The organism is Marivita sp. (assembly GCF_048006345.1).
GTDB lineage: Bacteria > Pseudomonadota > Alphaproteobacteria > Rhodobacterales > Rhodobacteraceae > Marivita.
The window spans coordinates 2,202,361-2,428,449 of record NZ_CP180351.1 but is presented as its reverse complement, the minus strand read 5'-3'; the positions used below and the strand labels follow the sequence as shown (position 1 = coordinate 2,428,449).

Below are 226,089 nucleotides of genomic sequence, written 5' to 3'. Positions count from 1 at the left end.
ACCACCCGCGAGAGGTGGACATCGCCAATGGGAGGACACTTGAAAAAGGAGTTTTCCCATGTGTCTGACTGCCGAAGCTTTCGCCCTCTTCCTCAATATGATTGTGGTGCCTGAGATCACGTCTGAATCCGGTCGTATCATCGTCCACGCCGAAACCCGCGATGCTCACTGGGTCACGGTCGAGGATGAGTGGTGCACAATGGCCCCCCAGATCGACCGGATGGAGCGGTTCGCAGCACTACAGTCGGAGTAAGAGGTAGGCCGGGCTTCTGCCCGGCTCTCACATAAAAGGAAGCCGGGCAATTGCCCGGCCTACGCAAGTTCCAAACGCTCAAGCGGTGGCCGGGCATGTGCCCGGCACTGACATCACGCCGCCGACTTCTCGGGCGCAAAGCGCCCGTAGAAGCTCTGACCTTTGGTCGCCATGTCGCGCAGCAGGGCAGGGCAGGCAAAGCGGTCGCCATACGCCTCGACCAGTTGGTCACAGCGTTCTGCCGCATATTCCGCACCCAGCATGTCGAACCAGGACAGCGGACCACCCGACCACGGCGCAAAGCCCCAGCCAAGGATTGCGCCCACATCACCTTCGCGGATGTCCATGAGCACTCCATCTTCCAGCGCACGCACTGCTTCGAGCGATTGCACGAACAGCAGACGGTGCTGCACGTCAATCAGATCAGGTTGGTCGTCAGCCTGCGGGTACTGCGCCTTGACCACCTCGGACAGGCCTTGGCGCTTGCCAGCGGCGTCGTAATCGTAGAACCCGGCCTTCGATTTACGACCCAGACGGCCTTGCGCTTCCATCCAGAAGATCACCTCGTCCACAGCACCATCGGGATAGGCATCGCCCATCGCCGCGCGGGTTGCGCGGGCGATCTTGGCCCCCAGGTCAATCGAGGTTTCGTCGACCAGCTGCAGCGGGCCGAGCGGCATACCGACCATCTTGGCGGCGTTCTCGATCAAAACCGGGGACACGCCTTCCTTCACCATCCGGATACCTTCATTGATATACGGAATGATGCAGCGGTTGGCGTAGAAGAACCGCGCGTCGTTGACCACGATCGGGGTCTTCTTGATCTGACGCACAAAGTCGAGAGCCTTGGCCACGGCACGGTCGCCGGTTTCCTTGCCCTTGATGATCTCGACCAGCATCATCTTCTCGACCGGCGAGAAGAAGTGGATGCCGATGAACTGCTCGGGCCGCTTGCTGGCCTTCGCCAGATCGCTGATCGGCAGGGTCGAGGTGTTGGTCGCAAAGATGCAGTCCTCACCAATCACCGCTTCGACCTGTGCGGTCACTTCGGCCTTGATCTTGGGGTCTTCGAACACCGCCTCAACGATGAGGTCACAGCCCGCCAGATCGTTGTAATCCGTAGTGGCCGTGATCCGCGCCAGCATCGCATCGGCCTTGTCCTGGGTGATCTTCCTGCGCGACACGCCCTTGGCCGCATAGTCGGCGGAATAGGCTTTGCCCTTGTCCGCCGCCGCCTGATCGCGGTCCAGCAGCACAACCTCGATGCCCGCCTGAGCCGACACCAGCGCGATGCCCGCACCCATCATGCCAGCACCAAGCACGCCGACCTTCTTGACTCGCTGGTCAGCAACGTCGGCGGGACGGACGGCGCCTTTTTCCAGCGCGCCTTTGTTGATGAAGAGCGACCGGATCATCGCCGATGAGGACGGGTTCATGATGATCGATGTGAACCACCGCGCCTCGATCCTGAGAGCGGTGTCGAAATCCACCATCGCCCCTTCATAAACCGCCGAGAGCAGCGCCTTGGCTGCCGGGTAGACGCCCTTGGTCTTGCCGTTGACCATGGCGGACGCACCCACGAAGGTCATGAAGCCCGCCGGATGATACGGCGCGCCGCCCGGCATCTTGTAGCCCTTCGCATCCCACGGCTTGAGCAGATCCGCATCGCCTGCGCTCAGCACCCAAGCGCGGGCATCGGCCATCGGGTCTGCGGACACTTCGTCAATCAAACCAGCCGCCTTGGCTTTGACGGGATCAGACAGCTTGCCCTCCAGCAGGAAGGGCGAGGCCGCCATCGCGCCCATCTTGCGCGCCACACGCGTTGTGCCACCGGCGCCAGGGAAAAGCCCGACCATGATTTCCGGCAGGCCGATCTTGGCCTTGGCATTGTCGGCTGCAAACACGCGGTGACAGGCGAGGGGGATTTCCAGCCCGATCCCCAAAGCCGTGCCGGGCAGAACCGCCGCCACCGGCTTGCCGCCTTTGTTGGTCTTCGCGTCCATGCCGGCACGTTCGATCTTGCGCAGCACGCCGTGCATTTTCATGATCCCGTCGAACACCGCCTCGGCCCCGGCCTCGCGCAGCGTCGCCAGTACGTTCAGGTCCATGCCCGCCGCGAAATCGGGTTTGCCAGAGGTGATGATGATGCCTTTGACGGCTTCATCCGACAGCGCGTCATCCACCAGCTCGTTGAGCGTCTGCAACCCGTCGAAGCTCAGCACGTTCATCGACTTTTCCGGAACGTCCCAGGTGATCGTGGCGATGCCCTCGGCATCCTTTGTCATTGTGAAATCGGTCATCTTGTCTTCCCTTTCGTGGGTCTTTTTCTGCGCCGCATCAGCGGCGAATTGTATCAAGAAGGCGGCGGGCTTCAGCCTGTGCCGCCGCAATATCGGGGCTGAGGATTTCCAGCTCGGTGTTGGCGAGGATGGCCTGGATCCAGATGCCCATCCACGAGCCATCAATCCGCATCAATACCATGTGGTTGAGGTACGGACTGACCGCGACGCCGTTGGTGCCCTTGGTTTCCGTGCGGTGACGCCCCGCGATCATGTCGTCTCGCCCGGCGACGAAATCAGCCTCAAGGCAGGTTCGGGTGTAAGTCTCGACCCCGCGCCCCGTCAGCTGTGTGCGGAAATCCGACATCACCATGTCCAGCTCCTCGGGCGAGGACATGACGATCTCGGTATCATGCGTCGACATCATGTTGGGGATTGCGATGTGGCGCATCATTTCGCGCAGATCGCCCTCCATCAACGCCTTCGAGACGGCATCAAGGTTGTCCTGGTAGATGCGGACTGCGGGGGACAGGGACATCACATGAACTCCCTAGGCCAAGTTTCGCAGGAAACGCACCGCGGCAGCGGATCAAGAGCGATGACTGGCATCGTCGCCTCCCTGCGATGGCAAACGGGTCTCGGACGGAAATGCTGGTGGCATCAACGCCGCTGGCAATCCACGTGTCGAAAGCGGGACACAGTAATTGGCCGTGGCGATGCGCCATTCGTTGCCGCATCTCATTAGGGTCGATTGCACCGCATAGGGTTCAGCCACCCGTTTCCCCCGCGAGTAGATATGCGACTCCGCCGTTGCCAGAATATTGAACGGTGTCACGAATTCGGCAGACACGAGTGGACGCACGATGTCGTCCACCTCGAGCCGTTGGAACTCGGCCTTCATCCGTTCAAACAGCATCCGCAGATCCTCTTCGGTTTCCAGAACCGCCCAACCCTGCAGCGTCACATGTTCGTGCGGCAGCAGGAACGCACTTGCGAAGAGCGTGAAATCGTCCTCGAAATAGGCACGCTTCGTCTTGTTCAGAAGCGCGTAGCCGATCTCGTAGGCCGTTTCATGCGCTCCATGCGACATGGCTCAGACCCGCTCGATGATCGTGGCGGCCCCCATGCCGGACGCGATGCAGAGCGTGGCAAGGCCCGTGCCTTTGCCGGTGCGCTCCAACTCGTCCAGCAGCGTGCCAATGATGATCGCGCCGGTCGCGCCCAGCGGGTGGCCCATCGCGATGGAGCCGCCGTTCACGTTGACCACACTGTCGTCCACATCGAAGGCCTGCATGAACCGCAGCACCACCGAGGCAAACGCCTCGTTCACCTCAAAGAGGTCGATATCGCTGATGGACATGCCACTGTCGGCGAGGATCTTTTCCGTCACCGGAACCGGGCCTGTGAGCATGATGGTCGGATCGGTGCCGATCTTGGCAGTCGCCTTGATCCGGGCGCGGGCTTTGAGACCCCATTTCTCGCCGAATTCCTTGTTGCCGATCAGCACGCCTGCCGCGCCATCGACGATGCCGGACGAGTTACCTGCGTGGTGGATGTGGTTGATCCGCTCCAGATGCGGGTACTTCATCAGCGCAATCGCATCGAAACCCGGCATCACTTCGCCCATTTGCTGGAAGGCAGGATTCAAACCCCCAAGGCTCTGCATGTCAGTGCCAGGACGCATGTACTCGTCGTGATCCAGAATGCTCAAACCGTTCTGATCGCGCACGGTAATGATCGACTTGGCGAAGCGGTTTTCATCCCAGGCGGCTTTCGCCCGGCGCTGGCTTTCCATGGCCAGCATATCGGCATCATCGCGGCTGAACCCGTATTCGGTTGCGATGATGTCGGCCGAAATGCCCTGCGGCACGAAATAGGTCTCCATTGCTACCGACGGGTCCACGGCAATCGCCGCACCATCGCTGCCCATGGCAACACGGCCCATCATCTCGACACCGCCTGCGATATAGGCGTCGCCTGCACCGCCCTTGACCTGGTTGGCGGCAAGGTTCACCGCTTCCATGCCCGACGCACAGAACCGGTTGATGGCGAGACCGGGGATCGACTGATCCAGACCCGACGCCAGCACGGCTGTGCGCGCAAGGCAGCCACCCTGTTCGCCGACCTGGGTGACATTGCCCCAGATCACGTCTTCGACCGCATGACCCTCAAGCCCGTTGCGATCCTTCACCGCATCCAACACCTGCGCGCTCAGGCGCACCGAGGTCACCTCGTGCAGGCTGCCGTCTTTCCGGCCCTTGCCGCGCGGTGTGCGCACGGCGTCATAGATATATGCTTCAGTCATTCTGCTCTCCGTCTCAGGCCCGATCCGCAGGGGATCCGGGCATCAAATCGTAAGGATGTTTCCAGCCTGGCAGTCCCTGGATATTGGACAGCCAGCGGTCGATATTCGGCCAATCCGCCCGGTCAAAACCGAACGGTTCGGGGTAAAACAGGTAGCCACAACAGGTGAGGTCCGCATTGGTGACAGCGTCGCCCACAATCCAGTCGCGGCCCTCCAGATGCGCATCAAGCACCGCGTAGGCGGCTTTCATCCGCCCTTGCATGAAGGTGATCACCTCGGCGGGGCGTTTGTCTTCGGGCAGGAAATTCATCAGGAACCGCAAAGGCCCGGAGGTGCCGCTGAATTTCTGGTTGTCCCAGATGATCCAACGCAGGATTTCCAGCTTCTCCATCGCGTCGGTGCCGCCGAAGGTGCCATATTTGTCCGACAGGTAGGTCTGGATGACACCTGACTGCGTCAGTTTCACATCGCCGTCCACCAGCACAGGCGCTTCGCCCATCTCGTTTACGTTGGCGCGGTACTCTGGCGTGCGGGTCTCGCCATTGAAGAAATCAACTTTCACCGGCTGCCAGTCCAGTCCCGCCAGTTCAAGCGCCAGCGCCGCCTTGTAGGAATGCCCGCTTTCGCCAAAGCAATAGAGTTGAATGGTCATCTGGTCTGATCCTCGATTGTCAGGGGTGTGCGGAGAGGCCGGGAGCCTCCGGCGGGAGTTTATTTGGCAAGATGAAGCAGGGGACGCGCTCTTCTTTACGGCCCGTTAAGGTTAACCGCCCCATACTGGGCAGGCATGGCAGACTGGAGAGTTGAGCCATGTGCAAGGTAAAGCCCCGCCGACTGTGCCTGACACCGCGTGGTAAAGAGGCCGACCGGCGGGGTGGAGCTTGCCGCGCTCCTTCATCTTGCCAGATAAACTCCCGCCGGAGGCATCCCGAACTCTCCGTTTGCGCAAAGGCTGGCCGCATCAAAGCGCCCTCGCAATCAGCTCTTTCATGATCTCGTTGGTGCCGCCGTAGATGCGCTGCACGCGGGCGTCGGCCCACATCTCTGCCACGGCATATTCCTGCATGTAGCCATAGCCGCCATGCAGCTGCACACATTCGTCGAGCACTTCGCCTTGGGTGTCCGACAGCCAGTATTTCGCCATCGCGGCCTTCTCGACGGTTAACGCGCCGCGCAGATGCTCTTCCATGCAATTATCCAGAAACGCCCGCGCGACGGTGGTCTTGGTCTGGCATTCCGCCAGCTTGAAACGGGTGTTCTGGAACTGCGTGAGCGGCGCGCCAAAGGCTTCGCGTTCCTTGCAATAGGCGATGGTGCGCGCAATCGCGCCTTCCATCGCACCAACGGCCCCGCAACCGATGATGAGCCGTTCCTGCGGCAGTTGTTTCATCATCTGGTAGAAGCCCTGGCCTTCCTCGCCACCCAGCAGGTTTTCCGGTGCGATCTCGACATTGTCGAAGAAAAGCTCTGACGTGTCCGCCGCGTGGCAGCCGATCTTTTCCAGATTGCGCCCGCGCTGAAAACCCTCGGCGCTATCGGTTTCCACGACGACCAAAGACGTTCCTTTTGATCCTTGGGTCGGGTCGGTCTTGGCCGCCACGATGATCAGGTTCGCGTGCTGACCGTTGGTGATGAACGTCTTTTGCCCCGACAAACGGTATGCGTTGCCGTCCTTGACCGCGCGGGTCTTGATGCCCTGTACGTCCGATCCGCCCGAAGGTTCGGTCATCGCCAAAGCACCGACCAGCTCGCCGGTGACCATCTTGGGCAGCCAGCGTTTCTTTTGCTCTTCAGTGCCATAGGCGAGGATGTAATGCGCGACGATGCCGGAATGGATGCCGTGGCCCCAGCTTGCCAGATTGGCACGACCGGCTTCCATCAGGATCACCGCCTCATGGCCGAAATCGCCACCAGCACCGCCGTATTCTTCGGGCACGGAAGGGCAGAGCAGACCCAGTTCGCCGGCCTGCATCCAAGTCTCGCGATCCATCTGGCCCTGCTTGCGCCATTTGTCATAGAGCGGCTGCCATTCGGTCTCGATGAACTTGGCCGTCATCTCGGCAAGCATCTCGTGCTCGTCGGTCATCCAGGTCGATCGCATCCGGCTCCCCTCCCTTTTGCGTGCAAGCTGTTCTTTCGCGGTAGGGTGCGTGCGAGCACGCACCGCCACCTCAGAAATTCGCCGCCTCCAGCGCCATCACCGGCTCGGCCCCGGTCTCGATGCGCGCGAGGTGCATCTTGGTCGCGGGCAGCTGGCGTGCCATGTAGTAGCGCCCGGTGGCCAGCTTTGTCTCGTAGAACGCCACGTCGGACGCACCGTCTTTCAAAGCCTTGGAGGCTGCAAGCCCCATCCGCGCCCACATATAGCCAAGGCAGACATGTCCGAACATGTGCATGAAGTCATAGGACCCGGCCAAAGCGTTGTTCGGGTTCTTCATGCCGTTCTGCATGAAATACATCGCCGCCGCCTGCAAATCCTTGGACGCCGATTTCAGCGGGTCGAGAAAGTCGCGGTCGAAGGCTTCGTCCTGACCTTTGTTTTCCGCTGCAAACGTCTTGATCATCTCGAAGAACGCCATCACGTGCTTGCCGCCGTCCTGCGCGAGCTTGCGGCCCACAAGGTCAAGCGCCTGAATGCCATTGGCGCCTTCGTAGATCATGGCGATCCGGGCGTCGCGGGCAAACTGGGACATGCCCCATTCTTCGATATACCCGTGACCGCCATAGACCTGCTGTGCGTTCACCGCCATCTCGAAGCCCTTGTCGGTCTGGAACCCCTTGATGATCGGCGTCAGCAGGGAAATCAGGCCGTCGGCGTCCTTGTCGGAATTCTTGTGTGCCCGGTCGATCAGATAGGCACCCCAATAGGTGAAGGCGCGGGCGCCTTCGGTGAAGGACTTCTGATCCATCAGGTTGCGGCGAATGTCGGGGTGCACGATGATCGGGTCGGCCGATTTCTCGGGCGCTTTGGCCCCAGTCACGTCCCGGCCCTGAAGCCGGTCATTGGCGTAAGCCACCGCGTTCTGATAGGCGACTTCGGCCTGCGCATAGCCCTGAAGGCCCACACCCAGACGCGCTTCGTTCATCATGGTGAACATGGCGCGCATGCCCTTGTGCATCTCACCGATCAGGTAACCGGTCGCCTCGTCATAGTTCATGACGCAGGTGGCGTTGCCGTGGATGCCCATCTTCTCTTCGATCTTGCCCACGGACACGCCATTGCGCTCGCCCAGGCTGCCGTCTTCGTTCACGATGAACTTGGGCACAATGAAGAGCGATACGCCCTTGATGCCCTCGGGGCCGCCGGGGATTTTCGCCAGAACAAGGTGAATGATGTTCTCGGCCATGTCGTGATCGCCGGCCGAGATGAAGATCTTCTGACCGGTGATCTTGTAGCTGCCATCGTCCTGCGGAACCGCCTTGGTGCGCATCAGGCCCAGATCGGTGCCGCAATGCGGTTCGGTCAGGTTCATGGTGCCTGTCCATTCGCAGGTCGTCATCTTGGGCAGATAGGTCTGCTTCTGTTCGTCCGAACCGTGGAAGTAGATCGCCGAATACGCTCCGTGCGTCAGACCCTGATACATGTTGAAGGCCATGTTCGACGACACGAAAGGTTCCTGTGCCGCCGTGTGCATCAGGTAGGGAAGACCCTGACCGCCATATTCCGGATCGCAGTCCAGCGCGGTCCAGCCGCCATCGCGCATCATGTCAAAGGCTTCCTTGAAGCCCTTCGGTGTGCGCACGACGCCATTTTCCAGCACACAGCCTTCGGTGTCGCCGACCGCATTCAGCGGCATGAGCACGTCAGATGCCAGTTTGCCCGCTTCCTCGATCACCGCGCCGGTGAAATCGCGGTCGAGTTCCGCGTAACCGGGAATGTCCTGTTCCGAGGCGTTCAGAACGTCGTGCAGGATGAACTGCATGTCTTTCAGAGGTGCGGTATAGCTTGGCATTGCGGGTCTCCCTAAAAAGCGGTGCGGCTTACTCGGCCGCGCGTTTGCTTTGATCCATCGAGGCAAGCATCTTCTCGCCCCAACGCATCTGTTCCTTGAGTTCGTCGATGGCCTGATTAAGCTCGTCACGTTGCGCTTCCATGTCAGACAGGCGCTGTTGTGCGATTTCGTAAGTGCGGGCCAATTGTGTCTGCTGCTGGTCGCCCATGTGATAGAGGTCCAGGAGCTGACGGATTTCTTCGAGGCTGAAACCAAAGCGCTTGCCGCGCAGGATCAGCTTGAGCCGTGCGCGGTCGCGCTTGGTGAACAGTCGTTTCTGCCCTTCGCGGATCGGGAACAGCAGTTCCTTGGCTTCGTAGAAACGCAGAGTGCGCGGCGTGACGTCGTAGGCGTCACACATTTCTCTGATCGTCATGATACGGTCGTCGGTCATGTCTCATCATCCTTTTCGGTGCCGGTCATGGCAGCGAAATGCGAGGGCTGGCGCCTTCTTACAATGGGAATTTACGTTGACGTAACTCAGACGCCACGTCACTTTTTCGTTGACGTAAGATCAGGCAACGTCACCCTCATGTGACGGAAATATTATTTCAAAGCGCTTTGGATGGCATGTGCGGGCAGGTCAGGAATTCCTGACCCAAAGTCAGCCGTTCCGGGCCAGGGCCCGTGTGCAAAAGGCCCAAGCGCAACTGAGTCGTTTGGGTGGCTGTCGGTCAGCTGTTCAGGCTGGCGGCTGTGTCGTCGCGCAATTTCTGCAACTCGTCGATGGCCTGATCAAGCTGTTTGCGCTGTTCGGCGAGTTCGCCAAGTTGCCGGTCGGCCAAGGCGATCCATGCGCGCATCTGCGCTTCGGTGCCGTCCTTTTCATAGATCAGCAGCCATTGCCGGATGTCTTCAAGCTGAAACCCGAATTTGCGCCCACGCAGGATGAGCGTCATCCGGGCAACCTCTTTCGGACCATACCACCGCGACCGCCCCTCGCGTTCAGGCTGCAGCAGTTCGATATATTCGTAATACCTGAGCGTGCGTGGCGTCACATCAAACCTGGCGCACATCTCTTTGAAACTCAGACGCTGATCGTTCATGCCGAAACCCTCTCCCTGAGCGACCATAAAAGCGTGCAGCCGCCAGAGCAACAGCGTCATCACACGGCTGGCCTCTGGTGGCGAAGCGGCGTAAACCGGGCGCACAAGTGAAGGACAGACCATGACCGTCGACAAAGCGAAAATCGCAAGGCAGTTCATCCAGACCATTCCTCATTCGAAAGCGCTTGGCATGGAAGTCACCGCGCTGGGCGATGGCATGGCCGAGATCACGATGCCCTATGACGAACGCTTCATTGGTGATCCCAAGACCGGGGTCATTCATGGCGGCGCGGTGTCGGCCCTGATGGACACCTGCGGCGGTGCGGCCGTGATGAGCCACCCGGACGCGCCTGCGGGCACTGCCACCATCGACCTGCGCATCGACTACATGCGCGCCGCTACCCCCGGACAGGCGATTACCGCACGGGCCGAGGTCTATCACATCACCCGCTCTGTCGCCTTTGTCCGCGCGACGGCGTGCGACGAAGACACCGACCGCCCCGTGGCCACCGCCACTGGCGCCTTCACCGTGGAGGGCCGCTGACATGGCACGCAAAACACCCGAGCCGGTTCAAGTCGTCAAACAACGCCGCGATGCCGCGCTGAAGGCGCTCGTGGGCGGGGTGCCTTACATCACGTTCATGGGCATCAGCTTTGACAGGCGCGGCGACGAACTGACCGGCGTCTTGTCTTTTGACGAAAAGCTGATCGGCAACCCGATGCTGCCTGCCATTCATGGTGGCGTCACTGCGGCGTTTCTTGAGGTCACGGCGATGATCTCCCTCAGCTGGGCGTACATCTGGGAAGACTTTGAAAGCGGCGCTCTCGACGCCGAGGCCTTGGCCGCAGGCAATCTGCCGCGCCTGCCCAAGACCATCGACTTCACCGTGGACTACCTGCGCTCTGGTCTGCCGCGTGACGCCTATGCCCGCGCCACGATCACTCGCGCGGGACGTCGCTATGCCTCGGTGCAGGCCGAAGCGTGGCAAGACAACAAGGACCGGCCTTTCGCACAGGCGACCGCACATTTTCTGATGCCGAGGCCTGACCAATCCAATGACTGACACGGCGGTTGCGCCGCAGGATATCACCAACCGGCGCGTTCTCAAGATTGCGCTGCCGATCGTGCTGTCCAATGTCACCATCCCCATACTGGGGGCCGTAGACACTGGCGTGGTGGGACAGATGGGCGAGGCGGCACCCATTGGTGCCGTCGGCATCGGCGCGATTGTGCTGTCGGCGATTTACTGGATCTTCGGCTTCCTTCGGATGGGGACAACCGGGCTTGCAGCACAAGCGCTGGGGCAGGGCAACCGCGCCGAGGTGGCAGCGCTTCTGACGCGCGTGCTTATCATCGCCTTTGCCGGCGGCGCACTGATCATCCTGCTGCAAATTCCGATTCTCTGGGCCGCGTTTCGTCTGTCCCCGGCCAGTGCCGAGGTCGAGGCGCTGGCCCGCGGGTACATGCAAATCCGCATCTGGTCCGCCCCCGCCGCTATTGCCGTCTTCGGCATCACAGGGTGGCTCATCGCGCAGGAACGCACCCGTGGGGTTCTGGTGCTGCAACTCTGGATGAACGGCATCAACGTGGTGCTGAACGTCTGGTTCGTGCTGGGTCTGGGTTGGGGCGTGAACGGTGTGGCCTTCGCCACCTTCCTCGCGGAATGGAGCGGTCTGGCGATGGGGCTCTACCTGTGCCGCGCCGCGTTCCGCGTCCCCGCGTGGCGCGACTGGGCGCGGGTGTTCGACAGGGTGAAGCTGGTGCGGATGGCGCAGGTCAATTCGGACATCCTGATCCGGTCGCTGCTATTGCAGCTGATCTTTCTGTCCTTCCTGTTCCTCGCGGCGGATTTCGGGGACGTGACGCTCGCGGCCAATCAGGTTCTGCTGCAATTCCTGAGCATCACCTCCTACGCGCTGGACGGCTTTGCCTTTTCCGCCGAGGCTTTGGTGGGGCAGGCGGTCGGCGCGCGGGCCGTGCCGGTCCTGCGCCGCGCTGTATGGGTGGCAAGCCTTTGGGGGCTGGGCGCTGCGGTAGCGCTCACGCTGGGGTTCGGAATCTTCGGCAACGACATCGTGGCTGTGATGGCCAGGAACGCCGAAGTGCAGGCGGCGGCAGCGGTCTATCTGCCGTGGATGGTCTGCGCGCCGGTTTTGGCGCTCGCGTCCTTCATGCTGGACGGCGTGTTCATCGGTGCCACCCGCACCGCCGACATGCGCAACATGATGGCGCTTTCGGCACTGGTCTATGCCGGAGCCGCGTATTCGCTTGTGCCATATTTTGCCAATCACGGGCTGTGGATCGCGCTGCTGATTTCCTTCGTGGCGCGGGGCGCGACACTTGCGGCGCGCTATCCGGCGTTGGAGCGGTCGGTGGCGGATTAACCTTCGGTTTACCTTGATCGGGCAAAAACAGGCGCATGACACATCTTCCCGATCACCTCACACCTGAAATCTGGCTGACCCAGATGTTGTCTTCGGCAGAGGCGCAGAAAGGAGGTGTGGTGAAACGCCAAATCCGCGATGTTGAACGTCTTGTCGGATATGACGCCTTCATCGCCGAAGTGCACAGACGCGGGTTTCAGGCGGTCCGCAACGGTCGGCACTATGTCGTGTTCTGCAACGATCTTCCAATCCGGCGGGTCCGGTGAAAGCGATTTCGAAATCGCTTGACCCAAGCCAATTCGAATTGGCTTAAAAACCGCGTTTCGAAACGCGGTCCCAAGCGCCTTCGAAGGCGCTTGCCCTTGCTCATCCCGCTGCACCCCGCTACCTGTGTCCCGTTCGACAAAAGAGGCGCGCGATGAACGATCTATTCAACAGCTTCATGACCGGTCCCGACGAAAAGGGCCGGTTCGGTATCTTCGGTGGTCGGTTCGTGTCCGAGACGCTGATGCCGCTCATCCTCGAATTGGAAGAGCAGTACGAGCGCGCCAAGACCGACGACAGCTTCTGGGCCGAAATGGACTTCCTCTGGAAGCATTATGTCGGCCGTCCGTCGCCGCTTTATCACGCCGAACGCCTGACCGAGCATCTGGGCGGTGCCAAGGTCTACATGAAGCGTGACGAGCTGAACCACACCGGCGCGCACAAGATCAACAACGTGCTGGGCCAGATCATCCTCGCCCGACGCATGGGCAAAACCCGCATCATCGCCGAAACCGGCGCGGGTCAGCACGGCGTCGCCACCGCCACTGTCTGCGCCAAGTTCGGTCTGAAATGCGTCGTCTACATGGGCGCCCATGATGTGGAGCGTCAGGCCCCCAACGTTTTCCGCATGAGACTGCTGGGCGCCGAGGTGGTGCCGGTGACCTCGGGTCGCGGCACGCTCAAGGATGCTATGAACGACGCGTTGCGCGACTGGGTGACCAATGTGCGCGACACGTTCTACTGCATCGGGACAGTGGCCGGGCCACACCCGTATCCGGCAATGGTTCGCGACTTTCAGGCGATCATCGGCAAGGAAGCCAAGGAGCAGATGATGGAGGCCGAGGGCCGTCTGCCCGACACCCTGATCGCCGCCATTGGCGGTGGGTCAAACGCGATGGGCCTCTTCTACCCGTTCCTTGACGATACCGATGTCACCATCATCGGCGTCGAAGCGGGCGGCAAGGGCGTGAACGAAAAGATGGAGCATTGTGCCTCCCTCACGGGGGGGCGTCCCGGCGTGCTGCATGGCAACCGCACCTATCTGTTGCAGGACGAAGACGGGCAGATCCTCGAAGGGTTCAGCATCTCCGCTGGTCTCGACTATCCCGGCATCGGACCGGAACACGCCTGGCTGCACGACATTGGCCGCGCGCAATACGTGTCGATCACCGACAAGGAAGCGCTGGCTGCGTTCCAGCTGTGCTGCGAACTTGAAGGGATCATTCCGGCGCTGGAGCCGAGCCACGCGCTGGCCCATGTCATGAAAATCGCGCCCGATCTGCCGAAGGATCACATCATCTGCATGAACATGTGCGGACGCGGTGACAAAGACATCTTTACGGTGGCCAAACACCTCGGATTCGAGATGGGCTGAGCCCTGCCGCATAAACCTTCGGTCTAGTCCGACCTCCAGACCCCTCGCGCCCCAAGCGCGGGGGGTTTTTCTTTGCCACAATACCCCCAAGGGTCCTCATAAACCTGGGTTTAGGCGCGTTGGGCGTGGGTTTATGGACCCGGGTTTAAACCATCTGCAAATATCTCACTGCGACGGAAGCGGTCAGGTTCGGCTCATCTGCATTTCCGCAGGCCACCGGACATGAAAGGACTTAACCAGTGAAAAAGACATTGATTTCCGCAGTCGTCGCGACCTTCGCCAGCACTATGGCCATGGCGCAATCCGCAACCGATCAGATCATCAACGACCTGACCAACCAGGGTTTCCAGCGTATTGAGATCGACAATGGCATCGGCCAGATCAAGGTCGAGGCGATCCGCGGCACACAAAAGCTCGAAGTGGTCTATGACCGCGCCACCGGCAACATCCTCAAGCAGGAGGTCGAACGTGTACGTGCTGGCGAAGACACGCGCCCGGGTGTCGAAATCCGCAATCGTGATCGCAATTTTGTCGATGTCGGACGTGTCTCGGATGACAGTCGCACAACGACTGCGACGTCGACCATCACGTCAACCTCTTCCGTCGGGACAGGCAGTACGTCGACGGATCAGCTTGTGAGCGATCTTCAGGCGCAGGGGTTCACCCGGATCGAAGTCAAGAACGGGGTGACCCAGACCAAGGTCGAAGCGATCCGGGGCACCGAAAAGGTCGAAACCGTTTTTGACCGCGCCACAGGCGAGGTCATCAAGCAAGAGGTTGAAACCGTCCGATCCGGGGAAGACACCCGTCCCGGCGTGGAAATCGACAACCGGAACCGCGACTTTGTCGACAGCGCAAGGTCCGATGACAGTCGCGACGACGATCGCCGCAGCGGCAGGGGTGATGACGACGATGACGACGATGACCGCCGCAGCGGCCGCGACGATGACGATCGCGATGATGACCGCGACGACGATCGGGGTGGCCGCGACGATGACGACGGCGATGATGATCGTGGGCGTGATGACGATTCCCGCGACGACGATGACGATGATCGCGACGACGGCCGGGATGATGATCGCGGCGATGACGACGACGACAATGATGACGATGATTGATCGATCTGATAGCTGAAGACCAGAGGTTCTCGCCCCAACCGGCGGGAACCTCTTGGAGGTTGGGAATGAAACGAAGACAGCTCATGGCAAGCCTGCTCGCAGGCGTCACCTTCCCCGGCGCGCTTTTTGCGCAGACGGCCGAGGAACAGGTGGTCAATCAGCTGAAGCGTCAGGGCTACCAGAGAATACGGGTTGCGCGGACGCTGCTTGGACGGACACGGATCGTTGCTACCGGGCCGCGTGGAAGCCGCGAGATCGTCCTAAACCCCGCCACGGGTGCGATCTTGCGTGATTACGAAGACCGGTCCGACGATGACGACAGACGCGGCAGCGACGACAATGACGTCGATGACGATCGCGACAATGACAGCGACAACAGCGGTAGTGGCAGCAGCAACAGCGGTCGTGACGATGACCGTGACGATCGTGATGACGATGACGATCGCGACGATGACCGGGACGATGATCCCGATGACGACCGGGACGACAACAGTGGTCGCGGTGGTGGAGGCAATGACGACGATGACGATTGATCCGTCCTATCTCGGAGCCTCGATGGACCAGTGAAAGTTTGGGTTGCCCTGTTTCCTTTGTTGACGCTGCAGTTGGCCAGCGGTGTTTTTCTATTGTGGGATATCCTCGGGAGCATTCTTGGGATCAAGTCGTCGCCCATTGCATGGGTCTACTACGAATTGGCGCAGATCGGCGCGGTGGTCGGTCTGATCCTGGGAATGGTGGTCAGCGCGACACTTCTGCTTCGGTCGATCCGCAAACAGCGCGCGGCCGAAGAAAGCCTTCGTCTGGCCTCCGGGGCATTCATGGAGGTTTTGCACGAACGCTTCGACGAATGGGAACTGACCCCGGCTGAACGGGACGTGGCGCTGTTTTCCATCAAGGGGCTCAGCACCGCCGATATCGCCGGGCTGCGCAGCACGTCCGAAGGCACAGTGAAGGCGCAGACCAATGCGATCTATCGCAAAGCCGGGGTGTCGGGCCGCCCGCAACTGCTGAGCCTCTTCATCGAAGAACTGATGGGGGATCCCCTTGCCATCGCCGCACGGAACGACACGCCGCACCCGATTGAAAAGGCGTCCTGATCCGGCTCAGGCGTCGATGTCGTATTGTTCGAGAACCCGCATCGGCACGATGTCCAGCGCGCGTTTGTGGGTCGCGGCGAGGTTGACCATCGGCGCACACCCCTCGTCATGGGCCTGCAGGAACCGCGAGGCGCAAAGGCACCAGTGATCGCCCGGCTTGAGCCCCGGAAAGCGGTACTGCGGCACGGGTGTGCTCAGATCATTGCCCACATATTTCGAGTAGGCGAGGAACTCCGCCGTCATGACCGCGCAGACGGTGTGGCTGCCCTGATCGGCGGCGCAGGTGTTGCAATGGCCATCCCGGAAGAATCCGGTCAGCGGATCAGTCGAGCACCCTTCGAGCGGGCCACCCAGCACGTTGATTGCGTCTTCCGGTTCCATCGAGGCCTCCTGCGATGCGCTGCCTGTAGCAGATCCTAATGAGGATCGCCCGTCCATTCCACCCAGCGCCCGTGAAAATCTGCACGCCCCAAGACGATGTGACGATCACCCGGCCAAAGACGGGCGGTCACGGCAGCCCCTCGGGCCTGACCATCCGCTTCCATCCGCAGCCAGGCCAGCGGAGTCTCGGGTGTTGCCCGCGCGCCTGCTGCTTCGATGAGGGCCGTCCCGGTGGCTTGCCGTTCGGCAGGGAAATATTGCCACGCGACGGTGTGGTAGATCAGGTGCATCCGCCCCTGTGGCGCGTCCGCCAACCGTCCCTCAAGCCAGTCGACGGCATCGCTGCGATCCACCTCCGCGCGGTTCACCCGGATCGCGGCATCGGTCAAGGCAACGCGATGTGCCTGATCCGCCCAGAGATAGGCGCGCAACCGCAGTGCGTGGTCGGGGTTGTGCGGATCAAGCGGGTTAAGGTCGACCCCTCGTCGGTCGGTCACGGTAAAAGGCGCATTGACCGGGGCAGGACCAGACCAGTCGGGTGCCAGCGTCAGCGCGGCGTCGTCCGGGCCAAGGCGCGTTCCATCAGCCTCCAGCGCGTAGTGATCAAACATCAGGTTCAACCCGGCGCTCGCGCCCAATTCGGACAGGTGAACCTGTGTGACACCGGTCCGTTTTGCCAAGGCATGTGTCCCAGCGATCAGCACCGCAGAGCGGCGCACTTCGTTGGTTTGTGGCGGCGAGGTGATCCACTGGATCAGGAACATTTCGTGTCGGGACAGCGCGGATGTCAGAACGGTTTTCAGCATCTCGTCGGACACGTCGTTCGGCGGATAGGCCGCGATCAGGTCCGCATCCTGCCCAGTCAGCACCAGCGCATGAAGAGCCGAGGCCAGTCGCAAGGGCAGGGAATGCCCGCTGGGGCCGATATCACCCTCAAAGGCCTGTACCGCCCTATCGAGTGCCGATCCCTCAGGCCAGACCTCGGTCAGCAGCGGCAACATCCGCCCCATGAACGGCGAACCCAACGAAGCGCAGGCTTCGGCCTGACGCGCCAAGGCGTCGGACAGGCTCATCGGAACCGGTCCACAAGCTTTTGCACCGGGTTGCGCGTATCGGGTTCCGGCGCGGCTTCGGGTTTCGGCGCAGGCTTGGGCCCATCCGCCTTTTCGGTCTTGGCCGGCGAAGTCGACGACCGGGGTGGCGCCACGCGCAAGGCAACGGCATTCATGAACTTGCTCGTATCCCCATCGGCCAGATGCGCCGCGCCATCCGAAATCCCGCGCATCAGATCATCCAGCCAGTCGTCGTCGGCCTTGGGGAAATCGTGCAGCACATAACCTGCCACGGCGTCCTTGTGCCCCGGATGCCCGATGCCCAGACGCACCCGCCCATAGGCTTCGCCGATATGCCCATGGATCGACCGCAGGCCATTATGTCCGGCATGCCCGCCCCCCTGTTTGACGCGGCACTTGCCGGGGGCAAGGTCCAGCTCGTCATGGAAGACCACCACGTCCGCAGGCTCCAGCTTATAGAACTGCATCGCTGCTTGCACCGACTGACCGGATCGGTTCATGAAGGTGCCGGGTTTCAGAAGCAGTACCTTGTCGCTGCCCAGTCGCCCCTCGGTCACTTCGCCCTGAAACTTCGATTTCCATGGCCCGAAACCATGATCCTCTGCGATCCGGTCCATCGCCATGAAGCCGATATTGTGCCGGTTCCTGGCATAGCCCGACCCCGGATTACCCAGTCCCACAAAGAGTTTCATCGCTGCCCGTGCCTCCATGCGCAATGTGCTTGCCCCTCTCTAGGCGAAACCGGGGCCAAGGGCAAAAGCCCAAGCGTCAGATCTGCGCCAGCACCAGTGCAGCCGCGGCGGAAATGCCCAAGACCCAGCCAATCGCCAGATGCACGCGCAACAGCAACACTGCCGACAGCGCAATCAGTGCGATGGCCTGCCAGTTGAGCGTTGTGCCATCCGGCACCCAAAGCCGCAACACACCGCCCTCGGTCTTTGTCACGGTTCCGAACAGCACATGCAGCGCGAACCAGAGCGACAGGTTCAGGATGACCCCAACCACTGCCGCTGTGATGGCACGCAAGGCACCGTTCAGGCGCGGCTGCGCGGAAATCCAGTCGATGTAAGGCGCACCGACGAAGATCCACAGAAAACAGGGCACGAAGGTCACCCAAAGCGTCATGGCCCCGCCTGCTACAGCCAGCGCATAGCCGCCCTCACGGAACGCGGCCAAGGTGCCGACGAATTGCGTGACAAGGATCAACGGGCCGGGGGTGGTTTCCGCCAGCCCCAGACCGTCCATCATTTCGGTCGGGGTCAGCCAGCCGTACTGCACCACCACGTCCTGCGCCATATAGGCCAGAACCGCGTAGGCCCCGCCAAATGTGACAACCGCAAGCTTGGAGAAGAAAAGAGCGATGTCTGTCAGGATGGTTCCGTTGAATAACAGGTCCACCGCCAGCACGGGGAGTCCCCAGACCGCAAGTCCGATCACGATCGTGCTCAGGCTTCTGCCAGCAGACACGGTGACGGGAAGGGCCGGGGTCGCATCCGCGTTTGAAACCATCAACGCGCCGTACAGCCCGGCCGTGAGAACGATCACCGGAAACGGCACCGCGAAAAAGAAGATCGCAACAAACGCAAGGCCTGCCAGCACCCAATGCGCGACCCCGTGCAGCGCCCGCTTCGACACTTTCAGCAGCGCCTCGACCACGATCACCACCGCCACCGCCTGCACGCCAAGGAACAAAGTGCCCACCAGCGGCAGGTCGCCATAGGTCACGTAAAGCAGCGCCAGCGCAAAGATCACCGCCGCCCCCGGCAACACGAACAGCAACCCCGCGATCAGCCCACCCAAGACGCCGTGCAACCGCCAGCCCGCATAGGTGGCCAACTGCATCGCCTCCGGCCCGGGCAAGAGCATGCAAAAGCTCAGCGCGTTGAGGAACTGCTTTTCCGTCAGCCAGTCCCGCTCATCCACCAGCATCCGGTGCATCAGCGCAATCTGCGCCGCCGGCCCGCCAAAGGACAGCAGGCCGATTTTCAGGAACACGGCAAAGATCTGGGCAAGCGATGGTGACATTAGGGGCGGTGTCTCTGATCTGCATGTCAGTTCAATGACATTTGACCCTTGAATGCCAGATCAGTCGCAGGATGTCGCGTTGCGCCGGGCGGTTTCGAAAATCCAGTCGGGTTTGTAGCCGAAATGCGCCGTCAGGTTGCTGTGATGGGTCCAGCCGTCAAACTCGCCGTCATCATCCACATCGACCTCGATCAGCGTATCTGTGGCGTCACCCACACGCGCGGCGTTGGCGAAGTCGATCTTGGGGGGAAGCGTGTTGGCCTTGCCTGCCTTGCATTCGGTCACGCGGGCCACATCCGACGACGAAGATCCCTTGTCTCGCCGTACCACCGCATCGCCATCGCAGGCAAAGCGCCGGGTGGCGAAGATGTCAAACGTGCGGCCTTCATCGACAATGTAGCTTTCGCCCTGCCGCCAAAGCCCCACATCCGCATCCTGAAACATGTTCTGCACATTGGTATCCAGCGGCAATCCCCGCGTGCAGCCTGATCCGGTGCTCCCGAACCATTCCCGGTCCACCTGGTTTTGGAAGAGGTGCCACTCGCCCGAGCGATGAAACTCGCTGGTGCGGGAAAAGGCGCGCGAGGCCGAGATCCACGACAATTCGATCAGCCCGGCGTTTTTGAGAATCTGATGCGCATGCCCGCTGCCATAGGCGCCCGTCCTGTAACCCGCCGCTTCCATCCGCGCCTTGATCACGCGGAAATAGCGCGTCATCAGGTCAATGGTCCCGCGGTCCTGATCGGTGAAGTTGAAATCCACGCCAAAGTAAATCGCCGTACCGCGCGGCTGTCCCAAGGCCTGCGCCTGAGAGATCGCCGCCTGAACATCCAGTTCCGCCTCTTCCTCCACGCTGCGGTTAACGCCGGTCCAGTTGCAATTGGCATCGGGCAGAGCTTTGCCGTCGCGGTTCTGGCCACGAAACTTGTTCGGGGTGTTGCTGTAATACTGGTAGACAGACAACACCGCGAAGCCCTTGGCGAACATCTGTGCGATCTCGCTGTTGGGGTCGCTGGGCCGCCCTTGGTTGATCAGCCGCTTTTCGGTCAGCCCGTATTCCGGCTGATCACAGCGCGCATAATACCGCCCGATCACGGTCACCCCGCGCTCTTTCAGCCGATCGAGATAGGGGCGTGTGTCATAGGCCGTGTCGATGATCGCCACGCGGGTTTCGGCTCGGGCATCGGATGTCGGAACGCCAAGCGCAGCGGCCGCCAGCAGACAAGCCGCGACGACTGACCTGAACAGCGCGCCGCGCCGCGCCTGTGACATGAGTTGTCCGGCATCCTGTCCCATCGCCGCCCCCGAATTATGTCACATCGATTTCCAGATTGATGCGGATCTTCGTCCGGCCCTGAATGATATAGCTGGTTTTGTCCTGACCTGTCTTGCGCCCGGCCACATAGTAGACAAGCAGAACGCTGAACCGCTTGCCCTTGCAGGGTCCGTTCTGTGGCGTGAATTTCTGCTGTCGTGTCCGGAACTTGCCAAGCGAAGGCGCGCGCTCGACGATGAGCTTGGGATAACCGTTGTCCTTGCAGGTGCGCTCATCGTAATTGAGCCACTGGAATTCGATCTGCTTGCCCGCTTCTACCGTACGGTTGAGATACCGCAGACTTTGCGCCTGAGCGGCGTGGGTTTCGGTCAGAAAGAACGCGGTTGCGACCAGCAGCGTGAGGATGGCTCTGAATGGATGGAGCTTTCGTTTCACAATCTGTCCCCTTTTGAAATTGGTCTTTGAATAAAATGCGCAGAGTGATGGCAGTCGACTCCGCTGTGCTATTTTTGTTAGGCTCCGTACATGTTGGCGACCTGTCAACGCATTTTTAGGCTGGGGCCATGATCGGTTCTGTTGTTTTGAGGGCTGCGATTTTTGCGGTCGCCTTTGTATGTGCTTTTGCAGTTTTCACCGCCCCTGCCGTTGCCGGGCGTGTGGCGCTTGTCCTCGGCAATGCCAATTACGAACACACCGTCCCGCTTGCCAATCCGCGCAATGACGCCGAAGCCATTTCCGACGCTTTGACGGGTCTGGGTTTCGAGGTCTTCGACGGTTTCGACTTGGGACGCGCCGCCACAGAAGACCTGATCCGGGATTTCGCCCGCGCGGCCGGTGATGCCACAACAGCTGTGCTGTTTTATGCGGGACACGGGCTCGAAGTGGGTGGGGTCAATTATCTGGTGCCAGTCGATGCGCAGATCCGCGATGAGGCCGACCTCAAATTCGAAACGATCAACCTTACCGACATCCTTCAACTGATGGAGCGCGAGAACCGCACCAATCTGATCTTTCTCGATGCGTGCCGCGACAACCCTATGGCGGGGAATCTGGCGCGCAGCATGGGAACGCGGTCGGCTTTCGTCGGGCGCGGTTTGGCGCGGGTGGACACCGGTGTGGGCACCATGATCGCCTATGCCACCCAACCGGGGAACGTGGCGCTTGATGGGGTGGGGCGGCACAGTCCCTTCACCGCTGCGCTGCTCAGCCATATCGCAACTCCTGCGCTGGATGTCGAAATCATGATGCGACGTGTGCGGCGCGATGTGATGGACCAGACGGCTGGCCAACAGGTGCCGTGGAGCAGCTCGTCCCTGACCGGCAGCTTTGCGTTCAAACTGCAAGAAGACCCGCCGGTGGTGTCTGACACACCCCAGATCGCTGCCTTGGTTAACCCCGACCTGTCAGACGCACCGCGCCAAGAGACTGCTGCAACATCACTTGACGTCCGGCCTCCCGAACCCGCGCCAGCGCCGCTTGCAGAACCAGCCCCTGTTACGGATGATCTGCCGGACGTCGCGGTACAGGTCTCTGCCAAAGAGATCGCACAACGCACGCAGGCCGAGTTGAACCGCTTGGGCTGCGATGCCGGGGTCGAGGATGGGATTTGGGGCCGCAAGAGCCGAAGCGCCCTTGAACGCCTGTCGGAGCGCGCGCCTGACATCGTCTTGGCTACATTGGACCCGAGCGAAGATTTGTTGCGGCAGATGCAGCAGTTGGAGGGACGCATCTGTCCGCTGGTCTGCGCCGCGACCGAAGAGCTCGTGGGGGACAGCTGTGTTCAGAAAACCTGTCCCGCGGGCCAGAGACTGTCGTCTAAAGGGGCCTGTTATACACCGCAAACCACCACCAGTCGCAGCAATTCGCGTCCCACGCGCAGCCAGTCGAGCTGTTTTCAGTTCAATGGCCAGACCTTCTGCAATTGAAAGGTGGCGCTGAAAGCAATCGGGCCGAGCTGGCCTTGATGCGGTCAAGAGCAGCCAAAACGAAAACGGCCCCGCCCGGTTGGGGCGAGGCCGTTCGAAGCCAAAAGCTGTGCCGGATTTATTCTTCGGCGTCGTCTTCTGCATCGTCGCCGCCTTCATTGTCTGCAGAGCGCAGACCCGACGGAGCCGAGATGTTTGCGATCACGAAATCGCGGTCGATGGTCGGCTTGGTGCCTTCAGGCAGTGTGACGTCAGAAATGGTCACGGTGTCGCCGATGTTCAGGCCGGCGAGATCGACGGTCACCTTCTCGGGGATGTCACCCGCTGTTACAACAAGTTCAACCTCGGGACGCACAACGGTCAGAACGCCGCCGCGCTTGAGGCCCGGTGCGGACCCTTCGTTGATGAATTCAACCGGGATGAACAGGTTGATCTTGGTGGTGCGGCGCAGGCGCATCAGGTCAACGTGAGTCGGCAGGTCCTTGACGACATCGCGCTGCACATCGCGGCAGATCACGCGCACGTCTTCGTGGCCTTCCACCTTGAGGTTGAACAGCGTCGACTTGAAGCGGCCTTTTTTCAGGCGCTGCAACAGCTTGTTGAACGGAAGGTTGATCGGAAGCGGGTCTTTCTCGCCACCAAAAACAATCCCCGGAACCATGCCGTCGCGGCGTGCCTGACGAGCGGCGCCCTTGCCTGTCCCCGTCCGTTCCAGAGCTACGAGATCAGGAATCTCTCCAGCCATGATAATTCTCCAAATTGTAAGGGCAGGGTGCCTCCAAGGCTGTCACCCCGCATGAAGCCCGCGCGATAGACCGGATTCCCGTGCAGAGCAAGAGCCAAGGTTGCAGATTCCGCCTGAAATGTGCCGTTTGTGGGCTGGACCGCCGCTCAGCGCCGTGGCACGGAGCGCGACATGAGCCTTTTGCGTGATCTCTATATCAGTCGCGGCCCCGCCGCCGGATTCGCTGCCGTGGGCGTGTTCTGGGGCAGTTTTGCCGCGCTTGTGCCGGTGCTCAAGCCGCAGGTCGGGCTGTCGGACGGGCAGTTCGGGCTGGCGCTTTTGATCACGTCGATCGGGGCCGTCATGGCGATGTGGCTGGCCCCTCTGGCCGAGCGCGGACTGGGGGCGCGGGCGCTGGGCGTCCTGACCGCGCTGCTGGCAGTGGCCACGTTGCTTCCGGGGCACACGACCTCTGGGGTGACCTTCACATTGGCGATGCTGGGGGTGACGATGACCTCGGGCACGCTTGATGTGGCAATGAACGCCCGGGTCAGCGCGCTAGAGGCACAGTTGGGGCGCAGCCTGATGAACCTGAACCACGCTGTGTTTTCCGTGGCCTACGCGATCTGTGCCCTTGCCACCGGGTTTGCGCGGGAAGCGGGCTTGGGACCGGCGGCGATCCTCACCGGGGGTGGTCTGGTGATCGGTGTGCTGATGCTGCAAGCGTTTGCTGCTCCGGTAGGCGATGCCGACCACGAAGCGGACGGGGTTGAGGTCGCCCCGCTGCCCTGGACACTGCTTTTGCCCGGCGGGATGATCATCCTGATCGCCTTCATGTCGGAACAGGCGACCGAAGGCTGGTCTGCGCTGCATCTCGAACGCAATCTGGGGGCCGGTGCGGCGCAGGGCGCGCTTGGACCGGCGCTGCTGGGGATCACCATGGCCGTCGGTCGGTTGGCGGGTCAGGTTGTGGCAAACCGGGTGTCGGAGCGGATGGTGATCCGCTGGGCGGCGGTCACGGCGGGAATCGGTGCCTGCATCGCGGCCACTGCGCCGTCCTTGGGTGTGGCCTATGTCGGGTTCTCGATCCTAGGTCTTGGCGTGTCTGTTATGGCACCCATGGCCTATGCATGGATCGGTCGGATGGTGCCAAACCGATACCGCAGCCACGCGATTTCGCGAATCTCGGTTGTTGGCTATGCCGGGTTCTTCATTGGCCCGCCGATGATGGGCTTCCTGTCGGAAGGTTTTGGCTTGTCGACCTCGTTCCTGACCATCGGCGGCATTCTGTTCGCTGTGCCATTGCTGCTGGTTCCCGTGCTGTCGCGCCGGTCTGCAGCCTAGCGCCGCGCAAAAAACAGCGCGATCTGACGGGCTTGCCGTTGAAACAGACGCGGTCCTTTGGGTGTCTCGCCTTGCGCCTCGACCGCATCGATTGTGCGGCGCACAAGGATGACGGAAAGCACCCCGAACAGGACCCCTCCCGCGGCCTGTCCGATCAATACGCCGGGTGCGCCGAACAGGATCGACCCCAACCAGACCAGCGGGATGGTCCCCAAAGTATGACGTCCCCAGTTGAGCCATGTCGAATAGAACGGGCGCCCCAAATTGTTGAAACAGGCGTTCGACACGAAGAGCATTCCGTTGAAGAAAAACGCCAGCGCCAGTGGTCCGCAGAACAGGAAAATCAGCGAAAGTGACACGCCTTCGGCATTGAACAACGCCGCGATATGACCGCGCAGGAAGAACAGGATCACCGTTGCAACAACCACCACGATCCCGGTGAACAGCAGCGCATCGTAAAGCGCCCGTCGAACACGGGTGAAATCCCGTGCGCCGTAATTCTGTCCAATGATCGGGCCGACGGCCCCAGACAGCGCAAAGATGGTGCCGAAGGCAATCGGTGTGAGGCGGCCAATGATCGCCATCCCCGCGACGGCCTCTTCGCCGTACTCCGCCATGGATCGCGTCACCCAGGCCTGTCCAACCGGAGTGGCCAGCTGGGTCAGGATCGCGGGCAGCGAAATGGCAAGAATTGGGGTCAAATCTTTGAAAAACCCATCCAGACGCGGCCTACTGAGCCCGCCGTGATGCTGAAAGATCGGCACGAGGGCCAATCCGGCAATCGTGATCCGGGCCAGCACGGACCCAAGTGCAGCGCCGGTCAGTTCCAACTCGAAAGTGAAAATCAGGATTGGCGCGACGGCTGCATTCACCAAACCACCGGCCACTGTGGCGGTCATCGCCCGGCGTGCGTCTCCATGGGCCCGCAGAATGGCGCCACCGGCCATGCCGATCAGAAGAATGGGCAGGGACGGGACAATGATTTGCAGGTAGTGAACCGCAAGGTCCGCCGTCTCTCCCGTAGCCCCCAGCAGTCCAACCAGCACACCAAGGTTCTGCCAGACCAGCACGGCAAAGAGCGCGGCAAAGACCACGCCGGCCACAAGCGCGTTTGACGCCCGTTGTCGCGCCAGCTCTTCGTCACCTGCGCCCAAGGCCTGCGCCACCAACGCACCGGCTGCGATGGCGATGCCAATGTTGAAGGATGTGGTGAAGAACAGGATTGCGCCTGCGTAGCCGACTGCGGCGGCCAATTCCTCTTTGCCCAGCATGGAGATGAAGATCATGTCGACGAAATCGACCGCGAACACCGCCATCAGGCCGACAGAGGCGGTCAGCGACATTACCGAGATATGGCGAAAGAGATTGCCTTTGAGGAATACGGCCTGATCGGACATGATCCAACCCTGTCATGGAACGCTGGCCACGGGAAGTCAGAACACCGTGTGGCTGGTCTTTCGCAAAACCGTTCACCGTACGGGTGGTTTTCGATCCCTTAACCAGCCTTCGGCCATACCCCCGCCCACGATGCGCATCGAGCGGGTAGGGTCACTCCCAGGCCGCGACATTTGAACTGATCTTCTCTCAGATGCCCATATGGGCCGACCCTGAGAAACCGGTTTCAGAAGGCCCCAAAGGGGTACAGGTCACGGGGGAAGCCCCGGTGGAATGAGAGTACGGTCAGGCCAAAGGGCGGCGCCGCTTCTTCTCCGAGACACACGTCATCCTCGGCTTGACCCGAGGACCTCCACTCACAGAGATCCTCGGGACACACCCGAGGATGACGATACCGCGTGTCTTACGCGTCCCAATCGCCAGAAAAACCCTTGGGAACCATCAGGATGTCGCGGTCCAGCGTTTTGACATCCGTCCGCCCGCACAGCCCCATCGACATCTCAAGCTCTTTGTGGATGACGTTCAGGGCGTCGGTCACACCCTGTTGCCCCTTGGCCCCCAGACCATAGACATAGGCGCGGCCGATATAGGTGCCCTTGGCCCCCATCGCGAGCGCCTTGAGCACGTCCTGGCCAGAGCGGATGCCACTGTCGAGATGCACTTCGATCTTGTCGCCCACCGCATCTAGGATCGGCTCCAGTGCCCGGATCGACGAGAGCGCGCCATCAAGCTGTCGGCCGCCGTGGTTTGACACGACGATGGCATCGGCCCCGACATTCAGCGCCTCCAACGCATCGCGCGGGTCCATGATGCCCTTGATGATGAGCGGGCCGTCCCACATCTTGCGGAATTCGCGAATACGGTCCCAGTTCAGCGACTGGTCGAACGCCTGCGCCGTCCATGAGGTCAGCGAGGACGGGTCTTTGACGCCCTTCGCATGGCCCACGATATTGCCGAAGAACCGCCGTTTGGTCTGAAGCATGCCCAGACCCCACTGCACCTTGGTCATCATGTTGGCGACCGAGGCAGGGGTCAGTTTGGGTGGGGCGCTGAGGCCGTTTTTCAAATCCTTGTGCCGCTGCCCCAGCAGTTGCAGATCAACCGTGATGATGGCCGCCGAACATTTGGCGGCCTTTGCCCGGTCGAACAGGCGCTGCATGAAATCGTCGTCTTTGAGCGTGTAAACCTGCATCCAGAACGGCTTTGATGTGTTCTCGGCCACGTCCTCGATCGAACAGATGGACATCGTGCTGAGCGAGTAGGGCACGCCGAACTTTTCCGCTGCCTTGGCCGCTTTGATCTCACCGTCGAAATGCTGCATGCCGGTCAGCCCCACCGGGGCAAGCGCCACGGGCATCGCCACATCCTGACCGATCATTTTCGACGCGGTCTTGCGCCCCTCCATGTCGATGGCCACGCGCTGACGCAGATAGATCTTGTCGAAATCAGACGAGTTCTCGCGGAAGGTCTGTTCGGTCCAGCTGCCCGATTCCGTGTAATCAAAGAACATCTTGGGCACCCTGCGTTTGTAGATGCGGCGGAGGTCTTCGATTTCGGTAATCACGGGCATGGCGCGGCCTTTCGGATATATTGGTTAGTTTTCTTTACCAATGCCGCTCAATTCACGCAACGCGGCATTTTTGTTCTGACGAAGTTTCCACTTTTCGGTTGATTTGTTCGACATCGTACTAAATAGTACGATATCGAACTAAAGGAGATTCCAATGACCTATTCCCGTCGAAAAACGCTTGCTCTGATCGGAGGTGGCACTGTCGTTGCCGCCGCCGCTGGGGTTGGCCTCTTTGCATCCACGCGTACACCGACGGCAGCCCTGGCCCCTTGGGACAGAGCCGGCCAGTATGCCGATCCTCGACTGCGTGCGATGTCCTACGCGCTCTTGGCCCCAAATCCACATAACCGTCAGCCGTGGGAGGCCGAGCTGGTGGGTGACGATACAGTCCGCATCTGGCGCGACTCCGCCCGCGATTTGCCCGTGACCGACCCGTTAGCGCGGCAATTGACCATTGGCATGGGGTGTTTTCTGGACCTGATGCGCATGGCTGCGGCTGAAGAAGGCTACGGCATCGACCAGACCCTTTTCCCGGATGGCGAAATCGGCCCAGTGGCTGTGTGCCGCTTTGTGGCAGGCGCTGTGCAACCTGATCCGCTCTTCGCACATGTGCTTGAGCGGCGTTCGCATAAAGAGGTGTTCGCGGACCGTCCGCTCGACGCTGCGTCAGTCGATATAATCACACCCCGAGTCGATCTGTTGGCGCAGGGGGATGAGGCTCAGGCTCTACGTGACCTAGCGACCGAAGCATGGCTGATCGAGGCCGCAACCCATGATGCGTGGAAGGAAAGCATCGACCTCTTGCGGATCGGCAAGGCAGAGATTGATGCGCAACCCGACGGGATCGACTTGGGTGGGCCGATGTTCGAAGCCCTGAGCCGAATGGGTCTGTTGACCCGTGAGGCGTCGCTTGATCCAACGACGATGGCGGCGCAGGGCGCTATTCAGGGCACGGTTGACGCCATCGCGTCGGCGGCGGGGCTGGTACTGCTGACCAGTTCGGGTAACACCCGCGCCGACCAGATCGCCACAGGGGCGCGCTGGTTGCAACTCAACCTTGCCGCCACCGGGGCTGGTCTGGGCGTGCGGCCCGTCAGTCAGGCGTTGCAGGAATACCCTGAAATGGCAGCGCCCTATACTGCGATCCATCAAGCTTATGCGCCTGACCGCGGCACGGTTCAAATGCTCGGACTTCTGGGCTACGCTTCCGCGACGCCGCGCACGCCGCGCTGGCCACTGGAAACCCGGATGAGGCCAATACCAAGTAATGCCTGACACCAACACCGTACCGAACCTGACTGGTCTCTATTTCGAGTTGTTCAACGAAATCGGCATCATAAATCAATTGAGCCGTGCGTCCTTCGAGGCGCGGTTGCCTGATGGGATGGTGTTGCCACATTTCACCGTGATCAACCACTTGATCCGGGTGCAGGACGGTCAGACGCCATTACAACTTGCCCGCGCGTTTCAGGTGCCAAAGACCAGCATGACCCATACGCTGGCTGGGCTTGAAAAGCGCGGGTTGGTAGACATGCGTGCAAATCCCGATGACGCGCGCAGCAAACAGGTCTGGCTGACTGCAGCCGGGCGCAAGTTCCGGCAAGAGGCCATCGCCAGCCTGTCGCCGGACGTAGCAGAGATTTCCGACACGCTGAGCGTGGAAGAAGTCACCGCGGCGATTTCCTTATTGGCGCGGCTGCGCAAGAGGATGGATTCGGCGCGGGACTGAAGTCAGGCGAACCGGATCGACAATCCTGGCAGCAGCGGCGTGTCGAACATGGTACTCCAGCTTTGGCCCGCCGCGACCGGACGTGCGTCCGTGAGTGTTCCGGTTGTGACAACCTCGCCGGGCTGGATCGGGCCAGCGTCGGGCATGCGCGCGATTTCGCCAACCAAATGGTGCAGCGCCATGAGCGGTCCGCCCAACACGTCTACGCCATGACCGATCAGCGTTTCATCCGGGCCGGTCAGGGTCACACCGCAGGTGGTCAGCGCCTCGAACCGTTCCGGTGATGGCTCCAGACGCGGCCCAACCCAAAGCGCACCATGCATGGCCATCGCCGCCACCGCGTCGGGTGCGGTAAAGCGCCAGCCGGGGTAGAGCGAGGTCACGATCTCGAACCCATGCGCCACCCAGTCGATACACGCGGCCAGTGCCGTCAGGTCCATGTCGGGGTGAGGGGAGGCTTTGAACCCGAACACGATCTCCGGTTCGATCCGTGGTTCCGGCAGGGCGGGCAGGGGGATCGCGCCATCTGCAGGGATGTCCTGCACGCCGCTGGCATACATCCACCCCCAGACAGGCGCGTCGACATTGTAGATTGGCCAGATGGTCTTATTGGTGAACCCGATCTTGCGACCCGCAACTGTTGCGCCATTCGCCAGCCGCCGGGCATGGATTTCGGAGGCGATCCGGTAGCCCTGATCCAGTGTCAGGTCAGGCAGGGAGTCGGTCAGCGGCGGCACCTGCATGTTGCCGTGAAACGCCGCATGAAGCGCATCTGCTGCCCAGAACTCCGGCATGGGTCAGGCGCGGTGTGCGCCGTCGGCCAACGTTTTGACGAAGGCCAGAACGTCGCTCACCGGTTTGCCGCTGGCCAGTTCCGCCACGATGGCCGAGCCGACAACACAACCATCGGCAACGCTCGCAATCGCTTGCGAGGCGTCGGGTGTCTTGATCCCGAAACCCACAATGACGGGCAGATCGGTCTGCGATTTGATCCGCGCCACTTCGGGGCCGACATCGGTGGCCTGGGCCTCGGCTGCGCCTGTGATGCCGGTGATCGACACGTAATAGACAAAACCCGAGGTGTTCTCGAGCACCTTGGGCAGGCGTTTGTCATCGGTGGTGGGGGTGGCCAGACGGATGAAGTTCAACCCAGCCGCCTGCGCCGGGATACACAGCTCGTCGTCTTCCTCGGGCGGGAGGTCGACGATGATCAGACCGTCGATGCCCGCCTCTTTCGCTTGGGTCAGGAACAGGTCGACGCCGCGCGAATAGATCGGGTTGTAGTAGCCCATCATCACGATAGGTGTGGTGTTGTCGCCTTCGCGGAAGGTGCGCGCCAGTTCCAGCGTCCGGTCCAGCGTCATGCCACCTTCGAGCGCGCGCTGGCCAGCCAGCTGGATGGTGCTGCCATCCGCCATCGGATCGGTAAAGGGCAGACCCAGTTCAATGATGTCCACACCCGCGCCCGGCAAGCCCTTGACCAGCTCGAGCGAGGTGTCGAAATCGGGATCGCCTGCCATCACGTAGGACACAAAAGCCTTATTGCCGGCTGTGCGCAGCTCTGCGAATTTGGCGTCGATACGGGTCATGGCGGTCTCCTGAACTGGTCGGACCCGATTGCCGGAGTTGCGCGGGAAAATCAATGGGGCAAGGCGGTCTGATTTTGATGCGTGTCAAAGAGATCTTTTTACAATCCTGTTACGATGCGTCTCAAGACCACATTCAGGACCAGGAGATTTGCATGCCGTCACCCACCGCCATCGCCGCCGAAACACCGACCCCCGCACAACTGACCGGCGCTCTCCAGGAGGTTCCGGTCTCACCGCAAAAGGCGGTCACGGCCGATGATGTGCGACGTGCCTTCGAGTCGGGCAAATACCCCTATCGCTCACGCCTGTCACGCCGCACCTATGAAGCCGAGAAAGCCGCGCTGCAGGCCGAACTGCTGAAGGTGCAGCTTTGGGCACAGGATACGGGCCAGAAATTCGTGATGATCTTCGAAGGTCGCGATGCGGCGGGCAAGGGCGGCACGATCAAGCGGTTCACCGAACATCTCAACCCGCGTACCGCGCGCGTGGTCGCCCTGAACAAACCCACCGACGTGGAGCGCGGGCAATGGTACTACCAGCGCTATATCGAACATCTGCCAACGGCGGGGGAAATCGTGCTTTATGACCGGTCGTGGTACAACCGCGCCGGGGTCGAGCGGGTGATGGGGTTCTGCGAGCCCAGCGAGTATCTCGAGTTCATGCGCCAGACCCCGGATTTTGAACGCATGCTGACACGGTCTGGCATTCGGCTTTACAAATACTGGTTCTCGGTCACGCAGGCGGAACAGAAACGCCGCTTTGCCAGCCGCGAGACCGATCCGCTTAAACAGTGGAAGCTGTCGCCCATCGACAAGGCGAGCCTTGATAAGTGGGACGACTATACCGAGGCGAAAGAGGCGATGTTCTTTTACACCGACACCGCCGACGCGCCGTGGACCATTGTCAAATCCGACGACAAGAAACGCGCCCGGCTTGACTGTATGCGGCATTTTCTGTCGACGCTGGATTACCCCGGCAAGGATCTCGCTGTTGCGACAGCGCCCGATCCGTTGATCGTTGGCGGCGCAAGACATGTCATCCACCGCTCGGACCACATTCTGGGTACGTCGCTGCACCCGGATACTCGCCGGGTCCAAGTCTGAGACCTGCGCAATTCTCTGCCGCCGCGCAGTGGATGACCTTGCTTTAGTAGGCCGGGGGGCTTACCTCCCGGTTCTATGAAAAAAGCACTCTGCGCCCTTGCACTTGGTCTGGTCGCCGCGCCGCTTGGCGCGCATCCGCATATCTTTGTCGAAACCGCCCTGCGGTTCGAAATCAACGATCAGCGTGAGGTAACGGGGGTCACGGTGACGTGGACCTATGACGATTTCTTCACGCTGCTGATCCTTGAAGACATGGGCCTTGATACCGACGGCGACGGGGAACTGACCGCGGCAGAACTGGACACGCTGTTCGGGTTCGACCTGATCGAGTGGCCCGAAGGGTTCGAGGGCGATCTTTACGTGTATTCCAACGGCGAAAAGATCGAGATGCCGCGCCCGCGTCCCATTGGTATCGCGGTCGAGAAAGGGTTCATCACCGCGACCCATTTCCGCGAGATCCCACCCGTTCCGATCGAAGCCATCGAAGTGTTGCAATACGATCCGACCTACTACGTGTCTTATGATGTATCGCAGGGTGTCACTCTGACCGACCCCGGTTGCACTGCAACCGTGTCAGACCCCGATCAGGCCGCAGCACAGGCTGCCGTGGAAAAGGAACTGAACGGCGGGTCGATGGAGGACATCTTCAACGAGATGCGCGTCGGCATTCATTTCGCTGATACGGTCACGATGTCATGCGCACCGCCCTCCAACTAGCCGCTGTTGCTGTTATTGCGCTTGCCGTCTGGCTTTGGGGCTTTAACGGGGCGCAGATACTGGAACGCTGGGCCGCCGAGGGCCAGCGCGCGGCACAAAGCGGGATGGCGCAGGGACTTCGGGCACTACGGGCCAACGAACCGGGCGCGCTCCTGACATTGATGGCGGTCTGTTTCGGATACGGGTTCTTTCACGCGGTCGGCCCCGGCCATGGCAAGATCCTGATTGCAGGCTACGGCGTGGCGGAACGGGTTGCGCTGACGCGGCTGTCGGTTCTGGCGGTCCTTTCGAGCCTCGCGCAGGCAGGCACAGCAATTGTCGTGGTTTACGCCGGGGTCTGGCTGTTGGGACTTGGTCGCGAAGAGATGGTGGGCGCGGCTGAGGATTGGTTCGCCCCCTTCAGCTATGCTGCGATCTGCGGCATCGGAGCTTGGCTGGCGGTCCGGGGCGCATCGCGGCTCTGGTCCAACTGGCGTGCTCAAAAGCCGGACCACCACGACCACCACGACCACCACGACCACCATCATCACCATCACAGCCATGATGACGGCGTGTGCAGCACGTGCGGTCATGCCCATGCGCCGACGCCGGAACAGGTGCAAAACGTTCACTCTCTGCGCGATACGCTGGTGCTGATCGGGGCGATTGCGATCCGCCCCTGTACAGGCGCCCTTTTCCTGCTGATCCTGTCGGTCAGCATGGGAATCCAACTCGCGGGCATCCTCGGCACCTTCGCCATGGGGCTGGGCACCGCCAGCGTGACACTTGCCGCTGCCATCGGCGCGGTGACCTTCCGCGAAGGCGCGCTGGCGCGGTTCGCCAATGGCCCGAACACCGCGCGGATTGCCGGAATGATCGAAACCGGGGCCGGTCTGATCATTGCCATTTTGGCCGCACAATTCCTGATCCGCGCGCTTTGACCTGACAAAACCCTTGCCCCGTGCTGAGCGCGGGTCTAACCGACCGGCATGCGCACAGAACAGATGTCATATCCGGCCCACATCAGGGCCATCCTCGTTTTGGGGTTGCCTTTGGTGGGCGGGCATATGGCACAGATGGCCATCGGCCTGACCGACACCATCATGGTGGGCTGGTACGGGGCCGAGGCGCTGGCCACGGTCACTCTGGCCAACACGCTGTTCTTCACGCTGTTCCTGTTCGGCTGCGGCTTTGCGTGGGCGGTGATGCCAATGGTCGCCTCCTATGCGGCCGAAGGTGACGATCAGAAAGTGCGCCGCGCGACCCGTATGGGGCTGTGGCTGTCAGCGCTGTTCTGCGTGGTGATGTTCCCGCTTCTGTGGTGGTCGGACGCGCTTTTGCGGGCTTTGGGCCAAACGCCGGAGATCGCGTCAGAGGCGCAAGTCTACCTGCGCGTGCTGGCGTTCGGTCTGCTGCCTGCGCTGGTGACGATGGTGCTGAAAAGCTACCTGGCCGCACTTGAGAAAACCAAGGTCGTGTTCTGGGTCACGGCAGTCGCGGTGCCGTATAACGCACTGGCGAACTACGCTTTGATCTTCGGCAATTTCGGATTTCCCGAACTGGGGCTTGAGGGGGCTGCCATCGCCTCGCTCAGCACGCATGTGTTCTCGATGATCGTGATCGTTGTCTATATCATTGTCTTCGTGCCCGAACACAGCCTGTTCCAGCGACTCTGGAAGCCCGACAATGAAATGTTCGCCCAGGTTTTCATGCTGGGTGTGCCCATCGGCCTAACGTCTCTGTCCGAGACGGGCCTGTTTGCAGCATCGGCCATCATGATGGGCTGGTTGGGAACCATCCCGCTGGCCGCACATGGCATCGCGCTGCAACTGGCGTCCATGACCTTCATGCTGCATCTGGGCCTGTCCAACGCCGCAACGGTGCGCGCGGGCAATGCCTTCGGGCGCAAGGACTGGCCGCACATGGCGCGGGGCGGTATCGTCGCGCTGGCGCTGTCGGCCTTCATCGCGGCTTTGACCATCGTTCTGTTTGTGGCCCTTCCCGAACCGCTGATCGCAGCCTTCCTCGACCCCGACGATCCGGCACGTGACGAGATCATCGCCATGGGCACCACCCTGCTGATCCTTGCCGCGATCTTCCAACTTGTGGACGGCGCACAGGTGGTGGCGCTGGGCCTCTTGCGCGGGGTGCAGGATGCCGGCTTGCCGATGCTCCTTGCTGCCGTGTCCTATTTCGGGGTTGGCCTGCCCGCCGCCGTGGTTCTGGGCTTTGTCGTGGACTGGGGGGCGACGGGCATCTGGCTTGGTCTGGTGCTGGGGTTGGCCGTTGCTGCGGTGCTTTTGAACAACCGCTTCTGGTTCCAGATGATCCCCAATCTCAGCCGCCTTGCAGCGCCGACGGTCAACGCATAGAAGCGGCGCAACTTCGCAGGATCAGGAGAGACCGAGATGGGCTTCAAGGTGGGAATCGTGGGTTTGCCGAACGTGGGCAAGTCGACCCTTTTCAACGCGCTCACCAAGACCGCAGCGGCGCAGGCGGCGAACTTTCCGTTCTGTACGATCGAGCCCAATGTCGGTGACGTCGCCGTGCCCGATGCGCGGCTCGACACGCTGGCGGGGATCGCCAAGTCCAAGCAGATCATCCCGACGCGGATCACCTTCGTCGACATCGCGGGCCTCGTGAAGGGGGCCTCCAAGGGCGAAGGTCTGGGCAACCAGTTCCTTGCCAACATCCGCGAGGTGGACGCCATCGCCCATGTGCTGCGCTGTTTCGAAGATGGCGATGTGGTGCATGTGGACGGCCGGGTCGACCCTGTCGCTGATGCCGAGACAATTGAGACCGAGCTGATGCTCGCCGACATCGAGAGCCTCGAAAAGCGGCTTCAGAACATCGTCCGCAAGGTGCGCGGCGGTGACAAGGACGCGGTGCAGCAGGAACGCCTGATGCGCGCCGCCCTGGCCGCGCTGGAAGAGGGCAAACCCGCCCGCACCGTGTCGGTCGACGATGAGGACCGCAAGGCGTGGGACATGCTGCAACTGCTGACGACAAAGCCCGTGCTCTACGTCTGCAACGTGTCCGAAGCGGATGCCGCAAACGGCAACGCGATGTCCAAGGCCGTGGGCGAGATGGCCGCTGCACAAGGCAATAGCCACGTGGTGATCTCGGCCCAGATCGAGGAAGAGATCAGCCAGTTGGACGCCGAAGAGGCGCAGGAATTCCTGTCAGCGATGGGCCTCGAAGAACCCGGCCTCGACCGGGTGATCCGCGCGGGCTACCAGCTTTTGCAGCTTGAGACCTATTTCACCGTCGGCCCGAAAGAGGCCCGCGCCTGGACCATCACCAAGGGCACCGCCGCCCCGCAGGCCGCCGGTGTGATCCACGGCGACTTCGAAAAAGGCTTCATCCGCGCCGAAACCATTGCCTATGACGATTACGTCACGCTGGGTGGTGAAAACCCCGCCAAAGAAGCGGGCAAGATGCGGGCAGAAGGCAAGAGCTACATCGTCAAGGATGGCGACGTTCTGCACTTCCTCTTCAACACGTAAGCCAAATCCGCGCTGCGCTAGAACCCCAACACCATTATGGCAATCGGCACCGGGGAGACCGCGATGGCGATGGCGATGAAGGTCTGAACCGGGGCGAAGATGCCGCTCATCCCGGCCATCATCATGATGCCGCCGCCACCTCCGATCACGGCATTGCCGGGGGTGTTCACCAGCAAGGCGAGCGCAATATAGCGATGCCGCAGGGCAAGGCTGACGGTCCTGGGCGGTGATCCGTCCAGCAAGAGGGTCAAGCGGTCTGTCGGGGGCAGGGCGGCGGCGCGCCCGATCAGGTCAGCCGCCTTGCGCATTCGAAAAAGCGACAGGATCCACACCAGTGTCGTGCCCGGCAAAACGCGCCCCAGAAGGTAGGCCAGAATCATCGCCAGCACCGTCGCCGCATAGACCAGCGGCGCAATCGCCGCCCCGAAGATGGTCAGCATCGCGAGCCCGATTTCGGCTCCCGGCACAAAGGGCATCGCGAGCAGGCCGATATAGGCAAGAGAGCCCAGCATCAGCAGACGGTGCATCTGTTCTTCATTATTGGGCATGATGGTGAGGTTCAGCGCATCTTTCAGAAGATGCGAGCCCCATGTGGCGAGAATGACAATGATCAACAGTCCTGCCAAACGCAGGATGGTCCCACTGGTGGTCAGCCCAACCGGCGTCGGTTCAGGAGGCGTCACCCGGAGACAGAGCCTTCGGTGGCTGGCAGGCGCGATCCTTGAGCCGTGCCGGTGATCTGATGCGTCCAGTACCAGCGGCGGGTCGTCCAGCTCATCTGGACTGTGATCTCACCATCCGTGATCTGCCCATGCCACACCACCCGGTGCGGTGCTGTTGGGCAGGTGGCAATGGTGGTGAAATGGATCACATCTCCGTCGACCCATGTCTGGTAATCGGAAAAGCCGAAGTTGCAGTATGTTTCGCAATCCATCGACATGAACGCGCCGTCCTTGAAGGCGAGCGTATCGGTCTCCCCCTCGGCGCCGTTGTCGAGCACCAACTGAATATAAAAGGACGCGCCATCCAGCTCGTGCCCCGGTGTCCAAGCCAGCTCCGGCACGGTCATGTCCGGGATATCTTCGTTCATGACGGACACCGCTGCGGCCCCGGTACCGAGGGTAATGCAGGCAATGGCGGCGGCCTGGGTGAGGGGTGTCACACCGAACTCTCCAATAATGGCAGGATTAGACTTGACCCGAACGTAACCCGGTTCTGGTGCCATGCAAAGAAAAGACGCGCCTCACATGTCGAATGTGTCAGGGCAGGCCTGCATTTTGCGCAGAATTTGTCATGCCCCACGTGTGATTTGGCCTTGTCCCCGCCTGCACGCTTGCTTAAACGGGTCGGCGGAGACGTGGCCGAGTGGTCGAAGGCGCTCCCCTGCTAAGGGAGTAGGCGGGAAACCGTCTCGAGGGTTCGAATCCCTTCGTCTCCGCCATTTTCCTCAGAATCGATTTCTCACAACATACTGATAGTAGAATGGAATTCGGCATTTTCGTGCCGACGGCGGTGTTTGGCCCGCTTGATTTGCTGCACATTTTGCTACACAATTTGCTGCACAAATGGGGGACTTCTCCGCCATGAGCATTGCCAAACGAGGCCGTCTCTACCACCTTCGCCGCCGCGTCCCGCACCGGTATCGGGGGATCGAGCCGCGCGAAACCGTCTGGATCAGCCTGCACACCGACCCGGAAATGATCGCCCGCAGCAAAGCGGATCGTGCCTGGAGCCAGATGATCGAGGCCTGGGAGGCGCGGCTGGCCGGGAACAGTGCCGATGCCGAGGCGCGCTACGAAGCCGCGCGCGACCTGGCCCGAGCGCGCGGCTTTCGGTACCTAGACGCAGGTTCTGTCGGCAAGCTGCCGGTCGAGGATGTGGTCGAACGCGGCGAGGCGATACCTGCGCCTGCAAACCAGCCCGACCCCGTCGAGGCCGCCGCCCTTCTCGGTACGGTCCCCGAAACCCGCATCACGGTCACCAAGGCGCTGCAACACTATTGGACGCTCGCGAGAGAGAAGACCTTCGGCAAGAGTGAGGACCAGCTGCGCCGCTGGGAAGCGCCCCGCAAAAAGGCAATCCGTAATTTCGTCGCGGTCGTCGGTGACAAGGAGATCGCGAACATCACCCGCGACGACATGCTGGATTTTCGCCAGCAATGGCTCGACCGGATCGAGGCGGGTGAAGTGACGGCAAACTCCGCGAACAAGGACCTGATCCATCTCGGCGACTTGCTCAAGACGGTGAACACGATGAAGCGGTTGGGGCTTTCGCTGCCTTTGGGTGAATTGTCCTTCAAGGAAGGCGAAGCGCGGACCCGTCCGCCCTTCAGCGAAGACTGGATCAAGACGCGGCTGCTCGCGCCGGGCGCGCTGGAAGGGTTGAACGACGAAGCGCGCTGCCTGCTGTTGGGCATGGTGAACACCGGATATCGCCCGTCCGAGGGGACAGCGCTTACTGCAGACACAATCCGGCTCAATCATAACGTGCCGCACATCTCAATCGAACCGATAGGCCGTCAGTTGAAGAGCCAATACGCCCGCCGGGTGATTCCGCTGACAGGCGTCTCGTTGGAAGCCTTCAAGGAATTCCCCGAGGGGTTTCCGCGCTATCGGGACAGCGCCACGTTCAGCGCGATTGTGAACAAGTTCCTCAGAGGCAAAGGGATGTTGGAGACGCCGCGCCACTCCTTCTACTCGTTGCGACATTCCTTTGAAGACCGCATGCTGGCCGCCGGGATCGATGATCGCATTCGCCGCGACCTTTTCGGTCACCGATTGGACCGGGAACGATATGGCAAGGGCGCGTCACTGGAACATGTCGCCGAGCTCGTCGCCCGCATCGCCTTCTGACCCAGCAAGGCCTGTGCCCGGTGCTGCGCTTCTGACAGCCGCTTCTCTTTCTTGACGGCCGCTGCCAGCTCCGCCTCCAACCGCTCGAAGACTGGCGCGAAGGCTGGGTCTTCCGCGACCAGCGTCGCCGCCTTCATGAGTGCAGCCTCGATCCGCGCGGCATCGACCGGTTGCGTCCGGCCGTAACAATTTTTCGGAGGGCGTGCTGATAGCGTCATGCCAATCAGCATGGGGCCGTGCGTTCGGCTTTGGCAGATCACACATCCCGTCCGCGCAAAACGGCTTGCCACAGCGTACAAATCGGAAAGTTGGATTGTCCAACACATCGGCGCTTCAGTATGAATTCGAGTGGCGACACCCGCGCCTCAGAGCGATATTGCAGAGCTTCGAATCATACCGGTCCAGTTGGCTGCGCGGGCACGGTGGTGGCATGATGAGCATGACGCATTGGGCTGTTTGGGCGGGCCGACGGGAGCAACGGAAGGGGATGGCAAGATAAAGCGAGTTCCTCGCTGGCCGGGCCGTTGGCTCTAAGTTGTTGTCTGCACATTGGTTTTTGGGTCTTGGCGTGACCGGTACGCGGATGTCGTGCGGCAGGCTTCGACCCTTCCTTCAATGAATTCAAAGCTCTTTCCTGCAACGCGGCGCCGCAACCGGGACGCACCCTACGCCAGGGCCTGTCTTTGCGCGCCACGCCGCGACGGCCCTCGGACGGCCCTTGATCCGCCCCCACGCACCTCCAATCGTCAGCCCATGACCCGCGACGAGACCGAGTTCCGCATCCGCCCCGGCAAGCTCCGGGTCCACCAACCGAGGTCCCCGCGCGTGCGCCGCAAGCCGCAGGGCTTCCTTGCCCAAGTGCACCAGGCCGTGCGCCGCGCGGGTGGCGATCCGAACAAGTTGGCCGGGAAGGGAAAGGCAAGCGGACGGTACACCGCGCGCGGCCGGGGTGCGAAGGTGGCCGCCGAACTGAAAGGCCGGAACCCGTGGTCGCGCGGTCCCAACGGCAGCCGGACGCGCGCTCGGCGGGTGACGGTGAAGGCACGGATCGTGAAGCTGAACCCGCAGCGGGGCGCGGCGCGCGGGCGATCCTTCGTCAGCGCCAGGGCTGTGGACGCGCATCTGCGCTACCTTGAGCGCGATGGCGTCACGTGCGACGGCGAACGGGGCCAGGTCTATTCCGCGAGTGAAGATGCCGCCGACGGTCGGGACTTCCTCGACCGCAGCCGCGATGACTGGCACCACTTCCGCTTCATCGTCTCCGCCGAGGACAGCGTCGATCTCTCTGACCTGCGCCAAACCACGCGCGATCTGATGGCGCAGATGGAGGCCGATCTGCAGACCAGCCTCGATTGGATCGCAGTCGATCACTACAACACAGGCCATCCGCACAGCCATATCCTCGTCCGTGGCGTGACCGACCAGGGGAAGATCCTGAACATCGCGGGCGACTATGTCGCGCACGGCGTCCGTGAACGGGCAAGCGAGATCGTGACGCTGGAACTGGGCCGCCAAACCGAGCTGGAGGTGACCGATCAACTGCTTCGGGAAGTCGAAGCCGATCGCTTCACGCGGCTCGACCGGATGCTGATTGCCGAACAGGAGGCCGCTAACGAGTTTGCCGACCTGCGCTCGGATCACGACACGCTGCAAGCCATGAAGCGCAACCGCGCGCTGCTGATCGCCCGTGCAAGAAGGCTCGAGAAGATGGGCCTGGTGACGGAAGTGCGGCCCGGCGAATGGCACATCTCCGACCGTGCCGAAGGTGCTTTGCGCGCATTGGGCGAGCGCGAGGACATCATCAAGTCGATGCACCGGGCGCTGAAGGGCAACGACCTCAACGAGGCGCGCGGCATATCCCAACTGGCGGTTCATCGGGACAAGCTGCGCGATCGGATCACCGGCCGGGTGCTGGCGCGCGACCTCGCGGGCGACGGCAATGGCGACCGGGTGCAGCTGGTCATCGACGGCACGGACGGGCGGGTGCACCAGATCGAGCTGCGCGCCGACCGCTGCGACGGCATCGGCCGTGGCGTGATCGTGACTGCCGTGCCGCCACCGACCGAACCGCTCGCCGCCGACCGGAACATCCTCGCCGCAACTGACAGTGGCGGTACCTATCACCCGTCCAGGCACATCGAGATCGCCCGGGCCGAGAAGATCACGCCCGACCCTGAGCGCTTCGTCGCTGCCCATGTGCGCCGCCTCGAGGCCCTGCGTCGCGCCGGGATATTGGAGTGCTGGAGCGAGGATCACTGGAAGGTGCCGCAGGACCTGCCCGAGCGCGGGCTGGCCTATGATCGAAAAGCACACGGCTCTGGCGCCCGTCTGGAGCTGCTTTCCCCCATCGGACTGGACAGGCAGGTCACCCACGACGGTGGAACCTGGCTCGACAAGGAGTTGATGCGAAAGGGCGGCTCCGATCTGCGAGAGGCAGGCTTCGGCCTAGAGATGAAACGCGCCATGGAACGCCGCAAGTCGATCCTCGTCCAACGCGGCGACGCGCAAGACCTCGGCCAGGGCCGCATCCGCGCCCCGCGCGACCTGGTCCATCGGCTGGAGGCCCGCGAAATCGATCGCGTTGGCCGCACCATGGCCGCCGAACGCGGCCGCGACTGGACCCCATCAAACCCGGGAGCCGCTTCGGCGGGGAACTGGTCGGCAACACCCAGCTCCCCAGCGGCCGCTTCGCCATGATCGACAATGGCATGGGCTTCAGCCTCGTCCCTTGGAACGCCGCCTTGGAGCGAAGGATAGGGCAGCAGATCGGCGGCGTCGGGCTGCCGGGCGGAGGCGTGGATTGGGCCTTCGGGCGGAAGCGGGGGTTGGGGCTGTGACCATAGTTCGGATCACCGGTACTCGAAGTGTGAGAATGCTTGCCACTATGGTGCTAAGACTTAAACTTCTTTAGCCATGCCGGCTTGCAGGATTAAATTGATTGATCTTGGCGGTGGCCGTGACGCATGAAATTAGATAACTCCCTTTATTCGTTTGCTAGTCGAAATGCAAAGAGAGCTAGAGATAAGAAGCAGCCGTCATGGATCGCCATACTTCTTTCGAATTGACGACTTCGTCAACGGCGCCATTTCCGATATCTCCGACCACCGGTCCATCAAATTTGGCAACTCGTTCAGGTTATCGCCTTCGCTAATCGCTCCAGATACCCTGAATTCCAGCTCTCGAAGCAACGTACCGTACGCCACTGCCGCGCCTTGATGTTCGGACGCTCGTCCCGAGAAATTGGAGAATGTTTGTATCCCTGCCAATATGCCAACTGCAACGGAAGTTCCGCCGAGAAAGTAGCTCTCAAACTCGCCGAGCATCTCTCCACCGCCAAAAGCAAACCCCAGCGAGATCGTGGAAAGCGCGACAACGACGACACCCAGCCAAGTATGGGTTCTTTGGAGCGACTCGCACGCAGCATAATGGCTATCCCGGTTCACCTTGAGCGGTTCGATTTTGCTAGCTAAGAAAGCTGTTGCCCATTGATTTCCGGCGATCTCTGTATCGCGAATATCGCTCGAAAGCTGAGATTTAGTCTGCTGACCTTTGTTCATCCAAGAGCACCTTCTAACTCAGCGCGCAATCCAATCAGTCTTTTGTCAGACACTTTGAGGGTCCGAGTCTCCGCAATCATGTCCCGAAGACACTCGCTCTGCTCGCCCGAGAGCTGCCCGCCTATTTCAAGGAACTTAAGCACACCTCCAAACGCAATTATGAACAGTGTTGCCCCGCGGTTTGTCCATTGAGATTCGCGAGTATTGGCCTCAACAACATTCTGCCACGCCTCGGTAAAATATTGGTCACGGTTTCTTGAGGATTTCTCCATTGCTTGGAACAAAACCTTGGCCAGTGTAGCCAAAGAGAAAGGATGCACTTCAGCCGAAATAGCTGAGCGAGCATGTTGTATGCTCTCCTCGAGTAGGAGGTTATCGTCCGGTGAACTATAAAAGCGATCTAACTTCAGGAGAGCCAGCTGTTCCCAATATCGAGAGTTCCAATCACACAGAGATTTCAAACCGGCATAATACTCCTCCGCGTAGTCATCAATGTAGTCCTTTACGTTATTATCATAGTCCATCAACCTTCCGAGAAGCTGTGCCTCTGGGGTCTTGTGCTTGATTGTCGTAATATTTACTCTCGGTGCCACGCTCTTTGCCAACTCCAAGAAAGCTTCAAATAGTTTCCGATTTCTATCGCGTCTTGCTAGACCTAGAAAACGATCCCCAACTATAGCCTGCTTGGGAACAACAAAGGAACTACCAATATCCGAGTAAGAAACAGGCAAAGAAGATTGATCTGAAAGCAAGTGCTCCAATGCATCTGGAACGGATACTGTCGAGAGTACACTGCGTCTGACGCCATTTGAATAGCAGAACCTCGCAAGAGCCACGAGCAAGTAGGCAAACTTCTCATCCTCATCACACTCATTGCTTAGGTCTTGCACAATGCGATCAAGCGTCTTGAAGTTGTTCTGAATTCTGCAATTTGCTTCCGCCATTGTGCGACCAACAACTTGCCCAAGGTAAAGGTTCTCCGATATTTCACCAATTGTAGATAGACCATACTCTTCGTTGGCGGCCTTCAGTGCCTTAGCTTCATCTCTAGTAAGCTTAAGTCTATCTTCAATCGTTGGATAATCAAATCCGGTGAAAGCATTCTGGATGTATCTTAATCGGTAGTTTCGCTCAGAGCACACGAAGAGAATATCTGGCTTCTCTATTCTCCCAAGGATTAGTGAAATTGAATTTAGGCAATCCGCGAAATTATCAACGAAAACAAAAACGCGACCAGTAATTTTATTAAATATTTCCGAGGCCTCTCTCGGTTCAAGTTCGAGACCCAAGCCATCCTACCAAAAGACCTCATCTGAACCTCTAGAAAGGTCAAAAGCGAGGCGTTTCAGGAATGCCGTCTTTCCACTTCCAGGTTCATCGACAAGCAATATGAGCTTGAACTGTGGGCTGTCGGCCGCAGTCACTACATCCCGTCTAACGTCAGAAAATGCCTCTCGAGCAATATCCGAGTTGGCGGCGAGCATCGACCAATCCAACTCTGCGCCGAGAAGGAACCGCCCAGGGTTCGGGATTTTTTGAGGATCGTCAGGCGGTCGATGGAAATTAGAAGAGAATCTCAGTCGTTCGGATTCCGGTAAGTCAAGCCCCGACAACCCATCGCTTTCGTTATTGCGCCACGGCATACGAAGGCGGTCATCTATGGCCTCTAGTCTAGAGAAGAAGTCCAGAACTGTTCCCTCAAAAAGGCAGAACTGGTGATTTTCACATAGCATTTCAGTAAGCTTGTTTGGATAAGGCTCAATCAAGACAGATGGCGGGACGTCACCGCGAACAGTCTTTTGACTTCTCTGTTCGAGGTAATACTCAACGTCAATCTCATCAAAAGAAGTACCGGCAACGATGAATGTTTCCGTTCGGATTAATTGGCTAAGCGTCAGCATCCAAGAATTTGGACGAGTCATCGCCTTGGCATACTCGTTTTGACTAAAAACATAACCACTTTGTGTCTGCTCGACCCATCCATGAAGGTGAATTATTGAGGCGCGTTTGTCTGCAAGCAACTCAACAAAGCTATCGTCGAAGTTAAGTGTTTCAATCGATGTAGGAGAAAACTCGTTTGCTTCGATGACAGAGCCAAACGCACTCTCGAAACAGTTGTCAACGTTCAGTGAGTATACTCGCCGCCATGGTTGATTTGCCAAGCGCGTTATTGTTGGACCATTCTCCGTACATGTGTAGTGGTGCGTTATATGTTTCTCAACTTGCTCATCACTCAAAGCGGAGTATGCTTTTTGAAGCGTGGCATTTGAAGGAAGGCTGTTTAACGCGACAAGCTCTTCGCGTAATTTACCTGCGGAGAACATTTCTCCATCAGGGCCTATGGAATCAAGGCTAACTCCGGAACCGACGAACAAGTATACGCGTTGCGCAAGCATGAAGTCGCACAGACGACGTTTTTCAGCTTCATCAATTTCTTCAAATCTAACGACCAACTCTCTGCCTTTCGGAACTAGAATTTGCCACATCAAACCACTCTTGCATGTCAATGCGCAACAGCTTTCAGTCGATGTACGTCCATGGGTGGGCCATAGATGAGCTCGGTCGATCTTGGGTTGGGTCCCTTATCTGCCACCATGTGTTCGACGAAGGAACGATGCAGGTGGTATAGGCCTCGATCTGCTGCACACTTTGCTGCACAATCTGCCACACCCAGCAGTCTTGTATCCAACAAAAACAGCCACTTAAAGTTCTGATATAAAACAACTTTCGGACTTCGTCTTCGCCACTTGACCTGTAACCCACTGGTCAATCTACAGTTTTCCAAGAGCGAAACTGGCAAATCCGGCTCCTGCAACAGAACACTGCTACAGTGGGAGCGCCAAGGATGGGCATTACTCCGTATCTCGTGCTTCGCGGCACGACATATTATTTTCGCATGGCTTTGCTGCGCCACCTCGTCAAAAAGGTTGGTCGGGCAGAGGTCTCGACCTCTCTGAGAACTGTTCATCGCAAGGAGGCGACGCTAAGATGTCGCTATCTAAGCAATTTGTGTTTCGGCGTGCAATTTTGACCCCCCTGATATTCTGTCAAACCGTTCGTTGCGAGGCCGCGAGCGGAGGGAGGTATGATGCGGGTGGATACGATTGCACGGGTCCGGCGGGCCTACTACGTCCAGAAATGGTCTGTGAAGAAGATCGTGCGTGAACTGCACGTGTCGCGGAATACTGTGGGCAAAATTCTGCGAACGGACGAGACCGACTTCAGCTACGAGCGCGAGCGGCAACCGATGCTGCGGTTCGGGCTCTGGCAGGGGCAGCTCGAGCGATTTCTGTCGGCCAATGCAAACAAGCCGTTGCGTGAACGGCTGACCCTGATCCGGATCTTCGAGGAGTTGCGCGGGTTCGGATATGAGGGTGGGTATGATGCCGTTCGCCGGTTTGCGAAGAGCTGGTCGCAGAACCGGGGAGCGGTGACGGCGGAAGCCTATGTGCCGCTCTACTATGCGCCCGGCGAGGCTTAGCAGTTCGACTGGAGCCACGAGATCGTCGTGATCTTGGGTGTTACGGTGACGGTGAAGGTGGCGCATGTCCGGCTTTGCCACAGCCGGATGATGTTTGCCCGGGCCTATATGCGCCAGAGCCAGGAGATGGTGTTCGATGCGCATGACCGGACCTTCGCCTTCTTCAAGGGCACCTGCACGCGGGGTATTTACGATAACATGAAGACGGCGGTGGAGGCTGTCTTCACCGGCAAAGAGCGGCATTACGATCGCAGTTTCTTGCAGATGTGCAGCCATTATCTTGTTCAACCTGTCGCCTGCACACCCGCATCGGGCTGGGAGAAGAGTCAAGTTGAGAACCAGGTCGGGCTGGTGCGGGAACGCTTCTTCACGCCGCGACTGAGGGTCAAAAGTCTGGACGAACTGAACGCCTGGCTATTGGACAAATGCGTGACCTACGCCGAGGCGCACCGCCATCCCGAAGATGCCGGCAAGATGATTTGGGAGATGTTCGAGGTCGAGCGGCCGCAACTCGTGCCCTACGTGGGCCCCTTCGATGGCTTCCACAGCGTGCCTGCTTCGGTATCCAAAACCTGCACGGTGCGCATCGACAACAACAAGTATTCCGTCTTGGCTACGGCAGTCGGACGTCCAGTCGATTTGCATGCCTAAGCTGAGCGCATCGTCACCCGGCAGAATGGCGTGGTGGTCGGAGAGCACGCTCGCGCCTTCGGATGGGGCCAGACGGTCTACGATCCATGGCACTATGTGCCTGTTCTGGCGCGCAAACCGGTGGCTCTACGCAATGGCGCCCCGTTCAAAGATTGGGTGCTTCCGCCTGCAATGGCCACGATCCGGCGCAAGCTGAAGGGCAGCGATGATGGTGATCGGCAGATGGTCCAAATCCTCAGCCGCGTGCCAGATGACGGGCTGCAAGCCGTTGAAGCCGCCTGCCGCGAAGCCGTGGATCAGGGCGTCCATTCCGCGCCGGTCGTCATCCACATCCTTGCGCGACGACGTGACCCGACCCCGCCACCACTTCTACTGACCTCTACCGCGCTGCGCCTGACCCACGAACCCGTGGCCGACTGCGCACGCTACGAGAGCCTCAGGAGGACAAGCCAACATGGAACGCACCCAAATCTTAGACCTGATGGGCAACCTCAAGCTCTACGGGATACGAAGCGCCTATGACGAGGTCATGGCCGCAGGCATCAAACGCCAGCATGAACCGCCCCAGATCGTTGGGGACCTCTTACAGTCCGAGATTGCCGAGAAGCAGGCGCGGTCTATCCGTAACCGGATGATTGTCGCCAAGCTGCCACTGGCCAAGGACATCGAAGAGTTCGACTTTACCGGCACGCCAATCAACGAGGGGCTGGTTCGGGAACTGGCCGTTGGCAGCTTTGTTGCTGACCAGCGCAACGTGGTCCTGATTGACGGCACCGGCACCGGCAAGACCCACCTTGCCATTGCAATTGCCCGTGCGCTCATCCGAAATGGCACCCGAGGTCGGTTCTAAAACGTCGTCGATCTGGTGAACCGGCTGGAGATCTTGACCCATGGCGGCAAGCAAGGACGGCTGGCGGATTACATGACCCGCCTTGACTTCGTCATCCTCGACGAACTCGGCTATCTGCCCTTCGCGCTATCCGGCGGCCAATTGCTGTTCCACCTGATCAGCCGTCTCTACGAACGCACCTCGATCATCGTCACCACCAACCTCGCCTTCGGCGAATGGCCAACCGTGTTCGGTGACGCAAAGATGACCACGGCCCTCCTCGACCGCCTGACCCATCACTGTGAGATCATCGAAACCGGCAACGAGTCCTGGCGCTTCAAAAACCGCGCCTGAACCGCCTCCACTCTGTGATCAGTTCCGTCGGCTCAGACCCTGATCTGGACGGTGCAAACGGGGGTCAATTTTGGACGCCGATAGGGGGTTAGTTTCGCAAGCCGATTGACACTTCTGCAATGCTGTGCGGCATAGTGGCTTTCTGAAATAAACCTGGTCCATGTTAGACGGTCACTGGAGACGTCATGCCGTCTGCACTCTTTGCTGAGGGACCGCCCATGCAAGCCATACTCATGCGCAGATTTCTCGAAGTCTTCCGCCCACTCTACAGGTCCGATCTCCCCCATTCTCGGCCATTTGTCCGGCAGCATTGCACCCGCCGCCTGGCATTCCATGCATGCTACCGGTGCGCCCCAGATGATGATCATGGGAAACGAACCAGTGACCGAAACACAATGGAGCAATGCAGGTGTGCAGTCCCGACATTTTCAACGCAATTCGATCACCAACAAGGACCTGACCGGGTTCCTCATCCTGTTCGAGGGCTTCAACGGAGACCGTGCCTAGGGCGTCATCTGCCCCGAAACTGAAGACGCGATAAACCTAGGGTTCCCGCATTCGCTACAGACCGGCCGCGCCGCCCTGCAGCGAGGGGGCTGATCTCCTGAGGTGCTGAGACTTGGAATGGCACTGGCGCTCGCTGCAAGAACCGACGTTGACAAACCCAAGAGCCGTCTCAGCCGGGTAGACCGACAGCGCCGAAAGAGCTGCGCCGCGACCGCCCCTCGCATCGTTTGGCCGCGCCGGGCAAGGGTCCTTGGTTGCGGATCGTTCGCACGCGTCAAGGGGGGCGATTTCGGTGACAGAGGACGTTTCGGTGCCGCCTGTACGGAGTGCGTTATTTCCCTTCTGCGATCATTCCTCATAAATAGTTAGACTCAGAAAGATCTTTGGTCCAAACTTCAGAGAACAGTGCAAATCCCGCAGCTTATGTGCTGCGAATGCGTATCTGAGGGTCTCGATACGCATTTTTTTGTCCGATGACCTCCCTTTTGCTGCCTGAGGAGTGGGTCATGCCGGACGTACAAATCACCGCCCTAAGTTACCTGTTTTGAACAATGCTCCCGGCATGACATTGGGCGCAATGGCAGCGAGTGCAGGCACTGTTTCGATGATTTCAGCGGGCCTTTGGCCTTATGGGCGTAGCGCCGCAAACTAGCAGCTTTGAATAAATTGGCCGCCACAGACTTATTTGTGTCCGCGGCTTTCTTGAAGGAAATTATAGATGCCAGTGCCATTTTATGTTTGGGGTACCGATTCCGGCGATACAGGTTCGTTCACAAGCAATGCGAACATTGATGGTGGACGCAGGGACGGCATTGCCACAAGCGGTGATGGTGATATTGACGATAACCCGGCTGGGTTGAGTGCCGAGTTGGGGTACACCGGTGTCCCATCCGCAACCGGCATTAACGGGCTGCGTACCCTGACCTTCAGCGATGGGGGCACGGCGGTCTGGGGCGCTGGCAGCGGTGGTGGCTTCGTCATCCCGACAAATGAAATAGCCTACGATGCACTGAACAACTCGACTGCATTTACGGTTACTGGCCAAACCCCAATCAGCTCCGCCGCATACTCCACCTTTTTCGTCCCGACAGCGCCACCGCCACCTCTGCCGCCCGCGAATACCGCTCCCGAGGCGGCGGACGACGTCTTCACGACGACGGAAGACGCGCGGGTGGCCGGCAACCTCCTCGCCCCCAACAGCGATACGGCGGATACGGATGCGGACGGAAACCCGCTCACCGTCGTCTCCATCACCTCCTCCACCGGCGTCGAGCGGGCGGTGAACGAGGCTACCGGCACCGGCCTCTTCATCCTCGCCTCCGGCGCGCATCTGCGTGTCAACGCGGACGGGAGCTTCACCTACGATCCGTTCGGCTTCGGTTTCGGCGGCGCGTCGTCGCTCACGGATTTCGACCGTCTCGATACCGGGGAGATCGGCTTCGAGGCCTTCACCTATGTCGTGTCCGACGGCAATGGCGGCTTCGACGAGGCGACAGTCACGATTACGGTAAACGGCGTCAATGACGCGCCCATTGCCGTCATCGACAGCATCAAAGTGACGGAGGACGACGCGCAAGGCTCGATCAACCTTCTCAACGGCAATATCGGCCCGGATGTGGACCCGGAGGGCGGCCCGCTCGCAATCACGCAGATCAGAGTCGACGGCCAGAGCGTCACGGTCGACCCGCTGACCGGCGGCACGCTCACGCTCGGCTCCGGCGCCTCGATCACAGTGCTGGCGGACGGGACGGCGACCTTCTTCACCAACGGCGCCTTCGAGGATCTCGGCAATCAGCCGGGCCAGCTCGTGCAGCGCAACATCAACTTCACCTACACGGTGGCGGACGAGAACGGCCTTACCGACACAGCGCTCCTCCAGGTCTTTGTCGCCGGCGTCAACGACGCGCCGACCATCACGGCTGGCACCACAACCCTTACAACGACCAACGAGGATACAGCCTCCTCGGCGACGCTTGTCTCTACCTTGCTGACCGACCGCAGTTTTGATGATGTGGATACCGGTAACGCACAAGGCATTGCTGTCATTGGAGTGACTGGCAGCGGCACTTGGCAATCCTCTCCTGATGCGGGTGCGTCAGGATGGACTTCTTTTGGTCCTGGAATTGTTTTCGATATCTTTTCAGCGTATCTGTTTGGACCGACGACATCAATTCAGTACATTCCAAATGGGGTTGACGGAGAGACGGCAACCTTCACTTGGCGCGGTTGGGATCAAACGGAATCCAGCTCTACCATTGATTCCAGAAACACCGGCGGAACTTTTTCGTTGTCGAGCAATACCGCCACGGCGTCCCTCACCGTATCCTCCATTGACGACGAACCGACCCTGACAGCCACAGGCGCAGACCCTGACCATCAGCCGGGTACCGGCTCGGCCCTGTTCAGCGCAGCCATGGCGGACACCATCGAGACTGGGCAAACCTTTGCCTCCCTCACGCTCACAGTGTCCGGTCTGGCCGATGGCGCAGACGAAACTCTTCGCATCGACGGCAGCACAGTGGCTCTGACCGATGGCAGCTTCATCGTCTCACAAACGAACAATCTGGCTGTTTTCGTGTCCGTCAACTTGACAACGGCCACCGTCTTTGCCGCCGGCGGCACGCTGGACATAGCCCAGCTTCAGACGCTGGTGGACGAGATGACCTACAATAACACCTCGGCCACACCGACGCCGGGCAACCGGGTTGTCACGATCACCGAACTTGTCGACAGCGGCTCCAACACCGCGCCGAATGACAACACGGCGACATTGAGCCTTGTCTCCACCGTTTCGGTGGTCGAAGCACCCAGCCTTGTCGTGACCACAACGGCAGATGTGGCCGATCCGTTTGACGGTGAAACATCCCTGCGCGAGGCGGTGGCCTTTGCCAATTCCGACTCCGATGCCAGCGTCATCACCTTCGCCTCCGACGTGGGTGATGCTTTCGAGACAGGGAGAACGATTACACTGTTAAGCCAATTGGAGGCCTTAACGACCGAGCTGACGATTGACGGCGATGTCAACGGCGACGGCATTGCCGATGTCACAATCGACGCAGACGGTACGGGACGCATCTTCGAGATTAATGCAGCCACATCCGATGTCACGCTAGATAGCCTGAACCTGACCGGTGGCGTCGCCAACGAGGGTGGGGCCATCCGTGTCATCACCTCGGGCGCGCAGCTTTTGCTGCGAGACAGCAGTGTCTATGGAAACTCCGCCAGCAACGTGGGAGGGGCCATCAATCTGCAGTCGGGGACAAGCCTGACCGTTGAGCGCAGCACCTTTTCTGACAACGTTGCGGGCACCAGCATCACGAGCGGCGGCGGTGGCGCGATCAATGCCGGAAACGCGACCCTGACCGTCTCCGATAGCACGTTCAACGGAAACTCGGTTGTGGCGGCAGGCTTTTCAGGGGGAGCGCTTCAGATCTCCGGCGGTTCGGGCACATTTTCGATCAGCAACAGCACGTTCTTTGCAAATGAGGCGGATAATGTCGGTGGCGCGATAATTGCGGCAGGCTCTGGAAGCCTGACCAACGTCACAATCACGAACAACACCGCGCCTGGAGGCGGGAGTGTATCAGTTCAGGGAGCAACAATAGACATCGCCAACTCGATCATTGTTGGCAACAATACGGCTGGAACCAGCGACGCCGATTTTCTGACTTTCGTCGCAACGGTCAATGAAACCGGTCCCAACCTGATCGGATCGGATGCGACATACGCCGAGGTTTTTGGAAGCAACACACTCGCCGACAATGGCGGGCCGGTGCAGACAATGGCGCTTCTGGCGGATGCGCGGAACCCGGCGCTCGATGCGGGCGACGATGCGCTGGACGCCGCGGCCGATGCGCGGGGCGAGGCGCGGTTCGATCAGGAAATTGTCTCCAACAACGGTGCAGACGTCTCTGACCTTGGCGCGTACGAGTTACAGGGCGGCATTGTCAACGATCCGCCGAGCCTCGATCTGACACCGGTTCTGTCCGAACTGGCCGAGAACACCGGCGTGCCCGCCCGCCTGAAGGTGGCGGATTTGGCGATCATCGAGGATGACGTACCGGGCACGAACGTTCTGAGCCTGACTGGCGCGGACGCGGATTTGTTTGAATTAGATGGGACGGAGCTTTTCTTGAAGGCCGGTGCCGTGCTGGACTTCGAGACCAACTCTGTTCTGGACGTGGTCGTTTCCGTCAGTGACAGCACTTTGGGCTCGAGCTCCGGCGCGGCTTTGAGCGTCGCAGTGACGGATGTCAATGAGGCACCTGAGTTGTTGTTGGATCAGCTGGTCGACACTGTTCCTTCAGGCGTGTCGGGTCCCGAACGCAACGAAGTTGCCACTGTTGGCGTTCAGGACGATGGTACGGGCTCCAATCTGCTAAGTCTTGCCGGTGCGGACGCAGCGGCCTTCGAACTCGAAGATGGGGTGCTCTATCTCAAGCCCGGGTTTGTGCTGTCCTCGACGCGGTCTGCTATCGATGTTCAGGTCAATGTGGATGATCCGGATCTCGGGTCAGGTCCGGAAGACAGCGTGATGCTGTCCTTTGACGTGATCGACACCACAAGAATAGGGAGTGACACCGATGATCTCCTGATTGGCACCCCGATCTCGGACACGCTCTCCGGTCTTGGCGGCAACGACACCATGGTTGGCCTTCAGAGTGACGACATCCTCGATGGGGGCAGGGGATCGGACGTCGCGGTGTTCACCGGCCCGGCCGGAAACTACACCATCGCCTTGACCCCAGACGGTGTGATCGTCACAGACAGGCGTGAGGGCGGCGACGGGTCGGACCTTTTGATCGACGTGGAAGCGATCCGGTTCGGACCTGATCCGGCAGGGGTGTCCGATGACGGGGCCGAATTCGACCTCGACAGCTATTCTGGTGTCGTAGGTCTGACTGCAGATCAGTTGGAGACGATCACGCAGTTCTATGTGGGCTTGTTCGATCGCAACCCAGATGCGTTCGGCCTGTTCTTCTGGTCCACGCAACTGGCCAATGGTGTCGCCGAGGCAGCGATCGCACTGGCCTTTATCGACAGCCCGGAGGCGATCGCTCTCTACGGTTCGGCGCCGGGCAACTCCGAGATCGTGGAGACGGCCTATCAGAACTTCTTCGAACGGGAAATCGATTTAGCCGGTCAGGTCTTTTGGACGAACCTGCTAAACCTCGGAGTCATTACAGTTCCGGAGTTCTTTACCCTACTGGACGACGGTGCTTCGGCCCTGACTGGCTCTGTAACAGATGCTCAGACCTTGCAGGACCAGGTGGACGTCGGTCTCTACTTTGCGGCGATCAACGGCCTGTCCGACGTGTCCGATGCCACAACCACACTCGCGCTCTACGACACTGCGAACCGGGAAGCGAGCTTGCAAGAGGCACAAGACGAGATCGACGTTTTGGCCTCTGCCGCTGGCGCGTCGGGAAGCGGAGAGTTCCTCATCCAGCTTACGGGGGTTATCGACGATCCGTTTGTCTGATATGCTGTTGGATACCACTTTCAGCGCATTGACACCAGTTGCTAAGGGTCAGGATCCATTGATTTTCAAGGAGCTGCGTGATTCACGGCTCGAAAACGGAGCGGTGACATGAGCGATGTTGACGATATCCTGAGCAAGATCATCTTTCCACGTGCCCAAGGCCACCGATCTTCCATGCTGCAGGACTTGAATGCGGGCAGAAAGACAGAGATCGATTTCCTTAATGGAGCCATCACTCGACTCGCCGAGGAGGCTGGGCTTCCTTCGGCAAGACACGAGAGTATCCGCCAACTCATCAAGGCCTGCGAAGCCTCCGGGGCGTTTCGCCAATGAAGGCAAGGGTCAACCACACGGAGCGCGGCGGCGGCTTTGGTCCGCTCAGGTTGCCTTGGCGCGCATGTTCTGAACCAGCATGCCGCGACGGGAAGGTCGCAGCGGTGTTCCCAGTTCGAACACCCGCTCAATAAGGGCCTTATGCGTTGGCGGAACCGCGTCCAGGACATGACCATCCGCAGCGGCAATCTTGATCTGGTGAACCTGGAACGCGTCGGTGACGATCGTTCCCGACCGGAGGTAGGCCGGATCATCCAAAGCCTCGGACAGCGGCACAAACGTGACGCCTTCGGCGAACAGCTGGCGGAAGAACCCATCGGCAACCTCGGTGAAAAAGGCAACCGGGTGGATAAGGCCAATGCCGATCACCTCATTCCCGAAAACTGTTCTGCAAGTCTCGGCATCATGAGCGACCTGCGCCGCCGCATAGTCGATGAACTCGGCCTTCAGGCGCTCGGCTTCTTCCGTGCGTCCGGTTTGGATCAAATGTCGACAAGCACGGTCCCATTCCCATTCGTAGAACCAACTCGTTATGCCAACACTTTGATAGGCCAGCCGGTCAATATGAGCGTTCACGGCGACCCGCTTTTCTTCCGTGTTGCCCCATTGTTCGAGCGGATGTCGAAAGGCGCGAAGCGGGGCCTTGCTGATCCATGGTGCAAGCAAGTCATCGGCAACGGATATATCGTGATTAAAGTCCTCGGCAGATGTCTCGTTCAGCAAGGGATGGGTATGCGTGTGGTTGCCGATGTGGTGCCCCGCCGCGATCCAGTCGTCCAGAATAAGCGCATATTTGGGATCAACGTCGAGCGGCCAGGAATTGGCCAATGCAAACACGCCGGACACCCCGTTCCGATCAAAGGCGTCGATGATCCGGGCGGCAACGAACTGCGGCGTGTCGCCGTCCGGCAACGGCATATGGGGGAAGACCGGCAGGTCATCCAAGGTAAAGGCCATGCGCACGAAAATACTCCTTGAAAACTAGCAGAAGGTTTCACGCGCCTGGAGGGCTTGCAAGGCTTATTGGAGTACAACGATCTTCAGTCCGAAGAGTGAAACAGCAAACGACCAATATCTCCCGCTGACCGGCCTTTGACGGGCGCGACGATGTTGCATAGCGCATGAAGGGCCTTTCGGCGAAGCCGCACCGCAGCGACCAGCTCGGGTGTGATAGGCAGCTAAGGGCCGTGAGCGTCGATCACCTCTTCCCTTGTAGCCCGAATGCCGCCGCAACGCCGCAGGACCGCTGTGACCCCAAGGCGGGTCTTCCGCGCGGCTGCGCTCAGGCGCCTTCCGCAAATGTAAAAAAGCAGTCCGCACTTTCATGGCGGTGGTGGACGACGGACTGGTATGCGTCGGAATGGAAAGCGGACCGTGCGGCCTCAAAGCTGGGGAACTCGACGACAACGTGGCGGTCAAGGGACGCATCGCCCTCGGCGATTTCAGACCGTCCTGCATCCACGGTATACGTCCCGCCCAATTGCGTGACGATGGCGGGTGCCACGTCAGCGTAGCGGCGGTAGGTGTCGGGATCGGTGACCTTGAGATGAACGATCCAATATCCTTTAGGCATGACACCCTCCTGGGTTTGAACTGCTGTGATTAGATCTCATGGTCCAACCGGCCAACGTCTTTTGAAAATCATAACCAACGGCATGTCCAACCTTCAAGCGAAACACTGTCTTGGCATGCTACGGTCGCGCGGTCCGCCATCCTGACCTTCGTCCGTCCCCCGGACGCCGCACGATGCCCGCATCTCCGGTCTCGTGAAGCTGTGCCTCGGCGCTGGCACGCGCCCCTGAAGGCCCACCAAGTGCCGGGACCGCCGGTTGATGGTAATTGGCGCTCGTCCGGTAACTGCACGGATCAACCCGGCTGACGCGCCCCGTGCGGTGCGCGAGTATTTGGGGAACAGGGCGCATGAACGGCAGCTTTGGTGCAGCCGCACTGCGGCGCAAACTTTGATCGGCAATGACTGGTCTGGGCCGCAGAAAGTCTTTCGTTATGGCCGGTCAACGCCGCGTAGGCGCGCTGCATGGACCGGGCTTTTGATCAGAAGAGCTGCCGCAACGCCCGCGAGCGCGCCGAACAGGTGGGCTTCCCAAGACACGCCGGGTTGCCCGGGCAGCACGCCCCACAGGAGGGAGCCATAGAGCCCCCCGATGACGACTGCGGCGCCCAGTGTAACGGGTGAACGATCAACTAAGCCCCGTGCAATCAGGAAGCCGAACCAGCCGAAGATCAACCCGGATGCGCCGACGTGAATTGCCGGGCTACCGAGTATCCAGACGAGGCCGCCGCCGAGCGCGACTACCATCATGTTCACAGCCAGCAAGGCCCGTGTTGCGGTCGCCATAAGCAGCCCCCCCATGACAAGCAAGGGCGGCGTGTTCGCGATGAGGTGGGCGAAACTGCCGTGCAGCAGGGGCATCGCGACAATGCCGTCCATTCCGCCGACGTGACGCGGGACCAGGCCGAAGGCTGAGTTCAAGCTATAGCCACTGATCCAATTGACGATCTGAATCGCCCACAGCAGCGCGACAAAGACGGCAAGCGCCGCTGCTCTGCGCAAGAAGGCGTGCATTCGGTTCTGAGTGCTCATGACTTCGATGGTAATCTCCGGCCCGGCGGGTTCAACTGTTATCCGAGACGCCCGGCAGGACAGCCGTAAACCATCTCAGTGCTTTACCAGTGGCAGCAGAGGCGTTTACTGCTTTACGAGCCGGATGGTCAAAGGCGCACCACCGCCTTGTATCTCAAGCAGGCGGTCGATGTTCGGATGCGCACCGGGTTGGTTTCGCGCGTCCTCGGTATGTTCCGCAAAGACTGCCAGTCCGTGTGTCGCAGCTTCGGCATTCAGAACCCCATACGTCGCGAACAGATATTGGTAGACCGCCAAGGACCCTTGCTTGCCCGGTTGATTCTCAATGGATGCGACCACATCGCCGGCAGCATCCATCATCTCCAGTCTCTCGATCCCGTCAATAGATGGCAGGTTCTGAAGGTTCTCCTTAAACGAAGATAAGGGCTGTTTCATCCGGCTGTCCTTTCAAATGCCATTCGGAATCGCCATACCAAACCACGGACTGCCAAGCCAAGGTCACGAAGGCGCCGCAACAAAAATGGGGCAGCACATCGGCCCGTCAATTCTGCAGCTGCAATGAATGTCAAGTTTGGGGAAACTGAGCCGCAGCGATGGCCAAACCGGTGAAGGGCAGCTCCGGGCCGTCCTTGCGTGACCGCTGGTCTGGCCCCGAGCTGATGCCCCGCCAAATCCGAGGTCGGCTCCGAGCCCTTTGCACTCTTGTCCAGTGCGCACGAATCTTGCTGACCAAAGCGATCTAGCTTCGTCGCAGCCTGCCTGGCGAAATGCCGAATTGCCGGTTGAAGGCGCGCATGAAGGCAGCCTCGGATTTGTACCCGACATCCCCGGCTATTTGGGCGACCGGATCATCGGTTACGGCTATGCGATTGCGGGCGACACTCAGCCGCCAGTGGGTGATGTAGGTCATTGGAGCCGAACCAACGATCGCCGAAAAACGTGCCGCAAACGCCGAACGCGACATTCCGGTCGCGCGTGCCAAGAGATCGACCGACCAGTCTTCCCCAGGCTTTGCATGGACCTTTGCGAGCGCCCGGCCGATCTGCGGGTCGCGAAGGGCAGCAAGCCAGCCCCGATTGGCTTCTGGTGCGGTGTCCAGCCAAGATCGGAGCGCTTGAATCACCATCACGTCGGCCAACCGGGTGATGACGGTCTCGCCGCCTGCACGCATTTGGGCGGCTTCCCGAGCGACAAGGCGCAAGGTGCTTTGCAGCCAGTCTCCTGTGTCTTCCTCCCAGCGGCTGATATAGATGACATCGGGTAAGTGGCTGATAAGGTGATGTGCGGCGACGTGGTCAAATCGGACGCATCCATACATCGTGCGTGTTGGCTCCCCATCGCCGCCGTACCGCATGATCTCAAGCCGCTCGGAGACTTTCTTGACAGGAATTTCGAACAAGGGCACGGGGGGCAGATCCAGGTCGCTGCAAACCCGATGCGGCGTGGCATGCGGGATAAGGGCCAGGCAGCCTTGCTCCATTCGAATGGGTTCATGGCCATCCAGAACCAGCCAGCATCGCCCTGCCGTGACCACGAGAAAGTTTAGAAGACCTTCCAGCCGGGGAACCGCAATGCTCCAGGGCGCCGTCAATGCGCCCTGATTGTACAGTGTACCCTCCAGCCTCAAAAGATGTAGGCTCTCTCCGAGTGGGTCGGCGTGAACGGGCGGGTGCGACGTGGGGTGGGTCATGCGTTTTGTTACATTGAGGCTTTTCTAATGTCCAATATTTTGGACGATCTGCAAATAAATTAAGATTTTGGATCATAGATTATCCGAATTCTGCTTATTATTTTTCGCATACAGCAAAAATGACTAAGGAACGAATAAAATGCAATCTTCACCAATCCTCGTCATCGGCGCGACCGGCAAGACCGGCCGCCGTGTGGCCGATCTACTTGCAGCGGGCGGTCACACCGTGCGCCGTGCGTCGCGCAACGCACAAACCAGATTCGACTGGGAAGACCCCGCCACCTGGACACAAGCTCTCTCTGGCGTCTCGGCAGCGTACATCACCTACGCGCCCGACCTCGCGTTTCCAGGCGCGCCAGAGAAATTTCTGATGTTGACCGAAATGGCCCGAAATGCCGGGGTTCGGCGGCTGGTTATGCTCGCAGGTCGCGGCGAACCTCGCGCGGAGATTTGCGAGGAGATCATTCGAAAGTCCGGAATGGAATATACGCTGGTGCGAGCAGCGTGGTTTGCACAGAATTTCTCCGAAGGATTTCTCCAGGAAGCGGTCATGGACGGAACGCTCGCCCTGCCGGCTGGCGATGTCGCCGAGCCTTTCGTTGATATAGATGACCTTGCCGAGGTCGTGGTCGCCGCTCTTACCGAACCTCACCACGTCGGACAGGAATACGAGGTCACAGGCCCGCAGCTCCTGACTTTCGAAGAAGCGACGGCGGAACTGAGCCTTTGGACGGGGCAGAGCCTGAGTTACCAGGCGATCACCTCTGAACAGTTCCACGACGCACTCACAGAACTTGGTGGACCCCTGCTTGCAGATGTTTTCACTGAGGTCTGCCGACAGATATTTGATGGCCGTAACGCCAAGCTGGGAAATGGCGTGGAACGGGCTTTGGGTCGCCCGCCGCGCGCCTTCTCAGACTTCTGCGCTCGGGCTGCTGCCCGAGGTGCATGGGCTAAGGCGGCATAATGCAAAGTGTTCGGAGCCTGCCGGATCGGCGGGTTCCGGACGGTTGGGCCCGGTCATCCGAACGTCCAAAGCCTTCGCCCCCCTCCAACGCTTAGATTCTGAGACATGAAATCATGCGCCCGCAGCGAACGGTAGCAATGTCGCGCAATCTGTGAGTTCCGCTACTTCGAGATTTTGCACTTGCAGCGAATGGTGGCTCTGACGGGCCGCGCCGCAGCATTTTGCTCCATTGGCCAAAGGCCTGCTCTGGGCCGGGTGCTGGAGTTTCGATAGCCTGCCGGAATATTTTGGTTCGCCATACGTGCGATCGCCAGCACCTGCGCAACTTTCGCAGAAACTTTGCGAGGGTCGGTAGCTCACGCTCATCGACCCGAGATTCGAACTTCTTATTCTCTTTGAGCCGCATCCGCTGTCAATGCAGTTAATCTGTAGAATCCATGTGCCATCTTGGTGAAGGGCATGAGGAGGAAAAACGCAAGTACTGCACCTAGGTGGATTGCGAGGAGAGCGGGCATGATTGCCGACTGCCCCAGAACAAACAGCGTCAGACCGCTGAAGCCGACAAAACCCAGTAATCCTACAAACGCCACTTCGCCGCCAAACGCGGCATTGGCTCCCAAGTTTCGGTCAGAGCGGAGTTTCAGGCGGATCATCTCGATACAGCCTGCCACCATCAAAACGCCGCCTGAAATTCCCAAGAGTTTCGGCAACGAGATAAGCCCATAGGGTGCCGGCATTGCGAACATGTAATGCATCACGGTTGCAACGGAGGTAGATGCGAAACACAGCAAGAACCCGTACATCACCGCGTGATGCGCCATCCGCCGAGCGTGGGAAAACCTGTCCTCGTCCTCAAAGTTGCAACCGTCACCATGCCCACCCTTGAGGTTCTTGAGCATGGCTGCCTCTTGCAGGGCCTTTATCACATGCGCGGCCTTCAAGGGTTTGGCACCGACCCGCTTCCAGTAGCGCCGCAAACTCACGCCAATGCTGATCAGCGGAAACACAAATGCTGGCAGGAAGATCGCAACCATCGCGTTGTGCGACAGTACTGTGTAAAAGCCTTCGCCACCGTTCGAGCCTAACGCGCGTGCCGCCCAGAACATGAGCGCAAATCCTAACACAGTTGCGACAGCGATCAGAGCGCCGTTCTTGTGAAAGGCTTGGCCCGCCGCGCGCGGAAAGGCCAGATCCTCCCAGCTGTCTTGCCGGACATTCGCGAGTGCCTGCGGTAGGTTCAGGTCGAATTCGTGCGGTGCCGTGTATTGGCAGGCGTAATAGCAGCCGCGGCAGTTGTGACACAGGTTTGCCAATTGCGTTAGAGCGCCATCACTGAATGCGCGCTCGGCGTGCAGGGCGGGAAAGACAGAGCAATAGCCTTCGCAATAGCGGCAGGCATTGCAGATTTCGGCCTGACGGCGGGCCTCTTGCAGCAGATCAGTTTGCATGGGCCGCGGCCTCCTTGCCTGCAATGCGTCCAAAGACGGTGCCGATGGTCATCCCGAAACCAGCCAGGTAGCCTTGGCCAAGGATCGAGCCGGCCATGGTTTCCCCTGCAGCCCAGAGGTTGCTGATGGGGCGATTGCCGATGGCGCATTGCGCGCGTTCGTCGACCTTGAGTCCCAGATAGGTGAAGGTGACCCCGGTCCTAAGCGAATAGCCATAGAACGGGGGTTCGGAGATGGGTCGTGCCCAATTGGTCTTTGGTGGCGTCAGACCGTTGGTTGCGACACCGTCCAGCTCTGTCGGGTGGAAATTCGATGTGTCGCCACAGGCTGCGTTGAACTTGGCGACGGTTTGGGAAAGCGCTTCAGTCGGCAAACCCAGCTTTTCGGCCAATTCCTCGAGCGTGTCTGCCTTGATCGGCGGAAAGACGGACGGCATGAACAGGTTCAGAGACTTTGCGTCGATGATGACATAGCCGACCTGATCAGGCTGCGCGGCCACCAACCTTCCCCAGATCGCGTATCTCTTGGGCCAGACGTCTTCACCCTCGTCGTAAAAGCGCTGTGCGTCCTTGTTGAGCACGATGGAGAACGGCACGCAGTCGAGCCGGGTGACGATGCCACCGTCGAATTTCGGCGCGCGCCCGTCGATCGCCACAGCATGGCATTGGGTCGGGTCGCCGACCTGCGCGACGCCCTGATCCAGCAGGTCGGCCAACACCACGCCGCGATTATAGGGCGTCCCGCGGATCAGGAAATTCTTGGCCGCAGGTCCCCAGGCGCGCGCCAGCCAATCGGTGTCGGCCTGGAACCCGCCCGAGGCGACGATGATGGCTTTCGGCGAAATCCGGTGTGTCTGACCATCCTGCGTGTAGTCGACGAAATCGATGCGGTCGTCATTCAATTCCAGATGTGTGACCGATGCCTCGTAGGCGACCTGCACGCCAAGGCGTTCAGCGGTGCGATAGTAGGCATTCACAAGCCCCTTGCCACCACCAAGGAAAAAGGCGTTGGTCCGCGCCAGCGACAAGGTGCCTGACAGGGACGGCTGGAACCGCACTCCATGTGCCTCCATCCAGGGCAAGCATTCCTCGGAGCTTCGGATGGCGAGGCGAGCAAGCCCTTCATGGGTCTTGCCGCCCGTCACCTTCAGAAGATCGGCGAGGTATTCGTCTTCGGAATAACTGTCGACCAGCGGTCCAAGGGGGCCATGATGCATGCAGCGAAAGTTGCGGGTGTGGCGGGAATTGCCGCCGCGATAGGGCTTTGGTGCGGCCTCAAGGATCGTCACGCGCGCCCCTGCCTCTGCCGCAGTGATGGCGGCACAGAGCGCTGCATTGCCGCCGCCGATGACGACAATGTCAGCGGTGTCGGAAGAAATCACAGCAAGTCTCCGTCATATCCGGGTATGCGATCAGGCAAGGTACGCAGCGCACGCACACGCACCCGTTGAGCGGCTTCGATATGGGCCCGCATCTTGATCTCGGCCAACGCGCCATCCCGTGCCTTGATCGCGTCAAGGACCCCGACATGTTCCTCAACCGCTTTTGCGGCACGATCTGGATCGGTGAGCGTGGTAGGGCCAAGGATCAAGAGCGCCATCTGAAGCGCACGGATGGATCGCGCGAGAAAGCGGTTTTTGGCGGCGTCAAAGAGTGCCCCATGGAATTGGCGATTGAGGATGAAGGCTTCGGGTGCATTGCCGAGGGTCGCCATCTGCTGGTTCATGTCGATCAACTCTTCAATCTCGATCTCTGAAGCCGCCCGTGCCGCAAGTCGCGCGGCTGTCCCCTCAAGAACCGCGCGCATTTCGTACAGCTCCATCACTTCGGCGTAATCAAGTGTACGGATCGCTGCGCCTTGCCTTGGGATATGAGTGACGATGCCATCCGCTTCGAGCTGTCTGATGGCTTCGCGCACGGGCGTGCGCGAGACGCCCAGCCGGTCTGCCAGCTCGGTTTCCCGTAACCGGTCGCCCGGGTTCAGACGTCCTTCGCGCAGTTCGTTGAGCAGGCGCGAGTAGGCAGCGTTGCCTTGCGGTGTGCTGTCGTCATCGGTCATGGTGCGGTCTCTGTATCAAAATTGTATCCAATTGGATACATGAGTATACAGTTTCATGTCAAGACATTCAGGACGTCTGGTCGTAGCATTCTGCCTTGCCACTTGCGCCGGTGTTGTGCCGTCACCCAAATGCCGCCTTGCCGAGAAGGGTCGATCCTTGAAGCGGGGCAGTTGGAAGATTCAGATCGCTGCTAAAGGCCGTGCGGTCGCCATGCGCCCTGTCTGGTGCAGCATGCATGACGAGATGTGTGCCAAGTGGCGGCGACTATTGGTGGTGGACGACCGCGTTGACCATGTGGATCGGGTGGCCTTCGGCAAAAGCATTGACCTGGTCGAAGATGTCCGCGAACTGCTTGTCGAACTCGTCTTCGGTTACAAAGCCGATATGCGGGGTGGCGAACAGGTTTGGATGCGTCAGCAGTGGGTCTTTCGGATCGATCATCGGCTCTTTGTCGAAGACGTCGATTGCAGCCATTCCCGGACGACCCGCGTTCAAAGCATTAAGCAGAGCACCGGGAGCGATAAGGCCGGCGCGTGAGGTGTTCACCAGCACGGCGCGCGGCGACATCACTGCGAGGTCATCCGACGTCACGATCCCCCGTGTTTCGGATGTCAGACGTAAGTGCAGGGACACCACGTCGCTGTTTGCAAAGAAGGCTTCGCGGCTTTCGGCCACGTGCTCGCCTGCGGCGCGTGCGCTTTCCCGGCCCGCTTCCGAGGCCCACCACACCACGTTCATTCCAAAGGCGCGTGCATAATCCGCCACCACGCGCCCAATGCGTCCGTAGCCATAAAGTCCAACTGTTCGGCCCCGCAACGTGCGGCCCACGCCCATCTGCCACCGTCCCGCCTTGGCGCTGGCCATCTGCTGCGGCAACTGACGCATGGCGGCAAGGATAAGCGCAAAAGTCAGCTCGGCCGCGGCGTAATTCGCCCCGTCCGCGCCGGTGTTTGAGCACAGTAGAACGCCATGATCTGTACAAGCCTCCACATCCACATGTGGCCAGACTCCGCGCTGCGAGATCAGCCGCAGGTTTGGCAGCCGCTCTAGTAGACCTCGCGTAACATTGGTCCGTTCGCGGAACAGAACGAGGGCGTCGGCATCCTGCAAGCGTGCCGCCAGGGCTGCTTCGTCGGCTTCGTGATCGGTCCAGACAGTGACCTCATGCCCGTCAAGCAAACGGAAGCACGGCAAGCCTTGCAGCGTGTCGAACCAGTCATCCAGAATATGGACCTTCATCTGAGGCACCTTTCAGCCTTGGGGAGACAGCGCCTTGATCGCCCGGCTGACCCGTTCGTGCAAGATCACCAAATCAGGTTTACCTGGGGCACCTTGTGCGATCCGCTGTGACAGGTCTTGGCGCATCGCTTCAAGCTCCCGGCGCAGACGGGTCAGTTTTTCGTAATCGGACATGAGTGTATCTCAGTGGGACAAGAGGACGGGGATGTCGATGTGTGCAAGAACCTCGGAGGTGACACCACCCAGCAAGTCCTCGCGGAATTTGGAATGCTCATACGCTCCGAGAACCAGCAGCGAGGGCCGGTTTCGACGGCACCACGCGATCAGGGTGGCTGCCACCGGATGCGACGGCGGCCATTCCTCGTGAATGGCCTCGACTCCGTGTCGCGAGAGGTGAGTCATCAGGTCTTCGACGGGCCAGCTTGTGCGCAAGCCAACGGTGAGAACGCTCACGCGGCCATCTTCTTCCAACAGGCGCAGGCTGTCGGAAAGCGCTCGCGCTGCCGCGCGGCCTCCGTCCCAAGCCAGAGCCGAATGGCTCAGTGTACCGCCGCCCTCATAGCCCGCAGGCACGACGACAACCGGGCGACCCGACATCAAGGCAATGCGATCCGGGTGCAGGGTCACATGCTCGTCGTCGGTCTCGGAATGACGTCCGACAATCAGGATGTCGTAGTGCCGTGCAGCTTCAGACAAGACTGTATCGACGCGGCCAGACACCTCTTTGAGTTGCAGCGCGTTGGCCAGACCCAGTGCGGTCCGCTCGACCTCGAACTTCTCCTCGATCTCGCGCAGGATGCTGGTGTTGGCAGCGTCCAGCAAGGCGCGCGCCTCCTTGGGAATCCAGCGCGAGCGTTTGTCGATAACCTCGTGCGTGCTGTGAGCCAAAATAGCCGTGACATGGGCCCCCAGCCGCTTTGCCAAGGCGGCCGCATAACGCAGGGCCGCGACCGATCCCTCCGATCCGTTGAAGGCCACGAGCAGGTTCATCATCGGCATGTCAGCGGCCTTTCCAGACAGAGGACGGAACGTAGATATGGCCGTCTGCCAGCTTGCGAGCGGTGCGCAGCAGTCCGGCGGAATTGAGCGTGAAGTGATTGTTCATCTCGAAATCGACCAGAACTTCGATTGTGCCGGACGCATGTTCCAGCACCACATTGGCCGGGCTTTGAGTGGGACGGACCAAGAGACCATCGGCGACGGTTCCGGGCGTAAGTGCGCAAGATGCAAGACACTGTGATCCCGTCACAGCCATCGACGGATGCGTGGTCCAAGGCATGAAATAGCGCGTGCAGATCGTGCCGCCGTCGCGGGCCGGGGCGAACAGGCCGAATTTCGGCGTAACGGATTGCGTGACATCGCCCAAGCCCATGGCTTTGCCCGCCTTGAGGCGGACGGCCTCCATCCGGGCAAAAAACTCCCGGTTCGTGTCCAGTTCCTCGACCGTTTCGTACCCGGTCAGACCGAAGTCTTCGGCGCGGGCGATGGCCATGGGCATGGCCACGTCCATGCACGTGACCTCGATCCCGTCGAACGTGTCGCGCAGGTTGCCAGTCGGCAGAAAGGCCCCGGTGGATGATCCGACGACACCCATGAAGTTTAGCGCGATGGGGGCTGCGGTTCCCGGCACACCGGCGATCTCCGTCTCGCCATCATAACGCATCGTGCCACCTGGTGTCTGGAGCCGAGCCAGAACCCGCGCTCCGGTGTTGACGGCGCGGATCTTGACTTCGGTCTCGTCGCCGGTCGGCGTGACCAGACCCATCTCAACCGCCGCCGGGCCGACACCAGACAGGATGTTGCCGCATGTGGGCTTGAAATCCACCAGCCGATCCTCGACCGAGACCTGCGCAAAGAAGTAGTCGACGTCAGCCCAATCATCTTCCGACGGCGAGAGCATCGCGACCTTCGTTGTCACCGCAACGCCGCCGCCTATCCCGTCAATATTGATCGGATGACCCGATCCCAGGGCAGCCAACAGCACCTCGGCCAGCGTCCCGCGATCCTCGGGCAAGTCGGCGCGTTTAAAGTACGGCCCGCGAGAGGTGCCGCCGCGCATGAAGACAAAAGGAATGCCTGTCTGTGTCATGTCAGGGTCTCCGGAAAATCACTTCAGCGGCCAAGGCAGATCGACAGCGTCTTGCAGCAGCCCGGGCGGGAAATCGCGGTTCAGCGCACCGCCCATGACGCACATGAGCGCGATGCCTGAAGCGGTCAGGATCAGGGTCTTGGGCCACGGCGCCTGGGCGCGGACCCGCAGGAAAGTCACAAGGAATCCTGCCAGAGCGAGGATGAAACCAAGGAAATACGTCATGACGATCAGACCCAGGAACCACGCCAACGTGCCCCAGAGGCCATAGGGCGCATCCGCGTCCTCACCCGCCATCTCCTTGTCTGCAAAGATGGTGTCGCCTTCGGGACGCAGGATCATTTGCACGAGCAGGATCATCAGCGCGGCCAACGTGATGCCACCAATGACCAGCGGCACGATCTTGTCCGTCATGTTGTAGTCGGGGATCGCGTTTGCGTTCAGCAGCGCGGTAACGACGTAGGCAAGGATCACCAGCAGGAAGATGATGGGTGCGCGCTTGGACCCGGACTGCACCTCGCCCTCGGCCATGATGGATTTCGCTTGCCGCAGACCCAGCACCACCGAGATGACCGTGACGATCAGCAAAACGATGACGATCGGGGAAAAGATGTACTCCATCCCCTCTTCGAAGGATTTGCGAAAGCGGAACGACGCGATCTGAAACGCTTGGTTCGAAAACTTCTCGACAGGGTTCGAGAGCACAAATCCGATCAGAAACGCCGGACGCGACCAGTCAAAGCGGCGCAGGAAGATGCCGATCAGCCCAATGGCAAACAGTGCCAGGATGTCTTCGAAGTTTTGCCCGGACTGGAACGCGGCAAAGGCGATCAGCATGAAGAGAAACGGCGCGAGGTAGGTAAACCGGATCGTCGTCAGCTTGGCGATGCCGCCCGAGACGCCAATGCAGAGAAGTGTGCCCACCACGTTCGCCAGCGCCAACAGCCAGACAATCGAATAAGTGATGTCCAGGTTGTCGCGCAGCATCGCGGGGCCAACCTCGATATCGCCCGATCCCAAGAGGGCAATGGCGCCGATGAAGATCGCCATTGAGCCCGAGCCGGGAATGCCGAACAGCAGGGTCGGCACAAGACCTCCGCCCTCCTTGGCGTTGTTCGAGCTTTCCGGTCCGATCACGCCACGGATCTCGCCCTTGCCGAACTGCGATTTGTCCTTGGTGGTCTGTACCGCGTGGCCATAGGCGATCCAGTCGACCACCGAGCCGCCAAGGCCGGGGATCACACCGACGAGCACGCCGATCAGTGAACAGCGCACCGACAGCCACTTGTTGTCGAACCAGTCACGCACGCCGTCCATCCAGCCCGCGCCAAGGGTCGCGTCCTTGGCGATGGACCGGTCCTGCCGGAGCAGAGAAACGATCTCTGGAACGGCGAAGATGCCAAGGCCTACGATGACCAGTTGCAGCCCGTCCGTCAGATAGGGGAAGTCGTAGCTTGCCATGCGCAGCGAGCCGCCGGCATCCGCGACGCCGATGGTTCCGATCAGCATACCCAGACCTGCCGCCGCCAGTCCCTTGAGCGCCACACGCCCCGCGAGGACTGCCACCATCGACAGGCCAAGAATCGAAATCATCAGCATTTCCGGCAAGCCGAAAGCGAGCACCAGCGGCCGTGCCACAACAATGAACAGTGTCAGAAACACCGCGCCGACCAGTCCGCCAAACAAAGACGCGGTAAAGGCCGCAGACAAAGCCCGTGCAGCCTGTCCCTTGCGGGCCAGGGGAAAGCCATCGAGAACCGTTGCCTGCGACGCAGACGAGCCGGGGATGCCCATCAGCACCGATGAAAACGTGTCCGACGTCGGCACCACGGCAACCATGCCGATCATCAACGCGAGACCCAGAACAGGCTCCATGCCGAACATGAACGGCAGGAGAAGAGAGAGGCCAGCGATGCCGCCAAGGCCGGGGAACACGCCGACGGCAAGGCCCATGACCACGCCAAGGACGAGATATCCAAGGACGACAGGTTGCAGGATAAGAGCCCATGCGTCGGCAAGCGCCGGCAGGGCGGTCGCGAAGAGATCCATCGCACCGTTCTTTCGGTTGAATGTTCAGAAGTCAGGAAGGTGGCGGGTCCCGGACTGTGTCGGGACCCGTGAGCGCGTCGATTACTCGATCGTCACGCCATACGCTTCCTTGAGCCAATCGATGACATAGGCCTTGGCCTCTGGTGACACGGTGGTCGCTTCATCGGTGGCTTTCTCGGCACCAGCGCCGACGAACATCGGATATTGCCCAACCTCGTTCGACGAGATCTCGGCAAAGTCTGGACGTGCGCGGACAGCCTCGAAGGCAGCGACATAGGTGTCGATGACGTCCTGAGGCGTGCCCTTTGGCAGGAAGGCGATCTTTTGCGACGGATAGCCAGAGATGAAGAAGGCCTTCCACGCATCCCATGCTACGCCTTCGGTTTCGCAGCCATCTGTGGCAGCACAGACCTCTTTGAAAGACGGCATGTCCGGGAAGGTCGGATCGCGTACGATCATGCCGTTCTCGTCAAGTGCGCCCCACGCCATCATCGGTACGGCAGTTCCGGCAGCGACCAGGTCCGCAGCACCCGAGAGGTAGCCCGAGGACGTCTGGTAATCGATGGTGGCTTCACCACGCTCGAACATCAGGCGACCGTCACCACGGCCCTTGATACCGAAGACCGGCTCCACGTTCATGCCCAGCATCTTCCATGCCAGAAGCGGAACCAGATCGAGCCCGGTCGCGCCCTGCGAGCCAAAGATCAGGTCCACGTCCTTGAGGCCGTTGGCCGAGCCGTCGAATTTTGCTCCGTCGTCGGGGTTCAGATAAGCAACACCACCGGTCCCGGTCGCCATGACCGGGATCCAGTCATTGTATTCGTAGCGCACGCGCGGATCGTTCAGCAGGTATGGAAACTGCGTCGACCCGGACGAACCGAAAAGCAGTGTGCCGTCCTTGTGTTCCTGTTCCTGAAACCAGTTTGCACCTTTGGTCGAGCCTGCCCCCGGCATGAACTTGACCACAACCGTCGGGTTGCCTGGCAGTTCTTCCGAGAGCAGCGGTGCAAAGAAGTTGGCCCATTTCGCTGACCCGCCGGTTTCCGAGAACGGGATCACCCATTCGATCGTCTTGCCGGAAAAGTCGACTTCTGCCAGCGCCGGGCCAGCCATGAGGGCGATTGCTGCAACCGATGTTGCAAGTGTCTTGATGGTCATTGGTGTCCTCCCGTAGACCTTGCCGCGCCGAACACCCGCCCGACACGCCAATTGTTATCTCCTAAAGGGAATGATTCCCTCCTCCAACAGCGGCACCATGCCGTTCCAAGCTTGCGCGAAACTTGCGCAACGTGACAAAGGTGTAATCATGAGGATCGCCGTCATAGAAGACAACGAAGCCCTTGCGCACGGAATTGCCTTCCGTTTGCGGGACCGCGGGCATTCCGTCGACCTGCTTCACGACGGAGCCGAGGCCGACGCGTTCCTTGCGCAAGAGGGGGCTGATCTGATTGTGCTCGATCTGAACCTCCCTGGCCTTGACGGTATCGAGGTCCTGCGTGCCTTGCGTCGGCGTGGTGACGGAACGCCTGTCATCCTATTGACCGCCCGCTCGGAAACGGCTGAGCGGGTGGTTGGACTGGATGCCGGGGCGGATGATTATTTGACAAAGCCCTTCGAAATGGACGAGCTGGAGGCTCGCCTTCGCGCAATGGCAAGGCGCAAGAACCTTCAATTCTCGGTCCGCGATGAATTGGGTCCGCTGGTCTTTGACCGCGTTGGCCGGCAGCTTTTGCAGAACAACCAGGTGATTGATGTCCCACGGAAAGAAATTGCGACGCTGGAATGTCTGCTGGAGCGTCGCGGTCGGCTTGTGTCCAAGGCGCAACTGATCACGCATGTTTATGGCGTCGGTTCGGATTCTGATGACAGTGCAATTGAGCCGCATGTGTCGCGCCTTAGAAAGCGATTGGAGCCATTCGGAATCCGGATCAAAACCGCCCGAGGGCTGGGCTACATGCTGGAAATCGATGGTGGTTAAGTCGCAGCGAACGGCGATGTCGCTGCGCCTGCGCCTGTTCCTTGTGATCCTGCCGCCGCTCTTGGTGGTGTCCGTACTGCTTGGCCTCTGGCGGTTTGAGGAAGCACAGCGCACATCAGAGGAGCTGTTTGATCGTAGTCTCTTGGCCGCCGCGCTGGCGATTTCGCGCGACGTCGCAATTTCCGGTGGGGATGCGTTGTCACCCAGCACCCGTAGTTTCATTTCGGACGCAGGCGGTGGAGAGGTCTTTTATCACGTCACCGGTCCCGCCGGGATTTACGTGACCGGCTACGCTTACCCGCCGCGCGCGTTGGAAAACAATGCGCAGGATCAGCCGAACTACTACATCGCCACGTATCGGGGCGAAGAGATGCGCGTCTTGCGCATGATCGAGGATCGAACCATCGGCAACCTTTCGGGCGAGACCGTCGTGACCGTCTGGCAAAGGATGAGCGACCGTCAGGCCTTTGCCCGTGAATTGGCGTTGCGGGCGTTTGCGCTTATGGCTGGACTTATGGTCACTCTGGCACTGGTGATCTGGTTTGGTGTACAGATCGGTTTGCGCCCGCTCAACGACCTTCAGCAGGCAATCCAGCAGCGATCCCCGGATGACCTTGGTGGGATAAGGCGATCCGTTCCGAAAGAAGTTTCAGGGATCGTATCGACCCTGAATCGGCTTTTTGGGCAAGTCCGCGACAATATCGAGGCGCATCAAACCTTTATCTCGGACGCCGCGCATCAACTGCGCAATCCTGTGTCGGCCCTGTTGGCGGTTGCAGAAACCCTTCCAAATGTCACCGACGAGTCAGAACGTGCAGCGCGTCAGTCCGAGTTGATCACGGCGGCGCGGAACTCGGCCCGGCTCACTGATCAACTGCTGTCATTGGAACGGTTGCGCTATGACGCCCGGCTTCAGGTCAGCCGGGTCGACCTCAGCGACATCACCCAAGAGGTCTGTCTCGGCCTCGCGCCGACAATTCTGTCACGCAACCTCGACTTTGCTTTCGAGCCCGGTCCCGAAACGCTGCCGGTAGACGTGGACAAGGTTCTGGTCGGCGAAGCCTTGACGAACCTCGTTGAGAACGCGTTGCGCCATGGCGGCAGCGAGATGACCCGCATTACGGTCCGCACGGACCTGCTTGGTGAGGAAGCCGCGATCGAAGTGCAGGACGACGGTGAAGGTATTCCTCTAGATCAGGCCGAAGCCGCTTTTCGACGCTTTTCGCAGTTGCACAGTGGCGAAGGCACAGGTTTGGGTTTGGCGATTGTAGAGCAGGTCATGCAAAGGCACACCGGTACGGTTCGCCTGTGCCCAGTTCATAAAGGCACATTGATCCGCTTGACCTTTCCGCTTGCATCTTTCGAGAGGTGAAGCGTGCTCTGGATTGTTCATCACGGCAGCCCATGGCCGGGACAGCGCGGGGAGCTGGGACGCGCAGATCGGTAGCACTGAGTCCAACTTGACGCGTCTTCACGGTGCGGCGAATGTTCGGGTATAGCAAACAAGGCTGATCGCGTTTCCGGCAAGATGACATGCGATGTGTCAGACTGAGCTCGGTCGTCCAAATCGTGGGAGATAAAATTTGTCTGACACATATTTCCAGCCAGTGTCTGGGTTCGATCTGCCGCGCTTTGCAGGCGTAGCGACTTTTATGCGGTTGCCCCATGTGGCCCTGACAGAGGACAGGATCAATGAGGTGGACATTGGTCTGATTGGAGTGCCTTGGGACAGCGGCACGACCAATCGCTCAGGTCCCCGCCACGGCCCGCGGCAATTGCGTGACATGTCGACAATGATAAGAGCACAGAACGGCGCATCGGGCGTGCGGCCTTTTGAGCTGGTCAATTGTGCGGACCTTGGAGACGTCCCGCCGAACCCGGCTGACATCATTGAGACAATGGAGCGAATAACGTCCTTCTACAGCATCGTGAAATCCGCCGGTATTCGTCCTCTTACCGCCGGTGGTGATCATCTGACCTCGCTGCCCGTCTTGCGGGCTTTGGCCAAAGATGGCCCACTTTCGATGATCCATTTTGATAGCCACACCGACCTGTTTGATAGCTACTTCGGTGGGACAAGGTATACGCACGGTACGCCTTTCCGGCGCGCCGTAGAGGAGGGCCTTCTCGATCCCAAGAAGATAGTGCAGATCGGCATTCGAGGGACAACATATGACAACGAAGATCGGGACTTCGCAAATGCGGTCGGAATCCGGGTTATCGCGATTGAAGAATTTCATGCACGCGGTGTGTCCGATGTGCTTGAAGAAGCACGCGAAATTGTTGGGCAGACCAACACCTATGTGTCCTATGACATTGATTTCGTTGATCCGACATTCGCACCGGGAACCGGAACGCCCGAAATCGGCGGTCCAAATTCGTATCAGGCCATTCAAGTTGTTCGCGAATTGACCGGTGTCCAAATCGTGGGCGCAGATCTCGTCGAGGTTTCTCCTCCTTTTGATCAAAGTGGCGGCACTGCCTATTTGGGTGCCTCGATAATGTTTGAGCTTTTGTGTGTTATGGCGGCAGAGACGTTGAAATGAGAGCAAAACGAACTCTGATTGCCATATAGCACCTGATAGCGGATGCGCTGCGTACCTTTGTGAAGAGCAGTTTTGTCCCGCTGAACGACGTTCAAGCCGACAAAATGCTACGCGATTTACGTATGGCTGGTTTGGTGAAGCTGCATTGCAGTATCGCCCGACCTGATGAATGTCGCGTGTGGGCCGTGAACGACGGCGAGTCGCTGCGTTGTGCGTGGAGATCCGCGCCGCATCCGAGGTCGGCTCAAAGCCCAAGTGCACGATTGCCCTAGAGCATTTCCCAAAGGCACTTGCCGTAAAGTTTTGTTAAGTGCAGGCTTACATCAGACCAAAATTGGTGGGCCTGTTGGTATGTCGCAATACGATCTTGATGGCCGTGTGATCTTCATAACGGGCGGCGCAACAGGCATTGGAAAGGCGACCGCGGAGGAGTGCGCAGCGAACGGAGCGCACGTTGTAATTTCCGGTAGTCGTATAGCTCGGCTCGATCCTGTCGTGGAAGAAATCTCCGCAAATGGCGGCACCATTCGGGGCGGTTCAATCTGATGTCACAAGCTCAGACGATATCGCCAAGGCCATAGCTTTTACAGTTGAGGAATTCGGTCGGCTTGATGGCGCATTCAATTCTGCCGGCGTCGCGCAGAACTTTTCCAACCTCGCAGGGGAATTGACCGAGGAAGAGTGGGATCGCGTGATCTCGATAAATCTCAAAGGCCTTTGGCTGTCTATGAAATATCAGATCGCCCAGATGCTCGCGCAGGGAGATGGTGGTTCGATCGTGAATGCTTCGTCCGTAGCGGGATTGGTCGGTAGCCGTGTTGGGCTGGCATATTCAGCCAGCAAGCATGGCGTTATCGGACTGACCAAGTCGGCAGCACTTGAGCAGGCTCAGACCGGCATTCGTGTGAACGCTATTTGTCCCAGGTGGGTCGAAACGCCTATGACCAAGCCGATCACGGAAGCAAACCCGGAGTTTCTAGAGATGTTGATCTCGCGTCACCCCATCGGGCGGGTAGGACGAAGCCCCGAAATCAGCGGTCTTGTGGCTTGGTTATTGTCGGACGCATCGAGTTTCATGACCGGCGCCGCAATACCGATCGACGGGGGGCTTACAGCTCAATAGCAAAAAAGCTGTTCTACCCGCGCAACCGCAGAGAAAGTTCACTTCGCGCCGCACACCTGACTTTCATTGTCCCAAAATGCTGCACGGTTGACGAATGGCAGCTCTTGTAAAGCTGCTACCGCATCACTTGGAAATCCTGCGCTCAGCAAAAACAGTCACTTAAGTATTTAATTTAAAAAAACTTTCGAGCTTAGTCCCCGCTATTTTCCTACGGTTGTTTGCCCTGACCTTTGATTAAAAACGAATTAAAGATCGTTCGATTCCGCTTGGTTCGTGGTGGGACGGATGTCGAGGCATGCCGGTCTTCATCGCACGGCAAAGCTGCAGGAAATGATGGGCAGCATGACGCTGGTCTTGCCTGTCCCGGACCGCAAGCCACACCGCTGTCGACGACGCGTTGACATCGAACTGTCGCGCGACCGGACAAGCGGCCAGGCAAAGCTTTGCCACAAGGCCAGGCCCTTCGCCGTTTCCCGTGGCACCTTGATCCGGGGATAATGCAGAGGTAGCCATGGGCTGTCGCAGCGACGCGGTTCGAGAGGGTGTTCGCTTTCGGTCCGGACGGTGTGCTGTCGCCCTGGGGATCACTGATGTTCGATATCCTTGCCGATCGCACCTACAGGCACCTGTTTCTGGCTCAGATCGTGGCGCTCTTGGGCACTGGCCTCGCGACTGTGGCGCTTGGGCTTCTGGCCTTTGATCTGGCGGGTGACGGTGCCGCGATGGTGCTGGGCACGGTGTTCACCATAAAGATGGTCGCCTATGTCGGCATCGCGCCGATTGCGGGTGCGTTCGCGGACAGGGTGAACCGCCGTGCCCTTCTGGTGGCGCTGGATGTGGTGCGGGCGGCGGCGGCCCTGTGCCTGCCATTCGTGACCGAGATCTGGCAGGTCTTCGTACTGATCTTCGTGCTGCAATCCGCCTCGGCTGCGTTCACACCGACCTTTCAGGCGACGATCCCGGACGTTCTGCCGAATGAGGCCCGATACACGCGTGCGTTGTCGTTGTCGCGTCTCGCCTATGATCTGGAAAACATCGTATCGCCGACCCTCGCGGCCCTGCTTTTGCTCGTTATGGGCTATAACTTGCTGTTTCTGGGCACAGTGGTCGGCTTCATAGGGTCGGCGTTGCTTGTGGTCTCCGTGCTCTTGCCAAGCCCGACAGCGTCAGAGCCGCGCGGCATCTATGACCGCACCACGCGCGGCATCCGCATTTATCTTGCCACGCCGCGCCTGCGCGGGATGTTGGGTCTGAATCTGGCCGTGGCCTCGGCTGGTGCAATGGTGCTGGTGAATTCGGTGGTTCTGGTGCGTGGCGTGCTTGGGTTGAGCGAAACCGCGCTGGCCTGGACGATGTTTGCCTTTGGAGCAGGATCGATGATCGCCGCGCTGATCCTGCCGCGCCTGTTGGATCGGTTGCCGGATCGTCCGGTCATGATGGCGGGCGGCTGGCTGATGGTGGTGGCGCAGCTTTGTCTTGCGGTGGCAACAGTGGCGGGTGGGTTCAGTTGGGGACTGCTGCTTGTAGTCTGGCTGGTCACCGGGCTTGGTTACGCAGCGGTGCAGACACCGTCGGGCCGTCTTTTGAAGCGGTCGGCCCATCCCGAGGATCGACCGGCGGTGTTTGCTGCGCAATTCGCGTTAAGTCATGCCTGCTGGCTGGTGAGCTATCCGCTGTCCGGGTGGCTGATGACGGCGTTTGGCACGGTTCCGGCCTTGTTGGTGCTGGCCGCATTGGCGACGCTGGGCATCCTTGCGGCGCTGCGGGTCTGGCCTTCGGGCGATCCGGACCAAGTGGAACATACCCATGAGAACCTGCCGCTCGATCATCCGCATCTGAGGGGGCATCGGCGGCACAGTCATGCTTTGGTCATCGACGATGCACATCCGCGGTGGGATTCGCAGTTCTGATCCAGGCGTCCGCAATTACCCCAGTGCCGTGTCAGAGGCTTTGGGTCTTGGGTCCGGGATCAACTGGAATGTGGCAATGGCGGCGCAGAGGCACAGCGCCATGACGAGGAACGACCACCAGCCGCCATAGGTCTGGGTGAGCCACGCAAAGGCGAAGGGTGCAGAGGCGTTGATCCCCATCTGCACAAAGGAAATCCAGCCCAGCCGCGCGCCATATCCCTTGGCTCCGAACAGGGCGAGGGGCAGGGTGCCGCGTGCGATGGTCTTGATCCCGTCCCCCATGCCGTAAAGCGCCGCAGCCAGCATGAGACCGGGCAGGGTGAAGCCGACGACCAGCAGCACGGAAAACCCTGCGAACATCAGGCCAAGGCTCAGCGCATAGGTGACACGCGGATAGAGGTTGCGGCTGACCACCATCTCGAAAAACCGGCCCACGGTCTTGAACGGGCCGATCACCGCACCAGCAAGTGCTGCCAGCGTGGCCGAATGACCGAGGTCCTGCACATTGGTGACCCAGAGTGTCATCACCGCGCCCATGATGTAACCCGAACAGACGAACGAAATCACCATCCAGAGCATCCCCTGCTTGCGCAGCGGTCCTGTCAGTTCGGGCCAATTCGGACGTGGACTTCTCGGGGGGCTGTCCGGGGTGATTTCGGTTCCGCGCAGGACAAGAAAATGGATCGGCACGCAGGTCAGGAGAAGTGCGATCCCCAGAACGACCCATGTGCTTTGCCAGCCTAGCGCTGTGTAAAGCGCCAGCGTCAATGGCCAGAAGATGGTCGATGCGACCCCGCCAAACAGGGTGATGATCGAGATCGACTTTTGTGGAGGAATGGACAGGTCCAGCCGTGCCACCGACGCAAACGCTACGTTGTAGAGCACGAACATGCCCGCGCTTTCGGCAAGCAGGATCGCCACGAAAAGCTGTGGAGTGCTGTCCACGCGGCTGAGCGACAGAACGGCCCCCGCTGCCACCACGGACCCGATCGTCATGACCCAGCGCCCGCCATATCGGTCCACCAGCTTGCCTGCCACGGGGGACATGAGACCCCCGAAGAACAATCCCAGCGACAGTATGCCGAAGACGTCAGACAGGCTCAGCCCCAGATCCTCGGCCATGTGCGGCAGCAGGATCGCATAGGCGTACATCAGCGTGCCGTAGCCGATGATCTGGCTGATCCCAAGGCCGATGGCAGGCAGGTGGTCGCGCGTGATCATACGGCGGCGCCAAAGCGCCGTTCGACCATGTCGCGGCTCGGCTGTTTCAACATGTCAGGGCGCAGGACGGCCATGGGCGGCTTTCAGTCAAATTGAGTTCTGGCTGTGCAGGTTTGTCCGGCATGCGGCGCCGCGATGCAATATGCGGCGGGAAAGCCGATCCTGCTGCGCTCACAATCGTGGCCGCTGCCGGGTCAGGCGACGCGCTCACCCCGGCTCCAGACGCCGCGCAGCAAGGGTGTGGTGCCCACCGTGCGCACTCGGATCACATCGCCGCGCAGCCCGGTCTCCAGCCGCCCGCGATCCGACAGTCCTGCTGCCTTGGCAGGGTTGGCGCTGACACAGGCCACAGCCGCGGGCAGGTTGTCCCAGATATCCGCCAACAGGAACGCCGAAAGCAGCAGCGCGGAGGGTACGTAGTCGGACGAGATGATGTTGAGCATCTCGGCCTCGGCCAGTTCGCGTGCTGCCACATTGCCGGAATGCGATCCGCCGCGCACAAGGTTGGGGGCGCCCATCATCACCGCGATCCCGTGCGACCGGCATGCGGCAGCGGCTTCGCGGGTGGTGGGAAACTCGGCAAAGCCCACGCCATTGGCGGCCGAAACATCGACCTGATCGGCGGTGGTGTCGTTGTGGCTGGCCAGCACAGCGCCATAGCGGCGGGCTTCGGCAACCGCCCCCTTTTCATGTAGCTCGCCATACTTTTCCTGCAGTTGCCTGAGATTGGCGACGTGCTCGGCAAATTCCGCGTCATTCATCCCACGCTTCTTGGTGACGTAATTCTTGAGCGCGGTCAGGTCACGGAACTGCCGCTGGCCGGGGGTGTGGTCCATCATGCTGACAATGCCGACCCGGTCTTCGGGACCGAACGCGGCCATTTCCTCGAGCAGGGTCTCTGAGCAGATCTCGGCGCGCAGGTGCAGGAAGTGGCTGATCTTGAAATGTCCGGCCGCCCGTGCCTCGAGAAGTTCATCCGCCAGCTTGCGGGCATATTCACCATAGCCCGACTTCGAATTGTGGATGGACCCGACGCGCAGCGCATCGAACACGGTTGTGATCCCGGTCGACGCCAGTTCGGCATCATGGGCCAGCAGCGCGGACAGGTGGGGCCAATCCACCTTGGGACGCGGTTCGATATGCCGTTCGAGGTTGTCGGTGTGCAGTTCGACCAACCCCGGCATGACATAGTCGCCGTCGCAATTGATTGCGCCGCGCGGCACGCTGTCGCCTTCTTCGATCCTCGCGATCTGTCCGTCCACGATCACGATCTGTCCGACGATCACTTCTTTGGGCAAAACGAGGCGAGCATTGGCAAGATGCAGGACCTCTGACATGGAACCGTCATGAGCCTCTGCCACATGGGTCGAAATGAAAGGAGAGTTCATGTCATACACTCGCTTTGCGATTTATTATCTGCCGCCCGAAGGCGCATTGGCCGATTTTGGTGCGGCCTGGTTGGGTTGGGATTGCGTTTCTGCTCGCGACTCGATTCCGCACGATGTGCCCGGTCTTCATGACGTGACAATGACACCGCGAAAATATGGTTTCCACGGAACGCTGAAACCGCCCTTCCGGCTGGCCGAAGGGACGGATGTTTCGGGGTTGCAGGATGCGGTGTCGCAGATGGCCAAGGCGTGTGCCCCTGCTCAGAGCGGTGGTCTCGCGTTGACCGCATTGGGTCGCTTCCTTGCGCTCACTCCGGTTGGTGACACCTCTGGCATCGCGCGCGTTGCTGCGACGTGTGTCGAGGCACTGGATGCGTTCCGCGCACCGCCCCCCGAGGCAGAGCTGGAGCGGCGTCGCAAGGCACGGCTGTCGGAGCGGCAGGAGGCGCTTTTGCAACGCTGGGGATACCCCTACGTGATGGAGGAATTCCGCTTTCACCTGACCCTGACCGGGCGTCTGAATGTGGGCGACATCGCGCCCTGGACCGAAACCGCCCGCGCGCACTTGCCGCCTTTGCCCGCGCCCTTTGTGATGGACGACGTGGCACTGGTCGGAGAGCGCGAGGATGGGCGGTTCGAGTTGATCCAACGCTACACCCTTGCCGGTTGAAGCGCGGCCAGCGCCTTTGCCACGGTGTCGTCCAGCGCGCCGTCATTGGTGATCGTCACCACGTCCAACCCGGCAGGCAGGCACTTGTCGGCCTGCGCCAGACGGGCTGCGATCTCGGCCTCGGTTTCCCGCGCGCGCCCAGCCAGACGGCGGGCCAATGTGGCGGGGGAGGCGGTGATGTTGAGAACCGTCAGGTTCGGGAAAATCGCATGGGCTTGCTCCAACGCACTGCGCGAGAAATTCGCAAGGCAGTCTTTGCCGTCTCGTACGTCGGAGAGAACATCCGCCGGGATGCCGTAGGACAGACCATGCGCTGTCCAATGCACGCAGAACGCGCCGTCCTGAGCAGCCGCGTCAAATGCCTCGGGCGTCACCGCGTCATAGTCTTCGCCCCCCAAACCCGGTGCGCGGGTGATGGTGCGTCGGACAAGGCGCATGTCGGGGCGTGCCGCGATCATGCCCGCCATGACGCTGTCCTTGCCAACGCCAGACGGGCCGACCACGGCGATGAGGCGACCGGAACTCATGCAGCAGACTCGTTGTATTGTCCTATCGCTTCGCTGCTTGAGGACATCCTGGGGGTAAAGCGGCTCACGTCGATTTCGCGGTCGCAGACACGGGCACGTGCCGCCTCGTCGTGGAAGATGCCGATGATCGCCGCGCCACGTGCCTTGGCCGCTTCGATCAGCGACAGGACCACTTCGCGGTTGGCGGCATCGAGGCTGGCGGTTGGTTCATCCAGAAGCATCGCCGGATAGGGATGGGCAAAGCCACGTGCGATGTTCACGCGCTGTTGTTCGCCGCCCGAGAACGTGGTGGGCGACAGTGACCACAACCGTTCGGGGATGTTGAGCTGGGTCAGAAGCTCTTTAGCGCGTGTGCGGGCCTCATCGCTGCCCACACCGACGGCACGGAGCGGCTCGGCCACAACGTCAAGCGTTGGCACGCGTGGGACGACACGCAGGAACTGGCTGACATAGCCCAACACTTCGCGCCGGATCTGGATAATCTCGCGTGGTTCGGCTTGGACAAGGTCCACACCGCCGACCCGGATCGCGCCCGATTGGGCGCGGTAATTGCCGTAGATCATCCGCATCAGGGTGGATTTGCCCGCGCCTGATGCGCCTGTGAGGGCGACACATTCGCTGGGGGCAACAGTCAGGCTGACATCGCTCAGCACCTCGATCACCGCACTGCCCTGATTGTGGAGGGTGAAGGTCTTGGACACGTTGGAAAGGTCGATCATGGTCTCACACCTGCAAAACAGAGCTGACAAGGAGTTGCGTGTAGGCGTGCTGCGGATCGTCGAGCACCTGATCGGTCAGGCCGTTTTCGACGACATGCCCGTCCTTCATCACCATCAGCCGGTCTGCCAGAAGGCGTACCACGGCAAGGTCATGGGTGACGATGATCGCTGACAGACCCATATCGCGCACCAAACCGCGCAGGAGGTCGAGCAGACGCGCCTGAACGCTGACATCGAGCCCGCCCGTGGGTTCGTCCATGAACACAAGGCGGGGTCCCGTGACAAGGTTGCGGGCGATCTGAAGGCGCTGCTGCATCCCTCCGGAAAAGGTCGTGGGGCGGTCATCGACCCGGCCCGCGTCGATCTCTACCCGTTCGAGCCAGTCGACCGCCTTGTCGCGAATGTCGCCATAATGCCGGGCACCCACAGCCATCAGCCGTTCACCGACATTGCCGCCCGCGCTCACGCCCATGCGCAACCCGTCGCGGGCATGCTGGTGGACAAAGGCCCAATCGGTGCGGCCCAGCATCCGGCGCTCGGGTTCCGACATGGTGACGGTGTCGCGGGGGCCGTGGCCGCGTGTGTCGAACACAACCGATCCCGCATCGGGGCGCAGATGGCCTGCCATGCAGTTGAGAAGTGTAGATTTGCCGGACCCGGATTCACCCACGATGCCCATGACTTCGCCGGGATAAAGGTCAAAGGAGACATCAGCACAGCCGATATGCGCGCCGTAGCGTTTGGTGATGCCTTGAACTGACAGAAGGGGGGTCATGCCGCGTCCTTTCCGCGATGACCGGTCGCTTGCCGCCCTTCGCAATAATCGGTGTCGGAGCAGACGAACATCCGGCCGCCCGCATCGTCGACGATCACCTCGTCGAGGTAGCTGTCCTCGGCCCCGCAGAGACCGCAGGGATGGTCGGCTTTGGAGGCCTCGAACGGGTGGTCCTCGAAATCGAGGCTGACCACCTTGGTGTAGGGCGGCAGCACGTAGATGCGCTGTTCGCGGCCTGCACCGAACAACTGGATCGCAGGACAATCCCCCAGTTTGGGGTTGTCGAATTTTGGAATGGGAGAGGGGTCCATCACATAGCGCGCCTCGACCTTGACCGGGTAGGCATAGGAGGTGGCGATGTGGCCGTGACGGCTGATGTCCTCATACAGCTTCACATGCATGAGGCCATATTCCTCAAGACTGTGCATCTTGCGGGTCTCGCTTTCGCGCGGTTCGAGAAAGCGCAGCGGTTCCGGGATCGGCACCTGATAGACAAGGATCTGGCCTTCGGTGAGCGGCACTTCGGGGATGCGGTGGCGGGTCTGGATCACCGTTGCCTCGGTCGTGGCGGTGGTGGTGGCGACGCCTGCGGTACGTTCAAAGAAGGTGCGGATGGACACGGCGTTTGTGGTGTCGTCAGCGCCCTGATCGATCACCTTGAACCGGTCATCCGGCGTCAGCACGGCAGCAGAGACCTGAACGCCGCCGGTGCCCCACCCATACGGCATCGGCATCTCGCGGCTGGCGAAGGGCACCTGATAGCCGGGGATCGCCAGACCCTTGAGGATCGCGCGGCGGATCATGCGCTTTGTTTGCTCGTCCAGATAGGCAAAATTATATTCTGAGGAGGGTGTCACAAGACTGTCTCACTGCTGTGGTTAATGCGACGCAACGAGTTGCTGTCCGAAAACCCGGGGGTCTTATGGTCGCGTTGCTGATGACTTTTCTTTGGTGGGCAGGCGGGTCCCTTGTGGCGTGGCTGGCCTTGGAGCCTGTCCTGTTCCGTGTCCTCCCGCGTCTGGAACGGCTGTTGCCGAGCGACGTGATTGGGCCGGATGGCTGGCTTGCCGACACGTCCAATCAAGGCGGCATTTTCGACTTGCCCCTGAAGCGTCGTCGCGGCTGAAAGGGTCATAGAACCCCCCGTTCGATCAGCGCGGTTTCCAACCCCTCGGGCGAGGTGAAATGGATGCCGTCCATCCCGACGGCGCGCGCACCTTCGACATTGTGCAGTCCATCGTCGATGAAAATGCAGGCCTCGGGCGCGACGCCCGCGCGGTCGCACAGCAGGTGGAAAATCCGTGCATCGGGTTTGATGATGCCTTCCTGACCGGACACGACCAGCGCGTCGAACACCTCACCGAGACGCGGATGCATCTTGAGCCCTTCGGGCCAGGTTTCCGCTGACCAATTGGTGATGGCATGCACCGAGGTTCCCTGCGCCTTGAGCCGGTCGAGAATGGCCCATGTGCCGTGGATCGGATCGACGACGGTTTTCGTGTAGAGGGACACGTAATCGGCAAAATGTGCGCGGTCGTCGGGGTCTTTCACCTCAAGCGCCAGATCGGCAAAGCGTTCGCCGGCATCCCCGCGCGCGTTGAGAGCGCGGAAATTGGTGCGCTCGACAAAGGCATGGGCAGCCTCGGCAGACCCAAACCGGTCGAGCCATGCCAGATGCGGTTGCCAGTCCACCAGCACACCGCCGATGTCGAAAACGACGTGCTTCCTGGTCATGTGCAGCCCTCCGGACGGAGTGCCTCAAGAGGGCCGTATTCTTGCGCTACGCGTTTCGCTCGGAAAGTGCGCGAGGTATTATGGACTGGACCGTGATCCTGATTGTGCTGGGCTTTGTCGCCCTGCTGGCTGGTCGAACCGTTATCGGCATCTGCTTTGAGGGCAGTTGGCTGAATTCGGCGCTCGAAGGGTCGTCGGATGGTGATGGCGACAGCGGGTGTGACAGTGGAGATGGCGGGGGCGACTGAGGTCATTCTGCCGCTTCCTGATGCTGGTTCTGCGATGCCTCGACTTCGCGGCGCAGTTTGCGCACAAGCTCGAGTTCGGACTGGAAATCCACGTAATGCGGCAGCTTGATATGTTCGAGGAACCCTGTCGCCTGAATATTATCCGCGTGGTAGAGGACGAATTCCGCGTCCTGCGCCGGGGCGCCGACATAGTCTTCGCCTAGTTCCTCCCACCGCAACGCCCGGTCGACCAGCGCCATTGAGATCGCCTTGCGTTCAGTCTGGCCGAAGACCAGACCGTAGCCGCGCGTGAATTGCGGCGGCTCGGTTTTGGAGCCTTTGAACTGGTTTACGCTTTCGCATTCGGTCAGGGTCACTTCGCCGATTTCGATGGCGAAGCCCAATTCGGGGATCTCCATCTCGACCGGTACGGTGCCGATGCGCAATTCGCCCACGAAAGCGTGGTTGCGGGCATAGCCGCGCTGGGTGGAATAGGCCATCGACAGGGTAAAGCCTTCGTCCGCGCGGGTCAGCGCTTGCAGGCGCAGCGCGCGGTCTGCTGGCATTTCCAAAGGCTCGCGTGTCAGGTCGGGCGGCGTTGTGTCGTCCTGTGGGGCCTCTTCGATCAGCCCCTCTTTGTTCAGGAACTCGGTGACATGTGGAACCGGGCCGGGTTCGACCGCGCGCATCGGCGCTTCCAGAGTTTCGCCGTCGGCGGCGAGTTTGAAATCCAGCAGGCGGTGCGTGTAGTCAAAGGTCGGGCCAAGCACCTGTCCACCCGGCAGATCCTTGAACGTGGCTGAGATGCGCCGGTCGCAAGCCATATTGCCGGTGTCTACCGGGGCGGAGGCGCCAAAGCGTGGCAGAGTGGTGCGGTATGCGCGGATGAGAAAGATCGCCTCGATCAGATCACCGCGCGCCTGCTTGATGGCCAAAGCGGCCAGATCGGGATCGTAAAGCGACCCTTCTGCCATCACGCGGTTTACGGCAAGGGAAAGCTGCTCACGGATTTGGGCGACCGAGAGTTCGGCCACAGATGTGTCGCCGCGCCGTTCCTCGGCCAGCCACGCATGGGCGTTCTGGATGGCGCGTTCGCCGCCTTTGACTGCCACGTACATATCAAAGAACCTTCGTACTGCGCAGCAGCCCCGCGATGCGGTCGCCGCTTGTGAAGATAAAATCCAGACCCAGCGGGAAGAGACTTGCATTGCGCTGGAAGGCTGCGGTTTCCGGCAAGGACAGGCTGGCGCTGTCACGAATGCCGGGGCCGGTCAGGGTTGCGCCCTCCGCGACAAGGTCTGCACATTCCACGATCAGTGTCGCCGACCGATCCGGGTATTCGGACGTTCCGATTGGATAGGCGGACAAGGGACCAAGTGCGTCCCAAGTGCCCAAGGCGAACATGCAATGCGATGGCCCCACGATGGGCGCACCGGTGTGGAACGCCACCCATGTGCGGACCGCGTCGCAATCAGCCTCGCCCGCCAGATAGAGCGGAGTTTCCGTATCGCAGAGCGTCAACAGTGCGACCCCGGCCGCCACCGACAATGGCGCAGGAGGCGTTGCCCCTGCCAATGTCTGGATCGTGCCGGGACGGGCCATCGCCTCCATCACGCCGCGAAAGGCATGGGCGGCGTCGGTGGCCGGGTGCGCAAAACCGCCTTCAAGTGTCTGGGCCTGCATCAGTCTTCCCCTCGGACCATCGTGAAAAAATCGACCTTGGTGGCGGCAGCTTTTTCGGCACGCGTGGTACGTCGCGCGGACTGTTCGCTCTCCAACGGCTCAAGAACCTTCGTGCGCATGACATTGGCAGCACCGGTCTGCATGAGCGCATCCACCAAGGCGGCGGCTTCGGCATCCGCTTTGTTCCGGCCTTGAATATAGGCGTGTCCAACCTCACCGCCGGGCAGCTTGAGCGCACAGCGGGTGACCGTCATTTCACCAAGATTGAAGGGCGCGCCTGTCCCACCTGCGCGGCCGCGCACCATGACGCTGCCAATTTCAGGCGCACGCAGCCATGTGTGGGCCGGACGGGGCAGGGCGGCATCCAGAAGGGCCGACACGCGACCCTCGGGGGCCTTGGCCATCAGGCTCATCCAGGCCTTGCGGTCAGCGTTTGGATCGAACGTGTCTTTCATCTCGACAACTTTGCAAGTTTCTATACAACTAGACATATCATAACAGATTCCCCCATGCGGGACAGTGGAGTTTTGTGAAATTTGCGTAACACCCGATCCTCGACCCCCGTCTGGCAAGCCATCGCCGGGGCGCTGCGGGCGGATATTTCCGAAGGCCGTTACCTGCCGGGAGACAAGCTGCCGACCGAAGCGCAGTTGTCTGCCCGGTTTGGCGTGAACCGGCACACAGTGCGCCACGCGCTGTCACAGTTGGTCGATGACGGCCTCGTCCGCACGCGGCGCGGGGCGGGGGCGTTTGTGGCTTCCACGCCCACCGACTACCCGATCGGTGCGCGGGTGCGGTTCCACGAGAACCTGCTGGCGGCAGGTCGCAGGCCCGAGAAGCGCGTGCTTGATGTTGAATGCCGCGCCGCGACGGCTGGCGAAGCGCGGGCGCTTGACGTGGACGACGGTGCGCCTGTCTGTGCCTATCGCGGGTTATCGCTTGCGGATGGAGCGCCAATTGCGGTGTTCGAAAGCGTGTTTCCTCTGGAGCGCACGCCGGATATCGACCGCTATCTTGGCGACACCAGCAGCGTGACCGACGCCCTAAACCGGGCCGGGGTTGCGGATTACACCCGCGCATCCACACGGCTGACAGCGGTTTTGGCGGATGTCACACAGGCGTTGCACCTACATCTGCGTGAGGGGGACCCGCTTTTGCGGTCAACCAGCGTCAATGTCGATGCTGCAGGGCATCCGGTGGAATATGGCCGGACGTGGTTCGCTGGCGACAGGGTGACCCTGACGCTGGAGACCTGAGTCCCGAACCCGGCATGCGCTCACGCAGGGCGAATGCGGCTGTGTTTCAGCCGAGTTTACGCGGTCCCGGCGAACGCGCCCGCCTTGAGGTCTTCGAGGATCATGTCGGAGGCTTTCTCTCCGATCATGATGGCGGGGGCGTTGGTGTTGCCCGAGACGATCTCGGGCATGATCGAACAATCCACCACCCGCAGACCGCCGATGCCATGCACCCGCAGGCGGGCATCGACCACGGCATCGCCGCCTTGTCCCATTTTGCAGGTGCCGGTGGGATGATAGATCGTCGTCGAATTGTTGCGCGCCCAGTTCAGCGTGCCGTCGTAATCGTCAATGTCGAGCGCCGCATCGGGGCGGAACTCTTCGGAGATCTTGTCGGTCAGCGGAGCGTGCCGCGCGATGCGGCGGGCGATCTTGATGCCTTCGACAATCGTACGGCAGTCAGTTTCGGTGGACAGGTAATTGGGGTGGATCTTGGGGTAAACCGCAGCATCGGATGACGCGAGGCGTATCATGCCCCGGCTTTCCGGGCGCAACTGGCAGACCGACATGGTGAAGGCCGAGAACGGGTGGACCCCCGCGCCGGGGCTGTCGGCGGACCACGGTTGCACATGGAACTGGATGTCCGGCGTGTCGACATGGTCGCCGGTACGCATGAAGCCTGTGGCAAGGCTCGCCGCCATCGCCATCGGCCCGCGGCGGTGCAGGGCGTATTTCATGGCGATCCGCGCCTGATCCAGCAGGCTGCGCACCTCGTCGTTCAGGGTGGGTTCCTTGCATTTGAACACGAGGCGGGCCTGCAGGTGGTCCTGCATGTTACTGCCGACGCCCTTGAGGTCATGGCGGACGGTGATGCCGTGCTCGCGCAGGTGATCCGCCTCGCCGATGCCCGAGACCATCAGCAGTTGCGGGGAACCAATGGCGCCCGACGAAAGGATCACCTCGGCGCGGGCTTTGACGCTGTGTTCGATGCCGCCTGCATCGCGATAGGCGACCCCGGTGGCGCGTTTGCCGTCGAACAGGATGCGGCTGGCGGCGGCGCGGGTGACGATTTTGAGGTTGGGGCGCGACCGGGCCGGGTTGAGGAAGGCTACGGCGCTGGAGCAGCGCCGACCGTTGCGGGTGGTCAGCTGGAAATATCCGACGCCTTCCTGTGATGCGCCGTTGTAATCGGGGTTGAAGGGGTATCCCGCCGCTTGGGCAGCCTCGACCCAGGCGTCGCAGATGGGACGGCTGAGTCGCATGTCGGACACAGAAAGTGGACCTTCGGTGCCGTGAAAATCATCCGCGCCGCGTTCCTGATTCTCCGAGCGTTTGAAAAGCGGCAGCACATCGTCCCACGCCCAGCCGGGATTGCCCATCTGAGCCCAGCGGTCGTAGTCCTGCGGCTGTCCGCGCACGTAGAGTAATCCGTTGAGCGAGGACGATCCGCCAAGCACCTTGCCGCGCGGCCAGTCAAGTTGCCGCCCGTTCAGACCGGGATCGGGTTCGGTGCGATAACACCAGTCAACCGCCGGATTGTGCATCGTTTTGAAGTAGCCGACGGGGATGTGAATCCATGGGTTCAGATCACGGCCCCCTGCTTCAAGGAGAACGACTTTGACAGCCGGATTCGCGCTGAGACGGTTGGCAAGAACGCAGCCGGCAGAGCCTGCTCCGACGATCACATAGTCTGCTTCCACTGACGAAATCCTCCCGTTGGTGCAAAAAACTCTATGCAGAACGGAAAAGCCATTCTAGTCTTTTTTGAAAAGATAAGTCTCAATAATTGCTAAAACGGGAGGAGAAGCAATGAAAATCGGAGATCGTATCAAGGGAGTCTCGCGCCGAGATTTCTTCCGCATCGCAGGTACTTACGGGATGAGTTCGACGCTTTTGGCGGCGGGTACATTCGGTGGTGTCATGACTGCGGCAAACCTCGCGAAAGCGGCGGAATCGACCTATAACAAGCGCTTTGCGAAGGAAGCCAAGCACACGCTGAAGTTCGGTGCGGCAGGCTTTAACCCGCAGAACCTGCTGATCGAACGCGCAGGCTGCCTTGAGTTCGCACGCGATCTGGAAGAGCGCACGGACGGCGAGATTCGCATCGAATTCATCGGCAACAACCAGATCTGCGGTCAGCTGTCCTGCGTAGAGAAAGCGCAGCAGGGCATCATCGACATCTACGCGGCATCGACCCAGAACTCGGCCGGTGGCGCGCCGTTCCTGAACGTTCTGGACTACGCGTACATGTTCCGCAGCCGTGCGGACCAGTACTACTTCATGTATTCGCCGGAGTCGCAGCGTATCCTGCGTGATCCGTTCGAAAAGCGTCATGGGCTGAAGTTCCTCTTCACCCATGCCGAACTGCGCGGCATCCAGATGGGCCAGAGCTTTGCCGACAAGCCGACGGTCACCAGGATCGAAGACATCATGGGTACCAAGAACCGCGTGACCGGCACGCAGCTTGGCCGCATCGCGATGGAAGCTCTGAACCTGAACCCGGTTCCGATCGCATGGGAAGAAACGCTTGACGGTCTGAAGCAGGGCCTCATCGATGGCGCGGAAACATGGGCATCGGCTGTGGCCTACGCGAACATGTCACCGGTGGTCAGCCAGAGCGTCGATCTGCGCTTCTTCTGCGGCACCGAGCACACCGCGATGCGCTCCGAGACCTTCGACGGCCTGTCGGGCGACCTGCAGGACGCGGTCATGGAAGCCTCATACCTCACACAGGTGCATGTGCAGGCAGCAAACGAAGCGGCGCTGGTCAACACCGTCGGCTTTACCGATCCGCCCATGCCCGGCACGATCTTTGCGCAGAACAATGTGCGCGTTGCCAAGCTGTCGGACGCAGAAGTCCGCAAGGCCGAAGAGATGTGTTCGCCCGAATTCCAGCCGCAGCTCTGGGAGCAGTGGCGCGAGCGGATCAACGGCTGGGCCGATGGCATCGACACCTATCAGGACATCTACAACGAAGTCCGCAACAACCCGCACACGCTGGCCGAAAACGTCGAGCCGCGTCGCTGGTGGAAAGGCTGATCTGCCTTTAGGATACGACACGACGCAGCCCCGCTTTGTCGGGGCTGTTTCACCTAAAGACGCATAGACCGGATCAATCCGGCACAGTCTTCACATGGGAGGAGGGAACAGATGGAGCTCTGGTCCGATTTCGGCGCGTTAGTGAGTGCGCTTGCCAGTCAGGATTCATGGACGATCCGACAGGCTTTGGCACCAAATTCGGTGTATGTGTTTGGCGCTGTTTTCCTGCTTCTGGCAGGTTTGGCCATGTCATGGGTGTATCATCACGTGCCTATCATCGAGCGGTACTTCGAGCGCACGGTGATGATCGTTTGTTACCTAGGCACTGCCGGCATCATCTTCTGGGGCGTGATCGACCGCTTTGTTTTTTCCAACCAGCAACCCTGGTCGACGACCATTCCTCCATTCCTGTTCATGGTCATGGCATGGTTCGGCGCGGCTTATAACATCCGCGTCCGTACCCATCTGAGCTTTTCCGAGTTCCGAAGCCGGATGCCACGGGGCGGACAAATGGTGTGCCTCTGGCTTGATTTCGTATTGTGGTTCGGTTTCGCGCTGATCTTTATGGTCACGACACTGCGCGTGGTCGCGTTGTCCGCGTCGAACTTCCAGATCGTTCTTGGCACCGACAACACGATGCAGTGGTGGTTCCTTCTCTCTGCCCCCGTCGCGGCAACATTGATGGCGGCACGCGCTGTCGAGAACATTCAGGATGATATGAAGAATTATCGGAGCGGTGAGCCGCTGATCCAGCAATCTGTGATCGGGGGGGATACGTAATGACCGACGGAACCATCATCACACTGATCTCGGTTGGTGTCACCTTTCTGTTCATGCTTGGCGTGCCGGTGCTTCTGGTCATCGCCTATTGGGTGATCGGCTGTTCTTTCGTGCTGGGGCTGACGCTCGACAACATGGGGGCAGAGCTGCTCAACGTGTTCAACAAGGGCTTCGCGCTGCTTGCGATGCCGCTGTTCATCCTGACGGGTGACCTGATCAACAAGTCCGGCATCGCACGACGATTGTCGGATTTCGCCTATGCCTGTCTGGGCTGGATGCGGGGTGGTCTGGCGATGGCCTCGCTTGGCGCCTGCGGTCTGTTCGCGGCGATCTCGGGGTCCAACTCGGCCACGACAGCAACCATCGGGTCGATGCTGCATCCCGAAATGGTCAAAGGCGGGTATGACGAACGCTTTTCAGCGGCGACAGCGGCGGCAGGGGGTACGGTAGGGATCATCATTCCGCCGTCGATCATCTTTATCGTCTACGGCTTCCTGATGAACCTCCCGATTTCTGACCTTTTCGTCGCCGGGATCATCCCCGGTGCGCTGATGGTGATCGGCATGCAGGTGGCCTGCTGGATCGTGTGCCGGATCAACGGTTGGGGCTATCTGATCCCGCTGCAACTGAACCGGGTGCTGAAGACAGCCTTCGGCGCGTGGCTTGGTTTCTTCGCCATCGGCCTTGTGCTCTGGGGCATTTATACCGGCAAGTTCTCTCCGACCGAGGCGGCTGGCGTCACGGTGGGTTTCTGTATCATCGCAGGGCTTGTGTCCTGGGTGCTGAGCCGCGTCATGCGTCAGGATCCGAACAAGACGTGGGAAGACAAGAGCTATGCCGAAATGCTGTTGGTCGAGGGCTTCACCCTCAAGCAGATCCCCGGCATCACCATGCGGTCAGCTGAGATCACAGGCATCCTCGCGCCGCTGATCGCCATTTCGGTGGTGATGCAGCAGATCCTGTCTTTGCTGGGTGCGCAGCAGGTGATCGGCGATTTCGTGACGGCCATGGGGGGCTACTATGCGGTGCTCTTTACCGCGATGATCATCGTGTTCGTCTCGGGCATGGTGCTCGAGTCGTTGCCAGTGACGATCATTCTTGCGCCCATTCTTGCGCCAATCGCTGCAAGTGTCGGCGTCGATCCGATCCACTTCTCGGTGATCTTCCTTGTTGGCGCGTCCATCGGTTTCATTACGCCGCCCTACGGGCTTAACCTTTACGTGGCGTCCGGGGTGACGGGTGTTCCGTATTTCCGGCTGCTCAAGTACACGGTGCCGTATCTGATCGCGTTGATTAGTGTTTGGGTTCTGGTTGCTTTGACGCCTGAGCTGGCGTTGTCTCTGTTGCCAAATAGGTGAGACCGATTGCATGCCCGACGCTTCTGCCACTGAGTCCAAAGGGCAGATCCCCACGAACTTGCGGCTTCTTCTGCTCTTGGAAGAAGTCGCCAAGGCGGGGGTGCCGGTTGCCCCATCTGCCTTGTCCGATGCTCTGAGATTGCCGAAGCCGACCGTTCATCGGCTTCTGTTGACGGCTGAGGAAGAAGGGTTCCTGCAACGCGACATCGACGGGCGTTCTTACGGGCCGGGTCGCCGGCTGCGCAAGCTGGCGGGGAACACGCTGTCCTCGCAGCGGTTGCGGACAGAACGCCTTGCGATCATGCAAGCCTTGGAAAGCGAAGTGGGCGAGACCTGCAATCTGGCGGCACCGGGGCGGTATGGGATGGTTTATCTGGACCGTGTCGAAACCCATTGGCCGTTACGGATGCAACTGCCTGTGGGCACGCAGGTGCCGTTTCATTGCACGGCAAGCGGCAAGATGTACCTCTCCTCGCTTCGGATCGACAAGCTCAAGCGGGTGTTGTCATGGCTCGAACTGGAGCCATCGACAGCGCAATCAATTACGACAGCCGACCAGCTTCTGGATGAGTTGGCTGTTACACGGTCGCGCGGGTTCTCAACCGACAATCAGGAATTCATGGACAACATGGTGGCTATCGCGGTGCCCATCCGGGACACCGAGGGCCGTTTGATGACCACGCTGTCCATTCACGCACCACGACAGCGGCACGATATCGAGAGCCTGACCAAGGTGGTTCCGCAGGTTCAAGAAGCAGCAAAGCGGTTGGAAATGCTCAACCGGAGCTAACAGCACTCCAAGCTTATTCGCATCCTCCCATCGCCCATTGGCGCAGATTCCGCTTGAGAATGCCGCCGAACGGATGGGGTTTTTCCATGGATTTCTGACCGCTCAGGTTCACGTAGACATTGGCCTGATCGCAAAGCCGTTCCTGTGTCCATTCGTGGCAGTTGGCGCAGGACTGTTCTTTCCAGAACTCGTCCGGCAAACCTTCAACCGGCGGGAACATCGGCGACATTTTGGTGATTTCCGAAAGGATGATCCCGTCGATCACCGAGCCGGGCGCCACCAGCGGCAGGTTGAACTTGACCACATTCGGCACGCTCGAGCGTTCCTGTTCGGTTGTTGCCATCGCCAGTTCAGTTGATTCAACAGCAGGTGTCACACCTTCACCAACGGGGTCGACGCTGGCTTGTGTTTCGAGCGCTTCAATCTCGCCACGGGCGAATTCCGCGAAAGTGCCATTGGGAAAGGCGTCAAGATACTGGCGATAGGCGTCAACGGTCGGATTGGCTTGCGCCGCTTCGAACAGCGCCTGCTCATCCGCCGGCGGGGCGGCAGGGGCGGGGCGTTCTACGGCAGCTGTGTCATTCGTCAATTCGGATTCGATGGCTTCGGCCAGCAGGGCGCGTGCATCATCTGCATAGGCGCTGTCCGGATAACCCCGCAGGAACAGCATGATCTGCACAGGGTCTTTCGTGGCCTGAACGGATTCCCACAATGACCGTGCCGCAAGGTCTTCGGGGTCTTCGACCGGGGCATTCACGAAGGTGAAGTCATTGGTCAGCGAGGACGTATCCCACGGTGTCTGCATGCCGTTTGTCTGTTCGAGCACCGAAACGCGGACCTGCTTGAACATCTGCTCTACAGCCACACCCGGTTTCGTCATTTCCCGTGCCAAAGCAGTGGTGAACGGGCTGTTCTGCCCCAGACCGTCAAGGGCGACCGCGCCTGGCGATGTGGCATAGGACAGGAATGTGCCGGTCGGCGCTTTCATTTCGGCCAGACCGGGAGAATCGAATTCGGCCATGTTTTCGAAGGGGTTATTGCGACAGGCGTCAAGAATGACAAAATTCGTCCGATTTCGCGCGGACGCCATCTGGCGGAGCACGGATTGCGCCTCAACACCTTCAAGGTCCAGATCCGCGGCGTCGCTCAGTGCGACATCCACGGGCAAGAGGTAGTTGTTGCCAAAGCTTTGCACGCCGTGGCCCGCATAGTAGAACAGGCCTGTCGTGTCGGCCCCACCGTTGCGCAGGCTGCGACCGAAATCGGACAGCGCCTGCTTCATCTCGATCTGGGTCGCGTCGATCAGAAGTGTGACCTGAAAGTCGATTTCCTGAAGCGTCTGGGCGATCAGTTGGGCGTCGCGCGTCGGATTGTCGAGCGGCGATACGGTTTCATAGTTCGAGTTTCCGATCACGAGGGCAATGCGCTGCTGTGCCCATAGAGGCGTCGATCCGGCCCCCAGAAAGAGTGCCGTGACAGCCGTGAATGCAATGTTTTTTCCCAGTTTTTGAAGCCAGTGGGTCAAAGCTTCCTCCTGCCGTAGCCGGTTGGTTCAAACAAAAAAATGGTGTAATATTTCACAATGTCCACATTGTATCGCGTGTCCTAGGCAAGCATGCAAGGTCTATGCTAAACTTCGTTTTTGACAAGGTTGTATGCCTTCACCTGTTTCACGCAATTCATCTGAGAGGTCATTATGAGAATAGCTCTCCATCGTTTTTTCTGTGCCGTTGCCGTCATGGTCGTTTTGCCATTCGGGATGGCATCCGCCCAAAGTGCTGATCCGTTCGAGTATGGTTGGAATTTGGATGGCGAGGCGTCCGAATTGCGGTTTTTGTCGGTCAAGAAGTCAAAAATCGCTGAGACAAGCTCTTTTGCAACACTTTCGGGTCTGATTACCGAAGACGGCCAAGCGCAGGTGCGTGTGCTGCTGGACTCGGTCGACACCAAGGTTGACCTGCGGAACGTGCGGATGCGCTTCTTGTTTTTCGAAACCTTCCGCTTTCCCGAAGCGGTGATCACCACGCAGTTGTCGCCGGAGTTGCTGACGGATCTTCACTTGACCCGTCGCAAGGAAATCGAACTTCCCTACACGTTCACTCTGCGTGGCGTGACCTTGGAGCGGACAACAGATGTGGCGGTCACTCTGATTGACAATGACCGTGTGGTGGTGTCGTCGATCACGCCGATCGCCTTCACCCTTGAGGAACTGGATCTTGAGGAAGGCCGTAGGAAGCTGGAAGAAGCCGCGAATGTGGATATCACGCCGATTGGCGTTGTCAGCTTCAACTTCGTGTTCGATCGCGCGCAGCCGGGGACACCTCCGGACCTGCCGGAAGCGACCTTTACCCCGGCTGCCGTTGCGCTTGAGGACAAGGGCAACATGACCGAGGAAGCCTGCTTGGGCCGTTTCGAGATCCTGTCCAAGACCGGCAATATCTTTTTTGCCTCGGGCAGCACACGGCTTGACGACAAGAGCCTCCCCCTTTTGGAGAACCTCTATGACATCGTGAACCGCTGTCCGACGTTCCGGCTTGAAATCGCCGGGCACACGGACTCGGTCGGGAGCGATCAGCAGAACCAAGCCATCAGTGAGCGTCGCGCCGCATCGGTTGTCAGCTGGCTGACCGACAAGGGCATCCCGCGCGACCGCCTGACTGCTGTTGGATATGGCGAAGCGCGTCCCCTGGTGGACAATGACACACCCGAAAACCGGGCGCGGAACCGCCGCATCGAGTTCACGGCGCTGGTCGAATAGACCCGCACTTCAACGGTTTTGAAAACCACAAAGGGCACCTGTTTCGCAGGTGCCCTTTTTCGTGGGAGTGGATTTTCCGGTTCAGGTTCAGGCGAACGGATCGTCCAGCACGCCGATGATCGGCATCAGGAATTCGCCTGATGTCGGGTTGAGCGCCGCATTGTGGAAAGTGTCGATCTGCGCCACGGCGGCTGAAACGCTGCCTTCCGATCCATCGAAGATCGCCATCGCCGCTGATGCATTATCGACGTCGGACATGCCTTTATGCACCGCGAAGTAGGCTCCGATATCTGTCTTGTTGGCCAGATAGGCACGGTCGGCCAATTGCTGGTTGATGAAGTCCTGGCTTGCGCCATCGGGGGGCGCGGCCTTGGCGCCGCCCAGGATCGCGAGGATGAACTGGTCACGGCTGACACCACCGCTGTCGAGCGCATTGACCCAGAAGTCGAACCCGGCCTGATCGGGAATGCGACCCAGCACGTTGTTGTAGACGGCTGTCGCCACATCAGTGTTGCTGAGGCTGGACGGATAGGTTTCGCGCGTTTCCGGTTGATCGATGAAGAAGCTGGCCGATTGTTCAAGGCTCACCCCGTTTGCAAATGCGGTGCCCCAGAAGTTGAGGCCCACTGCATCAGGCGCACGGTTGAAATAGGCAATATAGAGTTCGATGAAACTTTCGAAATCGGGTGCTGACAGGCTTGTCGGTCCGCCGAATTGCTGCAGGTCGAAGGGCGTGCCATCAAAGAAGTCGGTGTCGAAATCAAGCAGCTCGATGCCAATCAGGTCATCGCGCCCGTTGCCATCGCCACGACGGTCTTCAATGACCGCCGACCCTGCGCTGAGCGTCAGGGTGTAAGCGCTTTGTGCGCCAGAGAAGGCGGCGGTGTCGATGCCGGCGCCACCATTCACCAGATCATTTCCGCGCCCGCCTTCAAGCCGGTCGTTGCCACCTTCGCCGACAAGCGAGTCATTGCCGCCTTCACCTTCGAGGGTGTCATTGTCCGCGCCGCCATTGATGAGTTCCGCGAGTGCGCCACCGCGCACGAAATCATCGCTCGCGCCGGTAAAGATGCGGCTGGTATTTTCGCCGCCGCCGTTCGGGTTCACCCGTGCGAGTGTACCGGGCAGCGTGTCGATGATGATGATGTTTTCGCCATCCATCGAATAGTTTGGCCACTGAGCGGCCACTTCAGCGACGGTGCTGGGTTCCTGCGTGTAGTCTACACTGAAGAGCAATTCTCCGTCGAGCGACCGCACCTCCATGGAGTCGACCGTTCCCGACAATTGGGACAACTCGGTTGGCGCGTTCTTGTCGAACGTGCCTGTCAGTTCGATGTTCAGGCTTTGACCCGTCACGGCTTCGATGAATACGGCATTTGTTCCGCTGGCGAACACAAGCTCTGTATTTGCGTCGTCCAGCGCAAAACTGGCCGGATTCTCGGACAAAACATTCGGTCGGGCATAGATATAGGCTGCTCCATTTGGAATGCTGTCCGCATCTGGAAGCTCTGCCAGCAGGCGTTTCTGCGCCGTGCTTTGCATCAGGCCTGAGACGGGTGTCAGGTTTGGTTCTGAGCTTACGTGGCGCGAGAGTGCGCCCGGGCTCAGGCGGTAGAAATCCGCCTCGCCATAATCGACCTGATAGCCCAAATCCTGCATCGCCGCGATGGTCAACGCGCTGATCGGGTTGTCCGGGATTCCGGGATTACCTGGACCGACCTCGGGCCGGCGCGTTTCGACGCGCGACGTCATCAGTTCGGAGTTGAAAATCGCCTCGCTCCAGTACTGAGCAGCGAGACCGCCATCGGCTCCGTCCTCAAGCGCGTTGACCCCGTTGAGATTGTCGCTCAGTTCTTCCAACTCGCGCAATCCGTTGGAACCGACATAGGTTGCAACGCCGTCGATCAGGCGGACGATACCGAACTCTTCCCACAGCGCGCCGAAACCCAAGGCGCGACCGATGGTGTTGGCGACGAATTCATCGAGGTTAAGAAGCGTCCCAACCTCTTCCGAGTTGATCACGATGCGGGAATAGGTCGGCAATGCGCCGGCCCCGGATGGACCATCTCGCTGGTCCAGAACGCTCGAGATCGCGAGGATCGTTTGCTCGACCCCTGCAAAGCTGAGTTCGATGTCTTCGACCGCCACTTCGATCAGAATGTCGTCGACATAGCCGTAGCCTTCAACGAAGGCATAGGGCAGATCGCCGGTGATGATGTCTTCCCAACGGTCTACAGCATCCTCGAAAGCCGAAATATAGGCGTTGGACACATCTTCTGAGGCGAACTCGATGGTGATGTTGAACTGACCGTCATCCAACGGTCCCAGATCGTTCAACTCCAGCCGATACTGGCCTGTCGTATTGCCGAAGCCTCCGGCGGACAGATAAAACGTACCGCTCTGATCCGTGACGAATTGAAGAGAACTGCTCGTTCCGACGCCACCGTCATCGTTCGCGGTGTTCTGGATCAGGACACCGTTGCTGTCGTAGATCCCCTTGAAGAAGGGGTCGGCCAAAGCGTTGCCGCCACTGAGCGGCACGAGATTGATTTCGTAAAGCCTGTTTGCTGCGAGGCTAACCTCAAACCAGTCTTCGTCCTGAGCAAAGTCGATCCGGCCTGAAGCTGTCGCGCCGGGTGCGATCGCTCCTGTTGTTTGGATGTCTGACGCAAAGTCGTCCCGTATCCCGATGTCGATGACTTCGACCGTATATGTCCCGAGACCGTCAAACGCGTCCTGAACCGCGATGAAATAGTCTCCGGCCGTTTGGGGCGTGAAGTACGAGATGCTGTCGTCTTCGATCAGTTGACTGTTCAGCGTTTGCACTGAACTGATCGGCGCACCGCTGAGCGAACCGTTCGAAAAAATCCCGAGCAAATCAGGGTCGAGCAAAGTGCCGTTGTTGGAGTCCTGACCACGAATGTTGATCTGGTACGTGGTGTTCGACTGAAGGGTGGTGCGGAAGGCGTCAATATCGCCAATGGTTTCAATCTCGCCGGTGGCGCGTCCGCCAACCGCGACACTGCCCAGCTCGGACGCGAGACCTGGCAGGAAATCATCGATGAACCCGGCGAATTCCACGGTCAGTGTATAGTCGCCGGTGCTGGTCCCCTGCGCGCCTGCCACTTCGATCTGGTACAGGCCATCTGTCGGTACGGTCAGCCCGCTGACCAGCGCATTGGTACCAACCCCGCTGTCGTTATCCGCGCTGCCGGGGATCAGTGCGCCCAGGGATGAGAACACTCCGGTGATTTCAGGGTTTGAAAGCGATCCGCCGCCCGTGGCGATCCCTTCGAGCGAGATGTTGTATTCCACACCTGCAAGAAGCGTTATGTCGAACCGGTCCCGGTCGCCCAGACTTTCGATGGTTCCAAGCGCGGGCACGTCGACAACCGCTGAACCGAAGGTATTTGCAAACAGGCCCGGCAGGTAATCGTCGGCTGCGCCAAGGGATATGATGCTCAGCTGATAGCCGCCAAGCCCGAACGGAGTGTGGCTGCCCACTTCGATTTCATAGAAACCGTCTGTGTCGACGACAAAGCCATCGACCAAAGCGTTCAGACCCTGACCGCTGTCATTGTCGCTTGATTCAGGAACAAGCACGTTGAGGCTGTCGTAAACGCCAAAAATCTCTGGGTCGGCCAGTGTGCGGATGCCGTCGGAGGCAGAGACCAGACTAATCGAGTACAGCTGGCCTGCATCCAGCGACACAACAAACCGATCCCGGTCTCCCAGCTGTTCGACGCTGCCCAGTTCCGGTATGCCAAGGTCGATGCTGCCAAAAACCAGCGCGTCATCGCCGGGCAGGTAATCGTCGAGCGTCCCGAATTCGATGATTTGCTCGGAATTGGTGCGCGCCCCCCGATCATCGATTGCGGTGAAACGGAGGACGAGGCTTTCACCGTCCACACCGGTTGCGTTGGTGATCTGGATATCCCCATTGGCCAACAGTTCGCCTGTCGCGGTCGGTGTGTCAAAGGTGAAGGGGATCACCGAGAAAAGTTCACCGCTGCCATCCTCGAAATTCGTCAGGACATTGCCGATGATTTCGGGTTCGGTGAACGAGTAGTTTGTGATCGGATCAGGCACGCCATAGGGGGCCGAGTTGATTGCGAAACTACGCGTGTAATCGATCTGGGTTGTGATCAGAGTGCCTTGTACTGAGCCGCCCAGAAGGTTGGTGTGGAAAAAATTTGAGGAGGCGTTTGGAATAATCCATTCCACTGTTCCGACGACACGAACGGAAACGCCTTCATCGTCTTCAACCAACTCGTCGATCAATGCGGCGAAGTTCAGGGATTGATTGACCCCGAAGCTGTATGTGACCGTGAAGTCTTCTCCGTTGATCGCATTCGTCGAGGTGATGATGACCGAAATCTGCCTGTCGGAGATCACTTCATCGGGTGACCCCGTTCCAGGAAAGGGCGGAGACAGGCCGAGAGGAAGCGCAGTCGGGATTATGAAGGTGAAATCGTCGCCTTCGTTGACGATTTGCGGGATTGTTAGGTCGAAAAATTCAATCGTGTAGGTCCCGCCGTTGGAGATAGTACCACCAGCGTCGCCAACCGAAAAATAATGTATCCCGGTGTAGCTTGGAATAAAGAATTCGGTACTGTTCAACCCTACGCCGCTGTCATCGTCGTTCGTGTTGGGGATCAGAATTCCAAGATCGTCATAGACCCCCACAAACAGCGGGTCGAGCAAAGTGCCGTCGCTGGTTGACGCGCCTCTGACCTGAATCTCGTACGGGGTGCCTGCTATAAGTGAGACTTCGAACCAGTCGCGGTCACCGAAACCGCTGATCCCACCGGTCGATGGAAGCCCTGCAGTTGCACTCCCATAGTTTGCGCCGAAACTTAGAAAATCGTCAAAATCCGGGAATTCTTCCATGTGGCACTTCCGTCTTGCAATACATGGGCTTCGTTTGAAGCCGACTGAAATTTTGGGCGCGAGACGGCGTTCATGGTGACTGACGTTTTAAAGACTTAACAATTCGAATTTTCGGCATCGCCGACTTGGAGCAATGCCCGGAGTTTCCCGGCCCAGACACCCCAATCAGACGGTTAATCTGTCCTTAAGTCAAGGATCGCGTCAGCACGATAGCAAGAGTCTTGCCGCTTGGTGGATTTCGCAAAGAAGTGAGTGAATTCGAGGCGATCCCGCCGTATGGTAGGGGCGTGTATTGCCAAACATGTGATAGGATCCAAGTCATGAGCCGCATCATCCGACTGTTCGTCCTTCCCGCCGTTTTGCTATGGTCTTCGGTGACCCTTGCGTGGGCCAGCCCGGACCGTGTGGCGCTGGTGATCGGCATGGCGGATTACGAGGCGATCTCGCCTTTGACCAATACACGCAACGACGCGGAAGCGCTTGCAGACACATTGACCGAGATCGGATTCGACGTAACCCGCGTCGTGGATGCGAGCCTTTCGGAACTGCGTACGATCATGAAGGATTTTTCCTTCCGGTCCGAAACGGCTGACCTTGCACTGATCTATTTTGCCGGACACGGAATCGAGGTGCAGGGCGAGAACTTCCTGATCCCGATCGACGCGAGACCGCAATCCAACATCGATGTTCAGAACCAGTCGGTTTCTCTCAAAGAGATGCTGGCCGTGGTGGAAAAGGCCCGTGTCATGAGAATCGTCATTCTCGACAGTTGTCGGGACAACCCGCTGGGGGGAAGCATCGACACCAATGCAGTTGTGCAATCGGCGCTTCAATCGACGGATCAGGCAACACGCGGCGTCGGCGGTCTTGCACCTGCGAACCCGGATCGCGGCACTCTGGTGGCATTTGCCGCAAAGGATGGGCAGGTGGCTTTGGATGGAACCCAAGGCAACAGCCCCTATGCGCGGGCGTTGATGGAAAAGATGTCGAAGCCCGGTCTGGAGATCAGCCTGATGTTCCGGCAGGTGCGTGATGCGGTGCTGGCGGAAACCCAAAACCTGCAGGAGCCGTACACCTACGGATCTCTGACCGGCCAGCCGTTCTATCTTACCGGCGGGCCTGAAGGCACGGCAGAGGTCGCCGAAGCCGAACCCGCGAAATCATGGTCGAAGCTGCGTCCGGATCAGGAATCCCAGCTGCTGGCCTTGGCCAATTTGGGCGACACCCGGTCGATGCTTGGTCTGGCCTATATTCGCCTGAATCCCGAGGACAGCCGGTTTGACCCGGCAGAGGCGGTCAGCTTTCTTGAGCGCGCCGTGGAACGCGGTTCCCCCGAGGCGCAGATGGAATTGGCCAAGCTTTATGAGCAGGGCATCGGCGTTGACGTCGACGAAGCACGGGCGCTCGAACTCTATCAGGCTGCCGCCGATCAGGGGTTTGCCGATGCGATCAACGACCTAGGCTTCCTGCATTATCAGGGTGGGCTGGGACTGCGGCCCAACCCGGCGAAAGCACTGGAGCTGTTCGAGCGTGCTGCCGATCTGCGTCATCCCGAAGCGCAGTTCAATTTTGCCGCGCTGATCGACGACGGGCTTATCCCGGACAAGGGTCCGAAGGATGCTGCGCAGTATCTCTATGCGGCGTTGCGGAGCGGCAGCCAGGACGTGCTGAACCTTCTGCTTGAGCGCCCCACCATGTTCGCCGAGGAAACGCGCCGCGAATTGCAGGCACAGTTGCAGGCGTTCAACTTCTACGATGGGACCATCGACGGAGATATCGGACCCGGAACCAAGCGGGGAATCCGGGCCGCGTATGGTCTGGAATAGAGGTTAGCTCGACCGCAGAAGAACCTTGTTTGAACCAACAGCCGCCGCGATGCGCTGGTAGTGAATCGCCCGCGTTGCATCGGAGCTTGCAGACCGCAGCAGAACGGTCTCTGCCTCTTCGAGGATGTTGGCCGCCTGACGGGTCACTTCTGCGACGCGGGACTCTTGAACGGCACGCATCGGGGGTGTTGGCACAGAGGCACCTCCCTCGCGCCGTACCCGTGCTGAAAGTGCCGGTTTCTGGCGGTCGACATTGGCTCGGACAAGATTGTCGAGCTTGCGTGCCGTATCCAGCAGCACTTCGCGCGCTTCCTCGTAATCACCGTTCGCCGGAATCTCCTCGGCCAGTTGCCTGTAGGTTGCGGCAAAACAGGCCGGACGGTATTCGTCGCCCATGAATTCACAGATCTGCTCGGCTTCATCCATTCGAGCGAGAATGATATTCGTCTGCGCCGTTGTGGCCTCTACAGCCGGGCCAGTCGGGGTCACCCGCACTCTGTCGTTGGTGGATAACTCGTTCTCCGAACTGCCGCCAATGTTATCGCCGCCGACCTGAGCGTACTGCGGAAAAAGCAGCTCCACGCTGCGCAGGACGATGCCCGTGTCTGGCGTGGCGCGAAGCGGATCGGGCGTGGAGGCCTGCATCGGGCTCGCCAGCATCCCGATAAGCGCGGGAAGTCCGAAAATCCGCGTGGTGGATGTCTTTGAAATCATGGTTTTGGCTTTCCGGCTGAAACATGTGAATTAAAGAAAAAAGGTCAGGCTCGCCACCAATGGCTCTTGGCTGTTTCGCCCGGCACAGTACTTGACCCAAGGGTAAGACGGGAGCGATCGCAAAGCAAGTTTGGCGTCAAAGCCCGTGCAGGATGCGCGATCATTCCGCGGCCGTGGTCACGAAGAAATAAACCCATTCCCCTTTGAAATTCGGGTCGCGTGCGCGCGCCTCGCTCACCTTTGTACGGAGCCATTCCAGGTAGGGGGCCGCGGGTTCTACAAGGGGGCGAACATCATCGTAGAGCGGAACTGACGATGCAAAGGCCACCGCAATTTCCTGACCGAACGGAGGTCCGATTTCGATATAGAGACCCGGTTCTCCGGCAGCGAGAGGGCCATCAGCGCCGATCTGCAGTGCGGCTTCAGCGGGTGTCTGCACAAGAGGGGTGAATTGGTTGGGCATCAGGTGCAACACGTTGCCGTCGGCGTCGAAGTAATCGACATACACAAATGCGTCGTAATCCGCGCCTTGCAGGGTCATCACAAGCGGATTTCCCGCTGCGTATCGGAATTCCCGCGCGTGCGTACTTTCGCCAACAAGAAGCGGGTTGGTGATCTGGTCTGTCGATTGCGGCAGACCCACGCTGGCGATTCCGGACAGTGCCCCGCATTGCGGGCGGGGCAGGATCAGCAGGTTATCGCGGACAGGGATATCCGTCCCCATTTGCGCCTGCATCGCGGCCACGACGCTCGACCGAAGCTCGGGTTCGGGCACATGGCCCGCCACCACAAGTGTGTTGTCCGTTGGATCGAATTCGACCTGAAGGCGCGAGCAGGGAACGGCGCTCAGGATTCCGGAAATGCCGTCACGCACCTCTGCCGCCGCACCGCTCAGGTCGCCGGGTTCCATGAAGCTCTGAAAAGCCGAGAGCGACACCGGATCAACCGTTCCGTCGCCAGTTCCCGCGAACGCAAGCGCCGCCTTGGCCCGATCTGCCTTGGGCGCAACGGGCGCTGCCGTTTCCCGGTCCATCGGTCTCTGCGCCACGGTTATGAGTTTCGGCGCTGCCTCTTGGGCGGTTTCGTTCTGCGCGCTCAACGATTGCGCCACGGGTGCGGTAAGCGCCGTTTGTTCAGGGCGGAACACAGCAGGTTCAGCCAATACTGCCGCGGTGGTCGACAGGGGCAGGGCGGCGGGAGTTGCTGGGGTAACTGAAACCACTTGGGCGCTGTCGAGATCCGTGACTGGAAGCACTGCTGCGGTCGAAGTCGCGTCAGCAGGGAGAGAAACCGCCTCGAGGTTTTGCGCCGCAAGGGTCGCGGGAGTGGCGACCTCCGTTGTGGGGACTGCCGGGGCGGCATTGGTTTGCGGCGCGGCTACGGGGGAAATACTTTGCGCGGTATTGTCCACGATTGCGGCCTGCGATCCCTCGGGTGCTTCTGCCGCAAGCCTGTCACCCTGCGTGGCCAGCGCTGCGGTCTCGGTCGCGTCCGCCTCGATCGCCGTGGCGCGGGAGGTGGCGATCTGCCCCTGACCCAGTGCTGCGCCGCTTGTGTCACCCGCAAGCGCCTGATCCGAGTCCGGCGTGGTTTCCCGGGCGGTGCTGCGCTGGACCTGATAGGCCGCCAGTTCAAGCTGTGTTTCGGGAATGGGCTGTTCCGGAATGTCGCCGGGACGGGTGGCGAGGTAGACCGCATATGCCCCCGCGCCATGTGCGGCGACCGATACGCCAAGTGCCAGTGTCCAGATCAGCGCTGTCCGCATCATCGGACCGGCGGCGCGGATTCTGGTGTTACGACCAGCACCACATCCCGCGCACCAAGGGCCTCGAGTCGTGTCACGAGGGGCAGAACATGGCGCAGTTCGGTGTCCCGGTGGGCATTGATCCGCACGAGCGTTTCGGATGTTCCCGCCAGACGCTCTTCAACGCGGCTGTCCAGTGCGATGTCATCGACAGCGATCCCGTCAACGGCCAGATCTCCCTCTGCCGAAACTGAGACCGTGATCCCGCCCGACGGCATGTCGGCCCCGGTCGCAGCCGTGGGTGGGCTGACATCGAAGGGAGCGGTCGCATCCATCCGCCCGATCAGCATGAAGAAGACGAGCAGGAAAAAGACCACGTCGATCAGGGCAACTATGGTCTCGGGCGGTTGCTTGGTGACCGGGCGCGACAGTTTCATTCCGCCACCTCAAGCCGGACCACCCGAAGATTGGTTACGCCTGCACGTGTGGCCGCGTCCAATACAGACACGAGCGCCTGCATGTTGGCAGCGCCCGAGGGCAGGACCAGAACGCGCAGCGCGGATGAGGACTGAAGACGGTCGATGAACAACGCCTCAAGCGCGGGTGTTTCCATGCCGACACCGCGCAGGGTGGGAATTCCGTCCGCGCCGATGCGGATCATCAACGTCGTGCCCGCCCCTTCCGTCGACTGTGGGGCCGCTTGGCTTGGATCGTCGGCACGCTTCACGGCTGGGATCATGTCAAGGTTGAGATAGGTCGAGGTGACCATGAAGAAGACCAGCAGGATCAGCATCACGTCGATCATCGGCACAAGCGAGATTAATGCCTTGGGCGGTCTGTGCCGGGCGAGACTGAATGTGCCGGGGTCTTGCATGGCCGCCCCTATTTGGTGGGCTGATCCGCGATCAGCATGAGTTGCGAAATGGCCCCTTCGATGAGCTGCGCGCCGCGTTCCGCGCGACCTGACAAAAGCGATGCGCCCACCGCTGCGGGGATCGCCACCAGAAGGCCGGCGGCCGTTGTCAACAAAGCCTGCCAGATCCCGCCGGCAAGGACCGACGCATTGGCGGCACCTTCGGCCATTTCAAGTTCCTGGAAAGACTGGATCATCCCGAGCACGGTGCCCAGCAAGCCCAGCAGGGGCGAAATCATCGCGATCAGTTCCAACAGCCGGATGTGGCTGGTCATGCGGGTGAGCTCCTCGTTTCCGCGCCGCACGAGTTCCGTCATCAGGGGGCTGCCGGACCGTCCGTCGCCGAGCGCCTTGATGGCAAAGGCCAGTACGCGGTCTGCAGGGGCAGAGCCGCCTTCCGCCTTGCGCCGTGCATCCTCGCTGTTGCCCGCTTCAAAGCTGGCAAGCGCTGCGTCGCGGTTGGCCGCGCCCTTGGTGACCGGCAAGAGCTGCACGATCTTGAAGACGATCAGGGCCAGCGAAAAGACCGACATGACGGCCAGCAACAGAATGATCGGCCCGCCGGTTCCGATATTCGCAAATGCGTCCAACACGTCACTTCACCAGAGCGGCGTCGGTCTTGCTGCCCAGTTCGAGGAATTCAAAACAATCCGTGTTCTCCTCGTTCTGCGGCTTGCAGACCGGCATATCGTGCAGAACGATCTCCGAGATGTCGCCGCAGCCGATCTCGGGGATGGCAAAAAGCTTGAGCGTGGTGCGCTGCACGGGCAGGGGGGCGGCATCAATCGACAACAGGCGGTCGATCACCCCATTGCTGTCAAGGATGGCGAGGCTCATCTCGAACCCCTCGAAGCTTTTTCCGGTGTCATTGCGAAACAGGAAATAGGCTTGGCAGCCGCTTGGGTCTCCCGGTTCGAATTTGTTCAGTTCGACCGACAGCGCCCCCGATTGCGCCGAAGCGACCGAGGCCGTCAGGCTCAGAGCCAAGGCAGATAACCAGGTTGGAGTTTTGTTCACAGTGACCTCCCGAGATGTGACCTGTTCATTCCAGGTGTCTCTTGCTGTTTGTTTTTTGTCAGTGATCTGACTTAAAACATTGATTTAAAATTTGTTTTTCGTCGTTTGGTGCGCGTGTCACCTGCCCGACGTCTTGGTTCTGTAATCGCAAGCAAACGCCAAGTCGGTGTTTCGGTCAAGCCTGCGCTTTGGGGGTGTCACCGTCTTTGGAACATGTCTCGACCGCTTCTGCGAAGGGACAGTCGGAAAAACATTTGTCAGACTCGCTTTGAGCAAGGATGATGGATCCGTGACACGTCGGGGTCGGCCCTCAGCCGGTCTTTTTGCAAAGTCCAATTTTTTTAGACGAATACATTTTATGGGGAACAGAATGCTCGACACAGTCAAGAACCCTCAGGACGTGAATGCGGAACTGCAGAGATTCCGTGAATCCTTACGACAGAACGTTGTGGCACTGGCTGCTGAAATGACCCTTCGCAACAAGATGAATGCCAGAAAGGTCGAGGCGCTTTGCGCCCAGATCGACATGTCCGTCAGGGAGTATTCAACCATCCTGTTGCGAAACAACACCGCACGGGTTGCCGAAGAAGCTGCCGCTGCGACTCAGTCGGACGTGCTTGATATTCGGCGCGCTTGGGGTGTGGTCAGCGCAAGGACCAACCTGTTCCGGGTGGAATTGAATCAATGGAACATGATGCGAGACCTCGTTCGCACCCAGGTCACGCAAAGCCGGAAACGGGTTCCGCTTTATGATAACCGTCAGTCCGAGACCACCCGGTCGCAGATTTCGGCAAGCGATGATGTCTTCGATTGGGTCCACGCCATTCTCAATACCGTCAAACAGACAGAGGAAGCCCGCGAGCAGGGGGGGTTCCCGGATATTGCCCTGCCCAACAGCGAGTTCCATCGGCATCTTCACGCGGCGTATCGCCTGTTGTTGGCGAAAGGGCAGACCGCGAGTATGCGATTTCTCGACGTTGGCTGCGGTGGCGGGCTGAAGGTGCTGTCGGCGCTCCGCTATTTCAAAGAAGCGGACGGGCTGGATTTTCAGCAGTCCTATGTCGATATCGCGCAGGCGCTTCTCGAAAGCGCGGGCGCATCGGCGTCCAACGCGTTTCACGCAGATGCCCTGACCTTTGATGGCTACGGCGACTATGACGTCATCTATTTCTACAGACCGATCCGCGATCAGGAGAAAATCATCGAAATGGAGCGGCAGATCGTGGATCAGGTGTCTGAGGGGACGATCCTGGTCGCGCCATATGTCGGGTTCGGGGCGCGCCACGCGGATTTAGGCTGTGGGCGGGTTGCAGGACACGTGTACATGGCCAAGACCCCCCAGAAAGAGGCGGACCGGTGGCGGCGCATGGCTGAACAGACGGGCGTTGCCGTGGTTCATTCTGAGGAAGAGCGCGTGCCGACGATCTGGACACCCTTGCTCGAGGCATCGCGCCAATCAGGATATGACGTGAAAAGGTATGTTCAGCCTGTCTGACACAATCAGGGCTTGCCGCGGGTGTCTTGTGCTGCGGTTTGTGGCGCGCCGTTCAACCGACCCCACGGACATAGAGCCGATCTTGTCGATGACAAAGAAATTTACCTTGGGTCACTACTTATGCTGGATTTTTCACAGAGACTTGATAACCTTTAGTCAGTTTAGATGCACGTAACGTCTTTTTATTGTTTTTTTAATTGCACTTGGTGAAGGCTGCTCAGTTGTCCGATATGCTCAAATCACATGGTGAAGATGCGCCCAGTGGCGAGAATTTGGAGTACGATCCGGATTTCATCGCAATGGAACTTGCGGCCCAGCCAGAAGAAGAAAGGCAGGCCGGTTCCGAGATCGTAGAGGGTAGCGACCCCGACTACAAAGACCTCGCAAGCAAGGCGCGCGTGATCCTTGAGCGGAGCCACGATATCCGCGCCGCCGTCTACCTTGCGGACAGCGAGCTAAGGCTCAAAGGTCTGACCGGATTTGCCGAGATCACAACGTATATCCGTGGATGTCTCGAAGAATATTGGGACACCTGTCATCCGCAGCTTGACGAAGAAGACGACAACGATCCGATGATGCGGATCAACGCGGTCACAGGGCTTGCCGGGCGGACAACAGTCCTTCGGGGGCTGCGGACGGCAGCGTATATGACCAACAGCCGTGTGATGGGCCGCGTCACGCTGCGGGATTTCGAAATTCTGAATGGCGATGTCACGCCTTCGGATGACGAAACTCCGAAATCGTCCAGCGAGATCGAAGCCGCCTTTACGGACACCGCTGATGAAGAGATCGAGGCTTTTTACAACGCGGCCAAAACGGCGTTGGATGACGTGAACGCCATTGACGCGGTGTTCTTGGCGAAAACGCCCGGCTATGGCCCGTCGCTGGAAGAGCTCCAGAAGCTGCTGAACAAGATTATCAAGCTGTTGTCGAAATATGTGAAATCCGCCGAACCCATCCCGGATGCGGTTGATGAACCTGCGGATACCGGTGGCGCGGCGCGTCCGGTGGCCCGTGGTGGCGGGGTGCCCGGGTCGATCGAGTCGCGCTCGGATGTCACGGCCGCCCTTGATCGGATTATGGATTATTATTCCCGGCACGAGCCTTCGAGCCCGTTGCCCATTCTTTTGAAGCGCGCAAAACGATTGGTTGGCGCGGAATTCATGGAAATCATTAACGATTTGGCGCCGGAAGGTGCTGCAAATGTTCGGCTTATTGGAGGAGTTGCCGACTCAGAAAACACTGTCACGGAAGCGGCGGAAAGCGGTTCCAGCGCCTGGTAAAATCGCTGCGTGGAACGGACCGGGCGCATTTGTGGCCTGAAGATCAAAAAACGCAAACAACAGATGGGGAAAATTATGTCCAGTTCACAGAAGTTCATTGCGCGTAATCGCGCGCCGAGGGTTCAGATCGAATACGATGTCGAACTCTACGGCTCGCAGAAAAAAGTGCAGTTGCCGTTTGTCATGGGGGTCATGTCTGATCTTGCGGGCAAGTCCGAGGTTGAACAGCCCAATATTGCCGATCGCAAGTTCCTTGAAATCGACGTCGACAATTTCGACGACCGCATGAAGGCGATGAAACCCCGCGTCGCGTTCTCGGTGCCGAACACTCTGACCGGTGAGGGCAATCTTTCCGTGGATGTGACCTTCGAAAGCATGGACGATTTTTCTCCGGGCGCGATTGCCAAGCAGGTCGAACCGCTGCGCAAGCTGATGGAGGCGCGCAACGAGCTCTCCAACCTGATGACCTACATGGATGGCAAGCCTGGCGCTGAAGAACTGATCGCCAAGACAATGAATGATCCGGCACTTCTCAAGTCGCTTGCGGCGCAGGCCGCACCCAGTGACGGGGACGATGCTGCCAAGGACGAGGGATAAAAGATGGCTGAACAAGCAACCGAAGCACAGGTCAGCGGCGGCGCAACCGAGACCGCTGAATCCGACTTTGCAAGTCTTCTGCAAAAGGAATTCAAACCGCGCACCGACTCGGCCAAGACCGCAGTCGAAACAGCGGTACAGACACTGGCGCAACAGGCGCTGGCGAATTCGAACCTGATTTCCGAAGACGTTCTGCTGTCTCTGGAAGCAATGGTCGCTGAAATCGACCGCAAGCTGAGTGAGCAGATCAACCAGATCATCCACCACGAGGAATATCAGCAACTCGAAAGCGCGTGGCGTGGTCTGCATTTCCTGGTGAACAACACCGAAACCGACGAGATGCTCAAGATCCGCGTTCTGAACATCTCCAAGAAGGACCTGCACAAGACGGTGCGCAAGTTCAAAGGCACCGCCTGGGACCAGTCGCCGATCTTCAAGAAGCTCTACGGCGAAGAATACGACCAGATCGGTGGCGAACCTTATGGCTGCCTCGTCGGCGACTACTACTTCGACCACACCCCGCCAGATGTCGAACTGCTGGGTGAAATGGCGAAGATCGGTGCCGCCGCACACGCGCCTTTCCTTGCAGCGGCGGCTCCCTCGCTGATGAACTTCGAAAGCTGGAGCGAACTGGCAAACCCGCGCGATCTGACCAAGATCTTCCAGACGCCGGAATATGCCGGATGGCGCAGCCTGCGGGACAGCGAGGACAGCAAGTATATCGGCCTTGCCATGCCGAAATTCCTGGGGCGCCAGCCCTATGGTGCAAAGTCAAACCCGGTCGAGGAATTCGCCTTTGAGGAAGACACCGGCGACGGCGACTCCAGCAAGTTCGCCTGGGTGAACGCAGCCTACGGGATGGCGTTCAACATCAACCGCTCGTTCAAGGAATACGGTTGGTGCAGCCGGATCCGTGGCGTTGAATCCGGTGGCACGATTGAGGGTTTGCCGACGCACACCTTCCCGACCGATGATGGTGGCGTTGACATGAAGTGTCCCACCGAAGTGACCATCGGCGATCGCCGCGAGGCGGAACTGGCAAAGGCCGGACTGATGCCTCTCTTGCATCGCAAGAACACCGATCAGGCGTCGTTCATCGGTGCGCAATCGCTGCATAAACCGGCGGTGTACGAGGACCCCGATGCGACAGCCAACGCCAATCTTGGTGCGCGTCTGCCATATCTGTTCGCCACCTGCCGGTTTGCCCACTACCTCAAGTGCATGGTGCGGGACAAGATCGGGTCGTTCAAGGAACGGTCCGACATGGAGCGCTGGCTGAACGACTGGATCAAGCAATACGTCGACGGCTCTCCAGAAACGTCCAGCGAACGGACCAAGGCGGAAAAGCCGCTGGCTGCGGCCGAGGTTCAGGTTCAGGCCGATCCGGAAAACCCCGGCTACTACAAGTCCCAATTTTTCCTGCGGCCGCATTACCAGCTTGAAGGCCTGTCTGTTTCGCTGCGGCTTGTTTCGAAACTGCCTTCAGAAAAGCAATAAATCCATTGGCCGCAGCGGGCGATCGCTGCGGCACAAACTTAGTAAAAACGCGGGTGATCCGCATATCTTAAGAAAGGAGATATACGATGGCTGTTGATATGTTCCTCTTGCTCAAGGGCGGTGGCGGCGCCAAGGGTGAGACAAAGGATGCCGTTTATGCTTCGCAAGGCGGTATCGACGTGCTGGCTTGGTCGTGGGGCATGAGCCAGTCGGGCTCGTTCCATGTTGGTGGCGGTGGTGGCTCTGGCAAGGCATCGTTCCAGGACGCGAGCATCACCAAATGGGTGGATGAATCGTCCCCAACCCTGATGCTGATGTGCGCGAATGGCGATCACTTTGATTCCGCACACCTTTATGTTCGCAAGGCGGGCAAGAAGCCTCTGGAATACATCAAGTTCGACATGAAGAAGGTGCTGGTCACATCTGTAAGCACCGGCGGGTCTGGAGGCGAGGACCGACTGACCGAGAACATCTCTTTGAACTTTGAAGAGGTGAAGTGGACCTACACCAAGCAGAAAGACGATGGTTCCGGCGATACTCCAAAAGAGTTCAAGTGGAACATCGGCAAGAACGAACAGGGGTGATCTCATTCTGTCACGCTTGACGCGTGACACTGATGTCGCGTCTAAATCTTGGGGGCTCGCTGGTGCAGAACACAGCTACAGAACTTTTGAAGGCCGGCGATCTGTCCGGTGCACTGGCGAGCTTGCAAGATGCCGTTCGGGCAAAACCGGACGATGCAAAACTGAGGATTTTTCTGTTTCAATTGCTATGCGTGATCGGCGACTGGAAACGCGCCGTGGCGCAACTGAAACTGTCGGCGCAGCTTGATGCATCGGCCTTGCCGATGGCGCAGACCTACCGTGAAGCGATCATCTGCGAAGTGTTCCGCGAAAAGGTCTTTACGGGGACCAAGGACCCGTTGATCTTTGGCGAACCTCAGGATTGGGTCGCGCTTCTGGCGCAAGGGCTCAAGGCGCTGGCGCAAGGCAAGCCCGAGCGCGCAGCCGATTTGCGTGAACAGGCGTTCGATAAGGCTCCAACCACTTCGGGCAGTCTGGACGAACAGGATTTCGAATGGATCGCCGATGCCGATATGCGGCTTGGTCCGGTTCTCGAAATCATCATCAATGGCAAATATTTCTGGATGCCGTTCAACGTGTTGTCGAGCCTCCGGATCGACCCGCCGCAGGATTTGCGGGACACGGTCTGGACAGCCGCCAGCCTGACACTGAAGAACGGTGGCGAACTCGTCGGGTTGATCCCGACGCGCTACGCGGGCACCGCAGAACGGGGCAATGACAGCATGAAACTGTCACGCGTCACCGAATGGGAAGACCTTGGCAGCGACACCTTTGCCGGATTGGGGCAACGTCTGCTGGCAACGGATGCGAGCGAAGTGTCTTTGATGGACACGCGCAATTTCCAGTTTGCCCCGGTGTCGGCCGATACCGAAGGCGAGGTCGGGGTTGATGGCTGACCGCACACTGACAGAACGGCTGCAGCCGTCCATCCTTGACCGCCTCACCGATGAAAACCCGGAAAAGACATCGGAAACCTCAGCTGATCGTGTGATCGACATTCGCAAACTGCGCGAGATCATCCAACGCGATCTTGCCTGGCTTCTGAACACCGGCAATTTGGATACTGAGCTGGACGCAGAGCGCTATCCGAATGTCGTGCGCTCCGTGGTCAATTACGGCGTGCCGGATTCCACAGGGGATTTCGCCAACAAGAAACGCGCCGTCGCGGTGCGGGATTCGATCCGCAAGGCCGTCGAATTGTTCGAGCCGCGTCTGATAGATGGCACGCTGAGCGTGGTCAGCCGCGCGCAGGATGACAACCGCGAGTCGGTGATCGTGTTCGACATCATCGCCGATATGTGGGCCGAGCCGGTTCCCGCCGAGCTGTATCTGCGCAGTCAATTCGACACCACAACCGGGCATATCACGCTCGAGCACGGGGGTTGATCGACTGTGGATACGCGGCTGCTCAGACATTATGAAACCGAGCTTGCGTTCCTGCGTGAGATGGGTGCCGAGTTTGCAAAGAGCTATCCCAAGATCGCATCGCGGCTCGGGATGGACGGGCTGGAAATCCTTGATCCCTATGTCGAGCGGTTGCTTGAGGGAACGGCGTTCCTGACGGCACGTGTCCAGCTTGAGTTGGAGCTGCAATACCCGGCTTTCACCAATCACCTTCTGGACGTGGTGTTTCCGCATTTCCTTGCGCCGACGCCCTCGATGATGATCGCCGAATTGACGCCGGACATGGAAAACGCCGATCTGGCTGCTGGGTACACCTTGCCGCGACATTCGGTTCTAAGGTCGAAACCGGTGCCCGGCGCGCAAAAGTCCTGCCAGTTCCTGACCGCCAACGAACTTGACCTGTGGCCGCTGCAGGTGAGTGAGGCCGAGTATATCGACGGCAGGGGTGCGTTGGTTGCGGCAGGTGTGGCCAGAGACCCCAAGGCACGCGCGGCAGTCCGGCTGCGGTTGACCCGCCACAACGGCCTGCCGATCAGGGAACTGCCGCTGGATAACCTGACCTTCTTCCTTGGGGGGCAAGTCAGCACAAGCTGGACCATGTTCGAAATGCTGTGCGCCAAGCCCGCCATGGTCGTAGCCCGGTCCATCGACCGACGCGACGACTGGGTTGTCCCGCTGAAGAAACCTGTCATGCCGCGTGGGCTTGATCCCGACGAAGCCCTGCTACCGACGCCGCGCCCGTCGTTTGATGGCTATCGCCTGCTGCAGGAATATTTCGCGATGCCCGAGCGGAACCTCTTTGTCGAGGTGTCCGGTCTGGCCGATCCGTTGCAGCGCACGACGGGCGACAGCATGGATATTTATCTGCTGCTGCGGGACAACAAGGCTGAGATCGCGCCTAACGTCACTCCGGAAGCGTTCAAGCTGCATTGCGTGTCCGCCATCAACCTGTTCCACAAACGCTGCGACCGGGTGCCCGTCACGCACCGGGTCACGGAACATCATGTCGTGCCCGACCGCACCGCGCCCAAGGATTTCGAGGTCTTCGCAATCACCAAGGTTACGGGCATCCGCAAAGAGGGTAAGGACGACCTGCCTCTGAAGGCGTTTTATTCCTCGGATGAATTCACTGCCGCCGGCGGCGGTGGATCGGCCTATTACACCCACACCCGACACCTGCGACAGCGCAGCGAAAGCGAAACACTCCGCGGTGTCCGGACCAACTACCTTGGGTCGGAAAGCTACCTGTCAATCGTCGACGCGAATGAAGCGCCCTATCCCGGCGACCTTGGACAGTTGGCGGTCGAGGCGATGGTGACCAATCGGGACCTGCCAATGCTGTTGCCGACGGGCGTGGACAACGTGTTCCACCTTCCCGAAGGCGGCCCGGTGGCCACGACCCGAACCCTGATCGGGCCGACCAAGCCGCGCACCTGCATCGCGCAGGGCGATGCCGCATGGCGGGCGGTCAGCCATCTGAGCCTGAACTATCTTTCCATTTCCGATGAAACCAACACACCTGGTGGCGGTGCTGCAGCCCTCCGCGAGCTTGTGGGCCTTTATACCCCCATTGGCGATGCCGCGATGGAGCGTCAGCTGGAAGGCATCATCTCTGTCACCACGCGCCCGATCGTGCGCCGCATTCACGACGGTGTCCTGTCGACGGCAGTGCGGGGACTCGAGATCACGATGCTCTTGGACGAGAGCCTTTTCGAAGGCAGTTCGATCTATACGATGGGGGCGGTTCTTGAACGTTTTTTCCGCAAATATTCGACAATCAACAGCTTCACTGAAACGGTTCTGAAAACGCAACAAAGAGGAGAGATCGCGCGATGGTCACCAAAGATGGGGCTGAATCGCGTGATCTGACTCATTACGAGCGTCTGGTCCGCGATCCCCAATCCTACCATATCTTTTTCGCAATGCGCGTGCTCGAAGCGCATTTTGCCGAAGAACCCCGCTTGGGCACGGCGCGCCGTCCCCGGCAGGAAAAAGTGCGGTTCGGGCAGGAACCTGAACTGGCCTTCCCGAAATCGACCATTCACGCTTTTGATGCGCAAACGGCGGATGCGCCAGCCAAGCTGAAGAACCTGTTTTTTGGCTTTTATGGTCCACACGGCCCGCTGCCGCTGCACCTGACCGAATATGCCCGGGGCCGTAAGTCGAACCACCGCGACGGAACCCTGATCGCCTTTACCGACATGCTGATGCACCGGCTGATGGAGTTGCTCTATCGCGCCTGGGTCCGTGGTCAGCCCGCGCCCGCATTCGACCGGGGCGAAAACACCGAGACCGAGAACAAGATCGGCGCTCTGGCAGGCTTCATGGGCGACCATATGCGCGACCGTGATGCGATGCCCGATCTGTCCAAGAGGCATTTCGCAGGACTTTTGTCTGCGGCGCCCAAGAATGCCGAAGGTCTGGTGTCGATCCTAAACGGCTTTTTCGATGCGCCCGTGGTACTGGAGGAATTCATCGGCGATTGGCTCATGCTTGAGCCGGATGACCGCTGGCAATTGGGTGGGCAGGTCGGATTGGGCTACACGACCTGTATCGGTGAACGGGTTTGGTCGCATTCGGCCAAGTTCCGTTTGCGCGTCGGTCCCCTCAGCCTTGAGGAATACATGAGATTTCTGCCCGGCACACCCGCTTTGGCGCGGTTGCGGGCCATTGTACGCAATTATGTTGGCGATCAGCTGGACTGGGATGTGAACCTCGTCCTGCTCGGGCAAGAGGTGCCGCAAGCCCAGTTGGGTGCCAACACGCAGCTTGGCCTGACCAGTTGGATCGGCTCGGAAGATCACCCCGACGAAGTCGCCGATTTGTTCATGGCCCCTTTGACAGACGTTCCATTGAAAGAAGCCCTCGCGGCTTAGAAGAAACCATTTCGCCATAGAGCGGAGGAGAATGAATATGACCGAGATCAGCCGCGTTGCCCTTTTCGGCAAACTCAACAAAGTCGGGTACCAGGCCGTCGAAGGGGCCACGGTGTTCTGCAAGATGCGGGGCAACCCGTATGTCGAGATCATCCACTGGCTGGCGCAACTGGTGCAGGTTGACAATTCCGATGTGCAGAAGATCATCCAGCATTATGACATCGACCCCGGCAAGCTGGCCGCTGACATGACCCGCGCGCTGGATGCGCTGCCGCGCGGCGCAAGCTCGATTTCCGATCTCAGTTCGCATCTACAGGACGCGATGGAGCGCGCCTGGGTCTACGGGTCGCTGCTTTACAATTCCAACCAGGTGCGGACCGGCCACCTGATCCTCGGCATGCTCAAGACGCCCGAACTGCGGTCGATCCTGATGAACATCTCAAGGGAGTTCTCCAAGATCGGTGCGGATGATCTGTCGGATAACTTCCACAAGGTCACGGATGGATCTGTCGAGGATCATCTTCGTCCGCAGGATGGGTCGCAAACCGGCGGTGGCGCTGTTCCGGGTGAAGCGTCCGGCGCGATGTCTCCCGGCGCAATGGGCAAGCAGGAGGCGCTGTCGCAGTATTGCACCGACCTTACCGAACAGGCCCGCAACGGAGAGATCGACCCCATTGTCGGGCGCGACGAGGAAATCCGTCAGATCGTCGACGTGCTGATGCGCCGACGTCAGAACAACCCCATCCTGACTGGTGAGGCGGGTGTCGGTAAGACCGCTGTTGTCGAGGGCTTTGCCCTGCGGATCGCACGCGGGGATGTGCCGCCCGCGTTGCGCGAGGCGCGGTTGCTGGCGCTTGATGTGGGGCTGTTGCAGGCTGGTGCGTCGATGAAGGGCGAATTCGAGAACCGTCTGCGTCAGGTGATCGACGAGGTGCAGGCCTCGACTGTGCCGATCATCATGTTCGTGGACGAAACGCACACGCTTGTTGGGGCAGGGGGTGCTGCCGGGACTGGTGACGCGGCCAACCTGCTGAAGCCCGCACTGGCGCGTGGTACGCTGCGCACCATCGGTGCGACGACATGGGCTGAGTACAAAAAGCACATCGAAAAAGACCCCGCCCTGACCCGGCGTTTCCAGGTGGTGCAGGTTGAAGAACCCAGCATTCCGAAAGCCATCATGATGATGCGTGGCATCGCGTCGATGCTGGAAAACCATCACAAGGTGCAGGTGCTGGACGAAGGCATCGAAGCTGCCGTGTCGCTGTCGGCCCGCTACATCCCCGCGCGCCAATTGCCGGACAAATCGGTCAGCGTTCTGGATACGGCTTGCGCCCGCGTGGCGGTCAGCCAGCATGCCGTTCCTGCCGAAGTGGATGACAGCCGCAAGCGCATTGATGCGCTGACCACCGAGCTTGAAATCATCGGTCGGGACGAAACTGCAGGTATGGATGTGGGCGCACGCCGCGAGACCATTCAGGCGCTGAAGGAAGAAGAAGAAGCGCGGCTTGCGGAACTGGACAAGCGTTGGGAAGCGGAAAAGGCTGTGGTTGCGGAAATCCTCGACCTGCGGGCAAAGCTGCGCGAAGGGGGTGCCCCGGTCGATACGCCCGATGCCGCAGGCGAAGCGGCAGCCGAGAAAAGCCCGATGACCGCCGAAGAACGGGCCGAGCTGTTGACTCAACTTCGCGCCAAAAACGCGGAACTGACGACGTTGCAAGGTGAGAATCCCTTGATCCTGCCCATCGTCGATGAACAAGCCGTGGCCAGCGTTGTCGGTGACTGGACGGGTATTCCGGTCGGTCGGATGGTCAGCGATGAATTGCAGACGGTCCTCAACCTCAAGGATCACCTCGCCAAGCGTGTGATCGGTCAGGATCACGCGATGGAGATGATCGCCAAGCGTATCCAGACCAGCCGCGCAGGGCTCGACAATCCGAGCAAGCCGATTGGTGTGTTCCTGCTGGCGGGCACCAGCGGCGTCGGCAAAACCGAAACCGCCTTGGCCTTAGCCGAAGTCCTGTATGGCGGCGAACAGAACGTCATCACAATCAACATGTCCGAATACCAAGAGGCGCACACCGTCAGCAGCCTGAAAGGCGCGCCTCCGGGCTATGTCGGCTATGGTGAAGGCGGTGTTCTGACCGAAGCGGTTCGGCGCAAGCCATACTCCGTCGTTCTGCTGGACGAAGTTGAAAAGGCCCACCCCGATGTGCATGAAGTCTTCTTCCAGGTGTTCGACAAGGGGATCATGGAAGATGGCGAAGGCCGTCTGATCGACTTCAAGAACACGCTGATACTTCTGACCTCCAACGCCGGGTCCGATCTGATCATGGATATGTGTTCTGACCCTGACCTGATGCCGGAACCCGAAGGCATCGCAAAGGCGCTGCGCGATCCGCTGCTCAAGATCTTCCCGGCAGCGCTCTTGGGCCGCCTTGTGACGATCCCATACTATCCGTTGAACCCGGACATGATCGGCAAGATCACGCGTTTGCAGTTGAACCGCATCAAGAAGCGCGTAAGCGAAGCTCATGGCGTGCCGTTCGAATACAGCGATGCTGTGGTCGATACGATCGTGTCGCGCTGCCAGGAACTGGAATCCGGCGGACGCATGATCGACGCGATTGTGACGAACTCCATGCTGCCCGACATTTCGGGCGAATTCCTGCGCCGGATGATGGAGGGCAAGAGCGTCAGCAAGGTGGCCATCGACGTAAAGGATGGTGAATTCATCTATGCGTTCGATTGAGTGAGCCAGGGGCACAAATCGCCCGAAGCTGCGCCATAGCCCAATGGCCAACTTCGGGTTTGTGCAGTAGGCTCGGTCCGAACTGAAGGAGCGACCAAGATGTATGCGAAACCCGATCCTTCGAAATTTCCTTTGCGTCTCGAGGGAGATTGCACAGGCCTGAAACTCTTGCCGATTTCCGCTTCAGTGTCGGAACGTATCAGCCACGTTTCCGAGCTGGAGGTGTATTTTTATTGTGAGAACGAGGATTTGCCGCTCGAAGACGTCGTGGGCAAAACCATGCACCTTCTTGCCGAAAGCGAGGACAAATCCAGCAAACGGTGGTTCCGCGGCACCTGCGTGTCGGCCGAATTCTTGGCGTTGGGAGATGTCGGTGGGCTGTTCAAGGCCGAGGTGCGGACATGGCTTTGGTTCCTGACCAGACGTACAGATGTGCGGATCTACCAAGGCATGACTGCCGTCCAGATCATTCAGTCGGTGCTTGAAGAATACGGCTTCTCAGGCCATCTCGAACTGAAACTGTCTCATACCTACGAGACACGTGAGTATTGCGTGCAATACCGCGAGACCGACCTCGATTTCATTGATCGTCTCATGCAGGAAGAAGGCATTTACTACTATTTCGATCACGAGCCATCGACCGAGGTCATGGTCCTGATCGACGATATGGGCCGGCACAGCAGCATTCCCGCACCGTCCGATCTGAAGTTCCGCGACTTCAGCATGCGATCCACGCACGAGACCGTTGATCCCTATGTGTTTGAATGGAGCGGTCGCCAGAAGGTGCGCAGCGCGAAGGTCGTTCTGAACGACTACAATTTCGCGACATCTACGGTCAGCCTGGGTTCCGAAAACAAGACCGCGCGCAAGAAACACTATCTCGACGACAAGAACGAACGCTACGATTATCCCGGCCATTTCCGGTCCGCTGGCTTGGGCGAGCATCGTGCGCGCGTGCGGATGGAGGCCGAGGCTGTGGCGCAGCACATCGTGACGGGCGTGTCAGATGCGGTCAACATGGCCGTCGGCCGCCTGTTCAAGATCTCGGATTTGCCGAGAACCCAAGGTGAACCGCAAGAGGTGCTGCTGCTCGACTGTGCGCATTCGTTCGTCCAAATCGAGGCGATGTATGATGAGGCTCTCAAATGGACCTCTGATCATTTGAAAAAGATGGGGCTGATCTCCGACTCGAAGGAACCGCATATGGTTCGGTTTTCGGTCATGGAAGTGTTGGGCTTGCAATTCCGGGCACCGTTCCTGACGCCGTGGCCCTCGGTCGGCGGAATTCACACAGCGACGGTCACAGGACCGGGTGGCGAGGAGATACACACAGACGAATACGGTCGCATCAAGGTACAGTTTCACTGGGACCGTGATGGTCAAAAAGACGAGAACACGACCTGTTGGGTGCGGACGATGATGCCGTGGACCGGCAAGAACTGGGGTGCCATCGCGATCCCGCGGATCGGGCAGGAAGTCGTGATCAGCTTTGAAGAAGGCGATCCCGACAGGCCGCTTTGCATCGGGATGCTCTATAACGACAAGACCATGCCACCTTACCCGCTCCCCGCCAACAAGACGCAATCGGGGGTCAAGACCAACAGCACCAAGGGCGGCGGAGGTTTTAACGAACTGATGTTCGAGGACAAGAAGGGCGAAGAGCTTGTCCGTTTCCAGTCCGAGAAGGATTACGAACAGATCGTCAAGAACGATGCGACGATTACTGTCGGTCTTGAAAAGAAGCAGCCTGGCAGCCTGAGCACGACTGTCCACAAGGACCTTTCGGAAACTGTGAACACGGGCGATCACAGCACCTTGGTCAAACAGGGCGATCTGAGCATTGACGTGAAGCTGGGAAAAATCACGATTACAGCGATGCAATCCATCGAGCTCAAATGCGGCGGATCGACGATCAAGATGGATCCGCAGTCGATCAAGATAAAGAGCCCGATGATCACCGTTCAGGCAGACATGAAAGCCGATGTGAAAAGCCCGATGACCACGGTCGAAGGCAATGCGATGCTGACGCTCAAGGGCGGCGTCGTGATGATCAACTAAGGGGCAAATCATGTCAGGCCGTTTCAGCAAATTGACGAAGATACCCACCGATCCGGCGGCAAAACTGCTGGCACAGACCAATGTGAAGCTCGAAACGCCTCTGGATGCGCCAGCAAGCGCGTCCGTCGAGGAGGTGCTGACTGAACTGGATGGCAAAGGCGCGAATGTCGATCTGTTGCGCCTTCTGTCTATCGCCCTACCGCCTCGCGAGAGGGTCTGGTGGGCCTGTCTGGCCGCCCGTGATATCGTGGGGCCGGGCGTCGAAAACGAAACTGCGTCGTTGCAGGCGGCCGAAGCTTGGGTGTTCCGACCGGGAGATGACACGCGCGGTGTGGCGATTGACAGCATGGAGCACGCAGATAAGGACGATGTGACGGTTCATTGCGCGATGTCGGTCATGTACAGCGATGGTACACTTGGTACGGGCGATATGGCGCAGGTACCGGCGCCGCCGGGCGGGTCTTCCATTGCGGCATTTGCCATGAATATCGAAGCAATTGCGACGCGAACCGATGATTTCGACGCGTATATTCAAGAGCTTATTGACCGTGCCGTTGATATCGGGCGAGGTGGAAACGGAAAACGCAAGGAAAAGGGAGAGGGCGTCTAGATGCCGGGACCGCCGCAGGCCAGAATATTTGATTTCCATGCGTGCTTTACGCCTGGCCCGCCTCCGGCTCCGCCTGTGCCGATTCCGGTTCCGGGCATCCCGATCTTTACGCCATGCTGCCCCACCGTCCTGGTCGGCGGGCTTCCAGCGGCGCGGATAACCGACATGACCAACCCGGCCTTTCCGCACCCGATCTTAAAAGGTTCCGCGACCGTGCTTATCGGGAAATTGCCTTCGGCACGAATTGGCGACAACGTCCTATGTGGCGGCGTGATTGTGAAGGGTGAATTTACTGTGCTTGTAGGAGGCTGACCGCCAGTGATGACGGTAACTCTGAAATTTCAATCCTCCGGCATGGTGCCGGGTGATGGACGTCCGGTCCAGATGAGGGGCGGCAGCCTGACGGTCGGTCGCGGGCCGGGCAATGATCTTGTCTTGCCGGATCCCGACCGCATGCTGTCGAAAAGCCATTTCGTGATCGAAGATCACAACGGCAAGATCGTGATTGTTGATTTCTCGACCAATGGCACGTTTCTCAATTACTCCAAAGCCCCTCTGGGACGCACACCGACCACGCTGAACAACGGGGATGTCCTGTCTGCTGGTGGCTATGAACTGGTGGTCGAGATCGGTCAGGACCTTCCGGATCTGGACGATCTCATTCCACGAAAGCCCGAACAAACCGGCCTGTCCTACGGCAACGCAGCCAATGCGCCCGATCCTCTTGCGATGCTGGATGATCCCGGACCCGGTGGTGATTTTCTGGATGATCTTCTGGGATCCGAAGGGGGGCCGACGGGACCAAAAGGCATCAGCGCAACCGATCCTATCGACGAACTCCTGCCGCCGCTGGGCGAAGAGGAAGATCCGTTCTTCCAGAAACCCAAAGATGGCCGCGAGGGCGAAGGCGCGTCGTTCCCGATGCACAACCCATCGGTCACGGACAGTTTCTCTCCGGCAGGGAAAAGCAGCCCCGGCCTGATCCCGGATGACTGGGACGATTTCCTTGGCCCCGCGGATGATGAGATCCCCGCCAAGCCTGAAACGCCAGCACCTCCTCCGCCAATTCCGGAGCCGGAAACCATTGTGCCAGAGCGCATGCCCGAGCCGGAGCCGCCTGCGCCCGAACCGGTTGCTGCGGAACACGCGCCACCGCCCGTCAGCGTGCCGACAACGCCTGCACCTGCACCCGTCGGAACTGGCGATCAATCCGCGGCACGTGCCTTTATCACGGCCTTGGATGTGGAAGACCTTGTGATCGATGATGCCGATCTCGAACGCACTATGACCCGAATGGGGCGCGTCATGCGCACCATGATCGTCGGGCTGCGCGAGATCCTGATGACCCGCACGTCGATCAAATCAGAGTTCCGTATCGATCAGACCATGATCGCGTCGGGCGGAAACAACCCGCTCAAATTCTCGCTCAGCGAAGACGACGCGGTGACGGCCTTGGTCAAACCAAAGGCCAAAGGGTATCTGAGCTCGGAAACCGCGACCGAACAGGCGCTTGATGACATCAAGGCGCACGAGATCGCGATGGTCACCGGGATGGAGGCCGCGATCAAGGGTGTGCTTGCCAAGCTTGATCCGGACGTGCTTGCAGGTCAGATTGAGACATCAACTGCAATCGGAAGTATGTTTAAAGGTAAGAAGGCCAGGTACTGGGAAGTATACGAAAAGATGTACGCCCAGATTTCCGACCAAGCCGAAAATGATTTTCATGAGTTGTTCAGCCGCGAATTTGCGCGGGCCTACAAGGAACAGCTCGAAAAGTTAAAATAAGCGCGAAGATGCGCGACGATGACGGGGGATTTTGAACGTGTCCTGGGACAACAAGGTGCTGTGGACGGAGGGGCTGTTTCTGCAGCCTCACCACTTCCAGCAAGCTGATCGTTACACTGAAGCGCTGGTTGCAGGGCTGGCGCGCCGTGTGACGCCCTATGCCTGGGGGTTCAGTGAACTCGAAATCGACGACGAGGCGCTCAAGATCGGGAAGTTTGCGGTCAAGTCCTGTGCCGGGCTTACGCAGGATGGCACGATCTTTCGCGTGCCGCAGGCGGAAGACCATCCGCCCTCGCTTGAAGTGCCGGAGAACATCAAGGATTGCGTTGTCGTTCTGACGATCCCGCAGCGGCGGCAGGGCGCAACCGAGGTGGACCTGACCGACAGCGGCAATTCGGCCAGTCGCCTGAAGCCCGCCGAGATCGAGATCACCGATGTGATGGGCGCGGTCAAGAAAGGCGTCACCATCGGGGTTGGCAAGCTGCGCCTGCAATTCGCGCTCGAGGTGGATGATCTGGCCGACATGCTGGTGATCCCGATTGCCCGTATCATCGAAGTGCGCCCTGACAAGGAAATCCTGCTCGATCGGTCCTTCATTCCCAGTTGCGTGGATATTCGCGCGGCACCCACATTGGCCGGGTTCGTGAGCGAACTTGAAGGGCTGCTGTCACACCGCATGACCGCTCTGGCAGGACGACTGTCCGAAAGTGGCCCCGCACGGGGGACTGCGGAAATCTCGGACTTTCTGTTGCTGATGACGGTCAACAAGGCGTTGCCGCTGTTCCGCCATTTCACCAATATCGAAAACGTTCACCCCGAAAACGTTTACCGCGCCTGCGTCGTGTTAGCCGGAGAGCTTGCGTCCTTCATGGCCGAAAACAAGGAAGCGCCCAAGCTGCCGCCCTACAAACACGACAACCAGCCGGCCACTTTCATGCCGGTGTTCCGCATCCTGCGGCAATATCTCAGCGCCGTGCTTGAACAATCGGCGGTGCTCATCGCTCTGGAAGAGCGGAAATACGGCATCAGCGTCGGCCTTATTGCCGACCGCAAGCTGCTGTCGACGGCAGGGTTCGTGCTTGCCGTCAAAGCCGAGGTCCCGGCCGAGGACATTCGGCGCCATTTCGCAGGCCAGTCCAAGATCGGGCCTGTCGAAGAAATCCGGCAATTGGTCAATTCTGCCTTGCCGGGCATCACATTGAGACCGCTGCCGGTGGCACCAAGACAGGTGCCCTATCAGGCAGGAAAAGTGTATTTTGAACTCGACGCCGACAGTCCGTACTGGGGCAAGATGACCACATCGGGCGGCATCGCCGTGCATGTGTCAGGCCAGTACCCGGGACTTGATATGGAGCTGTGGGCGATCAGAAATAGTTAAGAAGAGGCTGCTGCGATGTCTGACGAAGACCCGTTTGCCGAACCGGATGACACCGATAGAACGGTCATCAAGCCCAATCCGGGAGGTCGCCGCTCGGTCACCCCTCAAGCGCCGGCTCAGCCGACCTATGGACAGCCGGTGCCGCAGTATCAGCCAGCACCGCAAGCGCCGCCTGACCCTCAGGCCGCTCCGGTAGACACGTTCGGCATTCCAGCCGCAGCGGGGGCACAGGGGGCCAGCGCGCCGCGTCCCCAGCAGCAGGAGGTCGAACAGGTTCTTACTGGCATGAACCGGCTCAACGCCTGTGCTGCGCCTCTGTTTTCGCTGATCAGCCGTATTCGCAACCGCGCCCAGCATATGGATGCCGACAAGTTGCGCCAATCCGTTGTGTCCGAGGTGCGCGCCTTCGAGAACCGTGCCCTTCAGGCAGGCATTGAGGCGCAGACCGTGAAGGCCGCGCGCTACGCCTTGTGCGCCACGCTTGACGATGTCGTGCTGAACACCCCATGGGGCGGGCAATCCAGCTGGGGTCTGCAATCCATGGTTGGCACATTCCACCGCGAAACGGTGGGCGGCGACCGCTTTTATGATCTTCTGGCGCGGCTGGAAAAAGAACCTGCCAACAATATCGACCTGCTCGAATTCATCTACATGTGCCTCTCGCTTGGGTTCGAGGGGCGTTTGCGGGTCGAACAGGGCGGACCGGACAAACACATGCGCATCCGCGCCGGTCTGGCGAATGTCATCCGTGCGCAGCGTGGCGCTATGGAGCGGGATCTGTCGCCGAACTGGAAAGGCGTGGAGAAACCGTACCGCGCCTTGTCAGCGTGGAAACCGGTCTGGATCGCATTGGGCGTAACCGGACTTTTGCTGATCACTGAATTCGCCAGCCTCAGTTATGTGCTGTCCAACCGGACCGAGAACCTGATCGGTCAGTTGTCGATCATCGAAGCGGGCCCAGTGGCCGAGTTGGAGCGTCGCGCCCCGCCGCCACCCCCGCCACCGCCGGTCGACACGCAGGCGGTACAGCTTGAAAAGTTCGTCACCTTCCTGAAGCCGGAAATCGACGAAGGCTTGGTCAAGGTCTTTGGCCAAGGCAACACGCTGGTGATCCGGATCGCCGGATCGGGCATGTTCGGATCGGGGTCTGATGTTCTCGTGGACAAATTCAACGGCATCATCGACCGGATTGCGACCGCTCTCAACGACGAACCCGGTAAGGTGATCGTGGTTGGTCATTCCGACAACGTGCCCATCCGATCATCCCGGTTCCCGTCGAACATGCACCTGTCGCTGGCCCGTGCAAAATCGGTGATGACGAAGATGTCCGACAAGATCGACGACGATTCACGTCTGAGTGCAGAGGGACGGGCCGACTCCGAACCGATTGCGGATAACGGGACACGCGAAGGTCGGGCCACCAACCGTCGGATCGAAGTGGTTCTGGTGCGGGAGAACGAGGCATGAAGGTGTTGAGGTTCTTTACATCCATTTATTTTGGTCTGTTTTTCGCGGCTTTCGTGCTGTCCTTGCTGGTCTGGTATCTCGGGCCGCTGATCGGTACCGATCAGTCGCGTCCTTTTGAATCCCTGATGGTCCGACTTCTGGTGGTCGGGCTGTTTACGCTGATCTTCGGCGGCATCGGGCTTGGGATATTCCTGTCGCGGCGCAAGCGCGAAACGCAGATGACCGAAGAGATCGCCGCGACCGCTGACGCGGGTGACGATGCCGTCAGCGGAGAGATTTCAGAACTGCGGGACAAGCTCAAAACGGCGATGTCCGAACTGCGCAAGTCCAAGAATGGGCGCAAGCATCTGAACGAATTGCCGTGGTACATCATGATCGGTCCGCCGGGTGCGGGCAAAACCACGGCCATTGTGAACTCCGGGCTTCAGTTTCCACTGGCCGATGAGATGGGCAAAAAGGCCATCGGCGGCGTCGGCGGCACGCGCAACTGTGACTGGTGGTTCACCAACAATGCCGTTCTGATCGATACGGCGGGCCGCTACACCACGCAGGAAAGCGACGCGCAGGTCGACAATGCGGGCTGGCTTGGCTTTCTGAGCCTGCTCAAGAAGTTCCGCAAACGGCAACCGATCAACGGCGCGATCATTGCGATCAGCCTCAGCGATCTGGCCTTGCAGGACGAGATCACGCAGAAAGGCCATGCCGCTGCCGTACGCGCGCGCCTGACCGAACTGCGCGAAAAACTGGGCGTCCGCTTCCCGGTTTACGTGCTGTTCACCAAGGCTGATCTGATCGCCGGATTTACCGAATTCCACGACAATCTGGGCAAGGAAGACCGCGAACAGGTCTGGGGTTTCACCCTGCCGCTGGAGCAGGGCAAAGCCGAGGCGTCGCCTGTCGCTGCATTCGACGAACAATACGCGGCGCTTCTGGAACGGCTCAACATGCAGTCGCTGGAGCGCATGCAGGCGGAAAGCGATCCGCAGCGCCGGACACTTGTGGCGGGTTTCCCGGCGCAGGTGGCCTCCATGCGCAGCGTGGCCAAGGCCTTTCTGACCGAGGTGTTTCAGGAAAACCGCTACCAGCACCGCCAAATGCTGCGTGGCGTCTATTTCACCTCCGGTACACAGGAGGGCACGCCCATCGACCGGCTCATGCTCAGCATGGCGCGGACCTTTGGGATTGGCCGCCAGGCCATCGGTACGGGGCAGGGATCGGGTCGGTCCTACTTCCTCACACGCCTTTTCGAGGGCGTGATCTTTCGGGAGGCGGGGCTGGTCTCTGCCGATGACAAGGTGGAGCGGCGCTACAAGATCACCAAATGGGCCGCTATTATCGCGACCATCATGGTAGCGGCAGGCGCCGGGGCACTGTTGGTGCGGTCGTTCCAGGGAAACAGCGCATTGATCGCGCAGGCGAACACCTTCGTCGGTGAGTATTCGCAGTCAGCGTCCCTGCTGCCGGGCAGTCCGATTGGCGACACGGATCTGGTGCCGGTTGTCGAAGCGCTCAACGTATTGCGCGACATGCCGACCAATCCGACCATCTCTGATCCCGAACCGGATGGCAGCCTGACCTATGGTCTTTATCAGGGCGAGGTGATCGGGTCACAAGCCGCGCAAACCTATCGCAGGGCACTGAACCAGCGTTTGCTGCCCCGGTTGCTGCTTCGTCTGGAAGAACAGATCAGCGGCAACATGAACAACCCCGATCTGCTGTATGAGGCACTCAAGATCTATCTGATGTTGGGCCTTCAAGGGCCAATGAACCACGACCTTGTTGCGGAATGGATGCTTCTGGATTGGGAACTGTCCTATCCCGGCCCCGCCCGCGAGGAGTTCCGTCAGGATTTGGAAATCCACCTGACCGCCCTGTTGGATCAGCCGATGCAGCAGATCGAACTGAACGGTCCGCTGATCGAACAGGTACAAACGCTTCTGTCCGAAATGCCGCTGGCGCAACGGGTTTACAACGGCATCATCAACAGCCCTGCGGCGGTGTCGCTGCCGACATGGCGGATCACCGATGCCGGCGGACCTGCTGTCTCGCGGGTGTTGGTGCGCTCGTCGGGCAAACCGCTGACCGATGGTGTGGACGGTATCTTCACCTATGACGGGTTCAACACGGTCTTTCTTGGCGAAGCCCTGAGCGTGGCCGCACGGATCCAACGGGAAAGCTGGGTCCTCGGTCCACGTGGCGAAGCAGAGCAGACCGAACAGGCGCTTGCAGCACTCAGCCGGGATGTTCTCGATCTCTACTATAACGACTTCATTGCGCGGTATGATGCGATCCTCGGGGATATCGACATCATCCCGCTGGAATCGCTGAGCCATGCTGTCGAGGTGACCAACGTCCTTTCAGGGCCGACGTCGCCCATCGTCAACATTCTCGAAGCGATAGCGGATGAGACCAAGCTGACCGAGGATCGGGGCGGCAACGGTGCGGCCGGGCTTGCGGGTGACGTCGGCGCGATTGCGCAAGGCGACGTGGAACGAGCCACCAGCACCCGCACGCGCCTGTTGCTTGAAGCGTTGTCGAAATCTGCGGCGGCTTCGGGCGAGGCGGCGCCACAGCCGCCCGGCGCTTACGTTGTGGACCGGTTCATCTGGCTGCACCAACTCACCACGCCACCCGAACCGGGCTTGCCGTCACAGCTGGACGAGTTGATCGGTTTGCTGACCGAGCTCTATCAGGAACTCAACAAGATGAGTTTCTCCGGCTCGTCGACAAGCAGCGAAGGCGGTGCCGCGATCCAGCGGTTCCAGGAAGCTGCAGCGCGGGCGGACGGTCCGCTGGAACGTTGGGCCACACAGATCGCGTCAGGGTCATCCGGCATCACGTCCGACAACACCCGAACCGGGATCAATGCCCGCTGGCAATCGACCATCCTTCCGTTCTGTGAACAGGCCTTGACGGATCGGTACCCGTTCAACCGGCGGGCGCAAGCCGATGTCGCGGTTGCGGATTTCCAGAAACTTTTTGGGCCTTCTGGTCTGATCGACAGTTTCGTCAACGAGAACCTGATCCAGTATATCGACACGCGCACGCGCCCGTGGTCGTGGAAACAGGTGAACGATGTCGATCTCGGGATCAGCCCTGCGGTCTTGCAGCAATTGCAATACGCCGCCGAGATCCGAGAGGCCTTCTTTGCCGGCGGCGCACCGAACATCCAGTTCCAGTTGATGCCGCAGGCGCTTGATCCAAAGGCTGAATCCGTCCTTCTTGAAGCGCATGGCAGTCAGGTGCCCTTTGCCCATCGCGGCGGCGCACCAACTCCGGTGGCGCTGAACTGGCCGGGTGGCGTTGGTCTTGCCCGGATCACCTTCTCGCCGCCAACGCAGAATACCGAAAGTGTTCTGCAAAAGGACGGGCCTTGGGCGTGGTTCCGGTTGCTGGATGCTGCAGAAGTGCGGCGGACCAATGTGTCTGACCGCAAGCGTGTGATCTTCAATGTGGGTGGCCGAATCTCGATCTTCCAGCTGCAGGCCGGATCAGTCCTGAACCCGTTTGCATTGCCCGCGCTCGCGGAATTCAGCTGCCCGAAAACGTTCTGATGACGACTGCGACGTTCGGAGCCTTTGGAAAGATCCCGTCGGTTGGGGATTTCTTTCGGATCAACGCACCTTCGGGTTTCGCGTCGATCTGGGACGAATGGCTCCAGCGTTGTCTGGTTTCGGGGGCGCACGCCTATGGGTCACGTTGGGACGAACTTTACATGTCGGTCCCGATCTGGCGGTTTTCTCTGTCACCGGGTGTTGCCGGACCTGCCGCGATCATGGGAATTCTCATGCCCTCGGTCGACCGGGTGGGCCGCCGCTTTCCGCTCACGCTGATGGGAGCGCTTGCCGAAGGTTCTCCGGTCATCCAGGCCCATTTCGCAGATGACGTAACGTACGACATGCTGGAAACCATCGCGCTTTCGGTACTGGACGACGACATCAGCAAAGATGCGCTTGAGGACAAGCTGTCATCCGTTGCACGCGCCGGGCATGAACAAACCGCACTCTGTCGTGTGACCCACGGCGGTGCGGTTGTCTGCAAGAGCACGTTGCAGCAAGATTTGCTGCCCTCCGTGACCGCAGGGCTTCTGGCGCGGACGTTTCAGGCACCCACTGTCTGGAGTACCTTGATCGAGGGTGACAGCCGTCTGATGGTGTGTGACGGTTTACCGGACGGGTCGAACATGCAAGGTTTGTTCGATCTGGACGCTGATCTTTGGAGAGAAGGCATTTTATGAATGTTGTTACCCCACGGGTCCGTTTCAACGCGCGCAGCCATGTGGGGCTCAAGCGCAAAGTGAATGAAGACTCTGTACTGGCGCTGCCAGAGCAGAACATCTGGGTCGTGTCGGACGGCATGGGGGGGCACGAAGCCGGTGACTTTGCCAGCCGCCTGATCACCGATATGATCGCGACCATCGAACCCGGTTTGCCTGCAACCGAGCGGATGCACGCTCTGCGTCATGCCATCCAGAAAGCCCATAGCGTCATCCGCGCCGAGGCTGACGCGCGCGGTGTTGCGACCATTGGTGCAACTGTGGCAAGCCTGATGCTGGCCAATGGGCATTTTGTCGGCATCTGGGCCGGGGACAGCCGGATCTACCGGTTGCACGGTGGAAACATCCAGATGCTGACCGTCGACCATTCGCTGGTGGCGACATTGGTCGAGTCCGGCCAGATGACATGGGACGAGGCGGAACATCATCCGCAATCCAACGCCATCACCCGTGCCGTGGGGGTGGGCGAAGAATTGGAGCTGGACAAGGTGCGCGGCACGGTCGATCCGGGTGATCGGTTTCTGCTCTGTTCTGACGGGCTGACCAAATACGCCACGTTCAAGATGATCGAGGATGTCATGCGTGCGGAACCACTTGAAACGGTGGTCGACCGCCTGATCCAGATCGCACTGGATGGTGGTGGGGGCGACAACATCAGCGTGATCGTCGTCGATGTGACCTGACTGCCAAAGCGATGCCTTCAGCGCGGCAGGGTCTCAAGAATCCGGCTGTCGAGCGAGAAGATCCGCGCTGCCATGTTCCGATCATCCCCCAGCAAAGCCTCTGAATAGCTTGTGGCAAATTCACTGGTCGGACGCATTTCGTTGAACAGCGGCGCACTGGAATGGATCACAAGGATTTTGCTCTTGCCCAGCGTTGAATCGTCCACCCGGAAGGCAAGCCCGCCATTCTGCTGCGATTCCTGGATGGAATACGCCACGCGGATCGACACCGGACCGGTTTGACCCTCGCGCAGCGCTTCGACGGAATTGTCCGGGCGATTGATGTTCGGCAACAAGTGGAACACGTTGCCCGACACATCCAGCACCGACACGGTCAAAAAGCCGTCCGTCACATCGGCAGGGATTTCGACATCAATCACCGGGTTTTCGCCGACGAGGAATTCGCCTGTCGGGTTCGGGTTGTTGTCCTGATCGCCTTGGTAAAACGCCACATCATTGGGGCTGGACGGGGCTTTGGGCAAAACGCTTTCGATCAGGCAAAGAGTCGAATTGAGGATATCGACATCGATGTCGAGCGGTCGAGATCCGATGATGGCAGACAGCGCATTCGCCAGCGCCGAGCGACTTTCCTCGCTCGACATGACACCCCCGACGATCACCGGACTTTCCGGGCCGTATCCCGCAATCGGGCGATTGACGAGCGTCAGCGGACCGCAATCCGCAAAGGTGTTGAGGATCGGATCAAGCTTTTCCGGGGCGAGGATGATTGCTTCCAGCGTCAGATCGGGCTCACCGCTCAACGCACCCATGGCACCTGCATCAAAGGCCGCCATGACCGCGTCAAAGACAGGCCGACTTGTCGTCGAACCTTCGATTTCGGCGACATTGCCCGACAGGGATACGCGCCATGCGTCCATTTCGTCGATGGCATCGACCACCGTCAGCATGTCCTGCCCCCAACTTTCCGCAATCGCGCCACTGGCAAGGGTCAGGTCGAAGGTGCCGTTCTGTTGCTGCATCTGTTCGCGCAGGGCAGATGCCACCTCTTCGCCGGGTACAAATCCGACGGCGCGCGGCGGTGCGTCTTTCGCTTTGGCAATCGACAAACGATAGGGATCGGCGACCGGCAGGCTGGGTGCGGACGAAAAGAGTCCCATGGCAAAGGCGCCCGCGATCCCGGCAACCACCACGACACCACCGATGGCAGCAGGCAGAGCCATGCCGCTTTTCTTGGTGTCCTGCTTGGCGGGTTTCGGTGGTGCTTTTTGTGCTGTGGTCTTCGGTGGCGCGGTGACAGGTTCAGCCTGAGCTGCGGCTTTGACGGCCGCGTTCAGGGGCGCGATGACTGTCGCATCCGACAGGGGTTCGTTCTCTGCTGTGTCGAAGGGATTGCCCGCCAGCGCATTCAGAACCGCAGCAGCGCTTTGAAATCTGTCGTCCGGATTGGGCTGGGTCATCTTGTCGAGGATCGACTTCAATGGCTCCGGGACACCCGTCGTATCAAGCGGCTCCGCCTTTTTCTGCACCACCTCCATCGGGTTGCGCCCGATATCCGGTGACTTGCCCCGGAAATTCGCCAGAAGCGACGCCCCGAGCGAATAAATATCCGTGCGCGCGTCGGTCTTCCCGGCGAGCTGTTCGGGCGCGGCATACGCATATTTTCCGGCAAATTCATTGCCGACGATTGTTTCGGCTCCGGGATTTGTGTCCTTCGCGATGCCGAAGTCGATGATGACGGCCTGTGCGGGATCATCATCCCGCAGAAGAATATTGTCCGGCGACAGATCGCGGTGAAAGATGTTGCGCTCATGCGCGGCCTGCAACCCCTCGCAGACCCGTTTGCAGATCACCAGAAGGTCATCCGCAGACATCGGGCCCTGCTTAAGCTTCTTGTCCATGCCGGGACCATCGATGTAGTCGATCAGCAAATAGACATGGCCATCCGCCGTGCGGTGGTTCTCGGAATATCGCACAATGGCGTCATGCCGGATATCGCGCATCGCTTCTTCGCGGGTCAGAAGCAGCAGATAGTCTTCATTGGTCGAGAATTCGGACTTCAGGACTTTCAGGGCAACAAGCCGCCCCGAGATTTCAGATCGCGCTCGGTAAACGTCGGATGTTCCGCCGCGTCCGAGAATGGCTTCGACGCGGTAGGTGTTATTCACCAGATCGCCAGGTTTGAACAGGTCTCCTGGACGGCTATCTGTCATAATGTCTCCGGTTTCAGAAGGTGACCGAAGTCATTAGCCAAGTGCTTGGAACTCGACACGCCGGTTTTCGTCGCTGCGCGGGTCCGCAGCGTTGAAGGGTGCGCTTTCCCCCATGCCGATGGCCTCCAACCGGTTTTCCGGAATGCCACATTCGGTCACGAGATGACGCTTCACCTCTTTCGCACGCAGAAGCGACAGGTTTTCGTTGTAGGACGCGGAGCCCGAGCTGTCGGTGTGGCCGACGATCTGGAACAACTGCACATCAACCGCCTTCATCACTTCGCACAGAGTTGCAAGCTGTGGCTTCTGATCGTCGCGGAGCGTGGCGCTGTCGAAGTCGAACTTGATCTTGATATTGACCTGATCGGCCTTGTCCACTTCCGTGTAGGTGGTCGCAGCGGTGGTGGTGACCGTCGTGGTCGGCTGGCTGGCAGCAGGTGCGGTTGACTCTGACGGGACAAGAACAAGGCCCCGTGTCTTTTGTTTTTCAAAGGCTTGCATGATCTGTTCGGCTGTCATTCCGCCATTGTCGGAGGATTGAGCCGCCGCGCGATCACCAACTCCTGCAGAGAGAAGGATCGCGAGTGACAGCGCGGATAGGGTTCTAATGGTCGACATAGCAATACATGTCCTCAAGTGAAAAAAGCTTGGCCTTGAAAGTTTAGCTTAGCTGTCCCCCCCCGGCAATGGGTTTGACAGCCCCGGGACCGCAAAGAAGACAGGCAGGTTTGGCGCCGGGCCAATGCGCGCGCGGCCGATTATCCTTGTCTGTTGCTAAGGAAGTGTTGCCGTCGTTGACCAAGGGTCAGGTTTGGCTTGGATTGACAGGGAGAATCCGATTTAAATGCCTAAAGCTTATTACATTCGGAATTTTCCTTCATGCGTCTGATCCCGGCGATTATCCTGAGCATCGCCATCATCCTTGCACCGATCATCTGGATTTTCGTGCCCCGGCTGATGTCCGGCGGCATGGAGGAAGGGTTCGCCGGAACAGCCATCGACTCTGGCGCACGGATCGAGATCGAGATGCTCAGCCAGCAGGTCGAGGATCTGCAAATCCGGCTGGACGACATGACACAGGAAATGGCCAAGTTGGCGGCCGCCGCGCGCGCTCCGATTGCCCCGATGCCCGGTCAGACGCTCGCACCAGCGCCCGGCGACAATGGCGCGACTGTGTTCCAGCAAAATGGCCAGAATGACATCATCGACGCCTATGCGCAGGTCGTTCTGATCGCGAACCGTCGCGATGTGAACGAAGGTCTGACCATCGCCGGACCGTCCTACCTGACCCGCGTCTTCGGACCGCCCCGCGAGGTCATGTCAGATGATTGCGAGGAAATGACCAACCCAAGACTGGCGGACAAGCTGGTTCTTGAGGACGTTGGTCCGATCCGGGTGCGCATGCTGAAACCTGCCGCGGATTCCCTGCGCCGCGTGTTCGAAGAGGTCCGCGTCACCGACCCCGATCTCTATGCGCGGATCAATACTGCAGGATCGCTGTGCGTGCGCCAGATCCGTGGCACGCGGGGCCGCGCCTCGACCCATGCGTTCGGCCTTGCCGTTGATCTGAACATCGACGGTGTTCTGGACACGCTTGGCGACGGCAAGACACAACTGGGTCTCACCATCCTTGCCGATTTCTTCAAGGATGAAGGCTGGGTCTGGGGGGCGTCGTGGGGCCGCGAAGACAGCATGCATTTCGAAGTCAGCCGCCAGAAACTGGACGAATGGATCAACGCCGGGGCGCTTTGACACGCGCCTCGGTGCGACCCGCGCCAAAGCATCTTTCAAGTGGCAAAGCACCCTCGGGCTGTGCAATCTGCGCGCAAGTTGGTCCATGGGAGGGGTCGGAATGAGTGACAAGAAAACCGCGCTGGTGATTTCCGCGCATGCCGCCGATTTCGTCTGGCGTTGCGGTGGGGCCATCGCGCTGCATCAGAAGCTGGGCTACGATGTGACGGTGGCCTGCCTGTCTTTCGGCGAACGGGGCGAAAGCGCGAAGCTCTGGAAAGAGGGCAAAACCCTGGACGAGGTGAAGTCCATTCGCCGCAAAGAGGCCGAGAACGCGGCCAAAGCCTTGAATGTCCACGATATCCAGTTCTTCGATCTGGGCGATTACCCGCTGGTCGTCGACCACGACAACAAGATGAAATTGGTGGATCTGGTCCGCGCTGTGCAGCCGAAATTCATGCTCAGCCATTCGAAATACGACCCCTACAACACCGACCATATGTACACGAGCAGCCTGTCTCTCGAGGTGCGGATGATCGCGCAGGCGTGGGGGCATAATCCGGGCGAAAAGGTCTTGGGCGCGCCGCAGCTTTACCTGTTCGAGCCGCACCAGACCGAACAGATGGGGTGGAAACCGGACGTGTTCCTCGACATCACCGAAGTCTGGGATCAAAAACGCGCCGCCATCGAATGTATGGAAGGCCAGCACCACCTTTGGGATTTCTACACCAATGTGGCCGAGAACCGGGGCAACCACTTCCGCCGCAACTCGGGTGGGCAGTCGGGCGGGCGTCCTGCGAAATACGCCGAAGGCTTCCAGTCCGTTTTCCCGCGCACGGTGGACGAACTGTGATGGGTATTGTTGTTCAGAACATCGACCGGGCCGATCCAGAGGTGATCGACGGTCTGGCCGCCTGTGGTGTTGCCACAGTCCACGAGGCGCAAGGCCGCATCGGCCTTTTGGCCTCCTACATGCGCCCGATCTATCGCGGTGCATCCATTGGCGGCTCGGCGGTGACGATCCTCGCTCCGCCCGCTGACAACTGGATGTTGCATGTCGCCATCGAACAGATCAAACCCGGTGACGTGCTGGTTCTGGCAACCACGTCTCCTTCCGATGCAGGGTATTTCGGGGATCTCCTCGCAACTTCGGCACAAGCGCGGGGGTGTCGCGGGTTGATCATCGACGCGGGCGTTCGCGATGTGGTCGACCTCGAAAAGATGGGCTTTCCTGTCTGGTCCAAGGCTATCTGCGCGCAAGGCACGATCAAGGAAACGCTGGGGTCCGTGAACATCCCGGTGGTGTGTGCGGGTGCGGCGGTTGAGGCAGGGGACGTGATTGTCGCAGACGATGACGGGGTCTGTGTTGTCAAACGGGCCGATGCCGCTGACGTGCTGGAAAAGGCGAAGGCACGCGTCGCCAATGAAGAGGCGAAACGCAAGCGGCTGGCCTCGGGCGAGTTGGGCCTCGACATGTACCAGATGCGCGAACGACTGGCCGAAAAGGGTCTGCGCTATGTCTGATGGCATCCGCTGCATGTGGATGCGCGGCGGCACGTCAAAAGGTGGCTACTTTCTGGCCGAAGACCTGCCCGCAGACCGCGACGCGTTTCTGATGCGGGTCATGGGCAGCCCTGATGCCCGTCAGATCGACGGGATGGGGGGCGCTGATCCTCTGACCTCAAAGGTTGCGGTGGTGAAACGGTCGGATCGTCCCGGCGTGGACGTGGATTACCTGTTCCTGCAAGTCGCCGTGGATCAGCCTCAGGTCTCTGACGGTCAGAATTGCGGCAACATCCTTGCCGGGGTCGCGCCCTTTGCCATCGAACGCGGGCTGGTGCCCGGACAAGACGGCCAGACCCGCGTGGCGATCTACATGGAGAACACCGGCCAGACTGCGATTGCAACGGTCCAAACCCCTGGTGGTGTTCCAACCTATGAAGGGGATGCTTCCATCGACGGTGTGCCGGGAACGGCTGCAGCCATCCCGCTTGAATTTGTCGGAACGGCGGGCTCCACCTGCGGTGCGCTTTTGCCCTCGGGCAACACACGCGACCAAGTCGAAGGCGTCGATGTGACCATGATCGACAACGGGATGCCGGTCGTCCTGTTGCGCGCGACGGATCTTGGGATCACCGGCACCGAAACCCGCGTCGAACTAGAGGCAAACGACAGCCTCAAGGCGCGGCTCGAGGCGATCCGTCTGGCCTGTGGGCCATTGATGAACCTAGGAGATGTGGCGCAGAAAACGGTGCCCAAGATGACACTGGTCAGCGCCCCGCAACAGGGCGGCGTGATTGCCACCCGCACCTTCATTCCCCATCGCTGTCATGCCTCTATCGGGGTTCTGGGCGCGGTAAGCGTCGCCACGGCCTGCCTGTTGCCGGAATCGGTGACCGAAGGTCTGGCGCAGGTGCCCGAGGGGTCTGAAAAGCGCATGCCCATCGAACACCCAAGCGGCGAAACGAGCATCATCGCGCAGGTCTCGGATGCAGGCGATGTGACATCTGCCGCTGTCCTGCGCACCGCACGCAAGCTGATGGATGGTGTGGTTTTCGGCTGACCCTAGCGTTCACCACGCCGGTAGGGCGCCATCAGCGCCTCCGGCACCTCGGCCCGGCGTGCGACAAGGATCAGCGCGACGATGGACAGCACATAGGGCGCCATCAGGAACAACTGGTAGGGCACCCCTTCGACCACCGTTTGAAGGCGCAACTGGTAGGCGTCGAAGAACGCGAATAGCAGCGCGCCTATCAATGCCTTGCCCGGACGCCATGACGCGAACACCACCAGCGCGATGCAAATCCAGCCGCGCCCCTGCACCATTTCGGGGAAGAAGGAATTGAACGCCGCCGTGGTCAAGAAGGCGCCCCCAAGTCCCATCAGCGCAGAACCCGCGACAATCGCCCCGATGCGCAGCGCGTTCGGGTTCAAGCCCTGCGCCTCGACTGCATGAGGGTTTTCTCCGGTCATGCGGATCGCCAAGCCCAAAGGTGTGCGCGTCAGAACATAGGCCAGCACCGCGACCGAGATCAGGGCAAGGTAGGTCGGTGCAGTTTGGGTGAACAGGATCGGGCCAAGAACAGGAATGTCTGACAGGACCGGAATATCCAAGGGCCTGAACGGTTCGATGGTGGGCGGTGTCTCTCCGACCTGAACGATCAGGCGATAGAGGTAATAGGCGAGTGCCGAAGCAAACAACGTGATGCCCAATCCGGACACGTGCTGCGACAGGCCCAAAGGCACCGTCAGCCCGGCATGCAAGAGCCCCATCAAGCCCCCGCTTGCCGCTGCGATCACCAACCCCATCCAGAGGTCGCCGCCCATATACACGGTCAGCCACCCGGCCATCGCGCCCATCGTCATGATCCCCTCGATCCCGAGGTTCAGCACACCCGCACGTTCACACAAGAGCGCGCCCAACACGCCAAAGATCAACGGAGTCGCGATCCGCAGGACGGCCGCCCAGAGGCTGGTATTGGTGAGGATCTCCAGTGCTTCGATCATGGGCGCAGCCTGTAGGTTGTGAACAATAGCGCGACCAACATGGTCAGCAGCGACAAGGCGACGATCACGTCCGCGATAAAGCTGGGAACGCCTGTCGCACGGCTCATGGCATCGGCACCGACAAACACGGTCGCCACAAAGATCGCCGCCGCCACCACGCCCGCAGGATGAAGTGCCGCCAGCATGGCAACCACGATCCCGGCGTATCCAAAGCCGGGTGACATGGTGGTGGTCACGCCGCCCGTAACACCCATCACCTCGACCGCCCCTGCAAGCCCGGCCAGTGCGCCCGACACAAGTGCAACGCCCATGATCGTGCGGGGAAGGGAGATACCGGCAAACGCTGCTGCCCGGGCATTCAGACCTGCCGCACGGGTTTCAACCCCGAACACGGTGCGGGTCAGGACCAGCCAGATCACCCCGGCGGCGGCGATCGCGATCAGCAGGCCGATATGCAACCGCGTGCGGGGGACCAGATCGGGCAAACGGTAGTCGCCATCCACAGGCACCGATTGCGGCCAGCCAAAGGCTAGCGGGTCGCGCAGTGGGCCTTCGATCATCAGCCCGACAAACAGGATCACGATGAAGTTGAGCAACAGCGTCGTGACCACCTCATCGACCCCGAACCGCAATCGCAGGAAGGCTGGTCCGGCGAGCAAGAGTGCTCCGGCAGCCATGCCGCAGACCATCAACACGGCAATCCCAATCGGGCCGGGCAAGCCAAGCGAATGGCCAATCCACGCGGTGGTCAGTGCCCCGACATAGAACTGCCCCTCACCGCCAATGTTCCAAAGTCGTGCGCGAAACGCGACCGCAGCGGCAAGCCCGGTCAGGATCAAGGGTGTGGCACGGGTCAGCATCTCGGTGATCGACAGGCGCGATCCCAAGGCACCGCGCAGCATCTCGGCATAGGCGGTCAGCGGGTTGACGCCCGCCGCACCGATCAGGCCCGCCGCCAGCACCAGCGCCGCAAAAATCGCGACCAAAGGCGCAGTGGCGACCAGCGCCAAGGGCACGCTTTCACGTCGCTCAATCCGCATTGCTGTCCTCCCAAACCCCGGCCATCATTAGGCCCAGCTTCTGGGACTCCACGTCAGCTGCCATGACAGGTTGGGACAACCGCCCTTTGACAATGGCCTGAATGCGGTCAGAGAGTTGCACCGCCTCTTCCAATTCTTCCGAGATCAGCAGGATCGCCGCCCCTTCGGCCCGTGCCGCCAGCAATTCCGCATGCACGGCGGCAATGGCACCTTCGTCCAATCCGCGTGTCGGTTGATTGGCCAGCAGGAATTTCGGCCCGATGGCAAGGCAGCGTCCAAGGATCAGCTTTTGCATGTTCCCGCCTGACAGCAGTCGGATGCGCGTGTCCGGGCGCGCCCCTCGCACGTCGAACCGCTTGATCAGGTCGGCAGCGTGCGCGCGCGCGGCGGATTGGCGAACAAAACCGGATTTGGAGAATTCCGGAGCGCGCAACCGCTCCAACACCGCGTTTTCCCAAACCGTCATTTCACCGACCGCGCCCTCGGCATGGCGATCCTCTGGCACCCGTGCCGCGCCGGCCTCGATAAGTCCGCGCGGACCAAGATGTCCGGCATCGACACCGTTCAGGGTCAGACTGCCCTGGCTCGGATGCATCAAACCGGACAGCAGCGACCCCAGTGCGCCTTGCCCGTTGCCCGACACGCCAACGATGCCAAGAATCTCGCCCGCATGTACGGTGAAGGACACGTCGTCCAGCTTGGTCTCATCGTCGTCGGTCACGGTGATCCGATCGGCGACCAGCACAGGCGCACCGATCTTCTGATCCTCTCGAACCGGGCGTTCGACTTTGCGGCCCACCATGAGTTCCGCCAGTTCAGCCGGCGACGTTTCAGCCGTTTTGCGTTCTGCGACCATCTTGCCGCCACGCAACACCGCCACGCGATCCGATGCGGCCATCACCTCGTGCAGTTTGTGGCTGATGAAGATCAGCGACAGCCCGTCCTTTGTCATGCCGCGCAAGGTCTCGAACAACCGTTCCGCCTCGGGCCGCGCCAGAACGGCGGTGGGTTCATCGAGGATCAGGATACGCGCATCGCGGTAGAGTGCCTTGAGGATCTCGATCCGCTGCCGTTCGCCAACCGACAGGCGCGACACCTTGCTGTCAGGATCGACAGGCAGGCCGAACCGCTCTGAAATCGCCATGAGTTTCCTGCGTGCGGACGCCCGGTCAGACCGCAGACGACCCAACGGTTCCGACCCAAGCATCACGTTTTCCAGAACGGTCAGGTTGCCTGCCAAGGTGAAGTGCTGGTGCACCATCCCGACGCCCGCGGCAATCGCCGCGCGCGGTTTGCCGGGGGGCAGGGTTTCACCGAAGACCCGCACTTCGCCCTCGTCGGCGTTGTAATGCCCGAAAAGGATATTCATCAGCGTCGTCTTGCCCGCACCGTTCTCGCCCAGAAGGGCCAGGATTTCTCCTTGGGCCAGTGACAGCGATACGTTCTCATTCGCCGTCAACGCGCCAAACCGCTTGGTGATGTTCGAAAGTTCAAGAACGGCTGTCATTTCGGTAGTCCGGCGATGGGGTGCGGGAAGGGAATGTCGATTATGTGCGCCAAAGGCTGCGCGAATTCCAAAAGGGCGGTGTCGCTGTTGGGGCGTCCGATAAGCTGCGCGCCAACGGGCAGACCGTTCTCAAACCCGGCAGGAAAGGCCAGCGCGGGCAGGCCAGCAACATTGGCCCAAGCCGCATTGGGCGCCATCGCCTCCATCTTCAGAAAATGCGCATCTAGATCAGCATGATCCATTGGAAACGCCCCCAGCTTGGGCGGGGGGCCGGACAAGACAGGCATCAGGATCGCGTCGGCGTCATCGAAAAATTCGAGAATGATGTCGCTCATCTGCATGATGTCCCGCGAAGCGGCGAACAGATCGGTCCCTGTCAAAGCGGCGCCCTCGGCGCGTGCGGCACGCAACAGCGGTGGGAGTTCTTCGTCTGGCACACCCGTGGCGGTCAAGCCTTCGTGCAAGGCAGCGGCCAGGATCATACGGATCAGCGACATGGGCCGGGACAGGTATTTGTCAGACGACGATGGTGGACCATCTTGAATAATGTAACCCGCTGCCTCCAACACCTTAGCCGCTGCTAGAGTCGCGTTGATCTGCGTCTCGTCGCACGTGTCCGGAAGGACCACGGCAAAAAGTGGTGTCATGCGCCCATGGGTCGTGGCGACGCGATTCAATGCGGTTTTCACATCCCGCAGCGACCGCGCCAGTACCAGTTCTGACGCGATGCCCATCAGCCAGTTGTTGTAGTCTGGCCCCATGGGCGAAACGCCGCGCGATGGCTTCAGCCCCCACAACCCGCAACAGGCGGCAGGCACGCGGATCGACCCCGCCGCATCGGTTGCATGCGCGATGGCGACGATCCCGCTGGCAACGGCAGCCGCCGCGCCGCCGGAGGATCCCCCCGGCGTTCGGGTTGCGTCGAACGGATTTGTCGCGGGTGGACGTCCCTCGGGTTCGGTGGACAAGGCCAGCCCGACCTCGGGCACGGCCGTCAGGCCAAACGGCACCAAGCCTGCCTCGCGGAACAGGGCGAACAAGGCGCTGTCTCGCAAGGGCGCTTCGACGCGGCTGGCAATGGCGGCGCTGCCCGCGCTTTGCTTCAAACCGCGCACAACAGCGCCCAAATCCTTGCCAAGGAACGGCACACCGCAAAAGGGGCCTGGCGCGGCAGAGTCGGCCAATGCCAGAGCCTCGTCATCCGAAAGCATGAGAGAAATCGCGCCCGGGACGTCCCGGGCGCGGGCGAGGCTCGCCGCCATCGCGTCACGGGCGGTGATCCGCCCGGCTGCAATGGCGGCGGCGAGGGCCGTCGCGTCCGTCACGGACGATCAGGCAGGCTCGTTCGCGTCGATTGGCACCTCGAACTCGCCCGCCTGGATGGCAGCGCGTTTCGCTTCCATCGCGGGGATCGCATCGGCGGGCACCATGCTGTCCACATAGATCAACTCGTTGCCGCCATAGGACATGAACGAGTATTCGGTGTAGTCGCGACCCACCGGGCTGCCCGCTGTGATGTCGGCCACAATCGCCTCAATCGTCGGGCCATAGTTCCAGATCGCGTTGGCGAACACGGTTTCCGGGTAGCGCGGGGTGTAGTCGATAAGAGATCCGATCGCCTTGACGCCTTTGGCCTGTGCCGCATCCGCAGTGCCGATGCGTTCACCAAAGAGAATGTCGGCCCCGGAGTCGATCTGCGCAATCGCCGCTTCCTGAGCGCGCGCGGGATCAAACCATGCGCCGATGAACCCGTTGAGGAAGGTGGCGTCGGCGTTGACCTCTTTCACGCCCATCCGGAACGCATTGATCAGCAGGTTGACCTCGGGGATCGGGTAGCCGCCGACGGAACCGAAGACATTGCTTTCCGACATCTTGCCCGCAAGCATCCCGGCCAGATACGCCGCTTCGTGGTTGCGTGTCCCGAAGACGCCAAAGTTGTCGCCCTCGGGTCCACCGGATGACCCCATCAGGAACGCCGTGTCGGCATAGTCTGCTGCCACCTCACGCGCTTCCCGTTCCACGGCATAGGATTCACCCCAGACCAGTTGCACACCGCTTTCCGCGTATTCCCGCATCGCGCGGGGATAGTCTGTGGCTGCAACGCCTTCAGAAAATTCGTACTCGATCAGCCCGGCTTCGGCAGCCTGCTGCATCGCTAGGTGTATGCGGCTGTTCCACGCGTTCTCAACCGGCGAGGCATGGACGCCCGCCACCTTGATGACCGTTTGCGCATTCACGCGACGGATGTAGGCGGGCAGGGCCAATGTGGCGGCAGCGCCGACAAGCAGGCTTCGACGGGTCGTGTTCAGGGTCATGGCAGCATCCTCTGTGTTGGGTTTGGTTTATGTGTTTTGCGGCGGGGCATACTCCGCCGGGTTCACGCTGGCGGGACGGCCCGCCAGTGAAAGCTGTGCAATGCGTGGTGCGGTGCGCGACAGAACCTTGCCGCCACGGATCACCGCCAGACGCGTCGCCTTGAGGCGCACCGCCTCGATCGGGTCGCGGGCCTGCAGAAGGACCATATTCGCGGGACCGCCTTCGCGCAGGGTGGGGTCGGGCAGGCCCATCGCCGCCGCACCGCCCATCGTGACCGAATGGAACGCCCAGGCCATCGCCTCGCGCGAGGTCATGGGCACGGCATGCACCCCCATGTGTGCGACTTCCAGCATGTCGGCAGAGCCCAGCGGATACCACGGGTCCATCGTGCAATCCTGCCCGAAGGCCACGTTCACCCCGGCCGCGCGCAGTTCCTGAACTCGAGTCAGACCCCGGCGGCGCGGATAGGTGTCGGACCGCCCCTGTAGGGTGATGTTGATCAGCGGATTGGGCACCACATGCATGCCCGATTCCGCGATCAGCGGGATCAGCTTGGACGCGTAGTAGTTGTCATAGGAATGCATCGCGGTCACGTGGCTCGCGACAACGCGCCCACCCAGACCCAGACGCGTGGTTTCCGCCGCCAGCGTCTCCACATGGCGCGACATCGGATCATCGCTTTCGTCGCAATGCAGGTCTACGGGCAGCCCGCGATCTGCTGCGATCTCGCACAGGCGCTTCACCGACCGCGCGCCATCTTCCATTGTGCGCTCGAAATGCGGAATGCCGCCCACCACATCAACACCCATGTCGAGCGCGCGCAGCAGGTTTTCCTCGGCCCCTTCGGCGCGGAACAATCCGTCCTGCGGAAAGGCCACGAGTTGCAGGTCGATATAGGGGGCCACGGTCTTGCGGACCTCAAGCAGCGCTTCGACCCCCGTCAGCGGAGCCGTACTTACATCGACATGGGTTCTGATCGACAAAAGCCCCTGTGCAACGGCCAGATCGCAGTATCGCAACGCCCGCTCGACCACCGCCTCGACCGTCAGCATCGGTTTCAATTCGCCCCAAAGCGCGATGCCTTCCAGCAGGGTGCCCGACTGGTTCAATCGCGGCAGGCCAAGGCTCAGTGTGGCGTCCATGTGGAAATGCGGATCGACGAATGGCGGCGAGACAAGCTGGCCACCAGCGTCGATCACCTCGGCCGCATCGCCCTGCACGTTCTGACCAATCGCGGCAATGCGGCCGTCCTTGATCGCAATGTTCACCGGGCTTCGCCCGTCAGGCAAAACTGCCTCTTTGATCAGCAGATCAAACATAATCCCCACCAGGTCGTTCCCGCACACGATACGCGCGGTGCGGCATTTTCCAAAGCGTTTATAAAAACTTGGCGGACGGAAAGCGGGATCGACCAAATTCCCGCATAGCGCGTGCGATCATCGCAAAAAGTGATGATAACTTAGGCATCTATGTTCAGGTCACTCGCCTTGGCGATGAAACGGCAGGACAAGCGAACGCAATTTTCGTCTATGACGGCCAGTCCAGATGCCAAGTTTTTGCTGCAAGAGGCGTCGTTCAACGCGGATCACGGACAGGGAAGACTCAGGGGGATCAGTCGCACTCGATCTCTTGTTCCAGACTTGCCATGTCCGGTGCAGGCAGCCGGGACAACAGGTCCAGAAACAAGGTCCGGCAGGCCGCGCCGTGCCATGCGTCGGAAAAAAGGTGCTCGGGCAAGTCGGGCACCCGCAGGATCAATCGCCGCCATTCGTGGACGACGACCACACGCAAGGCTGTGCGCTGCAATAGGGTCATCTGATCAAGTTCACCACTTTCGGACAGGTGCGTTAAGCGGAGCGCCAAGTCTCTTGACGCGGTTTGCACCTCGGTTGGGCAGAGCTTGTCAGACATCCATTGCGGCACATGGTCTGTCGCCCCAATTGCCAGAGCCAGTTGATGCTCCGAACGCGGTGTGTCGACCGTGACCATCGCTTTCGGGCCTATCTGTACCGAGGCTCCGGTGCTTCGGTCGGACAGCACGTCACTTTGCGAGGTGGGGTCGTTCAAAACCAGATAGGCGGTCACGTCTGATGGCGCAGGTCCATACACCCGTGGCCAGGCCGCTTTGGTTTCGGCCCGTCCCATCTTGGTCAGCTCATAGCGGCTTTGCCGCCCGCTGCGATGGCTTTCGATCCAGTCTTCTTTCCGCAGACGGTGCAGAGCAACCCGCGTCGCTTCGGGCTTGATTCCGATCGCAGCCGTAATCGCGTTTACTGTCGCACCACTCAGCCGCGCTTGCGGGGCCAGCGCCAAATCGCCGAACATGGTTACCAGAAGCGACCACACCCGTGGGGTGCAGGATCCCAGTGCGCGGGTCACGAGTTGGGCGAAATCGGCGTCTGTCATTGCCAACCGATACGCCGCGCGCGGCCTCAGGCCAAGCTGTCAGGCGTAGAAGAATATGCGTTCATCGTGAGCAGTTCATATTCTGCAACAACTGCGTCGTCCTGATTGCGCAGAATGACATGCCACCGCACCTCGCCGTAATCATCTGTACGCTTTGTCTTCTTCTTGACCGTCAGTTGCACCTTGATCCGGTCCCCGGCGCTCACCGGTTTCTGAAAGCGTAGATTGTCGAGACCGGTATTGGCCAGCACCGGGCCTTCGTCCGGATCGACGAAAAGACCAGCGGCAAAGCTCAGAAGCAGATAACCATGTGCCACCCGACCGGGGAAGAACGGGTTTCGCTTGGCTGCGTCCTCGTCCATGTGGGCATAGAACGTGTCACCGGTGAAGGTGGCGAAGTGTTCGATGTCCTCCATCGTCACTTCGCGCTCGCCCGTGTGCAGCGTTTCCCCGATCTGCACCTCGTCAAAGCTGCGTCGGAACGGATGCGCCGGACCCTGCGGGGTGGTGGCCCCCGGCACCCATTCGCCCGTTACGGCTTTGAGGATGTCCGGGCTGCCCTGCACGGCGGTCCGTTGCATATAGTGCAGCACCCCGCGCACACCGCCCAGTTCCTCGCCACCACCCGCACGGCCCGGCCCGCCGTGGACCATATGGGGCAGGGGCGATCCATGCCCGGTCGCCTCGGCCATGCTGTCGCGGTTGTTGAAATAGAGCCGCCCGTGATACGCGCCCGCACCCATCACCACCTCGCGGGCGACCTCGGGGTCATGGGTGATGACCGAAGCCACAAGGCTGCCTTGCCCCCGGTTCGCAAGCGCAATCGCATGGGACAGATCGCGATAACCCATGACGGTCGCCACCGGGCCGAAGGCTTCGGTGTCATGTACATGACTTGCCGCATCGGGGTCCGCGCAATGATAAAGCATTGGCGGCAGGAACGCGCCTTTCTGGGCATCTGCCCCGAGCACCTCCAACGCATCGGGATCGCCGAACACCCGTTCCGCCTCTGTCGCAAGCGTTGCACATTTCTCCAGCACGTCGCGCCGCTGACCGTCTGACACCAGCGCGCCCATGCGGGTGGCCGGATCGCGCGGGTCTCCGATCACCGTGCCCCGCAGACGTTCGGATACAGCGGCAATCACCGCATCGACCTGCGCCTTGGGCGCGATGATCCGGCGGATGGCGGTGCATTTCTGCCCCGCCTTGGTGGTCATCTCGCGGTGGACTTCCTTGACGAAAAGATCGAACTCCGGCGTGCCGGGCAGAGCATCCGGCCCAAGGATCGAGGCATTCAGGCTGTCCTGTTCCGCCACAAACCGCACCGAGTTGCGCAGCAGGTTCGGCGCGCTGCGCAGGGTGTATGCTGTGTCGGCGGAGCCGGTGAAGCTGACCACATCTTGCGGGCCGAGGTTATCCAGAAGATCGCCCAAACCGCCGGTCACAAGCTGAAGTGTACCATTTGGTAAAATTCCGCTTTCCAGCATCAACCGCACGCAGGCTTCGGTCACGTAACAGGTTGTCGTCGCCGGTTTCACGATCGCCGGGACACCGGCCAAGAGGGTCGGGGCCAGCTTTTCCAGCATGCCCCAGACCGGGAAGTTGAACGCGTTGATATGCACCGCAACACCCTGCAACGGGGTGCAGACATGCTGCCCGACAAAGCTGCCCTTGCGCGACAATTGCTCGATCCCGCCGTCCAGATAGACATGCCCATCCGGCATCTCGCGCCGTCCCTTTGAGGCAATGACAAGCATTGTCCCGATCCCGCCATCCACGTCGATCAGGTTGTCCTTCTGCGTGGCCCCGGTCGAAAAGCTGAGATCATAGAGAACCTGCCTGTGCTCTTGCAGATAAAGCGCCAGCGCCTTGAGCATCCGGGCGCGATCATGGAACGTCATGGCCCGTAGAGCGGGTGCGCCGACGGTCAGAGCATGGCCGATCATCGCCCCAGCATCGACCTGCGCACGGCCCGCACGCGCGATCACGTCGCCGGTCACGGCATCGCGGATGTCCCGCGCGCTGCTATCGGGGTCCAGCCAAGCGCCCGCAACGAAACTCTTCACTTCCTGAACTGTCATCGCGATCCCCTTTTCCCTGTCTAACTATTTGACCGTGCGCGAACTTCATGCAAGCGTCGCGTCCATGACACCAGACGAACGCGCCCAAAAATCGGCACAGAAAATGTGGCTTCAGGACCATGCCTCGCAATGGGTGGGGATGGAATTGGTCCAGATCGCAGAAGGCGAAGCGGTCATGGAACTGACCGTCAAGAAACACCATTGCAATGGGCACGGCATGTGCCATGGCGGGGTGATCTTCACTCTGGCCGACAGCGCCTTTGCCTTTGCCTGCAACAGCCGCAATCAGGTCACCGTCGCGCAGCACAATTCGATCACCTACATCGCCTCGGGCCGGTTGGGGGATCGCCTGCGCGCCACAGCAACCGAGATTTCACTGACCGGGCGCAGCGGCATCACCGATGTGCAGGTGACCAATCAGGCCGGGGTGCTGATTGCCGAGTTCCGCGGACTGTCGCGGTCGATCAAGGGCACGGTGTTCGACGAAGCGTAGGGGAGGCGCTGGGCACATGAAAGATTTGTCACCAAAACCGGGTGATCTCGACCCGATCGAAACCGCATCCATTGACGAGATCCGTGCGCTTCAACTGGACCGTCTGCGTTGGTCGCTGCGGCATGCCTATGACAATGTGCCGATGTACCGCGCCAAGTTCGATGCGGCGGGGGTCCATCCTGATGATCTGTTGGACTTGTCCGATCTGGCGAAGTTTCCGTTCACTTTGAAATCCGACCTGCGGGACAACTATCCGTTTGGTCTTTTCGCCGTACCGCGCGAACAGATCGCACGGATTCATGCGTCCTCTGGCACCACCGGCAAGCCGACGGTTGTCGGCTACACGAAGAACGACATCGACATGTGGGCCAGCGTGGTTGCGCGGTCACTGCGGGCCTCTGGTCTGCGGGCGGGTGACATGGTGCATGTGGCCTATGGTTATGGCCTCTTCACCGGCGGGCTTGGCGCGCATTACGGGGTGGAAAAGTTGGGCGGGACGGTGGTGCCGATGGGTGGAGGGCAGACCGAAAAGCAGGTCGGCCTGATCACCGATTTTCAGCCCAAGGGCATAATGGTCACACCGTCCTACATCCTCAACATTCTTGAGGCGTTCCACAAGGCGGGGCTTGATCCGCGCAAGACGTCGTTAGAGGTTGGTGTCTTCGGTGCCGAACCCTGGACCAACGCCATGCGGCAAGAGATCGAACAGGCCTTCGACATGCACGCGGTCGACATTTACGGCCTGTCCGAGGTGATCGGGCCGGGGGTTGCCAACGAATGTGTGGAAACCAAGGACGGGTTGCACATCTGGGAAGATCACTTCTACCCCGAGATCATCAACCCCGAGACCGGTGAGGTGTTGCCCGATGGTGAAAAGGGTGAGTTGGTGTTCACCACGATCACCAAGGAAGGCATGCCCGTCATCCGCTACCGCACCCGCGATCTGACGCGGCTTTTACCGGGCACCGCGCGGTCGATGCGGCGGATGGAAAAGGTGACGGGCCGCAGCGACGACATGATGATCCTCCGTGGCGTGAACGTGTTTCCAACCCAGATCGAGGAAGAGGTCATGGCGACCGGCGGGCTGGCCCCGTATTTCCAGATCGAGCTTTACACCGCAGGCCGGATGGACGCGATGCGGGTTCTGGTGGAGGCCACGCCGGACGCCGCGGACGAGTTGTCACGTACTGCCGCGGCGCGAATGCTGGTCAAGCGGATCAAGGATCACATCGGCATCTCGACCGAGGTCGAAGTGGGTGATCCGGGATCGGTGGCGCGGTCTCAGGGCAAGGCCGTGCGCGTCGTGGACAAGCGCAACCCGGTATGACGGTTACTGGTCGTAGTCGACCACAACGCGCTTGGTGATCGGGTAGGACTGACAGGACAGTACGTAGCCCGCAGCAACCTCGTAATCCTCGAGCGCATGGTTGGCGACCATGTCCACTTCGCCTTCGAGCACCTTGCACTTGCAGGTCGAACACACTCCAGCGCGGCAGGCATGGGGCGCGTCCAGCGCATTGTCGAGCGCCGCTTCGAGGATCGTCATGTCGCGGCCCATCTCGAAACTGCGCGTCATGCCATCCAGCGTGATACTGGCCGCAATCGCGTCCGTGGCCGCTCCATCGGCGGCTTTGGTACGCCGTTCCAGCCGCCCGGTCTGGGCGCTGGCAAAAAGCTCGAACTTGATCTGATCCTTGCTCAACCCGTGGTCGCCAAGCGCCTGTGCAATGGCTTTCATCATCGGCTCCGGTCCGCAAATGAACGCGGTATCGACGCTTTTGATGTCGATCCAATGCTCGAACAGTGCCGCGCATTTTTCGCCATCGACACGACCCTGGAACAGGTCAATATCCTGCGCGTCGGTTTCAAGAATGTGGATGATGTTCAAGCGCCTCATATTTGGATTCTTGAGGTCTTCCAGCTCTTCCCGGAACATGATCGTGCTGACGCTGCGGTTGGCATAGACCAGCGTCACCTGCGATTTTGGCTCTGCCGCCAGTACGGTTTTCAGGATTGATAGAACGGGGGTGATCCCAGAACCGCCCGCAAACGCGAGGTAGGTTTTGGACTTGTCAGGCTCGATAGGGGTGTGGAATTTGCCCATCGGTTCCATCGCGTCGATGGTCATGCCGGGTTTCAGGTCTTCGTTGACCCAGCGCGAGAAAGCACCGTCGGTGACTTTCTTGATGCCCACCCGCAGCACACCTTCATTGACGCCAGAACAGATGGAGTAGGAGCGCCGCAGCTCGGTGCCGTCGAAGTCGCGTTTGAAGGTCAGATATTGGCCTTGCGTGAACGAGAAATCCCCACCGTCGCGGGCCTCAAGGGTTACGGCGACGGCCTCGCGGGTGGTGCGGTCGACATTGGTGACGGTCAGGGGGAAGAAGCGCGCCATATCAGGGCCTTACGGTCAGATACATTTGAAATAGTCGAACGGTTCAAGACAGTCGTCACACCGCCAATGCGCCTTGCACGGGGTGGAGCCGAACTGGCTGATCCGGGTGAGATGGGTGCCGCCGCAGCGCGGGCAGGTGTCGGGGCCACCGGCGGGCGAGGGGGGCGCAATCCCGTAGTCAGCAAGCTTGGCGCGGCCCTTGTCCGACAGCCAGTCGGTCGTCCAGGGTGGGGCGATCTGGGTCTTGATCCGTACGTTTCGGATACCCCGATCGTACAGAGCGGTTTCGATATCCATCGCGATCACCGATGTGGCAGGGCAGCCTGAATAGGTCGGGGTCACAGCCACTTCGAGCGTGTCGCCCTGCCATGCCACGTCCCGCACGATACCGAGATCGACAACCGAGATCACCGGGATTTCGGGGTCCGGCACCTGATCGAGCCAGTCCCAGATGGTGGGCAGGTCGGGTGTCATGTCACCAGGTCGCACCGGGATAGGCGCGTTGGAGCCACTGCATCTGGGTCAGCATGTGGCCCAGATGTTCTGTATGGCGGAACCCGGTCTTGCCGCCCGACTGGGCAAAGGCGCTGTCGGGTTTGGTCAGTGTCGCTTCGGTGAGAATGGCGTTGATCCGCGTGTCGAAGCGGCTGCGCAGCGCGGTCAGGTCGGGGCCGATCCCGGCGGTGTGCATGGCATCGTCAACGGTGTCGGCTGTGAACATCTCACCGACATAGGGCCAGAGCAGGTCGAGCGCTGTCTGCATGCGGCGATGGCTTTCCTCGGTCCCGTCGCCAAGGCCGATCACGGTCTCGGATGAGCGGTCAAGGTGATAAGTCACCTCCTTCAGCGCTTTGGCGGCAATGGCCGCGATGCGGTCGTCAGAGGTGTGGGTCAGATCGGTGAGCAGTTCGACATGGAACGCGTCAAAAAGGCATTGCCGCATCAGGGTCTGACCGAAGTCGCCATTGGGCTGTTCGACCAGCAGCAGGTTGCGGAAATCCCAGACATCGCGGAGCATCGCGAGATCATCGGCAGAGCGCCCGGCGCCTTCGACCTCTCCAGCAAGGCCCAGCCACATCTGCGTCTGGCCGATCAGGTCCAGCGCGATATTGGCGAGCGCGATGTCTTCCTCCAGCACCGGCGCGTGGCCGCACCATTCGCTGACCCGGTGGCCGAGCACCAGCGTGTTGTCCCCCAGCCGCAGGAGGAATTCGAACAGGGCGGTCTGGTCGGTCATCACATGTGACCCGCTTCGTCGGGAATGTCGAAGAAGGTCGGATGGCGGTAGACCTTGCTCTCTGACGGCTCGTAAAGCGGCCCTTTGTCCGAGGGAGAGGAGGCGGTGATATGTGCCGCTTCGACAACCCAGATGCTCACACCTTCATTGCGGCGGGTGTAGACATCCCGCGCGTTCTTGAGCGCCATTTCGGCATCAGGCGCATGCAGGCTGCCGACATGACGGTGGTTGAGTCCATGTTGCCCGCGGATGAAAACTTCCCAGAGGGGCCATTCGTGTTTCATGTCTGTCCTCCGACTGCTCATCGAGCCTTCTGGCTCGCCTCGCGAAGATGCCCGTCAGGGCCGATGAGCTATTCCGCGGCCAGCTTTGCCGCGCGTTTCTTGGCCGCATGCGCCATCAACCCTTCGCGCACCCAGGCGCCGTCGTCCCACGCCTTATTCCGCGCCGCGAGGCGTTCTGTGTTGCAAGGCCCATTGCCCTGGATCACGTCGAAGAACTCGGACCAGTCCGGTTCGGCGAAATCATATCCGCCCTTTTCGTCGTTCCAGCACAGGGTGTTGTCCGGCACGGTCAGACCAAGGTGTTTGGCCTGCGGCACGGTCTGATCGACGAACTTCTGACGCAGCTCGTCGTTGGTGTTCATCTTGATCTTCCACGCCATCGACTGTGCGGAATGTACGGAGTCCTTGTCGGACGGGCCGAACATCATCAGCGATGGATACCAGAAGCGATTGAGCGCATCCTGCGCCATCTTTTTCTGCGCAGGCGTGCCTTGGGCCATCTTCATCATGATGTGATAGCCCTGCCGCTGGTGGAACGACTCTTCCTTGCAGATGCGGATCATCGCGCGGGAGTAGGGGCCGTAGGATGTGCGCTGGAGCGGCACCTGGTTCATGATCGCCGCCCCATCAACCAGCCAGCCGACCGCGCCCATGTCCGCCCATGTGAGCGTCGGGTAGTTGAAGATGGAGCTGTATTTCATGCGGCCATCGAGCAGCATCTCGGTCAGTTCGTCCCGGCTGACCCCCAGCGTTTCGGCAGCGCAGTAGAGGTAGAGGCCATGCCCCGCTTCGTCCTGCACCTTGGCCAGAAGGATCGCCTTGCGTTCCAGCGTCGGCGCACGGGTGATCCAGTTGCCCTCGGGCAATTGGCCGACGATCTCGGAATGGGCGTGCTGGCCGATCTGGCGGATCAGGGTCTTGCGATACCCTTCGGGCATCCAATCCTTCGGCTCGATCTTGTCGCCGGCGTCGATGCGTGCCTGAAACGCAGCGAGCTTTTCGGGGTCATCCTGCGTTGCTTCGGATTTGACCATCTGTGCGTACATGCTGCGGACCTTCTTGAAAGAGCCAACGCCTGAATCAGTTGATCAGGTTGCGAGCGATCATACGTCGCAAGCGACGGTTCCGCAAATGAAATGTTACGTGTATCTCTATTTGCGCGCTATTCGGTAACGCATTGGGTTTCAGATCGGTGGCGCCGCGCGCTCGGTGACCAACTGTCGCGCCGTGACGCGTTCGCGGTGGATCATGTAGAGCCCTGCGCCAATGATGATGGCGATGCCTGTCAGGGTCAGCGTGTTCGGGAAATCCCCGAAGACCAGGTATCCGAGCAATGTCGCCACCGGAAGTTCCAGATATTGCAGCGGGGCAAGGGTCGCAGAAGGTGCCAGCGACAAGGCATAGGTCATCATCATGTGGCTGACCGTGGCAAAGAAGCCGACACCGAAGAGCCAGGTCCAGGCGATCCCCTCCGGCCAGACCGGGTCAAGAAGGACAGAGCCGCTGCCTTGGGCCATGATCAGGATGGGCAGGCACAGCACACTTGCAATCAGGCCAGTGTAGAATTGCAGGCTTACCGGGTGCACCTGCCGTGACAAACCGCGGGTCACAAGGATGTAGAAGGCAAACCCAACGGCTGTCCCCAGCGGGAACAGGGCCACCGCGCCAAAAGCCGAAAAGCTGGGCTGGATGACGAACAGCACACCCACAAAGCCGACCAATGCGGCACCGACGCGGCGCGGGCCGACATCTTCGCCAAAGTAGAACTTGCCCACGAGCAAGACGATGAACGGGGCGACAAAGACGATCGCCAGCGCGTCGGCCAAGGGCATCACGCGGATCGCCGCTATGAAACAGAATGTTGAGATGAATAACAGGCCCGAGCGGATCACCAATGCCAGCCACAGCCCGCGCGCAACGCGCAAGGACAGTCCCATAAGCCAGACCACAGGGGCCATCAGCACACATTGGATGACAAACCGTGCCGTCGTGATTTGACCAACGGGAACGCTGCTGGAGGCCAATTTGGCGGCCACGTCCAGAAGGGGGGCTGTGATGCAAAAGCCGAGCATCAGGGCAACCCCTGCAAGGATGCGGTCAGTGGACACTGTTATGGGAGATATCTGGGTCATGCGTCTGGACTAAACGGGCACGACAGGGATCGTCTGTTCTTTTTCCGACGCTTGTTCGTGCAGAAAGGCCAACATGCGCAAGGTGCCGTCCGCAGGTTCAGATCAAAGTCTCTGAGAGGGAAATGGTGGCGTGGGGGGGACTCGAACCCCCGACCTAACGATTATGAGTCGTTCGCTCTAACCAACTGAGCTACCGCGCCGGACCGCCGCGTGAGTACGAGCGGTGCGGCGTGGCGTCAAGGGCTAATCTTGCGTTTTTTGCGTGGCGTCACCTGTGGCTGATCCGGGATGCGGACGCGTGGACGGGTCCGCGATTTCCAGTCGACTGGAAATCGGACCGTTGCGCTTATTTGACGATCTTTTCGTCTTTCACGAACATGTTGGCCCATGCACGATCAATCAGTTCCGGTGTCATCTTGTACGGCCAGCCTTCGAAATCGCAGACCGCGATCATCTGGTCGATCAGGAAGACCGGCTGATAGTTCGCGTAGACGTTCTTGATCGTCGGGTACTTGTTCTTGAGAAGATGGATCAGTGACTTTTCACACAGTGCCATCTTCTTTTTCTTCGCCACCATTGAGAAGATCTTGAGGAAGTTCTGCTGGTCCGGCCCGTCGATCTTGATCTTGAAGAAGATCCGGCGCAGGGCGGCCTGATCGAAGATTTCGTTCGGATGGAAGTTGGTCGAGAAGATCACCAGCGTGTCGAACGGGACTTCGAATTTTTCACCGGACTGGAGGGCAAGGATGTCGCGCGCTTCTTCCAGCGGAACGATCCAGCGGTTCACCAGTTTCTGTGGCGGTTCTGCCTGACGGCCAAGGTCATCGACGATGAAGATGCCGCCGGTGGATTTGAGCTGCAGCGGCGCCTGATAGGTGCGCGCGGTCGGGTTGTAGACGAGGTCGAGCATGTCGAGCGACAGTTCACCCCCGGTGATCACCGTGGGACGCGCGCAGAGCACGTAGCGTGTGTCGAAGCGATTGGTCAGGCGAAGCCCGGTGGACGCGCCCGCGTTTTCCGCCGCGCTGTGGACGATCGGGTCATAGACCGTGATCACCTGACCGGCATATTCGATCGCGTGGGGGACATAAATCTTGTCACCCATCGCGTCGCGGATGCCGTTCGAGATCGAGGATTTCCCGTTCCCCGGCGGTCCATACATCAGGATCGACCGGCCTGCGCCGACGGCAGGGCCAAGATTGCCAAGCAGGTCCGGCGGCAGGATCAGATGTCCCATCGCGTCGGTCAATTGCTGGCGCGAGATATGGATGTTGCGGATCGACTGGCGCTTGACCTGTTCGGAATAAACCGCCAGCGGCACCGGCATCGCGCCGTAATATTCGGACTGTGCCAAGGCGTCCAACGCGCGGGCTTTGCCCGCGTCGGTGAGCTGATACCCCATTTCAGAGCCGTTGTTCGCGTTCAGCGTGCCGGTGGCCTCAAGAAGCAACTGGCCGCGTGCCAGATCAATAAGCTCCTGCGTGATCGGCACCGGAAGACAGACGCTTTGCGCCACAGCGGTCGCCGTCGACACGTTCTTGCGGAACATCGTTTTCAGCAGGATGTCACGCATCATGACAGGCTGCAGCTTCATGTCTTCCATGCGCTTGGGCGGAGGAGGCGCCATGACGGCGCTGGTCTGCATGTTCATTGATAGCCCCGGATCGATTCAGCCAGAATTGTCTCTGGCTGACCGTGGCAGGCCAATGTGGCAACAGAAGGGCTGGGGCTGGACAGGTTCTTGGCAGGTTACCTGCCGAACCACGCTCCGAAACCCAGATAGAGCGCCAGCGTTCCTCCAAGGGCCATGCCCATGGGGAACTTGGGGTTCGTCCAGCTTTTCCAATGGGGCGCAAAGTTCCGTAGGGCGGTGTACTTGGCGATGCGGTGGGCCAGAAAGGCGGCAAGGATGTTCGCCGCGAAAAGCGCCATGAGCAGCCGCAGATCACCAACATGAATGAAGGGGGCGGCGGCGGCGGCGAATTTGGCGTCGCCAGCCCCCATCGCACCGCCCGCATTCAGGGCGATTCCCGCTACGAGCACGACAATCAGATGCACGTAGCGCCATAGATACGCGTCGAAGGGCAGGGCGATCAGGCCGACCACCGCGTAGACCACGAACAGCATCACGACAATCACGTTCGGAATTCGCATGTCGCGCATGTCCGAGAAGGTCACATAGACACACAAAGGCAGCACAAGAGGCAAAAACACCAGAGCCGAGAACGCCGAGATATCCATGCGGATTAGTTCACGACATTGGATTCAAGCGCTTTCAGGCTGCGGGCTGCCGCTTCGAAATGCTGCGGATGGGTGTCGATCGCTTCGCGCATCAGACCCTGTCCGGTCACCACGTCGCCCCGCTTTACGGCAGCAAGGCCCATCGTGTGCAACAGTTCGGCCCGTTCGATCTGGGTCATGGGAACCACCGGCAGCACGTAGTTGCCCTGTGCGCCCCGCGCCAGAACGAGATTGTTCTTTGCGGTAAAGAGCGAGTCGTCGTTGCGGATCGCTTCTGTGAAAAGCCGCTCCGCGCCCGAGTAATCTCCGCGGGTCAGCTTGGAGAACCCCCAATTGTTCATCACGGTGGCCGGTGTGGTGGTCAGGCCTACGGCGATTTCGTAGAAACTGTCGGCCTTGTCCCACTGTTGTTTGCTGTCGGCGATCATCGCCTCGAGCCGGTACCGTTTGAAGGTTTCGTGGGTCGGGGGAATGGCATTCAGCACTGTTTCAGCGCGATCCCATTCGTTGTTGCGGATCAGGGCGTCGGCCAGTTCGACCCGGTCATCATTGGTTGATGCGTCGTTGTCCACAACCCGTGCCCATGCGGCAACACCTTCGGTATGCCGTTTGGCGCGGATCAGGGAGAGGGCCAGACCCCGCGCAAGGTCGATGCGGTCCGGCTCGGCGCTGCTGGCGCGTTGGAAATAGGCCACCGCTTCGTTCGGATCGGACACCGACAGCATGACTTCGTTCAGGTTGGTGCCGTCAATGACGTTCACGCCCTGAAATTCACGGTCGACCGCTTCGGTATCAATGCCTTGCTCGCACCCGGAAAGCGCGAATGCCCCTGTTACACATAGGGTCACGATAAAGGGATGGCGCATTTTTGCGTCCTTTACTGCTCTGCCTCATTACTGTGTCGGGCGGATTAGAAAGTCACTGCTGCCGCGCCGCACAAGTTTGTATTCTTGTTCTATTTCCGCATCATACTGCGAATTTTCCAATTTTGCGAGAGCCAAGCGCAGATTATCCCGAATTGCAACACTTTCGCCATTATCGAGCGCAAATGCCCTGCGAAACACCTGTGCGGCCTCGGCTGTTTCGTTCTTTTCGATCAGGACAACACCCAGATTGTTCCAGGTATCGGGGCTTTCGGGGGCATCTTTCGTTGCCCGCCTGAGCAGATCTTCCGCCTGGTTGAGCCGGCCCAGAGCAAGGTTGGCCGATCCCAGTGACAAAAGCACTTCGGGGGTCAGGCCCTGTTCGGCTGCCGCAAGGCTGAACGAGCTCAGCGCAAGCTCGTATTCCCCCGCCGCCATAAGCCGGTGCCCTACAGTCAGCTGATCAACGACCGCGCCTCTTGGATCGACACTGGGCGCAAAGACCGCATCGTCAGACGTGGAAAAGCCGCCCGGTGTACAGGCGGCCAATCCGATCAGAAAGAGTGCGGGCCAAACCCGCGCTAAAGTCATTGCCCCATCGAGCTCCCGAGACTTCCGAGCTGCTGAATGCCGACGACCGAAGGACCCACGAGGATGATCAACAGCGGCGGCACCGTCAGCATCATTGTGGTCAATGTCATTTTGGTTGGCAACTTGTTAGCCTTTTCTTCGGCACGCATGACGCGTTTGTCGCGCATTTCTGCCGCATAGACCCGGAGAGCATCGGAAATCGGAGTACCGAAGCTTTGGCTTTGGTTGAGAACGGTCACGAAGGACATCACGTCCTGCACGCCGCAGCGCTCGCCCATGTCATTGAGAACGGTCGTTTTGTCCTTGCCCGCCTTCATCTCGTGGCTGACCAGTTCGAATTCATCGGCAAGGCTGGGATAGGAGGCGCGCAACTCCTTGCTGACGCGCACGATGGCCTGATCCATCGATTGACCCGCTTCGACGCAGACCAGCATCATGTCGAGACTGTCGGGAAAACCGCTTTCAATCTCTTCCTGACGCTTCTGAACCCGGCTGGTGATCCAGTATTTCGGGAACATGTATCCGGCGGCACCCGGCCCGAGCGTATACATCACCGTCTGCTGCGTGGTCGCGTTGGACGGATCAAGGATCAGGTAGAAATACGCGACGCCAACGATCAGGCCACCGATCCCCAGCACAAACTGCGAGAAATAGTAAAGCTGAACGGCGTCCTTGGTCCGGTAGCCCGCCTGCAACAGCTTCATCCGAACGTCGGACAGCTCTTTCGCGTCCTGCGGTTCGAGGAACTGGGCGTATTTGTTGAGCTTCTGGTTCTTCTGCTTGTCCCGCAGAACGGCGCGTGTGGCCGCGTCGACCTGTTGACGGCCCGACGATTGGTTGTTCAGGCGGTCCATCGGGTTGGAGCGCGACATGAAGAACATCGGAATCGCGAGGATCAACAGCAGTATACCCAGACCGGCGATGAGGATCATCGGACCGGCGGGCCCAAACATGTTGACGGCGAATTGGTTGAAGGCTTGCATGTTCCGGTCCTCAGACTTTGATATTCACGAGCGCACGCATGACGATCAGGTTGGCCACAAGGAAGGCGCCGACAACGAAACATGCCGGGATGAACCACGGGTGGTCGATCACCTCGTCGTAGTAGTTGGGGTCGGTCAACTGAATGACGATCAGTGCGCCGACAGGGAAACCGGACAGGAACTTGCCGGACCATTGCGCCTCGGCGGTGATGGCTTTCACCCGGCGGAAAAGGCGGAAACGGGCGCGGATCACCTTGGCCAGACCTTCGAGGATCTCGGCCAGGTTACCGCCTGACTGCTGCTGGATCGAAACGGCAACCGCAAGGAAGCGCAAATCCTGCATATCAAGACGTTCCGCCATGGCTTTCAACGCTTCGCCGATGTCACGGCCGTAGCTCGACTCGTCTGCAATCAGACCGAACTCGGTTGCCAGCGGGTCCTTGATTTCCTTGGACACGATCGAAATCGCCGAAGAAAACGGGTGACCCACCCGCAGAGAGCGCACCATCAGTTCTACCGCGTCGGGCAACTGTTCTTCGATCAGGCTGATGCGTTTCTTGGCTTTGCTGTTGATCCAGAAGAACACACCGCCGACACCCATCGCCAATCCCATGACGACACGTACCGCAAGACCGGCCTCTGTGCCCACGGTCAAACCGGCGAAAGCGACAATGCTGACGCCGATCATCACCATGATCAACTGCTTGGGCGTGAAGGCAATGGCGGCCTTCTGCGCCCGGTCCGCAAGGATCGAATACAGCGGAAGCCCGCGTGACTGCATGTGCTGGTCCATCTCCTTGCGGAGCTTTGCCAGCACTTCGTCACGCTTGGTGCCCTTGTCGAGCATCTCAAGACGTCGGTTGACCCGTTTGTTGAGACTGATCGATTTGCCGAAAGCGACAAGATAGACGCCCTCCACAAGAACGAGGACGGCAATGAAGATCAGGCCGTAGACGATCGGTTCTGCGCTAAGTGTCATGGTCAGTGGTTCCCGTTGAAGGGTTCATAGATCGACGGGGGCAGGTCGTAGCCCCACATCTTGAAGCGTTCGGCATAGTTGGACCGCACGCCTGTCGCCGTGAAATGGCCGATGATCTTGTTTTCCGGGGTCAGGCCGACCCGCTGGAAACGGAAGATTTCCTGCATGGAAATCACTTCGCCTTCCATCCCGGTGATCTCTGTGATCGAGGTCATGCGACGCGAGCCGTCCTGCAGACGCGAGGCCTGTACAATCAGGTTCACAGCCGAAGAGATCTGCGAACGCATCGCTTTCAGCGGCATCTCGATCCCGGCCATGGCAATCATGTTCTCCAGACGGCTGACACCGTCGCGGGCAGAGTTGGCGTGGATCGTCGTCATCGATCCGTCGTGGCCGGTGTTCATGGCCTGCAACATGTCGATCACTTCCTCGCCGCGCGTTTCGCCGACGATGATCCGGTCGGGGCGCATACGCAGTGCGTTCTTGAGACAGTCGCGCGGGGTGACCGCACCTTTGCCTTCAACGTTGGGTGGACGGCTTTCCATCCGGCCCACATGGGTCTGCTGCAGCTGAAGTTCCGCCGTATCCTCGATCGTCAGGATGCGTTCGCTGTCGTCAATGAAGGAAGACAGCGCGTTGAGCGTCGTCGTCTTACCGGAACCCGTACCGCCCGACACGATGATGTTCAGACGTGTCGCCACGGCGGCCTGAAGGTAGACGGCCATTTCTTCGGTGAAGGCCCCGAAGGCGACCAGATCGTCGATGCTCAGCTTGTCGGTTTTGAACTTACGGATCGAGACCAGCGATCCGTCGACTGCAATCGGTGGCACCATTGCGTTGAAACGCGATCCGTCCTGCAAACGGGCGTCCACGTAAGGGTTCGATTCATCGACGCGGCGACCAACGGCGGACACGATCTTGTCGATGATCCGCATCAGGTGCTTTTCATCTTTGAACGTCACATCGCTGAGTTGCAGTTTACCGCTGCGTTCGACGAAGATCTGGTGTGGACCATTGACGAGAATATCGCTGACGGTCTCGTCCTTGAGAAGCGTTTCAAGGGGCCCAAGCCCCTTCACTTCGTCATAAAGCTCCTGGTTGAGGGCGATCCGCTCTTCGCGGTTGAGCACCATGCCCTTTTCCTGAAGGCTTTCGTTGGTGATCGCGCCAATTTCTTCCTTGAGCTGGCTTTCCGTCGCCTGATCCAGAGCGGCAAGGTTCAGGTTGTCGAGAAGGGCGCGGTGCAGTTCAAGCTTGATTTCGCCAAGACGTTCCTTGCGTTTCTTGTCCCGGTCCGCCGATTCAGAAACGGCAGCCTTTTTCGGCAGCACCTTGCGCAACGACTTGGTCGCACTCGGGGCATTCGCAGGAGTTTCGGCCGTGTTGGCAGCGACTTTGGCTGCGGGGGCGACCTCGACAGCCGACTTTTTGTAACGCGAAAACATCCGTGTTCTCCTCAGGCAGCTTCAGCATCGGTGCGGCCGACTTCGTAGAGAGACCGCGCCAGCTTGGCGATTTCCTTGCGCAACGCGTTTTTCGGCTGCTGCAGGGCAAGGGGTTGACCGTGATCCCCGGATTCCGCGACGGCGCGGCCACCGTCCGGCAGATGGAGATCAACAGAAATATCAAGGCTTTCCTGCATCCGCTTAAGGCGGCTCTTGCCCTGAAGATCCGTGAATTTCGGAGCCCGGTTGAGCACGAAACGAATCTTGTCAAAGGGCAGATCTTCGGCCTGTAGCGCACGCTTGAGGCGGTAGGTGTTCTGTGCCGACCGCATGTCGAGTTCGATCACACCGAAATAGACCTGCGCCGCGCACAGCACGGTTTCCGACCATTGGACAAGGCTCGGAGGCATGTCGATCACGACAAAGTCGAAATGCCGCGCGGCGGTATCCAAAAGCGCCTGCACCTGGCTTTGACCGATGATGTCAAGCGGCGGAAGGTCGGCTGGCGACGTGAACACGTGAAGCTTTTCCTCGAATGTCACGAGGGCTTGTCCGAAGCTGTCTTCATCCATCGCTTCGATGTCGGACAGAAGTTCAAGCACCGCCTCGCGGCGCTGAACGTCAAGATAGGTGGAGACCGCGCCGAATTGCAGGCCAAGGTCCATGATGCAGACACGCGGCGCTTTTTCCTTGGTCACTGTCGCCAGTTCCCAGGCAAGGTTTGTGGCAAAGGTGCTGGCACCGCATCCGCCGGCCATGCCCTGAACCGCGATGATGACCCCGTCACCGTCATCCGACAGCTTTACGCCAGCTTCACCGCGCCGCCCGGCCTGCGGTACTTCGGGCGCTCGCATGCGCTCGATCGCCGCTTCCAGCTCACCCTCGGGAAGAGGGTAGGGGACGAATTCGTCAGCGCCCTGACGCAAAAGATGATGCAGCGCGGAGGGCGTTACATCATGTGCAATCAGAACGACCTTGATCTTGCGGGCTTTGGCCGCGGCAATGATCGTCGACAGGTGTTCGACATTGGCTTCGTCTTCTTCGTCGATGGCGAGAGCAACGAACTCGAGATGCTCGCCCTCTTCCTGCGTGAAGAAATGCAGGGCTTCATCGAAGCCAAGATCGCCCCAGGCTTCACCCAGAACGGCTTCCATGTCTTCAATCAGGAGATCGAATTCCTGAACATCCCGGCTGATCGTGCACGCAACAAGGGGCGCCGGCTGCGGGGTGCTTGGAAGGATACTCGTCATTTGCCTCGTTTCCTCTAACTTCGCGGCGTCCGTGACCGGCATTTTGCACGTATCAAGAACGCCAATCCCGAGTCGCTCGGGAAGGACTGCTACGGTCCGAAAGTCGTTTGGAAACTTGGCAACATTGGGGCCGAATTACCGAAATTGTACGGTATTTCAGGCCGATGGCATGGCCCCTTTCGGGGCCTTGCCTTTATTGAGAGGACTGGAAGTCGGTGCCCTGGATACCGGTCAGGCCGGTCCGAGGTGCTGCACTGTTGATATACTCGCGATAGATGATCTCGGCATATCTGCCTTCAAGAACAGTGGGATGCGAGCCGACGAAGCCCGAAACCTCGGTCACGGTGCGGCGGTTGCGGCGCTCGCGCCCTTCGGTCACGATCAGCGGCTGTGTTTCCCCGAAGGAGACAACAGCTTCGAGGCGATCCTTGCTGATGCCCTGCGAGGCCAGGAAATTGACAACCGCATGGGCACGGTTCAGGCCCAGACGCTTGTTATACGCTTCGCTTCCCACAGCATCGGTGTGGCCATAGACGCGGAAGCGCACTTCCGGGAACTGGCGGATCCACTGTGCCTGTTCACGAAGTGTGTCCTGTGCGCCGCTGTCCAGAACCGCGCTGTTGAAGGCGAAGTTGACCGTGGTCATCACCTCGCTCGCAAAACGCTGTGACAGATCGTAGGTATACCGCTTTTCGCCATTCATGATCTGAATGTTGTTCATGGTGGCGGTGCCGAAATTGCCCGTATCCAAGAGCGCGCCGGCTTCACGGTTGAAGGCGCTGTAGACCGGATCGCTGCTGGCACAGGCGGCCAGAAGCGCGAGCCCGGTCAGAGCCATCGGAATGCGGAGGTTCTTTTGAACTGCCATCGCCTCAATCCATCACATAACCATAGGAACCCGAAAAATCCTGCTTGGCAACTTCACCAGCGGCACCGCGCAGATTGCGTGTGTCGTTGGCGACGCGTCCGAAAAGGAACAGGTCTTTTTCACTCGGCGGGCGCACCCGGTCGGTCGGCAGGGCAAGAGCTTCGCCCCGCGTCGGCGTGACCAGATGCGGCGTGATGATGATCACAAGTTCCGACTGTTCGCGCTGATATTCGGCGCTGCGGAAAAGGGCACCCAGAACGGGGATGTCCCCGAGCCACGGAACCTGGCTGTTCAGGTCGCGGAAGTCGTCCTGCAACAGACCTGCGATGGCGAAGCTTTCACCGTCGCGCAGTTCCACGGTTGTCGTTGTTTCCCGGCGGCTGAAGCCGTCGATCCGGATCGCGCCGATGTCGACACCGCTGCTTGGGTCGATGGACGAAACTGCCGCCTCAAGTTCGAGGTTGATGACGTTGTCATCAAGAACCCGCGGGATGAAGTTGAGTTCGACACCGAAGGGTTTGAATTCAACGGCGATCGTTCCGCTTTCCTGAGAAACCGGCACCGGGTATTCGCCACCGGCAAGGAAGGTTGCTTCCTGACCGGACAGAGAGGTGAGGTTCGGCTCTGCCAGTGTCCGCACAACGCCTTTGGCTTCGAGCGCTTCAAGCAGAATGCCCACTTCAAGCCCGCCAGCGTTAAACCCGAACAGGATCGCGCCTTGTGAACCCGCACCCGGCCCAAGCTTGTCGGCAACGGAGTCGACATTTGCCAGAGGGGCGGCGTTGCCGGTACCCAGTTCAAGGCCAAGATCGCCGTCCAGCACCGATCCGCCTGTCGCAAGCGAGGCTTGCAGCGATTTCGACACGGAGCGCTGCATTTCAGCGAACCGCACCTTGAGCATGACCTGCTGGACACCGCCGACGGTCATCAGGTTCGAGACCCGTTCCGGTGCGTAGCGTGTAGCCAGATCAAGCGCCCGCTGCATGCGGATCGTGCTCGACACGGTGCCTGACAGGACGATGCCATCGTTTGCTGTCCGGACTTCGATCTTTTCGTCCGGCAGAATTTGGCGAAGCCGCTCTTTGAATTCGCTCAGGTCCGGGGCGACCCGGACATCGACATTGGTGATCAACTGACCGTTGCCGTCCAGAATGGTCAATGTCGTTGTGCCGGGCGTCTTGCCCAGCACGTAGATGGTTCGGTCCGATAGGGACGAGATATCTGCAATCGACGGGTTGGCGATGCTTAGTTCTGCAAAGGGAACTTCGCTTTCGACAACCACCGCACGGTTCATGGGAACGTTCAGTGTCGATTCAGTATTGGTCCGGATGACACGCAGAGTTTCAGCGAAAGCTGTTTGCGCCATCGGAGAAATAGCAAGGGCCGCGCCCAACAGGACGGCCTTGAAGGAACTGCTCGTATACATGTGACCTGCCTTTCCGATCACGCCTCAAAAGTGGGTCTTGATGCCCGATATTGCGACCAAGCTGCGCTAAGTCGGCTTTTATTGCAAGAATCAATGATTTCAGAGGGGTGCTTCATGTGGATAAGGCGCAACATAATGCTGCGCCTTGTTGACTGCGAATTTAGTAGTTTCACCAGATGCGGTGCGGGAAACGTCAATTTGTACAAGGGATGGGCATATCCACCACTTCGCCACCGCGGCGGGTTCGGATCGTACAAATTTGAATCGAATGCTGTTTTTCCTCTTCCACACGTTCTCCGAGGCCCAGAAGAGACCGTTGGTCTACTTCGATCACCTCGGCAACGGTGTCATCGTTACGGCCCATCAGCGACAGAGATAGACGTCCAGTCGATTGAGCTTGGGCCAAAGATGCTACCTGTTGCGGGCTGGCGGCAACAGTCACGGTGCGGGCAATCGTGGTTTGGGTTGTGTCGGTCTCGGAGGTCTGGTCGATGGCAATCAGCTTGACCCCTGTTTCGATCAGCTTGGTGACTTCACCATTGGGCATGTTGGGATCGTTACTTCTGACGCGGCCGGTCCAGTACACATCGACCCGGTCGGTTGGACGCAGAAAGCCGGACACACCGGTCGCCACATCGACCTTGATCGCAAACGCGCGCTGACCGCGTTCAAGCCGCGATGTCAGGCCTGCATCTGCACCTGGTTCGCTGACCTTGCTGGCCATGATCGCTTCGTTCTTTTCGATCGGGCGCAACGCAACGCGCAGATCGGCGCCATCTGCGTTCACCGGGGTCGCTGCGTCGAAGAAATTATCTGGCAGGCTTTGCTTGGGCCACGGCATCAAGGCAATGTCTTCCGGGGCGATGATCTCACCGTAATCCAGTGCGCGTGTCGCAACATAGATTTCCTGAACCGGAATGCTGGCCGTTGCTTTGCTGCGTTCCTGTTCAAGCGCGGTTTGATAGGCGCCGATATAATTCTGCGCCATGTATACGGCGAAACCGGCCAGTGCCAGACCCGCGATAAGGACAAGTCCAAAGACGATGCGCATATAGCCTCCTTACATGCTTCCGATGGGCACGGGCGCCGTGCTGGAAGATGGTTCAGTGTTCGGATTAACGGACCATTATGTCTGCCTCTGGGGCAGATTGTGGCGAAATTGAGAAGTTGCGCTACCGGAGGACGGCCTCACGCGGGAGTGATCGGGCAGTTCAGTTTTGGTACGAAAAGTTATCTTCGAAGGCGTGACGCGACCAAGATCGGCCGCATCGGCCGGTCAGGGAGAGCCGAACTCCGAAGGGTGCGACTGTGCATCGCCGGATGCGTCCGAAACGTCCGCAGCGTTGCTTTGCATCATGGTCAGGCCACCGATGGCAAGTCCAATTGCTGTGGCTGTCAAGAGAAGCCAGTCCAGAGCGACCGCGCCGCTTTCGGTTCTAGCGAATGCCGTGATGACCGCGCGCATAGCGCAGACTCCTAACTATTTGGGCAGGAAAAAAGGCGCGCAAATTGCGCGCCTTTTCCCGTTTGCGGATATCACTAGATTAGTCAGCAGCTGCCGGCAGCCAGTCTTGTGCGCCGAGAACCGCGCCACCAGTTGCGGTCAGAACCTGATCGGTGTTTTCCTGGATCGCGGTGTAAGCCGCAATTGCGAGGCCAACAACAGCAGCGGTCAGAACGACCCAGTCAACTGTTACGGCGCCGTCTTCGTCTTTGCTGAAGTTTTTGATGAATTTGATCATTTTGATCTCCATAGTCCTAGTTTGCTTGTGTTGGCCAAGTTCAGGACTGAATGCTGAACGCTCTCAAATCCCTGTCGTCCCTTGTTCGATGAAGAACGACAATCGCGAGATTGGGTTAGCATTTTGACAGCATGGTTGGGTTTTCTGCATGCTTCAAACGTAAGTGAAAACCGTCAATGAATTGAAAACACTCATAAAGAAGAATCGTGAATGTCGTCAGGCTGTCAGTTCTGAAGTCAGAAAGAAAAAGGCGCGCAGAGCGCGCGCCTTTTCCCGTTGATAGATATCAACAGATTAGTCAGCAGCTGCCGGCAGCCAGTCTTGTGCGCCGAGAACCGCGCCACCAGTTGCGGTCAGAACCTGATCGGTGTTTTCCTGGATTGCGCCATAAGCAGCAATTGCGAGGCCAACAACAGCAGCGGTCAGAACGACCCAGTCAACTGTCACGGCACCGTCTTCGTCTTTACGGAAGTTTTTGATGAATTTGATCATTTTGATCTCCATAGTCCTAGTTTGCTCACGTTGGCCAAGCTCAGGACTTTGTGTTGAGCGCTCTCTCATTCGCTCCATCCCGTCTTGGATGAGCACTTATACCCGCCGGATTGGGGCAGCAGTTTGACCGCATTGGTCCGATTTTGCAGCTTGGTGCGAAAGTTAATGAAATCACGTTAAGCTATTGATAAATAACGAAATAAAAAATGAAAAAAAATTAATGTTGTTTGAATTGGTCATTGTGGTGTGGGCTGATCCCAAGGGATTGGTTTCACTTGAGAAACGAAATGGCCTCGACAGCCGGATTGTGTAATACTTTGTTTCAACAATAACGGGCATCGAGCAGGAGCCTGCATATGAAACGCTATTTTGTGCTGGCGCTTGTCGCCATCTGTCTTGGCGCGGGTGGCGCCATGGCAGAACCGCCGCCGTTTCCTGAATTCTCGGCAAAGCGGGTCAAGCCGCCATCTTCGGGGGCGAAGAAACGCATTACTGTCCAGATCGCACCACAAGCGCCGAGCCTGCCAACGGCGGCACCAGCGGCTTCTGCGCCCAAGCCACGTGCACCTGGCGGCGAAACGCTCGCGTGGTTCTGGAACGAGATCTCTCCATCAATCGACGCACAAGGACCCGGCCGGCTTGAACCGGCATTGGTGCGGCTCATGAATCCACCTTCGGGGCAGGGGATCGCCGGCCCTCGTTTGCAGGACCTGCAAGGGATCGCGGAACGACATGGCAAGGATATTCTGCTTCATACCGTGGGCACCCGTGTGTCGCCCGCGTTGGTTTTGGCCGTCATCTCGGTGGAATCAGCAGGACGCGTCGATGCGGAAAGCTCGGTTGGGGCACAAGGGTTGATGCAACTGATGCCCGCAACCGCCGAGCGGTTTGGTGTCGCTGACAGGCTTTCGCCCACGCAGAACATCAAGGGCGGCGTCGCGTTCCTCGATTTCCTCATGGAAAAGTTCGACAACGACGTGATTCTCGCACTGGCAGGGTACAATGCCGGGGAGAACGCTGTTGTTCGTGCGAGCGGTGTGCCCGACTACGCTGAAACCCGCGCTTACGTGCCTAAGGTGCTTCAGGCCTTCCAGACGGCGAAAGGCCTATGCCTCACGCCGCCCCAGCTTGTCACGGATGGATGCGTCTTCCGCGTGGCGTCAAGATAGAACGGCACCGGGGTTCATGATCCCCTTGGGGTCAAGCGCATCCTTGATTGCCCGCATTGCGGCCAGCTTGGCCGGATCACCATAACGCGCCAGATCCGCCTTCTTTGCGCGACCGACGCCATGTTCGGCGCTGAACGTGCCGCCCAGTTCATTGGCGATGTCATGCACCATCCGCTTGATCTGCTTGGTCTCCTCAAGGAACAGGTCGCGGGATTTGCCCGCTGGCGGGAACACGTTGCAATGCAGATTGCCGTCGCCGACATGGCCAAAACAGTTGATCCGGAACTCGCCCACCTGGGCAATGCTTTGCCAGACGCGCGCGATGAACTGTGGGATCTCGCTCAGAGGCACGGAGACATCATGGCTTGATACGGCACCGATTTGCCGATTCGCGATGGGGATCAGTTCGCGAACGGCCCAGAAGTCGTTCCGCTGGGTCTCGGATTGCGCAATCACCGCGTCAGACACGATGCCTTCCGCCTCGGCGGCCATGAACAGGTTTTCCAGCGCCTCTTGTGGGTCCAGCCCTTTGGGCAGGCCGATATCCATCAGGATCATCCACTCCGGGTGACAATCTCCGAACGGTTTACGTACGTCTGGCATGGTTTGCTGGAGGAAGTCCAATCCGTTTCCATGCATCAGTTCGAACGCGCTGATGCTCTCGCCTAATTGCGACTTCGCCAGCGAAAGCAGATCCAGCGCCGCCTCGGCATCGCGGATGACAAAGACGGCGGTCCCGATGCTCGCCGGACGCGGGAAAAGCTTGAGCGAGGCGCCAGTGATCACGCCAAGCGTGCCCTCGGACCCGATCATCAGGTTGCGAAGATCGTACCCGGTGTTGTCTTTGCGCAGGCGCTTCAGGCCGTTCCAGACAGAACCGTCGGGCATCACCACCTCTAGCCCAAGACACAGATCACGTGTGTTGCCATATCGCAGGACATTGACGCCGCCCGCATTGGTGCCCAGCAACCCGCCAATCCGCGCCGATCCTTCCGAGGCCAGCGACAGGGGGAACAAGCGGTCCACCTCTTCCGCCGCCTTCTGGATGTTGGCCAGAATCACGCCGGCATCCGCAATCAGCACGTTTTCCTGCGGGTAGACCGCGCGGATCGTGTTCATCCGCTCCAGCGAGAGGATCAGGGGCATGTCCGGTTCACCCTCAGGCGCGATCTGCCCGGCCACCAGACCGGTGCCCCCGCCATAGGGAACAATCCCGACGCCTGCCTCACCGCAGGCTTTCACCAGCGCCGACACTTCCTCGGTCGAGCGGGGGCGGGCGACAAAGCCGCGCGCGCCCTGATAACGGCCGCGGGGTTCCTCAAGATAGGACTGCTCGGCGCGGGAAAACATATCCGCAGGGAATTGGTGCGACAGGGCATCAATGAAGCCGCTATCGGCAGAGTTGCGTGGCATCAACGGGTCTCCGAATGAGTTAATTCTGGGCGTCGCGAAGCCATTCGGGACGCAGGACTATGACCGTAGGACGGGACGGCAGATCACGCAATGATACTTCGAGGTAAGAACTGTCGCGGCGGTCGATCACGAAGCTGTCCTGCACCTCTTCAAGGAACGCCTCGAGCGCAAAGCCCGAAAACCAGTGCATCGGGATCACGATGCTGGACCGCAAGCGATCCACGATCCGCACCATCATCTCGCGCGGCAGCGTATAGCCGCCATCCACGGGCACCATCACCACATCCAGCCGTCCGATGGCCGCATATTGCTCTTCGTTGGGTTCGTGATGCAGGTGGCCCAAATGGCCGATACAAAGGCCTTCGACCTCGAAGATGAAGATGGAATTGCCATTGTCTTCGCGCCCGCCGAATTGGGAACGGATGTCTGTTGACACGTTGCGCACCAGCATTTCGCCCAGATCGAGGTAATGGTCGATGCCTTCACCAAACGGCCCCCATCCGGGCAGGACATGCGGGATCGCCGGGTCGGGGTTCGCAGTCCAATGGGTGTCATGGGCGTGATTTATGGTGACCACATCCGGGATCAGGGTGGTGTTGCCCAGAAATCCGGTGAAGTCGGTCGCAACGTCGAGCCCGCCTTGGGTCTGCAACAGGAAGGTGGCGTGCGCGACATAGTTGATTCGGACCGAGTATTGCGGAATCGGCGCAGTCCACGAGGCTTTCTGGATATAGGCCGCACCGGGTGTCGCATCGGCGATGGCAAGACAATGGCTGGGACGACGGGCGTCTTGCGCAAAGGCGGCGCTACCCATGATGGTGATGGCGATCGCCATCCAGAGTGGTTTGAAACACATACCGGCACCTCCTGCAGCGAAGATAGCGCAGACGTTGCGGCGGTCTAGAAAAACTGCTGTGAGGGGCAAGCCGCTTCGAAGCGGCTTGGATCAAGCGCGTTCGAACGCGCTTTTCCCGCGGTCTGCAAACCGCGGCTCCAAGACCTTTCGAAAGGTCTTGGCCCTAGCCGACATCGGTGCGTCCCCGCCGATCCAGCCGCAGCGACGCATAAAGAACATGGGTTCGCCAGCGACCGTCGATCTGCAGGTAGCTTTGTGCCACCCCTTCATATTTGAAGCCCGACTTCTCGAGCAGCCCGCGCGAAGCCTTGTTCTCCGGCAGACACGCCGCCTCGATGCGACTGAGGTCCAGACGGTCGAAGGCGTAATGCACCAAGGCGTCTATCGCCTCGCGCATATATCCCTGCCGCGCGAAGGGCTCCCCGATCCAGTACCCCAGCGTCCCGGCCTGCGCCGGACCACGCCGGATATTGTCGAGCGTGATTGCCCCGAGCAGCATGTCATCCTGACGCCGCAGCAGGAAGAGCGGAACCGCCGACCCGTTGCTGATGGCACGATTGGCCCAATAGACGCGATTGGTGAAGGCACGGCGGCTCAGATGGTCCTCGGCCCAGCTGGGTTCCCATTTGGCAAGGAAGCCTTCGCTATCGCGGCGCAGGGCGGTCCAGGGGCTGAAATCGCTGTGCACGGGCGGACGCAGGACCATCCGCTCGGTGTCGAGCCGAAGCTTGCGCCGCAGGCCGAGCATCAGGCCACGCGGCGTTGGGACAGGGTGGTCAGGTCCGGGGCGTCGCCGACCGGTCCATAAAGCGCCATCGCCACCGGGGCTTTTCGGACGAGCTGTTCGCCGAAGGCCCGCACGTCGCCTGTTGTCACGCTGTCGATGCGGGACACCGTGTCTTCGAGCGACGGCACTTCCCCCCAGATCTGGATCATCCGCGCCAGCCGTTCGGTGCGCGACGACGGGCTTTCCAGCCCCATCAGCAACCCGGCTTTCATCTGCGCGCGGGCGCGGGCAACCTCTGCAGGCGACATCTCGTCAGCGGCGCGCTTCATTTCGTCGATTGTGAGGTTGGTCAGGTCCTTGATCTCTTCACCGCTGGTGCCAGCATAGATCGTGGTCATGCCCGTATCGGAATAGGCCCCGGTCTGGGCAAAGATCGTATAGCACAGCCCGCGCTTTTCGCGGATTTCCTGGAACAGGCGGCTCGACATGCCGCCACCCAAGGCCACGGAATAGACCTGTGCGGCATAAAAGTTCGGGTCGCGGTAGCCCGGCGATTCAAAAGCCAGAGCCAGATGGGCCTGCTCCAGATCCTTGACCTTGCGGCTTTCCCCGCCGTGGAACCGTGCGGCATCGGCGATCAGCGCCGGACGGGCGATCATGTCCCCGAACAAGGCTTCGGCCTGCGCGACGATGGCCTCGTGGTCCACTGCACCTGCCGCCGACAGGATCATCTGGTCTGGGCCGTAATGTTCGGACACGAAGGTCGCCAGATCGTCTTTCGAAAACCCCGACACGCGGTCGGTCTCGCCAAGGATCGTGCGCCCGATGGGTTGATCGGGATAGGCCTTTTCCTGCAACCAATCGAAAATGATGTCGTCCGGTGTATCGGCGGCTTGTCCGATTTCCTGCAGGATCACATGGCGTTCGACCTCGATCTCTTTTGGATCGAAGACCGGATTGCGCAGGATGTCCGCTACCACGTCCAAAGCAAGGCCCACATCATTGCGCAGCACGCGCGCATAATAGGCGGTCACCTCGCGCGAGGTGTAGGCGTTGATATACCCGCCCACGTCTTCGATGGCCTCGGCGATCTGCAATGCGGACCGCGTCTCGGTGCCCTTGAATGCCATATGTTCGAGGAAATGCGCGATGCCGTTCTGTTCGGGCCGTTCGTGGCGCCCACCTGCGGTGACCCAGATGCCGATGGCCGCACTTTCCAGACCGGGCATATACTCGGTCACGATGCGGAAGCCGTTGGGAAGTGTGGCGGTCTGGACGGTCAAGAGGCGATCCGATCTTTGATGAGGGTTTCAAGCTGGTCGAGGTCGTTGGGCACGCGTGTCACGCGTTCCTCGCGGTCGAAGAGGTCGGCCATACGCTCGGGCAGGGGCGGTCGGATGCCGCTGGCTTTTTCCACCGCGTCAGGGAATTTCGCTGGATGCGCTGTGGCAAGCGTGATCATCGGCACATTCGGATCGCGCTGGGCTTCGGCCACCTGCACACCGATAGCCGAATGCGGGCAGAGCAGTTCGCCCATATGGGCATGGGCGTGGGCAATCATCGCCAGCGTCTCATCCTCGGACACGCGACCGCTGTCGTAATGTTCGCGCAGCACCTGCATTGCGCCTTGGCTGACATGGAAACCGCCGGCCTTCAGTTCGTCCATCAGTTGTGCCACGGCATTGCCATCACGGTTGTAGGCATCAAACAGCGCACGTTCGAAGTTCGATGACACCTGAATGTCCATCGACGGGCTGATCGACGGGGTCACGCTGTCGGTCACATAGCCACCTGTGGTCAGGCAGCGATGGAGGATGTCGTTTTGGTTCGTCGCGACAATAAGACGGTCAATCGGCAGGCCCATGCGCTTGGCAATATAGCCTGCGAAGATGTCGCCATAGTTGCCCGTGGGCACAGTAAAGCTGACCTTGCGGTCCGGTGCGCCCAAGCTGACAGCGGACGAGAAGTAATACACCACCTGTGCCAGCACACGGCCCCAGTTGATCGAATTCACGCCAGCCAGCTTCACCGCATCGCGGAATTCGAAATGGTTGAACATGTCCTTGAGCCGCGCCTGACAATCGTCAAACGTGCCATCCAGCGCAAGCGCGTGGACATTCGATTCCACCGGTGTGGTCATCTGGCGGCGCTGCACCTCGGACACACGTCCGTGCGGGTAGAGGATGAACACATCCACCGCATCCAGCCCCCGGAACGCCTCGATCGCGGCAGAGCCGGTGTCGCCCGACGTTGCGCCGACGATGGTCACGCGCTTGCCGCTGCGGGACAGTGCCTCCTGGAACATCTGCCCGATGAGCTGCATCGCGAAGTCCTTGAACGCCAGCGTGGGCCCATGGAACAGTTCGAGAAGGAAATGCCCATTGCCCAACTGCACCAGCGGCGCGCGGGCATCGTGGCCAAACCCGGCATAGGCCTTGGCGATCAGGTCAGCGAAGACCTCGTCTGTAAACGCATCGCCCACAAAGGGCCGCATCACGCGGAACGCGATCTCTTCATAGGACAGCCCGTGCATCGCGCGGATGTCATCTGCGGAAAGTGTCGGGATGGTTTCTGGCACATAGAGACCACCGTCGCGGGCAAGCCCGGACAGCATCGTGTCTTCAAATCCAAGCGCCGGAGCTTTGCCGCGCGTTGATATATATTGCATCAGGCTTCAGCCTTCCTTCGTCTGTCGCAAGCGCCATACCAGCGCGATGGTTCCGACCAGCCACACGACGGCGAGCGAGAACCAGGTGATCGCGTATTGCAGGTGATCGTTCGGAATGCCGCTCGTGTCCACTGGCAGGGGCGTCACACCGGGATCGGCGGGCGACATGTTGCGGGCAATCACCAGAAGCGGCTCTGTGTTCAGCACGTCGGACATCGCGTCAATGTCACGGGCGAACCATGTGTTCCCCGTGATGTCATTCTCCGGGGTCGAAGATGTCCGGTCGTCGGGCCAGTGCAGATTACCCGTGATATCTTTTGCGCCACCATCACGCGCGATACTGCGGTTTTCTACGGGAATGAAGCCACGGTCCACGAGAATACGACGGCCATCCTCTGTCACGAACGGGGATATCACCAGGTACCCGGCACCGACGCGTTTCTGCGAGACCAGAACAAATAGCTCTTGCGGTTCAATCGTGCCGGTCAATTGCACCGGTTGATAACGGTCTGCCTTCGGATCGCCGATGGCGGGCAGGGGGGCGGGATCGCCACCGATGCGGCTTTCGATCTGCGAAAGGATGCCTTGCTTCCACTCCAACCGCTGCAATTGCCATGTGCCCAGCCACACAAGGAGCGCCGTGCCGATCAGACCGGTCAACAAAGGCAGGGTGATGCGGGACAAAAGAGGGCTCCTGAGAGTGGCAAAGGCGCGCCGTTCGGGCGCGCCTTGCTTTATCCTTGTTGGTAGGTCCCGTTCAAGCCGGAACGTCCCTGTCTGGTGAGGTTACTGACCCCAGACGTAGATCGCGGCAAACAGGAAGAGCCAGACCACGTCCACGAAGTGCCAGTACCATGCTGCCGCTTCGAATCCGACATGCTTTTGCGGGGTAAAGTGACCGCGGGTCAGACGCATCAGGCAGACGAACAGGAAGATCGTTCCGATGATCACGTGCGCGCCATGGAAGCCGGTCGCCATGAAGAAGTTGGCACCGTAGATGTTGCCGGCAAAGCCGAAGCCCGCGTGGCTGTACTCATAAGCCTGCAACAGCGTGAAGATGAAGCCGAGCGCGATGGCGATGATCAGGCCCCACTTCATGTCTTCGCGGTTGTCTTCGTGCACCAACGCGTGGTGGGCCCATGTGGCAGCCGCCCCCGAGCAGAGCAGGATCAGCGTGTTGATCAGCGGCAGATGCCACGGATCAAACGTTTCGATCCCGACCGGCGGCCAAACGCCGTCGATGGCCGGGCTGTCCGGTCCCATCGGGTAAAGCGCGTGCTTGAAGAAGCTCCAGAACCAAGCCGCGAAGAACATCACTTCGGACATGATGAACAGGATGAAGCCGTATTTCAGGCCGATCCGCACAACCGGAGTGTGGTCACCCACCTGGCTTTCGGCGATGACATCCGACCACCATGCGAACATGGTGTAAAGGACACCGACCAGCCCGATCAGAAACAGCCAGGGGCCACTGTCGTGCATCCACAGCACCGCCCCGAAGAGCATCGCAAACCCGGACACCGCGCCGATGAACGGCCAGACGGAGGGGTTGAGGATGTGATAGTCATGATCTTTTGCGTGCGCCATTTTGGTCCCTCGTGGCTAGGCGTTAGTTCAGAGAACCGCTGTCGGTCCGCTCCGCGTCAAGCATCGCCTGCGTTTCTTCGGGCAGATCGATCTCGTGGAACGTATAGGACAGGGTGATGTGTTTCGCGAATTTCGCGTCGGCGTCGTTCATGATGTCGGGATCGACGAAGAAGCTGACGGGCATTTCGACCCGCTCTCCGGGCATCAGGATCTGCTCTTCAAAGCAGAAACACGCGATCTTCGAGAAATAGAGGCCAGCGCCGTAAGGCGCGACATTGTAGCTTGCAGTGCCCGCAATCGGGCGGTCGGTGGGATTGTAGGCCTCGTAGAAGGCAAGACCCTCTTCTCCCAGACGCAGTTCCACCTCGAGCTGCATCGGTTTGAATTCCCAAGGCATGCCGCGCTCCAGCGACGCATCAAATCGGACCTTGATGGTGCGGTCCACGATCTCCACGCTTCCTGCGTCGGCGACGTTGGGCGTGCCGCCAAAGCCGGTCACCCGGCAGAACCAGTCGTAGAAGGGTACCGAGGCCCATGCCAGTCCGCCCATGAAGACGACGACGGCAAGGCCTTGAAGGGCGGTCTTTTTCTTCGGATCAAGCGGTTTCATTGGCTCACCGATGTTGTTGCCGGGGTCTCATAGTCCCCGCGGGTGACTTTGACGACCGTCAGACCGAACACGATGGCGATCAGCCCGACAAGGACCAGACCGACACCCACGTTGCGGCCGAAACGGCGCTCGTGAAGTTCATGTTGCTTGGACAGGCTCATCCCCAAACCCCAATCTTGTCGAGACCCGCTTCGATCAGGATCGCGCCGAAATGGGCGAAGAGATACAGCAGGGAGAGTTTGAAGAACTTGCGCTCGACAAGGAAGTTGTCTTCCTCGGACATGTCCTCGTCCCGGCGCCAGATCTGGACAGCACCGCGCAGGAACATCGCATTCAGCAGAACGGATGTGACGATGTAGACAGGGCCACCAATCGAGGTGAAACCAGCCGCAACCGCAAGGATCGCCAGCAGAACAGTATACGCCAGAATATGGACACGCGTCGCGCGGCGACCATGGGTCACGGTCAGCATCGGCACGTCGGCATTGTCGTAATCCTTGCGCATGAACAGCGCCAGCGCCCAGAAGTGCGGCGGCGTCCACATGAAGGTCAGGCAGAACATCAGCACGGATTTAACGCTCACGCCGCCGGTGGCCGCAGCCCAGCCGATCATCGGAGGGAACGCTCCTGCAGCGCCGCCAATGACGATGTTCTGCGGGGTCCAGCGCTTGAGCCACATCGTGTAGATCACGACGTAAAAGAAGATGGTGAAGGCCAGAAGACCTGCTGCAACCCAGTTGGTCGCAAGGCCAAGGAACACAACCGAAAAGGCCGAAAGCGCCATGCCGATGGCAAGGGCTTCGTCACCGGTGACCTTGCCCGCAGGGATCGGGCGGCGCTGAGTGCGCTTCATCACAGCGTCGATATCGGCATCCCACCACATGTTCAGAGCACCGGATGCACCGCCGCCAATGGCGATGAACAGGATCGCGCAAAACGCGATGAACGGATGCACCGGGTTCGGCGCGGCCAGCAAGCCGACGAAGGCGGTGAACACGACAAGCGTCATCACGCGCGGCTTCAGGAGCGCGAAATAATCGCTGAACTGCGCCTCGTTCTGGGCGACATGCGACTGGGTGTTGATGCTTGTATCGGTCACGTGTGTCTCAACTGCGTTGGGTCAGTAGGGGCCGGTCGGTGTGGCGCACGCGAGGGCCGCGTGCGCCGGATGGTCTTAGTTGGTCAGAACCGTGCGGACATCGACATAGCCGCCTTCGTTCTTGGACGCTTCGAGCCATGCGTCATAGGTCGCTTGGCTGACCACTTTGACAGTGATCGGCATATAGGCATGGGCAAGGCCGCAGAGTTCGGAACACTGGCCGAAGTAGACGCCTTCCTTCTCGGCTGAGAACCACAGTTCTGCCAGACGGCCAGGAACCGCGTCCTGCTTCACGCCGAAGGCCGGGATGGTCCACGAGTGGATCACGTCGGCGCCGGTCACCTGCATCACGACCGTCTTGCCAACCGGCACGACCACGGCGGTGTCTGTTGCCAGCAGGAAGTCTTCCTTGCGGTAGCCCGCTTCGACCAACTGCGCCTCAACCTCGGGTGTCATGCGGTTGTCGCCACCAGTGAAGGGGGAGCCGATCATGTAGCCGTCATAGGCCAGGTCTTCGCCGATATATTCATAACCCCAGTACCACTGGTAGCCAGTGACCTTGATGGTCAGGTCGCCTTCGGGGATTTCCTGCTGTTTGAAGAGCACCGGGAGCGAAAACGCGCCAATGAACACAAGGATCAGGATCGGACCAACGGTCCATGCGATCTCGATCGGGGTGTTGTGGGTAAAGCTGGAGGGCGTAGGGTTGGCACGGCGGTTGTAGCGCACAACGCAGTACGCCATCAGCGCCGTGACGAAAAGGACGATGGCGGTGATGATGATGAGGATCATCCCGTCCAGCCACTGGAGATCGCGCGCCAGTTCGGTTGCCGCGGGTTGAAAGCCTGTGCCGCGGTCCACCGGAGCGCCGATTGTTTCGAGCGTTTGCTGGGCAAACGCCGGTGCGGCGGCGAAGGTGGTGGCCAGACCCAAGAGCAAAGATTTGAGTTGCATGTCTTACCCTGATCGGTTGCGTGTTCTGTCAAAATGCAAAGGCAGGCGAAGTCCGGCTGATACCGACACAATCCTCCCGTTGTCTTGGGAGCGGTTAAAACCATATTCTGGTCATCAGTTAAAGAAGCTTGCTTGCGGCAAAAACGCGCTTTCTTTGATCTGGATCAAATTCACCCTGGGGGTTTCATGGCCGACACGTCTTTCCAACCATTCGACACGCATCTTGATCAGGACAGGGCTCTGGCGCTGTTAAAAGAGGCTGTGGCGGGTGCGGACGATGGGGAACTTTTCCTCGAACGGCGCCGGTCCGAAGTGCTGGTCTTTGACGATGGTCGTGTGAAAACCGCCAGCTACGATGCGTCCGAGGGATTCGGCTTGCGCGCCGTCCGGGGCGAAGTGGCAGGATATGCCCATTCCACCGACATATCCGAATCGGCGATCAAGCGGGCAGTTGAAACCGCACGGCTGGCCGTGGGCGAGGGGGGTGGCACGCTGGCCGACAAACCTGCGGGCACGAATACCAAGCTTTACACCGATGCGGACCCGATTGCCGGGCACAGCTTTCCGGTCAAAGTGGACACCCTGCGTGAGATTGATGCCTATGCCCGCGGGTTGGACCCGCGCGTGGTGCAAGTCAGTGCAACAATCGCCGCATCCCTGCAGGAAGTGGCAATCCTGCGGCCCGAAGGCACGCTGGTGTCCGACACCCGCCCCATGACTCGCGTGAATGTCAGTGTGATCGTCGAAGAGAACGGGCGCCGCGAATCGGGGACGGCAGGGGGCGGCGGGCGCGTATTGCTGGACGGTTTGCTCGATCCGGCGGACTGGCAGGACAAGGCCCGCGAAGCGCTGCGCATCGCGCTGGTCAATCTTGACGCGGTGCCCGCACCTGCAGGCGTGATGGATATCGTGCTTGGACCGGGCTGGCCCGGTATTCTTTTGCACGAGGCCGTGGGCCACGGGCTTGAAGGCGATTTCAACCGCAAGGGCAGTTCCGCCTTTGCCGGGCTGATGGGGCAGCAGGTTGCGGCAAAAGGCGTGACGGTTCTGGACGACGGGACCATTCCCGACAGCCGTGGGTCGATCACCGTGGATGATGAAGGCACGCCATCTGGCAAGAACGTGCTGATCGACGATGGGGTGCTGGTGGGCTTCATGCAGGACCGCCAGAACGCCCGCCTTATGGGAGTCGCGCCCACAGGCAATGGTCGCCGCGAAAGCTATGCGCATATCCCGATGCCACGCATGACCAATACCTATATGCTGGGAGGCGATGTCGCGCCCGGGGATATCGTTGCCGATCTCAAGGATGGGATCTGGGCGATCGGCTTTGGCGGCGGTCAGGTGGATATCACCAATGGCAAGTTCGTCTTCTCCTGCACCGAGGCCTATCGCGTGAAGGATGGCAAGGTCGGAGCACCTGTCAAAGGGGCAACCCTGATTGGTGATGGCGCAACGGCGCTGCAACAGATTTCGGGCTTTGGGCAATGACATGGCGCTCGATCCCGGCATGGGCAATTGCGGCAAACAGGGTCAATGGGTGCCCGTCGGCGTGGGTCAGCCCACAGTGATGATCGGTGGCTTGACCGTCGGCGGCGCGCAGACCTGAAAAAGAACCAATCTAAATCAAAGCCTTGAGGGGGTGGCGGAGGAATTCTTCTCTGTCACCCTTTTGCGTTCACCACTGGTTAACCAGTGAAAGACTATTCCTGTTCCTGCAAGCGGACGGAGGCAGGATGGCCTTGGAACAGAACTCTTCCACTCACCCCCTACTCCCACCCACCACGGAAGACCAAAGGTTTGACTGGCTCCGTCTCTTGCGCTCGCGTCGGGTGGGGATCAGCACGTTTTACAGGCTGATGCACGATCACGGCAGCGCCGCTGCGGCATTGGCGCGATTGCCCGACATCGCCCGCGCCGCCGGGGTCGAGAACTATCAGATCTGCCCTGAGGGCGTGATCCAGGCGGAACTCAAGGCGGCACGCGCGATGAATGCGACGCTGATCTGTCGGGGTGATCCGGCCTATCCCACAGCTCTGTCTGATCTGGACGATGCCCCACCGATGCTCTGGTCCATCAGTGCCAGCGACGTTCTGACAAAGCCCCAGATCGCGCTGGTCGGGGCGCGCAACGCGTCTTCCCTCGGTGGTCGCATGGCGCGTGCCTTGGCCTCGGGTCTCGGAGAGGCGGGATTTATTGTCACCTCCGGCATGGCGCGTGGGATCGACACAGCGGCGCATCTCGCCGCACTCAAAACCGGAACGATTGCGGTTCTGGGGGGCGGTGTGGATGTGCTTTACCCCTCCGAAAACACCAAACTGGCCGAAGATATCGTGGCGCAGGGTGGGGCGCGGATCAGCGAACAGCCCATGGGTCTGCAACCGCAGGCGCGCCATTTCCCGGCACGCAATCGTATCATTTCGGGCATGGCCCAAGCGGTCATCGTGGTCGAGGCGGCCGCGCGCTCCGGTTCATTGATCACCGCTCGCACCGCTCTCGATCAAGGTCGTGAGGTGATGGCGGTGCCTGGTCATCCGTTCGATGCCCGCGCCAGCGGGTGCAACATGCTGCTGCGCGATGGGGCCCGTCTCGTGCGCAATGTCGATGACGTGATCGAAGTGCTCACCCCGATGACAAAAGCGCCACAGGATGCGCCTCGTGAATTGCCGCTGGAGGAAACTATAGCGCCGCGTTCATTGGCCGAGGTCGCTAGGCTGCACCAAAGCATCCTTGACCGGTTGGGCCCGTCGCCCATCGGCGAAGACCAGCTGATCCGCGATCTCGGTGCGACCTCGAAGATCGTGTCTCCCGCGCTCACGGATCTTGAACTGGATGGCCGCATCAACCGCCAACCCGGTGGCCTGATTTCCCGCATCAGTTGACCCGCAGCCCCAAAAATTCCCGAATTTTTGGGGCCGTCCCACTCGGGAAATGCCGATCGCACAACCAGTGGCTTACGACCCCAAGGACATCCCCCGATACCGGGACAGCGCCAAGCCCGGATTGACAATTCCCGCTTGCGCCCCACCTCTAGCGCCGCCATATGCGGTACACCCAAGATGATCTTGGAACGGTAGGAGAGGTGTTCATTACATGCCAGTTGTCGTTGTCGAATCCCCGGCAAAAGCCAAAACGATCAACAAGTATCTGGGGTCTGACTACACCGTTCTGGCATCGTATGGCCACGTGCGCGACCTGCCACCCAAAGACGGATCGGTCGATACCGAAAACGGGTTCGACATGACGTGGGAAATCGCAGCCGAGTTGCGCAAACACGTCGCCGCCATCGCCGAAGCGCTCAAATCCGACGACGCGCTGATCCTCGCCACCGACCCTGATCGCGAAGGCGAAGCGATCTCGTGGCACCTGAAAGAGGCGCTGACCAAACGCCGGTCGATCAAGGCCAGCACTGACGTCAAACGCGTCACCTTCAACGCCATCACCAAGGCTGCCGTGACCGAAGCCATGGCCAACCCGCGTGATATCGATATTCCGTTGGTGGATGCATACCTGGCGCGCCGCGCGCTCGATTACCTTGTTGGCTTCAACCTGTCGCCGGTGCTCTGGCGCAAACTGCCCGGTGCCCGCAGCGCCGGGCGCGTGCAGTCGGTCTGCCTGCGGCTCATCGTCGAACGCGAGATGGAAATCGAGGCATTCCGTGCCCGTGAATACTGGTCGGTCAAAGCGCTGCTTTCGACCCCGCGCGGTCAGGAATACGAGGCACGGCTGACGGTTCTGGCTGGCAAGAAGCTGGATCGCTACGACCTTGAAAACGAAACTCAGGCTGAGCTGGCAGTTCAGGCGATCACCAGCCGCGATCTGACGGTTCAGTCGGTCGAGGCGAAACCCGCCTCCCGCAATCCGTCCGCACCCTTCATGACCTCCACACTGCAGCAAGAGGCCAGCCGCAAATTCGGCATGGGTGCGCGCCAGTGCATGAACGCGGCGCAACGGCTCTACGAGGCGGGTCACATCACCTATATGCGGACCGACGGCATCGACATGGCACCGGAAGCTGTCGATCAGGCGCGCGCGGCGATCAAGGATCGCTATGGTGCCGAGTATGTCCCCGCACAGGCCCGTATCTACAAGAACAAGGCCAAGAACGCGCAAGAGGCGCATGAATGCATCCGTCCAACAGACATGACCAAGGACGCCGCCAGCCTCAAGATCAGCGAAGCAGATCAGCGCAAGCTCTATGACCTGATCTGGAAACGCACCCTGGCCTGCCAGATGGAATCGGCGCGGCTCGAACGCACCACGGTCGATGTGGGCAGCGCAGACGGTCAGGTCGTGTTGCGCGCCACCGGACAGGTCGTTCTGTTCGATGGCTTCCTGCGAGTCTACGAAGAAGGCCGCGACGATGCCGTGGTCGATGACGAAGACAAGCGCCTGCCGCAGATCATGCAGGGCGAAAAGGCCGAAAAGCGCAGCATCACCCCGGATCAGCACTTTACACAGCCGCCGCCCCGCTACACCGAGGCGACGCTGGTCAAGCGGATGGAAGAGCTTGGGATAGGACGCCCGTCGACCTATGCCAGCATTATCACGACGATCCAGGACCGCGAATATGTCCGCAAGGAACAGAACCGCCTGATCCCCGAGGACAAGGGCCGGATCGTGACGATCTTCCTGCTCAATTTCTTCAAGCGCTACGTGGAATACGATTTCACGGCCGCGCTGGAAAACGAACTGGATGATGTGAGCGCGGGAGAGAAGGACTACAAGGAACTGCTCAAGCGGTTCTGGCGTGACTTTTCGGCAGCCATTTCCGAAACGTCCGATCTGCGCATCACCGAAGTGCTGGATGTTCTGGACAAGGCGCTTGCGCCGCAACTCTACCCGCCCCGCGACGATGGCAGCGATCCGCGCGTTTGCCCGAAATGCGGGCTGGGTCAGTTGCACCTCAAGACGTCGCGCACGGGCGGCTTTGTCGGCTGCGGCAATTATCCTGAATGTACCTATACCCGCCCGATCGCCGGTGAAGGCGCCGAAGGGGACGAGCGTATGCTCGGCGAACATCAGGGCGAAGAGGTCTGGCTGAAATCCGGCCGGTTCGGCCCTTACGTCCAGCAAGGCGAAGCGACGCCGGAAAACAAGAAACCGCCGCGAGCCAGCCTGCCAAAGGCCAAGGGCGATTTCCTGCCCGGCTGGTCGCCCGATGACGTGACCCTGGAAAAGGCGGTGACGCTGCTGACCCTGCCGCGCGTGGTCGGCATGCATCCCGATGGCGGAGAGGTGAAATCCAACCTCGGACGGTTCGGACCGTTCATCATGCACCAGCTGCCTGATGAGACGAAACCGATCTACGTGAACCTCAAGGACTTTCAGGACGTTTTCGAGATCGGCATGAACCGCGCTGTCGAGCTACTGGCTGAGAAACGCACAAATCCCGGCCGCGGCCGCGGATCGGCGGCAAAGCCGCTCAAGGAACTAGGCGAACATCCGCAGGAGGGCGGTCAGATCGCGGTTATGGAAGGCCGCTATGGCCCCTATGTGAAATGGGAAAAGGTCAATGCAACCCTGCCCAAGGATGTCGAACCCGATGCCGTCACCATGGAGATGGCTCTTGCGCTGATCGCGGAGAAATCCTCGAAGACAGGCAGCAAGAAAAAGGCACCGGCAAAGAAACCGGCGGCCAAGAAAAAGGCGGCAGCCAAGAAATCCTGAGACATGTGGGTCGCGTCGTCGTGCGGAGCCAGTGTCGCGTTGAAACACAGCAATTTTGCACATGATGCGCGCAGTTGACACAGGCCGTCGGCTGCCCGGACATCGTTGACTCGGGTGCGCTGACGCGCCAAAACAGCGGTGCGTTGAACAATAGGGGATTTTCGCGATGCAAAAGGTCTATGGATCAGCAACCGAGGCGCTTGCGGGCGTTTTGAAGGACGGCATGCTGATCGCGGCTGGCGGCTTTGGTCTGAGCGGCATTCCCGAATTGTTGCTCAGTGCGATCCGCGACAGCGGTGTCAAGGACCTGACCTTCGCGTCCAACAATGCAGGCGTTGATGATTTTGGCATCGGCATTCTGCTTCAGACCCGTCAGGTGAGGAAGATGATCAGTTCCTATGTCGGCGAGAACGCGGAATTCATGCGCCAGTATCTGTCCGGTGAACTGGAACTGGAATTCAATCCGCAAGGCACGCTGGCAGAACGGATGCGCGCCGGCGGTGCCGGCATTCCCGGATTCTACACCAAGACCGGCGTCGGAACGGTGATCGCGGAAGGCAAGGAACACAAGGAATTCAACGGTCAGACCTATATCCTCGAAGAGGGGATCTTTGCTGACCTGTCGATCGTCAAAGCCTGGAAAGCCGACACCACCGGGAACGCGATTTTCCGCAAGACGGGCCGTAACTTCAACCCGCCTGCTGCGATGTGCGGCAAGGTCTGCATCATGGAAGTCGAAGAAATCGTCCAGCCGGGCGAGCTTGACCCCGATCACATCCATCTGCCGGGTATCTATGTGCATCGCATCATTCAAGGCGAGCATGAAAAGCGCATCGAACAGCGCACAACCCGTCCAAGACCCGCAGCCTAAGACAGGAAACGATACGAAACGCCGTGGAACGATCTGTTGAGAAACCAAAACTGACCTCTGTCCTGGACGACAGCCAGGCTCTGGCTGGCTTTTCCCGGCTGAGCGTCGCAATGGTGATCACCAATCCGAATTCCGACGACAATCCGATCGTTTACATCAACGATGCGTTCGAACGGACCACAGGCTATCAGCGGTCGCGCGTGATTGGCCGCAACTGCCGTTTCTTGCAGGGGCCGGACACCGACCCGAAAGCGGTGCAGATGATCCGCAACGCCATCGAGGCCGGTGAGGATGTCAGCGTCGACATCCTGAATTACCGCGCCACGGGTGAAGCGTTCATGAACCGCTTGTTGATTGCACCGATCAGTGATGGTTTGGGCAAACCGGTCTATTTCCTTGGTATTCAGAAGGAACTGCGCGACGACGAAAAGGACCGTGCGTCCGAAGCGACGCGCCTGCACCTCGACACCGTGTGTTCGCGGGTCGGTCAGGACCTTGGATTGATCGTCAATTCGCTGGTGGACAATGCGGAAGCAGACGGTGCTCTCTCGCCAGAGGCTCGAAAACGCCAATTGCGGATGTTGGACGTGCTGCCGCGACGGCTGGAATGCCTGCAATTCGTCTATGAAGAGATGAAGCTCGCTGATGAGCAATGGAACCGCGACGGGATCGACCTTGGGTCGCTGTTGTCCCGCATTTCGCACACCATCGCCCATAACGAAGGCCGCCCCGGCGTGCGCTTTGTGTCTCTGGTCGAACCGTTGGAGGTGAACCTCGACGCCGCGATTCGCATGGCGCTGATCACCTTCGAACTTGTGTCGAACGCGTTTCAACACGCCTTTGACGGTTTGGATCAGGGCTATCTGGAATTGCGCGTCAACCGCCTTGCTGCTGGCGGGTTGCGCATGACCATCTCGGATGACGGGGTGGGCATCCCGCGCAAGATGTCCTTTCCGTCAATCAATTCCGTCGGTGGGCGACTGGTGTCCTCCCTGCTGGAAGGATTGGATGGCACGCTCAATGTCGTGCGCGGCGCGGCAGGTACAGTGATCATGATCGACGTCCCCGTCGGTTTCACGGATTTCAAGGGATAAGGCCGCAGCACGCGGCGTTCACGGCAAACAAAGGAAAGACCACTATGGCATGGGATCGCAACCAGATGGCTGCTCGCGCGGCGCAGGAATTGCAGGACGGCATGTATGTCAATCTGGGCATCGGCATCCCGACGCTCGTGTCGAACTACATCCCCGAGGGCATGACAGTGACGCTTCAGTCCGAGAACGGAATGCTGGGCATGGGCCCGTTTCCCTATGAGGGTGAGGAAGACCCTGACCTGATCAACGCGGGCAAGCAGACGATCACCGAACTGCCCCATACCAGCTATTTCGACAGCGCCACCTCTTTCGGCATGATCCGCGGCGGCAAGATCGCCATGGCGATCCTGGGCGCGATGGAAGTGGACGAAAAAGGCGATCTGGCGAACTGGATGATCCCGGGCAAGCTTGTGAAGGGCATGGGCGGCGCGATGGACCTCGTTGCAGGTGTTGGCCGTGTCGTGGTGGTGATGGATCACACCAACAAACACGGCGACAGCAAGGTGCTCAAGGAATGCACTCTGCCGCTGACCGGTGCTGGCGTGGTGGACCGGATCATCACCAATCTGGGTGTGTTTGACGTGGTCGAGGGCGGTCTGAAAATCGTCGAAACCGCGGATGGCGTGACCGAGGATGAACTGCGGGCCGCAACCGAGGCCACCATCGTCTGAGGCAGGACCGAATTTTCAAAAATTCGGGCGCAATCCTTCGAAGGATTGCGCCCTTTTTCGTCAAAGGCAGCGCTGGTTTTGACCGGCGGCCTTGGGGGTTTCACCCCCAAACCCCCAGCATATTTGGAAAAAGAAGAAGCAGGGGTGGTTCAGAGCCCCTCGAAGGCGCAGAGTGCGTGTACGTCCATGCCCATCGCCTCAAGCTTTTTGCGGCCGCCAAGATCAGGCAGGTCGATGATGAAGGCGCAGCCGATCACCTCGCCGCCCAGCCGTTCGATCAGTTTCAGCCCGGCCTCTGCCGTGCCGCCCGTGGCCAGCAGATCATCGACCAGCAGGATCTTTTCGCCCGGTTGGATGGCGTCGTCGTGGATCTCGACCACCGCCTCGCCATATTCAAGCGTGTATTCTTCCGAGATCACGGCTCCCGGCAGCTTGCCCTTTTTGCGCACTGGCACGAATCCTACGGATAATTGGTGCGCAATCGCGCCACCGAGGATGAAGCCGCGTGCTTCCAGCCCCACCACCTTGTCGAAGCGGACCCCGGCATAAGGGTGAAGCAACTGGTCGATGGCCATGCGGAACCCACGCGCATCGGCGAAAAGCGTGGTGACATCGCGGAACATGATCCCTTCATGCGGGAAGTCGACGATGGTGCGGATGTAGTCTTTGACGGTTTTCGTGGTCTTGGTCATGTCAGTCTCAGTTTGTGCGACGGGCAAGGGCGGTCAGCGCCCCCATGGCGATCAGGGTGGCCCCTCCGGCACGGGTCAGCCAGCCGATGACGCTCTCGCGCCCGATCCAGCCGCGCAGACGGTCGGCGGCCAGAGCATAGGCGAAGGCGTTTAATGCGGCCAGCGTGACGAAGGTGGTGATGAGGATGGCGAATTGCGGCAGGAGCGGGGCGCTGGGCGTGATGAACTGTGGCACAAAGGCGATGAAGAAGGCGATGGATTTCGGGTTCAACGCTGTGACGAAGGCGGCATGGGCGAAGACCGAGCGCGCCTCGACGGTCTGTGCAGTGATTGGAAGGGCGGCGCTGGGCGCAGAGCGCAGTAGTTTGATACCCAGCCAGACGAGGTAGATGGCGCCGACCCATTTCAGCACGGTGAAAAGCGTGGCCGAGGCCAGCACCAGCGCACCCAGACCGGCGAGCGAGAGGCTCATGGCGATGAAATCACCCAAGGCGACGCCGCTGGCCGAGGCGATGGCGACGCGCTTGCCCTGGCTGAGGGCGTATGACAGCACCAGCAGAACGGTCGGTCCGGGGATCAGCAGAAGGGCGGTGGAGGCGGCGACGAAGGTCAGCCAGAGGTCTATGCTCATATCGGGTCAGCCTTGGATCATGTGCGCCCAGAAAGCACGCGGCCTGCAACCGCGTCCAGCTTTTTGATCATCTCCGCGTCGCGGGCTTCGGGCGCGGTGATCAGCGCGTGTTCCAGCGCCGTGTCGCAGCCTTGGGGGCAGGGCGGGCGATCGGTGCCCAACAGTGCTGGCAGCGCTTTGATCATCCGTCGCGCGGCGTCAGCGTTGCCGGTCAGAACGCGGATGATGTCTGTCACCTCGACCGCGTCATGGCCGGGGTGCCAGCAATCGTAATCGGTGACCATCGCCACGCTGGCATAGCACAGCTCTGCCTCCCGGGCGAGTTTCGCCTCGGGCATGTTGGTCATGCCGATCACCGAACAGCCCCATTGATCACGGTAGAGGTTGGACTCCGCCAGAGTGGAGAATTGCGGGCCTTCCATCGCAAGATAGGTGCCGCCTTTATGTACCGTGACGCCGGCTTGACGCGCGGCCTCGGCACAGGTCTTGCCGAGGCTCCCGCAGACCGGGTGGGCCACCGACACATGCGCCACGCAGCCGGTGCCGAAGAAGCTTTTGGCGCGGGCAAAGGTGCGGTCGATGAACTGGTCTACGATGACGAAATCGCCCGGCGCCATCTCTTCACGGAACGACCCGCAGGCGCTGACGCTGATCACGTCCGTCACCCCAAGCCGTTTGAGCGCGTCGATATTGGCGCGGTAGGGCACGTCCGACGGGCTGTGCACATGGCCGCGCCCGTGACGGGGCAGGAACACGATGTCCAGCCCATCCAGAGTGCCGCAATAGAGCTGGTCCGACGGCGCGCCCCAAGGGGTGTCCACGGTGTGCCATGCGGCGTCTTGCAGCCCGTCCACGGCGTAAAGCCCCGATCCGCCGATCACACCCAGTTTGCGGCTTGCCATATGCGCCTCCGATCCGGTTCAGCGCAGTCTTGCAGCACGGACCGCCTGCATCAAGCGGGGTCAGCCTTGACGCGGCAAAAAGGCTTCGACCGCGGCGGTTGCGATCACCAGCGTGGCGCCACTATCGGGGTTGGTGACGTTCAGCCCGCCTTCGACCGCTGTTACCGTGGCGCGACCACGGGGCAGGCCTTTTGCGAGTTCCGTGCAATCCACCTTGTCGGGTTCCGCCACGCCCACCGTCACCTGAACGCGCATCTGGTCGTGCGGCAGGCCGGTGGCGTCGAACAGCGGGATGGAGGAATGGCGGATCGCGTCCTCGATCGCGCGGGCGGCGGCCTTGGTGTAGTCCATGCCGTATTGATCATTGCCCATGCCCATTTCGATGATGAAGCGCTGGTCGCTCATGCCACGCCCTCCAGATCGAGTGCCACCGAGATGGCGACATTGGCGATCACTGTCGGCTTACCGCCATCGCTGCGCGGCACATCGAGGCCGCCTTTACGTGCAATTACAGTGACTTGGCCATAAGGGAAGATCGCTGCGATTGTATCGGTGTCGAGCGCGTCGGGGTTTTGGACGCCGACCTCGACAGTGATCCGCATGTCGGATTTGTCTTTGCCGTAAAGCTCCGCGAGGTTGATCGAATTGTGCCAGAGTGCGTCACGCACAGCGCGGGACGCGGCTTCTGTGTAATCCTGTCGGCGCAGGGACGAGCCCATGCCGAATTCGGTCAGCAGACGTTTGACGGGCATATCGAGTTAACCTTTTGCTAAAGGACCGGATCGGACCCAATGTTTCGCGCGCGAAACAATAGGGTGCAAGACGTGACCTATTCTCCCGGGCGCTTCAGGCTGAACTTTTCGCGGATCACCGAATAGTCGCGGTAGCCCATGCGGGTGAGCGGGTTGAAGCTGAGCACATCGAATTCACCGTCCACGACGCAGTCGTCGCGCATGTGAATGCCTGTGACCTCGCCGAAGACCGCGAAATTGGCCTCTCCGGGCAGTTTGACGATCTGGGTCAGCTTGCATTCCAGCGTGGCGGGCGCACCCGCCACGCGGGGGCAATTGATCGTGTCGCACTCGGCCTTGTCGATGCCCGCATGGGCGAATTCGTCCACGTCGCGATCCCATGCGCCAGAGGTCAGGTTCATCGCGTCGCGCATGGCGTATTCGACGATGTTGACGGCGAACACGCCCGTCTCGCGAAGCTGCGCCACGCTGTCCTTTGTGTCGCCGCGATCTTCCTTGGCAGAGGTGGAGGCGAACATCACCTGCGGCGGGACGTAGGCCACGGCGTTGAAGAACGAATAGGGCGCAAGATTGTCCTGCCCGTCGCTGCCTCGGGTCGAGATCCAGCCGATGGGGCGGGGGGTCACGATGGCGTTGAACGGGTTGTGCGGCAGACCGTGGCCGTCTTCGGGGCGATAGAACATCTGGGCAAGCTCCCTGTTTGCCGATTGTTTCCCTGCGTGATAGGCGGTTTCGCAGCGGAATGCACGGGGGTGTGCAGCACGTCAACGAAGAGCGGTTCTATGTTCACCCTGAGACCGGAAACCAAAGACGACTGGTGGGAGGTCGAAGCCCTCTACGACCTGTGTTTCGCACCGGGTCGCGAGGCGCTTTCGTCGTACCGTCTTCGGGACGACATCCCGCCTGTGGCCAGCCTGAGTCGGGTGGCGCGGGACGATCAGGGGATGCTGGGCGGTGCGATCCGTTATTGGCCGGTGCGGGTGGCGGGGCAGAGGGTTCTGTTGCTTGGCCCGGTTGCCGTACACCCTACGGCACAGGGCGAAGGGTTGGGCGGTGCGCTGATCCGGGACAGTCTTTCACAGGCGCAGGCCGAGGGCTGGGCGCGGGTGTTGCTGGTGGGGGATGCGCCCTATTACCAGCGGTTTGGCTTCTGGAAGATCGACGGGGTCGAGATGCCGCCACCGACCAACCCCGACCGCGTTCTGGCGCTGGAACTGGAGCCGGGTGCCTGGGACGGTGTGACGGGTATCGTGCAGCGCGACGCTTGAACCGTACGGAAAACGTCCCCACTTGTACGGTATGACAGGAACCGATCTCGTGCCGCTTGATACTCAGACTGCGATCATCCAGCTTGCCCGCCGCCACAAGGCAGCGGGAGGGGTGGGCCTGCAGGTGCTCAACATGATTGGGGGCGGGGCCGAGAACCTGCTCGAACGGTTGCCGCAACCGGTGAAGCTTGGTCTTGAAAACGCGACCGAGCGCGCGCTGAAGGTGGCGATGCAAGCGGCGAAACAGTCGCGCGGGGTGGTGCCGGACCAGAAGGGCTGGCTGAACACAGCTTTGACAACCGCCATGGGGGCTGTTGGCGGGGCAGGTGGGCTGCCGACGGCGCTGGCGGAACTGCCGGTGACGACGACTGTTTTGCTCCGCGCCATTCAGGGCATCGCGGCGGAGTATGAGTTTGATCCCAACGATCCTGACGTTTTGGCAGACTGCCTGACCGTGTTCGCAAGCGCCGGACCTTTGGCCGATGACGACGGGGCGAACATGGCGTTCCTGACCACACGGGTGACACTGACCGGGACGGCGGTGCACGGGATCATGAAATCGGTGGCCCCCAAACTGGCGACGGTGCTGGGGCAGAAGCTGGCCGCGCAGACCGTGCCGATCCTTGGGGCGGCCGCCGGGGCGGCGACGAACTATGCCTATACCAGCTACTATCAGGAAATGGCCCACGTGCATTTCGGGCTGCGGCGGCTGGCGATTGACACCGGCATGTCCGAGACCCTGCTGGTCGAGGAATTGCGCCGCGCGGTGAAAACCGTCTGAATTTGGCGTAAATCGTCCGAGCGGTTCACCCTATCTTAACGTTAATGGCGGATTCTGCATTTGTTCCCGGTTGAACTCGGGGGCATGAGCGGACGGGGCGTCGTGATCCAATCATGATCCGGCACCGGACCATTGCGCACCCGTTCGCCTCACAGGCTCTGACAGCACGCGGGTCGGAAAACCCGGCTTTGGTCAGCCAGAATGGCTGGGGCGTGCTGTTGGGGTGTGGTGGCAAAAAGTACTGGTTGAAGACCTAATGCTGCCTGCAAGATACTATAAGGCGTACATTTTTTCACCAAAGACTTATTGATCCGGCGCGTTGCGTGCAAAGGGTTGGATGGTAACCACAAATTCTGTTGACACAAGAGCTTTTGTCAAATCCCCATTGTGTGGTGAAGTGTGTTTGAAGTGCAATTATGGGTAGTGCTGCCATGCGTGATATTTCTGATTTTTGGCTTTATCTCTCAGTAAAAGATCCTCGCGGTTTGTACCGCGACATCAGGGATTCTGGAATTGACCTGGTTATTCTCGAGTCCGGAAATACATCCAGAACTGAGGGTGTCAATCCGTCCCTGACAATGGAAGAATTGCAAGCGCTTAAACAAGCCGGTCAGACCGTCATCGGTTATGTGAACGTAGCTGTCCCCGACTTCAATCGCACGTATTGGCAGGACGACTGGGTTACGCCATCGGAAGACGATCAAAATGATCTCGATTTCGGCACAATAAACCCATCTGCTCCAGCTTGGTTAGACGATAACTTTGGTACTGCAGAAGGTCCTGAAGTGAATGGAGACGGGACGTATGGATTCATCGTCGACTACAGCGACATGGATTGGCAGTCTATTGTGATTGATCAGGCGGTCACCTTGATCGAGGCCGGGTACGGTGGCATCTTCCTTGACGATGTTGGGCGCTATTACGAGGCGGCGCTGCAAAATCGAACAACGAGCGAAGGCGATTTGACCCAGCAAGAAGCTGAGCCGTTTGCAAGGGATATGATCGACCTTGTTAACACAGTAACTTCGGAGATTCGGGCAATCGATCCCAATGCCTATATTGTTGTCAATGGAGGTGCATACCTCAAATTCGACTCAGATTCATCTGGAAGCTATCCGGGTTTCGTCACGTTGAGAAATGCCCTCGATGGCCTGATGATAGAAAACACGTATATAGCTTCTACAGTTCCATTGCCTGATGCAACTGTCAATCCATGGCCTGATGCAGCTGACAACTATTCCCGACAAGGGGAGTATGAACCAGTCGAATTTTTTGCAGTCGAGTGGGCAACCAGTTTGAGTGCTCTGCAAGAGCAAGACTTCCTAACGAGTTATGCCCCGCGGTACGGTTTGATACCCATGTTGTCGCCGACATCTGCCTATGACACCCCGCCTCCGATCAACGGGTCAGGTGTTGAAATGTCGATCAGCGACGGAGCAGTCTTTCGGCTTTATGACGCGATCTTCGACCGTGCGCCTGATCCTGCGGGGTTCCATTTCTGGTCCGGGCTTCTGGAACGAAATGTGCTGGATCTGTTCGAAATGGCGGACCAGTTCATCCTGTCCCCCGAATTTCAGCAGACGTTCGGTCTGTTGGAAGACGCGGCTTTCCTGACAGCTATTTATCAGAATGTCCTTGATAGGACCCCGGACAATGATGGGTATGCGTTCTGGCTAAATGCGTTGGACGTGGGCGTGACCCGCGCCGAGCTTGTCATCGGTTTTTCAGAGAGCACAGAATTCAAAATGACAACTGAAGCCGAACTTGGCACGTGGTTCGATGTCTGGGGCTAAGTCGCATCGGTTTTGCAGCGTTTTCAATTCAACCCGCGCAGATACTCCATCACCGCAGGCCGTACCGATTGCTCCCCGGCATCGCGTGCGTCGTGGATCACCTTGCGCACGTCGTCGAGGTTGCAGCGCCGCAGCAGGTGCTTGACGGGGCCGACAGAGGCGGGGCGCATGGACAGGGAATGCAGACCGATGGCGGCGAGGCAGAGGGCTTCGACCGGGCGGCCCGCGTCTTCGCCGCAGAAGGACAGGCGGGTGTTGGTGTCGGCGCAGCGTTTGATGATGTCCTCGATGAAAGTCAGGAAGCTGACATTCAGCGTGTCATAGCGGCGTCGGACGCGTTCATTCTCGCGGTCGGCGGCAAAGAAGAACTGTTTGAGGTCATTGCCGCCAATCGACAGGAACTCGACCTCTTCGTAGAATTTCTTGCATGCAAAGGCGAGCGACGGGGTTTCCAGCATCGCGCCGATTTCCAGCTTTTCGGGAAGGCGGTGCCCCAGCTTTTTCTCACGTGCGATGGCCTTGTCCACCTCGGCGCGGGCAGCGGTGTATTCTTCGTACTGCGCCACGAAGGGGAACATGATGGACAGCGGTCGGCCATTGGCAGCGCGCAAGAGCGCCTGCAACTGCATCCGCATCACGCCCGGTTTGTCGAGCCCGACGCGGATCGCGCGCCAGCCAAGGGCCGGGTTCGGTTCGTCCTGCGCCTGCATGTAGGGCAGCACCTTGTCCGATCCGATGTCGAGCGTGCGGAAGACTACGCGTTTGCCCTTGGCGGCGTCGAGCACGCGTGCATAGAGCGCTGCCAGTTCGTTGCGCTTGGGCATCTGGCTGCGGACGAGGAATTGCAGTTCGGTGCGGAAGAGACCCACGCCTTCTGCACCCGAGCTTTCCAGTGACGGCAGATCGGCCATCAGCCCGGCGTTCATGTCGAGGCGAATGGTCTTGCCGCAGAGCGTCGTCGCAGGTTTGTCCCGGATCGACGCGTAGCGTTCCTGCGCCTTGGCCTGCATCGCCATCTTGTCGCGGAAGGCGTTGACGACGGTATCATCGGGGCGCAAGTGCACAACGCCCTGATCGCCGTCGACCATGACGTGATCGCCGTTCAGCGCCTCGTTCTGGATGCGTTTTGCGCCGATCACCAGCGGGATCGCCAGCGCACGGGCGACGATGGCGGCGTGGCTGCCAACAGAGCCTTCCTCAAGGATGATCCCACGCAATTGGCGGCCGTATTCGAGCAGTTCGCCGGGGCCGATGTTGCGCGCGACGAGGATCGGGTTCTCGGGCAGCTCCGCGCCGGTTTGCGTGCCCTGTCCGGTCAGGATGCGGAGCAGGCGGTTGGACAGATCGTCCAGATCCTGCAGGCGTTCGCGCAAATACGCATCATTGGCCTGCAACATGCGGGCGCGCACGTCCGATTGTTCTTTTTCGACAGCAGCTTCGGCGCTCAGGCCACGGTCGATGTTTTCCTCCATCCGGCGCAGCCAGCCTTTGGAATTGGCGAACATGCGATAGGCCTCGAGAACCTGCACCTGTTCAGTGTCACCAGAGGCGACCGCCATCAACTGATCGACGCTTACGCGCAGATGTTCCACGGCTTCTGTCAGGCGGGTCCGTTCCTTTTCGGGGTCATCGCCGACAAGGTTCGTGACCACGACGCGCGGTTCGTGCAGCCAGATATGGCCTTCGGCGGTGCCTTCCTGTGCAGTGACGCCGCGGATCAGGACGGCTTGGGTGTGGCGGGCGCGCAGGGCGGCCCCTTCCCCGACAAAGGCACCGAGTTCGGTCATCTCGGCCAGTACCATGGCGACGACTTCAAGCGCATAGATCTCGTCAGCGCTGAATTCGCGGGCTTCCTTGGACTGGACGACGAGAACGCCGAGCTTTTCGCCGAGCCGTTGGATCGGCACGCCAAGGAAGCTCGAGTAAATCTCTTCCCCGGTTTCCGGCATGTAGCGGAAACCTTTGGCCGAGGGTGCATTGGCGGTGTTGATGATCTTGCCGGTGCGGGCAACACGACCCACAAGGCCTTCGCCCAGTTTCATCCGGGTCTGGTGGACGGATTCGGGGTTGAGGCCCTGCGTCGCGCAAAGCTCGAGCGTTTCTTCGTCGCGGAACAGATAGATGGAACACACTTCCGTGCCCATGGAATCGGCAGTGAGGTGGGTGATCTTGTCGAGCCGCTCCTGACCGGCAGCCTTGTCAGCCATCGTGTCACGCAGCCGTCCGAGCAGCTTGCGGCTTTCGCTTTCGAATGTGTTTGGCATCCGCTCAACTGCCTTATGGTTCCGGCACATTTATAGGCACAGAGGGGTAGCGGGGAAAGCGGCTATTCTTATGTCGCCGCAGGGTCATGCGATGGGCGCCTCGGGTGGAATCCTGTTTGAGGCCAAAATCATAGCGGATCCCGTGCGAAAACTCGGAACATCGTGCACCAAATGGTGAATCAAACGTGATTTGCCGGTTTTGCCGTTTGCACGGACAGTTGGCGCAGAGACCTGTTTTTGCGCCGCTTCCATGAGGGCTGACGATGAAGATACCGACATTCCCGATCCCGCGTTCTTCGATTCTCTGTGCTGCTCTGGCCGCGGTTCTTGTTGCCACGTCATCCCCCGCACGGGCAGAGGAGCCGGCTGGATTGCCCGACTACGTGATCGCCGCCTTCGGGACACCGCCGGAGGTGGCGGATGTGCCGCTGACGGATGCTCTCAAGGCGGCGATCCAGACGGCCTTTGTGGACAGCATCGCCTCGTCCTCCTGGGGGCCGGAGCAGCAGGCGGCATTGGAGGTGGTCACAGCATCCGGCGATCCGCGCCTTGCATGGATCATCAGTGATCTGATGCGTTTTGTGACTGGTGGGAACCTCGCCAATACACTTGGAACTGCAGCCGCCCACCTTTTGGAGATAGATGCGCCGACGTCAAATCACTGGGGGATCATCACGGATCATCTGATCGCCTGGGACATCCCCGCGCCGCCCGATTACCTGAGCGTGAAACGCGCCATTTTCACAGGCGTCGTCCCACAGTGGCGCGCTTTGTTTGTCGAGGGCGACATCGACTGGCGGCATGTCTCGTGGGGCGGTGTCCTGATTGACGACCGGGCATACGGCCAGGCAAATGCACCCTGCAACTGCATCCCTGCGGCGGACAATCCCGCCGTTTCGTCTGCCGAGGACGCCACATGGCTTGAGGATAGCGACATTGTCTTCGGGATCGAAGTGAACGGCGAGTATCGCGCCTATCCCCGGCAGATCATGGAAGTAAGGGAAATGGTGAACGATACGCTGGGCGGGCGGGACCTGGGAATTCCGTATTGTACGCTGTGTGGTGCGGCTCAGGCGTATTTCACCGACCGCATGCCGGACGGGGTCGAGCGTCCTGTTCTGCGCACGTCTGGCCTTTTGATCCGGTCCAACAAGGTCATGTACGACGTGGTGACGTCGTCGGTGTTTGACACCTTTCTTGGCAAGGCCGTGACCGGGCCGTTGGCCGAGCGGGGCCTCAGACTGGAGCAAGCCACGGTGGTCACGACCGATTGGGGATCGTGGAAGGCGGAGCATCCCGAAACCACGGTGCTGATCGAAGCGCTGGCGCTGGGACGGGACTTTGATTTCCGCAACGGGCGCGATGCCAATGGCCCGATTTTCCCGGTCGGGGATGTCGATCCGCGACTGCCCGTACATGAGGATGTGATCGGCGCAATCACCGCGTCAGGCAAACCCATCGCATTTCAGCGCAGCGCGGCGTTGATTGCCCTGCGGAACGGAGAGTCCATCACATTCGAGAACATCCGTTTGGAGCTTGATGCGGGGGGCATTCGGGCCGTTGGTGCCGATGGGGCGGATATCGGCAGCCATCAGGCCTTTTGGTTTGCGTGGTCGCAATTTCACCCGGACACGGAGCTTTGGTCCGGGTGAAGACCTCGGGCAGGTTGAGCGGAGGCAGCCCCGCTTAACGCGCTTTTTCCAGTTCGAACGCGTCGTGCAACGCCTGCACGGACAATTCCATGTATTTCCGGTCGATCAGCACGGAGATCTTGATCTCGGACGTGGTGATTACCTTGATGTTGACGCCTTCTTTGGCCAGCACCTGGAACATCTTGGCGGCAACGCCGGTGTGGCTGCGCATCCCGATGCCGACAACCGACACCTTGGCCACGCCCGTATCAGCCACGATGTCGTGGTAGTTGATCTTGCCTGCGGCCTTGGCATCGCTCATCGCCTTTTCCGCGCGCTTCACCTGATCGGTGGGGCAGGAGAAGGTCATGTCGGTGCGACCGTCTTCGGAAATGTTCTGCACGATCATGTCGACATTCACGCCCGCCTCAGACAGCGGGGTGAAGATGGCCGCGGCGATGCCGGGGCGGTCGGCGACGGAGACGAGGGTCATCTTGGCCTCGTCGCGGGAATAGGCCACTCCGGCCACAACATTGCTTTCCATGATGTCCTCCTCGTCGCAGACCAATGTTCCTGCGTCGTCAGATTGTTCCTCGAAACTGCTGAGCACCCGCAGTTTCACCTTATACCGCATCGCAAGTTCGACCGAGCGGGTTTGCAGCACTTTGGCCCCCAGCGAGGCGAGTTCCAGCATTTCCTCGAACGCGATGCGATCCAGCTTGCGGGCCTTGTCGCAGATGCGCGGATCGGTGGTGTAGACGCCGTCCACGTCCGTATAGATGTCGCAGCGTTCCGCGCCGAAAGCGGCGGCGAAGGCGACAGCGGTCGTGTCAGAGCCGCCCCGACCCAGCGTCGTGATACGGCCTTCGGGACTGATGCCCTGAAAGCCTGCGACCACGGCGACTTTCATGCCTTCGCCGAATTTGCGATTGATGTTGTCGGTGGGGATCTCTTCGATCCGGGCCGAGGAATGGGCGGACGTGGTTTTCACCGGCACCTGCCAGCCCTGCCAGCTGCGCGCTGGGATGTCCATTTCCTGCAGCGTCAGCGCCATGAGGCCGGCAGTGACGTTTTCGCCCGAGGACACAACGGCATCATATTCGCGCGCATCAAAGAGCGGCGAGGTTTCGTTGACGAAGCCCACCAGCTTGTTCGTCTCGCCGGACATGGCCGAGACGATGACGATCACGTCGTAGCCTTTGGCGACTTCGACGCCGACGCGTTTGGCCGCACGACGGATGCGGTCGAGCGTGGCGACGGAGGTTCCGCCGAATTTCATCACGAGAACGGGCATATTGGCCTCCCGGGTCAGACTCAGCGGGTGCTTTACGTCGGGTGGCGGTGCCGCGCAAGAGTGCGGCGTGATGTGGGCCGATTACGTGTCCCGATAGTCAACAGCGGTGAGGCTGCCGGTGTTGACATGGGTCTCCTTGCCGGGGACCACATCGGTGTTCTGTGCCGCAACCGCCTGCCAGCCGTTTTCCGTGCGGTGCAGGACGAATGTCAGGATGGTCTGGCGGTCGTTCGCGGTTGTTCCATCGGGCGCTTTCTGGCCGGACAGAGTGAACCGGCAATGTACGATGGCGTGGTCCGGTCCGAGCTGGCGTGTGGTGGTCACGCCGGGTTTCAGCGTCGTCTCGCGGAAGAAGGACTTGAGCGCGTAGTCATGCGCCTTTGAGATTGCCGCCCGGTTGCGCCACCAGAGGCCGGTCACGTTCACGAAATCCGCGTCTTCTGCAAACAGCGCGCCGATGCGATTGCCATCGCGGCTGTGCCAGGCTTCGGCAAAGGCTTTGGGGAAATCGGCGGGATCCGCGACCGTCACAACGGCATCGCGTCGCCGTTCCACATCTCGAAACAGCCGGTTGTCTCGAGCGACAGCGCGTCGAAGCGTTGCAGAAGGCCGCGTGCCGAGTCTTCGGTGCCGATGTCTGCTGCATCGGTTCCCATGTCGGTTCGAACCCAGCCGGGGTGGTAGATGCCCACGGGAATGCCCTGCGGTTTCAGGTCAACGGCGAGGTTGCGTCCAAGGTTCAGCGCTGCGGATTTGGACGCCCGGTAGATATAGCTCTGGCCCTTGGCGCGGGTGTTCGACCCCATCTGTGACGAGATGATCGCCAGCTTCGGGGTTGTCGACTGTTTCAAGTGCGGCAGGAACGCCATTGCGGTCAGGTAAACGCCGGTGACATTGGTGGCAAAGGTATCCGCCCAAAGCCGGGTATCGGTGAGGCTGTCGGCGGGCATACCCTTTTCCAGGTAAACACCCGCATTGCAGACCAGCAGGTCAATGGGCGTGTCCTTGAGCCGGTCCGCAAGGGCGGCGCAGCTTGCCGGATCACGCACGTCGAGCGGCAAGAGCGTGTCGTGCCCCGCGCTGCGGGTGGTGCCAAAGGCAGTGTCGCCCCGACTTTGGGCAGCAGCAAGCAAGGCGGCGCCAATGCCACGATTGGCACCGGTGATCAGGATGTTCATCAGTTGGACTTTCGTGTCGGAGTAAAGGGCAGGGGCGCGATTGGCACTCCGTCTTCGATCAGTTTCTTGGCTTCATCGCCACGGGTTTCGCCCCAGATCGGGCGCTGTGGCGCGTCGCCTGTGTGAATCGCGCGCGCCTCTTTGGCGAAGTCTCCGCCCACGTAGTCCGAGTTCTTTTCGACATATTTCTTCAGCTCGGCCAAGGCCTGCTCTGCCGGGCTTGCCGGTTCGGTCAATGTCGGTTTGGCCGGTGGCATCCCAGCTTTTTCGGCAGTGCTGACGCGCGGAGCCATCATCGCCTTGTTCACCTGCGTGGTGCCACAGACCGAACAGCTGACCATGCCCGAGGCGTGCAGCTTGTCGAAGGCGGTTCCGGATTGGAACCAGCTGTCGAACTGATGGTCATTGGCGCATTTAAGGGTGAACTGGATCATTGAGATGCCTGCGACGGGTCTTTTCTGTTTTGTTGTCAGTCCGTTAAAAATAAGCTTTTGCCGGGGGACATCAAGCGTCAAGCGCGCGTGCGATGTCGTGCATCAAACCGGTCAGGTCGGTGTCCTGATGTAGCACGTTTCGTGCCGCCTGTCCCCATGCCGCCTGTTTTTCAGCGGACTCCATAGCGATCAGCGCTTCGCTGAGGCTGGTGGCGTCGGGCGTGCAGATGGCGGCTTTTGCATCGGCAAGGCGGTCATAGGCCGCGCGGAAATTGCCGGTGTCGGGACCGTGCAGAATGGCCGATTGGAACGCGGCAGGTTCATAGGGTGTGTGTCCACCCCGATCCGTGAGAGATCCGGCGACAAAGGTTACTCCTGCCAGCGCGTACCAAAGGTGCATCTCGCCCAGCGTGTCGGCAAGATAGACCTGTGCCATCGCCGGATTGTCGCCCGCGCTGCGCCGGGCAAAGGTCAGGCCCTGTGCGTCGATCAACTGCGCGATCTCCTCGGCGCGTTTTGGATGCCGGGGCGCAAGGATCAGCTTGAGATTTGGGCGTTTGGGAAGGGTGGCCTTGTGCGCGCTGAGGATCGTTTCTTCCTCACCTTCATGGGTCGAGGCGGCAAGCCACGTGTTTGTGCGGTCGAAGGCTTGGCTCAGTGCGCGGTCGGGCGCATCACGTGGCGGTGTGTAAAGCGCCTTGAGATCGAACACCGGGCCAAGCGCTGTTTTTGGCAGTCCGGCGGTGACAAACCTGTCGGCCGAAGCGCTGTCCTGCGCGGAGAGATAGGTTACACGCGTTATCACCCGTCGCACCAGCGCATCAAACCTCGCCCAACCCTTGGCAGATCGCGCCGTGAGGCGTCCGCCCAGCACCACCACCGGACCGGGCGTGTTGAGAATGCGGATCGGCCAGAGATCGGATTCGAGCGTGATATGCGCCGTGATGCGCCAGTTCCGCAGGACGCGGCGGGTCGGGCCGGGCAGGTCCACCGGCGCAAGGGTGACAGAGGTATGTTCAAGGGCCCATCCGTTGCCAAGCGCAAGCGCGCTGTCGGTGTTCACGGTGATCAGCAGATGCCGTCCCTGCGTCAGCAGCGCGTCGATGACAGGACGGGCCGAAGCAAGCTCCCCGTTCGACGCGGCATGCAGCCAGATGCGATCAACCTGCCGTGCTGGGGTAACTCGGCCCAACCGCGCCCGGATCGCAGTCCAGTCCCGGGCCCAAAATCGCGCGACCAGTTCCCGTCCCGCAAGGAGCGACATGAGAAGGCGATATGACAACATGGCCAGTCCCGACCCGGACCCGCGTCGCACCTAGGCGGACGCTTTGTTGGGCACGCCGCCGGTGCCGCGCGGTGCAGTCACCAGCGCATCCTGAATGTGCCGCTCAAGAAGCTTGAGCAATACGTGATTGTCGAAACGCTGTTCCGCCACCTGACGCGCGCGCGCGGACATCGCCGGCAAATCGGGCACATTGATCGCGGCAGAGATCGCTTTGGCAAATCCCGCCTCGTCGAATTCGTCGACCAGAAACCCGGTTTCACCCTCGTCAATCGCCTCGGGAATACCGGCATGGCGCGTCGAGACGGTGATGCACCCGCAGGCCATCGCTTCCTGGATGGCGGTGGGCAGGCCTTCGGTATTGCCGTCGCGGGCAGTGACGGAGTGTTGCAGGAAGAACTGGGTGCTCATCAACCGGTCGCGCACGGTATTGTGTGGTTGTGCGCCGTGAAAGCGTATTTTTGACGACACGCCCAGTTCTTCGGCCAGCGCGCGTGTGGGTTCCAGCAAGGGACCATCGCCGATGAAGTCGAGGCGTGCATTGGGCAGTTTGGTTGTCGCTTCGGCAAACGCGCGAAGGGTGGTCATGGGCGCCTTTTTCTCCACAAAGCGCCCAACCGCGAGAAAACTCAACGGCACCTTGGCCTGCGGTGCAAAGCGCCGGATGTCGACGCCCGAGGGGATCACCATGCTGTCGGGGTGCGAGATGCCGTGCTTGGCCAGATTGTCGAGAAGAAATTGCGAAACCGAGAACACCCCGGCCAACCGCGGCATCATCTTGCGGTAGGCCGAGCGCATCCGTTCCGTGCGGATCGCCTTGGAGGCATCGGTGCCACGAAAATAGGTGAAGATCGGGATGCCAAGCGTATTGGCCAGCGGTGCAAGCGCCAAGGCCTGCGTGCCGAATTCGGCCAGGATCACATCGACCCGTTCATCGCGCAAAAAACGGATCAGAGCCTCTTTGGCTTCGCCGAATGGCAAACGGGACGTGCCGTGGCGCACCCGATTGCGCAAAAGCCACCAGGGCGCGACCATGATGTCACGGCCCGACAGGCCATCGCGGCGCACGAAATACGGCTTGCCATAGGGGTTATCACCACGGAACCGGCCACAGACCACAACTGTATTGCCACCGAACAGATGTTCGATGTGGCGGTTGATAAACGTCTCTCCGCCAAGGTGGTATTCGCCAGTTGCGATGGCTACGCGCATGTAACTTGGTCCGATAAAAACCGATGTCCTAGGTAGCAGCGCATGAAGTCACCAGCAAGGCTGGACGTACCGGCACGTCGTCCAATTGATCTTGCGGCACCAGGCCGTGAACAAAATCTTTCAGACGAAAGACAGTGCCGGTTTCTGCACCGCGACCAGCGTGCCGAAGATCGGCGCGCCCAGTTCATTGCGCAATCGCGCGTGCTTGAGCATTTTGGGTTTCGGGAATCCGGCTTCGGCCAGCGTCTTTTGCAGGTAGTCATTGGTGTGCTTGTGGCGGCCTGACGGGTACAGTTTGAATCCGGTGGTGACGGCCGGGTTGTTTTCGAACTCGACTGTCAGCAACAGCCAGCCGCCGGGTTTGAGAATGCTTGAGAAATTGCGCAGCACCGTGGTCAAGGGGCCGAAATAGACCAGCACATCGGCGCAGACGATCATGTCGAACTTGCCCTCTGGGTAGGTGACAATCTCGGACAGGTCGGTTCTTGCCAGAAAATCGTAGCCGCCTTTCTTCCGTGAAATCTCGAGCATCTTCACCGACAGGTCGATCCCGTGAAGCTCTTTGGCGTAGGGCCGCAGGAAGCCCGCGCACAGACCCGTGCCGCAACCGGCATCCAGAATGCGACGGCTACGGGTTTTCGGCAGGTTCAGGTCTTCGAGCGCGGTGAGCACCATGCTGGGGCCATTGTTTTCAAGCTTTTCGAGCTGCGTGTCGTAATTCTCGGCAAAGCCGTCGAACAGCTCGACCGCCATGCCATGCTGGTCCTCGGCGGTTTTCTTCATGCCTTTGGAGGCCAGAAAGAAATCCAGCTTTGCGCGCTGCGTCTTGGACTTGCAGTGCTTTTTTGCCCGTTCCAGGCAGGCCCGTGCCGCCTCGTCGCAATTGAGGTGATCGAAAATCATCGCGAAATGGATCGCGCCGTTGAACTTGCTGTCGGTCAGGTCGCAATAGCGTTCCGTGATCGCCAGCGCCTCCTCCAGCCGGTCGCGGTGGACGAGAAACGCCGCATAGCCAACAGCGACTGTCAGGTTGTTGGGCGCGGCGTCGATGGCTTTGCGGCACAGGACTTCGGCCTCGTCGTACCGTCCAAGATCGGCAAGCGCCTCTGCGGCAGGCAGCAGCGCCCGCTCCGGATCGTCCAGCCGGTCCATCACCGACCTGATCTTCTCGTATGCATTGACAAAGACCAACTCGGCGATCTCGGCTTGGCCCAGATCCCGGATCAGCAGCCCTACCTTGACCGCGGTGTTCAAGGGGACACCCGGTGTTTTCAAAATGTCTTTGCACAGGGCCATGGCTGCATCGGTCTCGCCTGCGTCGATCAGAGCGCGGGCCTCTTCGATGCGCCCGATGACTTTCGCAACTTTGGCATCGTCGATTTCAAGAACGACATTTGTCGCCTGTTCTGCATGCAGGTCCGACACCTTGGGCCTCCCGATGTGACTCTGCGGTCAAGTGTGCTGCGGGCTGGCCAACAAATCCAGACCTCTTTGCGCGCACAGAGCACGCGGGCTCACAATTCGTCGGAAGTGGCTTGTTTGAGGCTGTGAAATGGTGCTGTGAGAGAGGATTGAACTCTCGACCTCACCCTTACCAAGGGTGTGCTCTACCACTGAGCTACCACAGCGCCGGGGTGTCGAACTCGACGTGGCGGGTGATTAGACTCAAACGGAAAACGGTGCAAGCGCAATCTGGACCCTTTTTTGCCTCTGGGATAGGAAGTGGTCATGACACAGAAACCCTCATCCGGGAAATCGACCCAACAGGCGCGGGAAGACAGGCTGAAGGCCGCGCTCAAGGCAAATATGGCCAAGCGCAAGGCGCAGGCACGTGCGCGGTCGGCCGGGGCAACGGATGAAGGCAAGGATAACAAGACCACGAGCGAGGGCAGTTAGAACCGATGGACCAGATTATCGTAACCGGGAACGGCCCGCTCAGCGGCCAGATTCCCATTGCGGGCGCGAAAAACGCCTGCCTCACCCTGATGCCGGCAACGCTTCTGAGCGAGGAGCCGCTGACGCTGACCAACGCGCCGCGTCTGAGCGACATTCGCACGATGACGACGCTGTTGCAGTCTTTGGGGGCTGAGGTGCAGGCGCTGCAGGACGGGCAGGTTCTGGCCATGTCGAGCCACGACCTGACCTCTACGCGGGCCGATTATGACATCGTTCGCAAGATGCGCGCGTCGATCCTTGTACTGGGGCCGCTGCTTGCTCGGTTCGGACATGCCGAGGTGTCGCTGCCCGGTGGGTGTGCGATTGGCGCGCGTCCCGTCGATCTGCACCTCAAGGCGTTCGAGGCGATGGGGGCCGAGCTGGACCTGCGCGACGGCTATGTGCATGCCAAGGCGCCGGCGGGGGGGCTCAAAGGGGGCATTGTCGAATTCCCGTTTGTGTCGGTAGGGGCGACAGAAAACGCGCTCATGGCGGCGACATTAGCGAAAGGGACGACCGTTCTTAAAAATGCGGCACGCGAACCCGAGATTGTCGATCTGGCGCAATGCCTGCGCAAGATGGGTGCGCAGATTGACGGTGAAGGCACGTCCGAGATCACCATTCAGGGTGTCGACCGTCTTGGCGGAGCAACGCACCGGGTTGTCACCGACCGCATCGAGTTGGGCACATACATGCTGGCCCCGGCGATCTGCGGTGGCGAGGTGGAGTGCCTTGGCGGCCGCATCGACCTGGTGGCGGCGTTCTGCGAAAAGCTGGACGCGGCGGGCATATCGGTCGAGGAAACGCCAAGCGGGCTGAAAGTCGCGCGCAAGAACGGGCGGGTGTCTGCGGTGGATGTCACGACAGAACCGTTCCCAGGCTTCCCGACCGACCTGCAGGCGCAGATGATGGCGCTGCTCTGCACAGCCGAGGGCACCAGCGTTCTGGAAGAGAAGATCTTCGAGAATCGTTTCATGCACGCACCTGAACTGGCGCGGATGGGCGCGAAGATCGAGGTGCATGGCGGCACAGCGAGAGTCACAGGTGTGGAGAAACTGCGCGGCGCGCCGGTGATGGCAACGGATCTGCGGGCCTCGGTGTCGTTGATCCTTGCCGGTTTGGCCGCAGAAGGTGAAACCATTGTCAGCCGCGTCTATCATCTGGATCGCGGCTACGAGCATGTGGTGCGCAAGCTGTCGAGCGTGGGGGCCAAAATCGAACGGGTGAAAGAACAGTGAGCGCTGACGCCACATTCGAAGACGGTGCAGCCAAACCGCTGCGGCTGGTCGCGATGGATGAGGATGACCTGAAGGTGCTGTCGGCGCTCTGTCAGGATGCAGTTTTTCCGTCCACCGAAATGCAATGGCAGCGCGGTAAAAAACGCTTTGGCATCCTGCTCAATCGCTTCCGCTGGGAGGATATTCCCTTTGCGGAACGGGGCGGACGCAAACCCGAGCGGGTGCAATCCGTTTTGGCTGTCGAGACTGTCGAGCGTGTCGCCAGCCAAGGGGTGCCACGAGGCGATGCGGATACGATCCTTTCGGTCCTGTCAGTCACCTTTGAGGCGGATGAAACCAGCGGCGGGGCCTTGATCCTGACGCTCGCAGGCGATGGCGCAATCCGTTTGCAGGTATCCGAACTCGAAGTTGCGCTGCGGGATGTGACCAAACCCTATGCCGCCGTGTCGGGCAAGGTGCCGGATCACCCTGTATGATGGTTCGGCGGCTGACGCCGAAAGAAATGTCCGCTTTCCGGGCGCTTTGGGCCGACGGGCTGATGCGGGTGCCCTCGGCGTTTCTGTTCAGCGCCGAAGAGGTCCGCGCGATCCCCAACAAGGATGTGGAGCGTGGGCTCGACGTCAATCTGACCCTTGGCGTATTCGACGATGCCAAGCGGTTGGTCGGGTTTGTGTCGGCGCGGCGCGGTGGGCCGAAACGGATGCAGCACATGGCCGACATCGGCCCGCTTTATGTACGGGCTGATGCGCAGCGGCAGGGCTGTGGCCGGGCGCTGATGGAGGCTGTGTTGCAGCATTTGACCGATGCGGGTGTGCAGCAGGCTGAGCTTTGTGTCGATGTAGAAAACACGGGCGCGCAGGCGCTCTATCTTGCGCTGGGCTTTCACATCTTCGGACGGCGCCCCAGATCGGTGCTGATCGACGGGGTCGGGCGCGACGACTACCTGATGATTAAGGCGCTGGATGGGGCTGACCTGACGCGCGGCGCTTGAGGGTTCGTGCCGCGCGGTCTAAGTACCCGGAAAAGCTGACCCGGAGGGCGTGATGCCGCAATTTCTGTCCACAAAAGATGCCGATTTCGACGCGCGCTTCACGGCGATCCTCAATGCCAAGCGCGAGGACAGCCCGGATGTGGATGACGTCGTGGCGGGTATCATCTCTGATGTGCGCAAGCGTGGCGATGCGGCGGTGCTCGAACTGACGGCCAAGTTCGACCGGCTTGAGCTGACCGCCGCTCAGTTGCGTGTGTCCGAGGCCGAGATCGACGCCGAGATCGCCAAGGTGCCGGAGGCAGAACGCATTGCCTTGGAAACCGCGGCGGAACGCATTCGCGCCTATCACGCGCGGCAGATTCCGCAGGACGAGATGTGGACCGACGAACAGGGGGCCATTTTGGGCTGGCGGTGGACGGCTGTGTCCGCAGCAGGGCTTTACGTGCCGGGCGGATTGGCCAGCTACCCGTCTTCGGTTCTCATGAACGCGGTTCCGGCCAAGGTGGCGGGGGTCAAGCGGCTTGCGGTGACGGTGCCGACGCCGGACGGGGTGATCAATCCGCTGGTGATGATGGCGTGTCGCATCGCCGGTGTGGACGAGGTCTACCGCATCGGCGGCGCACAGGCGATCGCAGCATTGGCCTATGGGACAGAGACCATAGCTCCGGTGGACAAGATCACCGGACCGGGCAACGCCTTTGTTGCCGCCGCGAAACGCCGGGTGTTCGGCAAGGTGGGCATCGACATGATCGCGGGACCGTCCGAAATTCTGGTTATTGCGGATGGTGAAAATGATCCCGACTGGATCGCCTTGGACCTGATGTCTCAGGCTGAACACGACGAGAGCGCGCAGTCTCTGCTGATCACGACCGACGCCGCCTTCGGTCAGGCCGTCGCGGACGCGGTCGAGACCCGTCTGGAAACGCTGGAGCGGCGCGCAATTGCCAGGGCAAGCTGGCGCGATTTCGGCGCGGTCATCACGGTACGCGACCTCAACGAGGCAGCGGAACTGTGTGACCAGATCGCGCCGGAGCATCTTGAGCTTTGCGTCGATGATCCCGATGCGCTGTCGGCGAAAATCACCCATGCGGGCGCGATCTTCCTTGGCCAGTGGACGCCCGAGGCCATTGGCGATTATGTCGGTGGTCCAAACCACGTTCTGCCCACAGCCCGGTCGGCGCGCTTCTCGTCGGGGCTGTCGGTGCTGGATTTCGTAAAGCGCACGACCTTGGCGAAAATGTCACCCGAGGCGTTGCGGGCGATTGGTCCTGCCGCCGAAACGCTGGCGCGTTCGGAATCGCTCGAGGCGCATGGGTTGTCCGTGACGGCACGTCTGCGCAAGCTCAACAGCTGATCTTTCGCGCAGCACTCAGATGCGGTAGCGGTGGTCGCATGACAGCAGCAGAGGTGCGCGATGATCCCCGTTCAGGGTTTTGAAGGCCATCAGGTGGCCGTGTTGGGTTTGGGCCGGTCTGGCCTTTCGGCAGCGCGCGCCCTGCGCGAGGGCGGGGCGACGGCGATCTGCTGGGACGACAATCCCAAGGCCCGCGATACTGCCGAAACCGAAGGGTTCGAGATCCGCGACCTGTCCCGTGACGGAGCGTTCGAGGCAGTGGCAAGCCTGATCGTCAGCCCCGGCATCCCGCATCTCTACCCTGCACCGAACCCGGTGATCGCCAAGGCCTGGGCGGCGGGGGTTCCGGTCGACAACGATATCGGCCTGTTCTTCCGGTCGCTGGCAACGCATGAATGGGACGATTTCGATACGGCCCCACGCGTGATCGCCGTAACCGGATCGAACGGCAAATCCACCACCTCGGCATTGATCCACCATATCCTGTCCACAACCGACCGGCACAGCCAGTTGGCGGGCAATATCGGTCGCGGTGTTTTGGATATCGACCCACCGGGGGATGGTGATGTGGTCGTGCTGGAACTGTCCAGCTACCAGACCGACCTTGCCCGTGCGCTAACGCCGGATGTGGCGGTCTTCACCAACCTGTCGCCGGATCACCTTGACCGGCACGCCGGGCTGGGCGGGTATTTCGCTGCGAAACGCAGGCTCTTTGCCGAAGGTGGGCCGGATCGCGCGGTGATCGGGGTGGACGAGAACGAAGGCCTCTACATCGCCAATCAACTGTCCGAAGGGCCAGGGGATGACCGGGTGATCCGCATTTCCTCGGGTCAGAAACTGACCGGTCCCGGCTGGCATGTCTATGCCCGCAAGGGGTTCCTGACCGAATGGCGCAAGGGCAAACAAGTTGGCTCCATTGACCTGCGCGAGATCAAGGGACTGCCCGGTGCGCATAACCATCAGAACGCCTGTGCGGCCTATGCGGCGACCCGTGCGCTGGGCGTGGCCCCGCGCCAGATCGAAGCAGCGATGAAGACCTTTGCAGGCTTGCCGCATCGCAGCCAGATCATCGCTGAAAAGAACGGCGTTACCTTTGTGAATGACAGCAAGGCGACCAATGTGGATTCCGCGCTCAAGGCGCTGCAGGCGTTCCAGAACATCCGCTGGATCTGCGGTGGCTTGCAGAAGGAAGGCGGTCTTGACGGTCTGATCCCCGGTTTCGAACACGTGCGCAAAGCCTATGTCATCGGACGCGAGGCGGACGGATTTGCGGTGCAGCTGAACGGGCTTGAAACCGAGGCTTGTGGCACGATGGAAGCCGCTGTCGCGCGGGCCGCTGCCGAAGCGGAACCGGGGGATGTGGTGCTGCTGGCCCCGGCGGCGGCGAGTTTCGATCAGTATGACAGTTTCGAAAAACGTGGCGAGGATTTCGCGGCACGGGTCAAGGCGCTGATTGGGGGGTGACCCGCAGGCAGTGCGCCCTCGGGCCTCTTCGTTGTCTTACTTCAGCTTCTGCGCGACATTGTCGGCAAAGGCGTCGATCATCGCGCGGTACACTTCGGCACTGGCGATTGTCATGCTGTCCAGATCGACACCGGGCGATGCCGCGGACATGGCTTGCCCGGCCGTAACGGACAGCTCATATTCCTCATTGTTCAGAAGGCCGGGCACGCGGATTTCGACCATGCCAGTCAGGGTGGAATCTTCCAGCGCATAGGCGTTCTCGAACGCCGTGGCCAAGGCGACTTCATTGATGTCGATCACCACTTCGGAACTGTCCTCGCCCAATTGCGGCGCGATGCGTTCAGCGATTGCGGTTTCGAGGTCGGTGCCCAGCGACGTCCAGACCTGCGCAGCTTCGCTGTTTTCGATGGCGGGCAGGTCAACCGAGACATCAATCTCGCTGACGGTTTGGGCGGCAAAGGCTCCGGTTGCAAAGGCAGAGAGGGCGAGGCTTGTTGCGATAGATTTGAACATGTTGGTCTCCAGTGTTGCTCTGGCCGGTCAACCCCGGAGACCTGCAAACCGTTCCCAATCACCGTTTTCGCACAGGCGGCTTATTGCCGATCCGGACCTTTCCGAAGCTCGTTCATCACTCCGGCTTTGACCGCGTCGGTATGGATCACGCCAAGCTGCGCCGGGATTTTTTCGAGCCCAAGGATATAGGCAATCGCGAACCGATGCATGCCGCCGCCGTCACGCAGGGGGGTGCCGTCGCGCGCGATGTGCACGAGAATGCCGCCATGTTCGCGGCGTGTCATGTTCACGCTGCCATGCGGACGCAGCGTACCGGAGCGTTTGGCCTCGTCATAGATACGGTCAAGCCCGTCATAGCGTGCGATCAACTCTTCGCGGCTGGTGAAACCGTCAACGCTGCCTTCTTTTTCAAGCCGCATGAGCATCCACGAAAAGATGTCCGTTTGCTGCCAGGGAACGCCGCGTTCGAAATGATCACGGATGCTGTCCAGTTTGATCTCGCTGCCGAAGGGTTTGCGCGACAGGTCCCAGTCGCCACCCTTTACAAGCGCCGAATGCCGTCTGCGAAACCGGGGCGCGCCTTTTTGAGGGTCCGCACGGTAAAAGTCGGTCACGCTATGGGGGCGGATCCAGATCAGTTCGTCGCTTTGGGGGGCGTCTGGGCCGAACCGCCAGCGGTTGACCACGTCGCGCACCACCTTGCCGGGAACTCCGGCTGCGATGGCCGCACGAAGATTGCTCATGCCGGAACGCTGCGCAGTTTGGCCAAAGCGTTCCGCTCGAGCGCATCGGGATGAACGACCCCAAGCTGTGCCGGGATTCGCGTCAGGCCCAGGGCGCGTGCGATGCCGACACGATGGTTGCCGATCGCCCCGAAAATCGGGTCGCCATGGCGGTCGATATGGACATAGACACCTTCGGGCAGACGCGGGGTGCCGAAGCGGTGGATCGTTTCGTCCCGGAAGCCATTTTCGCGTATTGTCGAAAAAAGCGCATCTATCTTTTCGTAACGCGCGATAACGTCATCCATGTTTGCGCAACTGTCGAACTGGCCACGCTCAGCGATCATCGCTTGCATCCGGTCGTAGATACCAGTGTCTGCCCAAGGCATGCCCTCGCGGAAATGTGCAAGGCAGGCGGCAATCTTCCACGAGCTGTCCAAAGGTTCGGTGTGGTGGTCCCAGTCCCCGGCAAGCACCATTCCAGAGTGCCGCCGCTTGTAGTCGGGCGTTTGGGCCGGGTTGCGCGTATAGATGCGTGTCAGACGCATCGGGTTGATCCAGATCCGCTCTTGCGCGCGAGGAAAGTCGTCGCCGCCAGACAGCAGGTTCCACAGATCGCGCAGTGGCCCGCGCAGAATCGCAAAGGGAGAGGGGGAAAGAGCAGGACTAGAGGGCATAACCCTCTAATTGTAAAAGTTTTGTAAAACTTCAAGTCCGTTTTGTAACAGCTCGTCCGGCGGCTACCGCCGAACTCCACGCCCATTGGAAGTTGTAACCGCCCAGCCAGCCCGTCACATCAACTGCTTCGCCGATCATGAACAGGCCCGGCACATCGCGCGACATCATCGTCTTGCTGTCGATTCCGTCGGTGCTGATCCCGCCCAGCGTGACCTCTGCAGTGCGGTAGCCCTCGCTGCCGGTGGGCGTCAGCGTCCAGTGCCGCAACCGGTCGGTGATTTCGTCGATCCGCTTGTCCGAGAGGTCACCAACATTGCCGGAAAGAGGCAGGTCGGCGGCAAGATGCTCGACCAGTCGTTCAGGCAGGATTTCGGCCAAGGCGGTGGTCACGTTTCGTTTTCCATGAGTCTGGCGGGTTGTCTTGAGCCGGGCGGGGAGGTCGTGGCCCGGCAGCAGGTCAAGCGAGATCGAGTCACCTTCCGCCCAGTAGCTTGAGATTTGCAGCACCGCAGGCCCGCTCAGGCCGCGATGGGTGAACAGCAGCGCCTCTTCAAAGGCGGTGCCATTTGCCTCTGCGACCACGGGGGTTGCCACGCCGGAGATCGGGGCAAAGCGCTGGTCGGAAAAGGTCAGGGGCACAAGGGCAGGGCGGGTGTCGGTGATCTGATGGCCGAACTGCCGGGCGATGTCATAGGCCAGACCCGTCGCGCCCATCTTGGGGATCGACTTGCCGCCGGTTGCCAACACGAGATTGCGGGCGGTCACGCTGTGGCGTTTGCCATCGCGCTCCAACTGCGCTGTGAACAGCACGCCATCATGGCTTAATTCGACAAGCGATGTCTGTAACCAAAGCTGCGCGCCGGCCTGCGCCATCTCGGTACGCAGCATGTCGACGATCTGGGTCGCCTTGTCGTCGCAAAAAAGCTGTCCCAGCGTTTTTTCGTGCCAAGCGATCTTGTGGCGGTCCACTAGGTCGAGGAAATCCCACTGGGTGTACCGGCTGAGTGCCGATTTGTGGAAATGCGGGTTTTGCCCGAGGAACCGCGTGGGATCGGTGTGCATGTTGGTGAAGTTGCAGCGTCCGCCGCCCGAGATGCGGATTTTTTCGCCCGGTGCCTTGGCGTGGTCGATGACCAGAACCGACGGCCCGGCATGCGCCGCGCACATCATACCGGCTGCCCCGGCGCCTAGGATCAGAGTGTTCACCTGCATGCCGGGCATCCATCACGGAACCGGAGAACACGCAAGAGGCGCGGGACGAATCATTCCTCTGGATCGCTCGAATCATATCGGTTAGAGTGCTTGCACAGACCCGGAAAACCGGGCGTTCGAGGCAGAAGAAGCGGTGAAACCATGACAGAGATGGTCTATGGCGCGGTTCCTACCCGCGCGGGCGAACCTGTGTTGCCGAAATGGTGGCGCACGGTCGACAGGTGGTCCTTGTCCTGCATTCTGATCCTGTTCGGCATCGGCATCCTATTGGGACTGGCGGCTTCTCCGCCGCTGGCGGAGCGCAACGGGTTTGCGCCGTTCCACTATGTGCAGCGACAGGCGGTGTTCGGCGGTCTTGCCCTGTGCGTGATGATCTTTGTGTCCATGCTGGGGCCTATCGTCGTGCGCCGCCTGGCGGTGCTGGGCTTTGCCGCTGCCTTTATCGCGTTGTCGCTGCTGCCGTTTTTCGGCACCGATTTCGGCAAGGGCGCGGTGCGCTGGTATTCGCTGGGCTTTGCGTCGATCCAGCCTTCGGAATTTCTGAAACCCACCTTCGTGATCGTGACCGCATGGTTTTTGGCGGCCAGTCAGGATCTGGGCGGCCCGCCGGGCAAGACGCTGTCCTTTGCCATCACCATCAGCATCGTCCTGATGCTCGCCCTGCAACCCGATTTCGGGCAGGCGTGTCTGGTGCTGTTCGGGTGGGGTGTGATGTATTTCGTGGCTGGTGCGCCGATGCTGTTGCTGATGGTCCTTGCAGGACTGGTGGTGCTGGGGGGCACCGTCGCCTACCAGAGCTCGGAACATTTTGCCCGCCGCATCGACGGCTTTCTCAGCCCCGAGGTCGATCCGACCACGCAGTTGGGCTACGCCACCAACGCGATCCGCGAGGGCGGATTCTTTGGCGTAGGTGTGGGTGAAGGTCAGGTGAAATGGTCTCTGCCGGATGCGCATACCGATTTCATCATCGCCGTCGCGGCCGAGGAATACGGGCTTGTCCTTGTCCTCATCGTTATCGCGCTTTACGCGACCATCGTGGTGCGGTCGCTTGTGCGGCTGATGCGGGAACGTGATCCCTTCATCCGTCTGGCGGGCACCGGTCTGGCCTGCATGTTCGGTGTTCAGGCCATGATCAACATGGGTGTCGCAGTACGCCTGCTGCCCGCCAAGGGTATGACGCTGCCTTTTGTCAGCTACGGGGGCTCGTCCCTGATCGCAGGGGGCATCGCCGTGGGTATGCTGTTGGCCTTCACGCGCAGCCGTCCGCAGGGCGAAATCGGCGATATCTTGCGAGGGCGGCTGCGTTAAGGGCTTTATATAGGGTAAATCGCCCCTTGGTTTGTTGACAAACGCCTCTGGGGCAGGTCTCTGTCCTTCAATCCTTGGGCGGGGGACTTATGCGCAAACCTTATCTTGTCATTGCAGCCGGAGGGACCGGCGGTCACATGTTTCCGGCGCAGGCGCTGGCAGAGGTCATGCTGCGTCGCGGCTGGCGGGTGAAGCTGTCCACCGATGCGCGCGGGGCGCGTTACACAGGTGGCTTTCCGCATTCGACCGAGATCGAACAGGTGGCCAGCGCGACCTTTGCGCGGGGTGGGATTATTGCCAAAGCGATGGTGCCTCTGCGCGTGCTGGGCGGCGTGGTGTCCATGTCGTGGCGGATGCTGCGCGACCGGCCAGATGTCGTGGTGGGTTTCGGCGGTTATCCATCCATCCCTGCGCTGGGCGCTGCATGGCTTTTGAGGCGACCGCGGATGATCCATGAACAGAACGGCGTTCTGGGCCGGGTGAACACGCTTTTCGCCAAACACGTGCAAACCGTGGCCTGCGGGACATGGCCCACCGAATTGCCAGAGGGTGTCGAGGGCGTGCATGTCGGCAACCCGGTCCGGCTCGCCGTAAAGGACCGCGCAGGGGCCGCGTACATTCCGCCCGGCGATTACCCGATGTCCATCCTCGTGATCGGTGGGAGCCAAGGCGCGCGCATCCTTTCGGACGTGGTGCCGCCTGCGATCGCGTCGCTTCCGCTCGAGACCCTGCAACACCTGCGGGTCAGCCATCAGGCGCGCGACGAAGACGGAGAACGCGTGGCCGCCTATTACGCCGAACAGGGGGTCGATGCGGATGTGCAACCCTTCTTCAACGATGTGCCCAAGCGGATGACCGAGGCACAGCTTGTGATCTCGCGCTCTGGCGCGTCGAGTGTCGCGGACATCTCGGTGATCGGGCGGCCGTCGATCCTTGTGCCCTTTGCCGCGGCCACCGCCGATCACCAGACCGCCAATGCGCGTGGATTGGTCGAGGCAGGAGCCGCAATCCGCATCCCCGAAAGCAAGCTGACCGTCGACAGCCTGGCCGAGCAGATCACTGCAGTTTTGCAAAACCCCAAAGGCGCTTTGCAGATGTCGCAAGCCGCCTTGTCACAAGCCAAGCCCGATGCAGCGCAGGACCTTGCCGCGCTGGTCGAGATGCTGGCTGGACAGAATGCCCCTCAAGACCCGGAAGGACAGACCGAATGAACGCCGCCACCAAGCTTCCCGTCGATATCGGGGCCATCCATTTCGTCGGCATCGGCGGTATCGGCATGTCCGGCATTGCCGAGGTGCTGGTAAATCTGGGCTACACGGTGCAGGGATCGGACCTGAAGGCCAGCAAGATCACCAACCGTCTGGCCGATCTGGGTGCGCGCATCTTCGAAGGTCAGCGGGCCGAGAACCTGGATGGGGCCGAGGTGGTTGTGGTCTCGACTGCGATCAAGCCGGGAAATCCCGAGTTGGACGAGGCGCGCAAGCGCGGGCTTCCGGTGGTTCGCCGCGCCGACATGCTGGCGGAATTGATGCGGCTCAAGTCGAACATCGCGATTGCGGGCACACATGGCAAGACAACGACCACCACGATGATGGCCGAGCTTATGGTTGCCGGCGGGTTCGATCCGACCGTCATCAATGGAGGCATCATCCACGCCTATGGCTCGAACGCGCGGATGGGGCAGGGCGAATGGATGGTGGTCGAGGCCGACGAGAGCGATGGCTCGTTCAACCGCCTGCCCGCAACCATCGGCATCGTGACCAATATCGACCCCGAACACATGGAACACTGGGGCGACTTCGAGCGCCTGCGGCAAGGGTTTCAGGACTTCGTGTCGAACATCCCGTTCTACGGGATCGCCGTGTGCTGCACCGACCATGAAGAGGTGCAACGTCTGGTGGGCAAGGTCACCGACCGCCGTGTGGTGACCTATGGCTTTAACGCGCAGGCCGATGTGCGGGCAGTGAACCTCCGCTACGAAAAAGGCGTCGCGCATTTCGACATCGCGTTGCAGGCCGAGGGCGAAAGCATCGAGGGCTGCACCCTGCCGATGCCCGGAGACCATAACGTGTCAAACGCGCTGTCCGCCGTGGCAGTGGCCCGGCATCTGGGGATGAAGAAAGACGAAATCCGGTCGGCGCTGGCGGCCTTTGGCGGCGTGAACCGCCGCTTTACCAAGGTAGGCGAGTGGAACGGAGTCACGATCATCGACGATTACGGCCACCACCCGGTCGAGATTGCCGCCGTGCTCAAGGCCGCGCGGCAGGCTTCCGAAGGTAGGGTGATCGCGATCCATCAGCCGCACCGTTACACCCGCCTGTCACATCTGTTCGAGGATTTCTGCGCCTGCTTCAACGAGGCGGATGTGGTCGCCATTGCCGAGGTGTTCGCTGCCGGGGAAGACCCGATCGAAGGAGCATCGCGCGATGATCTGGTGGCGGGGCTGATCCGCCATGGCCACCGCCACGCGCGGGCGATCCTGAACGAGGATGATCTGGAGCGGCTGGTGCGCGAACAGGCGCGGCCCGGGGATATGGTGGTCTGCCTCGGGGCCGGGACGATCAGCGCCTGGGCCAACGGGCTGCCGGAGCGGTTGGGGAAGTAGGCTGGGGGCGAGAAGAGGATGCGTCGACGCATCGTCGTTTTCGGTTGACCGAAAGCCGGGACGCTGCTCTTGGGCCTGTGACCTCACCCCAAGGTATCTAAAAAGCAGAGAAGAACAGGGGGCGGCTTTGCATCGCGATGCGGTGCGGCTACCTTTCGGGCGATATTTGACGGGCAGGAGTGATGTGATGGACCTGAATGCGGATTTCACCAAGCGCGTGGTGGTGCACGCGGGCGATGCGCCGTGGATCGCCTCACCCATGCCGGGGGTCGATCGGCGCATGCTGGACCGGATCGGCGACGAGGTAGCGCGGGCGACCTCGATTGTGCGCTACGCGCCGGGCAGCGCGTTTTCCGCGCATACCCACACAGGGGGTGAGGAATTTCTGGTGCTTGAGGGCGTGTTTCAGGACGAACATGGCGACTACCCGGCGGGCACTTATGTGCGCAATCCGCCGACCACGTCGCACACGCCCGGTGCCGCAGAGGGCTGCACGATTTTCGTCAAGCTCTGGCAGTTCGATCTGGAGGACCGCACCCAGTTTCGGTTGGATGTGGAGGCGCAGCTTGGGCCGGTGCAGGACGGGATCGCGCGGGCCGAGTTGCACCGCGATGCCCGCGAGGTGGTGTCTTTCGTGGTGCTTGAACCGGGGGCTGTGCTGACCGAGGTTGCGCCCGGCGGCATAGAAGTACTGGTTCTGGAGGGAACGCTGAGCGAGGGCGTGGATGATCTGGTGCGATGGTCCTGGCTGCGGCTGCCGGAGGGCATGCCCTTGCAGGCGACGGCTGGGTCTGAGGGGGCCCGGCTCTGGATGAAGACGGGGCATCTGCCGTTTGCCCAAGCGCCGCTGGTCTGATTTTGTCCGGGACCGTTGCGATTGTTGGCGGTGGGCTGACTGGGCTGGCGCTTGCATCCCGACTGCACGAAGCCGGGCGCGCGTTTCGCCTGTTCGAAGGGCGGGACCGGCTGGGCGGACGGATCAACACGGCGCAGGTTGGGTCGCAGTGGTTTGATCTGGGCCCGTCGTGGTTCTGGCCGGGGCAGCCGCGTATGGCTGCGCTGGTGCAGCATTTGGGGCTGGAGGTCTTTCCGCAATACGCGGAGGGTGCTCAGATTTACGAGACCGCCCAAGGCGCGGTGATCCGGGATCGTGGCTTTGCCTCCATGCAGGGATCATTGCGGGTGCGCGGTGGGATGGGGGCTATTGTTCAACGCCTGTCTGAGCTGTTGCCTGAGTCTCGTGTCAAGACGGGCCGCGTGGTGCGTTCGGTGTCTGGCGATGGCACGCTGGGATTTGCGGACGGTGACCAGCAGGGTTTTGACCAGGTCGTGTTGGCGGTGCCGCCGCGGGTGGCGGCTGAATTGGACTTCACGCCGGACTTGTCGGCCTCCAAGCTGTCGGCGTTGCGGGGTATCCCGACCTGGATGGCGGGTCACGCCAAGTTCGTGGCGGTCTATGACACTGCCTTCTGGCGTGAGGACGGGCTATCCGGGGATGCGTCGAGCCAGCGTGGTCCTTTGGCAGAAATCCACGACGCCAGTGCCGACACCGGAGGCGCCCTGTTCGGCTTTCTAGGGGTGCCTGCAACAGCCCGTGCCGGTCAACGGGAGAAGGTGATTGCGGCGTCCGTGGCGCAATTGGAGCGGTTGTTCGGGCCGCGTGCGGCGTCGCCGGTCGAGGTGTTTTACACCGATTGGTCTGAGGAGCCGCTCACGGCGGTTTCTTCAGATCAGGCCTCGTTGACCCATCATCCTGCCTATGGCCGCCCTCAGGCGCTGGTGCCCGCGCCTGACAGCCGGATCCTTTTTGCCGCTACGGAGCTGGCGTCAGAAATGGGTGGGTATCTTGAGGGCGCATTGGCGGCTGCTGACGAGGCGGCGGCGTGGGTTTTGGCGGGATCTGCACCCTGAGGGCGAGGCGGATGCGTCAACGCATCCGTGGTTTCGGTCGACCGAAACCTGACGCACCTCAGACGTGAATTCCTTGGCTTCACCCTTTTGGGGACGTGATTTGGCCCAAAACCGTTTGTACTCGCTGAGCAAGAAACAACAAACGGACCTTGCGCCTCCATGCTTCTTTGGCTCTCGATCGGGTGGGTTTTCGCCTCTGCACTTGTTGCGATGCTGCCGATGCGGCGGCAGTACCTCCCCGGTGTGATCTTGTTACTGGCAGCACCCGTCTTGATCGCCCTTATTGCACATGAGGTTGGTCTTTGGGCTGCAGTCGCGGCGGTTCTGGCGTTCGTGTCGATGTTTCGCAACCCATTGCGGTATTTATGGAAGCGCCTGACAGGGCATATGGTGGAGCGTCCCCAATGATGAGCTATTCCCTCAGCGCAGCCTGTTGCTGGATCATTCTTGCGGCGATCCTCGCGGCAATCCCGTCGCAGGACAATCATTGGCGACGGGCCTATTTCCTGATGGCGCTGGGCGCGCCGATCCTGGTCTGGGTCTACATGTCCGACGGTCTTTACTGGGGCCTCGCCTTCACGATTGCTGTGATAAGCGTCTTCCGTTGGCCGTTGCGCTATTTCATCGCCTGGGTCTTGCGGATGGTGTCGCGTCCCGCCGAATGAGGCTTTACGCGCCGCGGCCCTTTGGGCAAAACGCGGGGCATGAGCACACTTCCTGACGTTCGGGGCACGTTGACCCCAAATCGCGTTTTGTCCGATCTCACCTGGCTGCGTGTGGGCGGGCCGGCCGATTGGCTGTTTCAGCCTGCGGATCTGGAGGATCTGTCTGATTTCCTGCGGGATCTTCCGGCCGATGTGCCGGTGTTTCCCATGGGGGTCGGGTCCAACCTGATCGTGCGGGATGGTGGTCTGCGGGCGGTTGTGATCCGCTTGGGGCGGGGCTTCAACGGGATTTCCATTGACGGCACGCGCGTGACGGCAGGCGCTGCGGCGCTCGATGCGCATGTGGCGCGCAAAGCCGCAGATGCGGGCGTCGACCTTACCTTTCTGCGCACCATTCCCGGAGCCATTGGCGGCGCTGTGTGCATGAACGCGGGCTGTTATGGGTCATATGTCGCCGATCATCTCATCGAAGTGCGCGCCGTGTTGCGCACGGGTGAGGTGGTGACTTTGCCCGCTTCCGGCCTGAACCTTGCCTACCGGTCCAGCGACTTGCCCGAAGGTGCGGTTGTGATCGACGCGGTGTTCGAGGGGCAACCGGGTGATCCGGCACAGCTGCATTCGCGGATGGAAGAGCAACTGACCAAACGCGATGCGACCCAACCCACCAAGGATCGCACCGCAGGCAGCACGTTCCGCAATCCGGCGGGGTTCTCGTCGACCGGGCAGGCGGACGATGTGCATGATCTGAAGGCATGGAAGGTCATCGACGATGCCGGGATGCGGGGCGCTACGCGGGGCGGGGCGCAGATGTCGCCCAAGCATTCCAACTTTCTGGTCAATACCGGGGCAGCGACGGCGGCGGACCTTGAAGGATTGGGCGAAGAGGTGAGAAAAAAGGTTTTCTTGCACTCTGGAATAGAGTTAGAATGGGAAATCAAACGGGTCGGCGAACCGTAGGTTTGCAAGGCTCGACCGGACGAGGGATCAACTCTCGCAGGTGTAGGCGGTGCGCCGGGCAGGTTGCACAATAAAACAAGGGGCTCAGCCCCGGGCAGAAATGGGGGCAAACCCCCATGATTTGAGGCGGTTTTGGGTATGTCGAGCAGGGCAAACCCGAAAGTGGCAGTTCTGATGGGTGGCCCCTCGGCCGAACGCGAGGTGTCCCTGTCGACAGGGCGTGAATGCGCCGCCGCTTTGCGGGACGAAGGATTCGAGGTTCACGAGGTCGATGCGGGCCGTGATCTCGCATCCGTATTGACTGCCCTTTCCCCGGATGTCTGTTTCAACGCGCTGCATGGCCGGTGGGGCGAAGACGGCTGTGTGCAAGGCCTGCTCGAATGGCTGGGTATTCCCTACACACATTCCGGCGTTCTCGCCTCGGCCCTCGCGATGGACAAGGAACGGACCAAAGACGTCTATCGCCGCCACGGATTGCCCGTGGTTGACAGCGTTTTGGCCGCCCGCGACGAGGTCCGGCAGCGCCATGTCATGGCACCGCCCTATGTGGTCAAACCGTACAACGAAGGCTCGTCGGTTGGGGTGTACCTCGTGCACGAGGGCGCAAACGAGCCACCACAGCTTTCCGAAGATATGCCCGAGACCGTGATGGTCGAAGCCTTTGCGCCGGGGCGGGAATTGACGACGACCGTTGTGGGGGGGCGGGCGCTCTGCGTGACCGACATCCTGACCGACGGCTGGTACGATTACGATGCCAAGTACAAACCGGGCGGATCGCGGCATGTGTTGCCTGCCGCTGTCCCGGACGAGATCACGGCGGCCTGTTTGGACTACGCGGTGCGTGCGCACAATGCGCTGGGCTGCAAGGGTGTCAGTCGTACCGATTTCCGCTGGGATGAAAGCAAAGGGCTCGCCGGGCTGATCCTGCTTGAAACCAACACCCAGCCCGGCATGACGCCGACATCACTTACGCCGGAGCAGGCCGCGCATACCGGAATGAGCTTTGGTCAGCTCTGCCGCTGGATGGTGGAGGATGCGTCATGTCACAGATGACCGCGCGCCCTGATCCAGCGCCATCGCGCCTGAAGTACCGGATGGAGCGGCTCATGCTGACGCCGCTCTTCCGCGTTTTGCTGCGGTTTGGGTTGCCGTGCCTTCTGACGTTCGGGATCGCGAGCTGGTGGCTGTCCTACGATAACAACCGCATGAAGATCATCGACACCTATGCCGATCTGCGGTCGCAGGTGGAAAGCCGGCCCGAGTTCATGGTCAACATGATGGTTGTGGATGGCGCAAGCGACATCGTTGCCGATGGCATCCGCCAGATGCTGCCATTGGACTTTCCGATCAGTTCCTTCGACCTCGATCTTGAAGCGATGCGGGCCACGGTTGTCGCGCTTGATCCGGTCAAATCTGCGCGGCTTTACGTGCGGCAGGGAAATGTTCTGCAGGTGGACGTGGTGGAGCGCATCCCCGTGGTGCTCTGGCGCAACGAGCGGGGGCTGCAGCTTTTGGACAATGAGGGCGTTCTGGTCGGCCCTGCCTTTGTCCGGGCGGACTGGCCGGAATTGCCATTGATCGTTGGCGACGGTGCGGACAAGTACGTCACCGAAGCACTGGATCTTGTGGCGGCTGCTGAGCCGCTTTCAACACGTTTGCGCGGATTGGTGCGGATGGGAGAGCGCCGCTGGGATGTGGTGCTGGACCGCGACCAGCGCATCCTGCTGCCGGAAACCGAGGCGGTGCAAGCCTTGGAACGGGTGATCGCCATGGATCAGGCGGTCGACATGCTGGAACGGGACCTTGTGGCAGTCGATCTGCGGCTGCCGAACAGGCCAACTCTTAGAATGACAGACGGAGCGGTGCAGGAATTGCTGCGAATCCGTGCGATTGAGGCAGGGGAACAATAAGAATGATCGAGCTTTACGAGTCACAGCGGGCAATGCGCAACATGCGCAAGGCGGCGATGCAGAGAGGGGTGATTGCCATTCTCGATATCGGCAGCTCCAAGATCGCGTGTCTTGTGTTGCGGTTCGACGGGACAGATCGGGCGATCGAGAGTGACAGCATCGGATCTTTGGCCGGCCAGTCGGGATTCCGCGTGATCGGTGCCGCAACCACCCGGTCCCGTGGGGTGCGCTTTGGCGAGATTGATTCGATGGGCGAGACAGAGCGTGCCATTCGCACCGCCGTGCAGGCCGCCCAGAAGATGGCACAGATTCGCGTCGATCACGTGATTGCCTGTTTCGGCGGCGCCGATCCGCGCAGCTATGGTCTGGCGGGCCGGGTCGAGGTGGCTGGAACCACTGTTGATGAGCAGGATGTGGCGCGGGTGCTGTCCGCCTGCGACGTGCCGGATTTCGGGCATGGGCGCGAAGTGCTGCACGCGCAGCCGGTGAACTTTGCCCTCGACCACCGCAGCGGTCTGATCGACCCGCGCGGTCAGATCGGGCAGGACCTTGCTGTCGACATGCACATGCTCACGGTCGATGCGATGGCGATCCAGAACCTTGCGCATTGCATGAAGCGTTGTGACCTCGAACTCGCCGGTATCGCAAGCTCGGCTTACGTCTCGGGTGTGTCCGCGCTGGTCGAGGATGAACAGGAGCTGGGGGCCGCTTGCATCGACATGGGCGGTGGATCAACTGGTCTGTCTATCTTTATGAAAAAGCACATGATTTATGCCGATGCAGTGCGCATGGGCGGCGATCACGTGACCAGTGACATCTCGATGGGATTGCAGGTTCCGATGGCTGTGGCCGAGCGGATCAAGACGTTCCATGGCGGTGTTGTCGCCACCGGAATGGATGACCGCGACATGATCGAAATCGGGGGTGATACCGGCGATTGGCACCATGACCGACGGTCGGTCAGCCGGGCGGAACTGATCGGCATCATGCGTCCACGGGTCGAAGAGATATTGGAAGAGGTGCGCGGTCGGCTGGACGCAGCCGGGTTCGAGCATCTTCCCAGCCAGCAAATTGTGCTGACGGGTGGGGCCAGCCAGATCCCCGGTCTTGACGGTCTGGCGACCAAGATTCTGGGGCAGCAGGTACGTCTGGGACGGCCCATGCGGGTGCATGGTTTGCCACAGGCTGCGACGGGTCCGGGATTCGCCAGCGCAGTCGGTTTGTGCCTGTTTGCAGCCAATCCACAGGACGAATGGTGGGACTTTGAGATCCCCGTGGACCGCTATCCGGCACGATCCTTGCAGCGTGCAGTAAAATGGTTCCGCGATAACTGGTGACCGCAAGATGTTGAGCTTTCGGCAAAATCCCGCGTAGGGGGGTGGCAGGTAGCGGCACATTTGGTGCTAAAGTACGGTTTTTACGTGACGTTTGGGCGATTGCCCGGTAATAATTGACGAAACAGGTGCAGAAAACGTCCCGAAATGGGGCTGAGACAGCAGGCGGACAAGCAAATGACATTGAACCTTTCGGTGCCCGGACAGGAAGAATTGAAACCCCGCATCACCGTGTTCGGTGTGGGTGGAGCAGGCGGTAACGCGGTCAACAACATGATCGACAAGTCCCTTGAGGGCGTCGATTTCGTGGTTGCCAACACCGACGCGCAGGCGTTGCAGCAAAGTCGGTCCACCAGCCGCATCCAGCTGGGCGTGAAGGTGACCGAGGGTCTGGGCGCGGGTGCGCGGGCAGCCGTGGGTGCTGCCGCTGCGGAAGAAAGCATCGAACAGATCGTCGATCACCTCGCCGGGGCGCATATGTGCTTCATCACGGCGGGCATGGGCGGCGGCACCGGGACAGGTGCTGCGCCGATCATCGCACAGGCCGCGCGCGAACTGGGCGTTCTGACGGTAGGTGTCGTCACCAAGCCGTTCCAGTTCGAAGGCAACAAGCGGATGAAGCAGGCCGAGGAGGGCGTCGAAGCGCTCCAGAAGGTCGTGGATACGCTGATCATCATTCCGAACCAGAACCTGTTCCGTCTCGCCAACGAAAAGACAACCTTCACCGAAGCCTTCTCCATGGCGGACGACGTGCTCTATCAGGGCGTCAAAGGTGTGACCGACCTGATGGTCCGTCCGGGTCTCATCAACCTCGACTTTGCGGATGTTCGCGCCGTGATGGACGAGATGGGCAAGGCCATGATGGGTACGGGCGAGGCCGAGGGCGAAGATCGCGCCATCCAGGCTGCCGAAAAGGCCATCGCGAACCCGCTCCTGGACGAAATCAGCCTGCGTGGCGCGAAGGGTGTTCTCATCAACATCACCGGCGGTCACGACCTCACGCTATTCGAGCTGGACGAAGCGGCGAACCGCATCCGCGAGGAAGTGGATCAGGACGCAAATATCATCGTTGGCTCCACGCTCGATGACAGCATGCAGGGCATGATGCGCGTCAGCGTTGTGGCAACCGGCATCGACGCTGTGGATGTGCACACCGAAGTTCCCGTTCCGCGCCGGTCTCTGGCAACACCGTTGACCCAGACCACACGCGTCGAAGATGCTCAGCAAGCTGAAAAGGCCGCGTCGCATCCCGAACAGGTTGCCGCACGCAAGGCGCAGGAACCGTCGCTGTTCGACAGCCAGCGCGAGGCCGAGGACGAGCGGATGGAGCCTGTCTTCGAGCGCCGCGCAGAGCAGCAAGAAGCCATCGACGAGGATGGTCTTCCGGCACCCGCCTATCGTCCGCAGGTGGCCGAGTTCAACCCGCGTGAAGACAGCATCGAAGCCGATCCCGAGCAGTTCGTGGCGCCGCGTGCGCCTGCTCCGGGTACGCCGAGCGCAGAAGCGCTGGCCCGTTTGCAGGCTGCCGCATCGCGTGCGCGTCCGGCACCGGGGGCCCGCCCGAATATGCAGGTCGAGCAAGAGCCTGCAGACAGCGAACGCCCGCGTTTTGGCATCAATTCCCTGATCAACCGCATGACCGGCCACGGCCAGCAATCCGAGGCTCCGGTTCGTCGGACGACCCCTCCGCCGGTCCAGTCCAGCGGTGCCGCACCGGCCCGCGCGCCGTCTCCGGAAGCGGATGAAGATCAGGAACGGATCGAGATTCCGGCCTTCCTGCGGCGTCAAGCAAACTGAAATAGCGGTTAACCGCTGGTAAAACGCCTCCTTTTTAGGAGGCGTTTTTCGTTTGAAAGCATGGGGTTGTGGGGTCTGGCAAGATTCCGCCGATATCTTTCGAGAGCTTGTTTCAGGCCGTTACAATCTTTGATTTGAGGCCAGATAGGTCAGAGAGTATCACCCATCTCGAAACGCCGCATGGGGGTGCCGGCGTATTTGATCGAGGGTCTTTTGCAAACAACGGTTCACTCTATCGTCCGTTTCTCGGGAATCGGCCTTCACACTGGTCTGACAGTGAACATGGCCATCTGCCCGGCTCCGGCCGATCATGGTATCGTGTTCGAGCGGACGGATATCCGGCTCGGCAATGCCCAAATCCCTGCGCTGTTCGACTTTGCCGACCAGTCGCCGCTTTGCACAAAGATCGTGAATCAGTCCGGTGTCTCGGTGTCGACCATCGAACATGTGATGGCGGCTCTTGCAGGATGCGGCGTTCACAACGCGCTGGTTCGTATCGATGCCCCCGAAGCCCCCGTTCTGGATGGCAGCGCAGCCCCCTTCGTGCGCGGCATCCTTGCGGCCGGCGTCAAGCAACTCCGCACACCGATCCGCGTGATCGAAGTTCTGAGCACTGTCGAAGTTCATACGGCACAGGGTTGGGCGCGGCTTGGTCCGGGCGCCGGTCTGACGATGGATTTTCATATCGACTTTGCCGACAAGGCCATTGGCCAGCAAAGCAAGTCGCTGAACCTGGCTAATGGCACATTCGTGCGTGAACTCTGTGACAGCCGGACATTCTGCCGTGCCGCCGATGTCGAAGCCATGCGCGCCGCAGGCAAGGCGTT

212 protein-coding genes, 3 tRNA genes and 4 pseudogenes (1 of these 219 only partly in view) are annotated in these 226,089 nt (G+C 60.2%); 100 read left to right on the top strand and 119 right to left on the bottom strand.

Annotated features, from left to right (window positions below; all coding sequences use genetic code 11):
* Positions 1-58 precede the first annotated feature (58 nt).
* Positions 59-253: a hypothetical protein gene (locus ACMVPR_RS11915; RefSeq protein ID WP_416883060.1), complete on the top strand. Its 195-nt coding sequence runs from the start codon at positions 59-61 to the stop codon at positions 251-253.
* A 113-nt stretch (positions 254-366) separates the two neighbouring features.
* Here ACMVPR_RS11915 and ACMVPR_RS11910 read toward each other — a convergent pair whose 3' ends face one another.
* The 9 genes from ACMVPR_RS11910 to ACMVPR_RS11870 form a co-directional block, all read right to left on the bottom strand.
* Positions 367-2,553: a 3-hydroxyacyl-CoA dehydrogenase NAD-binding domain-containing protein gene (locus tag ACMVPR_RS11910; protein WP_416883059.1), complete on the bottom strand. Its 2,187-nt coding sequence runs from the start codon at positions 2,551-2,553 to the stop codon at positions 367-369.
* Positions 2,554-2,590: 37 nt separating this feature from the next.
* The gene (locus ACMVPR_RS11905; RefSeq protein WP_416883058.1) at positions 2,591-3,070 is read right to left on the bottom strand and encodes a hypothetical protein; all 480 of its coding nucleotides are present in this window, start codon (positions 3,068-3,070) and stop codon (positions 2,591-2,593) included.
* A gap of 51 nt (positions 3,071-3,121) precedes the next feature.
* Entirely contained in the window at positions 3,122-3,622 is a 501-nt protein-coding gene (locus ACMVPR_RS11900) for a hypothetical protein (protein ID WP_416883057.1), read from the bottom strand.
* A 3-nt stretch (positions 3,623-3,625) separates the two neighbouring features.
* Positions 3,626-4,837: an acetyl-CoA C-acetyltransferase gene (locus ACMVPR_RS11895; RefSeq protein WP_416883056.1), complete on the bottom strand. Its 1,212-nt coding sequence runs from the start codon at positions 4,835-4,837 to the stop codon at positions 3,626-3,628.
* Positions 4,838-4,850: 13 nt separating this feature from the next.
* Positions 4,851-5,489: a glutathione S-transferase family protein gene (locus tag ACMVPR_RS11890; protein ID WP_416883055.1), complete on the bottom strand. Its 639-nt coding sequence runs from the start codon at positions 5,487-5,489 to the stop codon at positions 4,851-4,853.
* A 309-nt stretch (positions 5,490-5,798) separates the two neighbouring features.
* Positions 5,799-6,938, bottom strand: coding sequence for an acyl-CoA dehydrogenase family protein (locus ACMVPR_RS11885; RefSeq protein ID WP_416883054.1), 1,140 nt, complete (start codon positions 6,936-6,938; stop codon positions 5,799-5,801).
* Positions 6,939-7,008: 70 nt separating this feature from the next.
* On the bottom strand, positions 7,009-8,790 hold the full coding sequence (locus tag ACMVPR_RS11880) for an acyl-CoA dehydrogenase C-terminal domain-containing protein (protein ID WP_416883053.1): 1,782 nt from the start codon (positions 8,788-8,790) through the stop codon (positions 7,009-7,011).
* A 28-nt stretch (positions 8,791-8,818) separates the two neighbouring features.
* Complete coding sequence (locus tag ACMVPR_RS11875; RefSeq protein WP_292264216.1) at positions 8,819-9,223, bottom strand: MerR family transcriptional regulator; 405 nt, start codon at positions 9,221-9,223, stop codon at positions 8,819-8,821.
* 280 nt (positions 9,224-9,503) lie between these two features.
* Positions 9,504-9,875: a MerR family transcriptional regulator gene (locus ACMVPR_RS11870; RefSeq protein WP_416883052.1), complete on the bottom strand. Its 372-nt coding sequence runs from the start codon at positions 9,873-9,875 to the stop codon at positions 9,504-9,506.
* Between the two features lie 121 nt (positions 9,876-9,996).
* On the opposite strand from ACMVPR_RS11870, the gene ACMVPR_RS11865 reads away from it, so the two are divergent.
* The 8 genes from ACMVPR_RS11865 to ACMVPR_RS11830 all read left to right on the top strand — a co-directional run bounded on the left by ACMVPR_RS11865 (position 9,997) and on the right by ACMVPR_RS11830 (position 16,114).
* Complete coding sequence (locus ACMVPR_RS11865; protein WP_292264214.1) at positions 9,997-10,419, top strand: PaaI family thioesterase; 423 nt, start codon at positions 9,997-9,999, stop codon at positions 10,417-10,419.
* Between the two features lies 1 nt (position 10,420).
* The gene (locus tag ACMVPR_RS11860) at positions 10,421-10,939 is read left to right on the top strand and encodes a PaaI family thioesterase (protein ID WP_292264213.1); all 519 of its coding nucleotides are present in this window, start codon (positions 10,421-10,423) and stop codon (positions 10,937-10,939) included.
* On the top strand, positions 10,932-12,260 hold the full coding sequence (locus tag ACMVPR_RS11855) for an MATE family efflux transporter (protein WP_416883051.1): 1,329 nt from the start codon (positions 10,932-10,934) through the stop codon (positions 12,258-12,260). Before ACMVPR_RS11860 ends, ACMVPR_RS11855 begins: the two co-directional genes overlap by 8 nt.
* A gap of 35 nt (positions 12,261-12,295) precedes the next feature.
* Positions 12,296-12,526, top strand: coding sequence for an N-(5'-phosphoribosyl)anthranilate isomerase (locus ACMVPR_RS11850; protein ID WP_292264211.1), 231 nt, complete (start codon positions 12,296-12,298; stop codon positions 12,524-12,526).
* Positions 12,527-12,678: 152 nt separating this feature from the next.
* Positions 12,679-13,899 carry a tryptophan synthase subunit beta gene (trpB, locus tag ACMVPR_RS11845; protein WP_416883050.1) on the top strand — a complete coding sequence of 407 codons (1,221 nt, stop codon included), beginning with the start codon at positions 12,679-12,681 and terminating at the stop codon, positions 13,897-13,899.
* 239 nt (positions 13,900-14,138) lie between these two features.
* Positions 14,139-15,017, top strand: a complete 879-nt coding sequence (locus tag ACMVPR_RS11840; RefSeq protein WP_416883049.1) for a hypothetical protein — start codon at positions 14,139-14,141, stop codon at positions 15,015-15,017.
* Between the two features lie 65 nt (positions 15,018-15,082).
* A complete protein-coding gene (locus ACMVPR_RS11835; protein ID WP_416883048.1) occupies positions 15,083-15,550 on the top strand; it encodes a hypothetical protein in 468 nt (155 codons plus the stop codon).
* Positions 15,551-15,580: 30 nt separating this feature from the next.
* Positions 15,581-16,114, top strand: coding sequence for a helix-turn-helix transcriptional regulator (locus ACMVPR_RS11830; RefSeq protein ID WP_300584995.1), 534 nt, complete (start codon positions 15,581-15,583; stop codon positions 16,112-16,114).
* Between the two features lie 6 nt (positions 16,115-16,120).
* Here the strand turns inward: ACMVPR_RS11830 and ACMVPR_RS11825 are convergent, their stop codons facing one another.
* The 6 genes from ACMVPR_RS11825 to ACMVPR_RS11800 all read right to left on the bottom strand — a co-directional run bounded on the left by ACMVPR_RS11825 (position 16,121) and on the right by ACMVPR_RS11800 (position 21,304).
* A complete protein-coding gene (locus ACMVPR_RS11825; protein WP_292264206.1) occupies positions 16,121-16,495 on the bottom strand; it encodes a DUF2237 family protein in 375 nt (124 codons plus the stop codon).
* Positions 16,496-16,530: 35 nt separating this feature from the next.
* Positions 16,531-17,568: a DUF2332 domain-containing protein gene (locus ACMVPR_RS11820; protein WP_416883047.1), complete on the bottom strand. Its 1,038-nt coding sequence runs from the start codon at positions 17,566-17,568 to the stop codon at positions 16,531-16,533.
* Positions 17,565-18,260 carry an aminoacyl-tRNA hydrolase gene (gene pth / locus ACMVPR_RS11815; protein WP_416884653.1) on the bottom strand — a complete coding sequence of 232 codons (696 nt, stop codon included), beginning with the start codon at positions 18,258-18,260 and terminating at the stop codon, positions 17,565-17,567. Before pth ends, ACMVPR_RS11820 begins: the two co-directional genes overlap by 4 nt.
* A 76-nt stretch (positions 18,261-18,336) precedes the next feature.
* The gene (gene chrA, locus ACMVPR_RS11810) at positions 18,337-19,593 is read right to left on the bottom strand and encodes a chromate efflux transporter (protein WP_416883046.1); all 1,257 of its coding nucleotides are present in this window, start codon (positions 19,591-19,593) and stop codon (positions 18,337-18,339) included.
* 60 nt (positions 19,594-19,653) lie between these two features.
* Positions 19,654-20,889 (bottom strand): glycoside hydrolase domain-containing protein, encoded by a 1,236-nt coding sequence (locus ACMVPR_RS11805; RefSeq protein ID WP_416883045.1) that lies wholly within the window; start codon positions 20,887-20,889, stop codon positions 19,654-19,656.
* A 13-nt stretch (positions 20,890-20,902) separates the two neighbouring features.
* A complete protein-coding gene (locus tag ACMVPR_RS11800) occupies positions 20,903-21,304 on the bottom strand; it encodes a hypothetical protein (protein WP_300585002.1) in 402 nt (133 codons plus the stop codon).
* Positions 21,305-21,432: 128 nt separating this feature from the next.
* Here ACMVPR_RS11800 and ACMVPR_RS11795 point away from each other — a divergent pair, with 128 nt between their 5' ends.
* A complete protein-coding gene (locus ACMVPR_RS11795; protein WP_416883044.1) occupies positions 21,433-22,794 on the top strand; it encodes a caspase family protein in 1,362 nt (453 codons plus the stop codon).
* A 118-nt stretch (positions 22,795-22,912) separates the two neighbouring features.
* On the opposite strand, the gene ACMVPR_RS11790 is transcribed toward ACMVPR_RS11795, so the two are convergent.
* Positions 22,913-23,539, bottom strand: a complete 627-nt coding sequence (locus tag ACMVPR_RS11790; RefSeq protein WP_416883043.1) for a 50S ribosomal protein L25/general stress protein Ctc — start codon at positions 23,537-23,539, stop codon at positions 22,913-22,915.
* A gap of 171 nt (positions 23,540-23,710) precedes the next feature.
* On the opposite strand from ACMVPR_RS11790, the gene ACMVPR_RS11785 reads away from it, so the two are divergent.
* Entirely contained in the window at positions 23,711-24,862 is a 1,152-nt protein-coding gene (locus tag ACMVPR_RS11785) for an MFS transporter (protein WP_416883042.1), read from the top strand.
* On the opposite strand, the gene ACMVPR_RS11780 is transcribed toward ACMVPR_RS11785, so the two are convergent.
* Entirely contained in the window at positions 24,859-26,259 is a 1,401-nt protein-coding gene (locus ACMVPR_RS11780; protein WP_416883041.1) for an MATE family efflux transporter, read from the bottom strand. The two genes, ACMVPR_RS11785 and ACMVPR_RS11780, sit on opposite strands and share 4 nt — an antisense overlap.
* Before the next feature lie 401 nt (positions 26,260-26,660).
* A complete protein-coding gene (locus ACMVPR_RS11775; protein ID WP_300585007.1) occupies positions 26,661-27,827 on the bottom strand; it encodes an alpha-hydroxy acid oxidase in 1,167 nt (388 codons plus the stop codon).
* A gap of 153 nt (positions 27,828-27,980) precedes the next feature.
* On the opposite strand from ACMVPR_RS11775, the gene ACMVPR_RS11770 reads away from it, so the two are divergent.
* On the top strand, positions 27,981-29,102 hold the full coding sequence (locus tag ACMVPR_RS11770) for an Acg family FMN-binding oxidoreductase (protein ID WP_416883040.1): 1,122 nt from the start codon (positions 27,981-27,983) through the stop codon (positions 29,100-29,102).
* Positions 29,095-29,556, top strand: coding sequence for a MarR family winged helix-turn-helix transcriptional regulator (locus tag ACMVPR_RS11765; protein ID WP_416883039.1), 462 nt, complete (start codon positions 29,095-29,097; stop codon positions 29,554-29,556). Before ACMVPR_RS11770 ends, ACMVPR_RS11765 begins: the two co-directional genes overlap by 8 nt.
* A 2-nt stretch (positions 29,557-29,558) precedes the next feature.
* Here the strand turns inward: ACMVPR_RS11765 and ACMVPR_RS11760 are convergent, their stop codons facing one another.
* Both ACMVPR_RS11760 and trpA read right to left on the bottom strand, forming a co-directional pair.
* The gene (locus tag ACMVPR_RS11760; RefSeq protein WP_416883038.1) at positions 29,559-30,350 is read right to left on the bottom strand and encodes a 2-keto-4-pentenoate hydratase; all 792 of its coding nucleotides are present in this window, start codon (positions 30,348-30,350) and stop codon (positions 29,559-29,561) included.
* 3 nt (positions 30,351-30,353) lie between these two features.
* Positions 30,354-31,145, bottom strand: a complete 792-nt coding sequence (gene trpA, locus ACMVPR_RS11755; protein ID WP_416883037.1) for a tryptophan synthase subunit alpha — start codon at positions 31,143-31,145, stop codon at positions 30,354-30,356.
* 152 nt (positions 31,146-31,297) lie between these two features.
* On the opposite strand from trpA, the gene ppk2 reads away from it, so the two are divergent.
* The 5 genes from ppk2 (at position 31,298) to ychF (ending at position 36,450) form a co-directional block, all read left to right on the top strand.
* Complete coding sequence (ppk2, locus tag ACMVPR_RS11750) at positions 31,298-32,248, top strand: polyphosphate kinase 2 (protein WP_416883036.1); 951 nt, start codon at positions 31,298-31,300, stop codon at positions 32,246-32,248.
* A gap of 75 nt (positions 32,249-32,323) precedes the next feature.
* Positions 32,324-32,965: a DUF1007 family protein gene (locus ACMVPR_RS11745; protein ID WP_416883035.1), complete on the top strand. Its 642-nt coding sequence runs from the start codon at positions 32,324-32,326 to the stop codon at positions 32,963-32,965.
* Complete coding sequence (locus tag ACMVPR_RS11740; protein WP_416883034.1) at positions 32,944-33,885, top strand: nickel/cobalt transporter; 942 nt, start codon at positions 32,944-32,946, stop codon at positions 33,883-33,885. Before ACMVPR_RS11745 ends, ACMVPR_RS11740 begins: the two co-directional genes overlap by 22 nt.
* Before the next feature lie 63 nt (positions 33,886-33,948).
* The gene (locus ACMVPR_RS11735) at positions 33,949-35,316 is read left to right on the top strand and encodes an MATE family efflux transporter (protein ID WP_416883033.1); all 1,368 of its coding nucleotides are present in this window, start codon (positions 33,949-33,951) and stop codon (positions 35,314-35,316) included.
* Positions 35,317-35,352: 36 nt separating this feature from the next.
* Positions 35,353-36,450: a redox-regulated ATPase YchF gene (gene ychF / locus ACMVPR_RS11730; protein ID WP_416883032.1), complete on the top strand. Its 1,098-nt coding sequence runs from the start codon at positions 35,353-35,355 to the stop codon at positions 36,448-36,450.
* Positions 36,451-36,467: 17 nt separating this feature from the next.
* On the opposite strand, the gene ACMVPR_RS11725 is transcribed toward ychF, so the two are convergent.
* Together ACMVPR_RS11725 and ACMVPR_RS11720 are read right to left on the bottom strand one after the other, a co-directional pair.
* Positions 36,468-37,133 carry a hypothetical protein gene (locus tag ACMVPR_RS11725; RefSeq protein ID WP_416883031.1) on the bottom strand — a complete coding sequence of 222 codons (666 nt, stop codon included), beginning with the start codon at positions 37,131-37,133 and terminating at the stop codon, positions 36,468-36,470.
* Complete coding sequence (locus tag ACMVPR_RS11720; RefSeq protein ID WP_416883030.1) at positions 37,130-37,612, bottom strand: hypothetical protein; 483 nt, start codon at positions 37,610-37,612, stop codon at positions 37,130-37,132. The genes ACMVPR_RS11725 and ACMVPR_RS11720 overlap by 4 nt, the downstream gene beginning before the upstream one ends.
* A 189-nt stretch (positions 37,613-37,801) precedes the next feature.
* On the opposite strand from ACMVPR_RS11720, the gene ACMVPR_RS11715 reads away from it, so the two are divergent.
* The 3 genes and pseudogenes from ACMVPR_RS11715 to ACMVPR_RS11705 all read left to right on the top strand — a co-directional run bounded on the left by ACMVPR_RS11715 (position 37,802) and on the right by ACMVPR_RS11705 (position 42,139).
* A tRNA-Ser gene (locus tag ACMVPR_RS11715) sits at positions 37,802-37,891 on the top strand.
* Between the two features lie 142 nt (positions 37,892-38,033).
* Positions 38,034-39,302 (top strand): tyrosine-type recombinase/integrase, encoded by a 1,269-nt coding sequence (locus ACMVPR_RS11710; protein ID WP_416883029.1) that lies wholly within the window; start codon positions 38,034-38,036, stop codon positions 39,300-39,302.
* 615 nt (positions 39,303-39,917) lie between these two features.
* Positions 39,918-42,139, top strand: a pseudogene (locus ACMVPR_RS11705) (DUF3363 domain-containing protein).
* Between the two features lie 198 nt (positions 42,140-42,337).
* Here the strand turns inward: ACMVPR_RS11705 and ACMVPR_RS11700 are convergent.
* Genes ACMVPR_RS11700 through ACMVPR_RS11690 form a run of 3 tightly spaced genes read right to left on the bottom strand, consistent with a single transcriptional unit; the run spans position 42,338 to position 45,345 of the window.
* The gene (locus tag ACMVPR_RS11700; protein ID WP_416883028.1) at positions 42,338-42,859 is read right to left on the bottom strand and encodes an SLATT domain-containing protein; all 522 of its coding nucleotides are present in this window, start codon (positions 42,857-42,859) and stop codon (positions 42,338-42,340) included.
* Positions 42,856-44,148 carry a hypothetical protein gene (locus ACMVPR_RS11695; RefSeq protein WP_416883027.1) on the bottom strand — a complete coding sequence of 431 codons (1,293 nt, stop codon included), beginning with the start codon at positions 44,146-44,148 and terminating at the stop codon, positions 42,856-42,858. The genes ACMVPR_RS11700 and ACMVPR_RS11695 overlap by 4 nt, the downstream gene beginning before the upstream one ends.
* A 6-nt stretch (positions 44,149-44,154) precedes the next feature.
* Entirely contained in the window at positions 44,155-45,345 is a 1,191-nt protein-coding gene (locus tag ACMVPR_RS11690) for an SIR2 family protein (RefSeq protein WP_416883026.1), read from the bottom strand.
* A 359-nt stretch (positions 45,346-45,704) separates the two neighbouring features.
* Between ACMVPR_RS11690 and ACMVPR_RS11685 the strand changes: the two genes are divergently transcribed.
* From ACMVPR_RS11685 to ACMVPR_RS11660, 6 genes and pseudogenes are all read left to right on the top strand, one after another.
* The gene (locus ACMVPR_RS11685; protein ID WP_416883025.1) at positions 45,705-45,890 is read left to right on the top strand and encodes a DUF6538 domain-containing protein; all 186 of its coding nucleotides are present in this window, start codon (positions 45,705-45,707) and stop codon (positions 45,888-45,890) included.
* Between the two features lie 54 nt (positions 45,891-45,944).
* Positions 45,945-47,513: pseudogene (gene istA, locus ACMVPR_RS11680) on the top strand (IS21 family transposase).
* Positions 47,446-48,174: pseudogene (istB, locus tag ACMVPR_RS11675) on the top strand (IS21-like element helper ATPase IstB). Before istA ends, istB begins: the two co-directional pseudogenes overlap by 68 nt.
* 366 nt (positions 48,175-48,540) lie before the next feature.
* Positions 48,541-48,681: a hypothetical protein gene (locus ACMVPR_RS11670; protein ID WP_416883024.1), complete on the top strand. Its 141-nt coding sequence runs from the start codon at positions 48,541-48,543 to the stop codon at positions 48,679-48,681.
* A 718-nt stretch (positions 48,682-49,399) separates the two neighbouring features.
* Positions 49,400-54,163: an Ig-like domain-containing protein gene (locus tag ACMVPR_RS11665; RefSeq protein WP_416883023.1), complete on the top strand. Its 4,764-nt coding sequence runs from the start codon at positions 49,400-49,402 to the stop codon at positions 54,161-54,163.
* Between the two features lie 108 nt (positions 54,164-54,271).
* Positions 54,272-54,496: a ketopantoate reductase family protein gene (locus tag ACMVPR_RS11660; protein WP_416883022.1), complete on the top strand. Its 225-nt coding sequence runs from the start codon at positions 54,272-54,274 to the stop codon at positions 54,494-54,496.
* Between the two features lie 45 nt (positions 54,497-54,541).
* Here ACMVPR_RS11660 and ACMVPR_RS11655 read toward each other — a convergent pair whose 3' ends face one another.
* From ACMVPR_RS11655 to ACMVPR_RS11635, 5 genes are all read right to left on the bottom strand, one after another.
* Positions 54,542-55,453: a polysaccharide deacetylase family protein gene (locus ACMVPR_RS11655; protein WP_416883021.1), complete on the bottom strand. Its 912-nt coding sequence runs from the start codon at positions 55,451-55,453 to the stop codon at positions 54,542-54,544.
* Positions 55,454-55,778: 325 nt separating this feature from the next.
* A complete protein-coding gene (locus tag ACMVPR_RS11650; RefSeq protein ID WP_416883020.1) occupies positions 55,779-56,069 on the bottom strand; it encodes a DUF1330 domain-containing protein in 291 nt (96 codons plus the stop codon).
* Between the two features lie 429 nt (positions 56,070-56,498).
* Positions 56,499-57,080 carry a rhomboid family intramembrane serine protease gene (locus ACMVPR_RS11645; RefSeq protein WP_416884652.1) on the bottom strand — a complete coding sequence of 194 codons (582 nt, stop codon included), beginning with the start codon at positions 57,078-57,080 and terminating at the stop codon, positions 56,499-56,501.
* 123 nt (positions 57,081-57,203) lie between these two features.
* Complete coding sequence (locus tag ACMVPR_RS11640; RefSeq protein ID WP_416883019.1) at positions 57,204-57,533, bottom strand: DUF2322 family protein; 330 nt, start codon at positions 57,531-57,533, stop codon at positions 57,204-57,206.
* A gap of 304 nt (positions 57,534-57,837) precedes the next feature.
* Entirely contained in the window at positions 57,838-58,788 is a 951-nt protein-coding gene (locus tag ACMVPR_RS11635) for a cupin domain-containing protein (RefSeq protein WP_416883018.1), read from the bottom strand.
* 139 nt (positions 58,789-58,927) lie between these two features.
* Here ACMVPR_RS11635 and ACMVPR_RS11630 point away from each other — a divergent pair, with 139 nt between their 5' ends.
* Positions 58,928-59,755, top strand: coding sequence for an NmrA family NAD(P)-binding protein (locus tag ACMVPR_RS11630; protein WP_416883017.1), 828 nt, complete (start codon positions 58,928-58,930; stop codon positions 59,753-59,755).
* Positions 59,756-60,141: 386 nt separating this feature from the next.
* Here ACMVPR_RS11630 and tcuB read toward each other — a convergent pair whose 3' ends face one another.
* The 9 genes from tcuB to ACMVPR_RS11585 form a co-directional block, all read right to left on the bottom strand.
* Complete coding sequence (gene tcuB, locus ACMVPR_RS11625) at positions 60,142-61,203, bottom strand: tricarballylate utilization 4Fe-4S protein TcuB (protein WP_416883016.1); 1,062 nt, start codon at positions 61,201-61,203, stop codon at positions 60,142-60,144.
* Complete coding sequence (gene tcuA / locus ACMVPR_RS11620) at positions 61,193-62,584, bottom strand: FAD-dependent tricarballylate dehydrogenase TcuA (RefSeq protein ID WP_416883015.1); 1,392 nt, start codon at positions 62,582-62,584, stop codon at positions 61,193-61,195. Before tcuA ends, tcuB begins: the two co-directional genes overlap by 11 nt.
* The gene (locus tag ACMVPR_RS11615) at positions 62,581-63,261 is read right to left on the bottom strand and encodes a GntR family transcriptional regulator (protein WP_416883014.1); all 681 of its coding nucleotides are present in this window, start codon (positions 63,259-63,261) and stop codon (positions 62,581-62,583) included. Before ACMVPR_RS11615 ends, tcuA begins: the two co-directional genes overlap by 4 nt.
* A 265-nt stretch (positions 63,262-63,526) precedes the next feature.
* Positions 63,527-64,501 carry a D-2-hydroxyacid dehydrogenase family protein gene (locus tag ACMVPR_RS11610; protein WP_416883013.1) on the bottom strand — a complete coding sequence of 325 codons (975 nt, stop codon included), beginning with the start codon at positions 64,499-64,501 and terminating at the stop codon, positions 63,527-63,529.
* A gap of 12 nt (positions 64,502-64,513) precedes the next feature.
* Positions 64,514-64,675, bottom strand: a complete 162-nt coding sequence (locus ACMVPR_RS11605) for a hypothetical protein (RefSeq protein WP_300581463.1) — start codon at positions 64,673-64,675, stop codon at positions 64,514-64,516.
* A 9-nt stretch (positions 64,676-64,684) separates the two neighbouring features.
* The gene (locus ACMVPR_RS11600) at positions 64,685-65,500 is read right to left on the bottom strand and encodes a universal stress protein (RefSeq protein ID WP_416883012.1); all 816 of its coding nucleotides are present in this window, start codon (positions 65,498-65,500) and stop codon (positions 64,685-64,687) included.
* Position 65,501: 1 nt separating this feature from the next.
* The gene (locus ACMVPR_RS11595) at positions 65,502-66,590 is read right to left on the bottom strand and encodes a 4-oxalomesaconate tautomerase (protein ID WP_416883011.1); all 1,089 of its coding nucleotides are present in this window, start codon (positions 66,588-66,590) and stop codon (positions 65,502-65,504) included.
* An 18-nt stretch (positions 66,591-66,608) separates the two neighbouring features.
* A complete protein-coding gene (locus ACMVPR_RS11590; RefSeq protein WP_416883010.1) occupies positions 66,609-68,639 on the bottom strand; it encodes a tripartite tricarboxylate transporter permease in 2,031 nt (676 codons plus the stop codon).
* Between the two features lie 81 nt (positions 68,640-68,720).
* Positions 68,721-69,797 carry a tricarboxylate transporter gene (locus ACMVPR_RS11585; RefSeq protein WP_416883009.1) on the bottom strand — a complete coding sequence of 359 codons (1,077 nt, stop codon included), beginning with the start codon at positions 69,795-69,797 and terminating at the stop codon, positions 68,721-68,723.
* A gap of 148 nt (positions 69,798-69,945) precedes the next feature.
* Between ACMVPR_RS11585 and ACMVPR_RS11580 the strand changes: the two genes are divergently transcribed.
* From ACMVPR_RS11580 to ACMVPR_RS11555, 6 genes are all read left to right on the top strand, one after another.
* Positions 69,946-70,617, top strand: a complete 672-nt coding sequence (locus ACMVPR_RS11580; protein ID WP_416883008.1) for a response regulator transcription factor — start codon at positions 69,946-69,948, stop codon at positions 70,615-70,617.
* Between the two features lie 16 nt (positions 70,618-70,633).
* Complete coding sequence (locus ACMVPR_RS11575; protein WP_416883007.1) at positions 70,634-71,989, top strand: sensor histidine kinase N-terminal domain-containing protein; 1,356 nt, start codon at positions 70,634-70,636, stop codon at positions 71,987-71,989.
* A 211-nt stretch (positions 71,990-72,200) separates the two neighbouring features.
* The gene (speB, locus tag ACMVPR_RS11570) at positions 72,201-73,163 is read left to right on the top strand and encodes an agmatinase (RefSeq protein WP_416883006.1); all 963 of its coding nucleotides are present in this window, start codon (positions 72,201-72,203) and stop codon (positions 73,161-73,163) included.
* A 351-nt stretch (positions 73,164-73,514) separates the two neighbouring features.
* Complete coding sequence (locus ACMVPR_RS11565; RefSeq protein ID WP_416883005.1) at positions 73,515-73,709, top strand: SDR family NAD(P)-dependent oxidoreductase; 195 nt, start codon at positions 73,515-73,517, stop codon at positions 73,707-73,709.
* Positions 73,678-74,286 carry an SDR family oxidoreductase gene (locus ACMVPR_RS11560; protein WP_416883004.1) on the top strand — a complete coding sequence of 203 codons (609 nt, stop codon included), beginning with the start codon at positions 73,678-73,680 and terminating at the stop codon, positions 74,284-74,286. The genes ACMVPR_RS11565 and ACMVPR_RS11560 overlap by 32 nt, the downstream gene beginning before the upstream one ends.
* A gap of 590 nt (positions 74,287-74,876) precedes the next feature.
* Complete coding sequence (locus ACMVPR_RS11555; RefSeq protein WP_416883003.1) at positions 74,877-76,196, top strand: MFS transporter; 1,320 nt, start codon at positions 74,877-74,879, stop codon at positions 76,194-76,196.
* A 15-nt stretch (positions 76,197-76,211) separates the two neighbouring features.
* Here ACMVPR_RS11555 and ACMVPR_RS11550 read toward each other — a convergent pair whose 3' ends face one another.
* Positions 76,212-77,417 carry an MFS transporter gene (locus ACMVPR_RS11550; protein ID WP_416883002.1) on the bottom strand — a complete coding sequence of 402 codons (1,206 nt, stop codon included), beginning with the start codon at positions 77,415-77,417 and terminating at the stop codon, positions 76,212-76,214.
* Positions 77,418-77,611: 194 nt separating this feature from the next.
* Entirely contained in the window at positions 77,612-78,754 is a 1,143-nt protein-coding gene (locus tag ACMVPR_RS11545) for an alpha-D-ribose 1-methylphosphonate 5-triphosphate diphosphatase (RefSeq protein ID WP_416884651.1), read from the bottom strand.
* Between the two features lie 49 nt (positions 78,755-78,803).
* On the opposite strand from ACMVPR_RS11545, the gene ACMVPR_RS11540 reads away from it, so the two are divergent.
* Positions 78,804-79,475, top strand: a complete 672-nt coding sequence (locus ACMVPR_RS11540; RefSeq protein ID WP_416883001.1) for a DUF1045 domain-containing protein — start codon at positions 78,804-78,806, stop codon at positions 79,473-79,475.
* Here the strand turns inward: ACMVPR_RS11540 and phnN are convergent.
* Genes phnN through ACMVPR_RS11520 form a run of 4 tightly spaced genes read right to left on the bottom strand, consistent with a single transcriptional unit; the run spans position 79,457 to position 82,353 of the window.
* Positions 79,457-80,002 (bottom strand): phosphonate metabolism protein/1,5-bisphosphokinase (PRPP-forming) PhnN, encoded by a 546-nt coding sequence (gene phnN, locus ACMVPR_RS11535; RefSeq protein WP_416883000.1) that lies wholly within the window; start codon positions 80,000-80,002, stop codon positions 79,457-79,459. The two genes, ACMVPR_RS11540 and phnN, sit on opposite strands and share 19 nt — an antisense overlap.
* Positions 79,999-80,721 carry a phosphonate C-P lyase system protein PhnL gene (phnL, locus tag ACMVPR_RS11530; protein WP_416882999.1) on the bottom strand — a complete coding sequence of 241 codons (723 nt, stop codon included), beginning with the start codon at positions 80,719-80,721 and terminating at the stop codon, positions 79,999-80,001. Before phnL ends, phnN begins: the two co-directional genes overlap by 4 nt.
* A 4-nt stretch (positions 80,722-80,725) precedes the next feature.
* On the bottom strand, positions 80,726-81,496 hold the full coding sequence (gene phnK / locus ACMVPR_RS11525) for a phosphonate C-P lyase system protein PhnK (RefSeq protein WP_300581433.1): 771 nt from the start codon (positions 81,494-81,496) through the stop codon (positions 80,726-80,728).
* A complete protein-coding gene (locus tag ACMVPR_RS11520; protein ID WP_416882998.1) occupies positions 81,493-82,353 on the bottom strand; it encodes an alpha-D-ribose 1-methylphosphonate 5-phosphate C-P-lyase PhnJ in 861 nt (286 codons plus the stop codon). Before ACMVPR_RS11520 ends, phnK begins: the two co-directional genes overlap by 4 nt.
* 80 nt (positions 82,354-82,433) lie before the next feature.
* On the opposite strand from ACMVPR_RS11520, the gene ACMVPR_RS11515 reads away from it, so the two are divergent.
* Complete coding sequence (locus ACMVPR_RS11515; protein ID WP_416882997.1) at positions 82,434-82,622, top strand: hypothetical protein; 189 nt, start codon at positions 82,434-82,436, stop codon at positions 82,620-82,622.
* 5 nt (positions 82,623-82,627) lie between these two features.
* Here the strand turns inward: ACMVPR_RS11515 and ACMVPR_RS11510 are convergent, their stop codons facing one another.
* A complete protein-coding gene (locus ACMVPR_RS11510; RefSeq protein WP_416882996.1) occupies positions 82,628-83,230 on the bottom strand; it encodes an HAD family hydrolase in 603 nt (200 codons plus the stop codon).
* A gap of 80 nt (positions 83,231-83,310) precedes the next feature.
* Between ACMVPR_RS11510 and ACMVPR_RS11505 the strand changes: the two genes are divergently transcribed.
* Entirely contained in the window at positions 83,311-83,478 is a 168-nt protein-coding gene (locus ACMVPR_RS11505) for a hypothetical protein (RefSeq protein ID WP_416882995.1), read from the top strand.
* Between the two features lie 2 nt (positions 83,479-83,480).
* Here the strand turns inward: ACMVPR_RS11505 and ACMVPR_RS11500 are convergent, their stop codons facing one another.
* From ACMVPR_RS11500 to phnG, 3 genes are read right to left on the bottom strand one after another with little or no spacing between them, the layout of a single operon-like run.
* On the bottom strand, positions 83,481-84,575 hold the full coding sequence (locus ACMVPR_RS11500; RefSeq protein ID WP_416882994.1) for a carbon-phosphorus lyase complex subunit PhnI: 1,095 nt from the start codon (positions 84,573-84,575) through the stop codon (positions 83,481-83,483).
* Between the two features lies 1 nt (position 84,576).
* Complete coding sequence (gene phnH, locus ACMVPR_RS11495; RefSeq protein WP_416882993.1) at positions 84,577-85,140, bottom strand: phosphonate C-P lyase system protein PhnH; 564 nt, start codon at positions 85,138-85,140, stop codon at positions 84,577-84,579.
* Entirely contained in the window at positions 85,140-85,595 is a 456-nt protein-coding gene (gene phnG / locus ACMVPR_RS11490) for a phosphonate C-P lyase system protein PhnG (protein ID WP_416882992.1), read from the bottom strand. Before phnG ends, phnH begins: the two co-directional genes overlap by 1 nt.
* Positions 85,596-85,676: 81 nt before the next feature.
* On the opposite strand from phnG, the gene phnF reads away from it, so the two are divergent.
* Positions 85,677-86,396, top strand: coding sequence for a phosphonate metabolism transcriptional regulator PhnF (phnF, locus tag ACMVPR_RS11485; protein WP_416882991.1), 720 nt, complete (start codon positions 85,677-85,679; stop codon positions 86,394-86,396).
* A 56-nt stretch (positions 86,397-86,452) separates the two neighbouring features.
* Here the strand turns inward: phnF and ACMVPR_RS11480 are convergent, their stop codons facing one another.
* Positions 86,453-88,084 (bottom strand): GMC family oxidoreductase, encoded by a 1,632-nt coding sequence (locus ACMVPR_RS11480; protein WP_416884650.1) that lies wholly within the window; start codon positions 88,082-88,084, stop codon positions 86,453-86,455.
* A 100-nt stretch (positions 88,085-88,184) separates the two neighbouring features.
* On the opposite strand from ACMVPR_RS11480, the gene ACMVPR_RS11475 reads away from it, so the two are divergent.
* The 4 genes from ACMVPR_RS11475 to ACMVPR_RS11460 all read left to right on the top strand — a co-directional run bounded on the left by ACMVPR_RS11475 (position 88,185) and on the right by ACMVPR_RS11460 (position 92,342).
* Positions 88,185-89,414: a TRAP transporter substrate-binding protein gene (locus ACMVPR_RS11475; RefSeq protein ID WP_300581409.1), complete on the top strand. Its 1,230-nt coding sequence runs from the start codon at positions 88,185-88,187 to the stop codon at positions 89,412-89,414.
* Positions 89,415-89,525: 111 nt separating this feature from the next.
* Positions 89,526-90,194 carry a TRAP transporter small permease gene (locus tag ACMVPR_RS11470; protein WP_300581406.1) on the top strand — a complete coding sequence of 223 codons (669 nt, stop codon included), beginning with the start codon at positions 89,526-89,528 and terminating at the stop codon, positions 90,192-90,194.
* Positions 90,194-91,552 (top strand): TRAP transporter large permease, encoded by a 1,359-nt coding sequence (locus tag ACMVPR_RS11465; protein WP_300581402.1) that lies wholly within the window; start codon positions 90,194-90,196, stop codon positions 91,550-91,552. The genes ACMVPR_RS11470 and ACMVPR_RS11465 overlap by 1 nt, the downstream gene beginning before the upstream one ends.
* Before the next feature lie 10 nt (positions 91,553-91,562).
* Positions 91,563-92,342, top strand: coding sequence for an IclR family transcriptional regulator (locus ACMVPR_RS11460; protein ID WP_416882990.1), 780 nt, complete (start codon positions 91,563-91,565; stop codon positions 92,340-92,342).
* Positions 92,343-92,355: 13 nt separating this feature from the next.
* Here the strand turns inward: ACMVPR_RS11460 and ACMVPR_RS11455 are convergent, their stop codons facing one another.
* Positions 92,356-93,867 (bottom strand): caspase family protein, encoded by a 1,512-nt coding sequence (locus ACMVPR_RS11455; protein WP_416882989.1) that lies wholly within the window; start codon positions 93,865-93,867, stop codon positions 92,356-92,358.
* A 171-nt stretch (positions 93,868-94,038) separates the two neighbouring features.
* On the opposite strand from ACMVPR_RS11455, the gene ACMVPR_RS11450 reads away from it, so the two are divergent.
* Positions 94,039-95,100, top strand: coding sequence for an OmpA family protein (locus ACMVPR_RS11450; RefSeq protein ID WP_416882988.1), 1,062 nt, complete (start codon positions 94,039-94,041; stop codon positions 95,098-95,100).
* An 87-nt stretch (positions 95,101-95,187) separates the two neighbouring features.
* On the opposite strand, the gene ACMVPR_RS11445 is transcribed toward ACMVPR_RS11450, so the two are convergent.
* Positions 95,188-99,990: a DUF4214 domain-containing protein gene (locus ACMVPR_RS11445; RefSeq protein ID WP_416882987.1), complete on the bottom strand. Its 4,803-nt coding sequence runs from the start codon at positions 99,988-99,990 to the stop codon at positions 95,188-95,190.
* Positions 99,991-100,310: 320 nt separating this feature from the next.
* On the opposite strand from ACMVPR_RS11445, the gene ACMVPR_RS11440 reads away from it, so the two are divergent.
* Positions 100,311-101,816, top strand: coding sequence for a caspase family protein (locus tag ACMVPR_RS11440; RefSeq protein ID WP_416882986.1), 1,506 nt, complete (start codon positions 100,311-100,313; stop codon positions 101,814-101,816).
* 3 nt (positions 101,817-101,819) lie between these two features.
* On the opposite strand, the gene ACMVPR_RS11435 is transcribed toward ACMVPR_RS11440, so the two are convergent.
* The 6 genes from ACMVPR_RS11435 to ACMVPR_RS11410 form a co-directional block, all read right to left on the bottom strand.
* Complete coding sequence (locus ACMVPR_RS11435; RefSeq protein ID WP_416882985.1) at positions 101,820-102,530, bottom strand: hypothetical protein; 711 nt, start codon at positions 102,528-102,530, stop codon at positions 101,820-101,822.
* A 160-nt stretch (positions 102,531-102,690) separates the two neighbouring features.
* Positions 102,691-104,298 (bottom strand): DUF4384 domain-containing protein, encoded by a 1,608-nt coding sequence (locus tag ACMVPR_RS11430; RefSeq protein ID WP_416882984.1) that lies wholly within the window; start codon positions 104,296-104,298, stop codon positions 102,691-102,693.
* Positions 104,295-104,711, bottom strand: coding sequence for an ExbD/TolR family protein (locus ACMVPR_RS11425; protein WP_416882983.1), 417 nt, complete (start codon positions 104,709-104,711; stop codon positions 104,295-104,297). Before ACMVPR_RS11425 ends, ACMVPR_RS11430 begins: the two co-directional genes overlap by 4 nt.
* On the bottom strand, positions 104,708-105,148 hold the full coding sequence (locus tag ACMVPR_RS11420; RefSeq protein WP_416882982.1) for an ExbD/TolR family protein: 441 nt from the start codon (positions 105,146-105,148) through the stop codon (positions 104,708-104,710). Before ACMVPR_RS11420 ends, ACMVPR_RS11425 begins: the two co-directional genes overlap by 4 nt.
* Before the next feature lie 8 nt (positions 105,149-105,156).
* Positions 105,157-105,780, bottom strand: a complete 624-nt coding sequence (locus tag ACMVPR_RS11415) for a MotA/TolQ/ExbB proton channel family protein (protein ID WP_416882981.1) — start codon at positions 105,778-105,780, stop codon at positions 105,157-105,159.
* A gap of 1 nt (position 105,781) precedes the next feature.
* The gene (locus tag ACMVPR_RS11410) at positions 105,782-106,204 is read right to left on the bottom strand and encodes a hypothetical protein (RefSeq protein ID WP_416882980.1); all 423 of its coding nucleotides are present in this window, start codon (positions 106,202-106,204) and stop codon (positions 105,782-105,784) included.
* A 370-nt stretch (positions 106,205-106,574) separates the two neighbouring features.
* On the opposite strand from ACMVPR_RS11410, the gene ACMVPR_RS11405 reads away from it, so the two are divergent.
* The 19 genes from ACMVPR_RS11405 to ACMVPR_RS11315 all read left to right on the top strand — a co-directional run bounded on the left by ACMVPR_RS11405 (position 106,575) and on the right by ACMVPR_RS11315 (position 130,946).
* Positions 106,575-107,699 carry an SAM-dependent methyltransferase gene (locus ACMVPR_RS11405; RefSeq protein WP_416882979.1) on the top strand — a complete coding sequence of 375 codons (1,125 nt, stop codon included), beginning with the start codon at positions 106,575-106,577 and terminating at the stop codon, positions 107,697-107,699.
* 230 nt (positions 107,700-107,929) lie between these two features.
* Positions 107,930-108,982, top strand: coding sequence for a type VI secretion system protein TssA (tssA, locus tag ACMVPR_RS11400; RefSeq protein ID WP_416884649.1), 1,053 nt, complete (start codon positions 107,930-107,932; stop codon positions 108,980-108,982).
* Between the two features lie 75 nt (positions 108,983-109,057).
* A complete protein-coding gene (gene tssB / locus ACMVPR_RS11395; RefSeq protein WP_416882978.1) occupies positions 109,058-109,579 on the top strand; it encodes a type VI secretion system contractile sheath small subunit in 522 nt (173 codons plus the stop codon).
* Positions 109,580-109,582: 3 nt separating this feature from the next.
* Positions 109,583-111,076, top strand: a complete 1,494-nt coding sequence (gene tssC / locus ACMVPR_RS11390) for a type VI secretion system contractile sheath large subunit (RefSeq protein WP_416882977.1) — start codon at positions 109,583-109,585, stop codon at positions 111,074-111,076.
* An 86-nt stretch (positions 111,077-111,162) separates the two neighbouring features.
* Positions 111,163-111,660, top strand: coding sequence for an Hcp family type VI secretion system effector (locus ACMVPR_RS11385; protein WP_416882976.1), 498 nt, complete (start codon positions 111,163-111,165; stop codon positions 111,658-111,660).
* Between the two features lie 62 nt (positions 111,661-111,722).
* Positions 111,723-112,556 (top strand): type VI secretion system accessory protein TagJ, encoded by an 834-nt coding sequence (locus ACMVPR_RS11380; protein WP_416882975.1) that lies wholly within the window; start codon positions 111,723-111,725, stop codon positions 112,554-112,556.
* On the top strand, positions 112,549-113,046 hold the full coding sequence (gene tssE, locus ACMVPR_RS11375; RefSeq protein WP_416882974.1) for a type VI secretion system baseplate subunit TssE: 498 nt from the start codon (positions 112,549-112,551) through the stop codon (positions 113,044-113,046). The genes ACMVPR_RS11380 and tssE overlap by 8 nt, the downstream gene beginning before the upstream one ends.
* Positions 113,047-113,052: 6 nt before the next feature.
* Positions 113,053-114,933: a type VI secretion system baseplate subunit TssF gene (tssF, locus tag ACMVPR_RS11370; protein ID WP_416882973.1), complete on the top strand. Its 1,881-nt coding sequence runs from the start codon at positions 113,053-113,055 to the stop codon at positions 114,931-114,933.
* The gene (gene tssG, locus ACMVPR_RS11365; RefSeq protein WP_416882972.1) at positions 114,897-115,940 is read left to right on the top strand and encodes a type VI secretion system baseplate subunit TssG; all 1,044 of its coding nucleotides are present in this window, start codon (positions 114,897-114,899) and stop codon (positions 115,938-115,940) included. Before tssF ends, tssG begins: the two co-directional genes overlap by 37 nt.
* 37 nt (positions 115,941-115,977) lie before the next feature.
* The gene (gene tssH, locus ACMVPR_RS11360) at positions 115,978-118,689 is read left to right on the top strand and encodes a type VI secretion system ATPase TssH (RefSeq protein ID WP_416882971.1); all 2,712 of its coding nucleotides are present in this window, start codon (positions 115,978-115,980) and stop codon (positions 118,687-118,689) included.
* A gap of 99 nt (positions 118,690-118,788) precedes the next feature.
* On the top strand, positions 118,789-120,747 hold the full coding sequence (locus ACMVPR_RS11355) for a type VI secretion system Vgr family protein (RefSeq protein WP_416882970.1): 1,959 nt from the start codon (positions 118,789-118,791) through the stop codon (positions 120,745-120,747).
* A gap of 10 nt (positions 120,748-120,757) precedes the next feature.
* On the top strand, positions 120,758-121,357 hold the full coding sequence (locus ACMVPR_RS11350; protein ID WP_416882969.1) for a DUF6931 family protein: 600 nt from the start codon (positions 120,758-120,760) through the stop codon (positions 121,355-121,357).
* Positions 121,358-121,669 (top strand): PAAR domain-containing protein, encoded by a 312-nt coding sequence (locus tag ACMVPR_RS11345; protein WP_416882968.1) that lies wholly within the window; start codon positions 121,358-121,360, stop codon positions 121,667-121,669.
* 9 nt (positions 121,670-121,678) lie between these two features.
* On the top strand, positions 121,679-123,142 hold the full coding sequence (gene tagH / locus ACMVPR_RS11340; protein WP_416882967.1) for a type VI secretion system-associated FHA domain protein TagH: 1,464 nt from the start codon (positions 121,679-121,681) through the stop codon (positions 123,140-123,142).
* A gap of 37 nt (positions 123,143-123,179) precedes the next feature.
* Positions 123,180-124,520, top strand: a complete 1,341-nt coding sequence (gene tssK / locus ACMVPR_RS11335) for a type VI secretion system baseplate subunit TssK (protein WP_416882966.1) — start codon at positions 123,180-123,182, stop codon at positions 124,518-124,520.
* A gap of 15 nt (positions 124,521-124,535) precedes the next feature.
* The gene (gene tssL / locus ACMVPR_RS11330) at positions 124,536-125,987 is read left to right on the top strand and encodes a type VI secretion system protein TssL, long form (RefSeq protein ID WP_416882965.1); all 1,452 of its coding nucleotides are present in this window, start codon (positions 124,536-124,538) and stop codon (positions 125,985-125,987) included.
* A complete protein-coding gene (tssM, locus tag ACMVPR_RS11325; RefSeq protein ID WP_416882964.1) occupies positions 125,984-129,541 on the top strand; it encodes a type VI secretion system membrane subunit TssM in 3,558 nt (1,185 codons plus the stop codon). The genes tssL and tssM overlap by 4 nt, the downstream gene beginning before the upstream one ends.
* Entirely contained in the window at positions 129,541-130,224 is a 684-nt protein-coding gene (gene tagF, locus ACMVPR_RS11320) for a type VI secretion system-associated protein TagF (protein ID WP_416882963.1), read from the top strand. The genes tssM and tagF overlap by 1 nt, the downstream gene beginning before the upstream one ends.
* Positions 130,221-130,946 carry a PP2C family protein-serine/threonine phosphatase gene (locus tag ACMVPR_RS11315; RefSeq protein WP_416882962.1) on the top strand — a complete coding sequence of 242 codons (726 nt, stop codon included), beginning with the start codon at positions 130,221-130,223 and terminating at the stop codon, positions 130,944-130,946. The genes tagF and ACMVPR_RS11315 overlap by 4 nt, the downstream gene beginning before the upstream one ends.
* 17 nt (positions 130,947-130,963) lie before the next feature.
* On the opposite strand, the gene ACMVPR_RS11310 is transcribed toward ACMVPR_RS11315, so the two are convergent.
* Positions 130,964-133,156 (bottom strand): protein kinase domain-containing protein, encoded by a 2,193-nt coding sequence (locus ACMVPR_RS11310; RefSeq protein WP_416882961.1) that lies wholly within the window; start codon positions 133,154-133,156, stop codon positions 130,964-130,966.
* 33 nt (positions 133,157-133,189) lie between these two features.
* Positions 133,190-133,774, bottom strand: coding sequence for an OmpA family protein (locus ACMVPR_RS11305; protein ID WP_300587174.1), 585 nt, complete (start codon positions 133,772-133,774; stop codon positions 133,190-133,192).
* 261 nt (positions 133,775-134,035) lie between these two features.
* On the opposite strand from ACMVPR_RS11305, the gene ACMVPR_RS11300 reads away from it, so the two are divergent.
* The 4 genes from ACMVPR_RS11300 to ACMVPR_RS11285 all read left to right on the top strand — a co-directional run bounded on the left by ACMVPR_RS11300 (position 134,036) and on the right by ACMVPR_RS11285 (position 137,450).
* On the top strand, positions 134,036-134,908 hold the full coding sequence (locus ACMVPR_RS11300; protein WP_416882960.1) for a M15 family metallopeptidase: 873 nt from the start codon (positions 134,036-134,038) through the stop codon (positions 134,906-134,908).
* A 100-nt stretch (positions 134,909-135,008) separates the two neighbouring features.
* Positions 135,009-135,740, top strand: a complete 732-nt coding sequence (locus ACMVPR_RS11295) for a PIG-L deacetylase family protein (RefSeq protein ID WP_300587204.1) — start codon at positions 135,009-135,011, stop codon at positions 135,738-135,740.
* Complete coding sequence (locus tag ACMVPR_RS11290; protein WP_416882959.1) at positions 135,740-136,411, top strand: 4-carboxy-4-hydroxy-2-oxoadipate aldolase/oxaloacetate decarboxylase; 672 nt, start codon at positions 135,740-135,742, stop codon at positions 136,409-136,411. The genes ACMVPR_RS11295 and ACMVPR_RS11290 overlap by 1 nt, the downstream gene beginning before the upstream one ends.
* Entirely contained in the window at positions 136,404-137,450 is a 1,047-nt protein-coding gene (locus ACMVPR_RS11285; RefSeq protein ID WP_416882958.1) for a 4-oxalomesaconate tautomerase, read from the top strand. Before ACMVPR_RS11290 ends, ACMVPR_RS11285 begins: the two co-directional genes overlap by 8 nt.
* Before the next feature lie 2 nt (positions 137,451-137,452).
* On the opposite strand, the gene ACMVPR_RS11280 is transcribed toward ACMVPR_RS11285, so the two are convergent.
* From ACMVPR_RS11280 to paaZ, 8 genes are all read right to left on the bottom strand, one after another.
* On the bottom strand, positions 137,453-138,394 hold the full coding sequence (locus tag ACMVPR_RS11280) for an ABC transporter permease (protein WP_292266194.1): 942 nt from the start codon (positions 138,392-138,394) through the stop codon (positions 137,453-137,455).
* Positions 138,391-139,434 carry an ABC transporter permease gene (locus tag ACMVPR_RS11275; RefSeq protein ID WP_416882957.1) on the bottom strand — a complete coding sequence of 348 codons (1,044 nt, stop codon included), beginning with the start codon at positions 139,432-139,434 and terminating at the stop codon, positions 138,391-138,393. The genes ACMVPR_RS11280 and ACMVPR_RS11275 overlap by 4 nt, the downstream gene beginning before the upstream one ends.
* Complete coding sequence (locus ACMVPR_RS11270; protein WP_416882956.1) at positions 139,424-140,941, bottom strand: ABC transporter ATP-binding protein; 1,518 nt, start codon at positions 140,939-140,941, stop codon at positions 139,424-139,426. The genes ACMVPR_RS11275 and ACMVPR_RS11270 overlap by 11 nt, the downstream gene beginning before the upstream one ends.
* Positions 140,938-142,266, bottom strand: coding sequence for an amidase (locus ACMVPR_RS11265; RefSeq protein WP_416882955.1), 1,329 nt, complete (start codon positions 142,264-142,266; stop codon positions 140,938-140,940). Before ACMVPR_RS11265 ends, ACMVPR_RS11270 begins: the two co-directional genes overlap by 4 nt.
* Before the next feature lie 6 nt (positions 142,267-142,272).
* On the bottom strand, positions 142,273-143,256 hold the full coding sequence (locus ACMVPR_RS11260) for a BMP family protein (RefSeq protein ID WP_416882954.1): 984 nt from the start codon (positions 143,254-143,256) through the stop codon (positions 142,273-142,275).
* Between the two features lie 27 nt (positions 143,257-143,283).
* Complete coding sequence (locus tag ACMVPR_RS11255; RefSeq protein ID WP_416882953.1) at positions 143,284-144,576, bottom strand: amidohydrolase family protein; 1,293 nt, start codon at positions 144,574-144,576, stop codon at positions 143,284-143,286.
* A 292-nt stretch (positions 144,577-144,868) separates the two neighbouring features.
* Positions 144,869-145,663: a PaaX family transcriptional regulator C-terminal domain-containing protein gene (locus tag ACMVPR_RS11250; RefSeq protein ID WP_416882952.1), complete on the bottom strand. Its 795-nt coding sequence runs from the start codon at positions 145,661-145,663 to the stop codon at positions 144,869-144,871.
* 26 nt (positions 145,664-145,689) lie between these two features.
* Complete coding sequence (gene paaZ, locus ACMVPR_RS11245; protein WP_416882951.1) at positions 145,690-147,744, bottom strand: phenylacetic acid degradation bifunctional protein PaaZ; 2,055 nt, start codon at positions 147,742-147,744, stop codon at positions 145,690-145,692.
* 64 nt (positions 147,745-147,808) lie between these two features.
* Here paaZ and paaI point away from each other — a divergent pair, with 64 nt between their 5' ends.
* Positions 147,809-148,237: a hydroxyphenylacetyl-CoA thioesterase PaaI gene (gene paaI, locus ACMVPR_RS11240; protein WP_416882950.1), complete on the top strand. Its 429-nt coding sequence runs from the start codon at positions 147,809-147,811 to the stop codon at positions 148,235-148,237.
* A 16-nt stretch (positions 148,238-148,253) separates the two neighbouring features.
* Positions 148,254-149,564, top strand: coding sequence for a phenylacetate--CoA ligase PaaK (paaK, locus tag ACMVPR_RS11235; RefSeq protein WP_416882949.1), 1,311 nt, complete (start codon positions 148,254-148,256; stop codon positions 149,562-149,564).
* A 3-nt stretch (positions 149,565-149,567) separates the two neighbouring features.
* On the opposite strand, the gene ACMVPR_RS11230 is transcribed toward paaK, so the two are convergent.
* From ACMVPR_RS11230 to ACMVPR_RS11130, 21 genes are all read right to left on the bottom strand, one after another.
* Complete coding sequence (locus ACMVPR_RS11230) at positions 149,568-150,632, bottom strand: 2Fe-2S iron-sulfur cluster-binding protein (protein WP_416882948.1); 1,065 nt, start codon at positions 150,630-150,632, stop codon at positions 149,568-149,570.
* A 15-nt stretch (positions 150,633-150,647) separates the two neighbouring features.
* Positions 150,648-151,106 carry a 1,2-phenylacetyl-CoA epoxidase subunit PaaD gene (gene paaD, locus ACMVPR_RS11225; RefSeq protein ID WP_300587233.1) on the bottom strand — a complete coding sequence of 153 codons (459 nt, stop codon included), beginning with the start codon at positions 151,104-151,106 and terminating at the stop codon, positions 150,648-150,650.
* A 1-nt stretch (position 151,107) separates the two neighbouring features.
* The gene (gene paaC, locus ACMVPR_RS11220; RefSeq protein ID WP_416882947.1) at positions 151,108-151,869 is read right to left on the bottom strand and encodes a 1,2-phenylacetyl-CoA epoxidase subunit PaaC; all 762 of its coding nucleotides are present in this window, start codon (positions 151,867-151,869) and stop codon (positions 151,108-151,110) included.
* Complete coding sequence (gene paaB, locus ACMVPR_RS11215) at positions 151,869-152,153, bottom strand: 1,2-phenylacetyl-CoA epoxidase subunit PaaB (RefSeq protein WP_292266213.1); 285 nt, start codon at positions 152,151-152,153, stop codon at positions 151,869-151,871. The genes paaC and paaB overlap by 1 nt, the downstream gene beginning before the upstream one ends.
* A gap of 68 nt (positions 152,154-152,221) precedes the next feature.
* Positions 152,222-153,199 carry a 1,2-phenylacetyl-CoA epoxidase subunit PaaA gene (gene paaA, locus ACMVPR_RS11210; RefSeq protein ID WP_416882946.1) on the bottom strand — a complete coding sequence of 326 codons (978 nt, stop codon included), beginning with the start codon at positions 153,197-153,199 and terminating at the stop codon, positions 152,222-152,224.
* 138 nt (positions 153,200-153,337) lie between these two features.
* Complete coding sequence (locus ACMVPR_RS11205; protein WP_416882945.1) at positions 153,338-154,285, bottom strand: DMT family transporter; 948 nt, start codon at positions 154,283-154,285, stop codon at positions 153,338-153,340.
* A gap of 123 nt (positions 154,286-154,408) precedes the next feature.
* Positions 154,409-154,485 (bottom strand) — tRNA-Met (locus tag ACMVPR_RS11200).
* Positions 154,486-154,631: 146 nt separating this feature from the next.
* Entirely contained in the window at positions 154,632-155,936 is a 1,305-nt protein-coding gene (locus tag ACMVPR_RS11195; protein ID WP_416882944.1) for an ATPase, read from the bottom strand.
* A 98-nt stretch (positions 155,937-156,034) separates the two neighbouring features.
* Entirely contained in the window at positions 156,035-156,526 is a 492-nt protein-coding gene (locus tag ACMVPR_RS11190; RefSeq protein WP_300587245.1) for a prepilin peptidase, read from the bottom strand.
* 5 nt (positions 156,527-156,531) lie between these two features.
* Complete coding sequence (locus ACMVPR_RS11185) at positions 156,532-157,392, bottom strand: tetratricopeptide repeat protein (protein ID WP_300587248.1); 861 nt, start codon at positions 157,390-157,392, stop codon at positions 156,532-156,534.
* 27 nt (positions 157,393-157,419) lie between these two features.
* Positions 157,420-157,980, bottom strand: coding sequence for a tetratricopeptide repeat protein (locus ACMVPR_RS11180; RefSeq protein WP_416882943.1), 561 nt, complete (start codon positions 157,978-157,980; stop codon positions 157,420-157,422).
* Positions 157,977-158,963, bottom strand: coding sequence for a type II secretion system F family protein (locus ACMVPR_RS11175; protein WP_292266228.1), 987 nt, complete (start codon positions 158,961-158,963; stop codon positions 157,977-157,979). The genes ACMVPR_RS11180 and ACMVPR_RS11175 overlap by 4 nt, the downstream gene beginning before the upstream one ends.
* A gap of 10 nt (positions 158,964-158,973) precedes the next feature.
* Positions 158,974-159,942: a type II secretion system F family protein gene (locus tag ACMVPR_RS11170; RefSeq protein ID WP_292266230.1), complete on the bottom strand. Its 969-nt coding sequence runs from the start codon at positions 159,940-159,942 to the stop codon at positions 158,974-158,976.
* 2 nt (positions 159,943-159,944) lie between these two features.
* A complete protein-coding gene (locus ACMVPR_RS11165; protein ID WP_416882942.1) occupies positions 159,945-161,387 on the bottom strand; it encodes a CpaF family protein in 1,443 nt (480 codons plus the stop codon).
* An 11-nt stretch (positions 161,388-161,398) separates the two neighbouring features.
* Positions 161,399-162,637, bottom strand: a complete 1,239-nt coding sequence (locus ACMVPR_RS11160; protein ID WP_300587260.1) for an AAA family ATPase — start codon at positions 162,635-162,637, stop codon at positions 161,399-161,401.
* A 193-nt stretch (positions 162,638-162,830) separates the two neighbouring features.
* The gene (locus tag ACMVPR_RS11155) at positions 162,831-163,505 is read right to left on the bottom strand and encodes an OmpA family protein (protein WP_300587262.1); all 675 of its coding nucleotides are present in this window, start codon (positions 163,503-163,505) and stop codon (positions 162,831-162,833) included.
* A 4-nt stretch (positions 163,506-163,509) separates the two neighbouring features.
* Entirely contained in the window at positions 163,510-164,931 is a 1,422-nt protein-coding gene (locus ACMVPR_RS11150; RefSeq protein ID WP_416882941.1) for a type II and III secretion system protein family protein, read from the bottom strand.
* 193 nt (positions 164,932-165,124) lie between these two features.
* On the bottom strand, positions 165,125-165,982 hold the full coding sequence (gene cpaB / locus ACMVPR_RS11145) for a Flp pilus assembly protein CpaB (protein ID WP_416882940.1): 858 nt from the start codon (positions 165,980-165,982) through the stop codon (positions 165,125-165,127).
* 225 nt (positions 165,983-166,207) lie between these two features.
* A complete protein-coding gene (locus tag ACMVPR_RS11140) occupies positions 166,208-166,396 on the bottom strand; it encodes a hypothetical protein (RefSeq protein WP_416882939.1) in 189 nt (62 codons plus the stop codon).
* Between the two features lie 79 nt (positions 166,397-166,475).
* Complete coding sequence (locus ACMVPR_RS11135) at positions 166,476-166,673, bottom strand: Flp family type IVb pilin (RefSeq protein ID WP_416882938.1); 198 nt, start codon at positions 166,671-166,673, stop codon at positions 166,476-166,478.
* Between the two features lie 294 nt (positions 166,674-166,967).
* Positions 166,968-167,165 (bottom strand): Flp family type IVb pilin, encoded by a 198-nt coding sequence (locus tag ACMVPR_RS11130; protein WP_300587274.1) that lies wholly within the window; start codon positions 167,163-167,165, stop codon positions 166,968-166,970.
* 356 nt (positions 167,166-167,521) lie between these two features.
* On the opposite strand from ACMVPR_RS11130, the gene ACMVPR_RS11125 reads away from it, so the two are divergent.
* Entirely contained in the window at positions 167,522-168,334 is an 813-nt protein-coding gene (locus ACMVPR_RS11125; RefSeq protein ID WP_416882937.1) for a lytic transglycosylase domain-containing protein, read from the top strand.
* Here the strand turns inward: ACMVPR_RS11125 and ACMVPR_RS11120 are convergent.
* The 11 genes from ACMVPR_RS11120 to coxB all read right to left on the bottom strand — a co-directional run bounded on the left by ACMVPR_RS11120 (position 168,326) and on the right by coxB (position 178,248).
* Complete coding sequence (locus ACMVPR_RS11120; RefSeq protein ID WP_416882936.1) at positions 168,326-169,747, bottom strand: FAD-binding oxidoreductase; 1,422 nt, start codon at positions 169,745-169,747, stop codon at positions 168,326-168,328. The genes ACMVPR_RS11125 and ACMVPR_RS11120 overlap by 9 nt on opposite strands.
* A gap of 19 nt (positions 169,748-169,766) precedes the next feature.
* Positions 169,767-170,603 carry an MBL fold metallo-hydrolase gene (locus tag ACMVPR_RS11115; protein WP_416882935.1) on the bottom strand — a complete coding sequence of 279 codons (837 nt, stop codon included), beginning with the start codon at positions 170,601-170,603 and terminating at the stop codon, positions 169,767-169,769.
* Positions 170,604-170,766: 163 nt separating this feature from the next.
* Entirely contained in the window at positions 170,767-171,351 is a 585-nt protein-coding gene (locus ACMVPR_RS11110) for a GNAT family N-acetyltransferase (protein ID WP_300587280.1), read from the bottom strand.
* The gene (locus ACMVPR_RS11105; protein ID WP_416882934.1) at positions 171,351-172,613 is read right to left on the bottom strand and encodes a M16 family metallopeptidase; all 1,263 of its coding nucleotides are present in this window, start codon (positions 172,611-172,613) and stop codon (positions 171,351-171,353) included. Before ACMVPR_RS11105 ends, ACMVPR_RS11110 begins: the two co-directional genes overlap by 1 nt.
* Positions 172,610-173,998: a threonine synthase gene (gene thrC / locus ACMVPR_RS11100; protein WP_416882933.1), complete on the bottom strand. Its 1,389-nt coding sequence runs from the start codon at positions 173,996-173,998 to the stop codon at positions 172,610-172,612. Before thrC ends, ACMVPR_RS11105 begins: the two co-directional genes overlap by 4 nt.
* A gap of 6 nt (positions 173,999-174,004) precedes the next feature.
* The gene (locus ACMVPR_RS11095) at positions 174,005-174,682 is read right to left on the bottom strand and encodes an SURF1 family protein (protein WP_416882932.1); all 678 of its coding nucleotides are present in this window, start codon (positions 174,680-174,682) and stop codon (positions 174,005-174,007) included.
* 102 nt (positions 174,683-174,784) lie between these two features.
* A complete protein-coding gene (locus ACMVPR_RS11090) occupies positions 174,785-175,585 on the bottom strand; it encodes a cytochrome c oxidase subunit 3 (RefSeq protein WP_292269752.1) in 801 nt (266 codons plus the stop codon).
* A gap of 22 nt (positions 175,586-175,607) precedes the next feature.
* On the bottom strand, positions 175,608-176,195 hold the full coding sequence (locus ACMVPR_RS11085; RefSeq protein ID WP_292269749.1) for a cytochrome c oxidase assembly protein: 588 nt from the start codon (positions 176,193-176,195) through the stop codon (positions 175,608-175,610).
* Complete coding sequence (locus ACMVPR_RS11080) at positions 176,192-176,356, bottom strand: hypothetical protein (protein WP_300587289.1); 165 nt, start codon at positions 176,354-176,356, stop codon at positions 176,192-176,194. Before ACMVPR_RS11080 ends, ACMVPR_RS11085 begins: the two co-directional genes overlap by 4 nt.
* Positions 176,353-177,294, bottom strand: coding sequence for a heme o synthase (gene cyoE, locus ACMVPR_RS11075; RefSeq protein WP_416882931.1), 942 nt, complete (start codon positions 177,292-177,294; stop codon positions 176,353-176,355). The genes ACMVPR_RS11080 and cyoE overlap by 4 nt, the downstream gene beginning before the upstream one ends.
* Before the next feature lie 75 nt (positions 177,295-177,369).
* Positions 177,370-178,248, bottom strand: coding sequence for a cytochrome c oxidase subunit II (gene coxB, locus ACMVPR_RS11070; protein WP_300587293.1), 879 nt, complete (start codon positions 178,246-178,248; stop codon positions 177,370-177,372).
* Between the two features lie 186 nt (positions 178,249-178,434).
* On the opposite strand from coxB, the pseudogene tldD reads away from it, so the two are divergent.
* From tldD to ACMVPR_RS11040, 6 genes and pseudogenes are all read left to right on the top strand, one after another.
* Positions 178,435-179,857: pseudogene (tldD, locus tag ACMVPR_RS11065) on the top strand (metalloprotease TldD).
* A 127-nt stretch (positions 179,858-179,984) separates the two neighbouring features.
* The gene (dprA, locus tag ACMVPR_RS11060; RefSeq protein ID WP_416882930.1) at positions 179,985-181,130 is read left to right on the top strand and encodes a DNA-processing protein DprA; all 1,146 of its coding nucleotides are present in this window, start codon (positions 179,985-179,987) and stop codon (positions 181,128-181,130) included.
* Between the two features lie 211 nt (positions 181,131-181,341).
* The gene (topA, locus tag ACMVPR_RS11055; RefSeq protein ID WP_416882929.1) at positions 181,342-183,918 is read left to right on the top strand and encodes a type I DNA topoisomerase; all 2,577 of its coding nucleotides are present in this window, start codon (positions 181,342-181,344) and stop codon (positions 183,916-183,918) included.
* Positions 183,919-184,084: 166 nt separating this feature from the next.
* A complete protein-coding gene (locus tag ACMVPR_RS11050) occupies positions 184,085-184,789 on the top strand; it encodes a CoA transferase subunit A (RefSeq protein WP_416882928.1) in 705 nt (234 codons plus the stop codon).
* Positions 184,790-184,812: 23 nt separating this feature from the next.
* Complete coding sequence (locus ACMVPR_RS11045) at positions 184,813-185,883, top strand: PAS domain-containing protein (protein ID WP_416882927.1); 1,071 nt, start codon at positions 184,813-184,815, stop codon at positions 185,881-185,883.
* 44 nt (positions 185,884-185,927) lie between these two features.
* Positions 185,928-186,554, top strand: a complete 627-nt coding sequence (locus ACMVPR_RS11040) for a CoA transferase subunit B (protein WP_416882926.1) — start codon at positions 185,928-185,930, stop codon at positions 186,552-186,554.
* Between the two features lie 149 nt (positions 186,555-186,703).
* On the opposite strand, the gene ACMVPR_RS11035 is transcribed toward ACMVPR_RS11040, so the two are convergent.
* The 6 genes from ACMVPR_RS11035 to ACMVPR_RS11010 form a co-directional block, all read right to left on the bottom strand.
* A complete protein-coding gene (locus ACMVPR_RS11035; RefSeq protein WP_292309346.1) occupies positions 186,704-187,246 on the bottom strand; it encodes an adenine phosphoribosyltransferase in 543 nt (180 codons plus the stop codon).
* A gap of 7 nt (positions 187,247-187,253) precedes the next feature.
* Positions 187,254-187,877: a LysE family translocator gene (locus ACMVPR_RS11030; protein WP_416882925.1), complete on the bottom strand. Its 624-nt coding sequence runs from the start codon at positions 187,875-187,877 to the stop codon at positions 187,254-187,256.
* Between the two features lie 17 nt (positions 187,878-187,894).
* A complete protein-coding gene (locus ACMVPR_RS11025; RefSeq protein ID WP_416882924.1) occupies positions 187,895-188,779 on the bottom strand; it encodes an S-methyl-5'-thioadenosine phosphorylase in 885 nt (294 codons plus the stop codon).
* Between the two features lie 60 nt (positions 188,780-188,839).
* Positions 188,840-189,184, bottom strand: coding sequence for a Lin0512 family protein (locus ACMVPR_RS11020; RefSeq protein ID WP_416882923.1), 345 nt, complete (start codon positions 189,182-189,184; stop codon positions 188,840-188,842).
* Positions 189,181-189,531 carry a Lin0512 family protein gene (locus tag ACMVPR_RS11015; protein ID WP_416882922.1) on the bottom strand — a complete coding sequence of 117 codons (351 nt, stop codon included), beginning with the start codon at positions 189,529-189,531 and terminating at the stop codon, positions 189,181-189,183. Before ACMVPR_RS11015 ends, ACMVPR_RS11020 begins: the two co-directional genes overlap by 4 nt.
* A 77-nt stretch (positions 189,532-189,608) precedes the next feature.
* Positions 189,609-190,214, bottom strand: coding sequence for a flavin reductase family protein (locus ACMVPR_RS11010; RefSeq protein ID WP_416882921.1), 606 nt, complete (start codon positions 190,212-190,214; stop codon positions 189,609-189,611).
* Positions 190,215-190,313: 99 nt separating this feature from the next.
* Between ACMVPR_RS11010 and ACMVPR_RS11005 the strand changes: the two genes are divergently transcribed.
* The 4 genes from ACMVPR_RS11005 (at position 190,314) to ACMVPR_RS10990 (ending at position 193,373) form a co-directional block, all read left to right on the top strand.
* Entirely contained in the window at positions 190,314-190,799 is a 486-nt protein-coding gene (locus ACMVPR_RS11005) for a GNAT family N-acetyltransferase (RefSeq protein WP_416882920.1), read from the top strand.
* 31 nt (positions 190,800-190,830) lie between these two features.
* Positions 190,831-191,580 (top strand): EcsC family protein, encoded by a 750-nt coding sequence (locus ACMVPR_RS11000; RefSeq protein WP_416884648.1) that lies wholly within the window; start codon positions 190,831-190,833, stop codon positions 191,578-191,580.
* Between the two features lie 113 nt (positions 191,581-191,693).
* A complete protein-coding gene (locus ACMVPR_RS10995) occupies positions 191,694-191,837 on the top strand; it encodes a hypothetical protein (RefSeq protein ID WP_416882919.1) in 144 nt (47 codons plus the stop codon).
* A 174-nt stretch (positions 191,838-192,011) separates the two neighbouring features.
* A complete protein-coding gene (locus ACMVPR_RS10990) occupies positions 192,012-193,373 on the top strand; it encodes a DUF4214 domain-containing protein (RefSeq protein WP_416882918.1) in 1,362 nt (453 codons plus the stop codon).
* A 23-nt stretch (positions 193,374-193,396) separates the two neighbouring features.
* On the opposite strand, the gene ptsP is transcribed toward ACMVPR_RS10990, so the two are convergent.
* On the bottom strand, positions 193,397-195,637 hold the full coding sequence (gene ptsP, locus ACMVPR_RS10985; RefSeq protein ID WP_416882917.1) for a phosphoenolpyruvate--protein phosphotransferase: 2,241 nt from the start codon (positions 195,635-195,637) through the stop codon (positions 193,397-193,399).
* 263 nt (positions 195,638-195,900) lie between these two features.
* Here ptsP and ACMVPR_RS10980 point away from each other — a divergent pair, with 263 nt between their 5' ends.
* Positions 195,901-197,289: a DUF3179 domain-containing (seleno)protein gene (locus ACMVPR_RS10980; RefSeq protein WP_416882916.1), complete on the top strand. Its 1,389-nt coding sequence runs from the start codon at positions 195,901-195,903 to the stop codon at positions 197,287-197,289.
* 34 nt (positions 197,290-197,323) lie between these two features.
* Here the strand turns inward: ACMVPR_RS10980 and ACMVPR_RS10975 are convergent, their stop codons facing one another.
* The 8 genes from ACMVPR_RS10975 to ACMVPR_RS10940 form a co-directional block, all read right to left on the bottom strand.
* Entirely contained in the window at positions 197,324-198,562 is a 1,239-nt protein-coding gene (locus tag ACMVPR_RS10975; RefSeq protein WP_300582532.1) for an aspartate kinase, read from the bottom strand.
* Between the two features lie 81 nt (positions 198,563-198,643).
* Entirely contained in the window at positions 198,644-199,093 is a 450-nt protein-coding gene (locus ACMVPR_RS10970; protein WP_416882915.1) for an SgcJ/EcaC family oxidoreductase, read from the bottom strand.
* On the bottom strand, positions 199,090-199,740 hold the full coding sequence (locus ACMVPR_RS10965) for an SDR family NAD(P)-dependent oxidoreductase (RefSeq protein WP_416882914.1): 651 nt from the start codon (positions 199,738-199,740) through the stop codon (positions 199,090-199,092). Before ACMVPR_RS10965 ends, ACMVPR_RS10970 begins: the two co-directional genes overlap by 4 nt.
* The gene (locus tag ACMVPR_RS10960) at positions 199,740-200,174 is read right to left on the bottom strand and encodes a DUF1178 family protein (protein ID WP_416882913.1); all 435 of its coding nucleotides are present in this window, start codon (positions 200,172-200,174) and stop codon (positions 199,740-199,742) included. The genes ACMVPR_RS10965 and ACMVPR_RS10960 overlap by 1 nt, the downstream gene beginning before the upstream one ends.
* A 70-nt stretch (positions 200,175-200,244) precedes the next feature.
* A complete protein-coding gene (locus ACMVPR_RS10955) occupies positions 200,245-201,459 on the bottom strand; it encodes a 3-deoxy-D-manno-octulosonic acid transferase (protein WP_416882912.1) in 1,215 nt (404 codons plus the stop codon).
* Between the two features lie 30 nt (positions 201,460-201,489).
* A complete protein-coding gene (locus ACMVPR_RS10950; RefSeq protein WP_416882911.1) occupies positions 201,490-202,668 on the bottom strand; it encodes a glycosyltransferase in 1,179 nt (392 codons plus the stop codon).
* A gap of 120 nt (positions 202,669-202,788) precedes the next feature.
* Positions 202,789-204,093: a methyltransferase domain-containing protein gene (locus ACMVPR_RS10945; RefSeq protein ID WP_416882910.1), complete on the bottom strand. Its 1,305-nt coding sequence runs from the start codon at positions 204,091-204,093 to the stop codon at positions 202,789-202,791.
* Positions 204,094-204,221: 128 nt separating this feature from the next.
* Positions 204,222-204,296 (bottom strand) — tRNA-Thr (locus ACMVPR_RS10940).
* Positions 204,297-204,396: 100 nt separating this feature from the next.
* On the opposite strand from ACMVPR_RS10940, the gene ACMVPR_RS10935 reads away from it, so the two are divergent.
* From ACMVPR_RS10935 to murD, 6 genes are read left to right on the top strand one after another with little or no spacing between them, the layout of a single operon-like run.
* Complete coding sequence (locus ACMVPR_RS10935; RefSeq protein WP_300582517.1) at positions 204,397-204,564, top strand: hypothetical protein; 168 nt, start codon at positions 204,397-204,399, stop codon at positions 204,562-204,564.
* Positions 204,565-204,569: 5 nt separating this feature from the next.
* The gene (murA, locus tag ACMVPR_RS10930; RefSeq protein WP_416882909.1) at positions 204,570-205,841 is read left to right on the top strand and encodes a UDP-N-acetylglucosamine 1-carboxyvinyltransferase; all 1,272 of its coding nucleotides are present in this window, start codon (positions 204,570-204,572) and stop codon (positions 205,839-205,841) included.
* Positions 205,838-206,317, top strand: a complete 480-nt coding sequence (locus tag ACMVPR_RS10925) for a DUF2948 family protein (RefSeq protein WP_416882908.1) — start codon at positions 205,838-205,840, stop codon at positions 206,315-206,317. The genes murA and ACMVPR_RS10925 overlap by 4 nt, the downstream gene beginning before the upstream one ends.
* Complete coding sequence (locus tag ACMVPR_RS10920) at positions 206,314-206,832, top strand: GNAT family N-acetyltransferase (RefSeq protein ID WP_416882907.1); 519 nt, start codon at positions 206,314-206,316, stop codon at positions 206,830-206,832. The genes ACMVPR_RS10925 and ACMVPR_RS10920 overlap by 4 nt, the downstream gene beginning before the upstream one ends.
* A gap of 52 nt (positions 206,833-206,884) precedes the next feature.
* Positions 206,885-208,186: a histidinol dehydrogenase gene (hisD, locus tag ACMVPR_RS10915; RefSeq protein WP_416882906.1), complete on the top strand. Its 1,302-nt coding sequence runs from the start codon at positions 206,885-206,887 to the stop codon at positions 208,184-208,186.
* A gap of 60 nt (positions 208,187-208,246) precedes the next feature.
* Positions 208,247-209,650: a UDP-N-acetylmuramoyl-L-alanine--D-glutamate ligase gene (gene murD / locus ACMVPR_RS10910; RefSeq protein ID WP_416882905.1), complete on the top strand. Its 1,404-nt coding sequence runs from the start codon at positions 208,247-208,249 to the stop codon at positions 209,648-209,650.
* 36 nt (positions 209,651-209,686) lie between these two features.
* Here the strand turns inward: murD and ACMVPR_RS10905 are convergent, their stop codons facing one another.
* From ACMVPR_RS10905 to ACMVPR_RS10890, 4 genes are all read right to left on the bottom strand, one after another.
* On the bottom strand, positions 209,687-210,163 hold the full coding sequence (locus ACMVPR_RS10905; protein WP_416882904.1) for a hypothetical protein: 477 nt from the start codon (positions 210,161-210,163) through the stop codon (positions 209,687-209,689).
* Between the two features lie 80 nt (positions 210,164-210,243).
* Entirely contained in the window at positions 210,244-210,906 is a 663-nt protein-coding gene (locus ACMVPR_RS10900; protein ID WP_416882903.1) for a hypothetical protein, read from the bottom strand.
* Positions 210,903-211,562 carry a hypothetical protein gene (locus ACMVPR_RS10895; protein ID WP_416882902.1) on the bottom strand — a complete coding sequence of 220 codons (660 nt, stop codon included), beginning with the start codon at positions 211,560-211,562 and terminating at the stop codon, positions 210,903-210,905. The genes ACMVPR_RS10900 and ACMVPR_RS10895 overlap by 4 nt, the downstream gene beginning before the upstream one ends.
* 31 nt (positions 211,563-211,593) lie before the next feature.
* The gene (locus ACMVPR_RS10890; protein WP_416882901.1) at positions 211,594-212,775 is read right to left on the bottom strand and encodes an NAD(P)/FAD-dependent oxidoreductase; all 1,182 of its coding nucleotides are present in this window, start codon (positions 212,773-212,775) and stop codon (positions 211,594-211,596) included.
* A gap of 141 nt (positions 212,776-212,916) precedes the next feature.
* Here ACMVPR_RS10890 and ftsW point away from each other — a divergent pair, with 141 nt between their 5' ends.
* From ftsW to lpxC, 13 genes are all read left to right on the top strand, one after another.
* Complete coding sequence (ftsW, locus tag ACMVPR_RS10885) at positions 212,917-214,083, top strand: putative lipid II flippase FtsW (protein WP_416882900.1); 1,167 nt, start codon at positions 212,917-212,919, stop codon at positions 214,081-214,083.
* An 89-nt stretch (positions 214,084-214,172) separates the two neighbouring features.
* Positions 214,173-215,294: a UDP-N-acetylglucosamine--N-acetylmuramyl-(pentapeptide) pyrophosphoryl-undecaprenol N-acetylglucosamine transferase gene (locus ACMVPR_RS10880; protein WP_416882899.1), complete on the top strand. Its 1,122-nt coding sequence runs from the start codon at positions 214,173-214,175 to the stop codon at positions 215,292-215,294.
* Positions 215,291-216,688: a UDP-N-acetylmuramate--L-alanine ligase gene (gene murC / locus ACMVPR_RS10875; protein WP_416882898.1), complete on the top strand. Its 1,398-nt coding sequence runs from the start codon at positions 215,291-215,293 to the stop codon at positions 216,686-216,688. The genes ACMVPR_RS10880 and murC overlap by 4 nt, the downstream gene beginning before the upstream one ends.
* Positions 216,689-216,875: 187 nt before the next feature.
* Positions 216,876-217,544 (top strand): cupin domain-containing protein, encoded by a 669-nt coding sequence (locus tag ACMVPR_RS10870; protein WP_416882897.1) that lies wholly within the window; start codon positions 216,876-216,878, stop codon positions 217,542-217,544.
* A gap of 2 nt (positions 217,545-217,546) precedes the next feature.
* Positions 217,547-218,599, top strand: a complete 1,053-nt coding sequence (locus tag ACMVPR_RS10865; RefSeq protein WP_416882896.1) for a flavin monoamine oxidase family protein — start codon at positions 217,547-217,549, stop codon at positions 218,597-218,599.
* Positions 218,600-218,758: 159 nt separating this feature from the next.
* The gene (locus tag ACMVPR_RS10860) at positions 218,759-219,007 is read left to right on the top strand and encodes a DUF2484 family protein (RefSeq protein WP_416882895.1); all 249 of its coding nucleotides are present in this window, start codon (positions 218,759-218,761) and stop codon (positions 219,005-219,007) included.
* A complete protein-coding gene (locus ACMVPR_RS10855; protein ID WP_416882894.1) occupies positions 219,004-219,264 on the top strand; it encodes a DUF2484 family protein in 261 nt (86 codons plus the stop codon). The genes ACMVPR_RS10860 and ACMVPR_RS10855 overlap by 4 nt, the downstream gene beginning before the upstream one ends.
* A gap of 39 nt (positions 219,265-219,303) precedes the next feature.
* Positions 219,304-220,221, top strand: a complete 918-nt coding sequence (gene murB / locus ACMVPR_RS10850; RefSeq protein WP_416882893.1) for a UDP-N-acetylmuramate dehydrogenase — start codon at positions 219,304-219,306, stop codon at positions 220,219-220,221.
* 138 nt (positions 220,222-220,359) lie between these two features.
* Positions 220,360-221,274 carry a D-alanine--D-alanine ligase gene (locus tag ACMVPR_RS10845; RefSeq protein WP_416882892.1) on the top strand — a complete coding sequence of 305 codons (915 nt, stop codon included), beginning with the start codon at positions 220,360-220,362 and terminating at the stop codon, positions 221,272-221,274.
* The gene (locus tag ACMVPR_RS10840) at positions 221,262-222,131 is read left to right on the top strand and encodes a cell division protein FtsQ/DivIB (RefSeq protein ID WP_416882891.1); all 870 of its coding nucleotides are present in this window, start codon (positions 221,262-221,264) and stop codon (positions 222,129-222,131) included. Before ACMVPR_RS10845 ends, ACMVPR_RS10840 begins: the two co-directional genes overlap by 13 nt.
* Before the next feature lie 2 nt (positions 222,132-222,133).
* On the top strand, positions 222,134-223,468 hold the full coding sequence (ftsA, locus tag ACMVPR_RS10835; RefSeq protein WP_300582472.1) for a cell division protein FtsA: 1,335 nt from the start codon (positions 222,134-222,136) through the stop codon (positions 223,466-223,468).
* Between the two features lie 174 nt (positions 223,469-223,642).
* Complete coding sequence (ftsZ, locus tag ACMVPR_RS10830) at positions 223,643-225,262, top strand: cell division protein FtsZ (RefSeq protein ID WP_416882890.1); 1,620 nt, start codon at positions 223,643-223,645, stop codon at positions 225,260-225,262.
* A gap of 213 nt (positions 225,263-225,475) precedes the next feature.
* A protein-coding gene (gene lpxC, locus ACMVPR_RS10825; protein ID WP_416882889.1) for a UDP-3-O-acyl-N-acetylglucosamine deacetylase crosses the window boundary here: on the top strand, positions 225,476-226,089 show its 5' portion. It continues 307 nt past the right edge of the window; only the first 614 of its 921 coding nucleotides appear in the window; it begins with the start codon at positions 225,476-225,478; the stop codon falls past the right edge of the window.

What these genes read in the sequence shown, in the direction of transcription:
- ACMVPR_RS11915 (WP_416883060.1), top strand. Translation starts at nt 59, where the DNA reads ATGTGTCTGACTGCCGAAGCTTTCGCCCTCTTCCTCAATATGATTGTG.
- ACMVPR_RS11910 (WP_416883059.1), bottom strand. Translation starts at nt 2,553, where the DNA reads ATGACCGATTTCACAATGACAAAGGATGCCGAGGGCATCGCCACGATC.
- ACMVPR_RS11905 (WP_416883058.1), bottom strand. Translation starts at nt 3,070, where the DNA reads ATGTCCCTGTCCCCCGCAGTCCGCATCTACCAGGACAACCTTGATGCC.
- ACMVPR_RS11900 (WP_416883057.1), bottom strand. Translation starts at nt 3,622, where the DNA reads ATGTCGCATGGAGCGCATGAAACGGCCTACGAGATCGGCTACGCGCTT.
- ACMVPR_RS11895 (WP_416883056.1), bottom strand. Translation starts at nt 4,837, where the DNA reads ATGACTGAAGCATATATCTATGACGCCGTGCGCACACCGCGCGGCAAG.
- ACMVPR_RS11890 (WP_416883055.1), bottom strand. Translation starts at nt 5,489, where the DNA reads ATGACCATTCAACTCTATTGCTTTGGCGAAAGCGGGCATTCCTACAAG.
- ACMVPR_RS11885 (WP_416883054.1), bottom strand. Translation starts at nt 6,938, where the DNA reads ATGCGATCGACCTGGATGACCGACGAGCACGAGATGCTTGCCGAGATG.
- ACMVPR_RS11880 (WP_416883053.1), bottom strand. Translation starts at nt 8,790, where the DNA reads ATGCCAAGCTATACCGCACCTCTGAAAGACATGCAGTTCATCCTGCAC.
- ACMVPR_RS11875 (WP_292264216.1), bottom strand. Translation starts at nt 9,223, where the DNA reads ATGACCGACGACCGTATCATGACGATCAGAGAAATGTGTGACGCCTAC.
- ACMVPR_RS11870 (WP_416883052.1), bottom strand. Translation starts at nt 9,875, where the DNA reads ATGAACGATCAGCGTCTGAGTTTCAAAGAGATGTGCGCCAGGTTTGAT.
- ACMVPR_RS11865 (WP_292264214.1), top strand. Translation starts at nt 9,997, where the DNA reads ATGACCGTCGACAAAGCGAAAATCGCAAGGCAGTTCATCCAGACCATT.
- ACMVPR_RS11860 (WP_292264213.1), top strand. Translation starts at nt 10,421, where the DNA reads ATGGCACGCAAAACACCCGAGCCGGTTCAAGTCGTCAAACAACGCCGC.
- ACMVPR_RS11855 (WP_416883051.1), top strand. Translation starts at nt 10,932, where the DNA reads ATGACTGACACGGCGGTTGCGCCGCAGGATATCACCAACCGGCGCGTT.
- ACMVPR_RS11850 (WP_292264211.1), top strand. Translation starts at nt 12,296, where the DNA reads ATGACACATCTTCCCGATCACCTCACACCTGAAATCTGGCTGACCCAG.
- trpB (WP_416883050.1), top strand. Translation starts at nt 12,679, where the DNA reads ATGAACGATCTATTCAACAGCTTCATGACCGGTCCCGACGAAAAGGGC.
- ACMVPR_RS11835 (WP_416883048.1), top strand. Translation starts at nt 15,083, where the DNA reads ATGAAACGAAGACAGCTCATGGCAAGCCTGCTCGCAGGCGTCACCTTC.
- ACMVPR_RS11825 (WP_292264206.1), bottom strand. Translation starts at nt 16,495, where the DNA reads ATGGAACCGGAAGACGCAATCAACGTGCTGGGTGGCCCGCTCGAAGGG.
- ACMVPR_RS11820 (WP_416883047.1), bottom strand. Translation starts at nt 17,568, where the DNA reads ATGAGCCTGTCCGACGCCTTGGCGCGTCAGGCCGAAGCCTGCGCTTCG.
- pth (WP_416884653.1), bottom strand. Translation starts at nt 18,260, where the DNA reads ATGAAACTCTTTGTGGGACTGGGTAATCCGGGGTCGGGCTATGCCAGG.
- chrA (WP_416883046.1), bottom strand. Translation starts at nt 19,593, where the DNA reads ATGTCACCATCGCTTGCCCAGATCTTTGCCGTGTTCCTGAAAATCGGC.
- ACMVPR_RS11805 (WP_416883045.1), bottom strand. Translation starts at nt 20,889, where the DNA reads ATGGGACAGGATGCCGGACAACTCATGTCACAGGCGCGGCGCGGCGCG.
- ACMVPR_RS11795 (WP_416883044.1), top strand. Translation starts at nt 21,433, where the DNA reads ATGATCGGTTCTGTTGTTTTGAGGGCTGCGATTTTTGCGGTCGCCTTT.
- ACMVPR_RS11790 (WP_416883043.1), bottom strand. Translation starts at nt 23,539, where the DNA reads ATGGCTGGAGAGATTCCTGATCTCGTAGCTCTGGAACGGACGGGGACA.
- ACMVPR_RS11785 (WP_416883042.1), top strand. Translation starts at nt 23,711, where the DNA reads ATGAGCCTTTTGCGTGATCTCTATATCAGTCGCGGCCCCGCCGCCGGA.
- ACMVPR_RS11780 (WP_416883041.1), bottom strand. Translation starts at nt 26,259, where the DNA reads ATGTCCGATCAGGCCGTATTCCTCAAAGGCAATCTCTTTCGCCATATC.
- ACMVPR_RS11775 (WP_300585007.1), bottom strand. Translation starts at nt 27,827, where the DNA reads ATGCCCGTGATTACCGAAATCGAAGACCTCCGCCGCATCTACAAACGC.
- ACMVPR_RS11770 (WP_416883040.1), top strand. Translation starts at nt 27,981, where the DNA reads ATGACCTATTCCCGTCGAAAAACGCTTGCTCTGATCGGAGGTGGCACT.
- ACMVPR_RS11765 (WP_416883039.1), top strand. Translation starts at nt 29,095, where the DNA reads ATGCCTGACACCAACACCGTACCGAACCTGACTGGTCTCTATTTCGAG.
- ACMVPR_RS11760 (WP_416883038.1), bottom strand. Translation starts at nt 30,350, where the DNA reads ATGCCGGAGTTCTGGGCAGCAGATGCGCTTCATGCGGCGTTTCACGGC.
- trpA (WP_416883037.1), bottom strand. Translation starts at nt 31,145, where the DNA reads ATGACCCGTATCGACGCCAAATTCGCAGAGCTGCGCACAGCCGGCAAT.
- ppk2 (WP_416883036.1), top strand. Translation starts at nt 31,298, where the DNA reads ATGCCGTCACCCACCGCCATCGCCGCCGAAACACCGACCCCCGCACAA.
- ACMVPR_RS11745 (WP_416883035.1), top strand. Translation starts at nt 32,324, where the DNA reads ATGAAAAAAGCACTCTGCGCCCTTGCACTTGGTCTGGTCGCCGCGCCG.
- ACMVPR_RS11740 (WP_416883034.1), top strand. Translation starts at nt 32,944, where the DNA reads ATGCGCACCGCCCTCCAACTAGCCGCTGTTGCTGTTATTGCGCTTGCC.
- ACMVPR_RS11735 (WP_416883033.1), top strand. Translation starts at nt 33,949, where the DNA reads ATGTCATATCCGGCCCACATCAGGGCCATCCTCGTTTTGGGGTTGCCT.
- ychF (WP_416883032.1), top strand. Translation starts at nt 35,353, where the DNA reads ATGGGCTTCAAGGTGGGAATCGTGGGTTTGCCGAACGTGGGCAAGTCG.
- ACMVPR_RS11710 (WP_416883029.1), top strand. Translation starts at nt 38,034, where the DNA reads ATGAGCATTGCCAAACGAGGCCGTCTCTACCACCTTCGCCGCCGCGTC.
- ACMVPR_RS11700 (WP_416883028.1), bottom strand. Translation starts at nt 42,859, where the DNA reads ATGAACAAAGGTCAGCAGACTAAATCTCAGCTTTCGAGCGATATTCGC.
- ACMVPR_RS11690 (WP_416883026.1), bottom strand. Translation starts at nt 45,345, where the DNA reads ATGTGGCAAATTCTAGTTCCGAAAGGCAGAGAGTTGGTCGTTAGATTT.
- ACMVPR_RS11685 (WP_416883025.1), top strand. Translation starts at nt 45,705, where the DNA reads ATGGGCATTACTCCGTATCTCGTGCTTCGCGGCACGACATATTATTTT.
- ACMVPR_RS11670 (WP_416883024.1), top strand. Translation starts at nt 48,541, where the DNA reads ATGGGAAACGAACCAGTGACCGAAACACAATGGAGCAATGCAGGTGTG.
- ACMVPR_RS11665 (WP_416883023.1), top strand. Translation starts at nt 49,400, where the DNA reads ATGCCAGTGCCATTTTATGTTTGGGGTACCGATTCCGGCGATACAGGT.
- ACMVPR_RS11660 (WP_416883022.1), top strand. Translation starts at nt 54,272, where the DNA reads ATGAGCGATGTTGACGATATCCTGAGCAAGATCATCTTTCCACGTGCC.
- ACMVPR_RS11655 (WP_416883021.1), bottom strand. Translation starts at nt 55,453, where the DNA reads ATGGCCTTTACCTTGGATGACCTGCCGGTCTTCCCCCATATGCCGTTG.
- ACMVPR_RS11650 (WP_416883020.1), bottom strand. Translation starts at nt 56,069, where the DNA reads ATGCCTAAAGGATATTGGATCGTTCATCTCAAGGTCACCGATCCCGAC.
- ACMVPR_RS11645 (WP_416884652.1), bottom strand. Translation starts at nt 57,080, where the DNA reads ATGCACGCCTTCTTGCGCAGAGCAGCGGCGCTTGCCGTCTTTGTCGCG.
- ACMVPR_RS11640 (WP_416883019.1), bottom strand. Translation starts at nt 57,533, where the DNA reads ATGAAACAGCCCTTATCTTCGTTTAAGGAGAACCTTCAGAACCTGCCA.
- ACMVPR_RS11635 (WP_416883018.1), bottom strand. Translation starts at nt 58,788, where the DNA reads ATGACCCACCCCACGTCGCACCCGCCCGTTCACGCCGACCCACTCGGA.
- ACMVPR_RS11630 (WP_416883017.1), top strand. Translation starts at nt 58,928, where the DNA reads ATGCAATCTTCACCAATCCTCGTCATCGGCGCGACCGGCAAGACCGGC.
- tcuB (WP_416883016.1), bottom strand. Translation starts at nt 61,203, where the DNA reads ATGCAAACTGATCTGCTGCAAGAGGCCCGCCGTCAGGCCGAAATCTGC.
- ACMVPR_RS11615 (WP_416883014.1), bottom strand. Translation starts at nt 63,261, where the DNA reads ATGACCGATGACGACAGCACACCGCAAGGCAACGCTGCCTACTCGCGC.
- ACMVPR_RS11610 (WP_416883013.1), bottom strand. Translation starts at nt 64,501, where the DNA reads ATGAAGGTCCATATTCTGGATGACTGGTTCGACACGCTGCAAGGCTTG.
- ACMVPR_RS11605 (WP_300581463.1), bottom strand. Translation starts at nt 64,675, where the DNA reads ATGTCCGATTACGAAAAACTGACCCGTCTGCGCCGGGAGCTTGAAGCG.
- ACMVPR_RS11600 (WP_416883012.1), bottom strand. Translation starts at nt 65,500, where the DNA reads ATGCCGATGATGAACCTGCTCGTGGCCTTCAACGGATCGGAGGGATCG.
- ACMVPR_RS11595 (WP_416883011.1), bottom strand. Translation starts at nt 66,590, where the DNA reads ATGACACAGACAGGCATTCCTTTTGTCTTCATGCGCGGCGGCACCTCT.
- ACMVPR_RS11590 (WP_416883010.1), bottom strand. Translation starts at nt 68,639, where the DNA reads ATGGATCTCTTCGCGACCGCCCTGCCGGCGCTTGCCGACGCATGGGCT.
- ACMVPR_RS11585 (WP_416883009.1), bottom strand. Translation starts at nt 69,797, where the DNA reads ATGACCATCAAGACACTTGCAACATCGGTTGCAGCAATCGCCCTCATG.
- ACMVPR_RS11580 (WP_416883008.1), top strand. Translation starts at nt 69,946, where the DNA reads ATGAGGATCGCCGTCATAGAAGACAACGAAGCCCTTGCGCACGGAATT.
- ACMVPR_RS11575 (WP_416883007.1), top strand. Translation starts at nt 70,634, where the DNA reads ATGTCGCTGCGCCTGCGCCTGTTCCTTGTGATCCTGCCGCCGCTCTTG.
- ACMVPR_RS11565 (WP_416883005.1), top strand. Translation starts at nt 73,515, where the DNA reads ATGTCGCAATACGATCTTGATGGCCGTGTGATCTTCATAACGGGCGGC.
- ACMVPR_RS11560 (WP_416883004.1), top strand. Translation starts at nt 73,678, where the DNA reads ATGGCGGCACCATTCGGGGCGGTTCAATCTGATGTCACAAGCTCAGAC.
- ACMVPR_RS11555 (WP_416883003.1), top strand. Translation starts at nt 74,877, where the DNA reads ATGTTCGATATCCTTGCCGATCGCACCTACAGGCACCTGTTTCTGGCT.
- ACMVPR_RS11550 (WP_416883002.1), bottom strand. Translation starts at nt 77,417, where the DNA reads ATGATCACGCGCGACCACCTGCCTGCCATCGGCCTTGGGATCAGCCAG.
- ACMVPR_RS11545 (WP_416884651.1), bottom strand. Translation starts at nt 78,754, where the DNA reads ATGTCAGAGGTCCTGCATCTTGCCAATGCTCGCCTCGTTTTGCCCAAA.
- ACMVPR_RS11540 (WP_416883001.1), top strand. Translation starts at nt 78,804, where the DNA reads ATGTCATACACTCGCTTTGCGATTTATTATCTGCCGCCCGAAGGCGCA.
- phnN (WP_416883000.1), bottom strand. Translation starts at nt 80,002, where the DNA reads ATGAGTTCCGGTCGCCTCATCGCCGTGGTCGGCCCGTCTGGCGTTGGC.
- phnL (WP_416882999.1), bottom strand. Translation starts at nt 80,721, where the DNA reads ATGATCGACCTTTCCAACGTGTCCAAGACCTTCACCCTCCACAATCAG.
- phnK (WP_300581433.1), bottom strand. Translation starts at nt 81,496, where the DNA reads ATGACCCCCCTTCTGTCAGTTCAAGGCATCACCAAACGCTACGGCGCG.
- ACMVPR_RS11515 (WP_416882997.1), top strand. Translation starts at nt 82,434, where the DNA reads ATGACTTTTCTTTGGTGGGCAGGCGGGTCCCTTGTGGCGTGGCTGGCC.
- ACMVPR_RS11510 (WP_416882996.1), bottom strand. Translation starts at nt 83,230, where the DNA reads ATGACCAGGAAGCACGTCGTTTTCGACATCGGCGGTGTGCTGGTGGAC.
- ACMVPR_RS11505 (WP_416882995.1), top strand. Translation starts at nt 83,311, where the DNA reads ATGGACTGGACCGTGATCCTGATTGTGCTGGGCTTTGTCGCCCTGCTG.
- ACMVPR_RS11500 (WP_416882994.1), bottom strand. Translation starts at nt 84,575, where the DNA reads ATGTACGTGGCAGTCAAAGGCGGCGAACGCGCCATCCAGAACGCCCAT.
- phnH (WP_416882993.1), bottom strand. Translation starts at nt 85,140, where the DNA reads ATGCAGGCCCAGACACTTGAAGGCGGTTTTGCGCACCCGGCCACCGAC.
- phnG (WP_416882992.1), bottom strand. Translation starts at nt 85,595, where the DNA reads ATGAAAGACACGTTCGATCCAAACGCTGACCGCAAGGCCTGGATGAGC.
- ACMVPR_RS11475 (WP_300581409.1), top strand. Translation starts at nt 88,185, where the DNA reads ATGAAAATCGGAGATCGTATCAAGGGAGTCTCGCGCCGAGATTTCTTC.
- ACMVPR_RS11470 (WP_300581406.1), top strand. Translation starts at nt 89,526, where the DNA reads ATGGAGCTCTGGTCCGATTTCGGCGCGTTAGTGAGTGCGCTTGCCAGT.
- ACMVPR_RS11465 (WP_300581402.1), top strand. Translation starts at nt 90,194, where the DNA reads ATGACCGACGGAACCATCATCACACTGATCTCGGTTGGTGTCACCTTT.
- ACMVPR_RS11460 (WP_416882990.1), top strand. Translation starts at nt 91,563, where the DNA reads ATGCCCGACGCTTCTGCCACTGAGTCCAAAGGGCAGATCCCCACGAAC.
- ACMVPR_RS11450 (WP_416882988.1), top strand. Translation starts at nt 94,039, where the DNA reads ATGAGAATAGCTCTCCATCGTTTTTTCTGTGCCGTTGCCGTCATGGTC.
- ACMVPR_RS11445 (WP_416882987.1), bottom strand. Translation starts at nt 99,990, where the DNA reads ATGGAAGAATTCCCGGATTTTGACGATTTTCTAAGTTTCGGCGCAAAC.
- ACMVPR_RS11440 (WP_416882986.1), top strand. Translation starts at nt 100,311, where the DNA reads ATGAGCCGCATCATCCGACTGTTCGTCCTTCCCGCCGTTTTGCTATGG.
- ACMVPR_RS11435 (WP_416882985.1), bottom strand. Translation starts at nt 102,530, where the DNA reads ATGATTTCAAAGACATCCACCACGCGGATTTTCGGACTTCCCGCGCTT.
- ACMVPR_RS11430 (WP_416882984.1), bottom strand. Translation starts at nt 104,298, where the DNA reads ATGATGCGGACAGCGCTGATCTGGACACTGGCACTTGGCGTATCGGTC.
- ACMVPR_RS11425 (WP_416882983.1), bottom strand. Translation starts at nt 104,711, where the DNA reads ATGAAACTGTCGCGCCCGGTCACCAAGCAACCGCCCGAGACCATAGTT.
- ACMVPR_RS11420 (WP_416882982.1), bottom strand. Translation starts at nt 105,148, where the DNA reads ATGCAAGACCCCGGCACATTCAGTCTCGCCCGGCACAGACCGCCCAAG.
- ACMVPR_RS11405 (WP_416882979.1), top strand. Translation starts at nt 106,575, where the DNA reads ATGCTCGACACAGTCAAGAACCCTCAGGACGTGAATGCGGAACTGCAG.
- tssA (WP_416884649.1), top strand. Translation starts at nt 107,930, where the DNA reads ATGCTCAAATCACATGGTGAAGATGCGCCCAGTGGCGAGAATTTGGAG.
- tssB (WP_416882978.1), top strand. Translation starts at nt 109,058, where the DNA reads ATGTCCAGTTCACAGAAGTTCATTGCGCGTAATCGCGCGCCGAGGGTT.
- tssC (WP_416882977.1), top strand. Translation starts at nt 109,583, where the DNA reads ATGGCTGAACAAGCAACCGAAGCACAGGTCAGCGGCGGCGCAACCGAG.
- ACMVPR_RS11385 (WP_416882976.1), top strand. Translation starts at nt 111,163, where the DNA reads ATGGCTGTTGATATGTTCCTCTTGCTCAAGGGCGGTGGCGGCGCCAAG.
- tssE (WP_416882974.1), top strand. Translation starts at nt 112,549, where the DNA reads ATGGCTGACCGCACACTGACAGAACGGCTGCAGCCGTCCATCCTTGAC.
- tssG (WP_416882972.1), top strand. Translation starts at nt 114,897, where the DNA reads ATGGTCACCAAAGATGGGGCTGAATCGCGTGATCTGACTCATTACGAG.
- tssH (WP_416882971.1), top strand. Translation starts at nt 115,978, where the DNA reads ATGACCGAGATCAGCCGCGTTGCCCTTTTCGGCAAACTCAACAAAGTC.
- ACMVPR_RS11355 (WP_416882970.1), top strand. Translation starts at nt 118,789, where the DNA reads ATGTATGCGAAACCCGATCCTTCGAAATTTCCTTTGCGTCTCGAGGGA.
- ACMVPR_RS11350 (WP_416882969.1), top strand. Translation starts at nt 120,758, where the DNA reads ATGTCAGGCCGTTTCAGCAAATTGACGAAGATACCCACCGATCCGGCG.
- ACMVPR_RS11345 (WP_416882968.1), top strand. Translation starts at nt 121,358, where the DNA reads ATGCCGGGACCGCCGCAGGCCAGAATATTTGATTTCCATGCGTGCTTT.
- tagH (WP_416882967.1), top strand. Translation starts at nt 121,679, where the DNA reads ATGACGGTAACTCTGAAATTTCAATCCTCCGGCATGGTGCCGGGTGAT.
- tssL (WP_416882965.1), top strand. Translation starts at nt 124,536, where the DNA reads ATGTCTGACGAAGACCCGTTTGCCGAACCGGATGACACCGATAGAACG.
- tssM (WP_416882964.1), top strand. Translation starts at nt 125,984, where the DNA reads ATGAAGGTGTTGAGGTTCTTTACATCCATTTATTTTGGTCTGTTTTTC.
- tagF (WP_416882963.1), top strand. Translation starts at nt 129,541, where the DNA reads ATGACGACTGCGACGTTCGGAGCCTTTGGAAAGATCCCGTCGGTTGGG.
- ACMVPR_RS11315 (WP_416882962.1), top strand. Translation starts at nt 130,221, where the DNA reads ATGAATGTTGTTACCCCACGGGTCCGTTTCAACGCGCGCAGCCATGTG.
- ACMVPR_RS11310 (WP_416882961.1), bottom strand. Translation starts at nt 133,156, where the DNA reads ATGACAGATAGCCGTCCAGGAGACCTGTTCAAACCTGGCGATCTGGTG.
- ACMVPR_RS11305 (WP_300587174.1), bottom strand. Translation starts at nt 133,774, where the DNA reads ATGTCGACCATTAGAACCCTATCCGCGCTGTCACTCGCGATCCTTCTC.
- ACMVPR_RS11300 (WP_416882960.1), top strand. Translation starts at nt 134,036, where the DNA reads ATGCGTCTGATCCCGGCGATTATCCTGAGCATCGCCATCATCCTTGCA.
- ACMVPR_RS11295 (WP_300587204.1), top strand. Translation starts at nt 135,009, where the DNA reads ATGAGTGACAAGAAAACCGCGCTGGTGATTTCCGCGCATGCCGCCGAT.
- ACMVPR_RS11290 (WP_416882959.1), top strand. Translation starts at nt 135,740, where the DNA reads ATGGGTATTGTTGTTCAGAACATCGACCGGGCCGATCCAGAGGTGATC.
- ACMVPR_RS11285 (WP_416882958.1), top strand. Translation starts at nt 136,404, where the DNA reads ATGTCTGATGGCATCCGCTGCATGTGGATGCGCGGCGGCACGTCAAAA.
- ACMVPR_RS11280 (WP_292266194.1), bottom strand. Translation starts at nt 138,394, where the DNA reads ATGATCGAAGCACTGGAGATCCTCACCAATACCAGCCTCTGGGCGGCC.
- ACMVPR_RS11275 (WP_416882957.1), bottom strand. Translation starts at nt 139,434, where the DNA reads ATGCGGATTGAGCGACGTGAAAGCGTGCCCTTGGCGCTGGTCGCCACT.
- ACMVPR_RS11270 (WP_416882956.1), bottom strand. Translation starts at nt 140,941, where the DNA reads ATGACAGCCGTTCTTGAACTTTCGAACATCACCAAGCGGTTTGGCGCG.
- ACMVPR_RS11260 (WP_416882954.1), bottom strand. Translation starts at nt 143,256, where the DNA reads ATGACCCTGAACACGACCCGTCGAAGCCTGCTTGTCGGCGCTGCCGCC.
- ACMVPR_RS11255 (WP_416882953.1), bottom strand. Translation starts at nt 144,576, where the DNA reads ATGTTTGATCTGCTGATCAAAGAGGCAGTTTTGCCTGACGGGCGAAGC.
- ACMVPR_RS11250 (WP_416882952.1), bottom strand. Translation starts at nt 145,663, where the DNA reads ATGACAGACGCCGATTTCGCCCAACTCGTGACCCGCGCACTGGGATCC.
- paaZ (WP_416882951.1), bottom strand. Translation starts at nt 147,744, where the DNA reads ATGACAGTTCAGGAAGTGAAGAGTTTCGTTGCGGGCGCTTGGCTGGAC.
- paaI (WP_416882950.1), top strand. Translation starts at nt 147,809, where the DNA reads ATGACACCAGACGAACGCGCCCAAAAATCGGCACAGAAAATGTGGCTT.
- paaK (WP_416882949.1), top strand. Translation starts at nt 148,254, where the DNA reads ATGAAAGATTTGTCACCAAAACCGGGTGATCTCGACCCGATCGAAACC.
- ACMVPR_RS11230 (WP_416882948.1), bottom strand. Translation starts at nt 150,632, where the DNA reads ATGGCGCGCTTCTTCCCCCTGACCGTCACCAATGTCGACCGCACCACC.
- paaD (WP_300587233.1), bottom strand. Translation starts at nt 151,106, where the DNA reads ATGACACCCGACCTGCCCACCATCTGGGACTGGCTCGATCAGGTGCCG.
- paaC (WP_416882947.1), bottom strand. Translation starts at nt 151,869, where the DNA reads ATGACCGACCAGACCGCCCTGTTCGAATTCCTCCTGCGGCTGGGGGAC.
- paaB (WP_292266213.1), bottom strand. Translation starts at nt 152,153, where the DNA reads ATGAAACACGAATGGCCCCTCTGGGAAGTTTTCATCCGCGGGCAACAT.
- paaA (WP_416882946.1), bottom strand. Translation starts at nt 153,199, where the DNA reads ATGTACGCACAGATGGTCAAATCCGAAGCAACGCAGGATGACCCCGAA.
- ACMVPR_RS11205 (WP_416882945.1), bottom strand. Translation starts at nt 154,285, where the DNA reads ATGACCCAGATATCTCCCATAACAGTGTCCACTGACCGCATCCTTGCA.
- ACMVPR_RS11195 (WP_416882944.1), bottom strand. Translation starts at nt 155,936, where the DNA reads ATGAACATGCAGACCAGCGCCGTCATGGCGCCTCCTCCGCCCAAGCGC.
- ACMVPR_RS11190 (WP_300587245.1), bottom strand. Translation starts at nt 156,526, where the DNA reads ATGGATATCTCGGCGTTCTCGGCTCTGGTGTTTTTGCCTCTTGTGCTG.
- ACMVPR_RS11185 (WP_300587248.1), bottom strand. Translation starts at nt 157,392, where the DNA reads ATGCGCCATCCCTTTATCGTGACCCTATGTGTAACAGGGGCATTCGCG.
- ACMVPR_RS11180 (WP_416882943.1), bottom strand. Translation starts at nt 157,980, where the DNA reads ATGACTTTAGCGCGGGTTTGGCCCGCACTCTTTCTGATCGGATTGGCC.
- ACMVPR_RS11175 (WP_292266228.1), bottom strand. Translation starts at nt 158,963, where the DNA reads ATGCAAGCCTTCAACCAATTCGCCGTCAACATGTTTGGGCCCGCCGGT.
- ACMVPR_RS11170 (WP_292266230.1), bottom strand. Translation starts at nt 159,942, where the DNA reads ATGACACTTAGCGCAGAACCGATCGTCTACGGCCTGATCTTCATTGCC.
- ACMVPR_RS11165 (WP_416882942.1), bottom strand. Translation starts at nt 161,387, where the DNA reads ATGTTTTCGCGTTACAAAAAGTCGGCTGTCGAGGTCGCCCCCGCAGCC.
- ACMVPR_RS11160 (WP_300587260.1), bottom strand. Translation starts at nt 162,637, where the DNA reads ATGACGAGTATCCTTCCAAGCACCCCGCAGCCGGCGCCCCTTGTTGCG.
- ACMVPR_RS11155 (WP_300587262.1), bottom strand. Translation starts at nt 163,505, where the DNA reads ATGGCAGTTCAAAAGAACCTCCGCATTCCGATGGCTCTGACCGGGCTC.
- ACMVPR_RS11150 (WP_416882941.1), bottom strand. Translation starts at nt 164,931, where the DNA reads ATGTATACGAGCAGTTCCTTCAAGGCCGTCCTGTTGGGCGCGGCCCTT.
- cpaB (WP_416882940.1), bottom strand. Translation starts at nt 165,982, where the DNA reads ATGCGCATCGTCTTTGGACTTGTCCTTATCGCGGGTCTGGCACTGGCC.
- ACMVPR_RS11140 (WP_416882939.1), bottom strand. Translation starts at nt 166,396, where the DNA reads ATGCGCGCGGTCATCACGGCATTCGCTAGAACCGAAAGCGGCGCGGTC.
- ACMVPR_RS11135 (WP_416882938.1), bottom strand. Translation starts at nt 166,673, where the DNA reads ATGATCAAATTCATCAAAAACTTCAGCAAAGACGAAGACGGCGCCGTA.
- ACMVPR_RS11130 (WP_300587274.1), bottom strand. Translation starts at nt 167,165, where the DNA reads ATGATCAAATTCATCAAAAACTTCCGTAAAGACGAAGACGGTGCCGTG.
- ACMVPR_RS11125 (WP_416882937.1), top strand. Translation starts at nt 167,522, where the DNA reads ATGAAACGCTATTTTGTGCTGGCGCTTGTCGCCATCTGTCTTGGCGCG.
- ACMVPR_RS11120 (WP_416882936.1), bottom strand. Translation starts at nt 169,747, where the DNA reads ATGCCACGCAACTCTGCCGATAGCGGCTTCATTGATGCCCTGTCGCAC.
- ACMVPR_RS11115 (WP_416882935.1), bottom strand. Translation starts at nt 170,603, where the DNA reads ATGTGTTTCAAACCACTCTGGATGGCGATCGCCATCACCATCATGGGT.
- ACMVPR_RS11110 (WP_300587280.1), bottom strand. Translation starts at nt 171,351, where the DNA reads ATGCTCGGCCTGCGGCGCAAGCTTCGGCTCGACACCGAGCGGATGGTC.
- thrC (WP_416882933.1), bottom strand. Translation starts at nt 173,998, where the DNA reads ATGCAATATATATCAACGCGCGGCAAAGCTCCGGCGCTTGGATTTGAA.
- ACMVPR_RS11090 (WP_292269752.1), bottom strand. Translation starts at nt 175,585, where the DNA reads ATGGCGCACGCAAAAGATCATGACTATCACATCCTCAACCCCTCCGTC.
- ACMVPR_RS11085 (WP_292269749.1), bottom strand. Translation starts at nt 176,195, where the DNA reads ATGAAACCGCTTGATCCGAAGAAAAAGACCGCCCTTCAAGGCCTTGCC.
- ACMVPR_RS11080 (WP_300587289.1), bottom strand. Translation starts at nt 176,356, where the DNA reads ATGAGCCTGTCCAAGCAACATGAACTTCACGAGCGCCGTTTCGGCCGC.
- coxB (WP_300587293.1), bottom strand. Translation starts at nt 178,248, where the DNA reads ATGCAACTCAAATCTTTGCTCTTGGGTCTGGCCACCACCTTCGCCGCC.
- dprA (WP_416882930.1), top strand. Translation starts at nt 179,985, where the DNA reads ATGGCCTTGGAACAGAACTCTTCCACTCACCCCCTACTCCCACCCACC.
- topA (WP_416882929.1), top strand. Translation starts at nt 181,342, where the DNA reads ATGCCAGTTGTCGTTGTCGAATCCCCGGCAAAAGCCAAAACGATCAAC.
- ACMVPR_RS11050 (WP_416882928.1), top strand. Translation starts at nt 184,085, where the DNA reads ATGCAAAAGGTCTATGGATCAGCAACCGAGGCGCTTGCGGGCGTTTTG.
- ACMVPR_RS11040 (WP_416882926.1), top strand. Translation starts at nt 185,928, where the DNA reads ATGGCATGGGATCGCAACCAGATGGCTGCTCGCGCGGCGCAGGAATTG.
- ACMVPR_RS11035 (WP_292309346.1), bottom strand. Translation starts at nt 187,246, where the DNA reads ATGACCAAGACCACGAAAACCGTCAAAGACTACATCCGCACCATCGTC.
- ACMVPR_RS11030 (WP_416882925.1), bottom strand. Translation starts at nt 187,877, where the DNA reads ATGAGCATAGACCTCTGGCTGACCTTCGTCGCCGCCTCCACCGCCCTT.
- ACMVPR_RS11025 (WP_416882924.1), bottom strand. Translation starts at nt 188,779, where the DNA reads ATGGCAAGCCGCAAACTGGGTGTGATCGGCGGATCGGGGCTTTACGCC.
- ACMVPR_RS11020 (WP_416882923.1), bottom strand. Translation starts at nt 189,184, where the DNA reads ATGAGCGACCAGCGCTTCATCATCGAAATGGGCATGGGCAATGATCAA.
- ACMVPR_RS11015 (WP_416882922.1), bottom strand. Translation starts at nt 189,531, where the DNA reads ATGCCCGTCAAACGTCTGCTGACCGAATTCGGCATGGGCTCGTCCCTG.
- ACMVPR_RS11010 (WP_416882921.1), bottom strand. Translation starts at nt 190,214, where the DNA reads ATGTTCTATCGCCCCGAAGACGGCCACGGTCTGCCGCACAACCCGTTC.
- ACMVPR_RS11005 (WP_416882920.1), top strand. Translation starts at nt 190,314, where the DNA reads ATGTTCACCCTGAGACCGGAAACCAAAGACGACTGGTGGGAGGTCGAA.
- ACMVPR_RS11000 (WP_416884648.1), top strand. Translation starts at nt 190,831, where the DNA reads ATGACAGGAACCGATCTCGTGCCGCTTGATACTCAGACTGCGATCATC.
- ACMVPR_RS10995 (WP_416882919.1), top strand. Translation starts at nt 191,694, where the DNA reads ATGATCCGGCACCGGACCATTGCGCACCCGTTCGCCTCACAGGCTCTG.
- ACMVPR_RS10990 (WP_416882918.1), top strand. Translation starts at nt 192,012, where the DNA reads ATGCGTGATATTTCTGATTTTTGGCTTTATCTCTCAGTAAAAGATCCT.
- ptsP (WP_416882917.1), bottom strand. Translation starts at nt 195,637, where the DNA reads ATGCCAAACACATTCGAAAGCGAAAGCCGCAAGCTGCTCGGACGGCTG.
- ACMVPR_RS10980 (WP_416882916.1), top strand. Translation starts at nt 195,901, where the DNA reads ATGAAGATACCGACATTCCCGATCCCGCGTTCTTCGATTCTCTGTGCT.
- ACMVPR_RS10975 (WP_300582532.1), bottom strand. Translation starts at nt 198,562, where the DNA reads ATGCCCGTTCTCGTGATGAAATTCGGCGGAACCTCCGTCGCCACGCTC.
- ACMVPR_RS10965 (WP_416882914.1), bottom strand. Translation starts at nt 199,740, where the DNA reads ATGAACATCCTGATCACCGGTGCCAATCGTGGCATTGGCGCCGCCTTG.
- ACMVPR_RS10960 (WP_416882913.1), bottom strand. Translation starts at nt 200,174, where the DNA reads ATGATCCAGTTCACCCTTAAATGCGCCAATGACCATCAGTTCGACAGC.
- ACMVPR_RS10955 (WP_416882912.1), bottom strand. Translation starts at nt 201,459, where the DNA reads ATGTTGTCATATCGCCTTCTCATGTCGCTCCTTGCGGGACGGGAACTG.
- ACMVPR_RS10950 (WP_416882911.1), bottom strand. Translation starts at nt 202,668, where the DNA reads ATGCGCGTAGCCATCGCAACTGGCGAATACCACCTTGGCGGAGAGACG.
- ACMVPR_RS10935 (WP_300582517.1), top strand. Translation starts at nt 204,397, where the DNA reads ATGACACAGAAACCCTCATCCGGGAAATCGACCCAACAGGCGCGGGAA.
- murA (WP_416882909.1), top strand. Translation starts at nt 204,570, where the DNA reads ATGGACCAGATTATCGTAACCGGGAACGGCCCGCTCAGCGGCCAGATT.
- ACMVPR_RS10920 (WP_416882907.1), top strand. Translation starts at nt 206,314, where the DNA reads ATGATGGTTCGGCGGCTGACGCCGAAAGAAATGTCCGCTTTCCGGGCG.
- hisD (WP_416882906.1), top strand. Translation starts at nt 206,885, where the DNA reads ATGCCGCAATTTCTGTCCACAAAAGATGCCGATTTCGACGCGCGCTTC.
- murD (WP_416882905.1), top strand. Translation starts at nt 208,247, where the DNA reads ATGATCCCCGTTCAGGGTTTTGAAGGCCATCAGGTGGCCGTGTTGGGT.
- ACMVPR_RS10905 (WP_416882904.1), bottom strand. Translation starts at nt 210,163, where the DNA reads ATGTTCAAATCTATCGCAACAAGCCTCGCCCTCTCTGCCTTTGCAACC.
- ACMVPR_RS10900 (WP_416882903.1), bottom strand. Translation starts at nt 210,906, where the DNA reads ATGAGCAATCTTCGTGCGGCCATCGCAGCCGGAGTTCCCGGCAAGGTG.
- ACMVPR_RS10895 (WP_416882902.1), bottom strand. Translation starts at nt 211,562, where the DNA reads ATGCCCTCTAGTCCTGCTCTTTCCCCCTCTCCCTTTGCGATTCTGCGC.
- ACMVPR_RS10890 (WP_416882901.1), bottom strand. Translation starts at nt 212,775, where the DNA reads ATGCAGGTGAACACTCTGATCCTAGGCGCCGGGGCAGCCGGTATGATG.
- ftsW (WP_416882900.1), top strand. Translation starts at nt 212,917, where the DNA reads ATGACAGAGATGGTCTATGGCGCGGTTCCTACCCGCGCGGGCGAACCT.
- ACMVPR_RS10880 (WP_416882899.1), top strand. Translation starts at nt 214,173, where the DNA reads ATGCGCAAACCTTATCTTGTCATTGCAGCCGGAGGGACCGGCGGTCAC.
- murC (WP_416882898.1), top strand. Translation starts at nt 215,291, where the DNA reads ATGAACGCCGCCACCAAGCTTCCCGTCGATATCGGGGCCATCCATTTC.
- ACMVPR_RS10870 (WP_416882897.1), top strand. Translation starts at nt 216,876, where the DNA reads ATGGACCTGAATGCGGATTTCACCAAGCGCGTGGTGGTGCACGCGGGC.
- ACMVPR_RS10860 (WP_416882895.1), top strand. Translation starts at nt 218,759, where the DNA reads ATGCTTCTTTGGCTCTCGATCGGGTGGGTTTTCGCCTCTGCACTTGTT.
- ACMVPR_RS10855 (WP_416882894.1), top strand. Translation starts at nt 219,004, where the DNA reads ATGATGAGCTATTCCCTCAGCGCAGCCTGTTGCTGGATCATTCTTGCG.
- murB (WP_416882893.1), top strand. Translation starts at nt 219,304, where the DNA reads ATGAGCACACTTCCTGACGTTCGGGGCACGTTGACCCCAAATCGCGTT.
- ACMVPR_RS10845 (WP_416882892.1), top strand. Translation starts at nt 220,360, where the DNA reads ATGTCGAGCAGGGCAAACCCGAAAGTGGCAGTTCTGATGGGTGGCCCC.
- ACMVPR_RS10840 (WP_416882891.1), top strand. Translation starts at nt 221,262, where the DNA reads ATGTCACAGATGACCGCGCGCCCTGATCCAGCGCCATCGCGCCTGAAG.
- ftsA (WP_300582472.1), top strand. Translation starts at nt 222,134, where the DNA reads ATGATCGAGCTTTACGAGTCACAGCGGGCAATGCGCAACATGCGCAAG.
- ftsZ (WP_416882890.1), top strand. Translation starts at nt 223,643, where the DNA reads ATGACATTGAACCTTTCGGTGCCCGGACAGGAAGAATTGAAACCCCGC.